Here is a 230,686-nt window from a genome sequence, read left to right on the forward strand (position 1 = left end):
CGCTGCGTCTGGCGTTCGATGCACTGAAGGCCAGGCTCAGCGATGAAGGCCTGTTCAGTGCCGAGCGCAAGGTCGCCCTGCCCTTGCACCCGCAACGCATCGGCATCATCAGCTCGCCTACCGGGGCCGTGATTCGCGACATCATCAGTGTATTCCGCCGTCGTGCGCCGCGTGTCGAGCTGACCTTGATCCCGACCGCCGTTCAGGGGCGCGAAGCTATCAATCAGATCGTCCGCGCGCTCAAGCTGGCCGACTCCCGGGGTTTCGACGCCCTGATCCTGGCCCGAGGCGGCGGATCGCTGGAAGACCTGTGGTGCTTCAACGAGGAAGCCGTGGCCCGCGCAATCGATGCCTGCGTAACGCCTATCGTCAGTGCGGTCGGTCACGAAACCGATGTGTCGATCAGCGACTTCGTGGCTGACGTGCGCGCGCCAACGCCCTCCGCTGCCGCCGAACTGTTGGCGCCTGATTCAAGCGACCTGCATCGCCGCGTCGACAATCTGCATCGCCGACTGGTCAGCCGCATGCAGGACCGCATGATGCGCGAACGCTTGCGCCTTGAGGGTATTTCGCGTCGCCTGCGTCATCCCGGCGAGCGCCTGCGCCAGCAGTCTCAACGCCTGGATGATCTGGACATGCGTCTGCGTCGTGCTTTCGAACACAGCCTGCACCAACGAAAGGTGCGTCTGACGCATATGGAAAGCCGTCTCGCCGCACAGCATCCAGGGCGCACGCTGGCGTTTCTGCGCCAGCGACTCGATGGGCTGGCCGAGCGCCTGCCCCGCGCCATCCGAGAACAGATCAAGACCCGCAAGCTGCACCTGCAGAGCCAGGTTCAGACCCTCAACGTCGTCAGCCCGCTCGCCACGCTGGGACGCGGTTACAGCATTTTGCTCGACGAACGTGGTCATGCGGTCCGTACTGCCGCGCAAACCCGGACCGGTCAACGCCTGACCGCAAAGCTGGGTGAGGGCGAACTGCAAGTGCGGGTCGAGGACAACCATCTCACCCCCGTGACCCTTTCTCTTCTGGACTGACTGCCTGATGCTACGTTTTATCGCCCCGCTGTTCGCTCTGTTGCTGTGCCTGCCTGCACAGGCCGACAGCTTTATTACCCGCGCGCTCAACAAACCGGTGCCCGGCGGCGTTGCCGTGATTGATCTAGGCACCGGCGCGCAGGCTCCGACCGCCACCTATCAGGGCAAACCGGTGTTGGTGGTCAAGGAGCAAGGCACGCGCTGGCTGGCAATTGTCGGGATCCCGCTGACCGTCAAGCCGGGCGCTCAGCAGATCACCTCAGGCGGCCGCTCGCTCGGCTTCACTGTGGGTACCAAGAAATACCCGGAGCAGCGCATCACGCTCAAGAACAAGCGTCAGGTCAATCCGAACGCTGAAGACAACACGCGTATTGAAGGCGAACTGGCCGAACAGATTCGCGCCTACCGCAGTTTCAGCCCGGATACGCCGAGCAACCTGATTCTCGACAAGCCCGTCAATGGACCGCTGTCCAGCAAGTTCGGCGTACGTCGTTTCTTCAACGGCGAAGAACGCAACCCCCATGCCGGACTGGATTTCGCCGTGCCGGCAGGCACGCCAATCAAATCGCCTGCTGCGGGCAAGGTGATTCTGATCGGCGATTACTTCTTCAACGGTAATACCGTGTTCGTCGACCATGGCCAAGGCTTCATCAGCATGTTCTGCCACATGTCGAAGATCGACGTGAAACAGGGCGACATCGTGCCGCGTGGCGGCGTGGTCGGGAAGGTAGGCTCTACCGGCCGCGCAACCGGTCCGCACATGCACTGGAACGTCAGCCTGAATGATGCCCGTGTGGATCCGGCGATCTTTATCGGCGCGTTTCAGCCTTGAGCGTGTGCAGATAACCGATCTACGCCCTGCCTAAGATTTTTGGGGCGCGGCTTAACGGCCGCGCCGAAATCTGTTTCTGCCTGCAGGCGTGGGAGCTCTCGGAGGTTACGACGGCAGCGATGGGCTGCGCAGCGGCTCCTGATGGCATCAGTCACACCGCATACGCAGACCTTGCTGCCGTTTCCCGGCAGATCGCCGGCAAGCCGCCTACCACCCTCTCCAGTCTTTCTCATTCATCACCGACCTCGGTCTCAGAAAATACGCACGGGCATCTTGCGCACATCAATGCCCGGCAACAATAACCCTGATAGAAACACACTGAACGCGCGATAAAAAAGCTGGAAAATCAAGATAACAAGAATTTATCCCAATTATTTTCAAGTGCTTGCCATCCTTGACCCCAGTGGTTACGGTTGCCTTCATGAAAACCTCTCAAACCCTATTCCTGTTGCGCCAACATCGGTGCCTCAGCCTGGTCAGTGCCCGACTGCCAGGCTCGATTGCAGTGCCTCGACCTTAGCTTGCGACAACGGTTGGCCGCCTCTTTCCGGCCTTTCAGTACAAAGGACTATTCACATGACCATGCTCAAAGATCCCTCGAACAAGTACCGCGCGTTCCCCACCATCGATTTGCCTGACCGCACCTGGCCTTCGAAGACCATCACTGCGGCGCCGATCTGGTGCAGTTCCGACCTGCGCGACGGTAACCAGTCGCTGATCGAGCCCATGGATGCAGTTAAAAAGCTGCGTTTCTGGAAGACACTGGTCAGCGTGGGCGTGAAGGAAATCGAAGCCTCATTCCCGTCAGCCTCGCAGACTGACTTCGACTTCGTGCGCACCCTGATCGAAGACGGCCATATCCCGGACGACACCACCATTCAGGTGCTGACCCAGGCACGTGAGGACCTGATTGCCCGCACGTTCGAATCACTGCGCGGCGCGAAGAAGGCCATCGTCCACCTGTATAACGCCACTAGCCCTTCGTTCCGCCGCATCGTGTTCAATCAGGACAAGGCCGGCGTGAAGGATATCGCTGTCAACGCCGCCAAACTGTTCGTCAAATACGCCGCGCAGCAGCCTGAAACCCAGTGGACGTTCGAATACTCCCCGGAAACATTCAGCGCAACCGAGCTGGAGTTCGCCAAGGAAGTCTGCGACGCCGTGATCGAGGTCTGGAACCCGACGCCGCAGAACAAGGTCATCCTCAACCTGCCTGCCACGGTTGAAGTCGCCACACCGAACATCTATGCCGACCAGATCGAATGGTTCGGCCGTAACATCACCCGTCGTGACAGCGTGCTGATCAGCCTGCACACCCACAACGACCGCGGCACCGGCGTCGCCGCCACTGAACTGGGCCTGATGGCAGGCGCGGATCGTGTCGAAGGCTGCCTGTTCGGTAACGGCGAGCGTACCGGCAACGTCGACCTGGTCACCGTCGCTTTGAACCTGTACACCCAGGGCATCAACCCTGAGCTGGACTTTTCGGACATCGACGGCGTGCGCAAGGTCGTCGAAGAATGCAACCAGATTCCGGTTCACCCACGCCACCCCTATGTCGGTGACCTGGTGCATACCGCGTTCTCCGGCTCGCACCAGGACGCTATCCGCAAGGGCTTCACGCAGCAGAAGGAAGGCGAGCTGTGGGAAGTGCCTTACCTGCCAATTGACCCGGCCGACATCGGTCGCAGCTACGAGGCCGTGATTCGCGTCAACAGCCAGTCGGGTAAAGGCGGCATCACGTATCTGCTGGAACAGGAATACGGCATCTCGCTGCCGCGCCGCATGCAGATCGAGTTCAGCCAGGTGGTACAGGGTGAAACCGACCGTCTGGGCCTTGAAATGACCGCTGAGCAGATCCACTCGCTGTTGCGCCGTGAGTACCTGCAGGCCAACACGCCTTACGCACTGATCAGCCACAAGTTGCAGGAAGAGAACAGCAACAGTTCGGTTGATGCCGAAGTGCATGTGGACGGCGAAACCCAGCACTGGCGCGGCAAAGGCAAAGGTGCGCTGGAAGCACTGGTGGCGGGCCTGCCTATTGCTGTAGAAATCATGGACTACAACGAACACGCCATCGGTTCCGGCACCACAGCCAAGGCAGCGGCGTACATCGAGTTGCGAGTGAATGGCGACAAGGCCGTGCACGGTGTAGGTATTGACGAAAACATCACCACCGCCAGCTTCCGTGCGTTGTTCAGTGCGCTGAATCGCTCGCTGAGCCAGGCGCAAGCCAAAGCGGCCTGAGTGAATGACATGGGCAGCGGACACCGATCCGCTGCCCATTTCCAACCTTAAACATCCCCTTCCCGCCTTTAACCGCGCCCCTGCGGACGATTCCACTCTGCGCATGACCCTGTCCGTTTCGGCATACTCTTTTATATTTATGCTGTGGTAGCATGCTGCCTTTACCTCAGACTGACTTGAATCGAACAGCAACTCATAAGCTGAAGATGCCCGTCTGAATTGACCTGCCCGCTCCACCTTTCCTATAAAAACCAAGACGACTACTGCATTGTTTCCCGGACGAAGAAAATGCACGGGCAGACCTTCCGTGCATTGAAAACAGCATTGGCGTCGTTAACGCCAAGCTGATCCAATCACATTTGGAGCGATTATGCCCAAGGCTTCCCATCAAGACCTGCGCCGCAGCTTTCGCGAGCTGACCTCGTCAACATCCTGCTATCACACTGCCTCGGTATTCGACCCCATGTCGGCGCGCATCGCAGCCGATCTGGGCTTTGAAGTCGGCATCCTCGGCGGCTCGGTCGCCTCGCTGCAGGTACTGGCAGCGCCTGACTTTGCACTGATCACCCTCAGCGAATTCGTCGAACAGGCCACGCGTATCGGCCGTGTCGCCCAGCTTCCTGTCATCGCAGACGCAGACCATGGTTACGGCAACGCCCTTAACGTCATGCGCACGGTGACTGAACTGGAACGCGCAGGCATATCGGCCCTCACCATTGAAGACACCCTGCTGCCCGCGCAGTTTGGCCGCAAATCGACGGACCTGATCTCCACGGCAGAAGGCGTCGGCAAGATTCGCGCTGCGCTGGAAGCCCGGGTCGATCCGGAAATGTCGATCTTCGCCCGCACCAACGCGGCGATCATTCCGCTTCAGGAAGCCATCAGCCGCGTGCAGCAGTACCAGAGCGCTGGCGCCGACGGCATCACCATCGTCGGCATCCGTGACTTTGACCACCTGGCACAGATTTCCGAAGGCCTGACCGTGCCGCTGATGCTGGTGACGTACGGCAACCCTGAGCTGCACGACAATGACCGTCTGGCCGAGATGGGCGTGCGGATCTGCGTCGATGGCCATGCCGCCTACTTTGCAGCGATCAAGGCCACCTACGACTGCCTGCGCGAGCAGCGCCAGATTCTGGGCAGCACCTCGAACATGAGCGCAACCGAACTGACCCACACCTACACCCAGCCTGAAGACTACGTGGAGTGGGCGAAGAAGTTCATGAACGTCAACGAGTAAGCATGACGTCAGTGCTGTAGCGCTGAAGCGAAAAAGCCTCCCTCTCGGTCAGAAAGGGAGGCTTTTTCATTCAGCCTGTTTCACGAACATCCGTGAACCGCTTCAGGCCGTAGTATTCACACCGCCCTGAGTCTGCAACTGCAGCAGCGAACCTTGAAGGGTTTGCAACGTGGCGCTGGTCGCCATGATTTGAGACAGGATCGACAAGGCCTTCTGAGCCTTCTCTTCCGGCGTGCCCTTGCCGCTCTGTGCGGCAGCCAGTTGCGACTGCTGCTGGGCCAGTTGCTTCTGAGTCTGCTTGATCTGCTCCTTGATCTTCTCGATGGTCGAGTCAAGCGCGGACGAGCTTGAACCTCCTGCACTGCCGCCGCCTTGGGCCGCGCCGGTCGCCTTCGCACCGGTCAGATCTGCTTCAGTCGTCTTCTTGTCATCCGTGACAGCCGCAGTGGCTGCTTGTGCTTCCTGGTTTTTAACCGTTACAGACAACGAACTTGAGTAAGCATTGAGTGTGGACGTATTGATCGTAGTCATGACGTTCTCCGGAGGGTCTGCGAACGCTATCGACCATCTTGAAACATTCTGAAGCATTTATTGAATAAAAAATGAATCAGCGTCCAGTCCAGCCGGAAAGCGCGTTCGATACGCCTGAAGATCAGCGGCATTCAAGGTTGCCTTAAACACACCATCCGCCTCGCCGATACCGAGCAACGTCTCGCCCTGGAAGTCCAGTACCTGGCTATCGCCGGTATAAGCGAAGCCTTTGCCATCGGTTCCGACCCGATTGACCGCCGCCACGTAGCACAGGTTCTCGATGGCTCTGGCGGGCAGCAGCCGGTTCCAGTGCAGACGTCGGGCACCCGGCCAGTTGGCGGTGTAGAGCAGCAGATCGGTGTCCTGAGCGTCGCGGCTCCAGACCGGAAAGCGCAAGTCGTAGCAGATCAGCGGCCGAATACGCCAGCCCTTGAGCTCGACCATCACTTGGCGCTCGCCTGGCGTGTAGTGCTCATGCTCGCCTGCCATACGAAACAGGTGGCGCTTGTCGTAATGCAGCAACTCGCCATCAGGACGCGCCCACAGCAGGCGGTTGCGGTGGCTGCCATCGGCAGCGCGAATAATTACGCTGCCCGTAATGACCGCATCGATCCGTCTGGCTTGCGCCAGCAGCCAGTCGGACGTAGGGCCTGCCTCCGGCTCGGCGAGCGCTTCTGACTCCATCGAGAAGCCAGTGGTGAACATCTCCGGCAAAATCACCAGATCGGCACCCTGCGCCTGGTCGAGCAGCGACTCGAAATGTTCCAGATTGGCATCCCGGTCATGCCAGGCCAGCGTGGTCTGGATCAGAGCGAGGTTAAGATTCGGCAATCCGCTCATATCGCGCATAGTTTTTCCGCCGCCAGACGCAGCGTCTCCTCTTGCTTGGCGAAGCACAGCCGAATCAGGCGCTGACCGTCAGGCGGACTCTGGTAAAACACAGAGATCGGAATGCTGGCCACGCCATGTTCGCGGGTCATCCACAACGCCATGTCGACATCGTTGAGGTCCGGACGAATCTGCGAGTAGTCCACTAACTGGAAGTAGGTCCCGCCGACCGGCTCGAAACTGAAACGTGAAGGCTTCAGTTGATTGCAGAAATAATCACGTTTGGCCTGATAGAACGCAGGTAACTCATCGACGTGCTCCGGGTGTTCAGCCATGAAGTCTGCCAGCGCGAACTGCAGCGGCGTCACCCCGCAGAAGCTCACATACTGATGCACCTTGCGCATCTCGGCGGTCAACGCAGGCGGCGCGACCACGTAACCGGTTTTCCAGCCTGTCACGTGATAGGTCTTGCCGAACGAGCTGACGACGAATGCACGCTGATACAGTTCTTCATGATCCAGCACACTGACATGACGCTGGCCGTCGAACACCAGATGCTCGTACACCTCGTCGCTGAGCAGATAGATATCACGCTCGGCAATCAACGCCGCCAGTCGGTCAAGTTCAGCGCGACTGATCAACGCGCCGCTCGGGTTGTGCGGGCTGTTGATGACGATCATGCGCGTACGCGGGCTCAGTGCGTCGCTGAGTTTCTGCCAGTCGATCGAGAAATCATCCAGCCCCAGTTGCACATGCACACAGCGACCGCCAGCCAGCTCGACCGCAGGCTCGTAGCTGTCGTAGCAGGGATCGAAAATGATGACTTCGTCACCAGGACGAATGACCGTCTGAACGGCACAGAAAATACCTTGCGTGGCACCCGGTGTGATGGTGATTTCAGTGTCCGGGTTGACGTTCCGCCCGTAGCTGCGGGCGATCTTGGCCGCAACCTGCTGACGAAGCGCGGGCAGGCCGGTCATCGGTGAATACTGGTTATGGCCCTGCATGACATGACGGCACACCGCATCACGCAGTGCCTGCGGCCCATCGAAATCGGGAAAGCCCTGCGACAAGTTGATAGCGCCGGTTTCGGCAGCCAGTTGTGACATGACGGTGAAGATGGTGGTGCCCACATTAGGCAGCTTGCTGTCGATCATGGAGCCCTTTCCCTGCAATCCCCCGGCACCACGGCGGCACGGGTCAGGCAGGATAGCCCATGGAGCGCGCATAAAAAAAGGCACCAGAGGTGCCTTTTTCGTACATTTCCTACAGACGATTCAGCGCTTGTCGCGGCGCTTCTTGTCGGCTTTCTTGTGGTGCGACATCATCCGACGCTTCTTGTTGACCTGGCGGTCAGTGAGCGTGTTCTTGTTGCCTTCGTACGGGTTCTCGCCGCCCTTGAACTCGATACGGATCGGCGTACCGACCAGCTTGAGCACACGGCGATAGGTGTTTTCCAGGTAACGGACGTAGGACTTGGGGACCTTCTCGACCTGGTTACCGTGAATAACGATCAACGGCGGGTTGGCACCACCCAGGTGAGCGTAGCGCAGCTTGATGCGGCGGCTGCCGACCATCGGCGGTGCGTGCTCGCTGACGGCGTCTTCGAGAATCTGGGTCAGGCGGCTGGTCGGCCAGCGAGTGACGGCCGACTTGAACGAGTTCTGTACCGACTGATACAGGTTACCTACGCCCGTGCCGTGCAGGGCCGAGATGAAGTGAATGTCAGCGAAGTCGACGAAGAACAGACGACGCTCCAGCTCGACCTTCACGTAGTCACGTTCGCCCGGCGTCATGCCGTCCCACTTGTTCAGCGCGATAACCAGCGCACGACCCGCTTCAAGGGCAAAGCCCAGCAGGTTGAGGTCGTGATCGACCACACCTTCGCGGGCATCCATCACGAAGATCACGACGTTGGCGTCTTTGATGGCCTGCAGCGTCTTGACCACGGAGAACTTTTCAACTTCCTCGTGAATCTTGCCGCGCTTGCGCACACCGGCGGTATCGATCAGCGTGTACTTCTCTTCGTTACGCTCGAAGGGAATGTAGATACTGTCACGCGTAGTGCCCGGCTCGTCATAAACGATGACCCGATCTTCACCCAGCATGCGGTTGACCAGCGTCGATTTGCCGACGTTGGGGCGACCGATGATCGCGATCTTGATGCCGTCCTTTTCGCTGGGGCCTGGAATGCGCTTGGCTTCCTGACCTTCGGCGACCTCTTCGACTTCAGCGTCTTCCTGGTCGTCCTCGTCGCGCGGGAATTCGCGCAGGGCGATTTCCAGCATCTGCGAGATACCGCGACCATGAGCGCCGGCTACCGGAATGGCATCACCCAGACCCATCGGACTGAACTCGGCACGGGCCAGGTTTTCGTCGATGTTGTCGATCTTGTTGGCGACTACATAGGAACGCTTGTTACGTTTGCGCAGGTGCTCGCCAATCATCTGATCGGCAGCGGTATAGCCTGCTCGGGCGTCTACAAGAAACAGCACCACATCGGCTTCTTCGATGGCCAGCAGCGACTGCTCGGCCATCTTTTCGTCCATGCCATGCTCGTCACCGGAAATACCGCCGGTGTCGATCAAAATGTAGGAGCGCCCCTGCCACTTCGCCTCTCCGTATTGGCGATCACGGGTAAGACCGGACAGATCGCCGACAATGGCGTCGCGGGTCCTGGTCAGGCGGTTGAACATGGTGGACTTGCCGACGTTCGGTCGACCCACCAGGGCGATTACGGGAACCATGCGGCTCTCCACTTCGTTATTTCAGAAAATACAAAAGCCGCTGCAGGGCAGCGGCCGGAGTTCGGGGCAGTGCCCGAGGGCACTGCAGCCTTGCCTGAGCAAGGTCGCCAGAGGCCTTGGGCCTCCAGCATGTTCACGCATTACTTGATGGTCAGGGCTTCCAGTTTGCCGCTGTTGCCATACACGTAAATCATGTCTCCAACCACCAGCGGACGGGCACGCAGCCCATCGCTGTCGATGCGCTGACGCCCCACGAAACGACCATCCACCTGGCTCAACAGGTGAAGATAGCCTTCCATATCGCCGACTGCGATGTAGCTGGAAAACACTTCCGGCGCGCCCAACTGGCGACGGGCCAGAGATTCGTTGCTCCACAAGGCGGAGGAAGAACGCTCGTCGATACCTTCGACCGTACCGGAGGCCAGCGTCGCGTAGACGCTGCCGAAGCCCTGGGCAACACCCGAGTAGCTCGACGCATCACGCTGCCAGAGAACACGACCGCTTTCCAGTTCCAGACCCGCAACACGGCCCTGATAAGTCGCGACGTACAGTGTACCGCCGGACAGCAACAGGCCGCCGTCGATATCAACCACACGATCCAGCTCCGAGCGACCTTGCGGCACCGCTACGCGCTGCTCCCAGATCGGCACGCCGTTGGTGATGTCCAGCGCGACCACCTTGCCAGTGGACAGACCTGCTACCGCAAGGCGATTGGTCGCCAGCGGTGCGCCTGTACCACGCAGGGTCAGTACGGCCGGCGTGCTTTCGTAGATCCAAAGCTGGGAACCGGTGGAGGCATCGAAGCCGACCACGCGATCATCCTGAGTCTGAACCACGACAACGCTGCCGTTGGTAGCAGGCGGAGCCAGCACTTCACTGGTGACGCGAGCGCGCCATTTTTCTTCACCGGTGGTTGCGTCCATGGCGACCACTTCACCCTTGAGGGTGCCGATCATCACCAGGCCGTAACCCACACCAACCGCGCCGGACACCGGAAGATCGAGATCCTTCTTCCAGATCACGTCGCCGGTCAGGCGGTCCAGCGATACGATTTCGCCCGTGACGTCGGCCGCATAGATGCGATCGCCATCGATGGCCGGAACCAGCATGTTGTAAGTCTTGCCCTGGCCGTCACCGATGGAGCGGCTCCACTGCTTCTGCAGGACCACTTCTTCCTTGAAATCGGTCAGCTCGGCTGGCGGCAATTCCTTCTTGCTATTGCTGCTGCAACCCGCGGCCAGAATGGCCAGAGCCAGCAATGCTGCATGTTTCCAACGAATCACGTCACGCATCCCCTTTCGCCAGATCGTCGAGCTTCATTTGCAGGCCGCCCACCGCTGCGTCTTCGGACAGAGCAGATTTGGCCTTTTGGTATGCAGCATGTGCCTCGTCGGTACGACCCAGCTGTACCAGCAGGTCACCCTTGAGTTCTTCACGGCTGGCCAGGAACGATTTATCCGCATCGCCTGCCAGCAGTTTCAGCGCGTCATCCGCCTTGTTTTGTGCAGCCAGCACGCGAGCCAGACGCTGGCGGGCAATTTCACCCAGCGTGTCGTTGGCAGGCTTGTCGGCAACCGCTTTGAGCTCTGCGGCCGCGTCGTCAAGTTTACCGGCATCCACGGCCACTTTGGCGACGAAAAGACTGCCGAACTGCGCGTAAGTCGTGCCGCCGTATTCGCTTTTCAGCTTGCCGGATATTTCGGCGACACGTGTGGTGTCTGCCTGGCCGCTGGGCGTCAGTGCGGTTTCGAGCAACTGCTGATAGAGCATCGAGGCGCCTTGCGACTGATTGGCCTGATACCTGTGCCAGAACTGCCAGCCAAGAACTACGACCAACGCCAGCAAACCACCTGTTACCAGGGGTTTGCCGTTGCGCTGCCACCAGTCCTTCATTACTGCCAGCTCATCATCTTCGGAACTCGACACCCCAATACTCCTATTCGCTAAAACGGCTGTTAATCAGCTTCAACCCTGCACGATGCAGGAGGCCAGGTGCTCGGACAGAGCATCCCAGGCAATATTTTGTTGTTCACCCTGACCACGCAGGGGTTTGACACCAATGATCTTCTGGGCGAGCTCTTCTTCGCCGAGGATCAGAGCATACAGCGCGCCACTCTTGTCGGCCTTCTTGAACTGGCTCTTGAAGCTGCCGGCTCCGGCGTTGACCTGCAGACGAAGGTTCGGCATGCGGTCACGCAATTGCTCGGCCAGCGTCAGCCCGGCAAGTTCAGCCGCTTCGCCGAACGCGCAGAGGTACACATCCACCTGACGGGAAATCTCTTCGGGGATCTGCTCAAGGGTTTCCAACAGCAGCACCAGACGCTCGATACCCATCGCAAAACCGACACCTGCAGTCGGCTTGCCGCCCATCTGCTCGACCAGACCGTCGTAACGACCGCCCGCACAGACAGTGCCCTGAGCACCCAGTTGATCGGTGACCCATTCGAAAACGGTCTTGCTGTAGTAATCCAGCCCGCGCACCAGCTTGGGGTTGATCACATACGGAATACCGGCAGCGTCCAGACGGGCTTTCAGGCCCTCGAAGTGCACGCGGGATTCTTCGTCCAGATAATCAGCCAGCTTCGGCGCATCCACCAGCACCGCCTGAGTTTCGGGATGCTTGGTGTCGAGCACGCGCAGCGGGTTGGTTTTCAGGCGGCGCTGGCTGTCCTCGTCCAGTTGATCGAGACGGGCCGACAGAAACGCCACCAGAGCGTCGCGGTAACGCGCTCGCGCTTCGCTCGTGCCCAGGCTGTTAAGTTCAAGCTTGACCGCGTTACGGATGCCCAGCATGCCCCACAGGCGCCAGGTCATGACGATCAGCTCGGCGTCGATGTCCGGACCATCGAGGTTGAAGACTTCCACGCCAATCTGGTGAAACTGGCGATAACGGCCTTTCTGCGGACGTTCGTGGCGGAACATCGGACCGATGTACCACAGCTTCTGCACCTGACCACCGCCCGTGATGCCGTGCTCGAGCACGGCACGCACGCATGCCGCAGTCCCTTCAGGGCGCAGGGTCAGAGAGTCACCGTTGCGGTCTGCAAAGGTGTACATCTCTTTCTCGACGATATCGGTGACTTCGCCGATGGAGCGTTTGAACAGGTCGGTGAACTCGACGATCGGCATGCGGATCTGCCGATAACCGTAGTTATCCAGCAGACGCGAAACAGTGCCCTCGAAGTGGCGCCACAGAGGCGTCTGCTCGGGCAGGATGTCGTTCATGCCACGAATGGCTTGCAGAGACTTACTCACAAAAAATCCTTAGCAATACGGGTTAGCTGCGCACGATGACCGATGCGTCAGCTTCGACCTTTTGAGCCGCTTTCTCGCGAATCAAGCGTTCAAGCTCGTCCACGAGATTATCGTTGGTCAGCTTCTGTGCGGGCTTGCCGTCGATGTAGATCAGGTTCGGCGTGCCACCGGTGAGGCCGACATGAGCCTCCTTGGCTTCGCCAGGACCATTGACCACACAACCGATAACGGCGACATCCAGCGGCACCAGCAAATCTTCGAGACGACCTTCCAGCTCGTTCATGGTCTTGACCACATCGAAGTTCTGCCGCGAGCAGCTCGGGCAGGCGATGAAGTTGATGCCACGGGAACGAAGGCGCAACGATTTGAGGATGTCGTAACCTACCTTCACCTCTTCGACCGGATCAGCGGCCAGCGAGATGCGGATAGTATCGCCAATTCCTTCGGCGAGCAGCATACCTAGGCCGACGGCCGATTTCACTGTGCCTGAACGCAATCCGCCCGCCTCGGTGATACCAAGGTGCAACGGCTGGACGATCTGTTTGGCCAGCAGACGGTAGGCTTCCACAGCCATGAACACGTCCGAAGCCTTCACACTGACCTTGAAATCCTGAAAATTCAGACGTTCCAGGTGCTCGACATGGCGCAGTGCCGATTCGACCAGCGCGGCGGGCGTAGGCTCGCCGTACTTCTTTTGCAGGTCTTTTTCCAGCGAGCCGGCGTTGACGCCGATGCGGATCGGAATACCGCGGTCACGTGCGGCATCGACCACGGCACGCACACGGTCCTCGCGACCGATGTTGCCAGGGTTGATGCGCAGGCAGTCCACACCCAGCTCAGCCACGCGCAAGGCGATCTTGTAGTCGAAGTGGATATCGGCAACCAGCGGCACCTTGACCAGCTGCTTGATTCGGCCAAACGCTTCGGCGGCGTCCATGTCCGGCACGGAAACGCGCACGATGTCGACGCCCGCGGCTTCCAGCCGGTTGATCTGGGCGACCGTGGCCGCCACATCATTGGTGTCACTGTTGGTCATGCTCTGCACCGCAATCGGGGCATCGCCGCCGACAGGAACAGAGCCCACCCAGATTTTTCTGGATTCGCGACGTTTGATCGGAGATTCGCCGTGCATGACTTATTGCCCTAGTTTCAGGCGAGCAGTTTCGCCGCTGGTAAAAGGAGCCACGTCTACAGGCTGACCGTTGTAGCTGACTTGCGCACCGCGTGCGAAACCCAGACGCAGGGTCAGCGGCGGCTTGCCGTTGACGTCCAGGCTTTCGCCCTTGCGCTTGAGACCGCTGACCAACACCTTGCCGTTGCCGTCCGTCACCTGGGTCCAGCAATCTGCGGTGAACTGCACATTGACCTGACCGGCACCTGCCACCATCGGCGCAGGCTGTTCGGCGGGTGTGGTCGGCATCGACGGAACGACAGGCGCAACAGAAGGCATCTGCGCCGTGGTCGCCGGAGGTGTTGCGGTAGCTGCAGGCGTCTGCGTGTGCGCAGGCGCGTTGACGGTTGGAGCCGGAACGACAGGCGTAGCGTTCTGGGTTTCACTGGCCGGCGTTCCGGTATTCAACGGCAACGTGGTCTGACCGGCGGTCTGATTCTCGACAACGGCCTGGTCCTCAGGCTCATCCAGCGGATGAATCTGGGTCGTGCCGTCAGCGCTTTCGACTTCTACGTGTTCAAGGTTGAGCCCGGACTGATCCTTGCCGCGCAGGGTGGCCTGATCCTGCCACCAGACGAAACCACCGCCTACCAGCACCACTAGCAGCAATAGACTCACGATACGCAGAATGTTGTGCGACAGGCGAACGGGCTCTTCGATACGACCCAATGCATGAACCGGGCTGCCTTTGCCGTCCGTACCGGTGAACTGGTCGAACTGCTCGACCAGCGCGGCCTGGTCAAGCTCCAGCAGTTTCGCGTAGGCGCGCACATAGCCGCGGGCGAAAGTATGCCCGGGCAGCTTTTCAAAGTTCCCGTTTTCCAGGTGACTGAGCGAGGCCACAGTCAGGTTCATCCTCAACGCCACATCTGGCAGCGACCAGTTTCTGCTCTCGCGGACCTGGCGCAGGGTCTCCCCAGGATTCGTGCGGGTGGTTGCTACAACTTCGGGATGCGCCGCTTTCATCATTGCTCCGACAGGTATTGCTGATATTCCGGCGTACCGGGATAGAGTCTTTTTAATTGCAGACCATAACTGGCTGCCTTGTTGCGGTCGTCATAAATTTTGGCCAACCGCGCACCTAGCAATAGACTACGTGCATTTTGCTCACTCAGTTGATTAAAGCGGTCGTAATAATCACGCGACGGCACATATTGCCCGTCTTCGTAAGACAACTCAGCCATTTCCAGCAGCGAGCGCGGTTGTTGACGGTCCAGGCGCAGGGCCTTGGTGAACTGCTCACGGGCCTGCTCACGGTTGCCGAGCTTGAGCGATGTCATGCCCAGGCTCTCGAAAACCCGTGAGCGCTCAGGGTAGAGGTTGTCGGCCGCGGCCTGCTCGAAGCGCTCGTAGGCTTCCTTGTAACGCCCCTGCTCGAACAGGAAACTACCGAAATTATTGACGATTCGTGTGTCATCGCGACTGGCGGACATCGCCTTGCGAAAATACTGTTCGGCGAGCTCTGGCTCCATTTCGGCCTGAAAGACCAGTGCCAGCGCCGCGTTGGCCTGCGCATCCGAACCATCGAGCTCAAGGGCTTTCTTCAGAGGGACCTTGGCACGTTCGGTCTGACCCTGCTGAAGGTATCCGATACCCAACTGAACGTAAGCCTTGCGCGCCTCTTCACGACCCTGAGAGGTCGAGAGCGGATTGATATTGCCTGTCGAAACGCAACCCACGAGCAGCATGACAGCACAGAGCAGCAATGAGGCGCGTACAGACATGAGATCCCTCTTGGCGGTGTCGCGGTCAGGTTCGGGTTGCTGCGCCTGGCGCTGTATCGGCCTCGGCACTCAACTCACGCACGGCAATGTAGCGCTCGCTACGGCGCGTGCGATCCATCACCTGCCCGACCAACTGGCCGCATGCAGCATCGATGTCTTCACCGCGCGTGGTACGCACAGTGACGTTGTAGCCAGCCTGATGCAACAGATCCTGAAAACGACGGATCGCATTGTTGCTCGGACGCTCGTACCCGGAGTGCGGGAACGGGTTGAACGGGATCAGGTTGATCTTGCAGGGCGTGTCCTTGAGCAACTCGATCATCTCGACGGCATGCTCGACCTTGTCGTTGATGTCCTTGAGCATGGTGTACTCGATGGTGAGCACACGCTTTTCGCCCAGATTCGACATGTAGCGACGGCAGGATTCGAGCAGCATCTTGAGCGGGTATTTCTTGTTGATCGGCACCAACTGGTTGCGCAGCGCGTCATTGGGCGCGTGCAGCGACAGGGCCAGCGACACATCGATGTGCTTGGACAGCTCATCGATCATCGGCACCACGCCTGAGGTGGACAGTGTCACCCGACGTTTGGAAATGCCATACCCCAGGTCATCCATCATCAGATGCATGGCGGCAATGACATTATCGAAGTTCAGCAGTGGCTCACCCATGCCCATCATCACCACGTTGGTGATGGCACGGTCGACGGTTGCCGGGACACTGCCAAAGGATTTGTTGGCAATCCACACCTGGCCGATGACTTCGGCGGCGGTGAGGTTGCTGTTGAAGCCTTGCTTGCCGGTGGAGCAGAAACTGCAATCCAGGGCACAGCCCGCCTGGGAAGACACGCACAGTGTGCCGCGCTTGCCCTGCGGAATATAGACGGTCTCGACGCAGCTGCCGGACTCGACACGCACCACCCATTTACGGGTGCCGTCGCTCGAAATGTCCTCGCTGACGACTTCAGGACCGCGAACTTCAGCGCAGGCCTTGAGCTTTTCGCGCAGGGCCTTGCTGACGTTCGTCATGGCGTCGAAATCATCGACGCCAAAGTGGTGAATCCACTTCATGACCTGACCGGCACGGAAGCGCTTCTCCCCGATAGAGTCGAAGAATTTTTCCATTTCCAGTTGAGTCAGACCCAACAGGTTGGTTTTACCAGTCGATGCAATCATGAATTCACCCTTCACTCGTGAGTCGCAAGACTTAGCGAGTGGTTACCTCGGTAGCTGCGAAGAAGTACGAGATTTCGCGAGCAGCGGCTGCTTCGGAATCGGAACCGTGAACAGCGTTGGCATCGATGGAATCAGCGAAGTCAGCACGGATGGTGCCGGCAGCAGCTTCTTTAGGGTTGGTAGCGCCCATCAGCTCACGGTTCAGAGCGATAGCGTTTTCGCCTTCCAGAACCTGAACGACAACCGGACCGGAAATCATGAACGCAACCAGGTCACCGAAGAAACCACGAGCGCTGTGCTCAGCGTAGAAACCTTCAGCTTCAGCCTTGGACAGCTGCTTCAGCTTGGAAGCAACGACGCGCAGACCGGCTTTTTCAAAACGAGTGGTGATCTCGCCGATTACGTTCTTTGCAACGGCGTCAGGCTTGATGATGGAGAAAGTACGTTGAACAGCCATGGTGAAACTCCAGAAACAGTGATTGAAGCGAAAAATTAAACCCGCGAATTATACGCGGGTTCTGGTGTATTGCCTAACTGCGTAAGTAACTGAACGTCAATCCGCCTCGTCTTCCCAGGCGGTCTGGATCGCTTCGAGGACTTTCTCCCCGCCACGATCGCGCTCATCCTCGAAGTCGGGAAGCGCCATGACCAGATCGCGCAATTTGACGAAATTCAATGAAAACGGATTGGTATCCGGGTATTTATCGGCCAATTGAATAGCGATTTCCTGCACATCGACCCATTTGAGGCTCATGAGCGTTCCTTGAATCAGTGCGGCGCTTCGGCAGCGTGGTTGAGCGAGTATTTTGGTATTTCGACGGTCAGGTCTTCAGTGCCGACAATCGCCTGACAGGATAGACGCGATTGAGCTTCAAGACCCCAGGCTTTGTCCAGCATGTCTTCTTCCAGCTCGTCGGCTTCGTTCAGCGAGTTGAAGCCTTCGCGAATGACGCAGTGGCAGGTCGTGCAGGCACAGACACCGCCGCAGGCGCTTTCGATCTCGATGTGGTGCTCGTGAGCAATCTCGAGGATAGACGTACCGGGCTCAACCTCTACAACCAGCCCGTCCGGGCAATGCTCGGCGTGGGGCAGAAAAATCACCTGCGGCATCAGTTATTCCTCAATTTCATTCAGATTGCGCCCGGCCAGCGCGGCTTTTACCGTCGAATCAAGGCGGCGGGCAGCAAATGCATCGGTCACTTGCGACAGACGTTTGGTCTGCTGCTCGATGGCATGAGCATCGGTGCCTTGCATCAATTCACGTAATTCGTCCATTTGCAGGTTGATGACCAGCCGCTCTTCCTCATCGAGAAGACGCTCGCCATCGGCATCCAGCGCGCCCTGCACCGCTTCAAGCAGGCGCTCGGCGTCGACCTGATGCTCACGCAGCATGCGGGCGACCTTGTCATCACCGGCATACTCGAAGGAATCCTTGAGCATGCGGGTGATTTCGCCATCGGTCAGACCGTAAGAAGGCTTGACCTGAATGCTCGCCTCGATGCCCGAGCCAAGCTCACGCGCCGAAACATTCAACAGACCGTCGGCATCCACCTGGAAGGTGACGCGGATCTTGGCCGCACCCGCCACCATCGGCGGAATGCCACGCAGCTCGAAGCGCGCCAGCGAACGGCAATCGCTGATCAGCTCGCGTTCACCTTGCAGCACATGAATCATCATGGCCGTCTGGCCATCTTTATAAGTGGTGAAGTCCTGACCGCGCGCCACAGGAATCGTGGTGTTGCGCGGAATGACCTTCTCCATCAGCCCACCCATGGTTTCCAGCCCCAGCGAGAGCGGAATCACATCGAGCAGCAGCAATTCTTCGCCGTCCCGTTTGTTGCCAGCCAGGGTATCGGCCTGGATCGCGGCCCCGATGGCCACCACTTGATCCGGGTCAATTTCGGTCAACGGCTGACGGCCGAACAGCTCGGCGACGGCTTCACGTACACGCGGCACGCGAGTCGAGCCGCCGACCATGACAACCGCTTCGACTTCTTCAAGCTCGATCCCGGTATCACGTACGGCACGGCGACAGGCTTTAAGGCTGCGGGCGACCATTGGCTCGACCATCGCGTTGAACACTTCGCGTGTCAGCGCTCCCTGCCACTCGCCGTACGTGACATCGACAGTATCGGTATCCGTCAGGGCTTCCTTGGCTGCGCACGCTGCCTGCAACAGGCTGCGCTGGGCAGAAGGTGCCAGGTCGGCAGACAGACCTGCCTCGGCGACAATCCAGCTGGCAATCGCGTGGTCGAAATCATCGCCACCCAGCGCGGTGTCGCCACCCGTAGCCAATACTTCGAACACGCCGCCGGTCAGACGCAGGATCGAGATATCGAATGTGCCGCCACCCAGATCGTAAATAGCAACCACGCCTTCGGCTTTCTGGTCCAGGCCATAGGCGACCGCAGCCGCAGTCGGCTCGTTGAGCAGACGCAGCACGTTGAGACCTGCCAGCCTGGCGGCGTCCTTGGTGGCCTGACGCTGCGCGTCATCGAAATAGGCCGGCACGGTGATGACCGCTCCCACCAGCTCGCCACCCAAGGACTCTTCAGCACGCTGACGCAATACCTTGAGAATATCAGCCGACACTTCCACCGGGCTTTTCGGCCCCTGGACGGTTTCGATGAAAGGCATGTGCGATTCGCCACCGACGAAGCGGTAAGGCAGCTGCTCACCCAATTGCTTGACGTCAGTCAGCCCACGCCCCATGAGACGCTTGACCGACAGCACCGTATTGAACGGATCCTGCGAGGCGGCGGCTTTGGCCGATTGCCCGACTTCGACACGTTCAGCGTGGTAGCGAACGGCAGAAGGCAGGATGACCTCCCCTTGCGCGTCAGCCAGAGGCTCGGACAGGCCGCTGCGCACTGCAGCAACCAGAGAGTTGGTAGTGCCCAAGTCGATCCCCACAGCCAGACGGCGCTGATGCGGTTGAGGACTGAGGCCAGGTTCGGCGATCTGCAGTAAGGCCATGCGTTTTCAGAATAATCACTGGCGTGCGGCCAAGGCAGCACGGGGTTAATCGTCGAGGCGCTCTTCTAGCTGGCGCACTTCGTGAGAAAGCTTGTCGAGAAACTGCATGCGCCGCATCAGCCTTTCGGCGTGCTCGCGCTGCGCAGCGTCATTCCAACAGGCAGCAAAGCTCTGGTTCAGTTCATCCTGAGCCACCTTGAGACGACGCTTGAACGTTGCCACTCCGGCAAGATCAGCTTCATCCTGCAGATCTTCAAGTTCTTCGCGCCATTGCATCTGCTGCAGAAGAAAGTCGGGATCGTGCACAGTGACCTCAAGAGGCACCTCGTTGCCATTCATGGCCAACAGGTAACGTGCCCGTTTAGGCGGGCTCTTGAGGGTCTGATAGGCTTCATTGAGGCTGGCGGAACGCTCAAGCGCCGTCCGTTGCTCACGCTCGGAAGCGTCGGCAAAGCGGTCGGGATGGACGCCACGCGCCAATTCGCGATAACGCGTCGCCAGATGATCGAGATCAAGCTCAAAATCGGGCTTGAGCTCGAACAAGGCGAAGTGACAGGGAGTACCCACGATAAAAGCCTCAGACGTTGAAGCTTTCGCCGCAGCCGCACTCACCGCGCGAATTGGGGTTATTGAACTTGAAGCCTTCGTTCAATCCTTCCCGAACGAAGTCGAGCTCCGTGCCATCGAGATAGACCAGGCTTTTCGGGTCGATAATCACCTTCACGCCGTGCATTTCGAACACGGTGTCTTCGCCGGCCGCCTCATCGACGAACTCGAGCACATAGGCAAGACCTGAACAACCTGTGGTGCGAACACCCAGACGAACGCCATCACCCTTGCCACGCCCCTCGAGGGAACGTCGTACGTGGTTAGCGGCAGCTTCTGTCATGCTGATAGCCATCGGAACTCCTTACGCGTTTCTGAAAAAGAGCTGCTTATTACAGCAGGCCTTTCTTCTGCTTGTAATCGCGAACGGCCGCTTTGATAGCGTCTTCAGCGAGCACGGAGCAGTGAATCTTTACCGGTGGCAGTGCCAGCTCTTCAGCCAGCTGAGTGTTCTTGATGGTCTCTGCTTCATCCAGAGTCTTGCCTTTCATCCACTCGGTTGCCAGAGAGCTGGAAGCGATTGCCGAACCGCAGCCATAGGTCTTGAACTTGGCGTCTTCGATAACGCCCTGCTCGTTGACCTTGATCTGCAGACGCATCACGTCGCCGCACGCTGGAGCGCCGACCATGCCGGTGCCAACATCAGGATCTTCCGCGTTCATCTTGCCGACGTTGCGCGGATTCTCGTAGTGGTCGATGACCTTTTCGCTGTAAGCCATGATTCTATTCCTCTCACATCAGGGAGCCGCTCTTCAGGTCGTGCCAGCCGATGCTGACCACGACCTGTTTTGGAGGCGACTTTAAATTAGTGCGCCGCCCACTCGATCTTGGAGATATCGACGCCGTCTTTGAACATGTCCCACAGCGGCGAAAGCGTACGCAGCTTGGTAACGGCCTCGCAGACTTTCTGCGCGGCATAATCGATTTCTTCTTCGGTGGTGAAGCGACCGAAGGTGAAGCGAATCGAGCTGTGTGCCAGTTCGTCGTTGCGGCCCAGGGCGCGCAGCACGTAAGAAGGCTCGAGCGACGCCGAGGTGCAGGCCGAACCGGACGACACAGCCAGATCCTTGAGCGCCATGATCAGCGACTCGCCTTCAACGTAGTTGAAGCTCAGGTTCAGGTTGTGCGGTACGCGGGCGGTCATGCTGCCGTTGACATAAAGCTCTTCCAGGTTCTCGACCTGCTTGAAGAAACGATCGCTGAGCGCTTTGACGCGTACGTTTTCAGCAGCCATTTCTTCTTTGGCGATACGGAACGCTTCACCCATACCCACGATCTGGTGGGTCGCGAGCGTGCCGGAACGCATGCCACGCTCGTGACCGCCGCCATGCATGGCGGCTTCGAGGCGCACACGCGGCTTACGGCTGACGTACAGCGCGCCGATACCTTTCGGACCGTAGGTCTTGTGGGCAGAGAACGACATCAGATCAACCTTGAGGCTGGCCAGGTCGATCTCAACCTTGCCGGTCGATTGCGCGCCATCAACGTGGAACAACACGCCGCGAGAGCGGGTCAGCTCACCGATCGCTGCAATGTCGTTGATGGTGCCGATCTCGTTGTTCACGTGCATGATCGACACCACGATGGTGTCGTCACGCAGTGCCGCTTCGATCATGGCTGGCGTGATCAGACCGTCTTCGCCCGGCTCGATATAAGTCACTTCAAAACCTTCACGCTCCAGTTGGCGCGTGGTATCCAGGACAGCCTTGTGCTCGACCTTGGAGGTGATGATGTGCTTGCCCTTGCTGGCGTAGAAGTGCGCAACGCCCTTGATCGCAAGGTTGTTGGACTCGGTGGCACCAGAGGTCCAGACAATTTCACGTGGATCGGCGTTGACCAGATCAGCGACCTGACGGCGGGCATTCTCGACCGCCTCTTCAGCTTTCCAGCCAAAGACATGGGAGCGCGATGCCGGGTTGCCGAAGTTTCCTTCGACTGTCAGGCATTCGATCATTTTCTGCGCGACACGCGGATCGACCGGGGTCGTCGCGGAGTAATCGAGGTAAATCGGCAATTTCATTGAAGCTCTCCTATCAGGCAGGCGCACCGCTCATTCATCTGCGTTCATTCAACGGCGGACGTTTCAATCTTACCCAGTTGCGACGTATTGCTGTGGCTACGGCGCATATCCTGGCGCTGAGCGACTTCTTGTACCTCACGGCGAGTGACAAGATCCGCCAAGCTGATACCGCTTAGAAATTCGTGAATCTGCTGGCTCAGGTCGCACCACAAGTGGTGAGTGAGACAGGTGTCGCCAGCGTGGCAATCACCCAGTCCCTGGCAGCGTGTGGCATCGACCGATTCATTCACCGCGTCGACGACCTGCGCCACCTGGATACCTTTCATGTCGCGAGACAGCTGATAACCACCACCCGGGCCGCGAACACTGGAAACCAGGTTGCCGCGGCGTAGCTTGGCGAACAGTTGCTCGAGATAAGACAGGGAAATGCCCTGTCGCTCGGAGATATCGGCCAGAGACACTGGCCCGGTCTGCGCGTGCAAGGCCAGGTCAAGCATGGCTGTTACAGCGTATCGGCCTTTTGTAGTCAGTCGCATGGCGTGTACCGCAGAGGATCGGAATAAGCGCGAGTATGCTATTCCCGAGTAAATGAGTCAACTATTAGACCGAGTAAAACACTCGGGATTAGCAAAAAGTGCGGGCTGCATCATACCAAAAGTGCGACACAATGGCACGCCCGTCACCCCCGCCCACACTAGTCAACCTTGTCCTCGAGCCTGTCTTCGCGCTTGTCCTTGACGCAATCGAAGACCTCGTCGCGCAACTCCGGCAGATCCTTGGCGCAATAGTCGCTGCCCAGCCGACTGAGCGCGCCGCACATACCTTCGAGACGACCATCAACGGCCTGCAAATGGTCGAGCAACTGGCCAATAGCGCGCGCGACCGGGTCGGGCATGTCGGCGCTGACACCGTAGGCATCGAAACCCAGCTTTTCAGCCATGGCCTTGCGCTTGGCTTCGGTTTCGTCGTCAGACTTGACGATGATGCGCCCCGGAATACCGACCGCCGTGGCACCGGCAGGCACTGCCTTGGTGACAACGGCATTGGAGCCGATCTTGGCCCCGGCCCCCACGGTGAACGGGCCCAGCACCTTTGCACCAGCTCCGACCACCACACCGTCTTCCAGCGTCGGGTGGCGCTTTCCGGCATTCCAACTGGTGCCGCCCAGGGTCACGCCCTGATAGAGCGTCACGTCATTGCCGATCTCGGCGGTTTCACCGATCACAATGCCCATGCCGTGATCAATGAAGAAGCGGCGACCGATCCGGGCCCCCGGATGAATCTCGATCCCGGTCATCCAGCGACCGAAATTGGACACCACGCGCGCCAGCCACTTCCAGCCCTTGCCCCACAGGATGTGCGCAAAACGGTGCAGCCAGATGGCGTGCATGCCCGGATAGCAGGTCAGGACGTCGAATGCGTTGCGCGCAGCAGGATCACGGTGAAACACACTTTGAATATCTTCTCGCAGACGCTCGAACATCACTGATCCTTCCGCTTGTAGGGTTCACCGCGCGCGGCTTTCTGGGTCTCGGTAAGAATCCCGCGCAGGATGCTGAGCTCGGAATGCTCGACTTCACTGCGACCGAACAGTCTGCGCAACCGCGCCATCAAGTGCCGGGGCTTTTCGGGATCAAGGAAACCGATAGCCACCAGCGTTGCTTCCAGATGACCGTAAAAGCCTTCCATTTCGTCCATGGTCGCAAGCTCGGCGCTGTGCGCAGCTTTTGACGCCTCGTCCTGAGCCGGCTGCTCACTGGCAGCAAGCCAGGACATGCGCACTTCATAGCTGAGCACCTGCACGGCGGCAGCCAGATTCAGCGAGCTGAAATCGGGGTTGGACGGGATGTGCACATGGAAATGACAACGCTGCAGCTCTTCGTTGGTCAGGCCCGCGTGCTCGCGACCGAACACCAGCGCAACCTCGGCGCCCTGCCCGGCCTGCTCGACAACCTTCACGCCCGAGGCGCGCGGGTCCAGCATCGGCCACGGCAGACTGCGATCACGCGCACTGGTACCCAGCACCAGACGACAACCCACCAGCGCCTCTTCAAGGGTGGCGACGACCTGGGCACCTTCCAGAATATCGGTGGCGCCGGACGCACGCGCATCGGCATCGGGCGACGGAAAGATCCGCGGATCGACCAGTACCAGGCGCGAAAGCCCCATGTTTTTCATGGCGCGAGCAGCCCCGCCGATATTTCCGGGATGGGTAGTGCCGACCAGGACAACACGAATGTTCTGCAACAAGGCGAACGCTCACTGACGCGAATTAGGGGGGCAAATCTTACAGAAACACCCCGATTAACGCTATGAACCTGTTCAGGCCTGGCGACCTTTGGCCGCACCCGGGCGCGACGAAAAATGCCCTGAAACCCGACATCCGTTACAACGCAAGGCTGGAAATAATTCGACGCACCCCATAGAATGGCCGGCTCTCTTTAACAACCTTAGGTGAATTGTCCATGCAGCCCATGCTGAATATCGCGCTGCGCGCCGCCCGCAGCGCCAGCGAATTGATTTTCCGCTCCATCGAGCGCTTGGATACCATCAAGGTCGACGAAAAAGAAGCCAAAGACTACGTCACAGAGATCGACCGTGCCGCCGAACAGAGCATCATCACCGCTCTGCGCAAGGCGTACCCGACCCACGGCATCCTGGGCGAAGAAAGCGGCATGCATGAAGGCAGCGGCGAAGGCACCGATTACCTGTGGATCATCGACCCACTGGACGGCACCACCAACTTCGTTCGTGGCATCCCGCACTTCGCAGTCAGCATCGCCTGCAAATACCGCGGTCGCCTTGAACACGCTGTTATTCTGGATCCGGTCCGCCAGGAAGAATTCACTGCCAGTCGTGGTCGCGGTGCTGCACTGAACGGTCGTCGTCTGCGTGTCAGCCAGCGCAAGAGCCTCGAAGGCGCTCTGCTGGGCACCGGCTTTCCTTTCCGCGACAACCAGATGGACAACATCGAAAACTACCTGGGCATGTTCCGCAGCCTGGTCGGCCAGACTGCAGGCATTCGCCGCGCAGGCGCTGCCAGCCTGGACCTCGCGTATGTAGCGGCCGGTCGCTTCGACGCGTTCTGGGAATCGGGCCTGTCCGAGTGGGACATGGCTGCCGGCGCTCTGCTGATTCAGGAAGCAGGCGGACTGGTCAGCGACTTCACAGGCGGTCACGACTTCCTGGAGAAAGGCCACATCGTTGCCGGCAACACCAAGTGCTTCAAGGCTGTGCTGACGGCAATCGCCCCGCACCTGCCGCCTTCACTGAAGCGCTAAGCACCAGACGTAAAAAAACCGGCGAGAGCCGGTTTTTTTATGCCTTGCAGAAAACCCGGCTGACTTACTGGGCCTGACCCAAAATCAACTGACCATTCTTGTCGACAGGAATCTGATTGCCTGGATCACGCTCCATACGGACCTGACCCACTTTCTCGTTCAACTTGTACTTCACGTTGTAACCTACAACCTTCTGGCTCACGTCGTTGACTGTCGTGCAACGGTTCTGCGTCGTGGTGTAAGTGTCACGCTCCTGCATGCCTTCCTGGACCTTGTTACCAGCATAACCGCCGCCGACCGCACCCGCGACCGTCGCGAGCTTCTTGCCATTGCCACCACCGACCTGATTGCCCAGCAAACCGCCCGCAACAGCGCCGATGACGCTGCCCACGATCTGGTGCTGGTCCTTGACCGGCGCCTGATGGGTAACGGTTACGTCCTTGCAAACTTCACGGGGGGTTTTGATCTGCTGATTGATCGGCTCGACAGCCAATACATCTGCGTACTCAGGACCACCCTTGACCAGGCTATAGGTGGCAACGGCACCGCCTGCAGTCACAACAGCAGCACCTAATACAGCACCAACAAGCATAGACTTGTTCACTTGAACCTCCTGACCCAATCGAAACGCAGCATTACTGCGCAATGCCTAGCCTTGGAGCATAAAAAAAGGCGCGAGTTCATCACTCGCGCCTTTTTAATGACAGCTGGCTATTAAGGCAGATCGTCTGCCTTCTCGACCACGACCGGAGGAATCAGATCCTCGGTGGTCAGGTTCAGCCAGATCAGCACCACGTTGGCGATGTAGATCGACGAGTAGGTACCCGCCAGTACACCGATGAACAACGCGATGGAGAAACCTTCCAGGCTGTCGCCACCAAACACCCACAACGCGACGATTGCCAGCAGCGTGGAAATCGATGTAGCCATGGTGCGCAGCAGCGTTTGCGTGGTGGAGATGTTGATGTTTTCAATCAACGACGCCTTACGCAGCAGACGGAAGTTCTCGCGAACCCGGTCGAACACGACGATGGTATCGTTCAACGAGTAACCGATGATCGCCAGCACCGCTGCCAACACCGTCAGGTCGAAGGTGATCTGGAAGAACGAGAGGATGCCCATCGTCACCACCACGTCGTGGATCAGCGAGACGATAGCACCGACCGCGAACTTCCACTGGAAGCGAAACGCCAGGTAGATCAGTACGCCGCCGAGCGCCAGCAGCATGCCGATACCGCCCTGGTCGCGCAGCTCTTCACCGACCTGCGGACCGACGAATTCAACGCGTTTGACCACAGCAGGGTTGTCAGCACCCGACTTGCGAAGCGCTTCTGCAACCTGGGTACCCAGTTGCGGGTCTTCACCCGGCATGCGCACCAACAGGTCCGTGGTCGCGCCGAAGCTCTGTACAACGGCTTCGTGATAGCCCGCCTGAACCAGTTCCTGACGGACCTTGCCCAGATCGGCCGGACGCTCGTAGGTCAGCTCGATGAGCGTACCGCCAGTGAAGTCCAGACCAAAGTTAAGCCCTTTATGGAACCAGCTAAACAACGCCAGTGCGGTAAGAAGCATGGTAATGGCGAACGCAACGTTGCGAACGCCCATGAAGTTGATGGTACGTTTCATGGCAGCCCCTTAAATCCACAACTTCTTGAAGTCACGACCGCCATAGATCAGGTTGACCATTGCGCGGGTCACCATGATGGCTGTGAACATCGAGGTAAAGATCCCGAGCGACATGGTCACCGCAAACCCTTTGACAGGGCCTGTGCCCATCGCAAAGAGAATGCCGCCGACCAGCAGCGTCGTCAGGTTGGCGTCGAGGATCGCCGTGTAGGCACGATCGAAACCTTCGCTGATTGCGCGCTGCACCGTCATGCCGTTGGCGATCTCTTCACGTATCCGCGAGAAGATCAGTACGTTGGCGTCCACCGCCATACCCATGGTCAAAACGATACCGGCGATGCCCGGCAGGGTCAGTGTGGCACCCAGCAGCGACATCAATGCCAGCAGCATGACCATGTTCAAGGCCAGCGCCACCGTGGCAATCACACCGAAGAAGCGGTAGATGGCCATGATGAACAGCGACACGAACAGCATGCCCCACAGGGAAGCGTCGATACCTTTGGTGATGTTGTCAGCACCCAGGCTCGGACCGATGGTGCGCTCTTCAGCGAAGTACATCGGCGCGGCCAGACCACCGGCACGCAACAGCAGCGCCAGCTCGGACGATTCGCCCTGACCGTTCAGGCCCGTGATACGGAACTGGCTGCCCAGTGGCGACTGAATGGTCGCCAGGCTGATGATCTTCTTTTCTTCCTTGAAGGTCTGGACCGGCACGTCTTTCTCGACGCCATTGACCATCTGCTTGGTATAAGTGGTGGTCGGACGCTGCTCGATGAAGATCACCGCCATGCTGCGACCCACGTTGCTGCGGGTTGCGCGGCTCATCAACTCGCCACCATGACCATCAAGGTTGATGTTCACCTGTGGACGGCCATGCTCGTCGAAGCTGGCCTTGGCGTCGGTCACCTGGTCACCGGTGATGATCAGGCCACGCTCCACCGCAGCTGCCGGACGTCCGCCTTCGCGGAATTCGAACATCTCGGTGGTGCCTTTCGAATCATCGGGGCCTGCGCCCAGACGGAATTCAAGGTTGGCAGTCTTGCCCAGAATACGCTTGGCTTCGGCAGTGTCCTGCACGCCTGGCAGTTCAACCACGATGCGGTTGGCACCCTGGCGCTGTACCAGCGGCTCGGCAACACCCAGCTCGTTAACCCGGTTGCGCACCGTGGTCAGGTTCTGCTTGATGGAGTATTCGCGAATCTCGGCCAGCTTGACCGGCGTCAGCGCCAGACGCAGCACGGGAATCCCGTTCAGCTCCGCAGGCGTGATTTCGAAATCGGTAAAGGTCTTGCGCACCAGTGCACGAGCCTGCTCGCGCTCTGCATCGTCGGTAAAGCCCAGTTGAATCACGTTACCCAACTGCGGCAGGCTGCGATAACGCACCTTTTCCTTGCGCAGCAGCGTCTTGACTTCACCTTCGTAGACTTTAAGACGGGCATCGATTGCCTTGTCCATGTCGACTTCCAGCAGGAAGTGCACACCACCGGACAGGTCGAGGCCGAGCTTCATCGGAGTTGCGCCAACGTTGCGCAGCCAGTTCGGCGTGGTACGAGCCAGGTTCAGCGCGACGACGTAGTCATCACCCAGCGCCTTGCGCACGACATCCTTGGCCGGCAACTGGTCTTCCTGCTTGCTCAGACGCAACAAACCGCCTTTGCCATTCTCAGCCAGAGAAGAAGCCTTGACCGCAATGCCGGCATCGGTCAGCGCCTTGGCTGCACGATCCACATCTGCCTGAGTGACTTGCAGCGCGGTACTTGCGCCACTGATCTGGATGGCCGAATCGTCAGGGTAGAGATTGGGTGCGGAATAAATAAAACCGATCACCAGCACCGCCAGGATCAGTACGTATTTCCACAGAGGGTATTTGTTCAGCATCACGCCGCCCGCTTAAAACGCGGGGCGCCTTGCGCGCCCCGTCGATGGGTAAAAGTTGGTACTCAGATCGCTTTCAGGGTGCCTTTTGGCAGAGTGGCTGCGATAGCGCCCTTCTGGATTTTCAGCTCAACGGTGTCGGACACTTCAATCACGACGAAATCGTCGGTCACTTTGTTGATCTTGCCGGCGATACCACCGCTGGTTACCACTTCGTCGCCCTTCTGCAGGTTGCCCAGCAGGTTTTTCTGCTCTTTGGCGCGCTTGGCCTGTGGACGCCAGATCATCAGATAGAAGATGACCAGAAAGCCAACCAGGAAGATCCACTCGAAACCGCTGCCCGCAGGACCGGCAGCCGGTGCAGCAGCATCCGCGAAAGCGGGAGAGATGAAAAAGCTCATGTGTCGCTCCAAGTTACATAATTAGTATAGAAAAGCGGGAAAAACTCGTTCTGTTTCAACCCAGAGGCGGCGTAGGAAGGCCGCGTTTGGCATAGAAGGCATCGACGAAGGCGGCCAATGTACCCTGTTGAATAGCCTCGCGCAAACCAGCCATAAGCAGCTGGTAGTGCCGCAAATTGTGGATTGTATTGAGCATACTCCCCAGCATTTCGTTGCACTTGTCCAGGTGATGCAGATAAGCGCGCGAGAAGTTCTTGCAGGTGTAGCAGTCGCAGGTCGGATCCAGCGGCGAATTGTCATGCCGGTGAAACGCGTTACGAATTTTCAGCACACCGGTATCAATGAACAAATGACCGTTGCGGGCATTGCGGGTCGGCATGACGCAGTCGAACATATCGATACCGCGGCGCACACCTTCGACCAGATCTTCCGGCTTGCCTACCCCCATCAAGTAACGAGGTTTGTCTGCTGGCATTTGGCCCGGCAGGTAGTCCAGCACCTTGATCATCTCGTGCTTGGGCTCGCCTACCGACAGACCGCCGATGGCCAGGCCGTCGAAACCGATCTGATCCAGGCCTTCGAGCGAGCGCATGCGCAGGTTCTCGTGCATGCCGCCCTGAACGATGCCGAACAGCGCAGCAGTATTCTCGCCATGCGCGATCTTGGAACGCTTGGCCCAGCGCAGCGACAGCTCCATGGAGATACGCGCCACGTCTTCATCGGCCGGGTATGGCGTGCACTCGTCGAAGATCATCACGATGTCCGAGCCCAGATCGCGCTGAACCTGCATGGACTCTTCCGGCCCCATGAACACCTTGGCGCCATCGACTGGCGAGGCGAAGGTCACGCCCTCCTCCTTGATCTTGCGCATTGCGCCCAGGCTGAACACCTGGAAACCGCCGGAGTCGGTCAGAATCGGACCCTGCCACTGCATGAAGTCGTGCAGGTCGCCGTGGCCCTTGATGACCTCGGTACCCGGACGCAGCCACAGGTGAAAGGTGTTGCCCAGAATGATCTGCGCCCCGGTGGCCTCGATGTCGCGTGGCAGCATGCCCTTGACCGTGCCATAGGTGCCCACCGGCATGAACGCCGGGGTCTCGACCACGCCACGCGGAAAGGTCAGGCGACCGCGACGGGCCTTGCCGTCAGTGGCCAATAACTCGAACGACATACGACAGGTGCGACTCATGCGTGATCCTCTGGTACCGATTCCTGTGGGGCCGTCGGCGCGGGATTGCGGGTGATGAACATCGCATCACCGTAACTGAAGAAGCGGTACCCATGCTCGATGGCCGCGGCGTAGGCCGCCATGGTCTCGGGATAACCGGCGAACGCCGAAACCAGCATCAACAGCGTGGATTCGGGCAAATGGAAATTGGTCACCAGCGCATCGACCACATGAAACGGCCGACCTGGATAGATGAAGATATCGGTGTCGCCACTGAACGGCTTCAGCACACCATCACGCGCCGCACTTTCCAGCGAACGCACGCTGGTAGTCCCGACCGCGATCACCCGCCCGCCCCGTGCGCGGCAAGCAGCCACGGCATCGACCACGTCCTGGCCGACTTCCAGCCATTCCGTGTGCATGTGGTGATCTTCGATCTGCTCGACACGCACCGGCTGAAACGTACCCGCCCCGACGTGAAGCGTGACAAAGGTCGTCTCGACGCCCTTGGCAGCAATCGCCTCCATGAGCGGCTGATCGAAATGAAGACCCGCCGTCGGTGCCGCTACAGCCCCGGCGCGCTGGGCGTAGACGGTCTGATAACGCTCGCGGTCCGCGCCTTCGTCCGGTCGGTCTATATAAGGAGGCAACGGCATGTGCCCGACCCGGTCGAGCAACGGCAACACCTCTTCGGCAAAACGCAGCTCGAACAACGCGTCATGCCGCGCCACCATCTCGGCCTCCCCGCCGCCGTCGATCAGGATCGACGAACCCGGCTTGGGCGACTTGCTGGAGCGCACATGCGCCAGCACACGATGGCTGTCCAGCACGCGCTCGACCAGAATCTCCAGCTTGCCGCCAGAGGCTTTCTGCCCGAACAGGCGCGCAGGAATGACGCGGGTATTGTTGAACACCATCAAGTCGCCCGGGCGCAAATGCTCGAGCAAATCAGTGAATTGACGATGTGCCAGTGCGCCGCTCACCCCGTCAAGGGTCAACAGACGACTACTGCGACGCTCGGCCAGCGGGTGACGAGCAATCAGGGAATCCGGGAGTTCGAAGGTAAAGTCAGCGACGCGCATGATGGGGTTCGTTTAGCAGGGCCGGGAAGTTTATCCGGTTTGGCGGAATTAGTAAAAAACCCGCGCAAATCCCTGTTGACCAACGGAAAACTCATCCCTATACTTCGCCGCCATTGAGCCCTGATGGCGGAATTGGTAGACGCGGCGGATTCAAAATCCGTTTTCGAAAGAAGTGGGAGTTCGATTCTCCCTCGGGGCACCAACATTAAAAAAGACCTTGAAATTCAAGGTCTTTTTTTTCGTCTGCATTTTTTGGTTCTGTGTTTCTGTTGAGAGACAACACAGCACTGGAGGAGGCGGCGACAGCCGGGGCCTGGCCGGACTTGCCCGTTAACACCCCCACCACAACGATAGCCTCGACGCCCCTCACTCCAGATCGATGACCGGACCTGCTCTCGGTCAGCGCCTCAGACCTTGTACCCAAGCCTCACGTCTGGATCGAGCTTGCCTGCGTAGCCTTTGACATTTATATCGATGGTTGGACGCGACTTTGGGCCACCATCATCGATCACCAGACTTCTGACCCCGCACAGCTGCGAAAGGCCTGGGACGCCTTCAAATGTCGTGGCGTGAGTCGAACCGACAAAAGCGATCCATTTTCCCTCTGGCTTGCTCAGGCTTATTGTCTGCGCTGCATAGTAGTTCATTGCTTTGATGCGCTTGAAGTCAGCCTGGCCCGAGGTCGCGTAGGTCTTGGTCGTGTCCAGAGGGACGACGTGCATCCCGGCTTCTTTGGCCGCCTCCAAAAGCTTTTTAAAGCCGTACTTCGGAGCGGCCTGATCCGGGCTTCGATTGCCAGCGGTCTGCATATCCAGATAGACCTTCAGCCGGGCGGGCATCTGACTGCCTTTCGGGGAGTTCAAGTATTCATTGAGGGCTTTGCCGTGGGACTCAGTGCACAGATGCTCCATGTAGAGCGTGTTGACACCGTCGGCTTTCAGGCTTTTGAAGTTCTTTATCAGTTCGCGCTTGCTTGATATTGCGCCGTGCCCTTCACCAATAATCAGCCCCGGTCCATCACGCAATAACTCACGCATCACCCCAAGGCTATCCTTGCTTTTCAGGTTCGTGATCGGCGCCAGTGCGGGTATGTTCTGAGCGTTGAAATCATCGAAATAAAGGTTCGCCCTGTCGATCAGCTTCTTGCTCTGATCATCGGGCATCCACAGGCCTTTATTGCGCCCCAGACAGTAGTCCATTTCCTGAAGATTCAGGTTGATGTGCAGATGCTTTCGGCTCTCAGCTATAACAACGTCTTCCAGCTTTATACCTTTGGCATCAAGGCCTTTTTTGATAGCGGCCTTGCCATTTCCCAGCAGCTCGGCGACCAGATTGGCAGGCAGCTTGTTATCCCTGCCAGCGGTTTTTGCGGGGTCGAGGCTGAACGGGTGCTGGCTCTCGCACCAACGGGCCAGTTCGGCGAGATCGTTGGCCTTGAAGTCCACGGCTGAATGCGCTGAGGTCGCGCGTGAGGTTGAAGCCACAATCTGACTGCGATGCACATGACTGCTGCTCGCTGCATCAGACCTGATTTTCCCGGCATGTTTCGCAGTGCCCTCACTGTTTGAAGGTGCCATTTTTTCGAGCATGGCTCTGACTTTTTCTGCATCCTCCTCAGAGAAACGTCTGGCGCGATAGTGGGTGATATTCCCTAACGACGGCGCTTCTGCCAAGGCAGTGGGTGCTTGAGATGCGCTGGAATGAGAGGAGCGGGATGGATTTTCAGCTTTTTGCGTTACAGGTCCCTCAGCCTCGGACACGGGTGGGTAATAGCTGGAAGACGGGCCGCCAACGGGTCTCATGGTTGAATCTCCAGGTGTGAACCATCATTCAGAGGCCGGCCTCAATCGGCCAGGCCTCTGGTCTTTCAGACGATCAATGCGCCTTTGGAATCCCGAACTGGTTCAGCACGGGATCGACGTTATGGTCGAAGGCTTTTTGCGCTTTGTGCTTCTTGACGGCGTCGACGATCATGGAAATCCCGAAGCCCAGCGCCATGGCGCCATCGATGGCCCAACCGATGACCGGGATAGAAGCCCCCACCGCCATGCCTGCTGCCATGCCTGCGGCTTCACCTGCGACCATGGCAACGGCGCGGCCGGCCAGTTGCCCGGCCATGCGGCCAAGCCCGACCGAAGCTTCACGGCCCAGCATTTTGGCGCCCGCATCGATCCCGCCTTTGATCGCCTGTGCGCCGTACTTGGTGCTGTCGTAGATCACTTGCGAGGCACCGAGCTTGTCGCCGTTGGCCAGCATGTCCTTCACAGAAGCGAAGCCCATCACTGAGCGGAGGATCTTCGGTCCGCCGCCCGCAAGAAGCTCGGCCGCGACCGACGGCCCCTGGCTTTCATCGGTCTTGCCTTCAAGCAGCTTGCGACCTTTCTTGCTGTTCTGCAGTTCGCTGACCGTGGAGTTGGCGTAACTCTCATTCACGCTGTCCGTGAGCTCGCTGGGAAGCACGCTGTCGTAGGCCGCTTTCTGGCCAGCCAGCGTTTGCATGGCTTGCTCGCCATCGACTTTTTTCTGCCCCAGAAGCTGTTTGAGCGCACCACCGTTTGCAAAATTTTCGACGTACGAGTTCTGGATCGTGGCGTTCAGATCCGGACGATTGCCCAGCACCTCCTGAGAGGTCGGCACCTTCGCATCGGGAAACAGGTCTTGCTGCAACTGCAACTGGGCCGACATGCCGTCAATGGCGGTGCTGTAATCGGCATTCGGGTTGCGTTTGTTGACGGCCTTGTCGGCCGTCGCCATGTCGGTTTGCAACGCCTGGCCGCTGTTGACGTTCTGCGCCTGCTGGATGACGGCTTTCTGCAACGCGGCATCGCTGCGCACCAGGCTGCGCTCCTGCTCAGGAACAGCTTTATTGAGGTACGCCTGCACATCGGGGTCGGACTGTAGCTGGGCGATCCTCTCGTTCAGCCCTGCTTCGGTTTTCTCGGTATTGCGCAGTTGACGCCCCGCAATCACGCTTTGCTGAGTCTGCTGCAGCTTGATCATGACGGCCGCTTTCTGCGCACCACTGTACGATTTGGGCTGGTCGAAAACCTTTGAATCGAGCTTGCTGATGTCGATGCCCGATACCGCATTCACGGTGGCCGCATCACTGAGCATGCTGGCGAACTGGCCGCCGTTGGTGGGGGCGGCCTTTTTGATCCACTCGCTCAGGTTCTTCGAGTTGAACAATTGGTCGGGGCTGTGGGCGGCCTTGGCACGGCCTGTCATGCCTGCCTCGTCGAGCTGGCCGAGGAAGCCGGGCTGCGCCCAGGTGTTGCAGGATTGCTTGAGTACGCCAGACAGGCCCGGATTGCCGGCGGTCAGGCCATTGAGATCGTCGGCGCTGATGTTGCCATCGACCTTGCTCTTGTCGGCTGCACCCACGGCATTATGAGGATCGGCGGCGCGCACCAGCGGCAGGTTGGCCTGCATCAACGAGGCGTTGCGCACCATCTCCAGGGATTGCGGATCGGCGTTGGGGTTGTCTTCCACATACTTGGCAAAGTCCTTGTCCGCCTTGTCAGCGGCCTTCTCCATATTCTTGGCGAAGGCCTTGAGGTCCTTGTTGGTGATCTTGCCGTCTGCGTTGCCGCCACTTTTGCCCACATCCACGGCGGTCTTGAGAGCCGGGTTGGCGTTGATGAATTCCATGGCCTTCTCGGCATCAGGCCCCTTGCCTGCGGCCATTCGCGCGGCCGCGATGGGCCGGTTGAGTTCCTGCTGCGCCTGCAAACGCTGCTCAGGTGGCAGATTGGCCACCAGCGGTTCCCAGCGCTTCAGCTCTTCAGGAGAGGAATATTCGGAGTTGTCGAGAAACGCAGCATCAGCCGCCTTTGGCGCATTGGCCGGATCGGCCGCATCGCTGGACGTGACGCTGTCGGTTGGCGCTGCCGGGGCAGCGGGCTCGACTTGAGCGGGATCGATCTGAGCAGGATCGGTCGCGCAAGGGGGTGGAGGTTCAGGACTGACGGGGGCGGACGCCCTGCCAGCACCCTGGAACAACAAGGCCAGCAATGACGATGCCGTTTGCTCGGTGCCTTTGAGCGCAACGGGTGAATTCTGCGCGGGCTGACCAAATTGCACACCGCATTGCGCGCCTGAGGCGCTACCGCCAGGTTTGAGCAGCGCATTGGCAAGTGGCGACTCGCTCGCCAGTTCGCCGGGAGGTGGTTGAGACACGATACCGCTGAAGGGAGAACTGGAAATACGCATGCTGAGTCGCCATCCGGGAGTGAGGGATGCTCACTGTGTGGCTGGCGGTGCGAGTTGGTTCCAGATCCCCTCCAGATCACCGCCTTTCAGGCGAACGGGTCTATCTGCTGTTTAAGTTGCACCCGCGCCCGTGACAGCCGCGAGCGCACGGTGCCGATCGGCACACCCAGGCTAGACGCGGTGTCCTGATAGTTGCCGTCCATTTCCAGCGACACCTCAAGCACCCGCTGCATGTTCGAAGGCAGACAACCGATGGCCTGTATCACACGCGCCAGTTGCCGATGCCCATCCACTTGATGACCGATATCGCCATGCCCATCCAGCTCGGAGTGAACCTCGTCTTCCCAGCTTTCCTGATACGGCTGACGATACATCTTGCGAAAGTGATTGCGGATCAGGTTCAGCGCAATGCCACACAACCAGGTTTGTGGCTTGCTGGCATGTTGAAACTTGTGTTCGCTGCGCAGGGCTTCGAGAAACACGCACTGCAGGATGTCATCGACGTCGTCGGGGTTCATGACGCGTTTCTGGATAAACGCCCTGAGCATCTGAATCTGATCATCGGTCATCTGGCGAATGCCGGCCGAAGAGGCGGGCTGGCGAGGTTGCGTCTTATCGAGAATCACAAGATTTTGAAACATGGGGGCATACCTTTTTTTGATGGTGTACAACCCCTATAGCGATAAGCATGCCACTCCAAAAAACGATGTAAGCCATTGTTTTTAATAAATAATTAAAAACTTGTAATTCCTTGAAATACAAATTTTTGCGCTGGCGTGCGTTTGCCTCTACAGCATTTGGCACAAACACGACGACGACTTCCGGCAGGGAACCGAACCTGAGCTGCGACCCACTCAGCGGACATGACCAGGCTCAGAACCGTCCTATGAAAATCGTCGCCCCGCCTCTATTGCCAATACATCCGGTCACGCCGACCCGCGTTGTCACGCCTGCCATCGCACCGCCGATTCACGCCCCCACGCCTCATAGCGGGGGGACGTCGTCGCAGCAGATATCGCGCTTCGCTGCGGCACTGGTGCTGCACAGCAGGATCCTCAGCCAGCGCGAACTGATCGCGAGCAATAACGCTCTGCAATCGCGTGCCGTGAAGCTGGGAGAGCTGTATCAGCTGTTGATGGGCGCGCAGGACACGGGGCTGGATAATGCCGCCAAGGCGCTGCGCAAGAAGTTGCAGCAAGAAAGCTCGAACGACGACCTGACGCAGGTGCTGGCCTACACCGAAGGCGATGCCGCCAAGGCCCATGTGGTGTTGCAGGCGGCGCGCAAGCAGGCTGAGGCCGATGGCGAAATGGTCGAGCACATGATGCTGACCCAGCAGCTCAAACAGTTGCGTCGCAAGTACGGGCCTCGCGCGCGGGCCGGTATCAATACCGCCAAGGCCTTTGCACGGCAGAACATCGATGAAAAGCGCAGGGCGAATTTACGCAGCCTCTATGGCGTGGCCGTTTCGGGCCAGCCGAACATCACCGGACTGATCGAAGCGCTGCTCAGTGAACAAGAGGAGCCCGGCCAGTTCGACCTCAATCTGCGCGACATGCGCAGCGCGATTGCCGATGACCTGTCGGCGCTGAATCCGTCGGCCTCCAACGAACAACTGCGCACCCTGATGCATGGCCTGACCACCGCGCGTCACGTGACCACCCTGCTGCGCGGTTGCGAGCATTTGCTGGGGCGCATGCGTAACAAGAATCCCGACCTCAAGGTCGATCCCCCTGCTTTCCTCAAGCACCTGCTGACCCTGACGGCCAATGGCATGAACGTGAACCAGACCCTGCAATTGACCCAGCACATCGGCGGCAAGCAACTCAAGCATCAACTGGCCTTTCTCAACGGCCTGCGCCCGATGCTGCTGCAACTGCCCATCCTGCTCTGGCGAGACATGAAAAGCCGCCAGGCAGCACTGAGTAATCTGCTGATCCTGATGGCAGAACTCACTCAACAGGAACAGAAGCAGCTTTATGGGAGCCTCGCCTGATGAACCAAGTCATCAACCTGCTGAACGGCGTTGCCCTGGCGGCCATGCGCCGCTCGGAGCTGGTCGGGGCATTCTTCGTGATTGCCATCGTGTTCATGATGATCACGCCACTGCCCACCGGACTGGTGGACGTGCTGATCGCCGTCAACATCTGTATTTCCTGCCTGCTGATCATGCTGGCGATGCACCTGCCCAGGCCGCTGGCGTTCTCGACGTTTCCGGCCGTGCTGCTGCTGACCACCATGTTTCGTCTGGCGCTGTCGATTTCCACCACGCGGCTGATTCTGCTCAATCAGGATGCCGGGCACATCGTTGAAGCCTTCGGCGAGTTCGTGGTCGGCGGCAACCTGGCGGTGGGTCTGGTGATCTTCCTGATTCTGACCGTGGTCAACTTTCTGGTGATCACCAAAGGCTCCGAGCGGGTCGCTGAGGTCGGCGCGCGCTTCACGCTGGACGCGATGCCTGGCAAGCAGATGTCCATCGACAGCGACCTGCGCGCCAACCTGATCAGCGTGTACGAGGCGCGCAATCGCCGGGCCGAGCTGAACAAGGAAAGCCAGCTGTTCGGGGCCATGGACGGGGCGATGAAGTTCGTCAACGGTGATGCCATCGCCAGCCTGATCATCGTCGCCATCAACATGATCGGCGGCATCTCCATCGGGGTGGTGCAACACGGCATGACCGCGGGTGACGCCTTGCAGCTGTACACCGTTCTGACCATCGGTGACGGCCTGATCGCGCAGATTCCGGCGCTGCTGATTTCCGTCACCTGCGGCATGATCATCACCCGTGTACCCAACACCGAAGCCGGCGTGGAAGCCAATATCGGCCGCGAGATCGCCGAGCAGATCACCAGTCAGCCCAAAGCCTGGATCATCGCTGCCGTGGCCATGCTCGGCTTTGCCGCGCTGCCGGGTATGCCGACCGGCGTGTTCATCACGATCGCCATCATCTGTGGCGCGGGCGGCCTGTTGCAGTTGCATCGCGCCAAACCTGAGGCAGAACAGGAAGGCGCGGCGAACGTCGCCCCGGAACTCAATGGTCGCGAAGACGTGCGCACCTTCTCGCCGAGCCGCCAGTTCGTGTTGCAGTTCCATCCCAGCCAGGACCCGGCGCTGGTCGAGGCGCTGGTCAGTGAAATCCGTCAGCGGCGCAACCGTCTGGTGGTGCAATACGGGCTGACACTGCCCTCGTTCATCATCGAGCACCCCGAGCAGTTACCGCCGGACGAATTCCGTTTCACGGTTTATGACGTGCCGTTGCTGAAAGCCACCTTGTCCCCGACCCATATGGCGGTCGATGCACGGGCGCTGGAAAACGCGGAGTCGCCAGCGGGGATCCCCGGGAGCGTCGAGCGTCAGGAAGATCAATGGGTCTGGATGCCCGCCGATGCGCCGCAGCTGCAACGTGGCGAGCTGGCCGGTGTCAGTGCCATGACCTTGATCACCGAGCGCATGGAGCGCGCCTTGCAATTCAGCGGACCACAGTTCATCGGCCTGCAGGAAACCAAGGCCATCCTCAGTTGGCTGGAATCCGAGCAGCCCGAGCTGGCTCAGGAGATGCAACGCGTGCTCACCCTGACGCGGCTGTCGGCGGTGCTGCAACGCCTGGCGTCCGAGTGCGTGCCACTGCGCGCAATCCGGGTAATCGCCGAAACCCTGATCGAACACGCCCAGCACGAGCGCGACATCAGCGTGCTGACCGACTACGTGCGCATCGCCCTCAAGTCGCAGATCTATCACCAGTACAGCGGGCCGGACGGGTTGCTGGTCTGGCTGCTGACTCCGGAAAGCGAGGGCCTGCTGCGCGACGGTCTGCGTCAGACCCAGACGGAAACCTTCTTCGCCCTCAGCAATGACGTCAGCCAGATGCTGGTCCAGCAACTGCACATGGCGTTCCCCCTGCGAGCGCCGGAACAGGCGGTGCTGCTGGTCGCTCAGGACCTGCGCAGTCCGCTCCGGGCGTTGCTCAGAGAAGAGTTCTACCACGTCCCCGTCATGTCCTTCGCGGAGATCAGCAACGCAGCCAAGGTCAAGGTCATGGGTCGGTTCGACCTGGAAGACGATCTCGAACCCATGGATAACGAACACGCCGCTTGAGTCCGTCGGACTTGAGCACAGGGAGAAGGTCGGATGTTTGAATTACGCGTACTGAACGGCCAGCACCAGGGCGCCGCACTGCCGTTGATCGGCGAAGAGTGGTCCATTGGCTCCGCCGAACAACAGGATCTGGCGCTTGACGATGCCGGTGTCGAAAACCTGCACGGCCGCCTGCAGCGCGTGGGTGAGCGCTGGGTGCTGAACGGTGAAGAAGGCGCGGTGTGCGACGAGGAAGGCAACGCTCAGGGCAGCGCCGAGCTGACGCTCAACACCGCCTTCATGCTTGGTTCAGTGTGGTTGTGCGTCTCGCCTGCCAGCGACGCCTGGCCACAGGTTCCGGCAATCATCCCGCCGCAGGCGCAGCGAGAGCAGGAGCCTGAAGCGGAACCTGCCCGCCCGGAACCACCGCTGGAAAAAGTCGAATCCCGTTCGCAGAAACTGCTGAACCGCACCACCGGCATCATTGCCGGGCTGTTGATCGGCGTCATCGGCAGTGCCTGGAGCCTGACCCGTGCCCCGTCCATCGCGCTGGATCAGGAAGTGCCTCATGTGGCGTCCGCTACAGCGGTGGCGACACCTGCGTCGGCCCAGCCCTCACAACCCCATACCGTGAGCAAAAATGCGAAGCCGCTGAACGACACGCGGATTCGGCTGGCCAATGTCGACGCAGTACGCAGTGAACTGAGCACCATGCTCAGCGACCGGCTGCTGACCGACATCAAGATTGAAGACACCCCGCAAGGGCTGATGCTCACAGGCGATATCAAGGACGAAGCGCTGCTGGTGTATCAACGCATGCTGCAGCGGTTCAAAGACCGTTACAGCTCGCCTGTGACCGTACTCGACAACGTGGCCAGCGTCCGGGATACCCTGCCGTTCGTGGTGGTGCAGATCATGACTGGACCACACGCTCACATCGTGACCGCTGACGGCAAACGAATGTACGTGGGCGATGAACTCAACGGCCTGCGCCTGACGCGCATTGAGGATCAGCGTCTGCAGTTCGACGGCGACCGGCACATCGAGGTGAACTGGTGAACGCGGCGCTGGACCACTGGAAGGCTGCCCACGCGTCCCGCCTGCGCAACTACAGCGCCGTTCGCGTCAGCGGCCGGGTGAGTGCAGTGCGAGGCATCCTGCTGGAGTGCAAGCTGCCTGCGGCCAAGGTCGGGGATCTGTGCGAAGTGAGCAAGGCCGATGGCAGCCTGCTGTTGGCCGAGATTGTCGGCTTCACGCCCGATTGCACCTTGCTCAGCGCCCTCGGTGCACCGGACGGCATTCAGGTCGGCGCACCGATCCGTCCGCTGGGCATGGCCCACTGCATCGGCGTGGATGACAGCTTGCTGGGTTGCGTGCTCGACGGTTTCGGGCGTCCACTGCTGGGCGATTGCCTGGGGGCCTTCGCAGGCCCCAACGATCGCCGCACCACGTTGCCGGTGATTGCCGACGCCCTGCCGCCCACCCAGCGCCCGCGTATCAGCAGAGCCTTGCCAACCGGTGTGCGCGCCATCGACAGCGCCATTCTGCTGGGCGAAGGCCAGCGTGTCGGACTGTTTGCCGGTGCCGGTTGCGGCAAGACCACGCTGATGGCCGAACTGGCGCGCAACATGGATTGCGACGTGATCGTCTTCGGGCTGATTGGTGAGCGGGGCCGTGAGCTGCGCGAATTTCTCGACCACGAACTGGATGCAACCCTGCGCAGCCGTTCGGTATTGGTCTGCGCCACGTCCGACCGGTCCAGCATGGAGCGCGCACGGGCGGCGTTCACAGCAACGGCGATTGCCGAAGCCTTTCGTGCCCGAGGGCAGAAAGTGTTGTTGCTGCTCGACTCACTGACCCGCTTTGCCCGTGCCCAACGCGAAATTGGTATCGCATCGGGCGAGCCTCTGGGCCGCGGCGGTCTGCCGCCATCGGTGTACACCTTGCTGCCGCGTCTGGTGGAGCGCGCCGGGATGAGTGAAGACGGCTCGATCACCGCGCTCTATACCGTGCTGATCGAGCAGGATTCGATGAACGACCCGGTGGCGGACGAAGTGCGATCCTTGCTCGACGGCCACATCGTGCTGTCGCGCAAACTGGCCGAACGCGGGCATTACCCGGCCATCGACGTGTCGGCCAGCATCAGCCGGATTTTGAGCAACGTCAGCGGTCGCGATCACCAGCGCGCCAACAACCGGCTGCGCCAGTTGCTGGCGGCCTACAAGCAAGTGGAAATGCTCCTGCGCCTGGGTGAATACCAGGCCGGTGCCGACCCGGTCACCGACTGCGCCGTGCGCCTCAACGACGACATCAATGCCTTCCTGCGTCAGGACCTGCGTGAACCCGTAGCGCTGCAGGACACTCTCGACGGCCTGCTGCAGCTCACCTCGCAATTACCGGAATAAGCATGGACGACGCGCTGGAAGAAGACCCGCAACGGCTGGCGCTGGAACAGGTGATCGGCCTGCTCACACCCCTGCGCCAACATCGCCAGGCGAGTGCCGAGCGCGCACAACGTCAGGCACAGGTGGAACTGAAATCGATGCTCGACCACCTATCAGCAACCAGAGCGTCGTTGAGCCTGGCGCGCGATCACCACCGCAAACGGCGGGAGAGCCTGTCCGAGGATCATCTGGAAAAGACCATCAGCCTCAACGATGTCGACCGTTGGCACGAGAAAGAAAAAAACATGCTCGACCGCCTGGCACTCATCCGTCAGGACATACAGCAGCAGCAATTGCGGATCACCGAACAACAGGCGTTGCTTGAAGAGCGACAACGACAAGCCAAGGCGTCTCAGCGAGCAGTCGAGAAACTGGCCTGCATGAGCGAGACCCTCAACGAAGAAGGTTAAGAGCCGATGCCCACACCGATCCAGTCCGCGCCCAAGCCACCGCCTGCGCCCGCACCACAACGTGCCGTGCCGATGGAGAGACCGTCTGCCGCGCCCACAGCGCCTGCTGGTCCGGGGGAAAAGCGACCGGCCCTTGCCGTCATTGGCCGTGGCGACACTCAGACAAGTCGCTCGACCTCAAACAAGTCTTTTGCGGAAACCCCGATCAGCCCTGACGGTCTGTTCTTCTCCCAATTGCTGGTGCCCGCAGTGAGCGAAGAGCGCGATCAGCAAGGCTTTGCCGGTGGTGCGGTGGCCTTTCCTGTGAAGAGCGAAGCGGTGCCCACGCAACTGATCGATGAGGTGGCGCAGCGCCTGCCTGAGCAGCCTGAAGGCCCGCTCAACTTCACCCTGTTGATGCCCAATCTGGGCACGGTGCGGGTCAATGCAGAAAAGACCGACAACCGCTGGAGCATCCAGTTGGGCTTCGCTCGCCGTGACGTGCTCAAGCGATTGCAGGGTCATGTGGGAGCCTGTCGCGACGCGCTGTCACAGGCCATGGGGCTGGACGTCGATCTGGACCTTCATGAAGAGCGTGAAGCATGAACGCCCTCTATCTGCGCAAAGTGGACCCGCTGCTGGCCCGCGCCACACGTGAGCTGGGTGCCGGTCAAAGCCTGGCGTTCCACAGCCAGGGCCAGCATGGCGAACTGACCCTGCTGCCGCTGGTTGCCGAATCAGACGTGGCGGCCATCGGTGTGTGGCTAAACAGTGCGGTCGGCGCCCTGTGCCTGAGTGATGCAGAGGCCCTTTTGAGCCTGCTGGGCGATGCACCGCTGACGCTGACCGGTGAGCAACAAAGCTGGTACTGGCAGTTTTTCAATCAACGCCTGAGCCCAACGATTGCCGCATTGCTGGCCCCGCTGGAGCCGTTGTTCGACAGCCCGGCGCAGGCCTCCTTCGGCTGCCGGATCCAGGCCCGTCTCGCCGAAGAGTCGGTGCATGCCCACTTGCACACCACCCCCGAAACCCTGCTCAGGCTGCTGAGTTGCGCCCCATGGAAAGCGCGGCAGCGGCCAGTGGATGAAACCTGGTCAGTGACCACACCTTTGATCATCGGCGAGCTGTCGCTGACGCTGAACCAACTGGCGTCGCTGCGTCCAGGCGACGTGGTGCTGCCCGCCCGCTGTGACTTCGACAGCACCGGTCAGGGTCGTCTCGCACTGGGTGCACGCCACTGGGCGGCGCACGCCGACAGCCAGGCGCACCACCTGTTTTTGCGGCTCAGCCATGAGGAGCACGGTCACAATGAGTACTGAGGATCTCTACCAGGAAGACGTCGACAGCCTGGACGATGAGCACAGCCTGGCTGACGAGGCTGGCGAACACGAGCCTGCCTATGAGACGGGTTATCGAGACGAGCCGTCGTGGCCTGAAACCGAAACCGATGTCACCTGCGAACCCGAGACGCCGCCCGAACCTGCCGGTTTCGAAGACCTTGCACTGGACCTGACCCTGCGTTGTGGTGAACTCCGGCTGACGCTCGGCGAACTGCGCCGACTGGACGCCGGGACGATCCTGGAGATCAATGGCGTAGCGCCAGGGCACGCCACGCTTTGCCACGGCGACCGTGTGGTGGCCGAAGGCGAGCTGGTGGATGTCGATGGCCGACTCGGCTTACAGATTACCCGGATGGCGGCTTACTCATGATCATGGAGGGGATGAACCCGATTCTGCTGGCGCTGTTTCTGGGCGCATTGTCGCTGATCCCGTTTCTGTTGATCGTCTGCACCGCGTTCCTGAAAATCGCCATGACGCTGCTGATCACCCGCAACGCCATCGGCGTGCAGCAGGTGCCGCCGAACATGGCGTTGTATGGCATCGCGTTGGCGGCGACCCTGTTCGTGATGGCGCCGGTGGCTCACGAAATCCAGCAAAAGGTTCATGACCATCCGCTGGAGATGGGCAACATCGACAAGCTGCAGGCCAGCGTCGGCAACCTGATTGAACCGCTGCAACGCTTCATGACCCGCAACACCGACCCTGACGTCATCGCCCATCTGCTGGATAACACCCAGCGCATGTGGCCTAAGGAAATGGCTGATCAGGCGAGCAAGAACGACCTGCTGCTGGCGATCCCGGCGTTTGTGCTGTCGGAATTGCAGGCCGGTTTCGAGATCGGCTTTCTGATCTACATTCCGTTCATCGTCATCGACCTGATCGTCTCAAACCTGCTGCTGGCGCTGGGCATGCAAATGGTCTCGCCCATGACCCTTTCGCTACCGCTCAAACTGCTGTTGTTCGTGCTGGTGTCGGGCTGGTCCCGCCTGCTCGACAGCCTCTTCTATTCGTATATGTGAGGCGGCCATGGAAGCGCTGGCGTTGTTCAAGCAGGGCATGTTTCTGGTGGTGATCCTCACCGCCCCGCCGCTGGGTGTGGCGGTACTGGTCGGGGTAATCACCTCTCTTTTGCAGGCCCTGATGCAGATTCAGGATCAGACCCTGCCGTTCGGGATCAAACTGGCCGCTGTCGGCCTGACCCTGGCCATGACCGGCCGCTGGATCGGCGTCGAGCTGATCCAGTTCATCAACATGGCCTTCGATCTGATCGCCCGCTCCGGGGTCAATCACTAGATGCCCTTCAATGCACAAGAGGCGTTCGAACTGATGCTGGGCATGGGCCTGGCCATGGCGCGGTTGCTGCCCTGCATGCTGTTAGTGCCGGCGTTCTGCTTCAAGTACCTGAAAGGCCCGTTGCGTTACGCCGTGGTGGCGGTGGTGGCGATGATACCGGCACCGGGTATCAGCCGGGCCTTGTCCTCTCTGCAGGACAACTGGTTCGAGATTGCCGGGCTGCTGATCAAGGAAGCGGTACTGGGGACGCTGCTGGGCGTGCTGCTGTACGCGCCGTTCTGGATGTTCGCCTCGGTCGGCGCGTTGCTCGACAGCCAGCGCGGCGCACTGAGCGGCGGGCAGATAAACCCGAGTCTGGGCCCGGATGCCACGCCGCTGGGCGAGTTGTTTCAGGAAACCCTGATCATGCTGGTGCTGCTGTGTGGCGGGCTGTCACTGATCACTCAGGTGATCTGGGACAGCTACAGCGTCTGGCCGCCAACCGCGTGGTTGCCGGGCATGACCGCGCAGGGCTTCGATGCCTTTCTTGGTCAGCTCAACCAGACGCTCCAGCACATGATGCTGTACGCAGCGCCTTTCATCGCGCTGCTGCTGTTGATCGAGGCGGCGTTTGCCATCGTCGGTCTCTATGCCCAACAACTCAACGTGTCGATTCTTGCCATGCCCGCCAAAAGCATGGCGGGTATCGCGTTTCTGCTGATTTATCTGCCGACACTGCTGGAGTTGGGCACCGGCGAGCTCTTGAAGCTGGCTGACCTGAAGTCGTTGTTCAACGTTCTGGTCCAGGTGCCATGAGCGAAAAAACCGAGAAGGCCACGCCCAAGCAGATACGTGACGCCCGGGAAAAAGGCCAGGTCGGACAGAGTCAGGACCTGGGCAAGCTGATGGTGTTGATGGCCGTCAGCGAAATCACCCTGGCCCTGGCCGATGAAAGTGTCGACCGGCTGGAAGCCTTGCTGGCGTTGTCGTTCAAGGGCGTCGACCGGCCCTTTCTATCGGCCGTCGAGCTGGTGGCCAGCGACGGTCTGGCCGTGCTGCTGAGTTTCACGCTGTGCAGCGTCGGCCTCGCCATGCTCATGCGCCTGCTCAGCAGTTGGGTGCAGATCGGCTTTCTGTTCGCACCCAAGGCGCTGAAGCTCGACATCAACAAGATCAACCCCTTCTCCCACGCCAAGCAGATGTTTTCCGGGCAGAACATCACCAACCTGCTGTTGAGCATTCTCAAGGCGGTTGCCATTTCCGCAACGCTCTACACGCAGGTCAAGCCCGCCCTGGGTACGCTGGTGTTATTGGCCAACAGCGATCTGACGACCTACTGGCACGCACTGGTGGAGCTGTTTCAGCATATTCTTCGCGTGATACTCGGACTACTGCTGGTGATCGCCCTGATCGACTTCGCCATGCAGAAGTACTTCCACGCCAAGAAGCTGCGCATGAGCCACGAGGACATCAAGAAGGAATACAAACAGTCCGAGGGCGACCCGCACGTCAAAGGCCATCGCAAACAGCTGGCCCACGAGATTCTCAACCAAGAGCCCAGCGCCGCCCCCAACCCGGTGGAAGACGCCGACATGCTGCTGGTCAACCCCACGCACTACGCGGTGGCGCTGTACTACCGACCGGGCGAAACGCCATTGCCGTTGATTCACTGCAAAGGTAAGGACGAAGACGCCCTTGCGCTGATTGCCCGAGCCAAAAAAGCCGGGATCCCGGTGGTGCAGAGCATCTGGCTCGCCCGCACGCTGTACCGCGTCAATGTCGGCAAATACATCCCCCGCCCTACCCTCCTGGCCGTCGGGCACATCTACAAAGTGATCCGCCAGCTCGACGAAGTCACTGACGAAGTGATTCAGATCGAAGTCGAGTTGTAGCGTCCGGGCTCAGCCCTCCTATCTGTAAGGTCTTTCGCAGAGAACACCGTGGGAGGCGGCTTGCCGGTGATGGCGTTGATCCAGTCGCTGAAGTGTTGCCCAAGAAACCGCATCGCCGGCAAGCCGCCTCCCACAAAAACGGTGTCGATTCAGTTGATCTGGTGCTGTTTGAAGAACAAGCGCTGCGTGTTTGCCAAGGTAAAAAAAACACCTCCAGTATGCGAAGGCGGTTATCTGTGAGGTCTTTCGCAGAGCACACCATGGGAGGCGGCTTGCCGGCGATGGCGTTGATTCAGTCGCTGAAGTGGTGTCTGAGAAACCGAATCGCCGGCAAGCCGCCTCCCACACAAACGGTGTTGATTCAGGTGGTCGGGTGCTGTTTGAAGAACAAGAGTCGCGTGTTTGCCCAGGCAAAAAAACCGCCTCCAGGAGGCGGTTTTCTTTGAGGTCTTCAACGCGATTTGATCGGGCTACGCCAAATGATCCAGCCCTGCCAGGATCAATTCATGCCGTCGTATCTCATCCAGGTTGGTGACCGCGTTCGGCGCGTCGTTGACGGCGTGCCACACGACAAAATCACGCTGTACATCCAGGAACAGAAAGTAATCGTTGAACCGCTCTGCTTCTGAAAACCTCAGTTGCAGCGCTTCTCGCAGTTGCTCGGGGCGCAATGCCCGACCTTCGATGTGCAGGGCAATCCCCCAGTTCTGGTGCTCGCGGCGGCTGACAAAGGCAACCCCGCTGGCCACAGGCCAGACGGCTGGCGCCTGCGCGGCGACCTGGGTGTAGAACGCCTTTTTTTCCTTTACCTCAATCATCTTCAGTCCTTTAACTGCACGACGGTATAGTCCCGGTCACGGTCTTGCTCATCCAGCCCCTGACGCATGTCAGGCGGCCACCAGATGACCAGCTCACGGCTGTTCGAATCAGGGCGTTTGCAGGCATAGCCGGCGCAGCCGTGGGTAGCGCATCCGGTCAGCGTAGCGAACATAACGAACAATAGAACAACGCTACGTTTTTTCATGGTGCGACTCCCCTGAGCAGCGACGGACGGCTTTCTTTGGCCATTTTGGAGATCTGAGGCTGACGCAACGCGATGTACACCTCGCTTTCTTCTCCCGGCTGCAGCCAGGCATGTGGCCAGGCAGCAACGGCCATGACCCAGCGACCACCACAACGGCTTTCATCGATGCGTACAGGTCTTGCGGTCGTGTTGCGCGCAACCACCACGGCCACGCCCCAGTCCTTTTGCACGAACCACTGCGACCGCTGCCGATCCAGGCTCAGGCCTTCGCCGGGGTCGCACAGGCTGTCGGCCTCAAACGGCAGCGTCTCGCCAGCACGCATGCCGGCAGGTGCGACACCGTCGGCCATCTGGGTGAAGATTTTCTGAATATCACCCCGGGTCGGCAGCTCGCCACCGTCGCGACGTTCCTTGATCTTTTTCATCTGATCATCCACATCATGAGGGTTGCCGTTCACGACGTAACGGGCCGGGTTGACCTGATCACCGATCAGGCGCGGAGTCAGAATGAACAGCCGTTCGCGCTGGCTCAGTTCACGGCTGCGGGACTGGAAGAGCAGCTTGCCGATGTAGGGAATGTCGCCCAGCAATGGCACTTTATGCACCTTGTCGTTGGCTTCCATGCCATGGAAGCCGCCGATGACCAGCGAGCCGTGTTCAGCGATCACCGCCTGGGTGCTGACGTTGCCTTTGCGCACGCTGGGCTGTTCGTCATTGATGCTCGACACGTCGATCTGCCCGTCTTCGATGTCGACGATCAACTGCACCTGCGGCTTGCCGTCGTGATCCAGCGAACGCGGAATCACCTGCAGGCTGGTGCCAGCGGTGATGGGCTGGATATCCGCGACCCGCTCGGACGTTGCGGTGATGTATTCGGTACGGCTGAAGTCGATCACGGCGGGCTGGTTTTCCAGGGTCAGGATCGAGGGGTTGCCGATCACCGAGGCCGAGCCATTGCCTTCCAGCGCATGCAGTTCTGCGGAAAACTTGCTGGCGTTCTGGATAAACAGGGTCGAGCTGGTGCCGCCTTCAAACAGGTTGACACCGCCACTGAAGCTGCCTGAATTGAAATTCCAGCGGCTGGACAGCTCCGCCAGTTCGTTGCGGTCGATGTCGAGAATGACCGCATCGATTTCGATCAGGTTGCGAGGTACGTCCAGCTCTTTCACCAGTTTCTGGTACATCGCCTTGCGCTCGGGCAAGTCGTAAATCAACACGGCGTTATTACGTACATCAGCACTGACGCGGATGTTGGCGCGACCGCCGCCGCTGCCCTTGCCGGATTTCTTGCTGCCGAAATTGAGCACCCGGTCCAGGCCTTGTTGCAGCGCACCGGAGTCGATGCCATTGGAATCCAGGTTATACGCAAGGCCTGTCGAGCCCAGACTACCGCCACTTGAGCGACTGCCCTTGCCCTGCCCGCCCAGCAGATTGATGCTGCTGATGTCGTCGCCTCGCGAACGGCTTTCCAGCAGTTCCTGAAGAATGCTGGCGACGCCCGCCACCACCAGCTCCTGATCGCGGTAGTGAATAGTGCGGTCAGCGGCGTTGGCGTACTTGAGCGGCAGCATGACCACGTCCTGCTTGTCGGCCTTCTCTGGCGGCTCGACCTTCTTGCTGTAGCTGCGCACGAACTCCACGTACTTGGCCGGCCCGCGGACCAGCACCACGCCTTCGTCCGGCAATGCGCCCCAACCGAAGCGTTTGTCCAGCAGCCCTACGTCGGTCAGGGCCGTCTGCAGGTCATCGACCGCATCGGGCGAGACTTCGATGCGCGCCGAGGTGTGCTGGCTGGACGGGCTGATGTACAGGGTATCGTTGTACACGAACCACTGGAAATGATGCTCCTGGGCCAGACGTTCAAGAAATTCCTGAGGGTTCTGAGCGCGGATACGCCCATCCAGCTTGCCCGGCACCGGCTCCATGTCGAGCGCCATGCCGAACTCCTTGGCGAAATCGGCCAGCGCTACCGACAGCTCGGTCTGGCGAGCGTCGTAAGCGTAGGCGGTGTGTTTCCAGGCTTCGGGGGTGACCGCCCATGTTACTGAGGTCACCCCGATCAACAGTAAAGGCAACCACATTAAGGCCTTGCGCATTTCACACTCCCGGTTGCCGCTGATTGAGAATCGCGCGCACGGATGAGCCCGGCGCTGTCGTGCGAATAGTGGTGTGCATCAGGCTGAGCATGGCGCCGCGCTGGTTGGCCAGGCTTTCCAGACAATTGAGCAGGTCGGCAAGGCTGCACGGATTCGCCATCCAGTTGAGCAGCACCACACAACGCGTCTGAGGGTCGATGCCCAGCGCGCCGTCGCAGGCGCACGCCACGCTGGCACCGCCCTGAAGGAGCAGGGCATCGAGGCGCTGCGGATCACTGGCGTCATACGGATCAAGCACCTCGATGCTGCAACGCACGCCATCGCCGTCCACGGCCAGGCGCGCGTTGGCGTCATCGATCCAGCAATCCAGAGGGGTTGCTGGACGTTGCGCCGACCACTGGCCGAGGATCTCGGAGAAGTCACTGAATTCCATCGATGATTGCTTTGGTGATGCCGTGTTTGGCGCGCAGGCTTTCGTTGACGGCGATGCTGGCGACATCGGTCTGCTGCTGGGCTTCGTTGAACGCTTGCAGGTCTTCGATGGAGCCGCTTTCAGAGGCGTCCATGGCGGCGTTGTTCATATCGGTCTGAGCGCGGCTCAAGGAATTATCAAGATGGTTTTGCAGGCTCTTGAAACTGATCATGTCCAGGTACTCCAGCAGAAGGATTCAAACCTTGAGTGGAGCAAACCTGCGTAGCGGTTCCATCCTGAGTGCAACGCGCGCGTCAGGCCATCGTTTCAGCGCCCAGCAGCCCGTCGCGCAACGCCGCCCACTCAATGTCGAACGCGCCATTGGCATCACTCAGACGCAGGCTGCCCACGGCTATCGAGAGGTCACGCTTGAGCCGCCAATGCTCGGCAAACCGGCTTTCAGCCAACCACTCGGCCACCGGTTCCGCCATGTCAGGGTGGACGCTGAGCGTCGCCGCGGCCTCGTTCAGCTGGCTGGCGGCCAGGTTGCGCACGACAGCGCGGGCGCGTTCGGCCAGCGTGGTGTCGTCCAGCAACTGCGAAAGTGCATCGCTTAACAGCGACTCGACACTGTCCATGACCTGCCGTTGCAAGGCGTCACGCATAACGTGCAGGTCACAGAGAAACGCATTGGCCGTGGCCCAGAACTCGGCCAGTGCCTGCTGCTGAAGGCGGCCGCCTTCCTCTTGCGCCTGCAGCAATAGCTGCTGAGCCTCACGCCGCGCGTCGGCCAGAACGTCTCGCGCCAGCAGGCTGTCGGCAATGTGTTCGCGGCGCACGATGGGCTCAGGCAGCAGCGCAGTGTCGGTCAGGGCAATACTGCGTTTGGCGAGCATAAACAAACTCCGTGACGCACAGAAAAAGGGATGAAATCAACCTGCCGTGACGCGCCAGAGAATGGCCTGCCACAACGTCTGGAGTTTTCCGTCGGGTGCCTGACTGGGGTTGTCGGCCACCTCGCCGGGTGCCCAGGCCAGGCGCAGGCGCGACCAGCATGCAGGCCCCAGCCAGGCACCGAGCAGCGCGCGGGCGTCGGCGGTTTCGGGCATCAGCCAGACACTGGGACGCAAGGCCTTGGTCAGTGCCTGGCACCATTGGCCCTCGGGGTCATCGCGCTCACCCGCAGCGAAACAGATGCACTGTGCCAGCGCCAGCGCGTGATCGCGCTGCGACGGAGTAAGCGAAAGCCAGCGCAGCGTCGTCTCGTCAGGAGACGGCGGCTGGCTGGGTTCAATCCCCATGGTGTGCAGAAACACCGCATGGCGGCAGTTCATCAACGCCGTACACGCGTCCATCGACAGCCCGTGGGCCTGGGCAAACCTGTTCTGCCAGGCCGGGTGTGCCCACTGCCAGGGATTGCACCACCACTGGACCCACAGGTCCTCGGCAGTCGAGCCGGTCATGCCCGCGCCGGCAAAGTCGAGCGACTGCGACGGCCGATGCCGATTCGTTGCAAGGCAGCGGCGCGCCAGTCACCGCGCAGTACCAGCGCAACGATCAGCAGCACTACGACCAGTCCTACGGGCACCAGCCACAGCATCAGGTTCCAGAACGGCAGGTTGTCACTGTCCAGCTTGAACGGCCCGAAGTTCGCCCACTGCGTGGTTTCCTGAAATTCGGCGGCCGGCACGAAGACGATCGAGAATTTCTTTGAATCGGCCGACTGCCCGGACATGCCGGGGATGCTGCTGGCAACCATCTGCTGGATTCGCCCGCGCACGCTGTCAGGGTCAAGCGCGGCGGAATGCTTGATGAACACCGCCGCCGAGGCTGGCTGCACCGGCTCGCCAGGGGCGATGCGCTCCGGCAGCACGACATGGACCCTGGCCACGATTACCCCGTCGATCTGCGACAGGGTGGCTTCAAGCTCCTGAGACAAGGCATAGATGTAGCGGGCACGCTCTTCCAGTGGCGTGGAGATCACGCCTTCCTTCTTGAAGATTTCACCCAGGCTGGTTCGCGAACGCCGAGGCAGGCCTGCGGCATCCAGCACTCGCACGGCGCGGTTCATTTCCCGGGTCGAGACGGTGACCACTACGCCACTTTTTTCCATGCGTTTGCGCGCGTCGATGTGCTGATCGGCCAGACGTGCCACCACCTCGTTGGAGTCCTGCTCGGACAAGCCGGTAAACAGTTCGGTTTCGTCGCTGCAGCCGCCCAGCATCAGCAGGCTCAACAGGAGCAACCCTGCACTCAGACATTTCACGGAAAACCTCTACTGCAGGTTGGTCAACTTGTCGAGCGCCTGGGCGCTCTTGCTCACGACCTTGGTCGTCAGCGCCATTTGCAACGAACACTGCGACAACGCACGGCCCATCTCGATGATGTCTGCGCCGTCTTCGGAACCTGCGACTTTCTTCATTTTGCGCAGCGCCTGCTGCGACAGTTTCTCGGTGTCGCTCAAGCGATCGGACAGTGCGCTGGCAACCTGATCAGACAGGTGAGAAGTCGCACGCACGTTATCCGGTCGTATGGCCGCGTTGAACAGGTCGACATCCGCCTGTACTGGCTCGGAAACAAGCCCCTGACGCATCTCCAGCCCAGATTCCGGCGTGGCGCTTTTGAGGTTACTGAGGTGGGAAATGGTCACGGGAGCTCTCCGTCAGGCGGTTTTCAAGTCAGGACAACGTCGGGTTCTGAGTGCCTTGCAGCAAGGTGTTGATGATCTGCGCAGCGGTTTGCGCAGCACTGGCCTGCAGATCGGCTCCGCCACCATTGGCACCGGCACTGCCTTGCAACGTCACTTCCAGACCTCGTTCGAGCAGCCCGCCAAGCAGTTGCCCAAGATCGGAGGTCGGCGAGTTGCCCGCTGGCGTCGCGCCCGGTTGCGGCGTGGTGCCGACGGGAGTGCCCAGACCGCCACCTTCGGACAGCACCGATTGCAGGCCACGCTCCACCAGTTCACCCAGCAGTTGCCCCAGGCCATCACCGCCCAGAGAATTTTGCGTGGTATTAGCGGCAGGATCGGTCAGTGGAGCAGGTGAACTGGCCGTGTCCGTTACCGGGGAACCCAGGCCACCGCCTGCTACATCGCCAACGCCGCTGGCATCGCTCTGCTGTTTACCAAGCTGCTGACCGATGACGTCCAGCGCTGAGCGAAATTGAGCAGTTTCATCGCCGTCCAGGAAGTTGTCTTCCTTGAGCTCGTTCAGCCACGAACCCGAGTCCGGCGTTGGAAATGCGGCCTTGTTGTCGTCCATGAACTGCGCGATCTGTTCAAGCATCGGCATGTCGTCCGGGGAGAAGTTGGTCCCATCGGTCTGTTTGGTCAGCAAATCATCCAGTGCCGCTTTGCCAAGGCCGTTCAGCACCTGGTTCATCAGGTCGGACTGACCGGCATCTGCGCCACCTGCACCGCCGACGCCGCCGGAGCCAGCACCGCCGCCGCCCGCCCCTGTACCGGCCGAGGCGCCGAAATTATCGCCGAGCTTGTCGTGAATCAGTTTGTCGAGCGCGATCTTGAGGCCTTCGATACCTGCGGACTTGCCCTCGGCGCTCATCGCCTTGGCGAGCATCTTGCCCAATGGCGAGCTTTCGTCCAGTTGACCGTTTTTGGTCAGGGCCTGGATAAGCTGCTCGACCACGTCCTGCAGCGGTTTGCTGGACTGAGTGGTGCTGCTGTAATCCTTGCTCTGGAGCGGCAGGGTGAAGAGTGAAGCCGAAGTTTGAAGAAGCGGGTTGGCACTGTTGAGACTTTGCATGAAACACCCATCCTAAGGTAGCGGCCCCCTCTGACGAGGGGGCAATCAGAAAGAATTAGTAACTGATACCTTTGGTCGTCTGCGCCGTGGCACTGATTTTCTTGTTCGACGAGTCGTCCTTGCCGGACTGGATGGCGTTCAATACGTCCATGGTCTGCTTCTTGATGGTTTCCTTGGACTGCATGTCGATCAGCTTGGCCTGGTTGGCATCCTGCTCACGGCTGGAGCGTTCCTGCGCATCGACTGCCGCGCTGCCGCCGGTGCCCTTGAGGATTGCACCCTGCAGTTGAGCCGTGGAGGAGACGGTGTTCACGCCCTGCGCCACTCCGCCCGCAGCACTGACGCCGCTGTTGAACATGTTGGTGATTTTCGAGGTGAGACCTACAGGTGCGACCATGATGTGAAACCCCTTATCGTAACCAGCGTGATTGCTTGGTACAGATAGGTGGCAACGACTGGCAGATCGGTTCCAGGCCCGATGCAAAAATCAGATCTGTAATTCCTTGATGCGCCTGTAAAGCGTACGGCGCGGCATGTCCAGCTCCTGACTGACCGCATCGACACAGTTGCGATGGCGCTTGAGCGACTCCTGAATCAGGACTTTCTCGATGCATCGCAGCTGCGATTTGAGCCCACAGTTCTGGCGCTCATCATCAGAAGCTTCGATTCCCAGCAATGGCAGGCCGAGCACGAAGCGCTTGGCGGCTGCCTTGAGTTCACGAATGTTGCCGGGCCAGTCATGATCGAGCAGCGTTTGCTGCAACAGCGAACTCACTCTGGGGGCTATCACGTTCAATTCGCTGGCAGCAACGTCGGCGAATCGGATGAACAGGGGCACGATACGCTCATGCTGGGTGCGCAACGGCGGTAGCTTGAGTGTCAGGACATTGAGGCGAAAGTACAGGTCGCGACGAAAGGTGCCATCTTCCACGGCATCGTCCAGCGAGCGCTGGGCCGACGCGATCACGCAGATGTCGAGCTTGATGCTCGACGTGGAACCCAGTCGCTCGATTGAACGGGTTTCCAGCACTCGCAGCAGCTTGGCCTGCAGGCTCAGAGGCATGCTATCGATCTCATCCAGGTACAACGTACCGCCATGCGCCGCTTCGATATAGCCGACCCGTGAGCGATCGGCACCGGTGTAGGCGCCACTGACCACGCCGAACAGCTCGCTTTCCGCCAGGGTTTCCGGAATGGCCGCACAATTCATCGCGACCAGGCGCCCTTTGCGCCCGGACATCGCATGGATGCGTTTGGCAATGGTGTCCTTGCCCGTGCCGGTTTCTCCCGACAGCAATACGTCGATCCCTAGTTGCGAAATGCTTTCAGCGACAATTCCCAGATTCGGCACACGCTCGTGATCGAAATCATCATCAAAACCCACATCAACGCTCATCCATGACCCCACACAATGAGTAGCCGGATTACACAAACTCGGATCAGAAACCCAGATCAGGCGTCAGGCAGCGATGTGGCCAGCCACGCCCAGCTCCTTCATGCGGTGGTACAGGGTACGTCGGGGCAGTTCGAGTTCCTGCAGCACAGCATCGACGTTGTGGCGGTGCCGTTTGAAGGCGTCCTGGATGAGCCTTTTTTCGATGACACGTAGTTGTGTACGCAGGCACATGGCTGAATCCCGGACCTCGGGCGGCTCTGCGCCGAGCAAGGGGAGACCCAGCACAAACCGTTTGGCAGACGACTTGAGTTCCCGAATGTTGCCAGGCCAGTCATGGCTGAGGAGCATTAACACACGCGCGCTGTCCAGCGTCGGTGCAGGCCTTCCGAAATCCTGCGCGATGCTCTGGGTGAACTGGTCGAACAACGGCAAAATCTGTTCGCGACGTGTACGCAACGCTGGCAGTTGCAGCGTCAGTGCATTGAGCCTGAAGAACAGGTCGCGCCGAAAAAGTCCTTGTTCCACCAGTTCATCCAGAGGCCGCTGGGCGGAGGCAATCACTCGCAAATCCACGGGAATGAATGCTGTCGAACCCAGACGTTCAACACCTCGACACTCCAGTACCCGCAAGAGCTTGGCTTGCAGGCTCATCGGCATGCTGTCGATCTCATCCAGGTACAACGTGCCGCCCTGAGCCGCTTCGATGTAACCCTCCCGGGAACGGCAAACGCCCGTAAACGCCCCGTTGACCACCCCGAAAAGCTGGCTTTCGGCCAGCGATTCAGGGATGGCCGCGCAATTCATACCGATGAATGCACCTGGCCGATTGGACAGCGCGTGGATACGGTTGGCCAGGGTGTCCTTGCCGGTCCCTGTCTCCCCGCACAACAGCAAGTCCATATCCAGAACTGCACTATTCATTGCAATTTCATGAAAAGCCGACAACGCACTATCTGGATGACATCCTCGGCCGCTTACATCGCCTTTTGCGTTCATTGCTCACTCTCACTGTGGATGCAGGCGCACTAGTAATACCACGACTTACAAGGCAGGAATATATGGATTTAGTTCCCGACGTACTGAGAAAAGAGTCACACATTCAGAAAATAATATCAAAGTAGCATCATCCTACAGAGAATGACGGATGGATAGAGCGAGTCTTTTCAAACGATTATTTTAAACTATCGTTATTTCAGGCTTCTCAACCAGTTAGATGGCTGCGGACCGCTCCCCAGCCCGGTTTCACTGCCCAGGACAGGCCTACGCAGACGTTTGTCAAGAAGCATTCTCAGCCGCAGCCGGTGGTTTGATGCCCCAAAACCGAGCAGACCTACGGTAAACGAACGGCGACTCTCACTTGAAACAACCCGCCCGAACACAAGTAAGAAAAGAGCACTTTTTTTAAACCGGAGTGCGTGCACCTCCAACTAAGATACACAATGAATTAAACGGGCACTCACGATTCAATACTGTTCATTGCCAACCAAAATATTCACCAGTAATAAAAAAGAAACAGGGCACAGAACAAAAATCTTATCGACGTTTAATAAGAAGTACAGGGCACCAAAAGCAGTCGGTTTTCCGAACGCAAGGCGACGGCACGCTCCCGCCCTGTTGAGCCGCAAGGGCTACACAAGGCAAAGAGTGATGCCTTTATGATATCAAGCATTCGGCAATCCGAACGAATGGAGCCCAGGCATGGAAACGGCCAAGCTGGAAAGGAGAGTAAATTCGGAAGAAAGGATTCAGCGCACACAAGCCCGGTGGCTTTGTAAAAAAGTTCAATGAATCTTGCGGTCATGAGGCTTGCTGATGGGATCCCATAAACCGAATGTTTCTAAATGTGTGTAAATGCGCTGATACAAAACATCTAAAAAGTTCATGTTATTAACCGACTTTTTCGATATTAAAACGGGGCGTCCTGCCATGATTACGGCACATAAAGGCTTGGCTCGGCAAGGCAAGGCTGTGTGTTTAAGCCGTTACAAATCGACTTGGCCCCGCTAAAGGCACCAAAAAAGGGCACATCCCTGGAGGCATCGCAGGTGTCCGTAGAGCTGAATCTACTGGCGCGGATCGCTCGCAAGCACTACGACACGCGGACCTGCACGCAGCACTTCAGGCTGTGTGCGACGCTGCCGATCCTCGACCACGCTTGGCGGTGAGGGTGGAGGTGTCCGCTCCACGACGACGGGCGGTGCTGAAACGGGTGATGAACGGTCAGCAACGGTCTCAGGCATCAAGCGCTGCGGTGCAGGTTCGGTCACAACGGACGGCAAGGCTGTTGGCGTTGGCGTTGGCGTTGGCGGCTCCATGATGACGGGGGCCGACTTCACAACCTTGGGGACCGGCCCTCGTTCGACTATCCGCTGCGGCAGGACAGGAGGCGCCACAGGTGCAGGTGCAGGTGCAGGTGCAGGTGCAGGTGCCACCCAGGACGGCTCTCCCTTCATGCGCGCCAGACTGGCGGTCAGCAACTGCTTTTGAGTCTTGGGCACCAGCAGTCGCCCCGGACCGTCCGGGGTCTTCTTGCGCAAAAAGGCTGAGTTGAGTCGCAACAACTGCCCTTCATCCACGCCCGCGGTGGCTGCCAGCCGAGGAATGTCCACGGCATGATTGAGTTCAACCACGTCGAAATACGGTGTATTGGCGACCGGTGTCAGCTTCACACCATAGGCCTCGGGATTGCGCACCAGCAGCGATAGCGCAAGCAGGCGCGGTACATAATCCTGGGTTTCCCTGGGCAGCGACAGGCTCCAGTAATCGGTGGGCAGTCCACGCCGTCGATTGGCTTCGACCGCACGGCCCACGGTGCCCTCTCCGCAATTGTAGGCGGCCAGCGCCAGCAGCCAGTCGTTGTCGAACTCATCGTGCAGACGCGTGAGGTAATCCATGGCCGCCTTGCTTGACGCCACCACGTCACGCCGGGCGTCGTAGGTGGCGCTCTGATGAAGATTGAAATCACGTCCCGTGGAAGGGATGAACTGCCACAGGCCCGCCGCAGCGGCCGACGAGTTGGCCATGGGGTTGTAGGCGCTTTCTATCATCGGCAACAACGCCAGCTCCATTGGCATCCGGCGCTCATCCAGACGCTCGACGATAAAGTGCAGATAAGGCGCAGCTCGCTCACTGGCACCTTTCAAAAAACCACGGTTGCTCAGCAGCCAGTCACGCTGGCGGGCGATCCGCTCGTTAATCTCCTTACCTTTTACCAGCGTGCTGCGTTGGGCAACCCGCTGCCACACATCCTCACCGTTATAGGCAGGCAGGTCATCGGGCACCTCGAGCGCTATCCCGCTCGACGAAGAAACCTCGGAGCTGTAAGTCATGCCCGCGATGAGCCTCGGGGTGCGCTCAGCGCGTGGCTGGGCGTAGTCCACGGACTGGCAGGCTGCGCACAACGAGCTCAGCGCCAGGGCGGCGATGCGGATCGAGTGGGCAAGCGAATGGCGGCTCGTAAGATAAGGGTCAACGGCTGGCATGAGCGGGGATGTCCTGATCGTGTAGACCCTACGTGGCTTGTCCAGCATTCCGGTTCCCTGAAGACGGACATTCATCCCGGGCAGGCCCCTCCAACCTGCCGCGTACCGCATGGAACCTGCGCCCGCTCCCTTGCCACTCAGACACAGGCAAGACTTGCCGGGATTCGTCAAAGGCTCCATCCAGCCAAACAGGGAGATAATCGCGTGCTCGTAAATTCACCCCACCGGAACACCGGACTCAACGTGCAGCCAGAAGCGGTTGCCAGTACCAGCACAAACACTGACCTACAACAACGAGCCCGGCGACCGACGCAAGGCTGCGCCCACTCTCTGAGCACTATCGGCAGGCGGATGGCTCACGGTGTTGGAAAGCTTTTCCAGAAGCCTCATCCACCTCGCCAGACTGCCACCGGCATGAACAACGCCAGAATCACGAGCACGCCCACCCGCACACCGGTGCCTGGATCCGCATCGAGATCGGTCTCTTCATCCGGGTATGCGCCAGGATCGGAATCCGAATCGGTATCCGGATCGAGCCATGCATCTGAACCTGAACACTCTCCAAGGTCTGTATCTGCCTCTGCGTCTTCATCTGCGCCGGCCTCTTTATCCGGGTATGCACCTGACTCCGAATCCGTATCGACGTCGGCCTCTGCACTGTCGCGCAGTAATGCCGGGCGTTTCGAGATACAGCAGGATCGTCTTGAGCGCCTCGCCCAGCCACAGAACACGATTGCGCTGGGGCTCAATGGCCAAGCCGACTTCACGACGTTCAGCCCGCCCGGTGTCGGGCCACTGCTCAACAGCATCCTGGCCAAGCCCGGCCAGACGTATCTGGCGCATGACAGTCGGCCGGACGCGAGCCAGCACCTGCTGCTCGAGTCCGACGGGCATCTGCTTCACCTGGATCAACAGAGTGACTCGCTGTCGTTGATCCGCAGCAGCAGCCTGATTCCCAATCTGCAGGGGGGCGATCCTTTGACCGTCAGCCTGCAGAGCGAAGCAGGACAGGTGCAGGTCAACGCGCCAGCGGGTAACGCAACTCACGGTCTACCGGGCAAAGCGCACATCGCCCACATTACCGGCGTGCATCAGGGACCCGATGGCCAGCGCATGCGGGTGCATGAAGACAGGCTGTATGAGTTCGATCAGGACAGTGCCAGCTGGAAAGCCCCCGAAGGCACCGAAGACATCGCGTTCAATGCACTGGCCATGGGCGGTAACGGTGCTGTCTACGCAAAAAGCGATGACGTTTTGGTCGACCTTTCCAGCCCGCTGATGCCGCGCCTTGAAGCCAAGGACCTGAAATCCTTTTCGGTTGCGCCGGATAACACCGTGGCGCTGCTCAGCGGCGATGATGCGCAGTCCATCCTGCTGGCGGACATGAGCCCTGGCATCGGAGGCGCAAAACGGCAAAAGGTACTGGAACTCGACGGCGGACAGTCTGAGGCTGCGGCCGTTGGTTTGAGCGCCGACCGACTGTTCGTCGCCGACACTCAGGGCAGGATTTACAGTGCCGATCGTCAGGCGTTCGAAAGTGATGACCCGCTGCTGCGGCTGATGCCTGAGCGCGAACACTATCTAACGGCCGGTGGCAGTCACCACATGGTCACCGGGTTCATCAGCGGCGATGACGGACGCGTGCATGCGTTGATCCAGGATCGCGCTGGTATCGTCCACTCTCACGCCCTGGACGAACAGCGCGCGCAACTGGACAGCGGCTGGAACCTCACCGACGCGTTGGTGCTGGACAATGTACGTGGCCTGACGCAAACCACCGACCCTTCGCCTGCCGACCGACTCAATCTGGATCGGTCCGGACTGGTGGCCATCAACGCCGGTCGGATTCAGCGCTGGGATGCGACCCCGCAGGCCTGGAAAGACACCGATATAAAGGACATCGACCAACTGCAACGCGGGGCCGACAGCAACGCTTATGTGCTCAAGGGCGGCAAGCTGCACAAGCTCGACGTCAGCCCCGAGTATCACAAGGCTGCGTTCGGCTCCACCTCTTCGCTGGCCCAGGCACCGCGCTCGACCAAGGTGGCCATGGGCAAGGAGATCGAGGGCCTGGATGACCGACTGATCAAGGCCTTCGCCATGGTCAATGACAAGCAGTTCGTCGCACTCGATGACCAAGGCCGACTCACCGCACACCATAAAGATCGCAAGCCCGTCGACCTGGGTTTTCCAGGGCTTTCAGGCGACATCAAAACACTGGCTCTGGATGAAAAGCACAACCTGCATGCCCTGACCAGCACCGGTGAACTGTTCCGCCTGCCCAAGGATATTTGGCAAGCCGCCAAGCCTGCCGATCATCCAGAGGCCAGCTGGACACCCGTCGCGTCGCCCAATGGCCAGCCCGTCGTCGCCCTTTACAGCAACGATGACAATATCCTGAGTGCCAAGGTCGAGGATGCAGCCGGGGATGGCCTGCTCCAGCTCAAAAGCGGCAACTGGCAAGCGGCAGTGCCGCGCCCAGTGGAACAGAACGGCCTGAACGATCTGTTCTCGCGCATCACAGGCACGCTGAAGACCAAGCGCATTCCCGGCACTGGCGGCACGGCCAGGATGGACATCAACGTGCTGGGCCGCAGCGGTATGGAAAAAGGCAATCGCGCCACCACCAAGGAGTTCGTCCGCGCCAACATCTACAAGAACACCCTTGAAACGCCACGCTGGATGAAGAACGTTGGCGACTATGTGCAACACAGTTATCAGGGTCGCGAAGGGCTGCGTCCGATCTATGACTGCCAGTCGACCGTGTTCAAGCAGCTCGAGCTGATCCATGAAACCGGTGAAACACCACCGGCCGCAGGCAACGACCTCAAGGCCCGTATCGCGCGCCTTGATCTGGGGCCAGCGGGTGCGGATCTGGTCAAGGATCTGGAAGCGTTCCGCGATGAGCTGGAAAAACACACGTACACCGCACTGGTCGACATCGGTCAGGGTTACGGCCAGTTCAAAAGCCTGCGCCAGCGCGACGGCGTGCTGAACCTGCACGGCGAACTGGCAGAGCCATCCAAACGCACCGAGATGGGCAAGAAGCTCAGCGAGCTGAAAGCGACACTCAACTTCAAAAACTCAGGGCATGATCTGGTCAAGGAGTTGCAGGACGCACTGACCCAGATCGCCCCGTCAGCAGAAAACCGCACCGGTCAGTTGCTGGAAGTCCTCAAGGACAACGGCTTGAAGATATCCCACCAGAAAGCCGACATTCCGTTGGGACAACGCCGCGACAAGGGTGACGAGCTCGCCTTGAGCAAGGCGCGTCTGGCGCTGGACGTGGTGACCCTTAAAAGCATTTCCACCCTGCTCGATCAGCTTGAGCTGGTCGGTCCGGGCAGCGATCTGGGACCGCTGCAGGAGAAACTTACCCACCTCAAAGAAACCACCTACGGCGAAAACCCGGTCAAGCAGGTGACCGACATGGGCTTTACCAATCACGCGGCGCTTGAAAGCTCATACGACGCGGTCAAGGCGTTCATGAAGTCCTTCAAGAAAGCCGACCACGCCACCAGCGTCAATCTGCGTGCAGCCAGCGGTGCCAAGGATCAGGCAGAACTGGCCGCCAATCTCAAGGCCACCCTGAAGCAGCTGGAACATGCCGACGACGAAATCAGCATCCAGCGTAGCTACGGCCTGAACTTCACCAGTCCGTTTACCGTGCTCGCCAATAAAGGCCAAGGCCCATGGCCAACAGCATCCGCGACGGGCAACCGCAACTACATCATGAATGCCGAGCGCGGTGAGGCGGGCATCACGCTTTACCTGATGACCGAAGCGGCCGGCAGCCTGAGCGGTGGCGTTGGCGGCGGCAAGGACTACTGGCCGGGTTTTTTCGACGAAAACGATCCTGCCCGTAGTGTAAACATCGGCAACAACCGCAGGATGACACCCAATTTTCGACTGGGCATGGACCTCACGGCCACCGCCGCTGGCTCCCAACGCGCCGGGGTCGTGTTTCGGGTCGCGGATGAAGACATCGATCAATTCGTCGATGATCTGTTCGAGGGCAAGGTAAACCCGCTGCAGGTGCTGCAAAAAGCTGCCGACCACGAGACCTACGAGGCCCGACGCTTCAACTTCGACATCACCGCCGGGGCCAACGCAGACCTGCGGGTCGGCTTCGGCCTGTCCGAAACAGGCAGTGATCCCTTGTCAGCCGTTGCGCGTCTGGGCATCGCAGCCAGCGTCACCGTCAACCTGCTGACCTACACCGATTACTCGCTGGAGCAGAACAACGACAAGGTCCATCTGCGCGAGGGTGGCAAGAACCGGCCACGCTTGCTCAATACCTTGATCGGTGCGTTCAGCGGACGCGCACAGCTGAGCGGCACCCACACCAATCCCGGCCCGCTGGCGCAACCCGGCACCCAGTCTGCGGCCAACAACATGGGCGTGACGGTCACGGGAACGGTGGATTCCAGAACCACCAAACGCGTGAAATTCCGCTATCAGGTGGCGCAGCCCATGACCACCAAGACGCTGGACAAGCTCTCCGACAGCCTCAAGGGCGCTTACAAGGACGCAGCGTCGAAAGCCGCGCTGGCCGCATTGGCCGACCCACTTGACCCGCGTTATGTCGACAAGAGTCCTGAGCAAGCCATCCAGTCCAGACTGGACGGGCTGACGGCCTTCGTGGCCGAAAGACCGTCGCGCACGGATGCGCAATACAAGGCGGTACGTGAAGTGAAGCGCGCAGCCGTGCAGCACGAAGCCTCGGCCAACAACCATAGCGTGCTGGAAAATGCGCGCTTTGAAAGCAACTACACCAACCTCTCGCGCCTGGACGAACAGAGCATGATCACCAGCATCGTGGGGTCGGTGAAGGAGCTGAGCAACCCTAGCAACGCATCCAGAGTCGCCGACCTGATGGAGCGCGATCCCAAGCTCAAGGCACTGCTCAAGGGCATGCAGGCCAGCGAAGGCACGCTGGCCCGAGTCCGTCTGGAACCCAAGGACTCACTGATCGACGACATCGACGAGGGCAGCCGCGCAGGCACCATGACCCAAGGCGAGCTCGCGACTCGGCTGGAGAATCGCAACGACATGCGCATCAGGGCGCTGACGGTGTTTCATACCGCCACCCAACCGGAAAACTTCACCTCACCCACGCCGCTGGTCAGCTACAACAGCGGCGCCTCGCTCAGCGTGACCAAAACGGTCGGCCGTATCGTGTTCCAGTACGGCGAAGACCAGGACACGCCGATTGGCTACACCTTCGACGGCGAGCAGTCCAGGCCGTCGGAAAACCTCAAGGAAGCAGCCAACGCGTTGAATCAGGCCGGGCTGGTGCTGAAAAGTTGATGAAAAAAAGCGCCGATCCAGGTCGGCGCTTTTTGACAACGTTGAGTATCAGGCCTGCACGACCGTGCGTGCCTCTCGTGCCTGGGCAATGAAGCCGCGAGCCATATTACAAAACCCGGCCTCATCCAGTGACGCCAGGTCACGCTGGGCACACAGTCGTATGTTGCCCTGATCCAGCGCAAACCAGCAGCCATGCAGGCGCGCGACATCGAAATTCAGGGTCAACAAGCGTTGCAAGTCAGCGGCGCGCTCCGGGCTGCGACCAACGCGGCAATGGAAGACCACCATCTCGCTGTGTTCGGGCAGCTCGATCACGGCAACTTCGTGGTCCTGGCTGTCGTAGAGGGCACACACACCGTTCTGCACCGACAGCGGGGTGCCCAACTGAGTACCCAACGCGTTGATGAAACGGGCGAAGACGGTCGTGGAAGTTTTCATCACATAGTCCTTTAGAGAGTGGATCTGAAGATGCCGAACACTGTGTGGCCGCAAGGTTTGATCGGTTCCTCGCTCGGGGCTGTTTCCAGTGTTTTGTTCAACGAACGACAGCGCACACGCGTGGGCGAAACCCGGACAGAACGGGAACTGCACCTGCTTTCGTAACCACTCAGTTCAGGCAACGTCAATCCAAACGCCCTCACTCCCGATATCGAAACGACAGGGACGCAGCGATCCTTCCTGATGGATTCAGGACCTCGCTCGCCAACGTGTCATCAACGAGGTAAGCACATGAGCATCGGTCTTTCGCCACGCCCGCTTCAAGGCACCCCACCCGCACTGGATTTCTCGGCACTGAATGGCCAAAGCCCTCAGCAGAGCGCAGTGGGTGATCAACAAAGCCAGCAATCCATCGATCCCGGCGCCCTGCTGTTCAACACGGGCAAGCAGCAAGATGTCAATTTCGGTCCGCCCAACGTCACCAATCAGAATGCAGTCGATGGCAGCAAGTCCGGTGAAGGCCAGGACAATGTGATCAAGATGCTGACTGCACTGCTGATGTCGCTCATACAGATGCTCATGAAGATGACGGGCCAGGACAAAAATCCGGCCAATGAGCAGCAACAGCAACAGGACCCGTACCAGAACAACAGTGGCCTGGGCACGCAGCCGACTGATAGCGGTGGCGGTGGTGACGGTGGTGGCGTTACGCCAGATGCCACAGGCGGTGGCGGTGGTACACCGACGGCAGCGGGCGGTGATGGCGGCGGCGACGCAGGCGGCGGTACCCCAACGACTTCAGGATCAAGTGGCGGTGGCAGTGGTGGCGGCGTTGGCACGCCCACGGACACAGGCGCAGGCACAGGCACAGGCATAGGGACAGGCACAGCGTCTGGCATCAAACCCGTTGAAGTGCCCAAGGCATCCGGCGATACCGTGACGGTGAACGAAACCATCAAGGTAGGCCCAGGCCAGGTGTTTGACGGTGGCGGCAAGACCTACACCGCCGGCAGCAGCCTAGGCAACGGCGACCAGAGCGAGAACCAGAAACCGTTGTTTGAGCTGGCCGAGGGCGCCACGCTGAAGAACGTCAACCTGGGCGAAAACGCGGCTGACGGCATTCATGTTCGTGCCGCCAACGACAAAGCCGTGACGATCCAGAATCTTCACGCCGCCAACGTGGGTGAAGACCTGATCACGGTCAAGGGCGAAGGTGGGGCCAAAGTCACCAACCTGAACATTCTCGACAGTAGCGCCAAAGGTGCCGATGACAAGGTTGTGCAACTCAACGCCAACACCCACCTGAATATGGATGGCTTCAAGGCAGACAACTTCGGCACGCTGGTGCGCACCAACGGTGGCAAACAGTTTGACGACATGGACCTGAAACTGAACAACGTCGAAGCCAACCACGGCAAGTTCGCATTGGTCAAAAGCGACAGCGAAGACCTGAAACTGGCCACCAGTAACATCGCCATGACCGACGTCAAACACGCTTACGACAAAACCAAAGCTTCGACTCAGCACACCGAAGCCTGAAACACTGTTCAAGCCACAACCTAAAAGGGCGCGTTCTTTCGAACGCGCCCTTTTTACGTTTTATTGAAGCCTTGGGCTCAGGAACGCCCTGCCCCCAGCGGCCATTCACTCGGCGACCCTGCCGGGATACCACCTTCTTCCAGATCGGGCTCACGCACGTTGCGATGGCGCAAGGTGTCGTAGGTGTTGCGTAACGTTGCACCGGTTGCCGTGATCACTTCTTCACCCGCGCGCAGACCTGCACTGGCCAGTTCTGCGGTCTGGCTGGCCACGTAACCGGTTGCGCTGGAGGCGGCTGACTTCACCGTTTCCTGGACGAACGCTTCGGCTTTATCCACTGCAGGATCGGTCACCACGCCTGCGGTGGTCCAGGCAGCGAACACGCCAGCCGAACCGGCCAGGTTAGTCAGCTGACTGACCGCCGCCTTGGTGGCCGGGTCGGTGATGTTTTTGGTGGCCATTTCCTGCAACTTGCCGACCCCGGCAAAACCACCCGCCAACGCCAGGCCGTTTTGCGTAAGGCTGGTGGCCGAGACCAGGCTGCGGACCGCCTTCATCCCGTCAGTGGCAATATCCAGCGGCAGACCGGCCAGGCGCTTGCCGGCATTAAGCGCTGCGCCGGAGTAACTGGCAGACTTGATAGCGTTATAGGCATCAAGCCAGTCCGTTTCCGCCTCCAGATCCGCCTTGGGCTCCTTGTCCTTGAGGCCCAGCACGAACGCCCCGCCGCGCAAGTGATCACGTGCCTGAACGCTGAGCATGCGATTGCCCAGACCGGCGTTGGCCGCAAGGCCGCCTGCGGCCGACACGCTGATGTCCACCGCACCCTGAATCTTGGGATGCGACGCCAATGCCGGGGCCAGTACCGTGCGCAGGGCATTGCGCGCTGTGTAAGTCTGCACGCCGATGCCCAGGTCCACGGACTGCTGGACGAGCCCTGGCGAATGGCGTTTGACGGACGCGGCCATCACGTCATGAAGCTTTTCCGGTGATGCGGCCAGGTAATGAATGTCGCCGGTGGCACGGTTCATCACACCCGTCCCGACCTGATCCATGACACCCGACAGCGCGCCGGAGATCAGCGGTGTCAGCGGCTTCAACGAGGTCGGCAACCAGTCGCCCTTGTTAATGGCAGGCTGCATGTACTGAAGCACCGATGCGGCCGCGAACGGCATGGCCCTTAATGAACTGGACGCGGTAGTCGCCAGCCGGTCGAGCTTCTGCGCCTTGGCGAAGGTGTCGGCAATGGTGCCTTGGGTTTCGCCCTGGGCATGCAGGCGTTTGGCGCGACTGTCGGCCAAGGCATCGACCTGCTCGTTATGAGTCCGTACCGCGGCATGCTCCTCGCTTGAGGCGTTGTCTGCCGGGGCTGGCAGCTTGTGGGCGGCGAAGACCTGATCTTTCAGATAATCCGTGATCGCTTGCAGATCTGCGCGGGCCGTGGGGCTGGTTGCCTCCACATATCCGGTCGCGTCGGACTCATGGGCAGCGTGGATTTCGTTGAGCTGAATAGCGGGCTGTTGAATGGGACTGTTGACGATAGGCGTCATGGAATTTTCCTCTTGAGTGCATCCGTTCGAATGGCAAAGCGCCAGGGGAGGTGTCCCGGAAAACAGCTTGCCTGCCTGGTGGCGTTGGCTTCGGGACGGTCGATCAAGCCGTGACAGGCGTCACGCAGGTGTTCAGGGTTGCCCTTGAAAGGATCGACTGAGGCTGGGTGGTCATCAGTGCAGGGAAGGTTCCAGGCAATGGACGCAGGCAAGACGCACGGTGCATCGATTAAGCGACGGTTAAGCCTCGTCCCGTAGGTTTGTGTCACGACTTGTTACAACTGTATGAAAAGTCATTCTCTAACCTCGGGCAGGAGCAACCTCATGACCGGTCTCTTTGAAAAGAAATGGAAGTGCTTCAAAAGGACGCTGACCTACGTCGGCTGGTCGCTGCTGTGGCTGTTGATCTGGGATATCGGCGTGACGATGGACTTCATGCTGGTGCAAGGCAGCGGCATCGACATTCCTCTGATGCCACTGACACTGCTGTGCTCGGCGCTGATCGTGCTGATCAGCTTTCGCAACTCCAGTGCCTACAATCGCTGGTGGGAAGCGCGCACGTTATGGGGCGCGATGGTCAACACCTCGCGCAGCTATGGTCGCCAGGTATTGAGCCTGATCGACGGAGAAGGCGCACACCGCCACAACCCGGTAAAAACCATGCTTTTGCGTCGTCACGTGGCCTACCTGCGTGCGCTGCGGGCCCATCTGAAAGGCGATGTCAGCGCGGCGCAACTTGGCGGGCTGATCCCTGAGTCTGAAATACAACGGGCGCTGAGCAGCAACAACGTTCCCAATGACATCCTCAATGGCTCGGCGGGAATCCTTGCCGACGAGTTTGCCGAGGGCCGGCTGGACAGCATCCGCTTCACCCGGCTTGAAACCACCCTGCTCGACCTGTCCAACTGCCAGGGCGGCATGGAGCGCATTGCCAACACACCATTGCCCTACCCTTACGTGTATTTCCCGAGGCTGTTCAGTGCATTGTTCTGCGTGATCATGCCGCTGAGCATGGTGACCACCCTGGGCTGGTTCACCCCGCTGATCTCGACGGTGGTGGGTTGCCTGCTGTTGGCGATGGAGCGGATCGGCACCGACCTGCAGGCACCGTTCGGCACCAGTCAGCACCGGATCCGCATGGATGACCTGTGCCAGAACATCGAGAAAAACCTGTGCTCGATGTACAACGAGCCCGTGAAGGGCCCGTTGCTGTCACCTGCGAACGTGGACACACGCTCGACACCTCATGCGTTTCACGCCGCAATGTCATGAGACGTGAGCGTATCGACCCCGACCAGCTTGATCTCGAAGTCGGCGTGCAGGTCACCGTTAACGTTGCCGTACAACACATGATCGACGAAACGCAGCTGGCCTGCAGCGGTGAAATCGCCGCTGCCAATGAAGGTGAACGCATCCAGCGCCTGGGTATCGGCATTGGCGTCCAGTTTGAGGAAGCTCAGCTTGTCACCTTCCTGGCTGCTGAAGTCAGTGATGACATCCCGCGCCTGGCCCTTGCCCATTTCCGCAACGCTGTTGAAGACGAAACGGTCAGCGCCTGAGCCGCCAATCAGGATGTCAGTGCCCAGGCCGCCCACCAGTTTGTCCCTGCCTGCACCGCCGTAGAGAATGTTGTTGGCGTCGTTGCCGGTCAACGTGTTGTCACGCTCGTTACCCACCACATTGAACGCGCCCTTGCCACGCACGTGGACGTTTTCGAAGTTGGCCAGTTGCGCCGAGTTGAGGTCCAGGGTGATAGCGGTCTGCGAGAAGTTGTCGAAAGTGATCTTGAGCGAATCGACACCCTGATTGGCCTGCTCCTTGACCAGCCCCAGCTCGGCGACCTGATCGATCACGTAGGTGTCATTGCCCAGCCCGCCGATCATGGTGTCCACCCCACCGCGACCATCGAGTACGTTCGCCGCGTCGTTGCCGATCAGCGTGTCATTGAACGCCGAGCCGATGGCGTTTTCGATGGTCACGCCATAGGCGATGGCCAGGCCTGAATCCATCACTGTCGGGCTGTCGGGTGTCACGTTGTAGTTGAGGAACGGCTTGCCGATGGTGCTGAACTCGCCCGGATTGAGGTTGATACTGACCGCAGCCGTCTGGTTGCTCGCGTCGATCGTGTCCTTGCCGCCTGCGTCCCAGATGGTCTCGAAAACCGACTGCCCAGGTGCCCATTTGTAGATGTCATTGCCGGTGTGATACGACATGTTGGCACCGTACAGGTACTGCATGGTCAGGATATCCAGCAGCATCGGCGTCGTCGGTTTGAAGCTGTAATCGTTGGTGTAGCTCATGATGGTATAGCGGGCGTCTTCGAACTTGGGGTCCAGCAGCACGTCGTTGTACTGCGAGCCTTCGAACGAATGCTTCAAGCCCAGCGCGTGGCCGATTTCATGAATGAAGGTCAGGTAATCCAGCGAGCCTTTTTCCACCTTGTCGACCTTCACGTCAGGTCCGATCCAGACGTCGCCAGACCTGGGCAAGGTGCCCGGAACATAGGCCTGGCCCATCTCCGTGCCCTTAAGACCATTGAACCCGCCAAATCGCAGATCACCGACCTGGGTGGCGGTATCTTCGACTTGTGTGAAGGTGATATTCGCCACCGCACTCCACGCGGCCAGCGCACTCTGGGTGGCCGCAACCTGGGCTGCACTCAGCGAGAAAGCGTCACTCGGCTCCTGACTGCGACTGTAGTCACTGGTGTACACCGATTGATCGTTATGAAAACTGTAGGTCAGGTGGTTGCCTGACGGTCCGGCGGTCCAGTAAGGCCCGTACAGCAAACTCGTGACACGTTCGTCAGCGGGTTCTTCAGTCAGCAAATCAACGGGGGTCGAACCATCTGGGCTGGGCATAAATAATCCTGCAATGGAAATAACGACAAAAAATCCACAACTACACAGCTGTAGAGACCTGTTAAAAGCACCATGACGCGACGGATACAACCTGGACACAATACGTTACAAAATGGCTATTGGCATGAAATGACTTGCGCGGTTTCGAAGATTTTTCATAGGTGGAACGAGCGTGCTTAGTCCGTGCTTACAGAAGCGCCTAGAGCCATTAACCTGTTGAAAGGAATGAAACTTTTAAATGATAAGTGTCATGTGGAAAAACCCTGAAAAGTTGAAAAACGGCTTATGACAACAGTGAGCGGCCAAGTAAGCCCTTTAAGCCGTAACAACAACCGGATCATCAAGCACGCTCAACCGCAGCCGTGTCGACACAAGACACACGCGTGATCCGAGTCTGCAGGCCGGCTGAACGCTGTCTGAGTACCCGGCTCTAATCAGCAATTACGGATCCTCAAGGAGAACCCCCATGCCCACTTCATTCAAGGTTGGCGATGCCGTGCGCTGGAACTCGGAAGCTGGCGAAATACGCGGCAAGATCACCAAGGTGCATGTCAAGGACGTGGCGTTCATGGGCAAGCACCGGCCTGCGTCCAAAGACAGTCCCCAATACGAGGTCAAGAGCGACAAGACCGGGCACTTGGCCATGCACCACGAAGATGCCCTGCACAAGGCCTGAAGCCGGATTCAGAACACGAACCCGTGACCCAGCTCGCTCTCCATCCATTCCAGAAAGCGCCTGACTCTGGGAAAGCTGGAGTGGGCCTTGGGAAACACCAGGTGGTGTGCAGCCACCGGCGAACTCAACAGGTGCGGTACAACTTCCCGCAACGCGCCGCTGTGCAGGTATTTCTGTGCCAGCAGTGTGCTTTCCAGCGCAAAGCCCAGGCCATGGCTGGCCGCTTCCAGCGTCATATAGGAGCGATCAAAGCTCAACGCGTAGGGTTTTTCCGGCCGCGCCAGGCCATGCTGGGCAAACAGCTCGGGCCACTTCAGCAGCGTGGCTTCGGACAAAATAAGTTCGCCTTTGAGCAGGTCTGCCGGGCTGTTGACCGGGTACCGTTCCAGCAGCTTGGGTGACGCCAGCACCGCGAAGTTTTCGTGACGCACGGTACGCACTTCATAGCTCGGCCAGTTGGGTCGGCCGTGGCGGATATCGACATCGATCTTGTCACGACTGAAGTGCAACGACTCATAGGAACATGACAGGTTGATCTGAATATCCGGGTGGCTGATACGAAAGGCTTCCAGACGCGGCATCAGCCACAGCAGCCCGAAACTGGGTGACGAATGCAGGCGCAGGCAATCGAGGCTGACGTCGCTGGCGGCACGCTCGGTGGCCACGGCCAGGCTGTGCAACAGGCCGGAAACCTCTTTCAGGTACTGCTCGCCTACCGGTGTCAGCGTGACCCCGCGAGCTGCACGCACGAACAGTTGCCGGCCAATCATCGCCTCCAGCCTGGCCAGTTGATGGCTGACCGCCGACGGCGTCAGATCCAGCACTTCGGCGGCGCGCGCCAGGTTGCCGAAACGTGCCGTTTGCTCGAAGGCCTGAATGGCTTTCAAGGGTGGCAGGTTGGAGGGTGCATTGTCGTCGGCCCGCATAAGCCTCCCAGGCATCAGGAAAATTGAGTTCTTCCCATTCAAGCACTGCCTGACGGCCCTGACGAGAGGTGAATTTTTTTCATCGACCAGTGATGTTTGCGTTATTGCTCGCCAGCAGCCCCCGGACCACTCTGAGCCCATCGATCACTTGAATCGACGCCATAACAATAATCAGAGGACTCCCCTCATGCTGCTTCAAGGCAAAATCGCAATCATCACCGGTGCCGCTTCTGCCCGTGGCATCGGTCGTGCCACCGCTGTCACGTTCGCGCAACACGGCGCACGCGTGGTGATACTCGACCTCGATGAATCCGCCGCACGCGACGCTGCCGCCGCGCTGGGCGAAGGCCATCTGGGCCTGGCCGCCAACGTGGCCGATGAATCCCAGGTCAAACAGGCCGTTGCCAGGATCATCGAACACTTCGGCCGCATCGACGTGCTGGTCAACAACGCTGGCATCACCCAACCCATCAAGACACTGGACATCCGTCCGGGCGATTACGACAAGGTGCTGGACGTCAGTCTGCGCGGCACGCTGTTGATGTCGCAGGCCGTCATTCCGGGCATGCGGGCGCAAGGCTCGGGCAGCATCGTGTGCATGTCGTCGGTCTCGGCGCAGCGTGGCGGCGGCATCTTCGGCGGCCCACACTACAGCGCAGCGAAAGCGGGCGTGCTTGGGCTGGGCAAGGCCATGGCACGGGAGTTCGGACCGGACCAGATTCGTATCAATTCCATCGCGCCGGGTCTGATTCATACCGACATCACCGGCGGGTTGATGCAGGACGAGCGACGCCACGCGATCATCGAAGGCATTCCGCTGGGTCGCCTGGGCGCGGCGCAGGACGTGGCCAATGCGGCACTGTTTCTGGCCAGTGACCTGTCCTCGTACCTGACCGGCGTTACGCTGGATGTGAACGGCGGCATGTTGATTCACTGATCGCCATCCGCGGGCTGACCCACGCCTGTAACGCCCGCATTTGTTCTGGATCGACGACGTGCCAGGCTGGTTTGCCTGGCGGTCTATAAAAACAAGAGATCAGACCATCATGATAACCACCATGCCCCTCGATGCGGCTTCGACCGCCCGTGCCAACGCCTACCGCAAGACTGCCTGGCGGCTGATGCCGTTCCTGATGCTGTGCTACCTGTGCGCTTATCTGGACCGGGTCAATGTCGGCTTTGCCAAGCTGACCATGATGAACGACCTGGCCTTCAGCGAAGCCGTCTACGGCCTCGGTGCCGGTATGTTCTTCATCGGCTATTTCCTCTGTGAAGTGCCCAGCAACCTGATCCTGCATCGCGTCGGCGCACGGCGCTGGATCGCCCGCATCATGATCTCCTGGGGCATCATTTCCGCCCTGTTCGCGTTCGTTGAAACCGCTTGGCAGTTCTACGGCCTGCGCTTTCTGCTCGGGGTGGCCGAAGCCGGTCTGGCACCGGGCCTGCTGCTTTACCTGACTTACTGGTTCCCCTCCTATCGACGTGCCCGCATGACGGTACTGTGGTTCGTCGCCATTCCGTTGTCCGGGATGATCGGCGGGCCACTGTCGGGCTACATCATGGCCACATTCGCAGGCTTTCATGGCTGGGCGGGCTGGCAGTGGATGTTCGTCATCGAGGCCATTCCCACAGTGATCGTCGGGCTGATGGTGCTGGCTTACCTGAAGGACGGCGTGCATCAGGCGACCTGGCTCACCGATGATGAAAAAGAGCTGATCACACAGGAGCTGGCCGAAGACAACAGCCAGAAGGTCGTGCACGCCTCGGTCGGTGAGTTCATCCGCGACCGGCGTTTGTGGCTGCTGGCCTGCATCTACTTCTGCGTGGTCATGGGTCAGTACGCAATCACCTTCTGGCTGCCGACACTGATCCGCAACGCCGGGCTGGCCGATCCGCTGCACATCGGGCTGATGACCAGCGTGCCGTACCTGTGCGCCATCGTCGCCATGCTGTTGATGGGCCGCAGCGGCGACAAGCATCGCGAACGCCGCTGGCACCTTGTCATCCCGATGATTGCCGGTGCGCTGGGCCTGAGCCTGGCAGCCGTCTTCGGCAACAGCCTGCTGCTCTCGGTGCTGAGCCTGTGCCTGGCCGCAGCTGGCGTGCTCTCTGCCTCGTCTCTGTTCTGGATGCTGCCCACCACCCTGCTCGGCGGCGTGTCCGCAGCGGCAGGCATTGCGGGCATCAACAGCTTCGCCAACCTGGCGGGCTTCTGCTCGCCCTACCTGATCGGCTGGATCACGACCACGACCGGCTCCAGCGCCATCGGCATGTACCTGATCACCGGCGTGCTGTTCATCGGCGCGTTTCTGGTCCTGCGCATTCCCGCTGCCTCGGTCAATCGTTGAATCATCGGAGTCATCACCATGACAACCCAAGCGTTATCTGCCTCGTCCACGTCGCTGGCACAGCGTGCCCACAACATTCGTCGCCATGCCTTGCGTATGGGCCAGGTTCAAGGCCAGGGCTATGTCGGCCAGGCACTGGGGGCGGCCGACCTTCTGGCGGTGTCCTACTTCCACGCCTTGAACTACAAACCCGAGGACCCGGAGTGGGGGCCGCGTGACCGGTTTTATCTGTCGATCGGTCACTACGCCATTGCCCTGTACGCCGCCTTGATCGAGGCTGAAATCATTCCGCTGGACGAGCTTGAAACCTACGGCTCGGACGACAGCCGCCTGCCCATGTCAGGAATGGCCGCCTACACGCCGGGCATGGAAATCACAGGTGGCTCGCTCGGCCACGGGCTTGGCATCGCCGTCGGCGCATGCCTGGGGTTGAAGCGCAAACACTCGGCCTCCTTCGTTTACAACCTGCTGTCGGACGGCGAGCTGAACGAGGGGTCGACCTGGGAAGCGGCGATGTCGGCATCCCACTGGAAGCTGGACAACCTCATCGCGATCATCGACGTGAACAACCAGCAGGCCGACGGTCATTCGAGTGAGGTGCTGGCCTTCGAGCCCATCGTGGATCGCTGGCAGGCCTTTGGCTGGTTCACGCAACGGGTCGACGGCAACGACCTGCCTGCGCTGGTCGCTGCCTTCGATGCCGCCCGCCAGCATCCGGGCGCACAGCCTCGGGTGATCATCTGCGACACGAAAATGGGCAAAGGCGTGCCCTTTCTGGAAACCCGCGAAAAGACTCATTTCATCCGTGTCGATGAACACGAGTGGGACCTTGCACTGAACAACCTCGACGAAGGGCAAACCGTATGAGCACTGCCAACCAGAACCCTGTGGCGGCACCTGCCGTGAAGAAAAAGCTCACCACCTCGGCGATGATCGCCTCGATTGCTTCCGAAGGTCAGGCCACCCGATCGGCACCGTTTGGCCATGCGCTGGCGGCACTGGCCGATCAGCGTTCGGACATCGTCGGGCTGTCGGCCGATCTGTCCAAGTACACCGACCTGCACATCTTCGCCAAAGCGCATCCCGAACGTTTCTACCAGATGGGCATGGCTGAGCAGTTGCTGATGAGCGCCGCGGCCGGGATGGCCCGGGAGGGCTGTGTGCCGTTCGCGACCACCTATGCGGTGTTCGCCTCGCGCCGTGCCTATGACTTCATCTGCATGGCCATTGCCGAGGAAAACCTCAACGTCAAGATCGTCTGCGGCCTGCCCGGCTTGACCACCGGCTACGGCCCCAGTCATCAGGCCACGGACGACCTCGCAATCTTTCGCGCCATGCCCAACCTGATGATTGTCGACCCGTGCGATGCATTGGAGATCGAGCAGGCCGTACCGGCCATCGCGGCACACCAGGGACCGGTGTACATGCGCCTGTTGCGTGGCAATGTTCCGCTGGTACTGGACGAGTACGGCTATCAGTTCGAGATCGGCAAGGCCAAGACCCTGCGCACCGGCAATGACGTGCTGATCATTTCCACCGGCCTGATGACCATGCGCGCGCTGGAAGCCGCCAAGGAACTTCAGGCCGATGGCGTGGATGTCGCGGTGCTGCATGTGCCGACCATCAAGCCGCTGGACGAACAGGCCATCCTCGCCGAAGCCAGAAAAACGGGACGGCTGGTGGTGACGGCGGAAAACCACTCGATCATCGGCGGGCTGGGCGAAGCGGTTGCCACGGTGCTGCTGCGCAATGGCGTCACGCCGACATTCAGGCAGATTGCGCTACCGGATGCGTTTCTCGACGCAGGCGCCTTGCCGACGCTGCACGATCGCTACGGCATTTCCACGCCGGCGGTGTGCGCACAGATCAAGGCCTGGTTGTAGCGGTCGGATAGTTAAGAGGCGCTGATATCCGCTTCTGCCCGCAGGGCGTGCTGCCGGCTCCTGCCAGATCGCCAGCAAGCCGCCTCTTATAAGACAACCCATAAGTCACTGAAGAAACGCTATTTTTCTGTGGGAGGCGGCATGCCGGCGATGAACAACGATGCGTTTTTTCTGATATACCGCGTCATCGTTCATCGCGGGCAAGCCCCCTCCCACAGTCCGGTGTTTGCCACGTGACAGCGCTAAAACCAAGACATGGTGAAGCCTCCCACAATCCAGTGTTTGCTGCGCTTTTTGATGAGACTGAACGATGGATGCCAACCACCTGCTCGACCCGGCCTACGCCGTTTTCCTCGACGAGCCTTCCAGCGTCTGGACACTCGATAATCTTCCAGCCATCAGGCATCGCGTTGAAGCCGCCTGGAAACAGCCTGAGGAAGCGAGGCATGAGCAGCACTGGACACGTAAGGATCACATCCGGCTGTGCGTCTATCGCCCGGCACACAAACTCAATCCTGCACAAAAACTCGCCACACTTCTGTACATCCACGGCGGAGGCTTCGTGCTGGGCAGCCCGGAGATGGCCGACGATTATCTGGCCGATCTGGCCAACGAGCTGAACGTCCTGATCGTGGCCGTCGATTATCGACTCGCTCCCGAGCACACTTTTCCCACGCCGCTGAACGACTGCTACGCAGCATTGGCCTGGCTCTTCAACGAAGGCCTGGCACTCGGCGTGGATACGGAAAAGGTAATGGTCATGGGCCACAGCGCAGGTGGTGGCCTGGCTGCTGCTGTTTCGATCATGGCGCGGGACAGAAACGAGTATCGGCTGGCAGGGCTGTTGATGGTCTATCCGATGCTGGACCACCGCACCGGCTCGGCCACCTCGCCAGAAGACAACCCGACCACCGGAATCCTGAGCTGGACCCGCGAGGCAAACCGGTTCTGCGGGCAGTGCCTGCAAGGTACCTATGCACTGGACGATGACCGGATGGCGCTGTTTTCACCTTCACGGGCCAAAGACCTGACCGACCTGCCACCGAGCTTCATCTGCGTCGGCGCGCTGGATCTGTTTCTCGAAGAAAACCTGGCCTTTGCACTCAAGCTTTCCAGGTCCGGCGTGCCGGTGGAATTGCACCTGTACCCCGGCGTGCCGCACATGTTCGATCACTATCCGGGCCGTCAGACCGATCAGCTCAAACAGGACATCACGCGTGCCCTCGCCTGCCTGTGCACAGACAAGGGCACGCCATAGCCGCTAGACCAGCGCTTCGGCCGGACCGAAGAACTCGTAATGGCTCTGTTCATCCGGAATACCCAGATCATGCAGCGCCCGCTTGATGAACGCCATGAACGGTTTGGGGCCGAGAAAGTAAGCCTCGACGTCCCGGTCCGCAGGCAGCCACTGTCGCAGATGCTCGACGGCAGGCAGGCCAACAACATGGGGTTGGGCAGGATCAGCAACCGTGTCGTTGTAGACCACATGGGCGCGGAACTGCGGATAGCCAGCCTGCCAGTCCTTGAGCACTTTCTGAAATGCATGCACCGCGGCATTGCGTGCGTAGTGAATGAACACCACATCTCTACCGCCAGCCGCCAACGCGGCTTCGGCCATCGCCAGGGTGGGCGTGATGCCGACACCACCACTGATCAACACCAGCGGCTTGCTGCCCTCGATAAGCGTGAACTCACCGGACGGCGGAAACAGCTCCAGCTCGTCCCCTGCCTCAACCTGATCATGCAAGTAATTGGAGGCCGCTCCGCCTACCTCTTTTTTGACGCTGATGCGATAGCCGATGCCTGTCGATGCGGCCGACAGCGAGTAGTTACGACGAATTTCCTGACCATTCACTAGCAGACGCAGGCCGATGTACTGACCGGCCTTGTGCGCAATAACCGGTTGACCGTCCACGGGCTTGAGATAGAACGAGGTGATCTCGTCGCTTTCCGGTGTCTTCGTTTCCACCTTGAACGCACGCCCGCCACGCCATCCGCCTGGCGCTGCGGCGATGCTTTCGTACACCTTTTGTTCGGCGCCGATAAGGATGTCAGCCAGTTGCTGATAGGCCGCGCCCCAGGCGGCGAGGACTTCGTCAGTGGCGGTTTCGGCACCCAATACTTCGCGGATCGCCCGCAGCAGGCATGTTCCGACGATCGGGTAATGCTCAGGCAAAATCTGCAACGCCACATGCTTGTTGACGATCTGGCTGGCGAGCGGACCGAGGTTCTCCAGACGATCAATGTTGCGAGCGTACATCAGCACCGCGTTGGCCAGAGCGCGAGGCTGAGCACCGTTGGTCTGATTGGCCGGGTTGAACAGCGGGCGAACCTCCGGGTAGTCGCGCAGCATGATCTCGTAGAAGTGGGTCGTCAGAGCCTCGCCACCGACCTCAAGGATCGGAACGGTTGCTTTGACGATGTCACGTTGAATGTCGGTCAGCATGGGATAGCTCCAGAACGTTTGAAAATCGATACCTGGATAGAGCAACCCACGTGCCAACAAAAAAACCCAATTAAATCAATGGCAAATGGATCAATAGAGTCAAAATGACAAGGTCATAATGACTCTATTCAAGGTAAAGAGGTCATTAGGACCCGATCCTTCTCCTGACTGCGTGCGCGAACGACTGAGCCCTTGATTCGGATCAGAATACGCTCACGTTTACGATCCAGACGGTTCAGCGCAGGTAAGCGGCCCAGGCTGACACCAGGAGCAACACCGCCATGCCCCTGTTCAACCACAGCAGGGCACGCGCGGATTTGAGCAAGCGTGCGGAACCCGCGCCCAACAGAGCCCAGCACGCCAGACAAGGCAGCGACACGAAGAAGAACACCAGCGCCAGATGGGTCACGGCCCCCTGACTGAACACACTGACGACCGCCAGCGCCATCATCCAGGTTTTGGGGTTGACCACCTGCAAGCCCGCCGCGCCGACGAATCCAAGGCGCGGGCGGCTGTCATCGGGGCTTAGGGCGTTGGCCGGGCTGTTGAAGATTTTCCACGCCAGCCAGGTCAGCCAGCCGACGCCGATGGCCGCCATGACGGGTTGTACGGCCGGCACCTGCATCAACGAACGACCGACGCCGGTGCCCACCAGCAACACTAGCCCGGCGGCGCCTATGCAGGCACCGAAAATGATCGGCAGACTGGCTTTCAGACCGTAACGGGCGCTGTTGCTCAGCACCAGCAGATTGGTGGGGCCAGGGGTGATCGACGCAACGAAAGCGAAAAGCACAAATGACAGCATGACCAGACTCCATAAGTAAGAGGCGTCATGCTTGCGCAACACGTAGCGTCAGTCTGGAAGGTCTGTGCAGCGTGTGCGATAGGCCGCAGGCGTCAGGCCGTAGGCGCGCAGGAACCAGCGGCCCAGATGACTCTGATCGGCAAACCCCAGATCGCTGGCGACGTCAACAGGCTGCGCCCCCCGGGCCAGAAGCCTGCGGGCCATGGACAGCCGCAACTGCACCAGATAGGCGTGAGGTGGCAGGCCGAAGGCAGCCTTGAAGGCGCGGGTCAGCCTGAAGCGGTCCACACCGCAGGCCAGCGCGAGTTCGTCCAGCCCCAGATCACGCCGAAAATGGGCGTGCAGATAATCCCTGGCACGCAACGCGACCAAGGGCAGCCGAGGGTCATGCTCCTGCCTCGCTCGCCAGTGCACATGGGCGGTCAGCCGTTCGAGCAGACCATCGAGTGCACTCTGCCGGATGATGCGCGACTCCTGGCCATGCAGCGCCGAAAATGCAAACACGATGGACTGGGCCAGCCGCGGGTCACGCACCAGCGTGCTGGCGAAACCCGGTTGAAAGTCCTGCGGCGCGTCTTCGAACAACGACGTCAGTTCACGGCTGATCCAGTGCGGATCCAGATACAGCATACGGTAGGTAAAACCATCGGCATCCGGCGCGTCGCCGTCATGGATCTCACCCGGTTCAAGCAGGAACACCTGGCCGGATGTACTGGCATGCCGCTGTCTGCGACAGTGAAACTGCTGCACACCCTGCTCCGTGACGCCCACCAGATAACTGTCATGCCAATGCGGATCGTAGGCATGCCCACGAAAATGGGCGCGCAACGTCTCAATCCCGGTATCCCGGTCCTGAGCGAGGTCGATCCAGTTGGCTGACTTCATGAGTGGCTTGAATGGGCTGATGAGCGTGTCTGCTTTTATCGCGCGGCAGAGGCGTCAAGTCTAGAAGGTTTGTGCGCAGGCACGGGGTCGTCTATATTTGCGCCCGGCGCCTCCACGCCTCCATCCGCGGAAAGGGCTGCGCCCAGGACACTGCTTTACCCTCTTGTCACTACGACTCCCGACCTTCAAGCGGACAAGGTTTGTACAAGGAGATCGTATGTCCAGCACCACTGCATTGAGGCCCCACGACGGCCGTATCAACCTTGAGCAGCAACGCAAGCGCGCCAAAGAGCTTCTGCAACGCCTGAAACGCGGGGCCGCGCCCGATCAACTTGCGCTGCTTGGCACGCGCGCGCAATCGTCCGCGCCAACGCTGTCCGACGCCCAATGGCTGATCGCCCGTGAGTTGGGTTTCAGCAGCTGGCCCAGCCTCAAGACCCATGTCGATGCCATCACGTTTGCCGCGCAGCACCCCGACTTCGACGCCTGCGATGAAGCCCGGACCGTGCACTGGCGATGCGGCAACGACATTGCCCACAGCCTGCAACTGGCCGGCTTCAAAGGTGCCTTCCAGATGCTCAGCGACCCGATGTGCATGGGGCCGGTCCAGAATCTGCCTGACGAGCGCTACCAAGCGGTGCGCAGTCAGTTCATTCATGAAGCGTTCGGCATTCATCGCACCGACGCCGCGCGTCGCATGGCCGACGAATACAGCCGTCTCGAACAACTGAGCCGTGACCCGCACAGCGTGTTGTGGTGCGAAGCGGACGCCTACGACCAGCTGTTTCTGATCAGGGCACTGGCGGGACTTGACCAACTGCCGCCAAGACTTGAGCTTATCGAAGTGGATCGTGTGCCTGGCGTAGAGCGCTTCATCGGTATAGGCCAATTGGCACCTGACGTGCTCGCCTGGCTATGGCCGCAGCGCAAACAGGTGACACAGGCCATGCTGGACTGCTCACGCCAGGCATGGCGGGCCTTTTGCGACGCCTCACCTGTCGCCCTCGCCGAACTGGCTCACGGGCCGCAATTGCCGCTGCCACTGCTGGCACCGGCACTGTTGCGACAGCTTCAGGAACTGCCGGGCTGTCGAGACGGGTTATCGCTCACCGAACGCCTTTCGTTGCAGTACCTGCGTGAAGCAGGCGACGTGACATTCGGGCGCGTATTCGCCGAACTGATGGACAGACGCGACCCCCTGCCGTTTCTGGGCGACATGATGTTTCATGCGTTGCTGCGGCCATTGATCGACGCACCTGCTGCACTGATCACTGAATCGGACACCCACCTGCCGTGGCCTCGCCGCACCTTGAGGATAACCGCGTTGGGCGAACGAATTCTCGACGCCCACGCCTACTGGCCAGACCATGCGCAGCAGTCACGCTGGGTGGGCGGCACCTGCATTCAACCAGGCCGGGCTCATTGGGCACTGGACGAGCAGTTGCGACCGGTATGGAACGGCTAGACGCAGAGCGCCGCGCACTGATAGACGTCAGCCTGCGCCAGACTCGACTCATGGTCGGGTCTTGCACCCTGGTACTTCCCAGACAAGCCGACAGCTTTCGTCAGGCGAGCGGTTTACGAAACAGAATGTCGACCGCAAACACGCCCAGCACGGTGCCGGAAATCCACCGTTGGGTGCGCATCGCCGACGGACGAAGGGTCAGGAATGTGCTGACCTTCGAGGCAGCCAGAACGATGATGCCATTCACCGTCACGGCAATCACGATCTGTACCAGACCCATCTGAACGAACTGCTGGAAAGTCGAACCGGCGGCAGGGTCGATGAACTGAGGAATGAGCGCGGAGTACATCAGGGCGATTTTGGGGTTCAAGAGGTTCGTGACCAGGCCCATTGTGAACAGCCTGCGCGCTGAATGAGGTGCAAGCTCACGCGCCTCGAAAGGGGAAGTCCCTTTCGGTTTCAACATGTTCCAGGCCAGATAGCCCAGATAGAACGCGCCCGCAATCCTGACGACGTCATAGGCCATCGGCACTGCCTTGAATAGCGCAGCCAGACCCAATCCCGCCGCCAGCAGATAACACACGAAACCCAGCGCCACACCCGCCAGCGAAATCAAGCCCGCCACCCGCCCCTGGGATATCGTTCGCGACGTCAGATACACCATGTTCGGGCCAGGTGTCAGCACCATACCTAGAGAGATGATGGCCACACCGGCCAGATTTTCCAACGCCATCATAAGCATGTTCCTTCATTCAGAATTGGGTTAAAGCCGTGCCAGCCAGCACTGTCGCTGGCACATGAGTTGCCGATGGCTCTGCTGTCATCAGTCATATCGACTTCCGTCAAGTTTGCGCGCGCCATGACTCGGATAACTGTTCCAGAATAGCCCCGACATCGCGCACCAGCGCAGGCCGGTAGAAACTGCGCAGACGAAGGCGCGTAGCCATAACATCAGTAGGGATACTCAGCTCCACCATTGCACGGCGCATCTCGATGTTCCAACTGCCGCTCCCCCTGGATCAGATATTGAATGCCGATCAGCGAGGGTACCTTCCCCATTGCCACCTCAGCCTACAACGCCTGCGCCCCCCGCATTATCGCCCGGGCAGCCGCGGCCTCATCGGCGTAATAAACTCTCCCATTACGGAGACACGACGCACTTTTTGGCCATCGATGGGCATGCAGCATCAAGAGCATCAACTCCCCGGTTGCGTTGAAACAGTGGCATGCACAGTTCGACCAAGGTATGCGTCACTCGGCAAAATTCAGTATTCCGTCTTTGGAGCATTTCTTTTTCCGGGGCGCACTGACTCTCTAGGCCACTCGTAAATCTGTACTTTAAACCGTCACGTTCAAACCATAACAACGCACCCTACTTTCGTGGGGACCGCTATTAGAGTGCACGACAGGCTATTAGAATCAGCGTAACTCAAACGCCTTACGAACACCTGTTCGCACGAACGCCTGAAGCAGACTTGATTAATTCAGGAAGTATTTTTGCACGGCGTACGCAGTTGATCAGTGAGGCGTGCTTCATAGGGGTGCTGACAGCATCCATGCATTACATCGTCCTTTTAATACGTTCACTTCGCATCTGCGAAGGTTATTCAAGTGATGGATTCTATCCTTTGGATCCAAATTTTCAACCAATAATTCTGATTCACCGCTCTGTCCTATACCGATGAAACCGGAAAGCGTTTTATCAACGATAGGCAATGCAAGAAGCTTCCCCGCATAAATACTTGTCTATTAAGTCAACTTATTCACATGCCTTACATCATATAAACACTCATCCGTTCAAGTGCTCTGGCATTTCTGGAACTGTCGATACCCCTTTCTTGCTCGCCACAATCAATCAACGAATGAACCCCGCGCACAACAGCACAAATGACGAAAATACAATTGGAAAAAAAATTCTATTACCGGTATTAAGTGAACGGATTCTGCTCGCGGCATCCAGTGTGTCGGGCCTGAGTCCCTTCCTATCGACAGTTATCAAGCCTGAGGCTTTTTATGAATTCGTCCTTGTCCCGCCGCAAGATCCTTCAGGGTGCATGCTGCCTTCCGGTGGCAGCCGTGCTATTGGAAATGCCTTCCATCGCCCACGCCGCTTCGCCGACCTCACCCCGCACCAACATGACCGCTGATCAAGCGCTCAAAGCGCTGCGCGATGGCAACGATGCGTTCATGAAGGACGCCACCATCAACGTCGAACGCAATCGCGATCGTCGTCTGGAAATCGCCAAAGGCCAGACACCTTTCTGCATCCTGATTTCCTGCTCCGACTCGCGCGTGCCGCCAGAGCTGCTGTTTGGCCGCGGTCTGGGTGAGCTGTTCATCGTGCGTAACGCAGGCAACACCGTCGACACCACAGCGCTGGGTTCGATCGAATATGGCGTCAGCCAGCTCGGCGTCCCGCTGGTCGTGGTCATGGGTCACGAGAAATGCGGGGCCGTCGCTGCCGCTGTTTCGGTGGTCGAGGACAACACAGTGTACCCGGGCGCTATCGGCCAGATGATCGAGCCGATCATTCCTGCCGTCCTGACGGCCAAAGGCAAGAAGAGCAAAAACCTGCTGGAAGATTCGGTCAAGAGCAACATACAGCGCACGGTGGCACGTCTGCGCTCGGCGTCCGAGCCAGCCCTGATGAACCCGATCAAGGAAGGCAAGGTCAAGGTCGTGGGCGCCTACTACAGCCTGGAAAACGGCAAGGTCGACTTTTTCGACGTCTGATACTCGTCTGCCACAACGGTTGACGCGCCCGGACAGATTCAAGCGCATGGATTGCGCCACCCTCCTGGATGTGGCATTAGAAAAAGCCGCCAAAAGGAGCGTCGCGTGAGCAAGGATTATCTGGCGTTTTTCACTTCTCTGTTTCTGTCGCGCCTGGCGGATCAGATTCTTCTTTTCATTGTGCCGCTGGTGGTCTTTCAGACCACCCACAGTGCGTCGTGGGCGGGCTTTGCATTCTTTGTGGAGTCATTGCCACGCTTTCTTGCGTTCCCGATCTGCGGGGCGCTGTGCGACACCTTTCCTCCGGTGCGGATCCTTCACATCAGCCAGGTGTATCGGGCGCTTGTCTGTCTGCTGGCAATGGTGCTGTACGGGGTTTTCGGCGGCCTTGTCTGGCTGATGCTGCTGTCGGCGTTGTGCGGCGTGCTGACCACTCAAGGCATCATGGCGCGCGAAGTGCTGATGCCCCACGTGTTCCAGCGTTACAGCTATACGCGCACATTGTCCTATTCGCAGATTGCCGACCAGACCGGGCTGGTGCTCGGTCCTCTGGTGGCCGTGCTGCTGCTCAATATCTGGCCGTGGCACTGGGTGGTGTCGGGTTGCGCGGTTCTGTTCCTGCTGGCAGACCTTGCCATGCTCGTCTGGCAACGCACTCGCGAAAGCGAACACGACGTGTGGGAGCAAAAGAGTGGCGGTGCCTGGCAATCGATGAACATCGCGGTCAGGCATATCCTGCGCCTGACCGAGCTGAAGAACCTCATCACCCTGGCGGTGGGCGTGAACCTGATCGTCGGCGTGACACTGGCCACTTGCGCAGCCATGGTCATCGGCGAATACAGCGCCGACCAGGACACCTACGCAACCCTGCAAATGGCGGGCGCCGGGACGACCATCCTGATCCTGTTTTTGCTGGCGCGAGTGGTGGTACCGCTGCGGATACTGGGACCGTTGGCCTATGTGATGACGGTCGTCGGTGCGTTCGTCTGCGCACTCAGTCCTGCACTGACTGGCTATGCGGCAGGCTTTCTGCTCATCGTCGGTTTCGACAAGATGTTCAACGTCTACCTGCGCAACATTCGTCAGCGCGTGATACCCCGAGAAGACTTTGGCAAGACTGTGGGCGTCATGACCCTGCTCAATAATCTGTCACAGCCTGCGGCAGGTCTGCTGGTGGCGCTGCAGGCGGGTCCTTTGGGGATTCGAGTGATCATCGTGATCGTGGGACTGCTGAGCGCCCTGCTCGGCGCACTGGCGCTATGGCTGTTTGCGGGCCGGACAGTGCCTGTAGTGACAGATTGATTGCTTCAGCGCCCGATGCAGGCACCCTGCATCGGATACAGAATAGTGTGAGATGCCGGATCGCGGGAGCGGCTGCTCAGCGGGCGACATGCGCCCGCTGAGACTGTAACGACGCTATCAGATCACGCCACACGCAGCCCGGTCGCCGCCGCCACCCAGAGGCTTGGGATGGTCGGAGTGGTTGTCACCGCCTGCATGGACCATCAGGGCATGGCCTTTGATTTGCGAAATGTTCTTCAGGCGAGGCGCCATGACCGGGTAGTCGGCTGTGCCGTCCGCCATGACATACAGCGCAGGCAGGTCGCCCAGATGACCGTCGGCATAAGGCCCCAGGTGCTTGCCGGTCTTGGCCGGGTCGAAGTGCCCGCCTGCTGCCAGAGCAGCCACTTTGACGCCGTCCTTGGTACCGGCTTCACAGCTGCCGTTCTCATGCACGTGGAGACCGTGAATTCCCGCAGGCAAGCCACTGAGTTTAGGCGTGAACAAAAGACCGTATTCGGTTTCGCTCACCGTCACGGTGCCAATAGGCTTGGGCGCGCCATCGGCGCTGACCAGGTTGATCGGGACGTCCAGTGATGCAGCCTGAACACCGACAGAAAACAGGCCCAGCAGGCCGAGCCAAAGATAAGGTTTCATAAGGTCAATACGTCCTTGATCTGAATAACGAATGTGAATGTTGCCGGGGACCGTTGATCGTCCAAGCCTGCGCGACACCTGACAACATCATGGATACGACAAAAGGTGTGACCACAGGGAAACGGGTTTTGATGCAAATAAATCAAGTTGCTGCCGCGCTCCGCCGGGCAATGCCGCCAACGCTCACTGCATCGTCCAGTCAGCGTCATCGCTGAGCGAAGCGCTGGCCGTGATCGACTACGCGCATGAGGGCCAAACCTGGACGCGAACCCAGAACAACTGGCCTCACTCGAGGAACGGTAAACCTGAAGGGCCGCACGTCTGGAAAACATCGTCGCTGGCAAGGCACCGTTCTTGCTTCACATCCTGTCGGCAAATGAAGCACTCTGTTGCTTCCAATAAAACCAATGACACACGCGAGCCCCCATTCTCATGATGAAACTGAACTACAGCGTGCCCGCAGCCCTTCTGTTGGGCCTGACAGGCATGGCACATGCACAGGAATCGTCTTCGCATCTGGACAAGGTATTGCAGGCCGGCCAGTTGTCGGTGTGTACCACGGGTGACTACAAGCCTTACACCTTTCATCGCGAAGACGGCGAGTACGAAGGTATCGACATCACCATGGCCCGCTCGCTGGCCAAGAGCCTGGGCGTGAACGTGCAATGGGTGCCCACCACCTGGAAAACCCTGATGCCCGACATGATCGCGGGTAAATGCGACATCGCAATGGGGGGTATTTCGGTGACGCTGGAGCGTCAGAAGAAAGCCTTCTTCAGCAATACGCTGGACATCGACGGCAAGATCCCACTAGTGCGCTGCGAAGACCAGGCGCTGTACCAGACCATCGAGCAGATCAACAAACCGTCGGTCCGCCTGATCGAGCCCGCTGGCGGCACCAACGAGGCGTTTGCCCGCGCCTACCTGCCCAACGCACCTATCGCGTTCCACGACAACAAGACCATCTTCCAGGAACTGCTCGACAAGAAAGCCGACGTGATGATCACCGACGCGTCAGAAGCGCTCTATCAGCAGAAGCGCATGCCCGGTCTGTGTGCGGTCAACCCGACACGCTACATGCAGTACGGCGAGAAGGCCTACCTGCTGCCGCGCGACGACGTGACCTGGAAAGCCTATGTCGATCAGTGGCTGCACCTGAGCAAGGCCACCGGAGCCTATCAACAGGCGCTGGGCGAATGGCTGGCAGTGCCTGCCCAGTAATTTCATCACACGATCAAACGATCCCGTCAGGCACCCGTTGCAAGGCGGGTTCGGCTGAAATAGCGTGTTGCAGAATCTCGTCTGGAAGGCACCTCCGAGCATGAAGCCCAACAAGCCCATCACCCGCGCGTTTTGCGTCGAGCTGCAGCAGGAACTGTCCATTGCCGCCGCCCGCCGCGAATATTTCTCTCAGGCGCCTCCCCGCGAGCGCTTCGAGTTTCTCTGTTCGAATGAAGCCTGCCGAGCCATGGGCGCGAAAGTGACCGGGGTCAATTACACCGTCAAGCCACAGGACAACCCGACCTTCGTGGCGGCGCACTACCGCGCCAATCCGCACTACGAGCATCATCCCGATTGCGAATGGGTGGACGAAGATGCAGCCGAACCGGCTGAAGAGCCTGCTGACGCGAATGACCCACATTTGGCAGTGCGCAAGGCCAAGCGCAAGCTGGACGACTACATCGACGTCTTCGACCCGACACTCAAAGAACCTGCCAAGGAAAAATCGGGGACAGAAAAAGCCGGCTCACCTGATCAGCCCCCTGCGCTGAAGCCTCCGCCTGTCGAATCCGCCGAACCCAAAGCTCCGCGCTACAGCGAGACCCGCACTAACAACCTGGAGCGCCTGGTGGACAGTTATCGCCAGGCCAAGGCCGAATTGTCGATCGATGAGCTCAAGTTGCTGAAGCTGCGGATTCCGGGTCAGGGCGAGGTGTCCCTGCGCTCGTACTTTCGGCACATCAAGTACGCGCAACCGGGCGACAACGAACGCGTGCTGTACGGCGGTGGATTGATTGAGCAGCGCTACGGGCTGGGGTTCAAGTTCAAATTTTTCGACAGGCTTGAAGGCAAACTGGTGACGCTCTATGTGTCGCCTGCGCAGATGCAAGCCTACCGGTCCAGCCGTTACATCAGCGAACTGCTGAGCCACGCCGATGAGGTGAGGTTTTTCACGCTCTATGCGCTTGGGAAGCTGACGCAGAGCCCTTCGGGGAAGAGCTACAGCGTTGAGGTGGATGATCTGCGGCATCTGGTGATTGTGCTGGGGCCGCAGAAAGAGCCTGCACAGGAGATCGTTTGATCGTACTCATCGCCCTGCGTGGGCAGCCGTCCTTTAGGCTGTGCGGCACAGACGGCGCAGACGGTGGATTCAGAGAACCAGGCGCTCGGCTCACTTCACCTTTTCGCCCCTCGGCGACTTACTTTGACGGAGCAAAGTAAGCAAACTCCCAGCTCCGGTTCCGGCCCCGGCTTCGCCGGGGTTCCTTCGTCCTGACACTGATTCGGGGGTCGCCGCATATGGGCCATCCATGGCCCAATGCGGCTCAATCGGCATCCATGCCGATTGCCCCCCGAATCAGCGCCAGAACTCAGCCTTCACCCGCGTCGCGATCGGCGGTGCTGCCACCATCGCGCAAGAAAAAGCGCGACAGCGTTGCTGTCTTTTTCAACGCCAGGATCAAACCTTGACGATCCAACCCGCTGGCGGCTCGATATCGCCGGACTGAACACCCGTCAGCTCTTTGTAGAGACGCTGGGTCACGGGGCCAACTTCGGTTTCGCTATGGAACACGTGCAGCTTGTCCTTGTAGGAGATTCCGCCAATCGGCGTGATCACTGCAGCCGTACCGCACGCGCCGGCTTCCTTGAACTCACCGATCTTGTCGATGAACACATCACCTTCGACGACCGTCAGGCCCAGACGGGATTTTGCCAGCTCGATCAGCGACAGACGGGTAATGCCCGGCAACACGGAAGGCGACTTCGGCGTCAGGAACACATCGTCGTGAGTGATCGCGAAGAAGTTGGCAGAACCCACTTCCTCGATCTTCGAATGCGTCTGCGGGTCCAGGTAGATGCAGTCGGCGAAGCTGTGTTTTTTGGCTTCGGAACCCGGCATCAGGCTGGCAGCATAGTTGCCACCGACCTTGGCGGCACCGGTGCCGTTGGGCGCGGCGCGGTCGTAGCCGGAGATGACGAAATTGTTCGGCTTAAGGCCACCTTTGAAATAGGCGCCCACCGGAATGCAGAAGATCGAGAAGATGAACTCAGGCGCGGTACGTACACCAATGTTATCGCCTACACCGATCACGAACGGACGCAGGTACAGCGCACCGCCGGAACCGTAGGGCGGAATGAAGCGTTCGTTGGCTTTCACGACCTGCTTGCAGGCCTCGATGAATACATCGGTCGGCACGTGCGGCATCAACAGCCGGGAACAGCTGCGCTGCATGCGCTGGGCGTTCTGGTCAGGGCGGAACAGGTTGATCGAGCCGTCCTTGCAGCGGTAGGCCTTCAGGCCTTCGAAACACTGCTGACCATAATGAAGCGCGGTAGAACCCTCGCTGATGTGCAGGGTGTTGTCTTCGGTCAGCGAACCCGCGTCCCAGGCGCCATTACGCCAGTGAGAGAGGTAACGTTTGTCGGTCTTGATGTAATCGAAACCCAGAGTGTCCCAGTTGATGCTTTCTTGACTCATAACGCCCTCTATCATTTAGCGACTGCCTGGACGAGTCAGGCCAATGCCGTATTCTGCCAGATCATTCGAAACCTGAGGCTTGAAATAAATACAAATAGATCCGGCGTTTTTGCATCCATTCAAACCACTGCGTGTCAGCCCGCCAGTACCTGCCCGGAGGACTGACGCTGACGCACATAAGCCAAAAACGCGTCCATGTCGGCACTGCACAGTGTCCGCGCAACCGTTTTCACTTCCTCCATGGGCCAGTCCCACCAGGCAGCCTGAAGCAACAGCTCTCGCACCTCTTCCTCGAAGCGCCAGCGGATGAACTTGCACGGGTTTCCACCGACCACAGAGAAAGGCGCCACGTCACGCACGACCATTGCCCCCGCACCCACAATGGCGCCATGGCCAATGGTCACGCCGGACAGAATCACAGCGTCCGCACAAATCCAGCAGTCACTGCCAATGGTCACGTCACCCTTGCTCGGTGCGTAATCCTTGATGTCGCTGACCTTATCGACCATGGCCGGAAACGGGTACGTGGTAATCCAGTCGGTTCGATGCTCACCGCCCAGCAGAATCCTGACGCCCTCGGCGATGGACGTGTAAGACCCAACGCGCAGGATCGTGTCGTCGCCGAACTCGATGACATCGGGAATGCCGTACGTCCCGACCCCGACTTCGTAACGGGGGTAGCGCAACCTGATCTTTTCGGCCGCCCGCTCCAGCTTATCCAGCTGGCGAAGCTGCTTGCGTACTTTTCTGGCTTTGAGCCGGTCGATGAATTTCATGGGCACTCTGGTTCAAATGAAGGGCAAGGCCTGTTTATCGGAAGCTCAACAGCAGGCGCTTGCAGCGACGCCACGTGGTCCGGTTGGCATGCTTAAACGGGATGGAGCACAACAGTTTCCAGGCATAGCGCTTGTCCGCCACAACGGCGTACTTGAGTGCCTTATTGATAATGAACGTTCGACCGCTCTGATAATCAGGATGATCCTGGTAAGGCTCGATCGTCTTCATGTCGGCCTCAAGCAATACCTTGTACTTGCGCGACAGGTTGTTCGCATGACGGCGATAACGCGTAACGATCACCGGTAGCACATGAATCTCGTAACCCTGAAAGGCGATTCTCAGGGTGATCTGAAAGTCCTGCACCCTGATCAACGGGTCATAACCGTTCGCATCCCTGAGTGCTTGCATGCGGTACAAGGCAACCGGCGCTCCGACCACCACGGCCCCGCGCAGGACCTGGTCGAAGTTCAGCTCCTCGATATACTCGCGAGACTGGCTCTTGGTGTCGTTGCCGTCGCAATCCATATAACGGATCAGCGCGCCGACGCACCCCACCTTCGGGTGTTCATCAAGGTATCGGGCACGAACACTCAGCGACGACGGGAGCATGATGTCGTCAAGGTCAGGGGTGGACACATACACGCCCTTGGCGTACTTGAGGCCGTGATTCAGTGCAGCGCTTACACCCTGATTGGGCTGGCGATAGAGCTGGAACGAATACTGGTTTTGCAGCGCTTCCAGCATCGCAATGCTGTTATCGGTCGAACCGTCATCGACAATGATGACTTCGAAGTTCTCATAATCCTGGGCAAAGATGCTCTGAATAGCAGCTTCCAGAAATCGCTCGGCGTTATAACAAGGCGCGATAATCGAAACGAGCGGTTTGGGTGTCATGTCCTGAATAGGTGAGGACGTCATAAGGATAACAGCCATGGTTATTGTTCAGCCCAGCGCGTCGAGCGCTGGATATCGCGTAACAGAGTGAATACAAGACCGACATGATGCGGCATGTGAACTCACTTTTCCATGATCCGCCCGTGAGCAATTGTTCATTCAGCCCCTTTGAGTGGCTAACTCGCGGCCTTTGCAACGTTCCGAACAGCGAGAAGAGGCCTCTGCCCTCCGCCTTGATGCCGCACATCGCTTTTCAAATCGCAGGCATAAAAAAACCCCATTCTTGTGGAATGGGGTTTTTATTCGAACGCTATTACCGGTCAGAACGCATAAGTGACCAGCAACTCCTTGGCGACCTGAAAGTCCACCGACATCATCACGCTCAGGGCAGTGATGGTGAAGATGGAGAACACGAAGAGCTTGCGCGCCCAGACTGTATCGTCAACGGCCTTGTAGCCCTTCCAGGCCATGTACAACCAGTACATGCCCATGCCCGCCGCTACGGCGAGGTAGTTCAGACCTGCATAGCCGCCAACCGTCAACATCAGGGTCGCCACGAGGAACGCCAGGATGTAGAGCAGGATATGGCGCTTGGTGACCAGAATGCCGCGCTTGACCGGCAGAACCGGAATCTTCGCTGCACGATAGTCATTGAAACGGAAGATCGCGATCGCATACGAGTGCGGCATCTGCCACAGGCTGAACATCACCAGTAGGGTCAACGCCGCAAAATCGAAGCTGTTGCTCACTGCGCAGTAACCGATGACCGGAGGCATGGCCCCCGACAGGCTACCGACCAGTGTGCCGTGAACGGATTTGCGTTTCAGGTACAGGCTGTAGAAGCCGACGTAAATCACAAAACCGATGACTGCGAACATGGCTGCCAGCGGATTGGCCTTGGTATACAGCAGGCCAACGCCTGCGATACCGAGCACGGTTGCGTAGAGCAGAGCCAGTTTCAGTGAAACCAGGCCCTGCACCAGAACCCGGTTACGGGTCCGTTCCATGCGCTGATCAATGTCACGATCAATGCAGTTGTTGAACACACAACCGGACGCAACGACCAGGGAAGTACCAATGACTGCAGCCAGAAACACGCTGAAGTCGATATTTCCCTTGGAAGCCAGAAAAAAGCCACCTGCCACCGAAAGCACGTTACCGAAAATGATCCCCGGCTTGGTGATTTGGATAAAGTGCTTCAGTGACATCTGGTATTCCTCAATGCGCCATCATTTCGCGGTGGATGCTGAAGATGATCCACAACGACAGGCCAACCAGCAGAACGATAACCATCGTGGTAAAGGCGAAGGCCATCACGTTGTTGCGCTGCACACTCGAGAAGTCCAGGTGCAGGAAGTAATGCAGGTGCACCAGGATCTGAATGATCGCGAACGCCAGGATGATCGCGATGGTCATGTCCTTCGGCAACGAAGGAGACATCACCAGAGCAAACGGGATGGCCGTCAGGATAATCGACAGTACGAAGCCAATGATGTACGACTTCACGGAGCCGTGGCTATTGTCTTCAGCCGAGTGATGTGAATTCGACATTACAAAGCCCCCATCAGGTAGACAACGGTGAATACGCCGATCCAGACAACGTCCAGGAAGTGCCAGAACAGACTCAGGCAGCTCAGGCGCGTCTTGTTGGTGTTGGTCAGGCCCTTTCTCTGGACCTGAATCATCATGATTGCCATCCAGATCAGACCGCTGGTCACGTGCACACCGTGCAGACCGACCAGCGCGAAGAACGCTGACAGGAAGCCGCTACGGCTAGGGCCGAAACCTTCTTTGATCAAGTGATGGAACTCATAGATTTCCATGCCGATAAACGCAGCACCACACAGGAAGGTCAGCGCCAGCCAGCCCAGTACCTGGCTTTTCTTGCCCTTGTACAGTGCCAGCATGGCGAAACCGTAAGTGATACTACTGACCAACAGGAACGCGGTTTCCACGGCCACGAATGGCAGCAGGAAAATGTCCTGGCCCGAAGGGCCGCCCGCGACACTGTTGACCATCACGGCGTAGACCGCGAAGAACGAAGCGAACAACACGCAGTCGGTCATCAGGTACAGCCAGAAGCCGTAAACCGTCATGCCACCGCTGTCGTGGTGATCGTCATGCCCGTGATCATGGTCGTGACCGTGACCGTGGGCTCCAGGATTGATTGCAATATTCGACATGTTTAAACCTGTTCCAGCGAGGACTTGACAGGAGTGTATGCACCGTTGGCCGCAAGGACCTTGTGATGCTCACCTTCAATACGCGCTACTTCTTCGGCCGGCACCATGTAGCCCTGGTCGTCACGTGCAGCGTGAGCAACGAAGACCGCAATGGTCGCGACCAGGCTTGCGCCCACCAGCCACCAGATGTGCCAGATGAATGCGAAACCGAATACGGTCAGCAGCAAGCCCATGTACAGGCCGGTAGGCGTGTTGTTAGGCATGTGGATCGCCGAGTACTTGGCCGGAACGTTGTAGGCAGTGCCTGCACGCTTGGCGTCGGTGAACGCATCAATGTCGTCTGCCTTCGGCAGTTCGGCAAAGTTGTAGAACGGTGGCGGCGACGAAGTGGACCACTCAAGGGTGTGGCCATTCCATGGGTCACCAGTCAGATCCGGGTTCTTCGCACGGTCACGAATACTGACGAACAACTGGATCAGCTGCGAAGCGATACCGCAAGCGATCAGCACGGCGCCGAACAGCGCAACGTCCAGGTAGATGTTCCACTCTGGCATGTCGGTCGCATTCAGACGACGGGTCATGCCCAGGAAGCCCAGTGCATAGAGCGGCATGAACGCGACGAAGAAGCCCACGATCCAGAACCAGAACGCAGCCTTGCCCCACTTCTCGTTCAGGGTGAAGCCGAACGCTTTAGGGAACCAGAACGCGAAGCCGGCGATGTAACCGAACACTGCACCGCCGATGATGACGTTGTGGAAGTGAGCGATCACGAACAGGCTGTTGTGCAGTACGAAGTCAGCACCTGGAATCGCCAACAGAACGCCGGTCATGCCGCCGATCGAGAAGGTGACCATGAAGCCCAGGGTCCAGAGTACCGGTGCTGTGAAGCGCAGGCGGCCCTGGTAGATGGTGAACAGCCAGTTGAATAGCTTCACACCCGTCGGGATCGCGATGAGCATCGTCGCAAGCCCGAAGAAGGCGTTGACGTTTGCCCCTGCCCCCATGGTGAAGAAGTGGTGCAGCCAGACCATGAAGCCCAGGACACAGATCGCGCCGGAGGCGAAGATCATCGACTTGTGGCCGAACAGACGCTTGCCCGAGAACGTGGAGATGACTTCCGAGAACACACCGAAGGCCGGCAGGATCAGGATGTACACCTCAGGGTGGCCCCACGCCCAGAACAGGTTCACGTACATCATGGGGTTACCGCCCATTTCGTTCGTGAAGATGTGGAAGTCCAGGTAGCGGTCAAGGGTCAGGAATGCAAGGGTGGCGGTCAGGATCGGGAACGAAGCCACGATCAGGATGTTTGCCCAGGTGCAGGTCCAGGTGAAGATCGGCATGTCCAGCAGTTTCATGCCGGGGGTACGCATTTTCAGCACGGTCACGAGGAAGTTGACCCCCGTCAGCGTCGTACCTAACCCGGATAACTGTAGCGCCCAGATGTAGTAGTCAACCCCTACGCCAGGACTGTATTGCAGCCCGGACAGCGGCGGATACGCGACCCAGCCCGTCTTGGCGAACTCACCGACACCCAGAGAGATGTTGATCAGCAGCATACCGGCAACCAGCAGCCAGAAGCTCAGGGAGTTCAGGAACGGGAAGGCAACGTCGCGAGCGCCGATCTGCAGAGGCAGAACGATGTTCATCAGGCCGGTAAAGAACGGCATCGCCATGAAGATGATCATGATCACACCGTGAGCGGTGAAGATCTGGTCATAGTGTTCCGGTGGCAGGAAGCCCTCGGCACCATTCTGGGCCATTGCCAGTTGGGTACGCATCATGATTGCGTCAGCAAAGCCGCGCAGCAGCATGACCATGGCAACGATGATGTACATCACGCCGATTTTCTTGTGGTCGACGGACGTCAGCCATTCAGACCACAAGTAGGTCCACTTGCGGAAATAGGTGAGCAACCCAACAACCGCGAGGCCGCCGAGCGCGATCATGGCAAGTGTCACCATGACTATCGGCTCGTGGAACGGCACCGCTTCCAGACTTAATTTGCCAAACATCGTTTACTCCTCTGCCCCAGCAGCTGAATTTTTGCCCTTTTCCGCGCCTTCGTTACCGGCGACTTCTTTCTCACCTGCAACAAGCTTCTTGCCTGGATTCATACCTTCATACTTGTCGATGATGATCTGGAACAGGTTCGGAGTGACCGCAGAAAACAGTTCAACAGGATTACGCTCGCTCGGCTTGAGCAGTGCAGCGTATTCGGTCGCGCCCAGCTTCTTCGGCGAGTTCCTGACTTCGGTGATCCAGTTGTCAAAATCGGCCTGGGTCACGGAATTAGCCTTGAACTTCATGCCGGTGAAGCCCGCGCCACTGTAGTTGGCGGAGATACCGTTGAATTCGTGCACTTCGTTGGCGATCAGGTGCAGCTTGGTGTGCATGCCCGCCATCGCGTAGATCTGACCGCCCAGACCCGGGATGAACAGCGAGTTCATCACGCTATCGGAGGTGACCTGAAAATTAACCGGTGTATTGGCCGGGAACACGACCTTGTTGACCGTCGCGATATTGTATTCCGGATAGATGAAAATCCACTTCCAGTCAACAGAGACTGCCTGGATAGTGACCGGCTTCACATCGGAAACAAGTGGACGGTACGGGTCCAGCGAGTGCGTCGAGACGTAGGTGTAATAGCCCAGAAACACCAGCAGGAGCATTGGAACACCCCAGACCGCAATTTCGATCTTGGTGGAGTGCGACCAGTCCGGCGTGTACTTGGCGGCCTTGTTCGTGGAGCGATACTTCCAGGCGAAGATCAGGGTCATCAAAATGACCGGGATCACGACGATAAGCATCAACAGCGTAGCGATGATGATCAGGTTACGCTGCTCGATACCCACCTGCCCTTTTGGATCGAGCAGAGGTACGCCTTCACATCCACTGAGCAAAAGCATACAGAAAAGGGCCAAGAAGCCAAAAAACCTGGGGTACCTTTTTTTACTCATTTCACGACCTCTAAAAGCAGCTTGCGCGGTGCAGTTGGGTTTCGACCGCCAACACTTCACCCTGCCAGTGCCGGCAATTTTTTGGAATTGGACAAGGGCCTGCCCTTACGCCAACGCGACGTATCGACAAATCCAGATTGAGCTATGGGTTCTTATTTTGAGCTGATGGAACTGCCCGATGTGCAGGGCAGACGCCTTCAGCGCGGCCATTATGCGCCCTCGGAGGCCAGCATTGCGCTGCCTGTTCAGAGTACACAGGTGACGCTAAAGGCCTCAAAATTGCTGATCGTCAGGTCAAACCAGACGACAACTGACGGGGATTGTAGATATGTAAATTTTTAATGACTATGCCTAATTTTGCAACAGTTAATTTCTGATTCGGTAACAATAAAACTCTATCGGCCTCTCGGGACGAGAAAAAAGCCCCGATTTCTCGAGGCTTTTCAAACTAAAGTCCTTGTATTCCGTAAGGTTTACGCCGGTTGCGAATGACGCAGACGGGCACCAGCAAAGCAGTCAAAACGAAGGCGACCAGCGCCCATTGCGCCAGGGACAAACCCAGGACTGGCGGATATGGGGTCGTGCAAAAACCGCTGACCTGAAACACGACCGGGATCAGATCCGCCAACGGCAGACCGTCGATAATCGGTTGCAGCGTGTCGATACCGCAGCTGACGGCGGGATGAGCCAGAATCCAGGCATGGCGACCCGCTGCGGCGATACCGCCCAGTGCAGCCAGGGTTACCAGCACTTCGAACAGCGTCACGCTGCGCCGGCCCGGCATCGCCGCGCCGATGAAGGCGAAGATCGCGATGAACAACAGCGCATAGCGTTGCAGGATGCACAACGGGCACGGTGCCTCGCCCAGCACGATCTGCATGTACAGGGCTCCGCCGATGAGGGACAGGCAGATGATCCCCAGCAAAACCAGAAAGCGCTTTTCGCGTCGCAGGTACAACAGGTTGTCGCTCATTCACATACCTTACTGAACTGTTGAAGGGGTTGACGGAGCCACGCGCCCAGCGTGTTTGCCCGTCTGGCCAGATCGTACCGGGGCGCAGTGTAGAATCGCCGGATCCGGATCGCACGCGATAATCGTTCGCTGCTGCCGACAACTCAAGCGCGCGGCGGCTGTACGGTGCATTTGGCCGCTGGATGGTTGCATCGCCCGCCAGGCGGTACCGACCTGGCGCGGTCGACCCTTCTGAGCGCGAAATCGTTTCTCTTCTATATATATAGAAGCATGCGTCAGTTTGTCGCACCTCTTCTATATATAGAAGGCGCGGTATTTTGTCGCACCCTCAGGCCTTGGCGCCGGGAATCGCTATCCTGTAATAATCCTAAAGCCAGAACGCCACGGGTCGATAACCTGTCAGAGAAAGATGTTTGTCGCCTCGATGCGACGAGACACCTATAGCCAGAAGGTTCATATGTCCAAGAACGTCCGAGCAGATTCACTCTCGCTGCTCCTTTTCACGTTGCGCAGCGGCAAGCTGATGGCGATTAACCTGCTCAAGGTCAGCGAAATCATTCCCTGCCCTCCCCTGACCCATCTGCCTGAGTCGCATCCGCACGTCAAAGGCGTCGCGACCCTGCGTGGGTCATCGCTGTCGGTCATCGACCTGAGCCGCGCCATCGGTGAGCGACCGCTGGCCGATCCCGATGGCGGCTGCCTGATCGTGACCGACGTGAGTCGTTCCAAGCAAGGTCTGCATGTGCAGGCGGTCAGCAAGATCGTGCACTGCCTGACCACCGATATCCGTCCGCCGCCCTACGGTTCCAGCAGCAAGTCGTTCATCACCGGGGTGACGCAGGTCGATGGTGTGCTGGTGCAGGTGCTGGATATCGAAAAAGTCATCCACGGTATCGCTCCGGCACAGATCGTCGTGCAGTCGACCGAGCTGGCCAGGGAAGATGTCGAGGCACTGGAAAAAGCGCGAATCCTGGTCGTCGACGACAGTCAGGTCGCCCTGCAACAGTCGATCATCACGTTGCGCAATCTGGGTATCAACTGCCACACCGCCCGAAGCGCCAGGGAAGCCATCGACGTGCTGCTGGAGCTGCAAGGTACGGCGGCGCAGATCAACGTAGTGGTCTCCGATATCGAGATGTCGGAGATGGACGGTTACGCACTGACCCGCACCTTGCGTGATACACCTGATTTCCACGACCTGTACATCCTGCTGCACACCTCGCTCGACAGCGCAATGAACGGCGAGAAAGCCAAGATTGCCGGTGCCAACGCTGTCCTGACCAAGTTCTCATCGCCCGAACTGACCAAATGCCTGATCGAAGCCGCCCGCACGGTCGTGGCCCAGGGCATCTGATTCGTCCTGCGCGCCCGGCCAACCCCGGACCTGGCGACGCATCGCCCTCGCATTGCTGGCTGATGCGTCGGGATCTCGCCAGGCCCATATGTGCCGCACCTTGGCCAGCGGGCACGGCGCCCGCCGTCTTGACGTCTGATCTGAGCCTTCAGGCCCACCATCTGCTGTCGCACAACCCTATGCCGGGCGAAGGGCCGTTGGCGAGCTACGCGGTTTGGCTAAACGCGTTCGAACGCGACCCGGAGTTCGACCGGTCACGTTGCTTTCTGGCGATCAATCGTGAACGCGTGGTGGGGGTCATCACCTGCTGGACCAGCGCCTTCATCAAGGACCTGGTTGTTCACCCCGACTACCGAAACAGGGGTATTGGCGCAGCGTTGCTCAGCCACCTGTTCGTCCACCTGATCCAGTCTGGCGAAGCGGTCGCCGACCTCAAAGTCATGGAAAACAATCGAGTGGCGAGGCGTCTCTATGAAAAATCAGACATGTCCTACGTCGCTCGTCTGGCCGTAGACCTGAACTGATCTGGCATAATTTGCGCCCGATACACTGCACCTGGAGAACGTGATGAAAGCATCGATCCTGCTGCTGGCTGGCCTGGCCGCTGTCGCCGCTCAGGCTGAGGCCGCTACCCCTCAGGCCTGGAGTGCGCTGGACAAAGCGATGCTCGACAGCTGCCTCAAGGCCAGCCAACTCAAGACCCCGGCCCCTGTCGGGACCAGCGCCCAGTTCGATGATCGCGTTGGCTATAGCGCCTTGTTGCTCAAAGGCCGTTACCCGCAAAAACACATGAATAACCGCCCTGGCACCGAACTGTGTCTGTACAACCGCAAAAGCAGGCAAGCCAGCGTGACTGAATGGGACAGCATCACCCCTTCCCCGTCCCGTTAGATCACTGGCGCGCAACTTGCTTCCTGTCCCTCATCCGCCTGGACGGCGACAGAAATGTCGCCACCTCCGGCTCTCGTCCTGGACAGGTCACCGACACCATGAACACCCAGTTTTCCTGCACCGGCTGCGGCGGTTGCTGCACCGATCACCATGTACCGCTCACCCTCACTGAAGCCACCCAGTGGGCAGCAGATGGCGGCACTGTGATCGTTCTGACCGAGGCCTTTTTGGGTAACGGTTATGGCGTTCCCGAAGCACAACTGGCGCACGCCACCCGGCGCTCGACCGAAGTGAACACAGGGCAGACAACAGCTCATGTCGCCATCACCTTCGCCGCCTACAACGTGGGCCGCTGCCGGAATCTTGACGAAGAAAACCTGTGTCGTATTTACGAGCGTCGCCCGCTGGTGTGCCGCATCTACCCGATGGAGATCAATCCGCACATCCCGCTGCGGCCGGAAACCAAGGGCTGTCCCCCGGAGTCCTGGGAACAGGGGCCGGACCTGATCGTAGGCGGCAAACTGGTGGACACGCACCTCATGGCCCTGATCGAGCAGTCGCGTCAGGCAGACCGGGATGAGATCAAGGCCAAGCAATCCATCTGCCAGCGGCTGGGTATTCGCACCACGGCCCTGAAGGGCAACGGATTTGTCGCTTATCTACCGGACATGGCGGCGTTCGCAGAGGCTATCGCGCAGGGCGTAAGCAACGAGGGCGAAGCACTTGAGGATCAAGGCTGGGAATTTCATGTGGCAGGACAGACGGTCATCGACACCTTGAAACAGGCAGGTGCCGAAGTGACGGGCAGGGAGCCGGTCTCCTACCTGTTCATCCCGCTGCAGGCGGCCTGAATCAGCGCTTGCCCATCGAGCGACGCGTCCCGGACGGCGCAGCCCCTGGGGTCTTGTGGTGGCCAGGCTTGTTCGACTTCTGATACCAGGCCTGGTCTTTCTTCGCCTGAGCGAATTGCGAAGGCTTGAACGGAAAGCTGAACGGTGCAATTGCCGGCTTTGTCTCAACGGCATCTACTGAATCGGTTGCGGCGTCTTGAACAGGAGTGTGTTCAGGGGTGTTCATGGTGTCACCAGAAAGTCGAAATGACCGGGCGATGGCCCGCGGCCGCGCAGCATACATCAATCGCCGCGCGGCCGCCCGAGCCTCCTGTCGCCATCACTTGTAGAACAGATCCACCATGATCTCGGCGTCGAACGGCCCGACCCGAGGCCTGGCGCTGTTCCAGACCAGTTCGGCATCGAAGTCGGCCTGTGCCGAATGGGTTTCGCCCAGCAGATCGGCCAAATAGAAAGGCTCGTTGTAACGCAGTGACTCGCCATTGACCGCACTGGCGATCCGGATGCCTAACGAATCATTGGCGGCAGGCACCAGCAGCACCCCGGCTTCGGACACCGTGCCACTGACCGGGCGAAACCGGGCATTGATGCTGAAGGGTGAATCACAGGTACGGCTGGTGACCAGGGCAAACGGCTGTTTGGCGAATACCTTGCCGATGACTACCTGCTGGATAGGCAACTCACCGAACTCCACGGTTTGCGGAAGGACCTGCAACTCGGCATCGCAGGCCACAAAGCGCATGCCGTTCAGGTTGTCGATGACGTAACTCAGGCTGCGGCCAGGCTCGGATTGCCTTGCGAGGCTGCTGCCCAGCTGAAAGAACCGGTATTCCGGCAGTTCGCTCGCCACACCCGAGGGCGGCGTGGAGCCGAACTTCTGGATGAACACTGAAAACGCCAGATTGAAGCGAATAACTGGACAATCAACGAGGTTCGCCTCTTCTTCATCACAGACGGGCAGGTAGTGACCGGTGCCGATGCGTCCACTGCTCTGCACGTAATCGACCCCATTGAGCGTAAGACCGGCGCGAATCCCCTGCCCGACAGCAACGTTATCGGGGTTGAGGGAGAGCATGACCTCTTCCTGAACCAATGGCTGATCGTCCTTTACGCATTCAACCTGAATATCCAGAGGCTCGGAACGCCAGACGATTTCCCCATTGGCCACGGACGCGGGAATGGCTACGGTACTGCTCAGTTGATCGCGAATGGCGACTTCACCCGAGCCTTGGGTTCGGCAAACCAGCGCGAATCCGGGTGTCGGGGCCAGTAGCGATAACAGCACGATGGATCGCAACCAGCGACGATTGGGCAAGAGTTTCATGTCAGCATTTTTCCTGAAGCGAAGTGTTGTCCAGCAGGCTGGCGGTGAATGACGACTGTCCATTCGGGTACGCGCAAAAGCGACGCCGCCCGCCATAGTCGGTGAGTGCTTCGAACGACAGCCGTCGCCAAAAATGTTTGCGTTCGCGCTCAGGCAACGGGAATTCGAGCCGGGCACCCGGCGCCAGCATGACGTAGCCGGTGACCTGCATATCATCCAGACTGAGCCTTTCCAGCGACGCGTAGTAGGCCGTCGGATTACTGACGTGTAGCCACAAACCACCCTGTTCGCGGCGGGTCAGCGTCCAGTTCAATCGTTCGGCGGTGTCAGCCGGATCGCCCTCAAGCCCGACAGGTCGGTAGAAGACATTGATGCGCTGTCGCACAGCGATGTTGAGCTGACGAATACCATCGTGGCGCTGCGGCACCTCAAGCACGTAGAGGTGCAGCAGGGACTCCCGCTCTTGCGGCATTCCGGCACCCTGATACAGCACGCGCAGCGTCTGCCGGCCGCCGGCAGCCAGTCGCGACAACGGTGGCGTGACGACAAAAGGCAAAGTGCGTCGTTGTGCCAGAGGAGTGTCGTCGTCATCGCGCGGGTCACTGAGCCAGGCCTGAGCCAGCACCTCATCGTGTCCCCGGTTGCTGACGTCAAGGCTCGCTTCTCGATAGCGTCCATCGAAAATCAACCGCGTCCCCGTCAGCGAAAGCGCGGCCTGGACCTCGACACTCGCCGACAACAGCAACGCAGGTAGCAGGCGTTGCAAGCTGCGACGAACAGTCATTGGCAGATCACCTTCAAGCGTTCGTAGGCTCGGGCCGGATCCCGAGGCGGCAGCGTGAAAGACGCCTGGCACTGCTGATCGGACCAGCGAACCTGCAACCGCCCGCTGTCCTGATCGCTCAGCACCAGTGCCTGGCTGCTCGGGTCCACCACCGCGAGCGACCTGCCCTGCTCGTCCTCGACACTGGCACCCAGCGGCACCTTGCTGCCGTCTGCGCGAACCAGTTCAAACTGCACACGCCTGCCCGTGGCTGCCTTGAAGTGCACCAGCGGTATCGCACCTCGACGCGGGACGATCTGCGTGATCGCACTTTCCAGCTCGATGTCGGCTCCCAGTTGCCGGGTGTCCAGGCTGACCCAGTTGGTGCGATACGGTTGCGCATAAGGCAGCACCGCGTAGCCATTGGACGCCGTTGCGACGTTATTGAATGACTTGAGTTGTGCGCCGCCCACCTCGGGGACGTGAACCAGGGCAAAGGTTTCACCCAGCGATTGACCGGCATTGATTCCTCCGGCGTGAGCGACCACTGACCCGGATGCTGCCAGGGTGAAGGCATCGTAATCCTGACCCTGGCTGTAACCGGCCTCGAAACGCCCGAACGGTGTCGTGGTGTTGAGCTTGCCAGCACCGAAACTGCCAGAGCGGCTATCACGTCCGGCCTGGACCGAGTAGAACGTGTTGCGATCATCCAGCACCTGACCATTGAGGCCGGTTTGCACGTTGTACTCGCCGGTACTGTCACGCACGGCATTGAACGACAGGCGCGAAGCACCCGGGCTGGAGCCCAACGGCAAGGTCACACTGAGGGCGATGCGATTATCAGGTGTCGCATTTCCCATCAGACCGAACGTTTCGTTGCGCTCGATCGACACGCTGTAATTGAGTGAACGCCAGGCAGCATTCCAGGACAGATAGAGCTGCCGGGTCTTGCCGGGCAGATTCCAGTAATGCTGTTCGGAAGCGGTCAGGCTCAGCGATGCGTTCCAGACGGGCAGCACTTGCGTGACATTGAGCTCGAGCCGGTCTCTGGGCCAACCGCCAGGTGATCTGTCAGTGCGGCCATCAGTCTCGGCCACGTACTGCCCGAGCGTTCGGTACTGTTCGGTGGAATACCGATAGCCGGCCACCGCAAGCGTGGTATGGGTAACGTTCAGGGTGTTGGCATAACGTACCCGCAGGCTTTGTCCCGCGAGGGTCCGCTGGTCTGGCTGACTGACCGAATGAGTCACATCCAGCGACACCGCGCCCACGCCAGTGTTCACCCCGGCCCCCAGATTGCCGGCCTGATAGTCGCCCGCCAGTTGCAACCCACCGAAACCGGTAACACGTTCGGAGAGCCCATAGATCAAGGCCGCACTGGTAAACGTCGGCGAGGCCTGGTTATCGGTGTCGACCTGCCCCGCCGCCAGGCTGTAACGCAGCGCACCGGCCGGCACCATGATCGGCAGCGACGCGTAGGCCTGGATAAACGAGTAACGACGACCGTCGGCTTCGATCACCGTGACCGCCAGATCACCATTGGATCCGCTGGGGTAGATATCGGTGATTTCGAAGGGGCCGGGCGAAACGCTGCCGCTGTAAAGCATAAAGCCATTCTGCCGAACCTCCACCGTGGCATTGGTTTGCGCAATACCGCGAATAACCGGTGCGTAGGTGCGCTCACTGTCAGGGAGCATCCCGTCGTCAGAAACGATGGACGCCCCCTGAAAACGCACACTGTCGAAGACCTGCGAATCGGTAAAGGTCTGGCCGATCGTCAGTTGGCTCTTGAGGGTGGTGAGGTCACGTTGAGCAAAGGTGCGATTGCCGCGAAAACGCCACGAGCGGTCGGAGCCGTACACCAGCGAGGACTCGTTGCGCAGCCGCCAGGCCCCCAGGTTCAGGCCGTTGCGCATACCCAGATAATACTGGTCGGTTTCACGGTCGCGACTGCGGCGTCTGGCAGCGTTGGCGGTGTAATTGATGAAACCGGCCGTTTCGCCCTCATCCCACAGCTGCGGCGAGACGTAACCTCGGGCACCGCGCGCCATCACCGCCTGGGGCACACTGATGCTCAGACGCAACGCGTTGGGGTTGTAATCGACCCGCGCGAACTCGACCCTGGCGGGCAGATCGAAACAGGCCTGCTCGACGTCGCCCGGCACAGACAGGCGGGCGGGATCAAGCCCCAGGCCCTGCAGCATCTCCAGGGTCAGGCACGGTTCGATTGCCCCGGAGCGCGGATTTTTCGAGAACACCACGTCGCGGCGGCCGCTCAACGCACGGTTGACGTAGATATCCACCCGATACGTACCGGGCAGCACGCTATTGGCGCGCAGGAACTCTTTCAGATCGGGCGGCTGATCGCTGCCCTGAATAAAGGCCGTGTTGAATTTCACTGTCGAATCGTCGCCAGTGTCTACCAAAGGTGCCGCAAACCCGGAAATGGAAACGCTCAGTACAAGCCCCATGCCCATCGGATAACGCATGCGCAGTCTGATAGAACAACGTCTTTTACCCCGTTCGGGACAGGGGTAAAGAGACGCAGCAGTCGTCGCGTCATTGTCTTTTTTATGCCATTCCATTAGCGATTTTCACTCTACGTCGGATAGACCGCACACCGCGTAATCCCTTCACGCGCGCACGGCGACAGGACCGTCGTCTTGCACGGACCTTGATGTACAAGCACTCGATGAACGTCATGCATGAAGGGCCGAGGCGCTATCGATCCACGGCCTTGCTGGCGTAACCCACCCCGTTTTCGCTTAGCACGCTGCGGTAAGCGACCTGCCCGCCAAAGTCGTTGATGCTCATGAAACTCACCTCCAGAAGCGCAGCCTTGTTGCCGTCCGCAAGGGGTAGGCTCAGGCTTTGGTGTGGTGCAAGCATCTGGCGGTCCAGACCGGCCAGTTCGACACCCCGCTGGCGAGCGGAAAGCCTGAGCATCGAGACGTGATAAGGGCCGGGGTTTTCCACATGCAGCACGTTGCCGCCCCGACGCCAGCGCAGTTTTCCAGGCGCCTGTAGCGGATCCCCGACCAGCCCCTCGGGCCTGAAGAACACCTTGATGCGTTGACGTACGGCGATCTGCAGCGTGTTTTCCGCAGCTGTCTGGGGAATTTCCTGAACGTTGAGCCAAAGCACGGACTCACGGTCCGCGGGCATGCCGGCCCCGGAATGAATGATGCGCAGCAGTTGCCGGCTACCGCCCGACATACGTGCCAACGCTGGCGTGACGATGAACGGCATGTCCTGCGCAGCGTCATTGCCCGCAGAACCCTGCGCTTCGAGCCAGGACTGCAAAAGAATTTCTCCGGCGCCACTGTTCTGGACGCCCAGGCTCGCTTCCTTGTCGCTTCCCTGGTAAATCACACGCGTGGTGTTCAGCACAATCCCGGCGTGAACCGAAGGCACGGCTAACCCCATCACGACAAGCGCAATGCAACGGATACAGTCGAAAAGCATACGGGTTGCTCGTCTCTGATTGGCGTGAGACAGGGCGAGCCAGGCCCGCCCTGTCAGGCAGTTACTCGTAGTCCATCACGAACGGCATGAAGCCATCGGCGTTACCCGGATTGGTCGGTGTCCCGTTGAGCACATAGACCGCACCGAAGTTGATTTCGGCCGTGGCACCGCCAGCATTGTCCTTGACCAGCGAGGTGTCGATGGTTTCGGTGCCACTCAGGTCCATCAGGACATTGGAGGCGTTCAACAGACCGATGCCCACGCCATCAGCCGCACCGGTGGTGCGCAGCAGTTTCGGGTCGTTGTTGTCCAGCCCGCTGCCATTGCGTGCGGTAAAACGCATCTTCACCATGTTGTACTGGTCGGCGCCCGCACTGCAGTTGACCAGTAACTGGATCGGCATCGCAGTTTCATACTTGGCGTCTTGCGACACGCCGATATCGGAAAACGATACGTTGCCCATGTCCACGTTAATTTCACCCGGGTTGCTGCCGGGGCTTACACCCGTGCCCGGCGCAACATCACAAGAAATATTGGTGAGTGTTCCGTTAAAGATCAGTTTGCCGTTATTCGCGGCGCTGGCGGTACCTGCCATGCCGAGACCGAGTACGCCCATGACTGCCAGTGTCAGAGAAAGCTTTTTCATGCTAACTACCATCCTTGTGTTGTTTCGTGTGTGCCCTCATCGGACGGCGAGCACTATAGGTCTCAGACTTTTTAACCGCTGTCAGGCTAAAGACTTTGAATACACGGACAACACAACAGCAAACGCAGTACTTTTCTGTAGGATTAACGAGGTGTGCCGTACACGCCACGATCTTAAAGACTTACGCACAATACCCACGTGCAAAGATCAGGCAAATGTTTGCATTTGGAACACAAGCGTTTTGACGTGACAGGCCAGCCAGAGCAGGCCTGCAGTAAAAGATGCATCGCGCCAGATGCCGCAATGCAGAAGGGTTTCAACGCAACAACATCACTGATAAGTCAATGTCACCAGCCCTAAACGCGAAGTGACCATTGAGGTGGGCGCGTCGTTCTGGCTGATAACGGGAATCGCCTCGTAGTGCACACTGAACGAGACAAACTGTGCAGAACAATTAGGATCAACTGTACTGACTTGAAGCGTGACCTCTGGCGTCGCCTGCAAGAAACGCACATGTTCACCCACGCGTTTCGCATCAACGGCCGACACTTCACAACCGGGATTGACCACCGCCCCATGAAAACTCAAGGCTCCGCCCTCGGCAAAACAAAGTGCTGGCGAAAACAGTAAAGACATACACAATCCTGTCGCGCACACGGGGCGAGCGAACAGCACCCGCAGAACGCGGTTGCCTAATAACGCGGTAGTGTTCATGCCAGACCCCACACAATAAGCGGAAACGTTGAGTTAAGTTGAAGGATCAAACCGCCGCCAGAAGTCACCTTAGGAAAGAGTAGGAATTATCCTAGGACTCACTCATTATCTGGACGCGTACACCCTCTATCGTTATATCGCCCACGCGCGGATTTTCTTGATCGCGAACAGGTGCTGTGGCGGCTTCCTGACAATCCTGACAGCTGAAAGTCATTCTGCTGACCGGGTTTGCAGGCTATAAGGAACGCCATAACCTTCGTTGCTTCACTCTGACTCTTCCGGCGCCTTCTCCACATGCGTAAACAGACACTGACTGTCACTGCTGTCGCCCTGATCGCCCTTCTGATCGCTGTTGTCGGCTGGAGCCTGACACGCCCCGCCAAAGCACAGAAAAGTGCGCCTGCCGCAGTCCCCGTCAAAGTGGTCACGGTGCAAGTGGAGGACGTGCCGCGTTTCGTGACCGGCATCGGTTCGGTGCTGTCGCTGCAAAGCGTGGTGATCCGCCCGCAAGTGGACGGCATCCTGACCAAAGTGCTGGTCAAGGAAGGCCAGCAGGTCAAGGTCGGCGAGCTGCTGGCCACGCTCGATGACCGATCAATCCGCGCTTCACTGGAGCAGGCCCGGGCGCAACTGGCGCAGAGCAAGGCTCAACTGGACGTCGCCCAGCTCGACCTCAAGCGCTATCGCCAGCTCACCGAAGACAACGGCATCTCCAGGCAGACCTATGATCAGCAACAGGCGCTGGTCAGGCAGTTGAGCGCCACCGCGCAGGGCAACGAAGCGAGTATCAATGCCGCGCAGGTCCAGCTTTCCTATACACAGATCCGCTCCCCGGTGAGCGGCCGGGTCGGGATTCGCAATGTCGATGAGGGCAACTTCATGCGTGTGACCGATGCCGCCGGGCTGTTTTCCGTGACCCAGATCGACCCGATTTCAGTGGAGTTCTCCTTGCCGCAACAGATGCTGCCCACCCTTCAGGGGCTGATCGGCAACACGACACGCGCAGTGGTCAAGGCCTATCAGGGTGACAGTGCAGCCAACGGTCTGTTGCTGGGCGAAGGCACGCTGTCGTTGATCGATAATCAGGTCTCGGCGACCACCGGTACGATCCGCGCCAAGGCGCAGTTCCAGAACCCTGGCGAGCGGCTCTGGCCTGGGCAATTGGTGACCGTGAAGATCCAGACCGGCATCGAGCGCAACTCGCTCAAGGTCGCGCCTCAGGTGGTACAGCGCGGCATGGATCAGCATTTCGTCTACCGGGTCACGGCCGATAAAAAGGTCGAGGTGGTGCCAGTCAAAGTGCTTTATCAGGACAGCGAGCAAATCCTGATCAGCGGCCCGCAGGCCGGAGACACGCTGGTCAGTGATGGCCAGTCACGCCTCAAGCCGGGGGTGTCGGTCGACGTACTGAGCAGCGCGGCCAATGACAACCGCACGGCAAACGTGGAGCGTGCGCTGTGAAAGGCCGGGGTTCGGTATCGGCGTGGTGCATCGATCACCCGGTCGCCACGTTACTGCTGACCTTCGCGCTGGTGCTGCTGGGTGTCATCGCGTTTCCGCGCCTGCCCGTTGCGCCGTTGCCGGAAGCCGAATTCCCCACCATCCAGGTCAGCGCCCAGCTTCCCGGCGCAAGCCCGGAAACCATGGCTTCGTCTGTCGCCACGCCCCTCGAAGTGCAGTTCAGTGCCATACCGGGAATGACGCAAATGACCTCCAGCAGTGCGCTGGGGTCGACCAACCTCACCTTGCAGTTCACGCTCAACAAGAGCATCGACACCGCGGCTCAGGAAGTGCAGGCCGCGATCAACACGGCCGCCGGACGTCTGCCCGCCGACATGCCCAACCTGCCGACCTGGCGCAAAGTCAACCCGGCCGACAGCCCGGTCCTGATCCTCAGCGTCAGTTCCAGCCTGATGCCGGGCACCGAACTGAGCGACGTGACCGAAACCATTCTGGCGCGGCAACTCAGCCAGGTCGAAGGCGTCGGGCAGGTGTTCATCACCGGTCAGCAACGCCCGGCAATCCGCGTGCAGGCCGCTCCCGAAAAGCTCGCCGCGCTGGGCCTGACGCTCGCCGACATTCGTCAGGCCGTGCAACAGACCAGCCTGAACCTGGCCAAGGGTGCGTTGTATGGCAAGGACAGCATCTCGACACTGTCCTCCAACGACCAGTTATTCAAGCCGCAGGATTATGCTCAACTGATCGTGTCGTACAAGGATGGCGCGCCGGTGCACCTGAGTGATGTGGCCCGGGTGGTCAACGGTTCGGAAAACGCCTACGTCAAGGCATGGTCAGGCGATCAGCAGGGCGTCAACATTGCCATCTTTCGCCAGCCCGGCGCCAACATTGTCGAAACCGTCGATCGCATTCAGCGCGAACTGCCGCGCCTGCAGGAAATGCTCCCCGCCGCGGTCGATGTCTCGGTGCTCAACGACCGGACCCGCACCATCCGCGCCTCGCTGCACGAAGTGGAGCTGACGCTGCTGATTGCGGTGCTGCTGGTGGTCGCCGTCATGGCGTTGTTCCTGCGTCAGCTGTCGGCAACCCTGATTGTCAGTGCGGTGCTGGGCGTCTCGCTGATTGCCACCTTCGCGATGATGTACCTGTTCGGTTTCAGCCTGAACAACCTGACACTGGTGGCGATTGTGGTCGCCGTGGGCTTTGTGGTGGACGATGCCATTGTGGTGGTGGAGAACATCCACCGACACCTTGAAGCCGGACTAAACAAGCGCGAGGCCGCGATCAAAGGCTCCGGGGAAATCGGCTTCACCGTGGTCTCGATCAGTTTCTCGCTGATCGCGGCGTTCATTCCATTGCTGTTCATGGGAGGTGTGGTCGGGCGACTGTTCAAGGAGTTCGCCCTGACGGCCACCGCGACCATTCTGATTTCGGTGGTGGTGTCGCTGACCCTCGCACCGACGCTGGCAGCGCTGTTCATGCGCGCGCCGTCGCACGCCAAGCATTCCAGACCAGGCTTCGGCGAGCGCTTGCTGGCCACTTACGAGCGAGGCCTGCGCAAGGCGCTGGCGCACCAGCGGATCATGCTCGGCGTGTTCGGCCTGACGCTGGGCCTCGCCGTCGTGGGCTACATCATCATCCCCAAGGGTTTCTTCCCGATTCAGGATACGGCCTTCGCACTGGGGACCACCGAGGCCGCCGCCGACATTTCCTACCCGGACATGGTGGAAAAACACCTGGCGCTGGCCAAAATCGTCGGTGCCGACCCGGCAGTGCTGGCGTTCTCCCATTCGGTCGGTGTGTCGGGCAGCAACCAGACCATCGCCAACGGCCGCTTCTGGATTTCACTCAAACCGCGCTCTGAACGCGACGTATCGGTCAGTGAGTTCATCGACCGCCTGCGCCCCAAGCTGGCCAAGGTGCCCGGTATCGTCCTTTACCTGCGCGCCGGACAGGACATCAACCTCAGCTCCGGCCCCAGCCGCAGCCAGTATCAATATGTGCTCAAGAGCAACGACGGGCCGCTGCTCAATACCTGGACCCAGCGCCTGACTGAAAAACTGCGTGAAAACCCGGCCTTCCGTGACCTGTCCAACGACCTGCAACTGGGCGGCAGCGTGACGCACATCGATATCGACCGCAGTGCGGCAGCACGCTTCGGACTGACCACCGCCGACGTGGACCAGGCCTTGTATGACGCGTTCGGTCAGCGGCAGATCAGCGAATACCAGACCGAGGTCAACCAATACAAAGTGATCCTTGAACTCGACGCCCAGCAGCGCGGCAAGGCCGAGAGCCTGGCCTACTTTTACCTCCGCTCGCCGCTGACCAACGAAATGGTGCCGCTGTCGGCCCTGGCGAAAGTCAGCGCGCCACGCATGGGGCCGTTGTCGATCAGCCACGACGGCATGTTCCCCGCCGCCAACCTGTCCTTCAACCTGGCGTCCGGCGTCGCACTGGGTGATGCAGTGCGCATGCTGAACGAGGCCAAGGCCGAGATCGGCATGCCGGCCTCGATCATCGGCAGCTTCCAGGGCGCAGCTCAGGCGTTCCAGAGTTCGCTGGCCAACCAGCCGTGGCTGATCCTCGCCGCACTGGTGGCGGTGTACATCATTCTGGGCGTGCTGTACGAAAGCTTCGTGCACCCGCTGACCATCATCTCGACGCTGCCGTCTGCAGGCATCGGCGCATTGCTGCTGCTGTGGATGATGGGGCAGGACTTCTCCATCATGGCGCTGATCGGGGTGGTGCTGCTGATCGGTATCGTCAAGAAGAACGGTATCCTGCTGGTCGATTTTGCCTTGCAGGCGCAACGCGAGCAGGGACTGACGCCTCAGGAAGCGATCTACGAAGCCTGTATGACACGCTTTCGACCGATCATCATGACCACGCTGGCGGCGCTGCTTGGCGCGTTGCCATTGATGCTGGGCTTCGGCGTGGGTGCAGAACTGCGTCAGCCTTTGGGCATCGCCGTGGTCGGCGGGCTGCTGGTGAGCCAGATGCTTACGTTGTTCACAACACCGGTCATCTACCTGCAACTGGAGCGGCTATTCCATCGGCGTCATCCTGCGCCTGCACCCGCACTGGCCATTCACAAGTGAGAGTCGCTACATGCGCGTGCTGATTATCGAGGACGAAGAGAAAACTGCGGACTACCTGCGTCGCGGCCTAACGGAACAAGGCTACGCCGTGGATGTGGCCCGCGACGGCATTGAAGGGCTGCACCTGGGGCTGGAAAACGATTACGCCGTGATGATTCTGGACGTGATGCTGCCCGGCCTGGACGGCTTCGGCGTATTGCGCGCACTGCGGGCGCGCAAACAGACGCCCGTCATCATGCTCACCGCCCGCGAGCAGGTCGATGATCGCATTCGCGGGCTGCGCGAAGGTGCAGACGATTACCTGGGCAAACCGTTTTCGTTTCTCGAGCTGGTGGCGCGCATGCAAGCGCTGACCCGGCGCAGCGGCGGCCACGAGCCTGTGCAGATCAGCATCGCTGACCTGTGGATAGACCTCATCAGTCGCAAGGCGACCCGTGCCGGAGCGCGCCTGGAACTGACCGCCAAGGAATTCTCACTGCTGAGCGTACTGGCCCGACGCCAAGGGGAAATTCTGTCCAAGACGTCCATCGCTGAAATGGTCTGGGACATCAATTTCGACAGCGACACCAACGTGGTCGAGGTCGCGATCAAGCGCCTGCGCGCCAAGCTCGACGGCCCGCACGAGCACAAGTTGCTGCACACCATTCGCGGCATGGGCTACGTGCTGGAGAACCGCAGTGCGGATTGACTCGATTGCCCTGCGTTTGAGCGGCCTTTTCGCGCTTGTGGCGCTGGGCGTGTTCATGCTGATTGGCTGGGCGCTGTACCTGCAAGTCGACAAGAGCCTGGACCTGTTGCCACGCGCCGAAGTGGATGCGCGCTACAGCGTGCTGGAATCGGCAGTCAATCGCTACGGCACGCCGGAGCATTGGGCCAAGATAAAGACCAAACTCAACCTGCTCAGCGAAGAAGACAAACGCCTGCGATTCTGGGTGGTCAGCGACGATCCGCTCTACGAATTCGGTCGCCCTGACGCGGATATCCGCCGATTTGCCCAAGGGCCTGTGGGCATGCACGACCTGAAACTGGCCGACCATCCTTTCGCCTTCAAGGTACTGGTCAGCGAGTTCGAACCCAAGGATCAGCGCCCTGCCCTGCGCTTCCTCACCGCCATCGACACCGAAACGTTCTGGCACACTCAGCATTCGCTGCTGGTCGCACTGCTCGGTTTCTCGGCGCTGGGGGTTCTGCTGGCGTCAGCGCTGGGTTACTGGGTGGCGCGGGTTGGCTTGCGCCCCTTGGCGACGCTATCGCTTGAAGTACAGAAGCTCTCGCCGCCGAGGCTGTCCGGCCGCCTGCAACTGTCTCCATTGCCGCCAGAGCTTGAGCAGTTTGTGGCGTCCTTCAATTCGACGCTTGAACGCGTTGAGCTGGCCTATTCGCGACTTGAGTCATTCAACGCCGATGTCGCCCACGAACTGCGCTCGCCGCTGACCAACCTGATCGGCCAGACCCAGGTCGCCCTGACCAGGGGCCGCTCCGCCGAGCACTACTTCGAGGTGCTGCAATCCAACCTGGAAGAACTGGAACGCCTGCGCTCGATCATCAACGACATGCTATTTCTAGCCAGTGCCGATCAGGGCACAAAGGTTCAGGAACTGACCCATGCCTCGCTGGCCGAGGAAGTCGCCACCACGCTGGATTATCTGGACTTCATCCTTGAAGACGCTCAGGTTCGGGTGCAGGTCGAAGGTGATGCCAGCCTGCCCATCGAAAAGGCTCATCTGCGCCGCGCATTGATCAACCTGCTGCACAACGCTGTGCAGCACACCCAGGCAGGCGAACAGATTCACGTGACCATTCGGGCACGGGCCGATCACGTCAGCATCGGCGTGGCCAATCCGGGCGCGCCTATCGCTGAAGAACACTTGCCCAAGCTGTTCGAAAGGTTTTATCGGGTCGATGCATCGCGCAGCAACAGTGGCGCGAATCATGGCCTGGGTCTGGCCATTGTCAAAGCCATCGCATTGATGCACGGCGGTTCGGTATTTGTTAATAGCGAGCACGGCATCAATACATTCGGCCTCAGTCTTCCGCGCTGATTCGTGCAATACCCGCAGCGGCGTTTGATAGGCGACGGCAAGGCCTTCATTTAAATTGCTTTTATTCATCCCCCTCCCTTATTAGCGCCACGGGAGGCGTGTTATATATGCGCCCACCACAACACTTATAATAAAGTTAATTATCAAAACCATTTATTAAGAATCATTCGTTTGCAGGTAGTACGACCCATGATGTTGTCTGCATCCACCCAAGCCGCGTCTTTCAGGTGGTCTCGTCCGGAACTCATGCTCATCTTCGGCAGCTCGCTGTCCGTACTTTCGATTTTGAGCATCGTTGCGTTCCTGCTGGTGCGTGAACGCAGTGATACAGCGCTCTCAGCGGCACAAACCGCCTCCAACATGGTGCAGTTGATCGACGCTGACGTCATGCGCAATGCCGAACTGTACGACTCTTCCCTGCAAGGCATGATCAAAGCCTGGCAACGCGATGACCTGATGAGCCTGTCGCCGGAACTGCGTCAACTGGTGTTGTTTGATCGCTCCACAGCCGCCCCTTACAAAGGCGACCTGGTATTGCTCAATAACCGTGGGGAAATACTGGCGGACTCACTCTCCGTCATCCCGCGCGACGATAACTTTTCGGACCGCTCTTACTTCAAGGATCACGCCACTGATCCGTCTCTGGAATTGCATGTCAGCCGTCCCTACAAGACCCGCTGGGGTTACAAGGATTGGTGCATCGGTTTCAGTCGAAGAATGTCAGGCCCCAACGGTGAATTTCTGGGTATCGCCAGCGCGGCCATGCGCCTGGTGTATTTCAAGCAGTTGTTCATGAGCCAAAAGCTGGGCAACGACAGCAGCATCAACCTGATCAACACTCAGGGAATTCTGATTGTGCGTTACCCCGAAAGAGACGGGCACGATCTGATCGGCAGGGACTACAGCCATACCGCCAATTTCCAGCGCATGCTGGCCGAAGGTGAAGGCAGTTTCTCGGGCTGGTCAACCCAATTGAACGCACAGCGCTTCTATACCTTTTCCCGCGTGGGGAATCTGCCGTTGATTGTGGTCATCGGTCAGTCCGAGGAAGAGGTCTATGAGGTCTGGCGGCGCAACGCATGGTTGGTCGGTTCGGCGACCAGCGTGCTCTGTCTTGGTATTTTATGGCTGACGGGGCTGCTGTGTCGCGAACTGCGCAGGCGTCACAGCGCCGAAGACCAACTGGCCTGCCTTGCGGCCACGGACGGCCTCACCGGACTGGACAACCGGCGCCAGCTCGATACAGCCATGGAAACCGAGTGGGCTCGCGCGCAACGCGCCGGTCATCCGCTGTCGCTGTTGATGATCGATGTCGACCATTTCAAGGCGTTCAATGAACGCCACGGACACCAGGGCGGCGATCAGGCGCTGCGCAAGGTGGCGCAGACCATCGCGCAAAACATCAGGAGGCCTGGCGACATGGCGGCACGCTATGGTGGCGAGGAGTTTGTGGTCGTGCTGCCGGAAACTGACAGTAACGGCGCGTTGAGTCTGGCTGAAAATCTGCGCCAGGCCATTGAAGCGATACCGACCTTCCCCGGCGATGAACAGCCGATCACGGTCAGCATTGGCGTTGCATCGCAGAGGGTTCGTTCGGGTGACAAACTGACGGCGTTCTTTGGTCTCGCAGACAAGGCGCTTTACCAGGCCAAGAACAATGGGCGTAACCGGGTGGAACTGCACAGCGCCGCATTGAGCGTTGCGGATGGCAGTGAATCGAAGGCATAAAAAAACGCCAGGCTAGCTGGCGTTTTTTAACGTGCGTTGCAGCGAATTACGCTGCAGCGCGGGCTGCGTCACGAAGTGCTTTGACTTCGTCGTGGTTCTTCAGCACGCCTTGATATTGCTTTTCAATCACGGCGATAACAGCAGGGGAAACGCCCTTCTCGCGCGACTTCTCCAGTGCCTTGCTGTAGGCCTTCTTGGCAACGTCTTCGCCGCGCTCGGCTTCTTCCAGCACAGCCTTGTCATCATTGCTCGTGAACACGGTCTTCAACTTGACCCATGCCTGGTGGATATCGGCCGATACGCTCGACGAATCCTCTGGCTTGCCGCCCAGTTGAGTCACGTGCTGCTGCAGCTCACGGACCGCAGCGCCCACTTCGGTGGAGCGACGTGCCAGGAACGTTTTGACCTGCGCGCTTTTTGCATTTTCTGCGCTGGTCTTGAAGCCTTCTTCGCCGTCAATGCTGGTTTCGATCAGGTCATTCAGGATAGAGATCGTTTCTTTATTGATATCAGTCATTTGATAATTTCCTAATGGCAGGTTGATACGAAAGTTACTTCTGCCTAGAAGATTGCAGTCGTCATGCCAACTTTTTGAAAAAAATTAATCCTTTAAATTCAGCAATTTACGAAATTTTCACAAATCGTTTGTCGTGAGTTCTGCATGAACTGACCTTTGGCCTGCATGCAGAATGCACGTATCGTGTTGGTTCAAGTGAAATGACAGAAGGTCGCGCCCATGAATCCTGAAAAACTCAAGCTGCTGGTCACCCAGGAGATGCCCTTTGGCAAGTACAAGGGACGACTGATCGCCGACCTGCCCGGCCATTACCTGAACTGGTTCGCTCGCGAGGGGTTTCCAAAAGGTGAGCTGGGTGGCCTGCTGGCCTTGATGCAGGAGATTGATCATAACGGCCTCAGCGAGATACTGGACCCGATACGCACTCGCCCCCGCCAGTCCTACAAGGACCGCGGAGCTTAAGTAGGCGCAAAAAAAAACGGTGTGCCGGACCAGGGCACACCGCAAAGCCATACAACCAACAACAACTTCTGTGCCGGGGTGCCGCCTGACTGACTCAGCGCTTGTCAGGCGCGCCCCGTGAAAACGTAAAGACCGAGCAAACCCTGCGTGTGGCAGGCCACGCGTTTGAAACCGCCTTAGTCAAACAACGCCAAAGCCTGCGCAGTCGCTTCCTGAATACGACCCCAATCGCCATTCTTGACCCACGCGTTATCAATCATCCATGTACCGCCTACGCACATGACGTTTGGCTGGGCCATGTAGCTCTTGAGGTTCTGTTCGTTGACACCACCGGTTGGGCAGAAGCGCACTTCATTGAACGGACCGCCCAATGCCTTGATCGCTGCCACACCGCCGCTGATTTCTGCCGGAAACAGTTTGAAGCGGCGATAACCCATGGCGTAGCCGATCATGATTTCCGACGCGCTGCTGATGCCCGGCAACAAAGGCAACGGGCTGTCGAGCGCAGCCTGCAACAAGTCCTGCGTGCTGCCAGGCGTCACGATGAACTGCGCGCCAGCCGCTTCGGCATCGGCGAGCATCTTGCGGTCCAGGATAGTGCCAGCGCCGGTGCACAGCTCCGGACGCTGCTCGCGCAGAATACGGATCGCGCTCAGACCGAACGCTGAGCGCAGGGTAATTTCCAGCGCCGTCATGCCGCCTGCAGCCAGGGCGTCGGCCAACGGCAGCACGTCCTGATCACGGGCAATGGTGATGACCGGCAAAATCTTCGCCTTGGCGCAGAGTTCGTCGATCTGGGCAATCTTGTTCGCCATGCTGTTGAGCGGCTGATTATTTTCGTTCTGTGTCATGGCGACGCTTCCTTTACTTATGGGCACCAGTAAATCTCAAGGGACGGTTCTAGAAAGGCACGGACCGGCATCAGGGCGAGATCATCGCCCGCCAGCGCCGCACGCAGTGTGTCGAGTTTGGCCTGCCCGGAAACCGACAGAATCGGCAGCTTCGCCGACGCCAGCAGGCGACGGGTCAGGGTCAGTCGTTGATGCGGCACGGTCGGTGCCAGCATCGGCAGGCAACGCCGCTCGCCTTCCAGGCTCAAGGCCTCGGTCAGGTTGGGGCTGTGGGGAAACAGGGACGCAGTGTGCCCGTCATCGCCCATGCCCAGAATCAGCACATCGATAGGCGGCAACTCAGCCAGCGCCTGATCGGCCGCCAGTGCGGCTTCTTCAAGGCTGCCCGCGACGCTGTACAACCCCAGGAACTTCGCCTTGGCCGCAGGGCCTTGCAGCAAGTGACGCTGCAACAACCCGGCATTGCTGTCGGCATGCTCGGTGGGCACAAAACGCTCGTCAGCCAGGCTGATGACCACCTTACTCCAGTCCAGCGGCTGTTGCGCCAGGCTCTGAAAAAACGCCACCGGGCTGCGCCCGCCGGACACCACCAGCGTCGCCAGACCGTTTTCGCCGATGGCCGACTTCAGTCGCTCGGCCACATTCGCAGCCAGCGCATCGGCCAGTTGCTGCGGGTTATCGAATTCACGTGCCACCAGCCCTGCTGGCAGCTCAAGGTCACATATCGCCATACCAGGATCTCCCGTCGCGAGTAATCAGAGCAATGGAACTCATGGGTCCCCAGGATCCGGCGGCGTAAGGCTTGGGCGCGTCGCCCGCCTTCTTCCAGCCTGCGATCAACTGATCACACCATTGCCACGCGTACTCGATTTCATCTTTGCGGACAAACAGGTTCTGATTGCCACGCATGACTTCCAGCAACAACCGCTCATAGGCATCGGGGACCCGAGCGCTGCGGTAGGTGTCGGAAAAATTCAGTTGCAGAGGGCCGCTGCGCAGTTGCATGCCCTTGTCCAGGCCCTGGTCCTTGGTCATCACTTGCAAGGAAATACCTTCGTCTGGCTGCAGGCGGATGATCAGACGGTTGCTGATCTGCAAACGCTGCTCAGGGGCAAAGATGTAGTGCGGCGGCTCTTTGAAGTGGATCACGATCTGCGACAGCTTCTGCGGCATGCGCTTGCCGGTCCGCAGGTAGAACGGCGTACCCGACCAGCGCCAGTTGCGGATATCGGCCCGCAAGGCGACGAAGGTTTCGGTGTCGCTCTGAGTATTGGAGTTCTCTTCTTCCAGATAACCCGGTACCGCTTTGCCTTCGCTGTAACCGGCGGTGTATTGACCGCGCACGACCTGGGTCGCCAGACGCTCGGGGTTGAACGGTGCCAGGGCCTTGAGCACCTTGACCTTCTCGTCACGAATACTGTCGGCAGACAGGTCGCTGGGCGGGTCCATGGCGATCAGGCAGAGCAGTTGCAACAAGTGGTTCTGAATCATGTCACGCAGTTGGCCGGCCTGGTCGAAGTAGCCCCAACGGCCCTCGATGCCGACCTTCTCGGCCACGGTGATTTCCACATGGGAAATGTGATTCTGGTTCCACTGGGTTTCGAACAGGCTGTTGGCGAAACGCAATGCGATGAGGTTCTGTACGGTGTCCTTGCCCAGGTAATGGTCGATGCGATAAACGCGGTTTTCCGGGAAGAACTGCGCCACGGCATCATTGACCCGACGCGAAGAGGCCAGGTCGTGACCGATGGGCTTTTCCAGCACGGCGCGCGTGCGATCGGCCAGGTTGACCGATGCCAGGTTTTCACAGATTGCGCCATACACCGATGCAGGCGTGGCGAAGTAGGCAATCAGGGTTTCGGCGCTGCCTACGCGCTCGGCCAGCGCGACGTAGTCCTCGGCCTTGAGGAAGTCGACGTGCAGGTAGCTGAGGCGTCCGAGAAAACGCGCAACGTTGTCGGTTTCAAGCTCCGCTTCCGGAATGAAGCGGCGCATGGATTTTTCGATATGGGCCAAGTGCGACTGTTCGTCACCTGGTTCACGCGCCAAGGCAAGAATTCGCGTGTCTTCATGCAGCAATCCGGCGCGATCAAGCTGATAAAGAGCGGGGAACAGCTTGCGGACGGCCAGGTCCCCCAAGGCACCAAACAGGGCAAATGTGCACGGCTCAACCGTTATCAAGGGCATAATGTTGGTTCTTTTATCAAGTTAAGCTACAAATACCTTTTTTAAAGGCGTTACTCAAGGCCATATGTAGTAATAACCACAACATTCTGCCTAAAAGCATATTCCAGTGGTGATCAACACAGGCCCTCAGTACGATAGGCCACCTTTGCTACAGGCTAAAGGGCTAATAAAAGCCCGAGACAAAACCGTTGGTGAACAAGCCCCGACAAGGACTCTGAATGGACCGCACTCGAAACCTCCTGGAGCAAATCCAGGGCCGACTCGACGAGCTGAACAAGGCCGAACGCAAGGTGGCCGAGGTGATTCTGCTCAACCCGCAGATGGCCACGCGGCTGAGCATTGCCGCGCTGGCGCAGGCTGCCAAGGTCAGCGAGCCGACCGTCAACCGTTTCTGCCGCTCGTTCAGTGTCAGCGGTTATCCAGAGCTCAAGCTGCAACTGGCCCAGAGCCTGGCCAGTGGTGCGGCCTACGTCAGCCGTGCGGTGGAGGCCGACGACAACCCCGAGGCCTATACCCAGAAGATCTTTGGCAGCGCCATTGCTTCGCTGGACAGCGCCTGCCAGCAACTGGACCCGGCGCTGATCAGCAAGTCGGTGGACATGCTGATTCAGGCGCGCCAGATCCACTTCTTCGGTCTGGGCGCTTCAGCACCTGTGGCGCTTGATGCGCAGCACAAGTTCTTCCGCTTCAACCTGGCAGTGACGGCACATGCCGATGTGCTGATGCAGCGCATGATTGCCTCGGTGGCACACACCGGCGAGCTGTTCGTGATCATTTCCTACACCGGCCGCACACGCGAGCTGGTAGAAGTGGCGCGCATCGCACGGGCCAACGGCGCATCGGTGCTGGGCCTGACGGCGGCAGGCTCGCCCCTGGCGCAGGCCAGCACTGTCAGCCTGAACATTCCGCTACCGGAAGACACCGACATTTACATGCCGATGACCTCGCGAATCATTCAGCTGACGGTTCTGGATGTACTGGCCACTGGCATGACCCTGCGCCGCGGCGTGGACTTCCAGCCGCATCTGCGCAAGATCAAGGAAAGCCTCAACGACAGCCGTTATCCGGTCGAGGATCAGGGCTGAGCGGGACATACCTGCACTAACGCGATTGAACGATGTGAGACAGCGTCGCCTCTTCGGGGCCGCGCTGTCTCACAGCAAACACCGGATTGCGGGAGGCGGCTTGCCGGCGATGCGGTTTCCAGTACGCCCTGTCAGCGACTGGACCACCCCTGCCAACGGCTCACCGCCTCCTGCAAAAACCGGCTTGCTCAGTAAGCTACCTGTTTGTCACAAGCCAACGCTCAATACGCCAGTTGCGCCTGCAGCTTCAGGTGCGCCTGCTGACCCGGCGCAAGGCTGAAGCTGTCGCCGCTGCCTGACGCGGCTTCCACCCGTACAAAGCCAGCCGTCTCGCTGCCGCACACACCGAGCAGCGGCCTGCTGCCGGGGTGCCAGACCACCGTATTGGCGCTGTCGCCCGTGTCGATGTTGAATCGTCGCTCCCATACCGGATCCTGAAGCTGCAGCGCGCCCTCGTGCTCAAAGACCCGTTGACAGCCACCTGCCACCCGCAGCTCACCCTGCTGCTGACACGCCTGCCGACTGAGTTCGTCATAACCCTGCGCGCCGTCCAGACCTTGCAGCGCGACGTCAGCCACGTCGCCGATACGCCAGTAGGCATGCAGCGCATGGCTGAAATGGCACGGCTCGCTGTCCTCGTGGCACGTGCTGAGGCTCAGTTCCATGCCCTGCCCCAGTTCGGCGTGCAGGTCGACCTGCCAGTCCCAGAGCTGCAAGCGCCAGTGCAGACAGACCCCCGCCTCGCTTTCGCGGCTGTCGATCAGCTTCCAGTCCAGCAGGCGTCCCCAGCCGTGGGCAGGCCAGCCGCTTTCGCCCGGATGCCGGCCGTACCAGGGCCAGCACACCGGCACGCCGCCGCGAATCGCCCCGACCTGCGGCCACTGCGCCGCACACCAGAGCCAGGGTTTCTGGTCGCGAGGCTGGAAGTGCAACAACTGCGCACCTTGTCTGCTGAACACTGCCTGACATTGCGGGTGATCGATCACCAGCACATCACGCAGTTGATAACGCTCCCACTCGAACGTCGGGCGGGCGCGTCGGGATCTGAAGAAACGTTGCAGGGGATGTTCGGACATCTGCGCGTCGTCGGAAGTCATCGCCAATCGCGTCCTGAAAAAAAAAGAAATCAAACCCATAAAAAACGGGCAGCCAGGCTGCCCGCAAAGCACACACGACCCTTGATCGCTTTAGGCGTCAGTCATGATTCGTCAACGTTCAGTACATCAGAACTTCGACTGAATCTTCAGACCGGCCACGATGGCATCGTCAACCTTGTCCACACCGCCAGGGTGCTTCACGTACTGCAGGTTAGGACGCACGGTCAGCCAGTTGGTGACGTGGAAGCCATAGTAGATTTCGGAGTTGTATTCGGTCTGCTGCACTGGCAGGAAGCCCGGGTTGTCGTAGTCGTTGATGTTGTTGATCTGGTTCTGCAGACGGCGGCGATCCTGAACATCATCGTTAACGTGGATACGGGCGAAACCGATACCGATGTCATCCTTCGGACGCGAGTCGAACGGACCTTTGTAGGTGAAACCGATCTGCTGGTAGTTGTCGACGAAGTTGGTTTCCTTGTCGTGCACCGTCGCGTTGGCGAAGATGCTCAGACCGCGCGAGGCATCGCCGTTGTGTGCAGTCAGCTGTTGCTGAGCCACGACCCACCAGCCTTTCTTGCTGTCATGCGATTTGAATGCAGCGCCGGTCACAGCCTGTGGCTGGCCATTGACATCCTCGTAGACGTCGTCGGCGTTCGGCGTGCTCTTGTAGAAGCCGACACGGTATTCACCCGGCAACGAATTGACGGTAGGTGTCCAGACCAGTTCCACCGGCAGGATCATGCCTTTGGTGCCGCTGCCGCTAAGTTTGAAGCCGTTACCGGTTTCCAGGTTGGACGGGTTCTGCTCGTACACGCCGACCTGCGCATACACTTCAGGCGTGATGTTGTACTTCACGCGCAAGGCCCACTGGCTGATGGGCCAGTTGTACCAAGTGCTCACGTAGTTGCCGACCTGAGAGCCGCAGAAAGACAGGTTCTGGAAGTCGCACGGGAAGCTGTTGAAGTCTTCGCCCGGACCGAAACGGCCCACTTTCACGTCCAGTGCGCCGTCGAAATACTTCTGCTTGACCCACATTTGCGTCAGACGCCAGGTCTGACCACGACCCCAGACTTCCTGCGAAGAACTGAGTGTACCGGCACGCGGATCGCCGATGCGGTCGTTGGAGATGTTGCGGCCACTACGCTCGGTGATCGCCAGCTTGAATTCCGCGTCCTGCCAGCCAAAGGCCTTCTGCAGATCGACCTTCATGCCCAACGCAAACTGGTCGCTGTAACGGCCGGTCTTGTCGTCGTTGTAGCCACCCTTGATGTTGCTGGCCATCTCGGAAACGTATTCCAGCGAGAAGTCATAACCCTTGTCGAGCAGTTCGGTACGCTTTCCGCCCCAGTCGCCTGTCATCCAGGGTGAATCGTAAGAAAACGCATCCGCTGCATGAGCGCTACCTGCCAGGCTCATTGCACCGATAACCGACAACTTGCCTACCAACCGAAGCCGGGAGTGCGATTTAGCCTTGTTGATCTTCTTCATCCCATCAATCCTCGTTTTATTGTTATTAGCTTTGGTCTACGCGTTACATTTACTGCTTAGTGTTCGCTGGTGGACCGCTCTTGGTGGCAGTAAGCGGTCTGCCAGCTGTGCTCGGGGGTGGATCAAACAGTCACTTTCGACTCAACTGGGAAACGTTGTTCGCCCGCTCAACCGAGGGCTGTGCTCCCAGCACGCCGAGACGCTCACCGCTTTTGGCATCGAACAACAGAACCCTGGCAGGATCGAATTGCAGGGTCAGGCTTTCCCCGACCTGCGGTGCAACGTCCGGCGCCAGACGGCAGCAGACTTTGCTCTGATTGAGCGTGACGAATACCAGCGTGTCCGGACCGGTCGGCTCGGTCACCTGGACCTCGGCACGAATGGTCGGCAGCGCGGTGGGTTCACCGCTCGCCAGGGTGATCTGCTCAGGGCGGATGCCGAGAATGATTTCCCGGTCCTCAAGCCCTGCATCGTTGACGCCAACCGGCAGTTCGCAGCGCGCCTGACCGCTGTCGAGCAACGCGACCAGACGGCCGTCCTGGCGCTGGAGGCGCAGGGGAATGAAGTTCATCGGCGGCGAGCCAATGAAGCTGGCCACGAACAGGTTGGCCGGGTCATTGTAGATCTGTTTCGGGGTACCGAACTGTTGAACGATGCCGTCCTTCATGACCGCGACCTTGTCGCCCAGGGTCATCGCCTCGATCTGATCGTGAGTCACATAGACCGTGGTGGTCTTGAGACGCTGGTGCATCAGTTTCATTTCGGTGCGCATCTCGACGCGCAGTTTGGCGTCGAGGTTGGACAGCGGCTCGTCGAACAGGTAGATCTTCGGCCGACGCGCCAGGGCACGACCCATCGCCACCCGCTGTTGCTGACCACCGGACAACTGGCCCGGCTTGCGGTTGAGCAAGTGCTCGATCTGCAGCAGCTTGGCGACCCGCGCCACTTCTTCTTCGATGGCGGCAGGCGCCATCTTGCGAATCTTCAGACCGAAAGCGATGTTTTCTTTCACGCTCATGGTCGGGTACAGCGCGTAGGACTGGAACACCATCGCGATGTCGCGATCCTTGGGACTGGTGCCGCTGACGTCTTCGCCATCGATCAGAATCGCCCCGCCGCTGATGTTTTCCAGCCCGGCGATGCAGTTCATCAGGGTGGATTTGCCGCAGCCGGACGGGCCGACCAGGATCAGGAACTCACCATCCTTGATCGACAGTTCGATGTTCTTCAGCGTGTCCGGCAGATTGGCGCCGTATGTCTTGTTGACGTTGCGTAGCTCGAGAGTCGCCATGATTACCCCTTGACCGCGCCGGCTGTGAGCCCACGCAGGAAATACTTGCCAGCCAGTACGTACACCAGCAGTGTCGGCAGCCCGGCGATCATCGCCGCCGCCATATCAACGTTGTATTCCTTGGCCCCGGTGCTGGTGTTGACCAGGTTGTTCAGCGCCACGGTAATGGGCTGCGATTCGCCACTGGAAAACACCACGCCGAACAGGAAGTCGTTCCAGATCTGGGTGAACTGCCAGATCAGGCACACCATCACAATCGGCGTCGACATCGGCAGAATGATGCGCCCGAAGATGGTGAAGAAACCCGCGCCATCCAGACGTGCAGCCCGCACCAGTGCGTCCGGCACGCTCACGTAATAGTTACGGAAGAACAGCGTGGTGAAGGCCAGGCCGTAGACGACGTGGACGAACACCAGACCGGTGGTGGTGTTGGCCAGCCCCATCTTGCCCAGCGTGAAGGACGCCGGCAGCAGTACGGTCTGGAACGGCAGGAAGCAGCCGAACAGCAACAGGCCGAAGAACAGTTGCGAGCCCCTGAACTTCCACATCGACAGCACATAGCCGTTGAGCGCGCCAATGGCCGTGGAGATGATCACCGCCGGAACGGTAATGCGCAGCGAGTTCCAGAAATACCCGTCAACGATGTCCCAGGCCTTGACCCAGCCGATCACCGTGACCACGCTCGGCCAGCTCAACAGGTTGCCGGTGCCGATGTCCTCAGGCGTCTTGAAGCTGGTGAACAGCATGACGACCAGCGGCACCAGATAAATCACGCAGGCCAGCAACAGCACGGCGTGGATCACCACACGGCTGAGGCTGATGCCCGGTTTGCCTACAAGACTAGTCATTGCGCTTGGTCCTCAGCTCGGAGTACAGGTATGGCACCAGAATCGCCAGGATCGCGCCGAGCATCAGAATCGCACTGGCCGACCCCATGCCCATCTGGCCACGGCTGAAGGTGAAGGAGTACATGAACATGGCAGGCAGGTCCGAGGAGTAACCCGGCCCACCGGCCGTCATCGCTGCCACCAGGTCGAAGCTCTTGATCGCGATGTGCGCCAGGATCATCACGGCACTGAAGAACACCGGACGCAGGCTTGGCAGCACCACGCGCCAGTAGATCATCGGCAAGCTCGCGCCATCCATCTGTGCTGCACGGATGATGGACTGGTCCACCCCGCGAAGGCCTGCCAGAAACAGCGCCATCACAAAGCCCGACGACTGCCAGACAGCGGCGATGACCAGGCAGTACACCACACGGTCAGGATCGATCAGCCAGTCCAGACGAAAGCCTTCCCAGCCCCAGTCGCGCAGCATCTTGTCCAGGCCCAGGCCCGGGTTGAGCAGCCATTTCCAGGCCGTACCGGTGACGATCATCGAGAGCGCCATCGGGTACAGATAAATCGTGCGGATCACGCCTTCGCGGCGGATGCGCTGGTCCAGCAGGATGGCCAGAAAAACACCGATCACCAGACTGATGCCGATGAACATGCCGCCAAACACCGCAAGGTTCTTGCTGGCAACCCACCAGCGGTCGTTGTCCATCAGGCGCGCATACTGCGCCAGACCGACCCACTTGTAGGACGGCAGGAACGTCGAGTTGGTGAACGACAGCACGAACGTCCACAGGATGTAACCATAGAAACCAACCAACACGATGAACATGCTTGGCGCCAGCACCAGTTTCGGTAGCCAGCGTTGCAATGTATCCAGTGGCGAGGCTTTGCTGAACACAGCGACAGAGCTCATCGGGCGTATCCCATTCGATGTATCGAATTCAGGCCACAGGCACGGGTGAAATCGGCTTTCGATTCCACCCGCGCAGACTGCGGCGGTACGTCAGGGTGTGCGAATTACTTGGCTGAAGCGACGGCAGTCGCCAACTGCTTGGCAGTAGCAGCCGGATCGGCTTTCGGGTTGTTGATATAGTTGGTGATCACATCAAAAAACGCGCCCTGTACGGCCAGCGAGGTGGCCATGTTGTGCGCCATGCTCGGTTGCAGGCCGCCGGTTTTCGAGTCCGCCAGGAAGTCCTTGGCTGCGGTTTGCGCGCAGGAATCGAAGCCGTATTTGCCCATGTCGCTCAGCATGTCTTCGCGAACCGGAATCGAGCCCTTGTTGATGCTGAAGACTTTCTGGAAGTCCTCACCCATCGCTACCTTGGCCAGGTCCTGTTGAGCGGCGGTGGTGCCCTTGTCTTTCTGCTTGAACACCGCCAGCGAGTCGATGTTGTAGGTGAACGCCTTGTCGGTGCCCGGGAACGCTACGCACTGGTAGTCCCTGCCGGCAACTTTCTTGGCGGCGGTCCACTCGCTCTTGGCCCAGTCACCCATGATCTGCATGCCGGCCTTGCCGTTGATGACCTTGGCAGCTTCCAGGTTCCAGTCCTGGCCCTTGCCGTCGGCATCCATGTAGGTCGCGACTTTCTTGAGTTCGGTGAGCGACTTGACCATGCCTGCGCCAGTCAGCGCGTCTTTGTCGAGGTCAACCAGCGCTTTCTTGTAGCCGTCTGCGCCCATGACCGACAGCACGACCGCTTCGAACACGGTGCTGTCCTGCCAAGGCTGACCGCCATGAGCCAGCGGGATGAAGCCGGCTTTCTTGAGCTTGTCGCCTGCGGCGTAGAATTCTTCGAGGGTGGTGGGCGCTTTGTCGATACCGGCTTTCTTGAAGACTTCCGGGTTGATCCACAGCCAGTTGACGCGGTGGATGTTCACCGGCACAGCCACGTAATCACCGTCGTACTTCACGGTATCGGAGACTTTCTTGTCCAGCAGCGAATCCCACTTCTCGGCTTTGGCAACGTCTTTCAACGCGTCGGTGTCGAGCAGACCGGTGGACGCCCATTCCTGAATGTCCGGGCCTTTGATCTGGGCAACGCCTGGCGGGTTGCCAGCTACCGCGCGGCTCTTGAGCACGGTCATGGCGGTAGAACCACCGCCACCGGCCACAGCGCCGTCTTTCCAGGTGAAGCCGTCTTTTTCAACTTGCGCTTTCAGGACATCGACCGCAGCCTTTTCGCCGCCTGACGTCCACCAGTGCACGACTTCGACAGTGCCTTTGGCATCAGCAGCATGGGCGCTCAACGGGAACAGGGAGGCGAGGGAGATGACAACGGCGAGGCGTGACATTGAATTCATCGAATTGACCTTTCTTGTTGTTATGCATGAGCAAGTCTGGTGCTTGCGCTTCGTGGGAGTCTAACCAAGCGAATCGCGGTGACGGTAACGAAGGGATGCGCGAATGTCACAGGATGGTTACATTCAACTTCATTCGGTCGTCCGGGGCAGATACAACGTGACCCGCAGACCGCCTTCACGCAGATTCTGCAGGCTCACTTCGCCACCGTGGCTGTGAGCGATATTGCGGGCAATTCCCAACCCCAGTCCGTAACCCTGCTGCTGACTCCCCGCGAGCCGGAAATGCGGCTCGAACACATGTTCCAGTCGCTGTTCAGGCACGCCCGGGCCTTCATCGTCCACATGCAGCACGAACGCCAGCGCGTTGTCCTCGACCTTGAGGTGCGCGCGATCGCCGTACTTGAGGGCGTTGTCGATCAGGTTGCCGATGCAGCGTCTGAGGGCCAGCGGCTTGCCGGGGTAGCAGGACAGGGCAGCGCCCGTCTGTGTAACACGCCCCTCTCCGTCAGCACGCAGGTACGGTTCAACGAGGCAGTCGAGCAACACATTGAGGTCCACCTGCTCGATATTTTCGTGAATGTCGGTGTCCTTCACGCATTGCAAAGCGCCCTTGACCAACAGCTCAAGCTCATCCAGGTCACGCCCGAACTTGTATTGCAGTTGTTCGTCTTCCAACAGCTCGACCCGCAGTCGCAGGCGAGTGATGGGCGTGCGCAAGTCGTGGGAAATGGCACTGAACAACTGCCCGCGCTCAGTCAGGTAGCGACTGATACGGGTGCGCATCGCGTTGAAGGCGCGACTGACCTCCACCACTTCGCTGCCACCGCCCTCAACCACAGGTTCTACATCAGCGCCCAGCGACATGTCTCGCGCCGCACGCGCCAGACGCTTGAGCGGTCGGCTTTGCCAATGCACCAGCAGGCCGATGAACAGCAGCAGAAAGGCGCTGGTCAGGGCGATGAACCAGACCTGTTGAACGGGAAGATCCTGTTCTTCGAGTGTGGTGTAAGGCTCGGGCAGCAACGAGGCGATGTAGAACCACTCGCCCGGCGCCATTTCAATCTGCGTGACCAGCACCGGCGGGTTGACGGGTTCCAGGGTCAAAGCGTAATGCGCCCAGGAACGTGGCAGCTCGTCGAGTTTGAGGCCACTGTTGAAGATCCGCAGGTCGTCAGGCTTGACGAACCACACGGCGATGTCCGGGTCGTTGCCCAGATGCTGGCGCAACACCTGACCAACCACGTCGAGTACGGCCTGCTTACGCGGCGTAGCCTCCAGGGTCTGCATGTCCAGCGGATGATCGTTGAGCGATACCACGAAACGTGTACCGCCCATGCTCCGCAACTGGTCAAGCACCAACGGGCGATAAGCCAGCGGCAGGGAGCGAAAGTAACTGACGCTGGCGGCCATCGAGTACGCCAGGCTGCGCGCACTGGTGACCAGCCCTTCCATTTGCGTGGCCCGCAGCTGCGAGAGCCAGATCACGCTGGACAGGGTCTGGGCCAGCAGAACCGCCAGCAGCGTCAGCAGCAACATGCGACCCAGCAACGAACGCGGCAGCGGCAGACTGCGCTTTTTCAGGCCCGTCGCCGACGCGTTAATAGCCGTTGCCCGCTTGCGCGTTGACCTGCGCAGCCAGCAGATAACCACTGCCACGCACCGTGCGAATCAGACGCGGCGACTTGCCGGTGTCACGCAGACGCTGACGCAGGCGGCTGACCGCCATGTCGACAATGCGCTCCAGCGGCATCAGCTCACGACCCCGGGTGGCGTTGCCAATGGTGTCGCGGTCCAGAATCTGCTGGGGATTATCGAGAAACAGTTTGAGCAAAGCGAAGTCTGCGCCGGACAGAATCACTTCCTCGCCATCGTTGTGAAACAGCCGATGGCTGACCATATCCAGGCGCCACTCATCGAACAGAATGACGTCGCCGCCAGGGCGCTCCTGACCGAACTGGGCGCGACGCAACAGCGCCTTGATACGCGCCTGAAGCTCGCGAGGGCTGAAGGGTTTGCCCAGGTAATCGTCGGCACCCAGTTCCAGGCCGATGACCCGGTCGGCCTCGTCGGAACTGGCGGTGAGCATGATGATCGGCACATGGGGCTGGCGCGGATGCTGGCGCACCCATCGGCACAGACTGAAGCCGTCTTCGTCGGGCAGCATGACATCAAGAATCAACAAATCGCTGGGCGCTTCGTTGAAGGCCTGGCGAAAACCCGCGCCATCGCCGACCGTTCGCACCTGAAAACCGGCGCGGCTCAGGTAGGTGTCCAGCAACTCGCGAATCTCCTGGTCGTCATCTACCAGCAGGATCGATTTACTGACTGAACTCACGTATAGGGGTCCTTGTTGGCTGTCGACTTTTGTTGTTATGTGCCGTGATGGCCCTGGCTTCAGATCGCTGAACCGAACGCCTGCTGCAGCGCCACGCCTGCTCCCATAAGACCGGGATACTCGGCGGTGACCAGCCAGACCGGCAAACCCTTGAAATAATCGCTCATCACGCCCTTTTCGGCGAGGGCGCGCTTGAAACCGCTGGTCATGAAAAAGTCGGTGAAACGCGGGACCACACCACCGGTGATGTAGACGCCGCCCAGGCCGCCGACCGTCAGTACCTGATTGCCGACCACCCGCCCCAGGAAGACGCAGAACTGATCGAGCACCGCCGCCGCGACCGGGTCGCCTGCGAGGGCTGCCGTGGTGATTGCAGCCGGCGACTTGAGCTCAGGCTCGATATCGTCCAGCGCACAACTGACCTGATACAACAGCAACAGGCCCGCACCACTGAGGACCACTTCAGCACTGACATGCTCGTGCTCGGCCATCAGACGGGTCCACAGCAGCGCCTCGCGCGCCGTACCAATCGGCAGATCGACATGCCCGCCCTCGCCCGGCAAGGCCATCCAGCGGGTTTCGCTTTCCTTGATCAGGGTACCCACACCCAGCCCGGTACCAGGCCCGACAACGGCGCGCGGACGATCCGGCTTGCCGATCCCGTGACAGACCGTCAGGTACTCATCGTCCTTGAGCCGGGTCATGCCCAGCGCCATGGCGGTGAAGTCGTTGATCAGCAACAGGTGGTCGACTTTCAGGTCGGCGCAGAACTGCTTACGGCTCAATTCCCAATGACTGTTGGTGAACTGGAACAGGTCGCCATCCACCGGCCCGGCCACTGCCAGGCAGACGTAGCCGATGTCGCCGCGCTGCAACTCCAGGTCCTGGAGGTAGACCTCAATGGCTTTCTCCGGCCCGACATAGTCGATGGTCGGGAATACCCGGACAGAATGCAGTGTGTCGTCTTCCCAGATGGCAAAACGTGCATTGGTACCGCCTATATCACCGACCAGGGCCAACTTCACTTAAGCGTCTCCAGACTAGAGGTAAAGGCGCTGGCGCCCTGCTCTGCGGAGCTGAAGGCCATGCGCATGAATCCAAACAGTTCCCGACCGCAACCGACACTGTTGTCGATCTGGCAAGTGGCAGGTTCTCTGGCGGTCAATTCTGACGCCTCGACCAGAACTTGCAACGTCCCTTTCACGCCATCGACGCGAATCACGTCACCATTTCGCACAAGTGCCAAAGGGCCACCAACAAAGGCTTCCGGGCAGACGTGAATGGCGGCCGGGATCTTGCCCGAAGCACCGGACATCCGTCCATCGGTGACCAACGCGACCTTGAAACCGCGATCCTGCAACACACCGAGAAACGGCGTCATCTTGTGCAGTTCAGGCATACCGTTGCAGCGCGGCCCCTGAAAACGCATGACCGCGACAAAATCGCGTTCCAGCTCGCCTGCCTTGAATGCGTCGGCGAGTTCCTGTTGATCCTGGAACACCCTGGCCGGGGCTTCGACGATCTGATGCTCAAGCGCCACGGCAGACACTTTCATCACGCCACGGCCCAGGTTGCCTTCCATGACCCGCAGGCCGCCTTCCGCAGAGAACGGACGGGACACAGGGCGCAGGATGTTCTCGTCCAGGCTTTCCAGCGGACCTTCGCGCCACACCAGTTTGCCGTCTTCGAGGAACGGCTCTTTGGTGTAGCGGCTCAGCCCATAGCCGGCCACGGTGTTGACGTTTTCATGCAGAAGACCGGCCGCCAGCAGTTCGCGGATCAGAAACGACATGCCGCCCGCTGCCTGGAAATGGTTGATGTCGGCCTTGCCGTTCGGGTAGACATGGCTGAGGGTCGGCACCACTTCCGACAGATCGGCCATGTCCTGCCAGGTCAGTTTGATACCAGCAGCCATGGCGATGGCAGGCATATGCAAGGTGTGGTTGGTCGAACCGCCCGTGGCGTGCAGGGCAACGATGGAGTTGACCAGCGAACGCTCGTCGACGATTTCGCCGATCGGCATGAAACTGCCGCTCTGCATGGTCAGGCGCGTCACCTGATGTGCAGCCTCGGCGGTCAGCGCATCACGCAGCGGGGTGTATGGGTTGACGAACGAGGCGCCGGGCAAATGCATGCCCATCACTTCCATCACCAACTGGTTGGTGTTGGCAGTGCCATAGAACGTGCAGGTGCCAGGGCCGTGATAGGACTTCATCTCCGAGTCCAGCAACTCTTCACGGGTCGCCTTGCCTTCGGCATAGCGTTGGCGTACGTCGGCTTTTTCCTTGTTGGAAATGCCGGACACCATCGGGCCGCCCGGTACGAACACCGTAGGCAGGTGACCGAAGCGCAACGCGCCCATCATCAGACCCGGCACAATCTTGTCGCAGATACCCAGCATCAGCGCGCCGTCGAACATGTTGTGCGACAGCGCAACCGCCGTGGACATCGCAATCACTTCGCGGCTGGCAATCGCCAGTTCCATACCCGCCTCACCCTGCGTCACGCCATCGCACATGGCCGGGACACCACCGGCAAACTGACCGACCGAACCAATGTCACGTAAAGCCTGTTTGATCAGAGCAGGGAAGTGTTCGTAAGGCTGATGCGCCGAGAGCATTTCGTTGTAGGAGGACACGATGGCAATGTTGGCGGCGTTCATCATCCGCAGGTTTTGCTTGTCTTCCGGGCCGCAGGCGGCAACGCCGTGAGCGAAGTTGGCACATTGGAGTTTGCCGCGCATCGGGCCATCGCTCGCTGCGCCGCGAATCAATTGGAGATAGCGCTGACGGGTATCGCGACTGCGAGCGATCAGACGCTCGGTTACCTCAAGAATGCGGGGATGCATGTGATGAACTCCAGGCTAACGTCTATGGTCACCCGTAAAGACGGTTCCGATGATCGGGGCCGGATGCTGTGGCGCAAGGGCCTGATTTCGATCAATGGTGCATGCCTTTCAGGCTTGTAATTGTAGATAAAACAAAATACTGCCACTAAAAAGGCTTGTTTTCTATTTTTATGAGAATAATCTTGTAATTCCAACAACAAATTCATGAAGGACGGCTGTATGACTCTTCGTATCGCAATCAACGGTTTTGGCCGCATCGGCCGCAACGTCCTACGCGCACTCTATACCCAAGGTTACCGGCAGGACCTGCAGGTCGTCGCCATCAACGATTTGGGCGATAGCGAAATGAACGCTCACCTCTTGCGCTTCGACACTGTACACGGCCCGTTCAGCGGCACAGTCGAATGCGACAAGGAAAGCCTGACGGTCAACGGCGACCGTATCTCCGTGAGCGCCATCCGCAACCCTGCAGAGCTGCCATGGAAGTCGCAGAATATCGATGTGGTGTTTGAATGCACCGGCCTGTTCACCAGCCGTGATAAAGCGTCCGCCCACCTGACTGCCGGCGCACGCAAAGTCATCATCTCCGCTCCGGCCAGTGGCGCAGATGCGACCATCGTCTACGGTGTGAACCACGACACGCTGCGTCAGTCGCACCAGATCATCTCCAGCGCTTCTTGCACCACCAACTGCCTGGCGCCGGTTGCCCAGGTGCTGCACCGTGAACTGGGTATCGAAAGCGGCCTGATGACCACCATTCACGCCTACACCAACGACCAGAATCTGATTGACGTCTACCACACCGACCCGTACCGCGCGCGTTCGGCCACCCAGTCGATGATCCCGAGCAAGACCGGTGCTGCCGAAGCGGTCGGCCTGGTGCTGCCTGAACTGGCTGGCAAGCTGACCGGCATGGCCGTACGGGTTCCCGTGATCAACGTGTCGCTGGTGGACCTGACCGTCACCCTGAAACGCGAAACCACCGCCGAAGAAGTCAACGCGCTGATGAAAGAAGCCAGTCAGCACTCCAAGGTACTGGGCTACAACACCCTGCCGCTGGTCTCCCACGACTTCAACCACAACCCGCTGTCGTCGATCTTCGACGCCAACCACACCAAAGTGAGCGGCAAGCTGCTCAAGGTGCTGTCCTGGTACGACAATGAGTGGGCGTTCTCCAACCGCATGCTGGACAACTGCCTGGCACTGCACAACGCCGAGTAATGCATCCCGGCCCGGTCGTGCCGATGCTCTGCGTCGGCGCGCTCACTCGGCGCCGGACACACAAAATAAACAAGGCCCACTTGACCAACGACGCAGATGATAAGCATTATCATTTGATTCAATCGCTGGTCGAGCCCGTCTGTGTCGCAGTCTCACTTCAACAATGTCTTTATCGCCCGCCGCGATGTGCTGTTGCGCACGTTGCAGCGCATGGTGGGCAACCGTAGCGCTGCCGAGGATCTGCTTCAGGAAACCTGGCTGCGTGTCAGTCGGGCGCTGAACGAACGCCCCATCGATCATCTTGAGCCCTTCGTCTTCCAGACCGCGCGTAACCTGGCGCTGGACCATCTGCGTGCCCGGCGCATTCGGGGGCGTACGCTGATCGAAGACGTTCCGCCCGCCCAGCTGGAAAGCGTCGTGGCTCAACTGAGCGCGCCGGAAGATGCCGCTCACGCCAAACGCCTGATCGACAGCCTGAGCGCGAGTCTCAGCACCTTGACCCCGCGCCAGCAGTCGATCTTCACCCTCAGCCGGCTCAACGGGCAGAGTTATCTGCAAATCGCCGAACAGTTGAATGTCTCGGCCAGCACCGTACAAAAAGAACTGAAACTGATCATGGCGATCTGTGTAGGCGTCGTCTCAAGGCTTGACCCGCCCTGAGTGCTGTCGCAGGCTGCCAATCCGTCGCCCCGACCGATACCGATTCAGGACCGCTGAGGAACACCGTGCCCCCAGAAACACCGGCGCAAGACGTGCTGAGCAACCGCGCAATGGATCAGGCCTTGACCTGGCTGATTGAGCTGGAAGGCACTGACGCGCGACAAAACATGCTCTTTCAGGAATGGCTCAGCGCCGATCCTGAACACGCGCGTGCGTTCGACAAAGCCCAGGCAATCTGGAATGGCGCAACCGTGCAACAGGCTGCCGCGCAACTCGACGTACCCTGCAAGCGGACACCCTGGCAGCGCGCTCGTGCGCACTGGAAACCCTTGGCCACGGCAGCGGTTGTACTGCTCACGGTGCTGAATTTCAGCAACCTGCCGCTACGCCTGCAGGCCGATCACTTGACCGTGGTCGGCGAGCGTCAGCGTCTGGAGCTGGCCGATGGGTCGCAGGTGTTGCTCAATACCGACTCGGCGTTCTCCAGCCAGATTGGTGACACGCAGCGTTCGGCGCGCCTTTACCAGGGCGAAGCGTACTTCAACGTGCCCGCCCGCCCCGGCCTGCCGATGGAAATCGAGGCCGGTCCCGTGCGCATGCGGGCCGACAGCACTGACTTTTCCGTGCGCTATCTGGACGGCGTTGCCCAGGTGCAGGTCCAGCGGGGCGCGGTAAACGTGCAGGCCATTCGCGGCGACTCAAGCGTCAACCTCGGTGCCGGGGAAAGCGTACGCATAGGACCTGGTGGCTTTGGCAGTCGAGAAAAACTCGACGCCAATCGCGATCTGGCCTGGGTACAAGGCCGCCTTGTTTTCGATAACTGCCCGCTGAACGAAGTGCTGGCCGAATTGCGTCGCTACTACCCGGGCTGGATCATCAACACCAATGCACAGCGAGGCCATGTGGCGGTGACCGGCAACTATCGTCTGGATAATCCGCTGGACGTGGTCCGCTCGCTGGCACACATCACCTCCGGCAGCGTGCACGAGATGCCTGCGCTGGTGATCATCAACTGACTGAACCTTTTTTTACTCGATAGCTGCTGGTCGTTCGTCTAGTCATTGCCAATGCAAATTATTCTCATATGAGAAGCGTGCGCAACACTAGAACGAGAACCCACAGGGAGCGTTATCGATGTCGTCCACCCCCACGCCCATTGCTCATCACCGAGCACGGTTTACCCTCTCTCTTTTGACGCTTGCAGTGCTCAGCGCCGGCTTGCCGATCACGTCAGCAAGCGCTGCCAGCGAGAATGCGAACCCCACTCGCGCCGCAGGCACCTACGCGTTTTCGATTGAACGACAGCCGCTGGTCTCGGCGCTGAACGCGTTCAGCCGTGTGACAGGCTGGCAGGTGGGCGTGTCCTCGGACCTCACACAAAACGTGACGTCATCGGGTGCCAACGGCAACCTGACACCCGCCAGAGCACTGGACGCTCTGCTGGCGGGCAGTCAGTTGAGCTACCGCTCACTGGGCAACAACACTGTGGTGCTGGAAAAACGCATCGCGGGCGTGATGGCGCTTGGGCAGATCACCGTCAGTGCCACCCGTCAGGCGCAGGATGTGGCCACCGTTCCCAGCACCGTCAGCGTGCATTCACGCGAAGAACTGGACCACCAGAACGTCAACACCCTTCGCGATCTGGTGCGCAATGAGCCGGGTGTGTCGGTCGGCGGAGCAGGCCAGCGGGCCGGCACCACGGGTTACAACATACGCGGCATCGACGGCGACCGAATTCTGACCCAGGTCGACGGCGTCGAAGTGCCCGACAGTTTCTTCACCGGCCCTTACGCACAGACCCACCGCAACTACGTCGATCCCGAGATCGTCAAGCGCGTGGAAATCCTGCGTGGTCCGGCCTCGGCGCTGTATGGCAGCAGCGCCATCGGCGGCGTGGTGAGTTATTACACACTGGACCCGGACGACATCATCAAGCCCGGCAAGGACGTCGGTGCCCGCCTGAAAACCGGCTACAGCTCGGCCGATGAGAGCTGGCTGAATTCCGCCACGCTGGCCGCACGTCAAGGTGATGTCGACGCTCTGCTGCACCTCAGCCAGCGCAACGGCCATGAAACCGAATCCTACGGCAGCACGGGCGGTACCGGCCTGAACCGCACGGAGGCCAATCCGCAAGACGCGCGCACCACCAACGTCCTGGCCAAGCTGGGATGGAACTACGGCGACGGCTCGCGTCTGGGCCTGACCTACGAAAAGTACAAGGACGATCGCGACACAAACCTGAAAAGCGCCGTCGGCGGGCCGTTCAACCTGGGCTCCGGGCTGGGCATGTATCAGTCGCGTGAAGGGAACGACACCATCACCCGTGAACGTTTCGGCGTTGAAAACAGTTTCGCCCTCGACAGCCTGCTGGTCGACAACGTCAAGTGGAGCCTGAACTACCAGACCGCCAAGACCGACCAGACCACGCAGGAGCGCTACTTCCCGTTCTCCCGTGACGTGAACCGCTCTCGCGAGACGGTGTATCAGGAGAAGCAGTGGATCTTCGATGCGCAGCTCGACAAGGCGTTTTCCATTGCCAGCACCGAACACGTGCTGACCTACGGCACGACCCTCAAGCAGCAGAAGGTCACCGGGCTGCGCAGCGGCAGCGCCACCTGCGCGCGGGTATTTGGCTCTTGCCGCGTATTGGGCGCCGACAGCCCAAGCGACCGGCTGGCGGCGACCAGCGACTTCCCGGACCCGACCATCAACAGCTACGCCCTGTTCGCTCAGGATCAGATCAGCTGGAATAACTGGACCTTTCTGCCGGGCGTGCGCTACGACTACACGAAACTCGATCCGAAGATCACGCCTGAGTTTCTCAACTCGGTCAGCCTGACCGATGCCAGCCAGGCCAGTGACGAAAACAAGACCTGGCACCGCGTGTCGCCCAAACTGGGCGTGACCTACGCGTTGACCGACCAGTACACCTGGTACGGCCAGTACGCCGAAGGTTTCCGCACACCATCGGCCAAAGCGCTTTACGGACGCTTCGAAAACCTGAGCGCAGGCTACGTGGTGGAGCCCAACCCAGATCTGGAACCCGAGAAAAGCAAGAGCTATGAAACTGGTCTGCGCGGCCGCTTCGAGTCCGGCTCGTTCGACATCGCGGTGTTCTACAACACGTACCGCGACTTCATCAATGAAGACGCCATCACACCCGGCTACAGCGCGCTGACGTTCCAGTCCAACAACATCAAGCACGCCACCATCAAGGGTGCGGAGTTCAAGGGCCGTTTGAATCTGGACAGCTTCGGCGCTCCGCAAGGTCTGTACAGCCGGGCCTCCGTGGCTTACGCCCACAGCCGCAACAACGACACCGGCGCGCCCATTAACAGCGTCAACCCACTGACCGGCGTGCTGGGCCTGGGTTACGAGCAGGAGCCCTACGGCGGCCTGCTGAGCCTGACGCTGGTCAAACGCAAGAACAGCGTGGATGAAAGCACCTTCCATACCCCGGACGGCACCTCCAGCCAGTTCAAGACACCCGGCTTCGGCATCCTCGACCTGACCGGTTACTACAAGGTGACCGACGATGTGACCGTCAATGCAGGCCTCTACAACCTGACCGACAGGAAGTACTGGTTGTGGGACGACGTACGCGGCTACGACGGTGTCGGTGAAGCAGGCGTAACCGCGCCAGCCAATCTCGAGCGCCTGACACAGCCGGGCCGCAACTTCAGCGTCAACGTGGTGTGGGACATCTGAACCGCGCACCAGCCCCACGCCGCCGAATCCGACGGCGTGTTTTTTTACGCTCATGGGTTTGACCATTCGTCTATTCAACAAACCCTTTTGATCAGCAAGGAAGACCTCAATGACACTCGAACAGATGCGTCCGGCCCTGCGCTCCCAACGCCTCAATCAGATTACCCACGCACCGCACGAACAGCTCGACAAGGCCGTCAAGGCACATGCCCCGTTCGACACCCTGAGCAGCTACGCGCGTTTTGTGGTCGCCCAGTACCTGTTTCAGGCCGAACTGCAGAGTGTGTACAACGACCCGGCGCTGCAGGCGATCATTGCCGACCTGCCTGCGCGCTGCCGGGCGGAGCAGGCCAGGGCTGACCTGGCGGACCTCGGTGTTCAAACGCCCTCGCCGGTTGCCGGTGCCGTGCAGCAGCCGACGCTTGCCCAGGCGCTGGGCTGGCTGTTCGTCTCCGAGGGTTCCAAGCTCGGCGCTGCGTTTCTGATCAAACGTGCCGTGGCGCTGAACCTCAGCGACAGCTTCGGTGCGCGTCACCTGGGTGAACCTGCTGGCGGTCGGGCGGCAGGCTGGAAAACCTTCATCAAGACCCTTGATGAACAGCCCCTCACAGCCGATCAGGAAGCTGAACTGGATCAGGGCGCTGTCGCGGCGTTCGAGCGTTTCAACGTTCTGCTGCAGCACGCTTACGCCGAAGCGCCGATGGCCGAAGTGGCACACGCATGAAAAAGCGCCCGGTGCTGTTAAGCTGGCCGGGCTTTTCGAACCTGCCTGTAGGAAACATGACGTACAAACCGCCCGGCTCCAGACTTTCACGCTTTCTGTTTGGCATCCTCGCCTATGCCAGTCTGGGCATAGGCATTGCCGCGATTTTCATTCCGGGGCTGCCCACCACCGAATTCATCCTGCTGGCCGCCTGGGCGGCAACGCGCAGTTCGCCACGCTTGAATGCCTGGCTGGAAAACCATCGCGTGTTCGGTCCGATCCTCTACAACTGGCGCAACGGCCGACTGGTCACGCGCCGCGCCAAGATCAGCGCCACCGTCAGCATGCTCTTCTGCGCAGTCATGATGCTGAGCCTGCTGACCCATGTCTGGTGGTTATACCTGGCGATTGCCGGCATGGGCCTGGGCAACCTGTGGATCTGGTCAAGGCCTGAGCCGGCCAGGGCCGAGCGTTCGCCGCCACGCTGACGCGTGCGGCTGAACCGCTCTGGTACGAGCGGTGTCCTACAGGGACACTCAATTTAATGGGGCAATCTCCATGTTCGAGCCAGGCCATTTGCACATGACTCATGCGGCGTTCCAGCGATCGGATGTTTCCTACGACATTCACTTGCGGTACGAACTGAGCCAGGACCCCAAGGAAGGAACCGGCATCCACTTTACGATGCAGGGCGAAATCAATGAAAAGACCTTCTCCGAGGTGTTTCGGCTGCCTGGTGACCTGGCCTTCAACTTTGCCCATGACGCCGGGCGCATCGCCATCAGGCACGGCCTGCCCCACAGCGACTCGCTGCCGATTGCCAGGCATCCTGACTACGACCGCATGTTCGAAGACATTCGCAACAAACTCGGCGTAGAGTCCGGCGACCCCGTGAAGCCAGAGCATCTGGAGTAACCGGATCCTGCCTGCCGATCGATGAGAGTGATGCTGCTCTTGTCGAACCGCGACTAATAAGCTGAATAAACACGGTTTGTGGGAGCGAGCCCGCTCGCGAAAGGGCCGGCTCATCCCACAGCGATGTCGTGCTTGAACCCGAGCCTTCGCGAGCAAGCTCGCTCCTACGGCTAGTCTGCTTGCTGCCAGACAGCGCCGCTTCAAAAGGGCGCTGCACACCTCCGTACGACAACACGCTGAATTTCACCAAACCCCGCGCCACAAGGCATACTTGCCACCCTCCCGTGCCCGGACCAGCACCGCCCCATGCGTATCCACGTTTGCTTCATCGACCGCGTTGGTATCACCCAGGAAGTACTGGCGATTCTGGGTGGGCGCAATCTGAATCTGGACGCCGTGGAAATGGTGCCGCCCAACGTCTACATCGACGCACCCACCCTTAGCCATCAGATGCTCGAAGAGCTCAAGGATGCGTTGTTTCGCGTGCGAGGCGTGGAAGCGATCACGGTGGTGGATATCCTGCCCGGTCAGCGTCGTCACTTGCAGCTCGATGCCCTGCTGGCGGCAATGACCGATCCGGTACTGGCGCTCGACAGCGGCGGGCATGTGCTGCTGGCGAACCCTGCCTTGATCGCGCTGATCGGCCGCGAACCTGCAGGCGAGCCGATTGGCGAACTGTTTGCCGACCCTGCACTGCAGGCCGCGCTGCTGGAAAACGGCTTTCGTCTGCCCTTGCGTGAAATCACCCTCAATGGCGAGGCCTTGCTGCTTGATGCCACGCCGATCACCGAGGCCGGCGCGCTGATCACGTTGTACCTGCCCAGCCGGATCGGCGAACGCTTATCCGCCCTGCACCATGATCACGCCGAAGGCTTCGATGCACTGCTAGGTGAGTCTGCTGCCATCCGCACGCTCAAGGCCCGCGCGCAGCGGATTGCCGCCCTGGACGCGCCACTGCTGATTCAGGGCGAAACCGGCACCGGCAAGGAGCTGGTGGCCCGCGCCTGTCACGCCAGCAGCGCACGACACGGCGAACCCTTTCTGGCACTCAACTGCGCGGCGCTGCCGGAGAACCTGGCCGAAAGCGAACTGTTCGGCTATGCCCCGGGGGCTTTCACTGGCGCTCAGCGTGGCGGCAAGCCGGGCCTGATGGAACTGGCCAACCAGGGCACCGTGTTTCTCGACGAGATCGGCGAGATGTCGCCGTATCTGCAGGCCAAGTTGCTGCGTTTTCTCAACGATGGCAGCTTTCGGCGGGTGGGTGGCGACCGCGAGGTCAAGGTCAACGTGCGTATTCTCAGCGCCACACACCGCGATCTGGAAAAAATGGTCAGCGAAGGCACGTTCCGCGAAGACCTGTTCTATCGCCTCAACGTCCTCAACCTGGAAGTGCCGCCCTTGCGCGAGCGGGGCCAGGACATTCTGCTGCTGGCGCGCTATTTCATGGAACAGGCCTGCGCGCAGATTCAGCGCCCGGTCTGTCGCCTGGCGCCCGGCACCTACCCGGCCCTGCTGGGCAATCGCTGGCCCGGCAACGTTCGGCAATTGCAGAACGTGATTTTCCGCGCCGCCGCCATCAGTGAAAGCGCGCTGGTCGACATCGGCGATCTGGACATCGCGGGCACCGCCATCGCAGGCCAGAGTGCCGTCGAAGTCGACAGCCTCGAACACGCCGTGGAATCTTTTGAAAAGGATCTGCTGGAAAAGCTATACGCCGACTATCCTTCCACCCGACAGCTGGCCACTCGCCTGCACACCTCGCATACCGCGATTGCCCAGCGACTGCGTAAATACGGCATTCCCGGCAAGCGTTAACGCTGTCAGCGCGTCAGGTAAAAAAACTTTCACGATGCGGCATTTAATCTCCGTCGGTCGGCAAGCGTTCTGTTAAGGTCCAAGAACCCCTTGTCATCCATCTAAACGGATGTACGCGCGTACTAAAAAGTACAGAACGCAGGCAGGTTCACGAAGTCACGGGAGCAATGATGCAGACCCCGCCAGTAGACCGCCCGCCCATAGACCCGCCGTCTCGCACCGAGAACATCGTCGAGTCACAACGACAGAAAACCCTGCTCAAGACCGGCGCGCTTCAGGACGCGATTTTCAACAGCGCCTACTTCTCCAGCATCGCCACGGATGAGCACGGCGTCATCCAGATCTTTAACGTCGGTGCAGAGCGCATGCTCGGCTATCAGTCAGAAGACGTGGTCGACAAGATCACGCCTGCCGACATTTCCGACCCCGCCGAGCTGATCACCCGCGCATCCGCCCTGAGCCATGAGCTCAACACCCCCATCAATCCCGGTTTCGAAGCCTTGGTGTTCAAGGCCTCTCGCGGCATTGAGGACATTTACGAACTGACCTACATCCGCAAGGACGGCAGTCGCCTGTCGGCCATGGTCTCGGTCACCTCGTTGCGTGACAGCAGCGAGACCATCATTGGCTATCTGCTGATCGGCACCGACAACACGGCGCGCAAACAGGAAGAAGAAAACCAGGCCATGCTGGACCAGCGTCTTCGCGATCAGCACTTTTATACCCGCTCACTGATCGAGTCGAACATCGATGCACTGATGATGACGGACCCGCAAGGCATCATTTCCGACGTCAACAAGCAGATGATGGCGCTGACCGGGCGAACCCGGGACGAACTGATCGGCGCGCCCTGCAAGAACTTTTTCACCGATCCGGCCAGCGCAGAAGCGGCCATCAAGCGGGTGCTCAGCGAACACACCGTCAGCGACTACGAACTCACCGTGCGCGCCTACGACGGCACCGAAACCGTGGTGTCCTATAACGCCGCGACCTTCCATGACCGCGACCGCAAGCTCAAGGGCGTATTTGCCGCCGCCCGTGATGTCACTGAACGCAAGCGCTTCGAACGCACGCTGGAAGAGAAAAACATCGAGCTGGAACATGCCAGCCACATGAAGTCCGAATTCCTCGCCACCATGTCGCATGAGCTGCGCACGCCGCTCAACGCCGTCATCGGTTTTTCCGAGGCGCTGAGGGACGGTATGGTCGGCGAAATGACCGACACGCAGCGCAGGTACATCGGCGACATTTACAACAGCGGCCAACACCTGCTGTCGTTGATCAACGACATCCTCGACCTGTCCAAGGTCGAGGCCGGCATGATGGAACTGGAGCTGGAGTCGGTCGAACTGGCTGAACTGCTAAGTAACAGCCTGCTGATCGTGCGCGAACAGGCTGCACTGCAGAGCATTCAACTGAAGCTTGAAAGCGAAGCCGATTTCGGAATGCTGGAGCTGGACCGACGCAAGACCAAACAGATCGTCTATAACCTGCTGGCCAACGCCGTGAAGTTCAGCGCGCCCGGCGGTTGGGTCACGCTGGCCGTGCGCCAGGTGCCGCGCTCACTGGCGGGCAGCATCGAGGGCGACTGGCCCACCTACGGATTCGAGCTGGCCCCAGGCACGCACGAGCAGTTTCTGGAACTGAGCGTCAGCGACACCGGCATCGGTATCGCACAGAGCGACATGAACAAGCTGTTCAAGGCGTTCAGCCAGATCGACAGCAGCCTGTCGCGCAAATTCGAAGGCACCGGGCTTGGCTTGGCAATGGTCAAGCAATTGGTCGAATTGCACGGCGGCAGTGTCGCGGTCGCAAGCGTCAAAGACCTGGGCGCGCGTTTCGTGGTCTGGCTGCCCATTCGGCCTCATCTATCTGTGGAGGCGCAATGGCCCAAATCCTGATCATTGAAGACAACCCGGCCAATATGCGTCTGGCAGAACTGCTGCTGACCAGCGCCGGGCACGCCGTCATCGCTGCAGTCGATGCCGAGACCGGCCTGAAGCTTGCGCGCGAGCATCAACCGCATCTGATCCTTATGGACATTCAATTGCCCGACATGGACGGCCTGCAGGCCACGGCCCTGCTCAAGGCCCAGGCCAGCACTGCGAGCATTCCGGTCATCGCCCTCACGGCCATGGCCATGAAGGAAGACGAAGAAAAAATCCGACTGGCCGGCTGCGACGCCTACATCATCAAACCCCTGAGCTACAAAGAGCTGTACCGCGTCATCGACACCCTGCTGGAAAAGACCTCACCTGAACGGCAATCCCCCGAGTGCTCGCCATGACCGAAACAGCCGCAACGATTTTGATCGTCGATGACGACGTTCATGTACGCGATCTGCTGGAGGTGCTCCTGCAGAATCAGCATTATCAGACTCAGACGGCGGAGTCCGGTGAGCAAGCGCTGGAGATGATCGCCAGGCATGCGCCCGACCTGATCCTGCTGGACATCATGATGCCGGGCATGGACGGCTATGAGGTGGCCAGTCATCTCAAGTCGGGGAAGACCACCTCCAATATCCCCATCATCATGCTCTCGGCACTCGACGAGCGAAGCGCGCGTATCTCCGGGCTGGAGGCGGGTGCCGAAGAGTACCTCAACAAACCGGTGGACAGCGCCGAGCTGTGGCTGCGCGTGCGCAACCTGCTGCGCCTCAAGGCGTTCGGCGATTACATGAAAGGCCACAACCTGATTCTTGAGGAGCAACTGCAACAGCGCACCATCGACCTGGAGCGCTTCCGCTCGGTGATGGACGCCTCGGACGACGCGATTATCCTGATCAACCGCAACACCATGAGCCTGATCGAATTCAACCGCCGTGCCTGCCAGTTGCTCGGCTATACCGCCGACGAACTGTTGAACAAGACACCTGCGGATCTGGGCGAAAGCTCCATGGAACAGCTGGAAGTGGTCTATGACCAGATCATTGCCGGCAAAGGTCCAAGCGAGCCTCTGGAAACCATGATCCGTGACAAAAACGGTCGTGATGTGTCGGTGGAGATCCATCGCCAAGCCTACCAGGCGGGCGATGACTGGATCATCGTCGGCATCGTCCACGACATTACCCGTCGCAAGGAGTCCGATCAGCGCTTGTTGAAGATGGCTCATTACGACAGCCTGACCGGACTGCCCAACCGCGACCTGTTTTTCACCAGCCTGCAGATGGGCCTGACCCAGGCAGCGGTCAGCCGCTGGAAGCTCGCGGTGATGACCGTCAACCTGGACGGGTTCAAGAACATCAACGAGACCTGGGGCCATGTACTCGGCGATCAGACCTTGCTCGAAGTCAGCCGACGCCTGGCCAGGTGCCTGAATGCCAGTGACACGCTCGGCCGGGTGGACGGCGATGAATTTGCGCTGATTCTGATGATCCGCGAAGGTCAGACTGACACTCACCAGATTCTGGAACGCATCCGTACAACCTTGCGCACGCCGTTTCAGATCGAAGACCAGCGCATTGTCATGACCGCGAGCATCGGGGTTGCACTGTTCCCGGAAGATGGCGAAGACGCGCGCGAACTGGTGCGCCACGCCTATACCGCCATGAACAATGCGAAGAAGAAAGGTGTGGATGGCTACCGGTTCTATACCGCGCAAATGAACACCGAGGTATCGGAGCGCCTGGACCTGGAAATTGCCCTGCGAGAAGCCGTGCATCAGCATACCTTCGAGATTGCCTACCAGCCCAAAGTCAACGTAGTGGACGGCAACGTATGCGGGCTGGAAGCCCTGCTGCGCTGGCCACGCCCGGGCCATTCAAACATCTCGCCGGCCGTCTTCGTGCCGGTGCTGGAAAGTCTGGGTCTGATCACCGAGGTCGGAAATTGGGTAATCGACAGTGTCTGTGCGCAGATCGCCCAGTGGCAACGTTCGGGGCTGGGGTCTTTTCAGGTCGCGGTCAATGTGTCCGGCCAGCAGATCGCTGGCAGTGGCCTGATTGCCGACATCAGTGGCGCTCTGGAGCGGCATCAGGTTGACCCGCAATGGCTGGAAGTGGAGCTGACGGAAAGCTCGCTGATGGAGAACACCTCGCACACCATCGCCACCCTGCAGACTCTCAAGACCCTGGGCGTCAAGATTTCCATCGACGACTTTGGAACCGGCTATTCAAGTCTGGCGTATCTGCGCAGATTCCCTATCGACAAGCTTAAGATCGACATTGCCTTCATTCGCGAAGTCACCAGTAACCCGCAGGACGCCGCTATCGCCCGGGCAATCATTGAGCTGGCACACAGCCTTGGCTTGAAGGTCATCGCAGAAGGTGTCGAAACGCCTGAGCAGCTGGCGTTTCTGACTGAAAACCGCTGCGATCAGGTTCAGGGGTATCTGGTCAGCCGGCCGTTGCCGCTTGCCGAACTGGAAGCGTACCTGCAAACGCAGGCCCATTGACCGCAACGACCGCGAGTGCTGCGATCAAGTCCTGTTGAAAAGCACAGACAGCTGCGCAGCATGTAACGATTTCACTCCAGTGGAACGATTACGTTCCACGCCAGGCTGACGCTGTGTCATCAAGGCTTTGATCGAGCAGGTTTTTTCAGGAAGGCTACAACTGTAGCGATTTCGCTACAGCTGCACATTCAAGCACGCACAGATTAATAAGTAACCCTTTGATTTAAATAGAAAATTACAAATTGGCAGTGAAATTGCTTTGCTTCAGGAATAACGCCGCGCCCTGCGCGAGATTCAGTCCCGAGGAGTTTTTATGAGCGAGTTGCGCTTCACTGTCGATCACGAATGGCTGCGCGCCGAAGCCGATGGCAGTGTCACCGTTGGCATCACACCCTATGCGCAGGAATCGCTGGGGGATGTGGTGTTCGTTCAGCTCCCTGAATTGCAGGTCTACACTCAGCACGCCGAAGTGTCGGTGGTCGAATCGGTCAAGGCCGCCAGCAGCATCAACATGCCGCTGGACGGTGAAGTGGTCGACGTCAACACGGCCCTCGACGCCACCCCGGAACTGGTCAACGAAGACGCCCTGGGCGCAGGCTGGTTCTTTCGCTTCATCCCGCAAGATGCCAACGCCATCCACGGCCTGCTGGATCAGGACGCCTACGACCGCCTGATCAAAGCCAACGCCGAAGCCTGAGGAGCGAGCCATGACTGACCGTATCGAACTGAGCACCGCCAACGAATTCATCGCCCGTCACATCGGCCCGCGCGCCGACGACGAGCAGGCCATGCTGCAAACCCTGGGTTTTGACTCCATCGACGCGCTGAGCGAAAGCGTGATCCCGGAAAGCATCAAGGGCACCAGCGTGCTGAACCTGCCGGCCGGGCAAAGCGAGGCCGACGCACTGGCGTCGATCAAGGCTATCGCCAACAAGAACCAGCTGTTCAAGACCTACATCGGTCAGGGTTACTACAACACCCACACCCCCGCACCGATCCTGCGCAACCTGCTGGAAAATCCGGCCTGGTACACGGCCTACACGCCCTATCAGCCGGAAATTTCCCAAGGCCGCCTTGAGTCGCTGCTCAACTTCCAGACCCTGATCAGCGACTTGACCGGCCTGCCGATTGCCAACGCCTCGCTGCTGGACGAAGCCACTGCCGCTGCCGAAGCGATGACCTTCTGCAAACGCCTGAGCAAGAACAAGGACAGCCAGCAATTCTTCGCCTCCAGCCACTGCCATCCGCAAACGCTGGACGTACTGCGCACTCGTGCCGAACCACTGGGCATTACGGTAGTGGTGGCGGATGAGATCGAGCTGGGCGATGTCAGTGACTACTTCGGCGCGCTGCTGCAATACCCGGCCAGCAATGGCGATGTGTTCGACTACCGCGAACTGGTCGAGCGCTTCCACGCCGCCAACGCACTGGTTGCCGTCGCAGCCGACCTGCTGGCCCTGACCCTGCTGACGCCACCGGGCGAGTTCGGTGCGGACGTCGCCATCGGCACCGCACAGCGCTTTGGCGTACCGCTGGGCTTCGGTGGTCCGCATGCGGCGTATTTCTCGACCCGCGATGCGTTCAAGCGCGACATGCCGGGCCGTCTGGTCGGCGTGTCGGTAGACCGCCATGGCAAGCAAGCCTTGCGCCTGGCCATACAGACCCGCGAGCAGCATATCCGCCGCGAGAAGGCCACCAGTAACATCTGCACCGCGCAAGTGCTGCTGGCCAACATTGCCAGCATGTACGCCGTTTATCACGGACCGCGTGGCCTGACGCAGATTGCCAACCGTATTCATCGCCTGACGGCCATTTTCGTCGAGGGCCTGGGCCAGTTGGGCCTGAACATCGAACAACAGCACTTCTTCGACAGTGTCACCGTGCATACAGGCCACAGGACCGCAGCCCTGCACGCGGCTGCCCGTGCCCAGCACATCAACCTGCGTGAAATCGACGATGAACGCCTGGGCCTGTCGTTCGACGAAACCACTTCGCCATCCGCCGTTGAAACCCTGTGGGCGATATTTGCTGCGGACGGTCAGAACACACCTGACTTCGAGGCCCTGTCGGCCAGCGTCCAGTCGCGCCTGCCTGCCGCACTGACGCGTCAATCGGCAATCCTCAGCCACCCGGTGTTCAACCGCTATCACTCCGAAACCGAGCTGATGCGCTACCTGCGCAAGCTGGCCGACAAGGACCTGGCCCTCGACCGCACCATGATCCCGCTGGGTTCATGCACCATGAAGCTCAACGCTGCCAGCGAGATGATCCCGGTCACCTGGGCCGAGTTCGGCAACCTTCACCCGTTCGCCCCGGCCGAGCAAAGCGCGGGTTATCAGCAACTGACCGACGAGCTGGAGGCCATGCTCTGCGCGGCGACCGGCTATGACGCCATTTCGCTGCAACCCAACGCCGGTTCACAAGGCGAATACGCTGGCCTGCTGGCGATTCGTGCCTATCACCAGAGCCGTGGCGATGAACACCGTGACATCTGCCTGATCCCCTCCTCGGCCCACGGCACCAACCCGGCCACCGCCAACATGGCGGGGATGCGCGTGGTGGTGACCGCTTGCGATGCACGCGGCAACGTGGACATCGAAGACCTGCGCGCCAAGGCCCTTCAGCACCGCGACCAGTTGGCGGCACTGATGATCACTTACCCGTCGACCCACGGCGTGTTCGAAGAAGGCATCCGCGAAATCTGCGGCATCGTTCATGACAACGGTGGCCAGGTTTACATCGACGGCGCCAACATGAACGCCATGGTCGGCCTTTGCGCACCGGGCAAGTTCGGCGGCGATGTCTCGCACCTGAACCTGCACAAGACCTTCTGCATCCCGCACGGCGGTGGCGGCCCTGGCGTCGGCCCGATTGGCGTCAAGTCCCACCTTGCACCCTTCATGCCGGGCCATGCCCGCATGGAGCGCAAGGAAGGCGCGGTCTGCGCAGCACCGTTCGGCAGCGCCAGCATTCTGCCAATCACCTGGATGTACATCCGCATGATGGGCGGCGAAGGCCTCAAGCGCGCCTCGCAACTGGCGATTCTCAACGCCAACTACATCTCCCGTCGCCTGGAAGACCACTACCCGGTGCTGTACACCGGCAGTAACGGTCTGGTTGCGCACGAGTGCATCCTGGACCTGCGTCCCATCAAGGACAGCAGCGGCATCAGCGTCGACGACGTGGCCAAGCGTCTGATCGACTTCGGCTTCCATGCCCCGACCATGTCGTTCCCGGTGGCTGGCACCTTGATGATCGAGCCGACCGAAAGCGAATCCCGTGAAGAGCTGGACCGCTTCTGCGACGCCATGATCAAGATCCGTGAAGAGATTCGCGCAGTCGAGAACGGCACGCTGGACAAAGACGATAACCCGCTGAAAAACGCACCGCATACCGCCGCCGAAATCGTCGGGCAGTGGACCCACCCGTACAGCCGCGAACAGGCGGTCTACCCGGTCGCCTCGCTGATCGAAAACAAGTACTGGCCTCCGGTCGGCCGCGTCGACAACGTGTTCGGGGACCGCAATCTGGTCTGCGCCTGCCCGTCCATCGAGAGCTATCAGGAAGCCTGATCACTCCTGCCCTGCGCTGCCCGCACCGACGGGCGGCGCTGCCTGCACGGCCCGACCTATAAGGAATTGAACATGTCCACAGAATCGCTGCTGACCACCCCGCTGCACGCCTTGCACCGTGAACTGGGCGCAAAGATGGTGCCTTTCGCCGGTTACGACATGCCTGTGCAATACCCGGCTGGCGTGATGAAAGAACACTTGCACACCCGCGCTCAGGCCGGTCTTTTTGACGTCTCACACATGGGCCAGATTCGCCTGAGCGGCACCGATGCCGCCAAGGCGCTGGAAACGCTGGTGCCGGTCGACATCATCGACCTTGCGGTCGGCATGCAGCGTTACGCCATGTTCACCAACGAAACCGGCGGCATTCTCGATGACCTGATGGTCGCCAACCTGGGCAACGATCAGTTGATGCTGGTGGTCAATGCCGCCTGCAAGGACCAGGACCTCGCACACCTGTGCAAGCATCTGGCAGGCCACTGCAAGATCGAGCCGCTGTTCGAAGAACGTGCACTGCTGGCCTTGCAAGGCCCCGCCGCCGTGACCGTACTGGCGCGTCTTGCGCCTGAAGTCGCCAACATGACCTTCATGCAATTCAAAAGCGTCACGTTGATGGGCGTGGCGTGCTACGTCAGCCGCTCGGGCTACACCGGCGAAGACGGCTATGAAATTTCGGTGCCGTCGGACAAGGCCGAAGCGCTTGCACGTCGCCTGCTGGAAGAGCCGGAAGTCGCGCCCATCGGCCTGGGTGCCCGCGACTCGCTGCGCCTGGAAGCCGGTCTGTGCCTGTACGGTCACGACATGGACACCGACACATCCCCGATTCAGGCCAGCCTGCTGTGGGCCATCTCCAAGGTCCGTCGTGCCGACGGCGCGCGCGCTGGCGGTTTTCCGGGCGCGGAGCAGATCTTTGCTCAGCAGCAGTCGGGCGTGGACAAGAAACGCGTAGGCCTGTTACCGCAGGAGCGCACGCCCGTGCGTGAAGGCACGCAAATCGTCGATGCCGACGACAACGCAATCGGCACGGTGTGCAGCGGTGGGTTCGGTCCGAGCCTGGGCGGCCCGCTGGCAATGGGCTACCTGGACAGCCGATTCACGGCACTGGATACGCCAGTGTGGGCGATGGTGCGCGGCAAGAAAATCCCGATGCGGGTGACAAAAATGCCTTTCGTGGCGCAACGTTACTTCCGTGGCTGAACAGACACGTCAAAAAAGCATCAAGGATAAGTGATCATCCAGCGCTGTTCTTTTCCTGCTTTCCAAGGGAAAGAACAGCCTTCTGGAAGGACCGAAACTGCACCGTCCAAGTGCAGAAAAATGCTGAAAAACATTCACTGCCCCGATACAGGGAAATGTCCTTACAAACGCCTCAACCCCCCGCAAACAGGGTGTTCAGCAGGGGCTTGTTTTTGTAACGAGACTTGGCGTAGAGTTTCTGAACTGTGTTTGCATAGGTCGCTGAATCGGGACCTGGGCAGTAGCTCTAGGTTTGCTACATCCCGCTCTACGTTTCTTACTTCCTGCAACCAGCCCCAGTACTCTTTCATGTGAAAGGGACTGTCATCAATTCAAGCGTCAAGGAAATAAGAACATGTCTACACGTCAGAGCGGCACCGTCAAGTGGTTCAACGACGAGAAGGGTTTTGGTTTTATCACCCCAGAAAGCGGTCCGGATCTGTTCGTGCACTTCCGCGCGATTCAGGGCAACGGCTTCAAGAGCCTGAAAGAAGGCCAGAAAGTCACCTTCATCGCCGTACAAGGTCAGAAAGGCATGCAGGCTGACGAAGTTCAAGCCGAAGCCTGAGTAAAACCCCAAAGCCTCTGGTAGCCATACCAGGGGCTTTTTTGCAGGTGCACCGCGACACCCATCGTGATCGAGAGCCCTACAATGCCCCGACACGTGCTAAAACCACAGGGCGATTTCCCGCCCGCCAGCCTCCCCCGCCGCCTGGCCGCCATCAGTTACGACGCCCTGCTATGCCTCGCCATACAGCTGGTCACAGCCTTCCTCTACAAACTGGTGCAAATGGTCTTTATCGGCGAAGCGCGCCTGCGTCAGCTGTCCGAATCGGGCGCACTTGATGGCGACCCGCTGCTCTCGTCCATTCTGCTGCTGGTGACCTTTGCGTTTTTCGCCACGTTCTGGACCCGTGCCGGCCAGACGCTGGGCATGCAAGTCTGGGGTATCCGCGTTCAGAATGCCGACGGCACTGCGATTACACTCACCCAGGCACTGCTCAGGTTTGTGGTCGCTATCGCGTCATGGCTGTGCGTCGGGCTTGGGTTCATCTGGAGCCTGTTCGACGGCCAGCGTCGTACCTGGCACGACCGCTATTCTGATACCCGACTGGTGCGTGTCACCCGCCCCACCTGAGACAGGCAGAAAAAACCCTCACCCATGAAAAAGCCGACATCGCTGTCGGCTTTTTCAGATCTGCACCTGACTATCCCGCCCGGCGCAGCAACCACAGACCGGCCAAGGCACAGAACGAGGCAGGCACCAGCACCGCCAGCAGCGGCGGGAAGCCGAATACCAGACTCGATGGACCCAACAGGTCCTGCACGATGCGGAACGTGAAGCCCACCAATACGCCCGTGAACACACGCTGACCGAGCGTGACAGAGCGTAGCGGGCCGAAGATGAACGAGATCGCCATCAGCACCAGTGCCACCGTCACCAGCGGCTGCAGCACCTTGGTCCAGAACGCCAGCCAGTAGCGGCCATTGCTCAGCCCCTGATCAGCCAGGTAGTGGGAATAGCTCCACAATCCGCTGATCGACAACGACTCGGGCGGCATGACCACTGTGCTCAGCAATTGCGGGCTCAGCGAAACGTCCCAGCGCTCGACCGGCGTATTGATGACCTCGGTGCTGCCATCACGGAAATAGGTCGTGGCGACGTCGCTCAGCTCCCAATAGTCCGTCTTGAAATTGGCCTGACGGGCGAAGCTGGACGTCAGCATGTGGCGCTGTTCGTCGAAGCGGTAGCGCGTCACACCGTACATCAGCCCGTTGGGCTGAACGGTGTTGATGTGAATGAACTCATCGCCCTGACGATGCCACAGACCATGCTTGGCGCTCTGCGCATCGCCAGTGCCCTGGGCCAGAGAACGATTGGCCTGGGCCTGATTCTCGGCATAAGGCGCCACGTACTCACCCACCAGCACACCTGCGACCATCAGGAACAGCATCGGCTTCATCACGGCCCACACGATGCGACCGATGGAAACACCCGCCGCGCGCATGATGGTCAGCTCGCTGCTGCTGGCCAGGCTGCCGAGGCCGATCAGGCAGCCGATCAGCGCCGCCATCGGCAACATGTCGTAGACCCGGCGCGGGGCAGTCATCAGAACGAAACTGCTGGCATCCCACAACGTGTAACTGTCGGAGATGTCGCCCATCTCGTCGATGAAGGCAAACAGCGAAGCCAGACCCAGGATGATCCCCAGCACGGCGAGGATCGCCATGAAGACGCTTTTACCGATATACCGATCGAGCTTAACCACGAGCCACCTCCGCAACGCTACGGCGACTCGCCATTTTCAGCCGCAAGGGCTCCCAGTAGAACAATCCAAGACCGATCAGCAGGAACAGCCCGTGGACCCACCACATGCCCAGCGCCAGCGGCAGCTTGCCTTTCTCCAGCGCGCCGCGCACGGCAATCAGGATGGTCAGGTAAGACATGTACAGCAGAATGGCCGGCAGCAGTTTCAGGTAACGACCCTGGCGTGGATTGACCCGCGCCAGCGGTACCGCCATAAGAGTCACGATGAACACCAGGATCGGCAGCGAGATGCGCCACTGCAATTCAGCCACGTAACGGGGTGTGTTATTGCCGAACAGCTCGGTGCTCGGGATGGCTTCGCGGTCAGTGATTTCGTCGCTGATTTCCGGTTTGGGCAGCATCGCGCCATAGGTGTCGTACTTGATCACGCGATAGTCGGCCTGGCCCGGATTACCGTCGTAGCGGTAGCCGTTTTCCAGGATCAGGAAGCGACTGCCGTCCGGCCGCACTTCCTGGTGACCCTTTTCAGCCACCAGTACCGTGATGCCACGGTCCTTGTTCGTGCTTGTGGACAATCGCTTTTCCGAGATGAACACCCCGCCCAGGCTGGAGCGGTCTTCAGACATCTCCTGGGTGTAGGTGATCCGAGTGCCATCACGCAGCGCCTGAAAACGGCCCGGCACCAGCGTGTCGAACTCGGTCATGGCGTCTTGCTTGTTGATCAGCAGCGAAAACTGCGTGGCACCCTGCGGTGCCAGGCTGAAGCTCAGCCACGCCACCAGCAAGGCCACCAGCGCGGCGGGTGCCATGGTAATCGCGAGCAGACGCTGCTGGCTCATGCCGGTGGCAGCCAGCACGGTCATCTCGCTTTCCAGATACAGACGTCCGTAAGCCAGCAGGATACCCAGGAACAGCCCCAGCGGCAGGATCAGTTGCATGAACCCAGGCAAACGAAAACCCATGATCATGAACAGCACACCCGGGTCCAGCGCGCCAGAGGCGGCCTGGGCCAGGTATTTGATGAAGCGTCCGCTCATGATGATGACCAGCAGCACAGCACTGACCGCGCTCAGGGTAACCAGCACTTCTCGGGACAGATAACGAAAGACAATCAAACCAGACACTCCAGAGTCGTCAGGCTCAGGCAGCCAAACAAGGAAAATTGTGAGCCACGGCAACCGGATATTCGTGCTCGCGCAAACGCGAGGCACCCAAAAATATGCGGCATTATCCTGTGATTGAGTGTTTCTGTCACTGCGCACTCCGGATAGTTCACAAACACGTTGGCCACAAGCGTCTCAGTGGGGTTGTCATCCGTCATGCGCCGGGGTCAAACTGCGAGGCTTATCGCAGGCATCGTCCTTGAAAAGACCGCAGTCATGCCGCATTCATCATTCGTATTGCGAATCTCATCGTTCAATCGAGGACCCCACATGGAACTGGTTGTTAAAAGCGTAAGCCCGGAAACCCTGAAAACCGCAACACTGGTCGTCACCGTGAGTGAAAACCGGGTTCTGGGTAGCGCTGCGCAGAGCATCGACACCCTTAGCGGTGGAGCAATCACCGCTGTCCTCAAGCGCGGCGATCTGGCGGGCAAGGTCGGCCAGAGCCTGCTGCTGCACAACCTGCCGAACCTCAAAGCCGAGCGCGTGTTGCTGGTCGGCGTCGGTAAAGAAGCCGAATTGTCCGATCGCCAGCTCAAGAAGATCGTTGCGGGCGTCCTGTCGACGCTCAAAGGCCTTGGCGGCACCGATGCGACCCTCGTACTGGACGATCTGTCGGTCAAGCATCGCGACACCTATGGCAAGGCTCGCCTGCTGGTTGAAGCCCTGGCCGACGGCGAATACGTATTCGACCGCTTCAAGACCCAGAAAGCCGAAGCCCGCGCCCTGAAGAAAATCACCCTGCTGACCGCCAAGGTCAGCGTTGCCGACGTTGAGCGCGCAGCCACCCACGCTCAGGCCATCGCCACCGGCATGGCGCTGACCCGCGATCTGGGCAACCTGCCGCCGAACATCTGCCACCCGACTTACCTGGGCGAAGAAGCCAAGGCGCTGGGCAAGGCGCACAAAAACCTGAAAGTGGAAGTCCACGACGAGAAGAAACTCGCCGAACTGGGCATGGGTTCGTTCCTGGCTGTGGCACAGGGCAGCGCCCAGCCACCGCGCCTGATCGTCATGAACTACCAGGGCGGCAAGAAAAGCGAACAACCGTTCGTCCTCGTTGGTAAAGGCATCACCTTCGACACCGGCGGTATCAGCATCAAACCTGCCGCCGGCATGGACGAGATGAAGTTCGACATGTGTGGTGCAGCCAGTGTGTTCGGCACCCTGCGCGCAGTGCTGGAATTGAAGCTGCCGATCAACTTGGTGTGCATCCTGGCCTGTGCCGAGAACATGCCGAGCGGCACGGCGACCCGTCCGGGCGACATCGTGACCACCATGAGCGGCCAGACTGTCGAAATTCTCAACACCGACGCCGAAGGCCGTCTGGTGCTGTGTGACGCACTGACCTACGCCGAACGCTTCAAGCCCCAGGCCGTCATCGACATCGCGACCCTGACCGGTGCCTGCGTGGTTGCACTGGGCGGTCACACGACTGGCCTGTTGGGCAACAACGATGCGCTGATCAACCAACTGCTCGACGCGGGCAAGCTGGCTGACGACCGCGCCTGGCAGTTGCCGCTGTTCGACGAATACCAGGAGCAACTGGACAGCCCGTTTGCGGACATCGCCAACATCGGCGGTCCAAAAGGCGGCACCATCACCGCAGCCTGCTTCCTGTCGCGCTTCACCAAAGCGTATGACTGGGCTCACCTGGACATCGCCGGTACTGCCTGGCTGAGCGGCGGCAAGGAAAAAGGCGCCACCGGGCGTCCGGTTCCGCTGTTGACCCAGTACCTGCTTGACCGCGCAGGGGCCTAAGGAGAGCGCTGGGCGTATCGATCACTGATCGATACGCCCAGGCTGCCTGAACGAACATGACCCAAGTCGATTTCTACATTCTTCCCAGCGCCGATCCTTCAGCGCGACTGGGCTTTGCCTGCAAGCTCACGGAAAAAGCCTGGCGTCTGGGCCATAAGGTCTACCTGCATTGCAGCGATGCCGCGCAGCGTGAAGACCTCGACGCTCGTCTCTGGCGCTTCCGTGGCGAAGTTTTCCTGCCGCACGGTGATGCCGAGAGCGACCATGATGCACCGGTCGTGCTGGGCCTTGGTGATGACGCGGGCCAGCATGAAGACCTGCTGATCAACCTGGACCTGCGTATTCCAGCCTTCTTCAAACGTTTCGCCCGCGTCGCGGAGGTGGTGGTCGAAGACCCGGCCATACGTCTTGCCGCGCGTGAGAGTTTCCGGTCTTACCGTGAACAGGGCTATCCTCCGCAGGATCACCGACTACAGCGTCTTTGAGGACACGATGGACACTTCAAAAAAAGCTGAATCCGCGCACTTGCTGGACGATCTCGAATCGATCCGCCAACTGCTCGGCGACGACTCCTTACAGCCACCGCTGCTGACCGACACGGTGCACCGTGAAGGACAGATTCCACTGCTCTTCGACGTGGTCGGCAACAGGACTCATAACCCCCATGACGACGATGTCGACGAAGCGCAGATTCCTACGCTGACGCCGGAGGTACCCGTTGTGGCAGAGCAGCCGGCCGCGCCGTTGCTTCAGGCACCTGCGCCTGTTGAGGCACCACCCAACCCGGATGCCTTGCTGCACCTGGACGCAGAACTTCGCGCTGCCGCGCAGTTGATCATGCAGGACGTGATCGACGACTTCGCACCGCATATCGAGACCGAGATCAAGCGGCGGCTGGAGGCCAGGCTGGAACGGTTGTTGGCGCAGCAGCAAAAGTGAGTTCGCGCCCCGCGCATCGCTCAGCCGTGCGCAGAGGTGTTGCTATCAAGCATTAAGGTCGCGGCGAATCTTGTCTACCTAGCGCCCCTGGCCTGCACGCTGATGGATCAGCGTGTTCACGCTGGCGTCCAACGCACGTTAGCCTTTCAAGCCGTTACCAATGTCCCGCAGCCCAGCGGGATCATCGGCGTAAACACGCCGGTCGCGTGCAGTTGAGATTCGAACACCGAATAACTGCCCTCGCCCATTCACCGCACACCGGCAGATCCGCGAGGCAGGCGGTCAACTTGTAGCCCGGCGCTTATGGCTTGTCACTTGCCCACAGGGCTATACTTGCCGGTTTCCGAATCAATGCCACAGGTTCCCGCCGCGCATGGACAAGACTTACCAGCCGCACGCCATCGAAACTTCCTGGTACCAGACCTGGGAGTCAGAGAATTATTTCGCCCCTCAAGGCGCGGGTGACTCGTACACCATCATGATCCCGCCGCCGAACGTCACCGGCAGCCTGCACATGGGCCACGGTTTCAACAACGCGATCATGGACGCCCTGATCCGTTTCCGTCGCATGCAGGGCCGCAATACCCTGTGGCAGCCGGGCACCGACCATGCGGGTATCGCCACGCAGATGCTGGTGGAGCGCCGCCTTGAAGCGCAGGGCGTGAACCGTCACGAGTTGGGTCGCGAGAAGTTTCTGGACAAGGTCTGGGAATGGAAAGCCGAGTCCGGTGGCAACATCAGCCGTCAGATTCGTCGCCTTGGCTCGTCTGTGGACTGGAGCCGCGAGCGCTTCACCATGGACGACGGCCTGTCCGACGCTGTGAAAGAAGCCTTTGTACGCCTGCACGAAGACGGCCTGATTTACCGCGGCAAGCGCCTGGTGAACTGGGACACCAAGCTGCACACGGCCATCTCCGACCTTGAAGTGGAAAACCACGACGAGAAAGGCCACCTCTGGAACCTGCGCTATCCATTGGCCGATGGCGCGAAAACCGCTGAAGGCCTGGATCACCTGATCGTTGCCACCACACGCCCGGAAACCATGCTCGGTGATGCTGCGGTTGCAGTGAACCCGCAGGACGAGCGCTACAAGGCGCTGATCGGCAAGTTTGTCGAGCTGCCGCTGGTGGGTCGTCGCATCCCGATCATTGCCGACGATTATTGCGATCCGGAATTCGGCACTGGCTGCGTGAAAATCACTCCAGCCCACGACTTCAACGACTATGAAGTCGGCAAGCGCCATAACCTGCCGCTGCTCAACATTTTCGACAAGAACGCTGCCGTGCTGCCTGCTGCCCAGGTGTTCAACCTTGACGGCACGCTGAACGACACCGTCGACGGCACCCTGCCTGCCGAGTACGCAGGCCTGGATCGCTTCGAAGCCCGCAAACGCATCGTAGCCGCCTTCGACACCGCTGGCCTGCTGGTCAGCGTCGACGATCACGCCCTGAAAGTTCCGAAAGGCGACCGTTCCGGCACCATCATCGAGCCGTGGCTGACCGACCAGTGGTACGTATCCACCAAGCCACTGGCAGAACCTGCCATCGCCGCCGTCGAAGACGGCCGCATCGCCTTCGTGCCCAAGCAATACGAAAACATGTACTTCTCGTGGATGCGCGACATCCAGGACTGGTGCATCAGCCGTCAGCTCTGGTGGGGCCATCGCATTCCCGCCTGGTACGACGAGTCGGGCAAGGTCTATGTCGGTCGCGACGAGGCCGAAGTGCGCGCCAAGCACAATCTGGGGCCGGACGTTGCACTGCAACAGGACAACGACGTACTCGACACCTGGTTCAGCTCGGGCCTGTGGACCTTCTCCACCCTCGGCTGGCCTGAAAAGACCGAAGCGCTGAAAACGTTCCACTCCACCGACGTACTGGTCACCGGCTTCGACATCATCTTCTTCTGGGTCGCCCGGATGATCATGCTCACCATGCACCTGGTGAAAAACGAAGACGGCACACCGCAAGTGCCGTTCAAGACGGTGTATGTACACGGTCTGGTGCGCGACGGCCAAGGCCAGAAGATGTCCAAGTCCAAGGGCAACGTGCTGGACCCGCTGGACATCGTCGATGGCATCGACCTGGAAACCCTGGTACAGAAACGCACCAACGGTCTGATGCAGCCGCAACTGGCCAAGAAGATCGAGAAGCAGACCCGTCAGGAATTCGCCGAAGGCATTGCCAGCTACGGCACCGACGCCTTGCGCTTCACGTTCTGCTCGCTGGCGTCCACCGGTCGCGACATCAAGTTCGACATGGGCCGCGTCGAAGGCTATCGCAATTTCTGCAACAAGATCTGGAACGCGGCGCGCTATGTGCTCGACAAGGGCGAGGACTGCGGCCAGAACGGCGAAGCCGTGGAGCTGTCCCTGGCGGATCGCTGGATCATCTCGCAGTTGCAACGCACCGAAGCCGAAGTGACCCGTCAACTGGATCAGTTCCGCTTCGACCTTGCCGCACAAGCGCTGTACGAGTTCATCTGGAACCAATACTGCGACTGGTACCTGGAGCTGTCCAAGCCTGTGCTGTGGGACGAGACCGCGCCGGTCGAGCGCCAGCGCGGCACGCGTCGCACGCTGGTACGTGTGCTGGAAGTTGCGCTGCGTCTGGCGCATCCGTTCATGCCATTCATCACCGAAGAAATCTGGCAGCGCCTCGCGCCGCTGGCAGGCATCCAGGGCAAGACCATCATGCTGCAAGCGTGGCCGGTGGCCAACGAAGCACGCATCGACCAGGCCGCTGAAGACGACATCGAATGGCTCAAGGGCCTGATGCTGGCGGTGCGTAACATTCGTGGCGAAATGAACATCGGTCCGGGCAAGCCGCTGACGTTGTTCCTCAAGAACGTTACCGCCGAAGACCAGCGTCGCCTGAGCGAGAACGAATACCTGCTCAAGAAACTGGCCAAGCTGGAATCCATGACCGTACTGACCGACGGTGCCGAAGCGCCATTGTCTGCAACGGCACTGGTTGGCGACATGGAAGTGCTCGTGCCAATGGCCGGACTGATCGACAAAGGCGCGGAGCTTGCGCGTCTGGATAAAGAAATCCAGCGCCTGCAAGGCGAAGTGCAACGCGTGGGCGGCAAGCTGTCCAACGCAGCCTTCGTCGATAAGGCTCCGCCCGACGTCATTGCCAAGGAACGCGCCAAACTGACCGAAGCCGAGCAGGCCTTGGGCAAGCTGGCCGAGCAACACGCTCGTATCGCCAGCCTGTAAGGCGAACGACAACAGCCAGCCCATTCGTGGGCTGGCTGTTTATTTTGCATCGATGAACGCTGACCTATTCGCGAACACGCTGCCACTGAGCCAACGCCGAGCGACTGCGGGAACTGCCACCCTGTTTCTGATACAGCATGCACAGGACCGTGGGAACGAGCCTGCTCGCGAATAGGCCCGCCAATGCGACACAACGGCTGAAATCATACCCATGACCGACACCCCCAAACCGCCCCGCAAAAAGCCCCAGCGCAACGTCAAGCCTGCGCCACCCCGCGAGAAAGCCACGCTGCATCCGCGCAATCGGCATCAGGGCCATTACGACTTCCCCAAGCTGATCAAGTCCAGCCCGGAACTGGCGAAGTTCGTGATCCTCAATCCCTACGGCAAGGAAAGCATCGACTTTGCCAACCCGCAGGCGGTGCGGGTGTTCAACCGTGCACTGCTCAAGGCGTTCTACGGCATTGCCCACTGGGACATCCCGACCGATTACCTGTGCCCACCGATTCCCGGACGTGCGGACTATCTGCACTTTCTGGCGGACCTGCTGGCCGAGGGCAATGACGGCGTGATCCCACGGGGCGCGTCCGTGAAAGCACTGGACATCGGCACTGGTGCCAACTGCATTTACCCGCTGCTGGGTCATAGTGACTATGGCTGGCACTTCGTGGGCTCGGAGATCGACAGCACGGCGATTGCCGCAGCGACCACCCTCGTCAAGGCCAACAACCTGCACAAGGCCATCAGCGTGCGCCTGCAAGCCAATCGCAAACACATCCTGTCGGGGCTGCTCGACAGCAGCGAACGCTTCGATGTGAGCCTGTGCAACCCGCCCTTCCACGCCTCGCTGGAAGAAGCGCAGCGCGGCAGCCAGCGAAAGTGGCGCGCCCTGGGTAAAGCCGACCCGAAACGCAAACTGCCGGTGCTCAATTTTGGCGGACAATCTCAGGAACTGTGGTGCGAGGGTGGCGAGATCGGCTTCGTGACGCAACTGATCCAGGAAAGCGCACAGGTGCCGAACCAGGTGCTGTGGTTCAGCACCCTGGTCTCCAAAGCGTCCAATCTGCCCCCGATTCAAAGCGCTCTCAAGAAAGCCGGGGCGCTGGAGGTCAAGGTGGTGGAGATGGGTCAGGGGCAAAAGCAGAGCCGCTTTGTGGCCTGGACGTTTCTGGACAAAGCGCAGCAAAGCGCGTGGCGGCAGCCGATTGCCCGATAATTGTCTATCCGCGGGGTATTTTGTGACGATCAGGTCCGTTTAACGCCCAAAAAGGAGACAGCGCCGGGACGCTTTTCTAACGCGATGGTGAGTACACCGCCGATCGCGACGCGGGTGAAGGCTGAGTTCTGGCGCTGATTCGGGGGGCAATCGGCATGGATGCCGATTGAGCCGCATTGGGCCATGGATGGCCCGTTGCGGCGACCCCCGAATCAGTGTCAGGACGAAGGAACCCCGGCGAAGCCGGGGCCGGAACCGGAGCTAAGGGGTTTGCCTACTTTGCCCCGTCAAAGTAGGTCGCCGAGGGGCGAAAAGGTGATGTGAGCAATGCGCTCAGCTTACTGAGTCCGCAGTCTCTACCAGCTGTGACGCAAAGCATCACAGGCGGCATGACAACTCAGAGCGTGGCACGATCACTACATTTCACCCGCCCACAAAAAAGCCGTGCCCGGTAATCCGGTGCACGGCTTTTCAACAGCAAGCGGTCGCTTACTTGTTGATCGAGTCGGTCAGCACTTTGGCTGGAACGAACTTGACGACTTTCTTGGCAGCGATTTCGATGGCTGCGCCAGTCGAAGGGTTGCGGCCGGTACGAGCTGGACGCTCGGTCACTTTCAGCTTACCAATGCCTGGCAGAGTGATTTCTGCACCGTTTTCCAATTGGTCGGCAACGATCTGGCCCAATTGCTCAAGAGCATTACGCGCGGTGGTTTTTGGCGCGTCGATAGCTTCAGCGATATCGGCGATCAATTGGTCTTTAGTAAGAGCCATGGTGGTGTTCCTTCCCTATCAAATTCATTTGGATTGCAGAGCGCAACGTCGGCCCGTGGCCAGGCAATGAACCTGGCCCCCCGCTAGCAGCCACGATTAATCGCGAAATGTAGATACTGAAACCGGGTATTGGTTCGGCCTACGCGTGCACAAACTGCATGCTTGACGCGCTAAGGTGCGCAAGACCGCGCAAAACTAGCACAGAGCCGGGTAAATATCCGCCTCTACCTATCCTTTTGGTCAGGTTTTAACAGCAATTGCACAAAATTTAACCAACCGCCTGGTTCTGCGGGCGAAAACCAGCCGCCTCAGGGCCATTGCGGGCACGCCTGCGTTACACTGACGGCCTTGCAACGAGCTGCACGCTCTTCACCTTTTTCCAGCCGAGAAGCCCATGCCGATCCGTCATTGCATCGTCCACCTGATCGACAAAAAACCCGACGGTACGCCCGCTGTTCTCCATGCTCGCGACTCCGAACTCGCTGAGTCCCAAGCCATCGAGAACATGCTGGCCGACCTCAACGAGAACTACAACGCCAAACAAGGCAAGGCATGGGGGCTGTTCCATGCCGAGTCGGGTGCACATCCTTTCAGCGGCTGGCTGAAGGAATACCTGGACGGCGGCAAGGACTTCACGGCGTTCTCCCGCGTTGCGGTCGAGCATCTGCAGAAGTTGATGGAAGAGTCCAACCTGTCGGTCGGCGGCCACGTTCTGTTCGCCCATTACCAGCAAGGCATGACCGACTACATGGCGATCGCCCTGTTGCACCATAGCGAAGGCGTGGCCGTGAACGCCGAGCTGGACGTGACACCTTCACGCCACCTGGATCTGGGTCAGTTGCACCTTGCGGCGCGGATCAACATCTCGGAATGGCAGAATAACAAGCAGTCCAAGCAATACATCTCGTTCATCAAGGGCAAGAATGGCAAGAAGGTCTCGGAATATTTCCGCGACTTCATCGGTTGTCAGGAAGGTGTCGATGGTCCTGGCGAGACCCGTACCTTGCTCAAGGCCTTCAGCGATTTCGTCGAGAGCGAAGACCTGCCCGAAGAGTCGGCACGCGAGAAAACCAAAACCCTGGTCGATTACGCCAGCAGCCAGAGCAAGATGGGCGAGCCGATGGGCCTTGAAGAGCTGTCGGAGCTGATCGACGAAGAACGTCCACGCGCGTTCTACGACCACATCCGCAACAAGGACTACGGCCTGTCGCCAGAAATCCCGGCAGATAAACGCACGCTCAATCAGTTCCGCCGCTTCACAGGCCGTGCAGAGGGCCTGTCGATCAGTTTTGAAGCCCATCTGCTGGGCGACAAGATCGAGTACGACGAAACCGCCGGCACGCTGATTATCAAGGGCCTGCCGACCCAGCTGACCGATCAGTTGAAGCGGCGGTAACCCATATGCTGATGCGCACGCTCAAAAAGTTCGCCCTGATCATGCTGGTTGTGGTGATCTATCAGAACTGGGGAAAAATCGAGAATTTCGTCAACCCTCCGCCCGCAAGCGTTGCGCAGAACTACAGCCAGGCAAAGGTGGTGATGTACGCCACCGAATGGTGCGGCTACTGCAAGCAGACGCGCCGTTTCCTCGACAGCAAGGGCATTGCCTATCGGGAATACGATATCGAGAAGTCCGAGGAAGGACGCAAAGCGTATGAAGCGCTGGGCGGACGCGGCATCCCGCTGATCGATGTGAACGGCACGCTGATCAGGGGCTTCAGTCCGGATCAGATACTGGCCGCCCTGAAGTAATCGACGCGCGGAATGCTTTGCGCTCAGCCGCGGCTCAAAGCCGCGGCGTTATCAGCAGTGCGCGCTCACGCCCGAACAAGGCATTGGACAGCGCCCTGACTTCGATGACGGAGACGAACCGTCCAGTGTCGAGGAACTCACCCTTAAAGCCTCCTGCCGGAATCACAAACCTGACCGAGGTCGACTGCATGCCCGGCTCGAATACCGTGGCGGCGTCAAGTCGCATGATGCCCTCGGTGTTATGGACAATGAGCGTGTACACCCGCAGCGACACTTTCCGGGCCGTGGCCTGCGACAGCGTGATGCCAATCTCCAGCACCTGCTCCATGCCCGTTGGTTCGACATGAATATCTTCAACGTGGACGAAGGGCAGCGGGAGTGACTGATAGCCTCCCAGAGAAGGCGTCACAAACGCGATGTCGGACAAGTAAACCGAGCCACCACGCGGCAGTGTGAATGACAGCGCGTCAAGCGAGTCCGAAAGACTGGAAGAGAAGTCGGACAGCGGTAGGATGACCTGCTGTTTGAGCAGCGTCCCAAGCCCCGGAACGATTTCGGGAATGGGCCACAGAGAGACGCCCTGTCGATTGAGGTCCAGAGTGTTGCCGTTCAACGCCACCTGCAGTTCAACGGCTGCGCCATTGTTCTCACTCAACAGATGAGCCACGTGAAAGCTCAAGTGGCTGTAAGACGACCTGTCTATAGAGTGCTGTGTGTCAACAGGGCGCAGTTCAAGCTCGGCGGGAGACTGAGGCTGTTCGCTCTTCAGATTCAAAAAACCGTGATAGCCGTTATGGGCATAACGCAGGTCACTGTTGAACGATGATTTCTGACATATGACGCCCAGCCCTTTCGTGACCGTCCAGGCCCACGGATCCGAAGTCGATGACGCGCCTTCAGCATAAAGCGTTTCAAAACTCTGGACCGTGTAGCGATGAGAGGAAGGAAAATGCGCTGCGCTCCTGACTTCAGTCTCCGGCAATCCGGGCACGGTCACGGTCACGGGCGAACCATCAAACAGCTTCAGGTAGGACAATTCACCGCCCAGCGTCAGGCGAAAAAAACCCGTGACATAGACAGAAGCCAAGAGGCGCTGTTGCTTCTCATTAAGCCGCGGGAGATCGATGTTTCCCCACGTTTGATCCGCATCATCTGCGCCAGCCGGGAATTCCGGAGACCAGACATGATTAAAATAATTATGATTGGCACCCAGCATCAGGACCGTGCTGTGCAGCACATCGTCGTCGAACGCATAGCGGGACAGATCGGAAAACCCCTGCCCCGTCAAATCCAGAACATCGCCGTCCAGAAACGGCAGAACAGTCGCCGTGTGCACGTCGGGGATCGCAATACCTTCGCGCGCCGTGCTGCCCATGAATAAAGCGGCCCGAAGACCAAAGCCTTTATTCAGCAGCCTGTTCAGCGTGATGGCCCTGGCAATGCCCTCTCCACCACGAGAATGCCCCACAAGGCCTATGTTGTTCAGATCAAGCCGGCCGGTCAGTTGCGACAGCTTCGGACACTCGCCTTTGTTAGCGCGAGCCAACAGCTCAAGATGGGCAAGCACCAGATGCCCGCGCAACGTGCCCCCTATCGCAATGGCGCCGTTGGCATCGACCGGGTAGATCCCATTGGCGGATATCGAGACCACTGCATAGCCTTGACTGGCAAGTGCCGATGCAATCGTGTCGTAGCCCTCATGGTTGGGACAAGGGTGTTCATCGGCCTTGCATGGCCAACTGTAGCCCGTTGAACCGGTGTTTCCCAGGCACGGGTGATGCCTGCCATGCAGAAACACGACAACCGGGTGGGGTGTCTGGGGTTTGGTATCCGGGAGGTAAACGGCTGCTCGCAGCTCCACCCTGGCGTCGATACCCGGCAGTGCCAGCGCCTCATCGCCGTGATCGTAATCCTGGCGAACGACCTTGTATCGACTCGGCGACAGAGGGTTTGGCGCCGTAGGCCAGGCAGGACTGCGCAGTACTTGCGGGCGGGGATGGGACTTTCTTGCAGCACGACTCGACGATAAAAAAACTTTAGGCGTTGCAACATCCCTGAGGGTGTGAACATCCGCAGCAGATATCGAGGCTCTCAAGGTCTTCCGATCATCGGATAAACGGGCTGTGCGAACCACGCCGTCGATTATCAATGTCGGGTATTCGTTACCCGTATAACCCTTGTCGCCCAGGTAATAGTCCACATAAAAAGCCGTGCCGTCCTGACCTGTTTTCCAGCTGTTTGCATCCATTATCGGACTCCCTTCTTAATAACGACCCTTATGGCGGCCGCTCATCCCTACACTGAAAAGTATAGAGCGGCACGCCCCTCGTCCTTGAGGGGGATTGACGAAAGCTAATAATGGTTTGAACCAAGAGTCAAGTTGATAGGGCCCAATCGGTCAGTGCTTCACTCCCTCGCGCCCGGCAAGGCGCTCGCGACATAGTTACAGCGCATTGATCACAAACCCAAGTCTTGGGAAATGCACATGCACCACACCCACGCGATCATCCTCGCGACGCAGGATCAGTTCTTCACTGCCGACAAACACCAGCTCTCCCTCAACGGCATCCACGCCGTAATCAATCGCCGATATCGCCACCTGATCGCCAGCCTTGAAACCGTTGGCGTCAGCAAAGGTTTCATCAGGCAGCGGCGCTGGCGTGGCGTTTCGGGCGATCTCGATGGCCTCGGTTGAACTCAGGTCGCTGTGCGCGCCATGGCCAAAGCCCAGCACACGACCAAGCCATACGCCGACCTCTGGATAGTTATCCACAAAGGGCGCCGTCACCGGTGTCTGTTTAAGGAACCACAAGGTGTGCGCCACGCTGAAATCAGCGATGGACGGCGCGCCAAACAGAAAGTCACCGTTGCGCGACAACTGCAACTCCAGGCGTGCCATGAACGCGGGCCATTGATGCCTGGCCTGTTCAGCGGGAAGGCGAGTGGCATTGCCACCGTTGAAGAGTGCGGAACGGTCCGCTACGAAGGCCTTGGCAGCCTCCGGCGGCACCTTGGCAAAACGCACGGCCAGTGATTCAGGCTGGAACACCAGACTTACGGCATGCATGAACATCACCGAGTCGGCCCAGGCGGCAAAACTGGCCACGGTGAATTCCTGTCCTTGCGGGTAGAACGTCGGCGAGGCCTTTTCCTGCTCGAGCCGCCGCGCCATCAAGGCCGTATCGCAGTAGATATCTGCACCGACCTGCAATACCGGCGTCTTGCGATAACCGCCCGTCAGCGCGGTCAGGTCAGGCTTGGGCATGATCGAGGGAATGGTCACCGAGCGCCATGAGAGGCCCTTGAAACCCAGCATCAGACGGGCTTTTTCGGCAAACAACGAGGTGGGGTAATGGTGAAGGATCAACTCGGACATGTTCAGCCTCAAGGCACGTGGAAAGCGGACAGCTTACCCCGCTGCCCGCTGACAGCCTACGGCCTCAACTGGATGACACGACATCACGCTTATGGATCGACACCCGCACGGGCTCGCCTTTATAACTGGCAGCCAGTGTTTCTTTGGCGGTTTTACGCAGCTTCTTGATCAGCCGTTCATGGCGCAACGCTTCACCCTTGCTGACGTGCTGCTCGACATACACCAGCGCCACCGCCGGGCTGGAACAGAAAAAGCGCGCGCCCTTGCCGCTCTGATGAGCGGCAAAACGTCGATCCGGATCATCGCTGATGCCGCAGTACAAAGAACCGTTGGCAGCGCGCACCAGATAAACGAACCACGGTTTGCCGGGCGCTTCAGCAGCCATCGCACCTGACTCAGGCACGGCGGCTCTCGGTATAGGTTTTGAGTCCCTTCTGAGCCTGACCGCGAATGGCGTTTTGCACCACCGGTGTCCAGCCCAGCAACAAACCTTTGGCACCCAGTGCCTGACGCGACCAGCGCCACAGGTCGAAATGATCGTGGTGTTCGCAAATCAGGCCGTCGCGAAAGACAAAGCGCGCCTGTATAGCGTTGACCACCGTGCGTCCGGTCTGGCTGAACAGGTAAGTGGCGACCCAATGAGCGGTGCCGGAGCGATCATCGGCACGTACCTGATCGAACACCACCGAAAAATTCTTGGCACGCGAGGTCAGCATGCGCCACATATCGCTGGCCTGACTGCCACGCAGCTCGCCAAATACCGGATCGCTGAACAGCACGTCGTCGGTGTAGCAGGCGCTCATGGCCTCGGCATCCAGTTGGGCGAACGCCTCATAAAAGCGGGTGATGAGCGCGCTATTGGCCTGACTCTCTTCTTCGTAACTCATGCGTGCAGATCCCTTGGCAAAAGATGCGTGCACGATAAGCGGCAAACGCGCCGGGAGCCACCAACATTTAGCAAACAGATACGGTTACCGAACCTTCTCACTGCTCACCTGCACATACAACGAGCGACCTGCGCCCATGCCGGCGATCATCGCGCCGAGACCCAGCACAGCGAAGATCCAGCCAATCGAGTTCCAGCTGCCCGTCACATCATGTACGACGCCGACCGCAAACGGCCCCATCGAGGCGATGGTGTAGCCAAAACCCTGCGCCATGCTCGACAGGTTCGAGGCAACGTGGGAGTCACGCGAGCGCAAAACGATTAACGCCAACGCCAGGCTGAACGTACCGCCCTGCCCCAGGCCCAACAGAATCGCCCAGCCCCACAACCCTTCGAGCGGGGCGTACAGGCAGCCGAACAATCCGGTGAGGGTCAGCGACATGACCAGCATGATCGCCAGACGCTGGTCCTTGCCGCGCGTCGCCAGCCAGGGTGCGCTCAACGCGCTGATGACCTGCACGATGATCGAACCCGACAGCAGCAGCCCGGCCTGGGTCGGGGTCATGCCGCGGCCGATCAGAATCGACGGCAACCAGCCAAAGACAATGTACGACAGCGACGATTGCAGCCCCATGTAAAGCGTCACCTGCCAGGCCAGCCGGTCACGCAGCAAGCCTTTGACGCGATAAACGTCGCGATGCGTGCCGTGTTTTTCCCGGGCCTGTGGCAACCAGAACAGCGCGGCGATCAAGGCCGGGATCAACCAGAAACCCAGACCAATCTGCCAGCTGTCGCCGAAATACTGACTCAACGGCACCGTCGATCCCGCAGCAATCGCTGCGCCCAGACACAATGCCATGGTGTACACACCCGTCATGGCGCCTGCTTGTTTCGGGAAGTCACGTTTGACAATGCCCGGCAGCAGCACACCGATGACGCCAATGCTCGCGCCCGCCATCAGGCTGCCGGTGAACAGGCCGAACTCACCGAACAGGCTGCGCACGGCCAGCCCCGACGCCAGCATCAGCAAAATCACCAGCACCACGCGCTCACTGCCGAAACGACGCGCCAGAATCGGCGCCAGCGGCGCGAACAGGCCCAGGCACAACACCGGCAAGGTGGTCAGTAAACCAGCTTCGGCAGCGGACATGCCCAGGCTGTCGGAAACGTTATTGAGCAGCGGCGCAATGCTCGACAACGCGGGGCGCAAATTGAGGGCGACCAGCACCAGGCCCAGCAACAACAGCCAGGGGCGCTTGAGAATCGGGTCAGTCGGGGCAGCAGCAGCGTGGGGGCTTGGTTGAGCCTTGGCAGTCATCAATTTCTCGGCAATCAGGTGTGTCGACCCGTTTCAGGGGGCAAGTATCCTGTTGGAGAATGATAGGGAATACAAGGTTCAGGCGAGATTGCATACAAACGCGATGCCTGCGCCCAATACGAAAAAACCGGGCGCAAGGCCCGGTTTTCTGTGTGACGGCTGTGAACTCAGTGAATGATCTGACTGAGGAACAGCTTGGTACGGTCGCTTTGCGGGTTGTCGAAGAAGTCGTTAGGCGCGGCCTGTTCGACGATTTCACCCTTGTCCATGAAGATCACCCGGTTCGCCACGGTGCGGGCAAAGCCCATCTCGTGGGTTACACAGAGCATGGTCATGCCTTCTTCAGCCAGGCCCACCATGGTGTCGAGTACTTCCTTGACCATTTCCGGATCGAGTGCCGAGGTAGGCTCATCGAACAGCATGATCTTTGGCTTCATGCACAGTGCACGGGCAATCGCTACACGCTGTTGCTGACCGCCGGAGAGCTGGCCCGGAAATTTATGCGCCTGCTCTGGAATGCGTACGCGCTCCAGGTAATGCATGGCGATTTCTTCGGCTTTCTTCTTCGGCATCTTGCGCACCCACATCGGTGCCAGCGTGCAGTTCTGCAAGATGGTCAGGTGCGGGAACAGGTTGAAGTGCTGGAACACCATGCCGACTTCACGGCGAATGGTTTCGATCTGCTTCAGGTCAGAGGTCAGCTCCGTGCCATCAACGATGATGCGGCCCTGCTGGTGTTCTTCCAGACGGTTCAGGCAGCGAATGGTGGTCGACTTGCCCGAACCCGAAGGGCCGCACAATACGATTCGCTCGCCCTGACGCACATTCAGGTTGATGTCCTTGAGCACATGGAACTGGCCGTACCACTTGTGGACGCCCTCCATGCGGATCATGCCTTCAGCGCCCAGAGGCTTGGTGATAACTTCACTCATGTCAAAACTCCTAACGCTTGTGGCCTGTGTCCAGCTTACGTTCCAAGTGCATGGAATAGCGGGACATACCGAAACAGAAGATCCAGAACACCAGGGCCGCGAAGACATAGCCTTCTGTGGCCATACCGAGCCATGACGGATCGGCAGTGGCTTGCTTGACGCTGTTGAGCAGGTCGAACAGGCCGATGATGATCACCAGGCTGGTGTCCTTGAACAGGGCAATGAAGGTGTTGACGATGCCGGGGATGACCATCTTCAACGCCTGCGGCAGGATGACAAGACCCATGCTGCGCCAGTAGCCCAGGCCCATCGCGGCAGCCGCTTCGTACTGCCCCTTGGGAATGGCCTGCATACCGCCGCGCACCACTTCGGCGATGTACGCCGACTGGAACAGAATGACGCCGATCAGCGCCCGCAGCAGTTTGTCGAAGTTCATCCCTTCAGGCATGAACAACGGCAGCATCACCGAAGACATGAACAGAACGGTGATCAACGGCACGCCGCGCCAGAACTCGATGAACGTCACGCACACCACACGCACAGCCGGCATGTTGGAGCGACGCCCGAGCGCCAGCAGAATACCCAGCGGCAAGGCGCCGACGATGCCCACGGTAGCAATCACCAGGGTCAGCATCAGACCGCCCCACTGGCTGGTCGGTACGTTGGTCAGACCAAACGCGCCGCCGTGCAGCAGGTAGAACGCAACGATCGGGTAGATCACCAGAAAGCAGACGCCGTACACAGCCTTGCGCGGAAACTTCGAAATGAACAGCGGCGCAGCACCGACAATCGCCAGGATTGCGGTCAGATCGACCCTCCAGCGCAGTTCATTAGGAAAGTAGCCGTACATGAACTGACCGAAGCGCTGCTCGATGAACACCCAGCAGGCGCCCGCCTTGGTGCAGTCTTCCTTGGTCGTGCCGATCCAGTTGGCGTCCAGCAAGGTCCAACTGAGAATCGGCGGAACGACCAGATAGATCAGATACAGCGACAACAGGGTCAGCAGGGTGTTGATCCAGCTGGAGAACAGGTTCTGCCGCATCCACGCGACCGGGCCGAACACTTTGCCCGGTGGTGGCATATCAGGTTTGAAAGTATGAGTCGTCATGCGCTTTTCCTCACCGCTCGATCAGCGCAATGCGCTTGTTGTACCAGTTCATCAGCAGGGAAATGCTGATACTGATCGCCAGGTACACACTCATGGTGATGGCAATGACTTCGATCGCCTGCCCGGTCTGGTTGAGCACCGTACCGGCAAACAGGGAAACCATTTCCGGGTAACCAATGGCTGCGGCCAGCGAAGAGTTCTTCGCCAGGTTCAGGAACTGACTGGTCAACGGCGGAATGATCACTCGCAGAGCCTGCGGAATAATGACCTTGCGCAACGTCGGCCCAGGGCGCAGCCCCAGCGAGCGGGCGGCTTCGGTCTGGCCGTGGCTGACCGACTTGATACCGGAGCGCACGATCTCGGCGATGAACGCCGCCGTGTAGATGGTCAGTGCCAGCGTCAGGGAGATCAGTTCAGGGATCAGCACCCAGCCGCCAACAAAGTTGAAGCCTTTGAGCTGCGGCACTTCCCAATGCACCGGGCTGCCGAAGATCAGCGTGCTCAAGCCTGGAATCACCAGCAACAGCGCGAGGCCCACCCAGAACTTGTGAAACGGCTCGCCGGTTGCCTCGAACCGCTTGTTGGCCCAGCGCACCATCATCACAACCGCGATCACCGCGACCACGATACTGATCAGAAATGCCCATGCGCCCTCGGCAGGCATTGCTCCGGGCATGTTGAGCCCGCGACTGCTGACGTAGAACATGTCCAGGTAACCATGTGCCTGACGCGGACCGGGCAGCGTGAGGAATACGGCGGTGTACCAGAACAGGATTTGCAGCAGTGGCGGAATGTTGCGGAAGACTTCGACATACACGGTTGCCAGCTTGCTGATCATCCAGTTCGGAGACAGGCGAGCGACACCAATGACAAAGCCCAGCAAGGTCGCCAGGACAATACCGATAACCGATACCAGCAGGGTGTTCAGCAAACCAATGACGAACACACGAGCATAAGTGTCCGATTCGGTGTAGTCGATCAGGTGCTGAGCAATGCCGAAACCGGCACTGTTTTCAAGAAAGCCGAACCCCGAGGTAATACCACGGTGTTGCAGGTTGGTCTGGGTGTTGTCGAACATGAACCAGCCCAACGAGATCACCGCTACGACAGTGATGATCTGAAATAACCACGCGCGCACTTTCGGATCGCTCAGAGTGAGCTTTTGCTTGGGTGCGACGATTTGCTTTTCCATGAAAGGCCCCAGGAAAAATCCAACAGAACAACGCCCGACAGGCTGGGAAGCCTGTCGGGCGCCGGGTCAATCAGCGAATAGGCGGAGCGTACTGGATGCCACCAGCGTTCCACAGGGCGTTTTGACCACGCTTGATTTTGAGCGGGGTGGACTCACCCAGGTTGCGTTCGAACATCTCGCCGTAGTTACCTACCTGCTTGACGATCTGCACGACCCAGTCCTTCGGCAGCTTGAGGTCTGCACCGTAGGTACCGTCAGCGCCGAGCATACGGGCAACGTCCGGGTTCTTGGTCGACTTGGCTTCTGCTTCGACGTTCTTGGAGGTCACTTTGGCCTCTTCGGCGTTCAGCATGGCGAACAGGGTCCACTTGACGATGGAGAACCATTCTTCGTCGCCCTTACGTACGACAGGACCCAGTGGTTCCTTGGAGATCACTTCCGGAAGAACGACGTAGTCGTCAGGCTTGGCCAGCTTGCTGCGCTGTGCGTAGAGCTGCGACTGGTCGGAAGTCAGCACGTCGCAACGGCCGCCTTCCAGCGACTTGGCGCTTTCATCGGAGGTGTCGAAGGTGATCGGCGTGTATTTCAGGTTGTTGGAACGGAAGTAGTCGGAGACGTTCAGCTCGGTGGTGGTACCGGCCTGGATGCAGATGGTTGCACCGTCCAGTTCCTTGGCACTGTTGACGCCCAGCTTCTTGTTCACCAGGAAGCCGATGCCGTCGTAGTAAGTCACACCGGCGAAGACCAGGCCCATGCCCGAATCGCGCGAGCTGGTCCAGGTGGTGTTACGCGAAAGGATGTCGATCTCACCCGATTGCAGTGCAGTGAAACGCTCTTTGGCGTTCAGCTGGCTGAACTTGACCTTGGTGGCGTCGCCAAAGACTGCAGCGGCTACTGCGCGGCAGACGTCAGCGTCGATACCGGTGATCTTGCCGGTAGCATCTGGAACGGAAAACCCTGGCAGGCCATCGCTGACGCCGCACTGAACAAACCCTTTCTTCTTAATAGCATCGAGTGTGGCACCTGCGTTGGCAGCCCCCGCCACGCCAAGTGCTGCTAATGCTGTTACGACCGCCAGGGTGGATTTCAACATCTTCATTCAAAATCTCCAGTTTGCTCTTTGTTGTGTAGGAGCTTCAGTGGCGTCGCACCCTTGTGAGGCATAAATGACCCGTGCTGGCTTTTTTTTGGGTCATGCGCGCCGGACCTGAATCATGAACCTCGCGTACAAGATGATCTCGCCATGCGTGTTCATTATTCGAAACGGTCCCTGGACTGTTACCCCGTGTTTTCCCGAACCCGAACGGTACAGGTTGAATCGTGCCGAGAAACCTGTCGCATGGACTTCCGTGCTGCTTTTCGACCGTTACAACTAATAGCTTTATAGTGTTACCGAACGATGAGAGCACTCAGTCTCCAGTCGTGCTGTAGCAAAGCCCGTACCAGCATGCCGACTGAGTTGAATTAGCGGCAGGTCAAGACAAAAAGTTGCACCCTTGCGACATCTTCTTTCATATTTAAACAGGCAGTGCACTTTATTAATGCGCCCGAAAAGCGCCAGCGCACAACAATGGAGCAGTCATGAGCGAACCCTTGATACTAGAACCGTCCGGCACCCCTGATGCGTGCGTCATCTGGTTGCACGGCCTGGGCGCCGACCGCTACGACTTCATGCCGGTTGCCGAAGCCTTGCAAGAGCAACTGCTGACGACCCGATTCGTGTTACCACAGGCGCCAAACCGCGCCGTCACGGTCAATGGTGGCTATCAAATGCCCAGCTGGTATGACATCAAAGCCATGAGCAGCGAGGCCCGCGCCATTGATCACGATGAGATGGAAGCCTCGGCACAGCAGGTGCTGAACCTCATCGAGCAGCAGCGCGACAGCGGAATCGACCCTGCGCGGATCTTTCTGGCAGGCTTTTCCCAGGGCGGCGCGGTGGTGTTACACACCGGCTATCGGCGCTGGCAAGGACCGCTTGGCGGTGTGCTGGCCCTTTCCACTTATGCCCCTACATTCAACGATCAGATGACCCTCTCCGCCAGCCAGCAGCGCATTCCGGCCTACTGCCTGCACGGTCAGCATGACGAAGTGGTGCATAACGCGATGGGCCGGACCGCTTACGAGCACCTCAAGGCCCAAGGTGTCACCGCTCAATGGCAGGAATACCCAATGGGGCACCAAGTGTTACCGCAGGAAATTCACGATATCGGTGTATGGCTGGCTGAAAAGCTTCGCTGAAATCCGATTCGCGACGCTCTGGACCGAGAGGCTCTGTAGCGCATTGCGGATGACACTACGCCGAGCACGGTTCTTGCTTTACACTGCTCGGCGTACATTCCTTAACCAATTGACGAGATGACCGTGCTCAAAGCACTCAAAAAGATGTTCGGTAAAAGCGAGGCCGAACCACTAGCGCCCGCTCCGGCAGCACCCATCCCCACCCCTGTCGTGCCCGTTCAGAACCAGAATCAGGGCCAAAGCCAGGGGCGTCCTGCCCAAGTGACTGACAAGCCCGCCGAGCCCTCCAGCACGCGAGCACCGCGTCCCGACAAGCCCAAGGCCGAGCGCCCGCGTCGTGAACGCGTGGCCAAACCGCCCGCGCCAGCCTGGAAGCTCGAAGATTTCGTCGTTGAACCGCAGGAAGGCAAAACCCGTTTTCACGACTTCAACCTTGCACCGGAACTGATGCACGCCATTCAGGACCTGGGTTTCCCTTACTGCACGCCGATTCAAGCGGGCGTATTGGGTTACACCCTCAAGGGTAAGGACGCCATTGGCCGTGCCCAGACCGGCACCGGCAAGACCGCAGCGTTTCTAATTTCGATCATCGAGCAACTGACCCAGACCCCGCCACCCGCCGAACGCTATATGGGTGAGCCCCGTGCGCTGATCATCGCGCCGACCCGGGAACTGGTGGTGCAGATCGCGAAGGACGCTGCCGACCTGACCAAATACACCAACCTGAACGTCATGACGTTCGTCGGCGGGATGGACTTCGACAAGCAGCTCAAGCAGCTTGAAGCGCGCCACTGCGACATTCTGGTTGCCACACCGGGCCGTCTGCTGGATTTCAACCAGCGCGGCGAAGTGCACCTGGACATGGTCGAAGTCATGGTGCTGGACGAAGCCGACCGCATGCTGGACATGGGTTTCATCCCGCAGGTGCGTCAGATCATTCGGCAGACACCGCACAAAGGTGAACGCCAGACCCTGTTGTTCTCGGCTACCTTCACTGAAGACGTGATGAACCTGGCCAAGCAATGGACGACGGACCCGTCCATCGTCGAGATCGAGTCGTTGAACGTGGCGAGCGACAACGTCGAACAACATATTTATGCCGTGGCCGGTGCCGACAAGTACAAGCTGTTGTACAACCTGGTCAACGACAACGGCTGGGAACGCGTCATGGTCTTTGCCAACCGCAAGGACGAAGTGCGACGCATCGAAGAGCGCCTGGTGCGTGATGGCGTCAACGCTGCGCAACTGTCCGGCGATGTGCCCCAGCACAAACGGATCAAGACGCTGGAAGGCTTCCGCGAAGGCAAGATCCGCGTCCTGGTGGCGACAGATGTGGCCGGTCGCGGTATTCACATCGATGGCATCAGCCACGTGATCAACTTCACCCTGCCGGAAGTGCCTGACGACTACGTACACCGTATCGGTCGCACCGGGCGTGCGGGTGCAGACGGCGTGTCCATCAGTTTTGCCGGTGAAGACGACTCGTATCAGTTGCCGGCCATCGAAGAAAAGCTGGGCCGCAAGATCAGTTGCGAAACGCCGCCGACCGAGCTGCTGCGAGCCGTCGTACGTCGCACGACCTGACTCCGCGCAAGCGGCCATAAAAAAGCGCAGCCCGTGACGGGTTGCGCTTTTTTTTGCCTGCTGAAGAATCGGAACGACTATGAATCAGTCAGAACCGTACTTCGGTGAACGCGGACCGTAGAGCAGACCGGCCGGACGTCCCGCCGAGAGCAGCCGATTGCTGGCAATGCCGGCAATCGGATGGCTGGCGTCGGTGGAGCTGTTGATGATCTGCTTGACGGCCGCAGTAACCAACATGCCGACCAGACCGCCGCCGCTGTTGTTGCCACCTTCGTCGCTGGACGCGGACGCTGCGCCGGTCCACAAAGCAGCACCGGTGCGCAGATCCACCAGCCTGGCCGTGACGGTCACGACGGTCTGGCTGCTGATCACGATGTAGCTGGTGCCGTACTGCTTGACCGTGATGTACAACGCCGCATCCGCACCGAAGATCTCCCGCAGCTTGGCCGGTGATGTGGCCTGGATGTCGTTGGCGTCGGTCAGGCCATTATTGCGAAACGTCTCGTCGACCAGCGCGACGGGCAAAACATAGTAGCCGGACTCTGCCAGTGGATAAGTCACCTGCGAGAACGTGCTGTAGGTCGCCTTGATATCGGGTGACTCGTTGATCGGTGGCAGCACCAGAATCGAACGTGGTTTGCTCTCCTTGAAGGCGGAGTAGTCAACGGTTTTCGGGGTGGCGCAACCCGACAACAGGGCCAGCGCAATCAGGCCCATGGCTATTTTCAGTTTCATTTGGCGGCTCCTGCCTTGGCGTTCTTGAGCAGAAAGTCCATGTAAGTAGCCGACTCGGGAAACAACGCCTTTTCGGTACGCAACTCCTGAACCATCTGATCATCCTTGCCCAGGCTGCCGTAGAGCATGCCCAGTTGAGCGTGATACCCAGGTGGTGGGTTGGCATTACTGGCGCGGATCTTCTGCAGATCCTCTTCCAGTTGTGCGACCTGAGCCTCCTTGGATTCACCCTTGAAATACTCATACACCTCGGGCTGGTAGCTGCCCCACTGGTAGAGGGTTTTCGGTTGTGGGGCGCAACCTGTGATAAACACGCCAGCGACGACAAGCGTTGCGAGACAGCGCAACGAACTGCTGTTATGACTTCTCAACACTACAAATCCCTTTTTTGACCGCATCAGTTGGCGACTGGCTTCCACGCGCCGCTGTCCAGCGCACGCACCATGTTGTTGACGGCCTCGCGCATGGCCAGGTCCAGCACCTTGCCATTGAGTGTCGAGTCGTAGCTGGCGGTTCCACCGAAACCGATCACTTCACGGTTGGACAGCTCGTACTCGCCCGCACCCTGGGTCGAGAAGACCACTTCGGAAGTACTGATGTTGACGATGTTCAGTGCGACTTTCGCGTAGGCGATCTGCGACTTGCCGCGACCCAGCAGGCCGAACAGTTGATGATCGCCGGTTTCCTTGCGACCGAACTCGGTCACGTCGCCAGTCACCACATAGTCAGCGCCTTTCAGACGCTGGGCCGTGGATTTAATGGTGGCTTCCTGCTTGATCTCCGCCATATTGTCTCGATCCAGCACATTGAACCGATTGGTCTGTTGCATGTGAGTGATCAGAATGGTCTTGGCCTGGCCGCCGAGACGGTCGACGCCGTCGGAAAAGATCCCGCGCATGTAGCTTGAGCGATTGTCGAATTTACCCACTGCAACCGGGTAACGAAGGCCGCTGTAGGCAACGCTTGCACTCTCGACCTTGGCAACCGGCAAAGCCCGGGAGCTCTCCGTTGCACAGCCACTCACCAGCGCCAGCGTCAATGCTGTCATCCCTGTTGCCACTACTTGCTGCAGTCTCTTCATGTCCATACTCCGGGCTTGTTGCCATGGCATACGGTCCTCACGCCGCAATCGACAGATAGCAGCACGCGGACGAAAGATTGAATGAGCCCTGCCGAGGACGGCATGACCGGCACGTTTGACAGTGTTTTTTCAGATAGTTGCAAAGTCAGCCCGTCAACTTCACATATGCGTCGAAAACACCGCTGCAAGCGTGCAGCTAAACCTGGATCATTTCCAACGGTCAACTGCCTGATGATCGCTGTGGCGCCCTTCGACCCAACGCTCGCCTTCGGGCGTGTTCTCGCGCTTCCAGAAGGGCGCGCGGGTCTTGAGGTAGTCCATGACAAAGTCGCAGGCCTCGAATGCGGCCTGACGGTGGGCGCTGGCAACGCCGACAAACACGATCGGCTCACCGGGCTCCAGCACGCCGACCCGATGCAGAACGTCGAGTCTGAGTAACGGCCAGCGCTGCTCGGCTTCGGCAACGATCTTCGCCAACGCCTTTTCAGTCATGCCGGGATAATGCTCCAGAAACATGCCGGACACTTCGCGACCGTCGTTGAAGTCACGTACGTAACCGATAAAGCTCACCACTGCACCAATGCCGACATTAGCCGCATGCAGTGCATTCACTTCAGTCCCGGGATCGAACGCTGCCGACTGCACGCGAATCGCCATGATCAGCCTCCGGTCACGGTCGGAAAGAACGCGACCTCATCGCCGTCCTGTATCGGCTCGTCGAGCTGACACAGTTCCTGATTGCGCGCGCACATGACGTTCTGTTCACCCAACACCTGCCAGGCCTCGCCACGCTGCAGCAAATGCTGACGCAAGGCGTCCAGCGTCGCAAAGTCACCCTCGACCCGCTCGCTGTCCAGGCCTAACGCTTCGCGATAACGGGCAAAGTACTGGACCTGCACGCTCATTGACCCGCCCCTCCATCTTCAGCGACAAAGTGACCGCTCTTGCCGCCTAGCTTCTCCAGCAGACGGACCGACTCGATGACCATGCCGCGATCCACCGCCTTGCACATGTCATAGATGGTCAGCGCCGCAACGCTGGCGGCCGTCAGCGCTTCCATTTCCACACCGGTCTGCCCCGCCAGCTTGCAGCGCGCCATGATACGAACCGTGTCATCACCTTCGGCGGCCAGTTCGACCTTGACGCTGGTCAGCATCAACGGATGGCAGAGCGGGATCAGGTCGCTGGTTTTCTTCGCTGCCTGAATGCCTGCAATGCGGGCCACAGCGAACACATCACCCTTGGGATGGCCGCCGCTTGTGATCATTTGCAACGTGGTGGGCAGCATGCGCACGAGCGCGCAAGCCACGGCTTCACGGGACGTTACCGCTTTATCGGTAACGTCGACCATATTGGCGCGGCCTTGAGAATCGAGATGAGTGAGCACAGTTCTACTCCTGAACAGGAGCGGCGATTGTAAACCTAAAAACGCGGGAGGGGGCCGACCGGCCGCAGACAGCGCAGACGACGCGGGTCCAGGCCTGACTGAAAAAAGGTGCTACAGACGCCCTGCTTCCGGCGTCTGTGCAGCCCTTGTGGTGTGCAAGCTCGCGCCCACGAGCTTGCACTTCTCTAGCGACAATTGCGTATCACGCTGACGCTGAGCGTGAACAGTTACAAATGGCTCTCCGCATATTCGGCCAGTATCGAACGAGGTACGCCTTGCAGGGTGATGTGCACGCCGTTGGGGAAGTCCTTGAAGCGCTCCGTCAGGTAGGTCAGGCCCGAGCTGGTGGCTGACAGGTAAGGGGTGTCGATCTGCGCCAGGTTGCCCAGGCAGACCACTTTTGAACCCGCACCGGCACGGGTGATGATGGTTTTCATCTGGTGCGGCGTCAGGTTCTGACATTCGTCGATCAGGATCAGGCTTTGTTGAAAGCTGCGGCCCCGGATGTAGTTGAGGGATTTGAACTGGAGCGGGACTTTGCTGAGGATGTAATCGACGCTGCCATGAGTGCTTTCGTCATCCATGTGCAAGGCTTCGAGGTTGTCGGTGATAGCACCAAGCCATGGCTCCATTTTTTCCGCTTCGGTGCCGGGCAGGAAGCCGATTTCCTGATCGAGCCCCTGAACGCTACGGGTCGCGATGATGCGGCGATAACGCTTGGTGACCATTGTCTGCTCGATGGCAGCGGCGAGGGCCAGAATGGTTTTACCCGAACCTGCGGCACCGGACAGGTTGACCAGATGAATGTCGGGATCGAGCAAGGCGAACAGGGCCAGGCCCTGATAAATGTCGCGCGGCTTCAAGCCCCAGGCTTCCTGATGCAGCAGAGGTTCCTGGTGCATGTCCAGAATCAGCAGTTCGTCGTTCTTGACGCCCTTGATCCAGCCGACAAAACCTTGCTCGTCAACGATGAACTCGTTGATGTGTACCGCTGGAAGGGCTTCATTCAATTGCACGCGGTGCCAGGTACGTCCGCGCTCCTGGCGCGTATCGACTTTGCTGACCCGATCCCAGAAGGAGCCGGTCATGTCATGGTAGCCACGGGACAACAGCGAAACATCGTCCACCAGCTGGTCGGTGCTGTAGTCCTCGGCGGCGATGCCACAGGCGCGCGCCTTCAGGCGCATGTTGATATCTTTGGTGACCAGCACCACGCTCAGGTCCTTGTTGCGCGCGTGCAAATCAATCAATTGGTTGATGATGATGTTGTCGTTCAGGTGTTCCGGCAGCAGGCTGTTGGGCTCTTCACGCTTGCTCATCAGAATCGACAGGAAGCCTTTGAACACGCCGGTGCCGCGATCGATCGGCACGCCTTTCTCGACTTCTTCCGGGGACGCCTCGCCCAGCGTCTTGTCGATCAGGCGAATCGCCTGCCGGCACTCAGCGGCTACTGAATGTTTACCTGCCTTGAGTTTGTCCAGTTCCTCCAGAACGGTCATGGGGATGGCGACGTGGTGTTCTTCGAAATTCAGCAATGCGTTTGGATCATGGATCAATACATTGGTATCGAGCACGTAAAGGATTGGCTGGTTAGTGGAGGGGGTGCGTCCGTGATCATCCATACTCGCTCACCTTTGTAGTAGCCAGGCGACGCAGAACTGCAACAGGACTGCGCCACGAAAAGGCCGCCGGCGTCTTCCCTTCAGGCAGGGTAGACATGTTGCTCAAGGTGGGTCTTTGAGGACGCCACCTGTGTTGCAGGTTTCGGCGGTCTGTATTCGTAATACAGCAAAAGGGATGACAGAAAAAAGCTCTTTGACAGTTTTTTGAAGTTTATTTCACAGGATGACGAATAGCGCTTGGCGGACGTTCCCGGCGCGTTTACAGTCGGAAGTCAGCTATAGCCGATTTCCCCGTCACTCCCCCTCCGGCGCGTCGTCGTCACTCTCCTCCAGCCCTTGCTCCACGGGCGTTTCATACAGATTCCTGCAGTCATCCCAGACCAGCTCGCTCTGCGCGGTATTGGCCAGCAGCAAAGGCACTGCCGACTGCGCCTTGTCGGCGGTGTCGTGGAACACCACCGTGCCGCGACGCCACAACAGCATCAGCGTCAACACGCGGTCTCCGACCTGCTGCGCCGAGAGGCGACCGGTCTCGTCCTGGGATTCGATATTCCATAACGACACGCGCAAGTGCTGAGCGCGGAAATAGTCGCCGCTGTCGGCACGTCGATGGCCGTAGGGCGGACGAAACAAAGGCACGTAGTTGTCCGGCAGAATCTGCTGAACCAGCGCCACACTGCGCCCAATGGAGTCCTGCCAGTCCTGCCATTGGCTGTGCGAGCGATACTCCCAGCCCTGAATACCCACGCACTGCTGACGGTAGAGCGACTGCAGGCTGCTGGCCGAACTGCTGTCCAGACGACTTTGAAGACTCTTGCCCAGTACGAAGAACGTCGCCGTCATCTTCTGCTGGCGCATGAAGTCAGCCAGCCAGTCCGTGGCACCATCGGCTGCGCTCGGCCCGCTTTCGAAGTTGAGCATGAAGGTGCGGTCGGGCATCTCGTCGCCGCTCATTTCATCGGAGTTGTAACGCTCGATCTCGCTGCTGGTCTGCGGAAACAGCGCGGCCATGAACAACAGTTCGTTGAGGTAGCGCTGGTGAAAGACGGCGCTGGGTCTGGCCCAGGCGGCATAAAACGAACTATCGCCAACCTGGTATTCCTCGGCGCGCTGCCGCAACTGGTCCATGTCCTCGACCAGCACGCAGAAGTTGGCATCCTGCTCACAGCTTTTTTGAGCGTTCTGGTAGTTTTCCAGCAGGCGTGACCACAACCGGTGACGCACCACGTTCAGCGACGCCACGTTGACGTAGCGCAGCCCTAGGCGCTGCTTGAGGCCGTCCTCATCCAGCTTTTCGCTGAGAAACAACTGATGGGCGAAGGCAAGGATTTCGGCACGAGACGCCACGTCGAACAACGCAGGCGTCTCCAGGCGCTCGGGCCAGACACTACGATCCATCGTGGCGATGACCGGTGCGGCTGCCTGCGCCTGAACCCAGAACAGACCCGCGAAAACTGCTAGAACGATACGCAAACCCTTTGCCCTCTCACTCGACCTTCAACGCGCGCCACTATAGCTGATATAGGTGTCACGCCTGATGTCAGCTTGCATACAGACGCCTTGCAAATCACCAACAGGCTCTCTCTATTGCCACCATTACTGGAGTCGGGCGCTGGCAGCCCCTAGAATCCCTCGACGTTCAAAGGAGACGACTTCATGCTGATGGTGATTTCCCCAGCGAAAACCCTCGATTTCGAAACGCCACCCACCACCGGGCGTTTCACCCAGCCGCAGTACCTGGATCATTCCCAGGAACTGATCAGCCAGCTTCGTGAACTGACGCCGGCTCAGATCGCCGAGCTGATGCATCTCTCCGACAAGCTCGCAGGGCTCAACGCTGCGCGCTTCGGCAGCTGGAACCCGGCGTTTACCCTGGACAACGCCAAGCAGGCGCTGCTGGCATTCAAAGGTGATGTGTACACGGGCCTGCAGGCCGAAACCCTTGACGAAGACCAACTGGCTTACGCTCAGGATCACCTGCGCATGCTTTCCGGGCTGTACGGACTGCTGCGGCCTCTTGACCTGATGCAGCCTTATCGTCTGGAGATGGGCACACGCCTGGCCAATGCGCGCGGCAAGGATCTCTATGCCTTCTGGGACACACGCATCAGCGAATGGCTGAACCAGGCGCTGGTCGAGCAAGGCGATGACTTGCTGCTGAACCTGGCGTCCACCGAGTACTTCTCGGCGGTCAAACGCTCGGCACTCAAGGCTCGTATCATTGATACCGAGTTCAAGGACATGAAGAACGGCCAGTACAAGATCATCAGCTTTTACGCCAAAAAGGCACGCGGCATGATGAGCCGGTTCGTTATAGAAGAACGCATTAATACGCCCGAAGCCCTGAAGGACTTCAAAAGCCACGGCTATCGCTACAGCGCCGAGCACTCCTCCCCGTCCAAGTTGGTCTTTCTGCGCGACGTGCAGGATCAGTGACCGTGTCAATGTTATGTAGCGCTCAGGCGCTACATAACGCAGCCCCTTATTTCAACCCCTGAGCGACGGCTTTATGACGCCGGTTAAATGGCAACTAGCGCACCGCTTGTCCGACAAGAAAATTTCTCCGAAAAATAAACAATTTTTTTCGCTAGTAGCACTTTGATTTTTGCAAGTGATAGCACATTCATATCTACCGCCTTTAACCCCCGCCAACTAAGGCCCAAACAGAAAGTGCCATCATCGTGCGACTATTTGTGTCACGCCTTCGATACACGAAATTCTCCAAAACAGGACGAGCGGCCAGGAACTAAATACGAAACCTTACGTTCCTACATCCCGTAACAATTCTCGGCGACCCTGTAAGAGATCACTTACGGGCTAGCGAGGATAAAGGGACGTTACCAGCAACACTGTCTTATCCTTGGATAGGGCTGTAGGTACTGAAATTAAAACTCACATCACTAGTTGAAGTAGGTAGACAGGCGAAGCACCTGACAGGTGTGACGCGCAGGACTCGACAAGGACTGCCATGGCTCTGGCCAGCGGCTTTCAGTTCCTGATCCGCCGTCCGTCGCCACACAGGAGTCGTTTACTGCATCCAAGAGAGCAGGGCCCTGCCCCATCGGGACAGATCACTTGCCGCTTGTACTTAGTGTCATTTGAGTTCGCCTCGTTTGTTTAGGCACTCACTCATTAAATATGCCTGCGTTAGTTAGATGGCCTTCACAAGCCGTCCCGGCTGACGTGTGACATCTGCTGGCCAAAATTAATATCCAGCCAACTTATGGCGTGAAAATCGAGGAGAGTACGATGCGTATCAGCATCTTTGGTTTGGGTTATGTCGGTGCCGTCTGTGCCGGTTGTCTTTCTGCCCGTGGCCATGAAGTCGTAGGTGTGGATATTTCCAGCACCAAGATCGACCTGATCAATAACGGCAAATCGCCTATCGTTGAGCCAGGCCTGGAAGAGCTGCTGGCGAAAGGTATTCGCACAGGCAAACTGCGCGGTACCACAGACTTTTCCGAGGCCATTCGTGCCACTGATCTGTCGATGATCTGCGTGGGTACGCCCAGCAAGAAAAACGGCGATCTGGAACTCGACTACATCGAATCCGTCTGCCGCGAAATCGGTTACGTACTGCGTGACAAAACTTCCCGTCACACCATCGTGGTTCGCAGCACCGTACTGCCGGGCACCGTTGCCAATGTCGTGATCCCGATCCTGGAAGAATGCTCCGGCAAAAAAGCCGGCGTGGACTTTGGCGTGGCCGTGAACCCTGAGTTCCTGCGTGAAAGCACCGCGATCAAGGACTACGACCTGCCACCGATGACGGTCATCGGCGAGTTCGACAAGGCCTCGGGTGATGCTCTGCAATCGCTGTACGAAGAACTGGACGCACCGATCATCCGCAAGGACATCGCCGTTGCCGAAATGATCAAGTACACCTGCAACGTGTGGCACGCCACCAAGGTCACCTTCGCCAACGAAATCGGCAACATTGCCAAGGCGGTCGGCGTTGATGGTCGCGAAGTGATGGAAGTGGTCTGCCAGGACAAGGCACTGAACCTGTCCCAGTACTACATGCGTCCTGGCTTCGCATTCGGCGGCTCCTGCCTGCCCAAAGACGTGCGCGCCCTCACCTACCGAGCCAGCACCCTGGACGTTGATGCCCCGTTGCTCAACTCCCTGATGCGCAGCAACGTTTCCCAGGTGCAGAACGCCTTCGACATGGTCGCAAGCCATGACACACGTAAAGTCGCCCTGCTGGGTCTGAGCTTCAAGGCCGGTACCGACGACCTGCGTGAAAGCCCGCTGGTAGAGCTGGCGGAAATGCTGATCGGCAAGGGTTTCGACCTGAGCATCTACGACAGCAACGTCGAGTACGCACGTGTACACGGCGCCAACAAAGACTACATCGAATCGAAGATCCCGCACGTGTCATCGCTGCTGAATTCCGACTTCGATCAAGTCATCAATGACTCTGACATCATCATTCTGGGCAACCGCGACGAGCGCTTCCGTGCACTCGCCGACAAGACCCCTGAAGGCAAGCGTGTCATCGACCTGGTGGGCTTCATGTCCAAGGCCACCAGCGAAACAGGCCGTGCCGAAGGTATCTGCTGGTAAATCAGCCGCAAGCCACAAGCGCCAAGCTCCAGGCCACTCGTTCAAGCGCAGCTTGAGCCTGGGGCTTGAGGCTTGCAACTGACTTAGGGATACAGATTATGCAGAGGCTCAAGCACGGCTTGTTACAAGCCGCCGGTTGGCTGTTTTACCTTAGTTTATTAATGGGCATTGCCACGGCATTGCCCACCAGTATCTTCGACTCACAGTCCAAGAACTTTATCTTCCTGATTGGCGCTGTCGGTATATGGCGCTATTCGATGGGGATTACGCACTTTGTGCGCGGAATGATCTTTCTGTACATCGTCTATCCACACTTGCGTCGCAAGGTTCGCAAGTTGGGCAAGGCGGCAGATCCTTCCCATGTGTTTCTGATGGTCACCAGCTTTCGTATCGACGCGCTGACCACCGCTCAGGTGTACAGCTCGGTCATTCGCGAAGCGATCAACTGCGGCCTGCCGACAACAATCGTCTGCTCGTTGGTAGAAATGTCCGACGAGCTGTTGGTCAAGGCGATGTGGGCCAGGCTTAACCCGCCTGATCGTGTGAAGCTGGACTTCGTGCGCATTCCGGGGACCGGCAAGCGTGACGGCCTGGCTTACGGTTTCCGCGCGATCTCACGCCACCTTCCGGACGAGCGCGCCGTGGTTGCCGTGATCGACGGCGACACCGTGCTCAACGAAGGCGTCGTGGCCAAGACCGTGCCGTGGTTTCAGCTGTTCGAAAACGTTGGCGGCCTGACCACCAACGAGTTCTGTGAAGTGCGCGGCGGTTACATCATGAGCGAATGGCACAAGCTGCGTTTCGCCCAGCGTCACATCAATATGTGCTCGATGGCCCTGTCCAAGCGCGTGCTGACCATGACCGGTCGTATGTCAGTGTTCCGCGCCACCGTGGTCACCGACCCCGAGTTCATCGCCGACGTGGAAAGCGACTCGCTCAACCACTGGCGCCTGGGCACGTTCCGGTTTCTGACCGGCGACGACAAATCCAGCTGGTTCAGCCTGATGCGCCTGGGTTACGACACCTTCTACGTGCCGGATGCCGCGATCAACACAGTCGAGCACCCACCGGAGAAGAGTTTTCTCAAGGCCAGCCGCAAGCTGATGTATCGCTGGTACGGCAACAACCTGCGTCAGAACTCGCGTGCGCTGGGCCTGGGCATTCGTCGTCTGGGGCTGTTCACCAGCGTGGTGTTGTTCGACCAGCGTGTGTCGATGTGGACCTCCATCCTCGGCCTCACGGTCGCCATCATCGCCAGCTTCAAGTACGGCGGAGCCTTCCTGCTGATGTACCTGCTGTGGATCGGCATGACCCGCCTGATCCTCACGCTGCTGCTGTCCTTGTCGGGACACAGGATCGGACCTGCCTACCCCATGATTCTCTATTACAACCAGATCGTCGGCGCCCTGATGAAGATCTATGTCTTCTTCCGCCTGGACCGCCAGTCCTGGACGCGCCAGGACACCAAACTCAGCCGCGACATGGCCAGCTTTCAGGGTTGGTTCAACACGTGGTCATCCCGAACCATGACTTTCTCGGCTGGCACCATCTTCGTCGCCGTGCTGTTGACGATGGTTTGACCGGACCAACGGATTAATCGCTTAAGTAGGAAAAATTAGCCATGAATACAGCCGTGAATGCGAACGTCGTACATGAATCCGAAGCCCAGCGCCAACACGCCCGGGTCAAAATCCCGGCCAAGCTGCGCTTGCTGGACATTCCAAGCGCGCCGCTGGTGCGTATCGAAGACCTGTCCGCCGGTGGCCTGAGCTTCACCGCGCCGTCCGGCCAGAACTACACCGCCGGTGAAGTGCTCAAGGGTCGCCTGCAATTTCTGATCGACAACCTTGGCCTGGCCATGGACGTGGAAATGCAGGTCCGTTCGGTGGATAACGCCAGCCGCCGCATCGGTTGCCAGTTCCAGAACCTTGAAGCCCAGGACATCGCCACGCTGCGCCACCTGATCACCTCGCACCTGTCCGGCGACATCGTCAGCCTGGGCGAAGTGCTGGCCACCCTGCAGCGCGACAACTTCACCAAAGCGCGCAAGGTCAAGGGCAACGACGGCGGCATGAGCACGATGGGACGCCTGCGTGCGGTCACCTTCAGCCTTGGTATCTTCATCGTTGGTCTGGCCGCGTTCGGCTTCATCTTCAAGACTGTCTACGGCCTGTACTTCGTCAGCCACGCCTCGGCTGGCCTGGTGTCGATCCCGAGCATGGACATCACCATGCCACGTGAAGGCACCGTGCAAAGCCTGGTTGCGCAAAACGGCGAAACCACTAAAGGCGCGCCACTGGCAACCTTTAACACCAGCATGCTGGAAATGCTCAAAGGCAGCCTGACCGGTGAAGACCTGCAGCCGGCGAAAATCGAAGAGCTGTACGGCAAGCAGATGAGCGGCACCCTGACCAGCCCATGTGACTGTGTCGTGGCTCGCCAACTGGTCGCCGACGGTCAGTACGCCAGCAAAGGCCAGGTGATCTTCCAACTGGTGCCACGCAACGCACCCGCCACCGTTGAAGCCCGCTTCACCTATCGCCAGTTCAACGACGTCAAGCCAGGCACCCGCGTCAGCTTCCAGGTTGCCGGTGAAGACAAACTGCGCACCGGCGAGATCATCAGCAGCACCAACCTGAGCGACACCGACCTGTCCACCGACATCCGTGTGCAGATCAAGCCTGACGAAAGCCTGAGCAGCTCGCTTGCCGGCCGCCCTGTCGAAGTGGTCAGTGATCGCGGTCCTTCCGTGAACTGGCTGATCGATAAAGCCGTGGCTGCGGGTCTGTAATCATGAACAGCCCACTACGACGCCTGTCGACCCCCACGCTATTGAGCCTCGCCGTCGCGCTCGGCCTGAGCGGCTGTGCCGGCCTGCCTGACCAACGCCTTGCCAATGAAGCCCTGAAAAACGGCGACACTGCACTGGCGGAGCAGAATTATCGGCAGCTGGCGGACCTGGGCTACAGCGATGCACAGGTTGGCCTGGCAGACATTCAGGTCAACACCCGCGACCCGGCCCTGCTCAAGCAGGCGGAAGCCACTTACCGAGCGGCCGCCGAGACCTCGCCTCGTGCGCAGTCGCGTCTTGGCCGGCTGCTGGCCGCCAAGCCGGATGCCACCGACGCCGAACGGCGTGAAGCCGAAGCGCTGCTCAAGCAAGCCTTCGCCAACGGTGAATCCGGCACGCTGGTGCCGCTGGCCATGCTCTACCTGCAATACCCGCATACCTTCCCCGACGTGAATGCGCAGCAGAAAATCAGCCAGTGGCGTGCTGCCGGTTATCCGGAAGCAGGTCTGGCGCAGGTGCTGCTGTACCGCACCCAGGGCACCTACGCCGAGCATCTGGACGAAGTGGAAAGCATCTGCAAGCAGGCGCTGAACACCACTGACATCTGCTACGTCGAACTGGCCACGGTCTACCAGACACGCGGCCAGGCCGAGCCGCAAGCCGCCTTGATCGAACGCCTGAAAAGCGAACACGCCGCGGGCCGTATCAGCGCCCAGCGCGTGGACAGCGTAGCGCGCGTACTGGGCGATTCGACCATCGGCACGCCGGATGAAAAGACCGCCCAGCAGTTGCTGGAAGGCATCGCGCCAGGCTATCCGGTGTCCTGGGTCACGCTGGCCAAACTGCTTTACGACTTCCCCGAACTGGGTGACGTCAACAAGATGCTGGAATACCTGGACAACGGCCGCGCCGCTGACCAGCCACGCGCCGAATTGCTGCTGGGTCGCCTGTACTACGAAGGCAAATGGGTCACGCCCGACGCCTTCAAGGCAGAAGCGCATCTGAAGAAAGCCGCAGCGACGGAAATCTCGGCCCATTACTACCTGGGTCAGATCTACCGCCGGGGTTATCTGGGCCAGGTCTATCCACAGAAAGCCGCGGACGAGTTGCTGACGGCCGCCCGTGGCGGCCAGAACAGCGCCGACTTCGCCCTCGCGCAGCTGTTCTCGCAAGGCAAGGGCACCAAGCCTGATCCGGTCAACGCCTGGGTCTTCGCCCAGTTGGCACTGACCACCGAAACCCCGCAGGCCACTGAACTGGCCCAGCAACTGAGCACCACACTGCCGCCTGAAAAGCTCGCCGGCGCCAAGGATCTGTTGGCACGTGAGCAAAAAGTCCGGGGCGCAGCCGCCAACCAGAGCGCGATGGCGATGCAGGCCCTGCAAGAAGAAAAAGACGGTGAGGAAGCATTATGAAGTTGAATCCCCTGATGGCCGCTGGTGTGGGCCTTGGCTTCAGCCTGCTGTGGGCCTGCCCGACACTGGCAGCGCTGACTGAACAACAGAATTTCGGTCTGGAAGTGAAAGCCACCGGCCAGCTCGAAGATGACCGTGATCTGGGCACCCGCTCGGGTGGCGACGTCAGCGGTCTGGGTCTGGACCTGCGTCCTTGGGTCTATGGCGAGCGCGGCAACTGGAGTGCTTACGCCATGGGCCAGGTCGTGACCGCGACCGATACCATTCAGACTGACCCGCTGGAACAATCCACCGGTGCAGGCAACGGCCAGACTCAAGTGTCCCGTGGCACCGCCAGCGAACGCGAAGTTGAAAAGTCCTACGCTGCACTGCGCGAGTTCTGGATCGGCTACAGCGGCTTCACGCCCTACCCCGGCGAGATCCTGAAAGTCGGTCGCCAGCGCCTGCGCAACGATGACGGTCAATGGCATGACACCAATATCGAAGCCATCAACTGGACCTTCGACACCACCCTGTTGCGTGCAGAAGTGGGCGCAGCACAGCGTTTCAGCGAATACCGCACCGACCTGACCGAACTGGCACCCGACGACGAAGATCGCCAGCACCTGTTCGGTTCGGCCAGCTACCAGTGGACGCCCGGTCACTGGGCAGGCGTGCGCGCGCATCACAGCCGCGACGATGGCAAGCTCAAGCGTCAGGGCGAGGAACTGGACGATCTGGACAAGACCTCCAACGGCGACCTGACCTGGCTCGGCCTGCAGGCTGACAGCGATGCCTACAACTATCGCAACACCCATCAGCTCAACTACTGGGGCAGCCTGACCTGGCTCAATGGCAACCGCGACGAAATCGGCGTCAACGGTGTCAACGACCAGTACTTTGCCGGTGAGAAGAACAACCGCGACATGAATGGCTGGGCCACTGACCTGGGCCTGCGCCTGCGCCTGGATCCGCAGTGGCAAGTGGGCGCCGCCTACTCGCGCGCCAGCAAGGATTACGTGCAGAACGGTCTGGAAAGCAACCGCTCCAACTGGACCGGCACCCGCTCGCGTATCCACCGTTTCGGTGAAGCGTTCCAGGGTGAAATGGCCAACGTGGAAACCGGCTCGCTGTTCGCCTCCTGGCAGATGAACGAGGAATACGACGCCTCGCTGATCTACCACAAGTTCCGCCGTGTCGACGGCAACACCGGCATCGGTGGCTCGGGGATCAACGCTGTTCGTGAAAACGGCGACAGCAATACCTTCAGCTCGCTGCCACTGGAAGACGGGCGCAAGGACCTGGGTCAGGAAATGGACCTGGTCGTGACCAAGTACTTCAAACAGGGTCTGCTGCCAGCCTCGCTGAGCCAGTCCTTCGACGAACCGTCGGCCCTGGTGCGCTTGCGTGCCGGTGTCTTCAAGCCCGGCGACGCGTACCACAACGGCGTGGATGAATACATGCACCGCGCCATTGTCGACGTCATCTGGCGCTTCTGATGCGAACCGCCAAAGGAGTGCCACAGATGAACAGTCAAGCAAGCAACGGGCGTAGCCGGATCTGGCCACACGCCCTGCTCGAAAGCGCCGTGCTGAGCAGCGCGCTGCTGATGGCCAGCGGCGCCGCACTGGCCAACACGCCTGTCACCCCCGAGGCACCGAAGGCGGTGGTCAAGGAGCTGCAACAGGCCAAGACCTACACCATCACCAGCCCGCCGACCGAGCCGCTGGAGATGGCCAAGCCGGTGCTGCCGGACCTCAGCGGCTACACCGCAGACGCGGCGCTGAAAAAGATCGCACGCAACAAACCGGGCAAGATCACCGTTGCGCGGATGATGGAAGAAACCGGCCTCAAGGAATTCATCGGCGGCGACAACAAGATGGCTGAATGGGTGGCCCGTCAGAAGGGTATCCCGCAGGCCATCATGATCTCCGACGGCTACGTGAACCTTCAGGACCTGGTCAAAAAAGTACCCAAGCAATTCCTGAAAGAGGTGTCGCCAGGTGTTTACGTGGCGCGCTTGCCGATCCTGGTCAAGGAAAGCGGCATCTTCGAGATCGACAGCAAGACCAAGGAATTGCGTCTGTCTCAAGAGGGGGGCTCGTTCATCGTCAGCGAAGGGCAGATGCTGATCACCCACACCCAGGTCAACGCCTGGAGCGAAACCCGCAACAGCCTGGCGACCTATCGCAAGCCTGACGAGTTTCGCCCATTCGTGCTGACCTGGGGCGGCTCGCAAACCTGGATCGCCAACACCAAGATGGCGAGCATGGGTTACGACCAGAGCAAGTCGTACGGTGTGAGTATTTCGCAGTACACGCCCAACACCGCGAAGATTCTGAAACGTGCCGAGCCGACCGGCTGGATCATTGATTCGGAATTCTCGGACATGTGGTACGGCTTCTACTGCTATGAAACGCGTGACTTTGTGGTCAAGGGCAACACCTACCGCGACAACATCGTCTACGGCATTGACCCGCATGACCGCTCGCACGGCCTGATCATCGCCGAGAACGACGTCTACGGGACCAAGAAAAAGCACGGGATCATCATTTCCCGGGAAGTCGACAACAGCTTCATCTTTCGCAACAAGAGCCATGACAACAAATTGTCCGGCGTGGTCCTGGACCGTAACAGCGTCGGCAACATCGTCGCCTACAACGAGATCTATCAGAACCACACCGACGGCATCACGCTGTACGAAAGCGGCAACAACCTGCTGTGGGGCAACCGTGTGATTGCCAACCGCCGTCACGGTATCCGCGTGCGCAACAGCGTGAACATCAAGCTGTACGAAAACATCGCCACGGCCAACGGGCTGATGGGCGTCTACGGCCACATCAAGGACCTGAGCGACACCGACCGCGACATCGAGCTCGACCCGTTCGACGCCCAGGTGTCGCTGATCATGGTTGGCGGCGAACTGGCCAGCAACGGCTCAGGCCCGCTGTCCATCGACTCGCCCCTGAGTGTCGAGCTGTATCGCGTCTCGATGCTGGCCCCGACCAAAGAAGTCGGCATCAGCCTCAACGGCATCCTGGGTGAACGTCAGAACGAGATCCTCGACCTGCTGGTGCGCCAGAAGAAAGCCGTATTGATCGACCCCGTCGAAAGCCAGACCGAGCTGCGGGAATGAGGAAGGGTATTGTTATGCACGCACATTTGATCAAGCTGTTGAGCCTGTCCAGCCTCACCGCCGCGCTGATGGCCGCCGCCGGTGTGGCTCGCGCAGACGACTCGCAAGCGCCGACTTTTACCGCCGAGCCTTGCTGCAGCCTGTGCCCGGCCGCGCACGATGCGAAAAACTACACCACGCGCTACCAGCAGAACTTCACCACGCTGGTGCAGGCCGAAGGCGACTGGCTGTTCCGTACCCAGGAAGACCTGCGCACCGAATTCGACACCACGCCTGCCGGCTATCGCCGCATGAAAGAACTGCACGATGCGTTCAAGAGCAAGGGCGTCGAGCTGGTGGTTGTCTATCAACCGACTCGCGGCCTGGTGGATCGCAACAAGCTGTTCCCGGCCGAGCGCGACAAGTACGACTACGACAAGGCACTGAAGAACTATCAGGCCATGCTCGGTCGTTTCAGCAAGATGGGTTACTGGGTGCCGGACCTGTCGCCGTTGACCAACGAGCAACAGGCGCACGACTTCTACTTCCGCGGTGACCAGCACTGGACGCCATACGGCGCACAACGCACGGCGAAAATCGTGGCCGAGACCGTCAAGAAAGTCCCGGGTTACTCGGACATTCCCAAGCGTGAATTCGAAAGCCACATTTCCGGACGCATGGGGAAGACCGGCACCCTGCACAACATGGCAGGGCAGCTGTGCGGCACCAGCTATGCCGTGCAGTACATGGACCAGTTCAGCACCGAGCCCAAAGGCGAAGCCGGCGACGGCGACCTGTTTGGCGATTCCGGCAACCCGGAAATCACCCTGGTCGGCACCAGCCACAGCGGCAAGAACTACAACTTCGGTGGCTTCCTCCAGGAATACCTCAGCGCCGATGTGCTGAACGTGGCGTTCCCCGGTGGCGGTCTGGAAGGCTCGATGCTGCAGTACCTGGGCAGCGAAGACTTCCAGAAGCGTCCGCCGAAGATTCTCATCTGGGAGTTTTCGCCGCTCTATCGCCTCGACCAGGAGACCATCTATCGCCAGATGATGTCGCTGCTGGACAACGGTTGCGAAGGCAAACCTGCCGTCATGAGCGCCAGCACCACCCTGAAGCCGGGCAACAACGAAGTACTGGTCAACGGCAAGAACGGCATCAAGGACATTCGTAACGGCAGCAACCAGATTGATATCCGTTTCGACGACACGTCGGTAAAAACCCTTCAGGCCAGGCTCTGGTACATGAACGGTCGACACGAAGACCTGAAAATCGAAAAACCGGAAACCTCTGACACCGATGGACGCTTCGCCTTCGAATTGCGCGAAGACGAGGACTGGGCTGACCAGCAATTGCTGGCCCTCGAAATCCAGGGACCGGAAGCAGGCGCAGAACCCCAGAAAGTCGAAGCCAAAGTATGCAAACGCAACGTGTTCCCGAGCGCTGCGAAACACACCGCTCAAGCCGGACTATGAGGTGACTTATGCAGACTCCGAAACTGATACGCCCTACCCTGCTGTCGATGGCAATCCTGTCATCGATGGCCTGGGCCATGGGTGCGTCCGCAGCCGCGACGCTGGTTCCACCCAAAGGTTATGACGCACCGATCGAAAAGATGAAAACCGGTGATCACAACTTTACCTGTGATGCGATTCCGACGCCTTACACCGACAAACTGGTGTTTCGCAGCAAATACGAAGGTTCGGACAAGGCACGTGCCACTCTGAATCTGAAGTCCGAAGAAGCTTTTCGGGATGCAACCAAGGACATCACCACCCTTGAGCGTGGCGTCAGCAAAGTCGTGATGCAGTACATGCGCGACGGTCGTCCCGAGCAACTCGACTGCGCATTGAACATGATGACCACGTGGGCCAAGGCCGATGCGCTGGAATCGCGTGAGTTCAACCATACCGGCAAGTCCATGCGCAAATGGGCACTGGGCAGTATGTCGTCGGCGTACCTGCGACTGAAGTTCTCCGAGTCCAAGCCTCTGGCCAACCGCCAGCAGGACGCGCAGATCATCGAAGCCTGGTTCAGCAAACTGGCCGATCAGGTGGTCAGCGACTGGAGCAACCTGCCGCTGGAAAAAATCAACAACCACTCGTACTGGGCGGCCTGGTCGGTGATGGCAACGGCTGTCGCTACCAATCGTCAGGACCTGTTCGACTGGGCGGTGAAAGAGTTCAAGGTTGCCGCCAATCAGGTGGACAAGGACGGTTTCCTGCCCAACGAAATGAAGCGTCGTCAACGCGCTCTGTCGTACCACAACTATGCCTTGCCACCGCTGGCCATGATCGCCAGTTTCGCTCAGGCCAATGGCGTGGATTTGCGTCCGGAAAACAACGGCGCATTGAAACGACTGGCTGACCGCGTCCTGGCCGGCGTGAAAGATCCTTCCATGTTCGCTGAGCACAACGGCGAAAAGCAGGACATGACGGACCTGAAGAAAGACCCGAAATTTGCCTGGCTGGAGCCGTTCTGCGCGCTCTACACCTGCAACGCCGAAACACTTGAAGAGAAACACGAAAAGCAGCCCTTCAAGACCTTCCGCCTGGGCGGTGACCTGACCAAGGTCTACGACCCCGAGCATGAGAAGGGCGATAAAAGTGACAAGGGTTCCTAGGTAAAAAGTTGACCTTGTGGGCGCGAGTCTGCTCCCACAGGTGAAGCTGCAACGACGCGACAACCTCCCTATTCGTAGGGGGGGTTTGGGGGGGCTTTGGGCCCTTGAATGTTGGACAAACGGAGAGATAAGGATGGTTTTCTCATCCAACGTGTTCCTGTTCCTGTTCTTGCCGATCTTTCTCGGCTTGTACTACCTGAGCGGGCAACGCTATCGCAATCTGCTGTTGCTGGTTGCCAGCTACATCTTCTACGCCTGGTGGCGTGTGGACTTCCTGGCCCTGTTCATCGGCGTAACGGTCTGGAACTACTGGATCGGCCTCAAGGTGGGCGCAGCAGGCGTGCGAACCAAACCGGCACAGCGCTGGCTGCTGCTCGGCGTGGTGGTGGACCTGGGTATCCTGGGCTACTTCAAGTACGCGAACTTCGGCGTGGACAGCATCAACGCGGCCATGACCTCCATGGGCCTGGAACCGTTCATCCTGACACATGTGTTGTTGCCGATCGGCATCTCGTTCTATGTGTTCGAGTCCATCAGCTACATCATCGACGTGTACCGCGGCGACACACCGGCCACGCGCAATCTGATCGACTTTGCAGCGTTCGTGGCGATCTTCCCGCACCTGATTGCAGGACCTGTGCTGCGCTTCCGTGACCTGGCCGACCAGTTCAACAACCGCACACACACGCTGGACAAGTTCTCTGAAGGTGCCACGCGCTTCATGCAGGGCTTCATCAAGAAAGTGTTCATCGCCGACACCCTGGCGGTCGTGGCAGACCACTGCTTCGCCCTGCAGAACCCGACCACGGGCGATGCCTGGCTGGGCGCTCTGGCGTACACCGCGCAGCTGTATTTCGACTTCTCCGGTTACAGTGATATGGCCATCGGTCTGGGTCTGATGATGGGTTTCCGCTTCATGGAAAACTTCAAACAGCCTTACATCAGCCAGTCGATCACCGAGTTCTGGCGTCGCTGGCACATCAGCCTGTCCACCTGGCTGCGTGACTACCTGTACATCACGCTGGGCGGCAACCGTGGCGGCAAGTTTGCGACCTACCGCAACCTGTTCCTGACCATGCTGCTGGGCGGTCTGTGGCACGGTGCCAACGTCACCTACATCATCTGGGGTGCGTGGCACGGCATGTGGCTGGCGATCGAGAAAGCGCTGGGCATCAACACCAAGCCGTACAACTTCAACGTGATCCGCTGGGCGCTGACCTTCCTGCTGGTCGTAGTGGGCTGGGTGATCTTCCGTGCAGAGAACCTGCACGTGGCAGGACGCATGTACGGTGCCATGTTCAGCTTCGGCGAATGGCAGCTGTCCGAGCTCAACCGCGCAAGCCTCACCGGCCTGCAAGTGGCGACACTGGTGCTGGCTTACGCAACCCTGGCGTTCTTCGGTCTGCGTGACTTCTACCAGAACCGTCAGGTCGACGATGGCAAAAGCACCAAGGCCGACGGCCCTGCCACTGCGCAACCGGGCACCATCAAGGCCGTTCCTGGCGATGCGCCCGGCAGCCTGCACCTGCCCGGTTACACCGTGGGCAGCGAAGCACAGGTGCAACCGGCCTACTGGGTTGCCGACTGGCCCCGCTACGCCATGCGCGCACTGATCCTGCTGCTGTTCGTCGCGTCGATTCTCAAACTTTCGGCGCAGAGCTTCTCGCCGTTCCTTTACTTCCAGTTCTGAGGAGCCTGACATGACCCGTTCATTACGAATCCTCTACATCGCCATCTTCCTGGGTCTGCTGTTGATCCTCGGCGCCTGGTCGCTGCGCAGTTTCAGCACGTTCTCGACCTCGGCCGAGACCACTGTGCTCAACGGCAAGTGGACCAAAGCGGCGGAAACTCATTACGACGATGAGTTTCCGATCAAGCGCCTGGGCACCAACCTCTGGGCGGCCCTGGATTACAAGCTGTTCAACGAAGGCCGTCCCGGCGTCGTGCTCGGCAAGGACCAGTGGCTGTACACCGATGAAGAGTTCGACGCCGTTGCCAATGGCGAGCAGAACGAAGCGGACAACCTGGCGTTGATCCAGGGCGTGCGTGACGCACTGGAAAAACAGGGCACCCAGCTGGTCCTGGCCATCGTTCCGGCCAAGACGCGTCTGTACCCCGAGCACATCGGTGACAACAAGCCAGCCAGCCTGCACGCCGACCTGTACCAGCAGTTTCACGCGCAGGTCGCCAGTGCCGGGATCTTCGCGCCGGACCTGCTCGCGCCGCTGCAGGCTGCCAAGCAGAAAGGCCAGGTCTTCCTGCGTACCGACACGCACTGGACGCCAATGGGTGCCGAAGTCGCTGCGCAGCAACTGGGCGTAGCCATTGCCCAGAAGACGCCGCTGGAAGGCGAGCCTGAACAGTTCGTCACCCAGGCCAGGGGCAGTGAGTCGTACAAGGGCGACCTGACCACGTTCCTGCCACTGGACCCGCTGTTCAGCAACATGCTGCCCAAGCCTGATGAGTTGCAACAACGCAGTACCGATCCGGTCCAAGGCACAGCGGCTGGCGACGATGCGCTGTTCGCGGACAGTGACATTCCGGTCGGCCTGGTGGGCACCAGCTACAGCGCCAACCCGAACTGGAACTTCGTCGGCGCGTTGAAAGAAGCCCTGCGCAGCGATGTCGTCAACTACGCCGAAGACGGCCATGGCCCGATTCTGCCGATGCTCAAGTACCTGCAGACCGACGCCTTCAAGAACACCCCGCCGCAAGTGGTCATCTGGGAGTTCCCGGAACGCTACCTGCCAGCGCACAACGACCTTGGCGAGTTCGATCAGAAGTGGATCGCCGAGCTGAAAAAATCGCGTAACACCCAAGACAACGTGGCGTTGAGCGCCAACCCATCCGAGTCGCCCAACCGGGCGCAAAACTGAGAGGACTGACTCATGACCCAACACACCACTGCAAACCGTTCGAAGAACCGCCTGTTCAAAACCTGCGCACTGGCTGCTGGCCTGGGCCTGATGTCCCTGCAAGCCTTTGCAGGTGACTCGGCCCTGTACGGCCCGACCGCGCCAAAAGGCTCGACCTTCGTACGCGTCTACAACGCCAGCAGCGCTGAAATCAGCGCCAGCGTCGGCAACACCAACATGAACGAAGTCGCGCCACTGGGCAGCACCGCGTTCAGCTTCATGCCACAGGGCGACTACACCGCCAAACTGGGCAGCCAGAGCGTGCCGGTGAAACTGGCAGGCGATCACTATTACACCCTGGTCAATAACGCCAGCGGCAAACCCCAACTGATCGAAGAACCGCCGTTCAAGAACAAGCAGAAATCCCTGGTTCGCGTGCAGAACCTCAGCGACAAGGCACTGACCCTGAAAACCGCCGACGGCAAGACCGATGTGGTCAAAGCCGTGGCGGCCAAGGGCACCGGCGAGCGTGAAATCAACCCGGTCAAAGTCAGTCTGGCGCTGTACGACGGCGACAAGAAAGTCACCGATGTGAAACCTGTGGCCCTGGAGCGTGGCGAAGCCGCTGTTCTGTACATCACCGGCAGTGGCAGCAGCCTCTCGCCAGTGTGGGTCAAGCCACCGGTTACAACCCGCTAAAGGATTTGGCCTGCCGGGTCATGGCGAGCCCTGACCGGCAGGCGCGGAATAAGAAAAAGACAGAAACGACAGACAGCACGTACAGCCCATATTGAATGCTATTGGAGAAGTAAAATGATTCCAGTGATCTTGTCAGGCGGTAGCGGTTCACGACTCTGGCCGCTTTCGCGCAAACAGTTCCCTAAACAGTTCCTGGCACTGACCGGCGAGCACACCCTGTTCCAGCAAACCCTGGAGCGTCTGGTGTTCGATGGCATGCAGGAGCCGATCGTGGTCTGCAACAAAGAGCACCGCTTCATCGTCAACGAGCAACTCGCGGCGCTGAAACTGGAAACCCAGGCGATTCTCATGGAACCGTTCGGTCGCAACACTGCACCGGCTGTGGCTCTGACTGCCATGAAACTGGTCAACGAGGGCAACGACGGTCTGATGCTGGTGCTGCCGGCCGATCACGTGATCGAAGACCAGAAAGCCCTGCAACGCGCACTGGCGCTGGCCACTGTGGCCGCCGAGCGTGGCGAAATGGTGCTGTTCGGCGTACCGGCCAGCAAGCCGGAAACCGGCTACGGTTACATCAAATCCACAGCCGATGCGCTGCTGCCCGAAGGCGTGAGCCGCGTGTCGCACTTCGTCGAAAAGCCTGACGAAAAACGCGCCAAAGAGTTCGTAGAAGCCGGTGGCTACTACTGGAACAGCGGCATGTTCCTGTTCCGCGCCAGCCGCTTCCTGGAAGAGCTGAAAAAGCACGACCCGGACATCTACGACACTTGCCTGCTGACCCTGGAGCGCAGCGTTCAGGACGGCGATGCCGTTGAGATCGACGCCTCCACCTTCGCCTGCTGCCCGGACAATTCCATCGACTACGCCGTCATGGAAAAAACCCAGCGCGCCTGCGTCGTGCCACTGTCGGCTGGCTGGAGCGATGTCGGCTGCTGGTCGTCGCTGTGGGAAGTCAATGCCAAGGATGCCAACGGCAACGTCACCAAGGGCGACGTCGTCATCCAGGACAGCCGCAACTGCATGATCCATGGCAACGGCAAACTGGTGTCGGTGATCGGTCTGGACAACATTGTGGTCGTCGAAACCAAGGACGCCATGATGATTGCCCACAAGGACAAGGTTCAGGGCGTCAAGCAGATGGTTGCCACGCTGAACGAACAGGGTCGCACCGAAACCCAGAACCACCTCGAAGTCTATCGCCCGTGGGGCTCTTACGATTCCGTGGACATGGGCGGCCGCTTCCAGGTCAAGCGCATCTCGGTCAAGCCGGGCGCGTGCCTGTCGCTGCAGATGCACCACCACCGTGCCGAACACTGGATCGTGGTATCCGGTACCGCGCAGGTGACCTGTGACGAGAACGTGTTCCTGCTCACTGAAAACCAGTCCACTTACATCCCGATCGCCTCGGTCCATCGCCTGAAAAACCCAGGCAAGATCCCGTTGGAAATCATCGAAGTGCAATCGGGCAGCTACCTGGGCGAAGACGATATCGAGCGTTTCGAAGATATCTACGGCCGCTCGGGCGCGCTGGAAACCGGTGTCAAAACGCAGACCATTGCGCGTTGATCAACGGCTAGCAAAAAAGCGGTAGTACACCGGCCTCCGACACTGTCTTGCGAATCCCCATCCGCAAGACAGTGTCGGGGGCTTTTTTGTGGCTGCGATAAAGACTCGTGGACCCGCTTCGTTTCTCTGGCCACTGTCATTTCTGTCAGTAGCCAAAAATATTCACGCTGCTTAACGTTAGCGGACCGTCAGCCGCACCGTTCGCAGGTATCGCTATGAGCAGCCCATCCAGCCCCACCATTCCCGTACCTTTTGTCGCAGAGGCAAAACCTGGAAAAACTGGCACCGAGGACATTTACGAAGTCATCCTCAAGGGCCCTATCACTCTTGAACTGCCTGCATTCGACGATGAGTCCTGCACCTTGGTTTTGTTGAACCTGGCCAATGCAGACGGCACTAATCGTCCGTTGGCCAGCGGCAACTCTCCCTTTACATCGGGCCAGCCCACGCGTGTGACGATCACCAACGACCACACTGAAGAGAGCATGAATTTCAAACCAGGGCAAAAAGCAAAAATCACAGGCGTACTGGTCGGAAGTAGCGCTAAGTTGCCAGCGTCGAGGATTTACAGCTTCGTGTGACTGAGCACTGCCGGTCATAGCACCGGGATGATGCGCAGCTGCATCATCCCGGTCGCATTCCCACCACCCTGTGCGACCTCATTGGTCAACCGCCCTACCCTTTCTGTAGGATGTTCAGCACCGCCCCTGCTGGAGACCCTCTGCATGCTGATCGGCATCCTGTTAATCCTGACCTGGCTCATCCTGTTGCTGCGCTATCCTGCCAAAGCCTTGCCGGTGTCGCTTGCGGCCGCTGTTGGCCTTGGGATCGTGGCGGCTATCGTGATCTGGCAGGACAGCCGCGAGACACGCCAGCTGGAGCAACTGGATATCCGGCTGGCCTATGCACCGCAGCAGTGCCCCACGGATCGCCCGTTGCAGGTCTCGATCACCAACCGCAACAAGGCGGCGCTGCTGGAGCTTCGCTGGCGTATTGCGGCTTACGCGCCAGGCGATACCGTCAATCTGGCGGACAACACCTACACGTCGGCGCGTTATCGCGGACCGGGCGAATTGCAGGCAGACGGCCATTGGCAGGACTGTGTACCCGTACCGGCATTGCGTAATGGCTATCGCCCGCAAACCCTGGAGTTTCGCGCAGAACATCTGCAAGGCAGTTTCTCGGACTGACCCACAAGGACATCGACATGCCCATCGCTCTCATCACAGGCTGTTCCAGCGGAATAGGCCGCGCACTGGCTGACGCCTTCAAGGCAACCGGCTACGAGGTCTGGGCCACCGCGCGTAAACAGGAAGACGTCGCGACCCTGAGTGCGGCAGGTTTCATCGCCGTGCAACTGGACGTCAACGACCGCATGGCCCTGGAGCAGCTTGCTGCCGGGCTGGAACACAGCGGGCTCGATGTGCTGATCAATAACGCCGGTTACGGTGCAATGGGGCCGCTGCTGGATGGCGGCGTGGAAGCGTTGCAGCGTCAGTTCGAAACCAATGTGTTTTCAGTGGTCGGCGTCACCCGGGCGCTGTTCCCGGCGCTGCGTCGCAACAAGGGACTGGTGGTCAATATCGGCAGTGTGTCTGGCGTGCTGGTCACGCCGTTTGCGGGCGCTTACTGCGCGTCGAAAGCGGCCGTGCATGCCCTGAGCGATGCGCTGCGTCTGGAGCTGGCACCTTTCGGGGTGCAGGTTATGGAAGTCCAGCCGGGTGCCATTGCTTCGAGCTTTGCGAAGAACGCCAGCCACGAGGCCGAGCAGTTGATCAGCGAACAGTCGCCCTGGTGGCCGATCCGTGAAGGCATCCGTGCGCGCGCCAAGGCCTCGCAGGACAACCCCACACCCGCCACCGATTTCGCCCGCGACCTGCTCAAGGCTGCCCAACAAACCAACCCGCCGCGCCTGCTGCGTCTGGGTAACGGCTCGCGGGTGTTGCCACTGATGTCATGGCTGCTGCCCAAGGGCCTGCTGGAAGGTGGACTGCGCAAGCGGTTCGGGCTGAATGCTTCGCTGTGATCGTGATCTCTGGCCCCCATGATCGTGCCCACTTTCAGCGCTCAGCGTTAATACACAAGTCCAGAGGACGCGTAACACGGGCCAAAGCTAAAGCGTCTGACTGAGCGCGTGCCCGTGGGAGCGGACTTGTCCGCGAAGAGGCCGGTACATCCACCAGAGAGGTAATCACCAAACTGCTGCATTCGCGGACAAGTCCGCTCCTACAATCCAAACCGTGGGAGGCGGATTGCCGGCGATGGCGTCCACTCAGTCACCGCCAGGTCGCTTCAGAAAAAGCATCGCCGGCAAGCCGCCTCCCACAGTCCGTTGGTTACAGCACGACGTGTATATAACGCCGAGCGCAGGGCGTGGGGAGCAATCAACCCGGCGTCACAATCACCGTGCAGGTCATCCCCGCTGACAGCAATACGCCTTCCGGCACGCGATCCAGATGAATGCGCACCGGCACGCGCTGGGCCAGGCGGACCCAATTGAAGGTCGGGTTGACGTCGGCAACCAGCTCGCGGCTTTGCGGGTTATCGCGGTCATAGATGCCGCGAGCAATGCTTTCGACGTGGCCCTGAATGACCTCGCCGCTCATCAGTTGCATGTCGGCAGCGTCGCCCACATTCAGGTGCGGCAGTTTGGTTTCTTCGAAAAAGCCGTACACCCAGAACGAGTGCATGTCGACCACCGCCATCTTCGCTTCGCCCATTCGCGCATAGTCGCCCCGGTGCACATTCAGGTTAGTGACATAACCATCCACGGACGCCAGCACGCGGGTGCGCGACAGGTTCAGTTCGGCCGCCTCCAGTTGTGCCTGAGCCAGTTGGTAATCAGCCAGCGCAGAGGTCGCGATGGTGCTCGCGTCTTCGCGGTTTTCCGCCGAAATCACCAGTTCATCCAGGTCGGCACGGCGTTTGGCGTTGAGCGTGCGCATCTCCCAGGTCGCCTTGCGCGAGGCCAATAGCGCCTGGGCCTGCTTGACCGCAATCCGGTAATGCTCCGGATCGATCTGCATTAACAGGTCCCCGCGTTTGACTTGCTGGTTGTCATGCACAGGCACGTCGATCACGGTGCCGGACACGTCTGCCGCCACATTGATGATGTCAGCCCGCACTCGCCCGTCCCGGGTCCAGGGTGTTTCCATGTAATGAACCCACAGTGTTCGCCCGATCCACAGGGCCAGCGCCAGAAACAACAACGTGGCGATCACGCTGAAAAACTTTTTCATCCAGAGATTTTCCGAGCCAGGCATCAACGATAAAGAGGCAGCGCCAAGGCGCCGAACAGACAGGTGAACAGGCTCAGGCGCAGCAACGCCGGATGCCAGACATGGCGATACAGGTCCAGCGCCGCCAGCAGACGATCCAGCGCCCAGGCCAGAACCATCGCTATCAAAAAAATCAGCGTCACGGTCGGCAGGTACAGGCCGTGGAAGGCAATCTCACGTGGCATGGGCCACTCCCGAAGCATGAGGAATCTGGCCATACGCGGCCAAGGGTGACTGAGGGTCCAGCAACGAGGTGCGGATGAAGTGCAGGTAGCTCTTCACTCTACGCAGCACTGACGTATCAAAGTGCGAGGCGAACGGCTCGTCCGCTTCTTGAACCCGATTGAGCGCCTGATCGACGGCCAGCAGACAGCGCTGCAGGTTGGTCTCGTCAGGCTGAATGAACAGGCGGATCAACGCGCGGCCCATGACCCGCAGCGCGATGCGCCAGGGTTGATACGCCGCGTACGCCGGATGCACCGGCAGCGCTTCCTGCTCGCGGCGCAGGTCGATGATTGCGTGGCCGATCTCCAGCACCACGAACATCCAGCGCAACAGTTCGCGCTGCACCTCAGGCCGACTGATCGCCAGGCCGTACGCCTGATGCATCAAGTCGCGGGTCTGGCTTTCGAAACGCGAACCCAGCCGCGGCAAGGGCGCGCTGATCGCGAACACCACCTGATCACGCAGCGCCTGCTCCAGCCGTTGCCACATCCAGCGACTGTTGGGCGGCAGAATGATTGCGCCCGCCAAGGCACAGAACAGCATGCCGATCACCATGGCGAGGTAATCGTTGATAAAGGTGTAGGGGTCGTAAACCGTCAGATTGTCCGGCACCGAGCCTATGCTGAAAAAGATCAGCAAGCCCAGACCGTACCCCGTCCATTGCGGCCGCGAGCCGAGAAACGCGCCGAGCACGAAGACCGGAGCCAGTAAAAAACACAACAGAGCAAAGCCATCGACCTGCGGAAACAGAAAAAACGTTTCGACAAACCCCAACAGCGCGCCGAGCAACGTGCCGCTGGCCATCTGAAACGACAGGCGTTTGGGGTCAGGGGTGGTGGAAGACAGCGCAACCGTCGCCGCCGAGGCCAGCGTCATGACGGCCCCGCTGGGCCAGGCCGTCAGCACCCAGTACGTACTCAACAGTGCGACCACACTTGTTGCACGGACACCGGCCGCCACCGCCGTCAGCCAATGCGTGCGTGGCTCGAACGACTCGTTCCACTGCTCGCGTACATGGTGGTGATCAGCCAGCGATGCGTGGGTCTGGGCGTAGCTGAGCAACTCGTCCAGCAGGCGATACAGCAACTCGAACGCGGTGTGAAAATCCAGCCACTGGGCATCGTTCGGGGATGTGCTTTCGAACCCCGCACGCAGGTGTCTCACCGTTTGGGGCCAGTTCGTCTTGAGCGCTTGCAACTGTGTCGCCAGACGGACTGCATCGGGACTGGTCAAGGCCCTGTCGGCGAAAGCGTCAAGCAGCGAAGTCATCTGATCAAGGCCCGGCTGGACATGCTTCAACACCGCGCTCGATCGTTCGGCGCGCAGCCTGTCGAGCAACTGATGCAGCGCATTGAAACGCGTGGTAACGGCCATGAATTCGCTGTTCAGACGATTGAGCCGGCCATTACGTCGACGCATGTGCGGGTCTTCGAACACTGTGACGCTGCGCAGCCCCTCCAGGCCGATGGCTTCTGCGACGAATCGTACGTTGCCGGTCTCGAAAACAGTTCGCGCCTGATCTCCCTGCAGGCCATCGATCACGAAACGGGCAAAGCTGCCGAAACGCAGATACAACGCATTGCGCATGGACGCGCTGGAACTCTGCGGCAGCAGCGCCGCACTGACCGCCGTGGCACAAAGAATGCCCAACGAGATTTCCAGCACGCGCCACACCGCCGCCATGAATGCGCCTTGCGGGTGCGCCAGCGCTGGCAAACCGACCATCGCAGCGGTATAACCAGCCAGCACGAAACCATACGCACGAAAGTTGCGGTAGCGTGCCGCACCTGCCGAACACAGCCCGACCCACAACGCCAGGCACCCCAGAAACGGCACCGAATTCTGGGCGAACAGCGCCATCAGCAGCACCATCATCGCCGAACCCGCCAGCGTGCCCAGCAGGCGATAAAAGCTCTTGGCGAACACCTGCCCGCTCTGCGGCTGCATGACGATGAACACCGTAATCATTGCCGTGCGCGGCTGCGGCAGCTCCAGACGCAGCGCCAGCCAGTACGTCAGAAACGCGGCGATCAGCACCTTGCCGATGTAGATCCACGTGACCCCGTCACTGCGCGCCCAGCTATTGAGTTCACGGCGCCAGGGCAAGGCGATGAAACGATGAGCGAGCTTAATCATCTCAGTGGCCGACCTGACTGCCGACGTGCTCACGCGCAAGCGGCACATCATCGCCCGCCGACAACCCGCCACCCAGCGCCACCACCAGCCCGGCATACGCGGTCAGCCGCGCCGCCTCGACCTGCTGCTGAACCTGCTGCTGACGAAACAGCAGGGTCTGGGCGTTGAGCACGCTCAGGTAATCGGTCAGCCCGCGCTGGTAGGCGATCAGGGCAATGTCATAAGTCTTGCGTGCCGACGCCACGGAATCGGCGGCGTACACCTGCTGCTTGTCGAGTGAGGCACGACGAATCAACTGGTCGGAGACGCTCTTGAGCGCCATGACCAGCGTCTGGTTGTAATGCGCAACCGCCAGGTCATAACCGGCCGAAGCGCGCCCCAGTTCAGCGCGCAAGCGCCCGCCATCGAACATCGGCAAGGTAAGCGCAGGGCCTGCCGTGTAGCTGAGTTTGCTGCCCGTCAGAAACGCCAGCATGCCGCCACCCGTGGCCATGTAACCGAGGCTGGCAACCAGATCGACGTTGGGATAGAAATTGGCGTGTGCCACATCGATGCCTTGCGCCTGAGCGGCCACACGCCACTGACTGGCGACCACGTCGGGCCGCTGGCCGAGCAGTTGCGCAGGCAATGCCGAAGGCAGTTTCAGTTCGCTGTTCAGCACCAGACGGGGACGTTGCAAGGTCGAGCCCTCGCCAGGCCCCTTGCCTGCCAGCGCCGCCAGCTGGTTACGCCCCAAGGCGATGGCTTCTTCAAGCTCATCGATCTGTCGATGGATCTCCGGCAACGTGGCCTGGGCCTGGCTGACCTCGAAGTGCGTGCCCAGGCCGCCCTTGAGCCGACGCTGCGCCAGGTCCAGCATCTGCTGTTGCTGGGCCAGCGAGGCCTTGGCAATCTCGAGACGAGCGAAGTTCAGGGAGAACTGGATGTAGGCGCGAACGATATTTTCCTGCAGCTCAAGCTGCGCCTGTCGCTGTTCGGCAGCGCTCATGTGCCCCAGGTCAAGGGCCTGTTCACTGGCGCTGCGCTCGCGGCCCCACAGGTCCAGCGCGTAACGCATGCCCAGCGACGCATTGTTGTCCCAGGTGTGACGATCGGCGAGCGCGCCGGGGCCGTAAAACTGATCGCTCGGCCAGTCGTGACGCGCCAGACTTGCCGTGCCTTGCACCTGCACCGATTCGGCGGACTCAGCCATCCCCGCCATCGCTTTGGCCTCCCGCACGCGCGCTGCTGCCATGGCGAGGCTCGGACTGCCCAGAACGGCCAGCTCGATCCAGCGGTCCAGTTGCGGATCGTTGTAGACACGCCACCAGTGTGCTGTAGGCCAGTGCGCAGCGAGTGCGGCGTTCTGAATGGCGCTGTCGGTGGCCAGGCTGTCAGCAGATAACGCGCTGCCCTTGGGTTCGATTCCACCGGTTGCAATGCAGCCACTTATAACCAACGATAAAACCAGAAGACCGAGGGGCTTGAACCCTCTGATGATGCGACGCGGCACAGCTGCGAGTTCCCGACCGGTGATGAAACGCCTTGAATGGCGGCGATTCTAGGGGGCACTCGACACGGCGATAAGCGGGAAGATATGTGAATCTTTATTACCGAAACGGTGATAATCCGTCGGTATGGCTGACACGCGTCAGTTACTTCATGTCACAATTTGCCATCGACTCAGAGAAACACTCATGGACACCCTGCAAAACATGCGCGCCTTCAGTTGCGTGGCGCAAGCGGGCAGTTTTACTGCGGCAGCAGCCTTGCTCGACACCACAACCGCCAACGTGTCGCGCGCCGTCTCCAACCTTGAGGCGCACTTGCAGACCCGCCTGCTCAACCGTACCACTCGCCGTATCGCCCTGACCGAAGCAGGCAAGCGCTACCTGCTGCGCTGCGAGCAGATCCTGATGTCTGTCGAAGAAGCCGAAGCCGAAGCCAGCGACGCCCATGCGCGGCCGGCCGGTCAGCTCAAGATGCATTCGATGCCAGGGGTCGGTCAGCATTATGTGGTCGACGCCATCGCCCGTTATCGGCGCAGCCACCCGGACGTGTCGTTCGACCTGACGCTGACCAGTCGTGTGCCTGATCTGCTGGAAGACGGTTACGACGTCTCGATCGTGCTGGCCAGCGAGTTGCCGGACTCGGGCTTTGTGTCCCAGCGGCTGGGAATCACCTACAGCATCGTGTGTGCGTCGCCGGAGTACATCAAGACGTTCGGCACCGCGCACAAGCCTGCAGACCTGTTGAATCACGCCTGCCTGCGCCTGGTGAGCCCGGTGTTTCCGCTGGAAAAATGGCTGTTCGACGGCCCGCAAGGCCAGGAAATGGTCACCATTACCACTTCACCACTGCTGGTCAATTCGGCGGACGCGATGAAGACGGCCATTTCCAGCGGCATGGGTGTCGGCATTCTGCCGATCTACTCGGCCATCGAAGGGCTGCGTAACGGCACGCTGGTGCGGATCATGACCGACTACCGCTCCCAGGAACTGAACCTGTACGCCATCTACCCTTCGCGCCAGTACCTGGATGCCAAGATCAAGACCTGGGTGGAATACCTGCGTGGTTCACTGCCGGAGATTCTGGCGGCAGATGAAGCAGACCTGCACGTGCAGGCCCTGAAAAGCATGTCCTGACGTCGTACAACCGCAAAACCGGCTGCCAAAGAGCGGGCAGGAATGTTAGCGTGCTACTCATTCAACCCGCTCAAGAGTGACTGCCCAATGAAAAAAACCGTACTCGCCTTCAGCCGTGTTTCCCCTGAAATGGCTGAACGCCTGTCGCAGGACTTCAACGTCGTCGTGCCCAACCCCAAGCTGGGCGACCTCAATGCACAGTTCGAAGAGGCCCTGCCCGAATCCCACGGGATGATCGGTGCGGGTCGCAAGCTGGGCCGTGAGCAATTGGCGAACGCCAGCCGTCTGGAAGTGGTGTCGAGCATTTCAGTGGGTTACGACAACTACGACGTCGGCTACCTGAGCGAGCGCGGCATCATGCTGACCAACACCCCGGATGTGCTGACTGAAAGCACCGCCGACCTGGGTTTCTCGCTGATCATGAGCAGCGCGCGCCGCGTGGCCGAGCTGGATGCCTGGACCAAGGCGGGTCAGTGGACACGCAGCATCGAAGCGCCGCATTTCGGCACCGATGTGCATGGCAAGACACTGGGCATCGTCGGCATGGGCAACATCGGCGCAGCGATTGCGCGGCGTGGCCGACTGGGTTTCAACATGCCGATCCTGTACAGCGGCAACAGCCGCAAGACTGAACTGGAACAGGAACTGGGCGCGCAATTCCGCAGCCTGGACCAACTGCTGGCCGAGTCCGACTTCGTGTGTCTGGTGGTGCCATTGAGCGACAAGACCCGCCACCTGATCTCGCGCCGCGAACTGAGCCTGATGAAGCCGAGCGCCATCCTGGTCAACATCGCCCGTGGCCCGATCGTCGACGAACCGGCGCTGATCGAAGCACTGCAAAACGGCACTATTCGTGGCGCGGGTCTTGATGTCTACGAAAAGGAACCGCTGAGCGAATCCCCACTGTTCCAGCTCAAGAACGCCGTCACCCTGCCCCACATCGGCTCGGCCACCACCGAAACCCGTCAGGCTATGGCGGACCGTGCCTACCACAACCTGCGCAGCGCACTGCTGGGTGAACGCCCGCAGGATCTGGTCAATCCGCAGGTCTGGAAGGGTTGAGATAAATCGGTCAGGCCCGCAGCTCAAAGAAACGCTGTGTTTGAACGTGGGAGGCGGCTTGCCGGCGATGCGGAGTGTCAGGCGACTTGTCAGTGACAGGTCTTGCGCTGTCGCCGGCAAGCCGCCTCCCACAGTTTTTATCGGCTACACGACCACGACCGCGCTTTACCCACGTTGGCCTCAGGCCAGTTTCCCGCTCACCGGCACCACCACCGGCTTGGCCTTCCTGAACACCAGCACATTGCCCACCATCACCAGCACCAGCCCGACCAGCGCCACCGACGTCCACTGATAGCCCTCGACCCACGCCGAAATGTTCAGCGCCACCACCGGGAACAGCACCGTGCAGTAAGCGGCGCGCTCCGGCCCCATGCGGCCGACCAGGGTCAGGTAGGCGGTGAAGCCAATCACCGAGCCGGGGATGACCAGATACAACAGCGAGCCGATGTAACGGCCGTTCCACTCAAACGTGAACGGCGTCCCGCTCAGCAGGCAATACACACACAGAATCGCCGCGCCATAAAACATGCCCCAGGCATTGGTGGTCAACGGACGCAGACCGGCTTTCTGCTGCATGCTCGACAGCATGTTGCCCGCCGAAAAACACAGCGTGCCTAGCAGCGCAAGGCCAAGCCCTATCAGGGTCTGGTGGCTGGCACCGTGCCCGGACAGTTCAGGCCAGAACAGAAAGCCCAGACCCAGCAACCCCAATGCGCCGCCGGTCAGTACATTGCTGGCGATCTTCTGGCGAAAGAATACCCGCGCACTCAGAGCATTCCACAAGGTTGCGGTCGAAAAGACGACGGCGATCAGCCCACTGGGGATCCACTGACTCGCGGTCAAAAAGCACATGAAGTTGACGCAGAACAGGCAGACGCCCTGCGCCAGACAGATCAACTGGCCGCGACGGTTGACCGGCTGCAGACGCTTGCTGATCAGCAAAATAGCGAACAGCACCAATGCAGCCAGTGCGAAGCGATAGACAATCGACACGGGAATGGCGACCTCGCCCAGCTGGAGTTTCAGCGCAATCCAGGTCGTGCCCCAGATCAGCACGGTCAGCAGATAAAGCGATAGGTTCATGACGCAGACTCCTTGATGAGCCCTCAGTCTGCTGCGCGCCTCGACACGGGCGTTTGCATAATCTTGCGCATTTGATCGACACAGTGATGGCAGGCGAGCTGCTCGCAGGTACGATGAGCGGCATAGAGGAAACGCCATGTCCACCATCGAATCCATTCAGGTCTTCCAGGCCCTGAACAGCTCGCCCCACTCCTGCCTTGAGCAGAGCGCAACGCTGGGCGACGGTTTGGTGGCAGCGTTGTGGAGCAATCGGCATGACTCGCAGGAGTATCACGCGCCGACCCACCACACACTCTCGTGCTACATCGAAGACGGCACCGGCACGTTTCGGCGTGATCGGCCCGACCAGAAAGGTTCTCCCGGCAAACTCTGTGTGTTGCCTGCCGGACACGAATCGGCGTGGATCGTGAACGGCGAGATTCGCCTGGCGCATCTGTATTTCAGCGCGGAGCAGTTCGCGTTGAGCTGCGTCACGCTACTGGACCGCGAGCCCCGGGAAATGCAGCTGCGTGAAGACACCTTCCTGGACGATCCGGTGCAGGCGCAGCGTTTCCAGCAACTGATCCGCCTCAACTGGGCCGAACCGGGCGAACGTCTGCTGACCAGCAGCCTGGCCCATGAAATGATCGACCATGCACTGCTCAGCCAGGTCGGGCAACGCGAAGGTTTGCGTCTCAAAGGCGGGTTGGCGCCGCACCTGCGAAGGCAACTGGCGGAGTTCATCGAGACGCATCTGGCGGATCCCCTTAGCCTGGGCCAACTGGCAGGATTGTGTGCGCTGTCGGAATACCATTTCGCCCGCATGTTTCGCGAGAGCTTCGGGTTGCCGCCTCATCAGTATCTGCTGGCACGTCGCCTGGAACGGGCTCGCCAGTTGCTGCGCACCACCCGCGACCCGCTTGGCGACATTGCCCAGGCCTGCGGTTTTGCCAGCGCCAGTCATTTCAGCAATCGGTTTCGCCAGGCCGTGGGCGCGACGCCCGGCGAATACCGCGTGGCCCTGATGGCGATCTAAAACATCCGATCGAACATCGCCAGCGGGCTGAACACAAGCGCGCAACCGGCCAGTATCAACACCCAGCGTGGCCGCAACGGCATCAGCGAAACCAGCACCACGGCGCTGGCCATCAACACCGCAAACCACTGCACCAGACCGATGTCCCAGCCGTCAGCGTCCACAGCAGGCCAGGGTGAGACGAGCAGCGCGCTCCAGCCGATCAGCCTGAAGGTCAGGCGACGGCGCTCGGTGAGCGGGCCTTTGCACAGCTCGCCGTAATGACGTGGCATGGACAGGCACAGCAACGAAAATCCCAGGTAACACAACAAGGCCGCGAGCAGCATCAACCAGCCTCCTGCGGGCCGGCCTGCAACGGCAGGCTGTCCGGGCGTAGCGCCCTGGTGGCGGGCGACGACGTGAACTTCGTGGCCGTCCAGCCCAGAAACAGACCCGTCGCCAGGGCCGTCAGGTCAAACGCTGTCAGTACCCAACTGCCCGCTGCCCATGAATCCAGCAGATAGCGACCTGCGGTCAGCAGATCCAGCAATGGCAGCGCCGTGAACAGAAACGCCCCCAGCCACAGTTGCTCACGCCAGGCAGTGCGACCGCGACGTAGCAACGCATGCAGCACGGACACGCCCCAGACACTGAAGAACACGCTGACTTCCCAATCCGCACGCCCGGCCAATCCTGCTGGCATCACGCGGTTGGCCCAGAAAAATGCAGCGACTGCGATCATCAAGCCGGACATGCTGGCGATGTTCAGCACTTCCACCAGCCTCAACTCCAGCGGCAGCGCAGCACTTTTTGCGTGCTTGAGCTGACGTTTGCCCAGCCACATCACCAGCCCCGTGCCGATCATGGCAGTGCCCGCGATACCGAAAATGAAGTACAGCCAGCGCAACAACGGCTGAGCGAAATGCCCGACGTGCAAGCCATACATCGCGCCGGACACCTGCAACGCCATCGGCCGTTCCGGTACTTCACTCTGCAACTCGCCGCTGACGCCGCTGAACGTCAGCGCCCCGCCACGCTCCATGACAATGCTGCCCTTGTCGTCACGGGTCAGCAGAACCGAGGCGGCTGCATCGCCGGGGTTATTGACTATCACACGCCCAACATGGCCGCTGTCCCAGCGCTCGGCGGCAGTCTTGACCAACGGTGCCAGTGCAATCAACGGCGCGGGTTTGCCTTCGGCTCTGGCGGGTCGGGAAGCTGGAAACGCTTCACTGTAGTACGCCTGAACACTGCCATAGGCGGTCAGGATGCTGGCCGGCATCACCATCGACATGAAGATCACCAGGCTGCTGTAAGTGATCATCAAGTGGAACGGCAGCACCAGCACACCGAGTGCGTTATGCCCGTCAAGCCAGGAGCGCTGGCCCTTGCGCGGCCGGAACGTGAAGAACTCCTTGAAGATTTTTTTGTGAATGATGATGCCGGTGATCAGCGCGACGAACATCACCATCGCAGCGATGGTCGCCAGCCAGCGGCCCCACGGATGCGGCATCTGCAGCTGATAGTGGAAGCGATAGAAAAAATCCCCGCCCCGCGTGTCCCGCGCCTGCACTTGGGCCCCCGTCTGCGGATCGAGCAGCTTGCGCACGAAATTATTGCGCTGGCCGGCTTTGCCTTCCGGCAGCCAGCCCACCGACAACCCCGGCGTGCGCTCGTCAGGCAGGCTGATGAACCAGCGCGAGGCACCGGCGGCATGGGTTTGCAGGTAGTTCTGGGCCATCTGCACGCTGGCGCTGGCATCGAGCGTGCGCACCGGGATTTCCGGCTGCATCCATTGGGTGATCTCGTCCTTGAAGTACGAAAGCGTGCCAGTCAGAAAAATCGCGAACAGCAACCAGCCAAACAGCAAACCGACCCAGGTGTGCAACCAGGCCATCGCCTGACGAAAGCCCTCTTTCACAGCAGCCACCGGCCGCACGCGTACACCGCACCGAGCGCGGCGCAGGGTGCCAGCACACCGACCCAGGCCTGCAACGCCGTTCGACAGGCGAAACACCAGAGCACAGCGACCAGATAGGCGAGGAACGACAGCATCATGCCGACGCCCACGGCCTCGGCGCGGGGAATCGGCAACCACTGCGCGATACAAATGCTGGTGAGGGAGGCCAGCAGATAACCGGCAAAGATGGCGGCGAGCGCGCGCGAGGTCACGCCCAGTCGATAGGCGACCGTCACACCTTTGGCCTTGGGCGTTCGCTTTTTGACCCCAGCAGAAGTCGGGGACGTTACGGCAGTGGAAGCATCCATCGGAGCGTCTTCGTTCGGGACATGGAACGGCAGGTGCCGGGTCACGCCAAGGGCATGGCTTCGCCGACAAGTCTTTGTTCGTCGTTAACCAGACGAATGAAGCGCAATATTAATGATAAATATTCTCATACGCAAAAGAGTCTGACAGAATCCACGCCATCAATGAGTCCTCGTGGATTGCTCTTCGTGACACCCAGCGCCCATCCTGCTCTCAATCACACTGTCGACGGCCTGTTTCGGGCTCATAACACCTGGCTGACGAACTGGTTGCGGCGCAGACTCGGCTGCCCTCACAGCGCGGCAGACTTGGCCCAGGACACGTTCATCAAGGTGCTGGGCGCACGCGACCCGCAACAGATCGTTGAGCCGCGAGCGTTCCTGACCACTATTGCCCGACGCGTGCTGTGCAATCACTACCGACGCCAGGACCTGGAGCGCGCCTACTATCAGGCGCTGGCCGAGCTGCCGGAAAGCGTGGCACCGTCGGAAGAAGAACGGGCGATCATTCTCGAAACGCTGGTCGAACTGGACCAGTTGCTGGAGGGGCTTCCCGCCCCAGTCAAAAGCGCCTTCCTGATGTCCCAGGTGGACGGCCTGAGCCACGGCGAAATCGCCGGCGCGCTGGGCATTTCCATCGCCACGGTCAAACGACACCTCAACAAGGCCGCGCTGCGCTGCTACTTCGCCTTATGAACCTGAACAACGACTCCTTGAATAAATCCGACATTTCGCCTGCGGTCGCGCAGCAGGCCGTCGGATGGCTGCTGGAAATGCAGGAAGGCGGGCTGAATGCAGGTCGTCAAAAAGCCTGGCAGCTCTGGCTCAATGGCAACGCCGAGCATCAACGGGCGTGGGCGCACATTCAGCGCGTCAATCAGCGCTTGAGCGGTCTGTCATCGCCCCTCGCGCACGCTGCTTTGGGCGCGCCGAAGTCTGGTAGCCGACGCCATGCGCTCAAATTGCTGTTGCTGCTGGGTGCAGGCTCGGTCGCAGGCTGGAGCCTGCGTGAGCAGATCGCGTTGCAGCCGTTGCTGGCCGATTACAACAGCGGCGTGGGCGAACAGCGCAAGGTAGCCTTGAGCGACGGCAGCCAGATTCAGTTGAACACTGCCAGCGCCGTGGATGTGAAGTTCGACACGCAGCAGCGGCTGATTCAATTGCTGTCAGGCGAAATCCTGATGACGGTCTCGGCAGACACTCGCCCGCTGAACCTGCTGACCACCGAAGGCCGCGTGAAATCGGCGAGCGGCAGCAGCCGGTTCAATCTGCGTCAGTTGAATGGACGCACCCAACTGGCGGTGTTCGCCGGCGCAGTTGAACTGGCACCCGTCGACCGCGCAGGTTCGGGCCTGACCGTGCAGGCGCAGCAACAGGTGACGTTCAGCCGCACTGCCTGGGACAGCGTACGCCCTGTGGACGCCAGCAGCGGCGCCTGGGCCGACGGCATGCTGGTGGCATCGCGCATGAAGCTGGGTGATTTTCTCGGCGAACTGGGGCGCTACCGTCGCGGGCGCCTGAACTGCGAGGCGAACGTTGCCAACCTGCTGATCTCCGGCAGCTACCCGCTGGCCGACAGCGAACGGATTCTCGACATGCTGGAAATCGCCCTGCCCGTGCGCGTGCAGCGCTTTACCCGGTATTGGGTAAACGTGCAGGCACGGGTTTAAATCCCACGTGTCGTTCTACACAGGGATCACTGGATGACTGCTCACACGATCAAACTCAGCTTGTAGGAGTGGACCGGGCGGCGTTGCGTTTGTCCATGAAGACTGACTTTCAGGCGCACCCTCTCGGCTGAACATTCCGGCCTCTTCGCGAGCAAGCTCGCTCCCACTGGCTGTAACCGGTTTTCAGCCCGGCAGGAGTGGACTTGTCCACGAAGACTGCGTTTCGGACACAACACATTCGGCTGAATGTTCCGACCCTTCGCGGACAAACGGAGCGCCGGTCGGTCCGCTTCTACTGGCTGAAACCGTTTTCAGCCCGGCTCCAGCGTTTTAGGCCTGTTTTCCTGATTCTTCGCAGCGGCGTCATAAAAATATTTCAAAAGACGTGAGCCGTTTCGAGACCCTCGCGTGACAGACAGGAAAAGCACTTCAATCTTCCGGTCAAAGGACTCCTGCATGTCAGCCCGCCCTACCCCACTGTCTCCACTGACGCGCACACTGCGCCATGTCATTTTCGGCGCCAGCCTTTCGGTCGGCAGCCTGTCGATGGCGCAAGCCGCTGACGTGGCACCCAAGGTTTACCACATCGCCCCGAGTGAGCTTGAGACGGCGCTGAACCAGTTCGGGCGGGAAGCAGGCGTGCTGATTTCCTATGGGTCACAGATCACCAGCGGCCTCAAAAGCCGTGGCCTGGAAGGTCAGTACACCGCAGAACAAGGCATCAATGCCCTGCTCGAAGGCACCGGTCTGCGAGCCGTGGCCGATGGCAATAATGGCTTCACCGTGCAATCGGCCAGTGTCGCAGGCGCCCCGATCGAGTTGGGTGTTTCAACGGTCGTCGGTGACTGGCTGGGCGAAGCGCAGCAGACCAACGTGTTCGAACACCCTGGCGCACGCGACGTGATTCGCCGCGAAGAATTCGAGCGTGTCGGCGCGACCTCCGCCCGTGAAGTGCTCAATCGTATCCCGGGCGTCAATGCGCCAGACAATAACGGCACCGGCAGCCACGACATGGCGCTGAACTTCGGCATTCGCGGCCTGAACCCACGCCTGGCCTCGCGCTCCACGGTCTTGATGGATGGCATCCCGGTGCCCTTCGCACCCTACGGTCAGCCACAGTTGTCGTTCGCGCCCATCAGCATGGGCAACATGGACGCCGTGGATGTCGTACGCGGCGGCGGCGCAGTGCGCTACGGCCCACAGAACGTCGGCGGCATCGTCAACTTCGTGACCCGCGCCATCCCTGACGAACCGACGCTCAAAGGCGGCATTCAGACCGAAACCAGTCCTTCCTCCAGCCATGACGGTTTCAAAACCACTGGCAACCTGCTGGCTGGCGGCACTGCCGACAACGGCCTGGGTGGCGCACTTCTGTATTCAGGCGTACGCGGCGGCGACTGGCGCGAGCACAGCGACACGCAGATCGACGACTTGATCCTCAAGGGCAAATACCAGATCGACGAGGCCAACAGCCTCAACGCCATGGCCCAGTACTATGAGGGTGAAGCCCAAATGCCCGGCGGCCTGAGCGTCGCCGATTACGATGCCGACCCGTATCAGTCGACCCGTCTCAAGGATAAATTCTGGGGCCGTCGCACCCTGGTCAATTTCGGCTATCGCTACGAGCAGGACGCCCGCGTCTTCACCGCTAACACCTTCTTCACCAAGACCTTGCGCAGTGGCTATCTGGATCAGGGCAGCTTCGTGTCCCTGTCGCCTCGCGAATACTGGGTACGCGGTCTGGAAACGCGTTTCTCCCAGGGCTTTGCGTTGGGTGAAACCTGGCATGAAGTGGGTGTGGGCTATCGCTACGTCAACGAAGCGGGTCACGAAATGCGCTACCGCGAGCCAGTAACCGGGCAACTGCCGACCACCGCCAGCCGCAATGACCGTGACACCCGTGGCTCGACCGAAGCCCACGCGTTTTACATTGATGACCGCATCGACATCGGCAAGTGGACCATCACGCCCGGCATTCGCTACGAGATGATCGACACCGCGCAGAACAACAACCTGAGCAACGTCAAGTATCAGGGCGATTACACCACCGCACTGCCTGCGTTGAATGTGCTGTATCACCTGACCGACACCTGGAACCTGTACGCCAACACCGAAGGCTCGTTCGGCAGCGTGCAATACAGCCAGATGCCCAACCGCGTGACCGGTGGCGAAGTGAAGCCGGAGAAGGCACGGACCTGGGAGCTGGGCACGCGCTATGACAACGGCAACCTGCGCGCCGAGATCGGGGCGTTTCTGATCAACTTCGACAACCAGTACGACAGCAACCAGACCAACGACACCGTTATCGCACGCGGCGAGACGCGCCATCAGGGCATCGAGACCAGCATCAACTATGCGCTGGAAGGCCTGAGCCCTGTGCTGGCGGGCTATGACGTGTACGCCAGCTACGCCTTCGTCGACGCCACCATTCGTGAAGACGGCCCGAACAAGGGCAATCGCGTACCGTTCTCCTCGAAGCACAAAGGCACGCTGGGTGTCAGCTACACCGAAGGACCATGGAAGCTCAATCTGGACAGCTCGTTCCAGAGCGACCAGTTTGCCGACAACGCCAACACCTCCGCCGAAAGCGCCGACGGCAGCACCGGACGCATCCCCGGCTACATGCTGTTCAGCACGCGCGCCGGTTACGACTTCGGCCCGCAACTGTCCGACCTGAACGTGGCCGTGGGCATGAAGAACATCTTCAACCGCCAGTACTACACTCGCTCGTTCGACGACAACAACCGCGGCAAATACGTGGGCGAACCTCGCACCGTCTACGTGCAGACCTCGGTTGCGTTTTGATGCAATTTTCCTGACGTGATTGATCGTTTCCATGCGCTGCACTCATCGTTACACATAAGCCCAGAAAACGCGCAAAACGGGGCTAAAACGAAAACGGCTGACTGAGGCATATCCCGTGGGAGGCTGCAGTCAGATTTGTGTATGACGATGAGTGCTGCATGGGAACGCCTTGCCAGTCAGTCTCCCGACTTCATCTCCCTCCCAAGCGCGTCGGTAGGAAATCGGGAGGGTCAAGGTATGGAATTTTCGTTCAACGCATTCCTGTTTTTTCTACTGCGAAATATTTCTTCCATATTGGGGGTTGAATTGTTGGGTCATTGCCGCCAACACTGTGAATGAGCGCAAACGAAACACGCGAGCGATCGCGCAGTCCAGGCTCACACGAGCAAGCCCTAATAAGGATTAACTATGCAAATCCAGGTCAATAGCGATAATCACATCGAAAGCAGTATCCGACTGGAGGAGTGGGTTCGTACCACCGTTGAAAGCACGCTCGAACATTACGATGAATACCTGACTCGCGTAGAAGTCCACATCCGCGATGAAAACGGCGACAAGCCCGGCCCGCATGACATCAAATGCCAGATGGAAGCCCGGCCAAAAGGACACCAACCTATTTCTGTTTCCCACAAGGCCGATACGGTAGATCAGGCTGTGGATGGCGCGGCGGTAAAACTCGAGCACGCTCTTGAGCACCTGTTTGGCAAACTGCGCGGCAAGCGCGGAGCAGCGCCTGTATTGGCCGAGCAGGACGAGGATTCGGTCAGCCCGGACGCGTTGCTTGAAGAGGAATTCCTGGAGAAAGAACAGGAGAAAGAAGCTGCTCGTTTGAGCTGATTCGGTTTCGACATACGAACAGGCTGCACAACTAATAACGAAGGGCGAACCTGCAAGGGTTCGCCCTTCTTTGTTGTGGTCTGTACCGAACCCGATCCGACCCGATCCGACATAGCTCAGGACCTGATCGATGCGCACAATAATGCGCACCACACCGGCTCGATGCACACCTTTGGTCATCACAAGCCCGGTCTCCGCTCTCAGCCGCAGGATCCGGCGCTGCCGTCCATCGAATTAAATAGCCTGGCTCACATCGGTCTCGTGTAGCAGAACCTGACAGAAGCCGAATTTGTCGCTTATGTACCTCACCGGGTACATCGCATCGCTCATGGGAAGTGGCCCGAACCATGCATTGTCCTACATTAGGGCAGCACCACCGCTGATCAGCGGCTGAGAACCAAAGGGAGCAACACTCGGTCAATCCAGGCAGAACCATTGAGCAGGTAAATGATATGGACAATCCTTTTCAGATGATCACGGATACATTCCACCCTGACTATCGGGTGAATCTGAGCATTCAAGGACTGGACGGCAGCATCATGCTGACGCTTTCCAACGAGCGCGGCGTCGTTGCCAAGCGTTTGATCAGCGCGGCTCAACGCAACGACCCTGAGCGCCTGCGTCGCCTGATCGAAAGCGTGCAGTTCGGCATCGCCATCGAGCGAGGCGACAGCGCGATCAAGATTCTCGCCGCCATGACCGATGGTGCAACCTTGAAACAGCCACCCGCGCCGTCCAACCAGGACTGGCTGCGCAACCGCCCCCACCTGGCTGCCGGGCTCTGACTCAGAGGGCATCCCTGCGATGCCTCTGCCTTCACTTCCATCCTCACATAGCGTCTTGACCCGCTCATGGCCCTTCAGCGGCCCGAGCACTGCCTTGCGCCCTGTTAACGGGTTCAGCATCAGTACAGATACAACCTGTTACAACAATCCTGAGCAAAGACATTCGAGCCAACGGGCAACGCCCACAGCTCTACCTCACCTGCGGATGATTTCCGAGGAGGCAGCATGTTCTTACGTTACGGGATACTGATTGCATCACTGGTTGTAGCTTCGGGTTGTGTCGAGGAACGAATCGTCCATGAACGACGACCACCGCCGCATGAGTACGTCGAAGTCATCGCGCCACAACCACCGCCTGAGCGCATCATCGAAGTGGAACCCGCCCCACGCCAGGGCTACGTGTGGTCACGCGGCTACTGGCACTGGAGCGGCGGACGTTACGTGCCGGTCCACGGCCACTGGGAAGTGGAACGTCCCGGCTATCGCTATGTGCATCCGCACTGGGAGCGCGCAGGTGATGGCTGGCACTGGCATGCCGGCGTCTGGATCAACTGAACGTCGCCCCCCTCAAGCGGCATCACCTGCGATGCCGCTTGCACCTGATTCAGACTTCGCCCTTCTCTTCCGTGACCGCGCCTTTGACGGGGCTTGAGGAGTCTGGAATCTTGGCTGACGGGTACTTGTACGACGCATAGCGCACCACCAGAATCGCAAACGCCAGCAACAGGATACCGCCACACAGATAGATGATGCCAAGGTCTGGCGGATTATGGTGCGACACGTCCGAAATCAGCAAACGCGTCAGCGCAGTGATCGCCACGTAGATCAGGAAGCGCACCGGCATGTGGTTGGTCTTGAAATAAATCCCCGTCATCGCCCCCAGTTCGAGGTAGATGAACAGCAGCAGAATGTCATCGACTGTGACGTTACCCTTCTCGACCATGCCCAGAAACGCCACCACCGACGCCCACGCGGTGATGGCCCCGATGGCGAACAGCGCCAGAAAATGAAAGCTCTCCACGCAGAGGTTACCCAGCGACTCCGCCTGTGAATGAACGCGCTGGCGCATTTTTTCTGCCCATTTGTTTCCCATGACTCTCTACCTCTGAACCTTCGTTATAACGATCCGGACTGGATCGGATGGTGCTGGATGCGTGTGACGCGCTGTGTGGCATGCTTTTTAAAGCAGGAACAGGGCCATAGGCTATGGTTGAGAGCGCGACGGGTTGTCGCAAGGCACATCGCCGGTCGAAAAAAATCTGATCGCACCTGTTCAGACAGGGGTTGATTGGCTTATGCTGGATACTGTACAAAAATACAGTAATGGCCATTTCCACTGGCCAGGCAGGATCACTGTGTTGCACCACCCGCTGGCACGGAGCGTGAAACGCTGAGCGCCCGGGTCTAGCCCTTCCACACTGGATATGACGACGAGGCCAAAATGGCTGTTGAAACCCTTTACCGCAGTACCCGCGATCTGGAGACTACTTTCGTGGACCGTAAACTTGCCGATGCACACGATCAGATGCTTGAGCTGGCCGAGCTGCTCACTGACGTGCTGATCAAGAACGTACCGGGCATTTCGGAAAAACACGCGGAAGACGCAAGCATCTATATGGCCAAGAACCGGGCTGTGTTCGCCGCGGCCTTCAAGAACAACGCCTCTGCACTCAGCGAGCTGACAGATGCTGAGCAAGCGGACACCTGACCGACTTCAGTCACGCACGGCCCTTTCGTTCGCAAGGGCCGATATTCAACCTGCCACATCCCGCTGCTCATTACCGCGCTGAACTAATCACCTTGCGTAACGCCTCTACTGCGCATGTTTCCTACGTGTTCTAACAGCAGATCCGGTTTGCCTGACCCTTTGAACCGCGCGATCTATAGTGACTGTTATTCGGCTCTGCTTACACCGCCATTATATAAACGCCATTTTTCCGATAACACGATAAGCGATATGCCATTATTCAGGCGCCAATAAAAACGCTGTGTTTTTTTGCGGCACCCGCCCCTCGGCGCACCACAATAGCGGTATACAACACTGCATTGCAAAAAGTTCACAAAACGTTATCATCTAGCCTGAAACCCCCGCATTCATTGGCTAAAGCACCGAAAAGAAATATATAAAACCTTTTACAGACTGACACTTAAACTTAAAGTTCCCAACACTTTAAAGTTGTAAAAAACTTGATAAAAAATTTGGCATTATCAATATCATCTGCTAATAATCGACTCCAATCCGGGTAACAAGGCCTCTTGCTACATCACAGTGAAGTGAACATCGAACCATCCCTTTCGATTTTTCCCGCCCGAAAAAAATTAATAAATCGCTGGTCGCTTGAGCTGTTCTCAGCCCAGGTCATCTGCTGTGCGACGCCTCTAACGGGCGGGAGGAAATCAATGGCTACTCAGCACGCCAGAAGGAAAATTCTTTCCATTTTTGGTACTCGACCGGAGGCCATCAAGATGGCGCCCTTGGTCAGGGCTCTCGCTGCGGAACCTGGTATCGACTCGCGAATCTGCATCACCGGACAGCACCAGAGCATGCTGCAACAGGTGCTCGACATGTTCGAATTGAAGGCCGACTACAGCCTCGACGTGATGCGTCCTGACCAGACCCTGAACTCTCTGACGGCCGCGCTTTACGCCGCCATTGACCCGATCCTGGAAGAGATGCAGCCTGACGAAGTGCTGATCCACGGCGACACGACCTCGGCCATGGTCGCGGCCATGTCAGCCTTTCATCGCCGCATCCCCATTGGTCACGTCGAAGCTGGTCTGCGCACGGGCGACATTCGTCAGCCATGGCCGGAAGAGATGAACCGTCGTTGCATCGATCTGATTTCCGATCACCTGTTCACGCCGACGGCCGAATCGCGTCGCAACGTGCTGGGCGAGCGCCTTCAGGGTGTGTCCTTCGTGACCGGCAATACAGTAATCGATGCACTGCAGATGACCGCACAGAGAATCGACAGCAACCGTCAACTGCGTCATGCGCTTGACCGACAGTTCTCGTTTCTGGTGCCTGAGCGCAAGGTGTTGCTCGTGACGGGTCATCGTCGCGAGAACTTCGGCGACGGTTTCCTGAACATCTGCAAAGCCCTGCGTGAGCTGGCGCTGCGTAACGATGTGCAGATTGTCTATCCCGTGCACCTGAACCCCAATGTACTGGGCCCTGTTTCCGAGCACTTGGGCGATCTGTCCAACGTGCACCTGATCAAGCCGCTGGACTACCTGTCATTTGTGCGCCTGATGCAGCGCGCCCATGTGATCCTGACCGACTCGGGCGGCGTGCAGGAAGAAGCACCGTCGCTGGGCAAGCCCGTGCTGGTGATGCGCGACGTGACCGAACGCCCGGAAGCCGTCGCTGCAGGTACCGTACGCCTGGTTGGCACCGAGCCGGATGCAATCATTCAGGGCGTCAGCGCGTTGTTCGATGACGACCTGCTCTGGCAGAGCGCCTCGCAAGCCGCCAATCCGTATGGCGACGGCAAGGCCAGCGCGCGGATTGTCGATGTCCTGATGGGCCGTCCGATCACCGAGTTTGTCGTCGAGCTGCCGCGCCGGCGTTCCGAACCGGCCGTGCTGCCACCCGAAGCACGAATCCAGCCTGAACCGCTGCGCGCCATGGCGCGTTAGCGCAAACACGCAAGGCTCGCGAAGAACACACCCGCCAGCCTGCTGGGAACACCCCGCACACATTTCAGGGCGCCCGGTCCAGACCGAGCGCCGGTAAAACCGTTTTCGCGGGCGCGCCCCGCACCTGGACCCAACGGCCTTGAGCCTCAAAGAGATCTGCCTGATGAAATCTTCCGTTACCGTGAACACGGGCGCGTTGAACGCCCTTGCCTGCGGAATGAGCCTGCTGGCTCTGATGCCCACCTTTGCGCTGGCTGCTGAAAGCCCGTTGACTCAGGCGATCAACCGCATCACCACCGACGCCCGTCAGGAGCGCGTGGTTGAACTGCGAGAACTGGGCATCGACCGTCCGATCATTCTCAGTGCCACCGATGCGCGCCGTGAGTTATACCTGCCCGTCCCGGCCAACGTCGCACTGACCGACGCGACCCTGAATTTCGATGCCAGCTACCTGAACGGCGAAGCAGGTCGTAATACGCTGCTGCTATCGCTGGACGGTTATCCGGTGCGCGCGTTGGGCCTCAACGAAGAGCAAGGCAATGCCAGTGCGACGTTGGGCGTGGATAAAAGTGCGCGGGAAACCGGCTCGGTACGACTGGGCATCGCCTGGTCGTCGGTGATTTCGAAAACCCTCTGCGAAGACCAACGGGCGATTGGTAATGTGCTGCGCATCGATCCGCACACTCGCCTGACGTATAGCTATGACGCCAGCCAGTTGCAGGATGTCGGCGCGGCGTGGAATGCGCTGCCGGGCAAACCCGGCTTGCTGGTCGCGCCCGGTACCTTGTCCAGCGCCAGTTATGACGCTGCCTGGCGTCTGGGTGTCGCACTGGAACGCATCGGCAAGCAGGCGAGGATTCTGCCGTTTCCGGCCGTGCAGGACAGCATCGACCTCAGCGGCCTGCGTGTGCCTGCCGAGCTGAAGCAGATCCCGGCGTTTGCCAGCCTCGACGGCCAGAGCCAGTACACGCTGAAGAATCAGGCAGAAATCGGCGCGTTGCTGATGCTGGGCCAGACCCCGGCACTGCAGGCCGATCTGGCCATCAACGATCCACAACTGCTCAAGGCCATTGACGACTCGCTGAACGCGTTGCAGCAGCAGGTTCAGGGGCTCGACGCCTCGGCAGCCAGCGCGCTCGGCCAGTGGCGTGAGCGTCAGGGCAAAAAAACCCTGGCCGCGTCTGTCGGCAACGACGTCAGCCTGGCGTTACTGGGCAATCGTGCCCTGCTGCTGATCAAGCCTGAATCCGCCGAAAAAGCCATTGGTCTGTTCAGCTCTGCCTGGAACAAGCTGGCGCTCACTCGCCAGTTGACCATCGGCGAAGAGGCCGCCATGCCGCTCAGTGAAGACGGCCGCGTGGCACTGACCCGACTGGGTGGCAAACCCGGCACCGTGGACGTATTGGCCAAGACCGACTGGAGTGCATCGTTCCCGCTGGGCAGCGTGGCCTACGACGGTCGTGTACCGGTGACCGCGATGATCGACGTCGCCGCAGCGCCGGGTGCATCGGGCACACCGCCGGTTGCCACGCTCTTTCTTAACGACTACCTGATCGGCGCCATGCAACTGAACGCCGATGGCCGCAAAGAACGCATCGAAGCCCGTATTCCGCGTTATGCGTTGGCCGCACAGAACGTCTTGCGCGTGTCCTTTCAGCGTCAACCGGTCAGTAATCAGTGCCTGGAAACGCCGCAGGCGTTCCCGATCTCGGTATTGCCCACCAGCCATGTGGTCATCGACAAGGTCACACCTGACAACGACTTTTCCGGCATGGCGGCACGTTTCGCCGCTGGCACTCAAGTGATGATCCCCAAAACCTGGCTGGACCGTCCGGCTGACAGCCTGCCGCAGGTTATCCGTGTCGCCAGCGCGTCGGGCGTTTCGCCGCTGCGTGCGCAACTCAGCGTCAGTGACGACGTCAGCGTCGCGGTGACGCCTGAGAAGGCATTTCTGGCCTTCGAGCTGCCTGTCAAAGACAGCACCGAATCGGTCAGTGTCGGAAACGACGGGCACCTGCTGATCAATCACAAAGAGCAGACGCTGCTCGATCTCAAGACGCTCAATCACCTCGCCTCGCTGCAAGTGATCGAGGCGGGCAGCCAGCATGGCATGGTTTACCGCACCCTCGGTGGACAGGCACCGGGCTTTACGCGTCCGTTGCTGCTGGAGCGCGGCAACGCGACGCTGCTGGCAGACAGTGGGCCGGTCGTCACGTTCGACGCCCGTGACCCGACCGGCAGCCAGATGATCGAGGACAACGAACCAACCGGTCTGGATGCATGGCGCAAACCGTCGCTGCTGTGGCTGATTCCGGGCGCTGTCGTGGTCTTCCTTCTGCTGTTGCTGGCTGGCCGTCGCGCCCGTCGCAACCGCTCGTAACGGGAAGCCGCAATGACGTCGCTTTATTGGCCGTACTGGCTGGCCCATTACTACAGCGTGCTGGAAGTCGCGACCATCGTCGTCGGCTTGATCATTCTGGTGTCGAGCATCGATGACCTGATCATCGACGTCTGGTACTGGGCCAGACGTCTGTACCGCAAGTTCACTGCAGAACGCCGCTACCGGCCGCTGACCGCCGAGCAGCTCATGGCCCGCGACGAGCAGCCGCTGGCGATCATGGTCCCGGCCTGGCTGGAATACGACGTCATTGCGCCGATGATCGAGAACATGGTGTCGACCCTCGACTACCAGAACTACGTCGTCTTCGTCGGCACCTACATCAACGACCAGCGCACCATCGACGAGGTGGAGCGCATGCGTCGTCGTTACAAGCAGTTGCACCGCGTGGAGGTTCCGCACGACGGTCCCACGTGCAAGGCTGACTGCCTGAACTGGGTGATCCAGGCGATTTTTCTGTATGAGCAGACCCATGCCGTGCAGTTCGCCGGCACCATCCTGCACGACAGCGAAGACGTGCTGCACCCGCTGGAATTGCGCCTGTTCAACTACCTGTTGCCGCGCAAGGACATGATCCAGTTGCCGGTCGTGTCGCTGGAACGCAACTGGTATGAATGGGTGGCGGGCACTTACATGGACGAGTTCGCCGAGTGGCACGGCAAGGATCTGGTGGTGCGCGAAAGCATGACCGATACCGTGCCGTCCGCAGGCGTAGGCACCTGTTTTTCGCGTCGCGCCTTGATGGTGCTGGCCGATGAAAACCAGAACCAGCCGTTCAACACCGAAAGCCTGACCGAAGACTACGACGTCGGCGCGCGCCTGGCGAAATACGGCATGCAGGCGATTTTCGTGCGCTTTCCGGTGCAGTTTCGTGTGCTGCGCAAATCCTGGTTTCGCAAGCCGTACGAGTCGACGCTGGAAATGCCGTTGTGCGTACGCGAGTTTTTCCCCGACACCTTCCGTACCGCGTTTCGCCAAAAGGCTCGCTGGACGCTGGGCATCGGCCTGCAAGGCTGGGAACAGATGGGCTGGAGCGGCTCGCTTGCCAACCGCTATCTGTTGTTTCGCGACCGCAAGGGCGTGGTGACGTCGTTTGTCAGCATCATTGCTTACATCATTCTGGTGCAGTTGGTGGCGCTGATCGTGTTGCGTGCCAGCGGGCTGTGGAACACCAGTTTCCCCACGCCGTTCGAAACCAATGGCGTCGTCAAGTATCTGCTGGTGGCGAACGGCATTGCGCTGCTGTGGCGCATGGTGCATCGCTTTTATTTCACGACGATTCTCTACGGCTGGCAGCACGGTTTGCTGTCGTTGCCGCGCATGGTGGTGGGCAATTTCGTCAACTTCATGGCGGCGGCACGGGCCTGGCGGATGTTTCTGGTGGGCAAGCTGCTCAATCGCAAACTGGCCTGGGACAAGACCATGCACGATTTTCCGTCCACCGACCTGGTCGCCATCGCGCCGCGTCGGCTGGGCAGCGTGTTGTTGTCGTGGCAAGCCATCAACGACGAGAAACTGCAGACCGCGCTGACTGAACAGCAAACCCGCAAGCTGCCTCTGGGTCGCATCCTGTTGAGCCACGGCTGGCTCGACGATGAAACCCTGGCCGAAGCCATTGCGTTCCAGAGCGACCTGCCTCGGGTGTTCGACATCGCCAGTAAACGCGCTACCGACTCGCCGCTCGCCGACGAGTTCTGTCTGCGCTGGCGCGCCGTCCCCCTGGCCGTCGACATTCAGGGACGGCAACAACTCGCAGTTGCCAGCCCGCTTCCCGAAGAAGGGCTGCAACAGATCACCGAGCAACTGGGCGCAGAGCCTGTGCAGTTGATCGCACGCGAAAGCGAGATCGTCGCGCAACTGCGTCTGTTGCAGGCAGTCGATGGTCAACCGCTGCCTGCTACAGCACCACTGCTGGGCGACCTGCTGATCGAACAAGGGCTGCTGGAGCGCGAAGTGTTCA

The 230,686-nt window shown here is 59.6% G+C and carries 209 protein-coding genes, 1 tRNA gene and 1 pseudogene (2 of these 211 running past the window's edge); 98 read left to right on the forward strand and 113 right to left on the reverse strand.

All coding sequences use genetic code 11. The features are described from left to right. From xseA to H8S56_RS06020, 4 genes are all read left to right on the forward strand, one after another. On the forward strand, positions 1 to 1,037 hold the 3' portion of the coding sequence (gene xseA / locus H8S56_RS06005) for an exodeoxyribonuclease VII large subunit (RefSeq protein ID WP_187518125.1). The gene continues 343 nt to the left of window position 1, outside the view; the window shows 1,037 of its 1,380 coding nt (coding positions 344–1,380); the start codon falls outside the window, past its left edge; the stop codon is at positions 1,035 to 1,037. Positions 1,038 to 1,044: 7 nt separating this feature from the next. After that, positions 1,045 to 1,869, forward strand: coding sequence for a peptidoglycan DD-metalloendopeptidase family protein (locus H8S56_RS06010; protein WP_187518126.1), 825 nt, complete (start codon positions 1,045 to 1,047; stop codon positions 1,867 to 1,869). A 576-nt stretch (positions 1,870 to 2,445) separates the two neighbouring features. Continuing rightward, on the forward strand, positions 2,446 to 4,116 hold the full coding sequence (leuA, locus tag H8S56_RS06015; RefSeq protein ID WP_187518127.1) for a 2-isopropylmalate synthase: 1,671 nt from the start codon (positions 2,446 to 2,448) through the stop codon (positions 4,114 to 4,116). A 370-nt stretch (positions 4,117 to 4,486) separates the two neighbouring features. After that, a complete protein-coding gene (locus H8S56_RS06020; protein ID WP_024687080.1) occupies positions 4,487 to 5,356 on the forward strand; it encodes an isocitrate lyase/PEP mutase family protein in 870 nt (289 codons plus the stop codon). A gap of 102 nt (positions 5,357 to 5,458) precedes the next feature. On the opposite strand, the gene H8S56_RS06025 is transcribed toward H8S56_RS06020, so the two are convergent. The 22 genes from H8S56_RS06025 to trmJ all read right to left on the reverse strand — a co-directional run bounded on the left by H8S56_RS06025 (position 5,459) and on the right by trmJ (position 24,638). Next, positions 5,459 to 5,887, reverse strand: a complete 429-nt coding sequence (locus tag H8S56_RS06025; protein WP_187518128.1) for a hypothetical protein — start codon at positions 5,885 to 5,887, stop codon at positions 5,459 to 5,461. A gap of 57 nt (positions 5,888 to 5,944) precedes the next feature. Then, a complete protein-coding gene (locus H8S56_RS06030) occupies positions 5,945 to 6,736 on the reverse strand; it encodes an amidohydrolase (RefSeq protein ID WP_187518129.1) in 792 nt (263 codons plus the stop codon). Beyond that, positions 6,724 to 7,872 carry a pyridoxal phosphate-dependent aminotransferase gene (locus tag H8S56_RS06035; protein ID WP_187518130.1) on the reverse strand — a complete coding sequence of 383 codons (1,149 nt, stop codon included), beginning with the start codon at positions 7,870 to 7,872 and terminating at the stop codon, positions 6,724 to 6,726. The genes H8S56_RS06030 and H8S56_RS06035 overlap by 13 nt, the downstream gene beginning before the upstream one ends. Before the next feature lie 120 nt (positions 7,873 to 7,992). Continuing rightward, positions 7,993 to 9,462, reverse strand: coding sequence for a ribosome biogenesis GTPase Der (gene der, locus H8S56_RS06040; protein WP_004878760.1), 1,470 nt, complete (start codon positions 9,460 to 9,462; stop codon positions 7,993 to 7,995). A 140-nt stretch (positions 9,463 to 9,602) separates the two neighbouring features. Continuing rightward, the gene (gene bamB / locus H8S56_RS06045) at positions 9,603 to 10,754 is read right to left on the reverse strand and encodes an outer membrane protein assembly factor BamB (RefSeq protein ID WP_024687084.1); all 1,152 of its coding nucleotides are present in this window, start codon (positions 10,752 to 10,754) and stop codon (positions 9,603 to 9,605) included. Beyond that, complete coding sequence (locus tag H8S56_RS06050) at positions 10,747 to 11,388, reverse strand: tetratricopeptide repeat protein (protein WP_024687085.1); 642 nt, start codon at positions 11,386 to 11,388, stop codon at positions 10,747 to 10,749. Before H8S56_RS06050 ends, bamB begins: the two co-directional genes overlap by 8 nt. Positions 11,389 to 11,427: 39 nt before the next feature. Further along, entirely contained in the window at positions 11,428 to 12,717 is a 1,290-nt protein-coding gene (gene hisS, locus H8S56_RS06055) for a histidine--tRNA ligase (RefSeq protein WP_024687086.1), read from the reverse strand. A 22-nt stretch (positions 12,718 to 12,739) separates the two neighbouring features. Next, positions 12,740 to 13,849, reverse strand: a complete 1,110-nt coding sequence (gene ispG, locus H8S56_RS06060) for a flavodoxin-dependent (E)-4-hydroxy-3-methylbut-2-enyl-diphosphate synthase (protein WP_024687087.1) — start codon at positions 13,847 to 13,849, stop codon at positions 12,740 to 12,742. Between the two features lie 3 nt (positions 13,850 to 13,852). Next, positions 13,853 to 14,854 carry a RodZ domain-containing protein gene (locus H8S56_RS06065; protein WP_024687088.1) on the reverse strand — a complete coding sequence of 334 codons (1,002 nt, stop codon included), beginning with the start codon at positions 14,852 to 14,854 and terminating at the stop codon, positions 13,853 to 13,855. Continuing rightward, positions 14,854 to 15,612 carry a type IV pilus biogenesis/stability protein PilW gene (pilW, locus tag H8S56_RS06070; protein ID WP_024687089.1) on the reverse strand — a complete coding sequence of 253 codons (759 nt, stop codon included), beginning with the start codon at positions 15,610 to 15,612 and terminating at the stop codon, positions 14,854 to 14,856. Before pilW ends, H8S56_RS06065 begins: the two co-directional genes overlap by 1 nt. 25 nt (positions 15,613 to 15,637) lie before the next feature. Continuing rightward, positions 15,638 to 16,786, reverse strand: coding sequence for a 23S rRNA (adenine(2503)-C(2))-methyltransferase RlmN (gene rlmN / locus H8S56_RS06075; protein WP_024687090.1), 1,149 nt, complete (start codon positions 16,784 to 16,786; stop codon positions 15,638 to 15,640). Positions 16,787 to 16,817: 31 nt separating this feature from the next. Beyond that, positions 16,818 to 17,243: a nucleoside-diphosphate kinase gene (ndk, locus tag H8S56_RS06080; RefSeq protein ID WP_007916882.1), complete on the reverse strand. Its 426-nt coding sequence runs from the start codon at positions 17,241 to 17,243 to the stop codon at positions 16,818 to 16,820. A gap of 96 nt (positions 17,244 to 17,339) precedes the next feature. Continuing rightward, positions 17,340 to 17,540 (reverse strand): Fe-S cluster assembly protein IscX, encoded by a 201-nt coding sequence (gene iscX / locus H8S56_RS06085; protein WP_187518131.1) that lies wholly within the window; start codon positions 17,538 to 17,540, stop codon positions 17,340 to 17,342. A gap of 14 nt (positions 17,541 to 17,554) precedes the next feature. After that, positions 17,555 to 17,896, reverse strand: coding sequence for an ISC system 2Fe-2S type ferredoxin (fdx, locus tag H8S56_RS06090; RefSeq protein ID WP_024687092.1), 342 nt, complete (start codon positions 17,894 to 17,896; stop codon positions 17,555 to 17,557). A 3-nt stretch (positions 17,897 to 17,899) separates the two neighbouring features. Then, positions 17,900 to 19,762, reverse strand: a complete 1,863-nt coding sequence (gene hscA, locus H8S56_RS06095) for a Fe-S protein assembly chaperone HscA (RefSeq protein WP_187518132.1) — start codon at positions 19,760 to 19,762, stop codon at positions 17,900 to 17,902. Positions 19,763 to 19,807: 45 nt separating this feature from the next. Further along, a complete protein-coding gene (gene hscB / locus H8S56_RS06100) occupies positions 19,808 to 20,329 on the reverse strand; it encodes a co-chaperone HscB (RefSeq protein ID WP_073163646.1) in 522 nt (173 codons plus the stop codon). 10 nt (positions 20,330 to 20,339) lie between these two features. Beyond that, on the reverse strand, positions 20,340 to 20,663 hold the full coding sequence (iscA, locus tag H8S56_RS06105) for an iron-sulfur cluster assembly protein IscA (RefSeq protein WP_002552477.1): 324 nt from the start codon (positions 20,661 to 20,663) through the stop codon (positions 20,340 to 20,342). A 37-nt stretch (positions 20,664 to 20,700) separates the two neighbouring features. Continuing rightward, complete coding sequence (iscU, locus tag H8S56_RS06110) at positions 20,701 to 21,087, reverse strand: Fe-S cluster assembly scaffold IscU (RefSeq protein WP_002552476.1); 387 nt, start codon at positions 21,085 to 21,087, stop codon at positions 20,701 to 20,703. 86 nt (positions 21,088 to 21,173) lie between these two features. After that, positions 21,174 to 22,388 carry an IscS subfamily cysteine desulfurase gene (locus H8S56_RS06115; protein ID WP_024687095.1) on the reverse strand — a complete coding sequence of 405 codons (1,215 nt, stop codon included), beginning with the start codon at positions 22,386 to 22,388 and terminating at the stop codon, positions 21,174 to 21,176. Positions 22,389 to 22,432: 44 nt separating this feature from the next. Beyond that, positions 22,433 to 22,924: a Fe-S cluster assembly transcriptional regulator IscR gene (gene iscR / locus H8S56_RS06120; RefSeq protein WP_024687096.1), complete on the reverse strand. Its 492-nt coding sequence runs from the start codon at positions 22,922 to 22,924 to the stop codon at positions 22,433 to 22,435. 158 nt (positions 22,925 to 23,082) lie between these two features. Beyond that, entirely contained in the window at positions 23,083 to 23,871 is a 789-nt protein-coding gene (gene cysE, locus H8S56_RS06125; protein WP_024695241.1) for a serine O-acetyltransferase, read from the reverse strand. Beyond that, the gene (trmJ, locus tag H8S56_RS06130) at positions 23,871 to 24,638 is read right to left on the reverse strand and encodes a tRNA (cytosine(32)/uridine(32)-2'-O)-methyltransferase TrmJ (RefSeq protein WP_187518133.1); all 768 of its coding nucleotides are present in this window, start codon (positions 24,636 to 24,638) and stop codon (positions 23,871 to 23,873) included. The genes cysE and trmJ overlap by 1 nt, the downstream gene beginning before the upstream one ends. Before the next feature lie 215 nt (positions 24,639 to 24,853). Between trmJ and suhB the strand changes: the two genes are divergently transcribed. After that, the gene (gene suhB, locus H8S56_RS06135) at positions 24,854 to 25,669 is read left to right on the forward strand and encodes a type III secretion system regulator SuhB (protein ID WP_024687099.1); all 816 of its coding nucleotides are present in this window, start codon (positions 24,854 to 24,856) and stop codon (positions 25,667 to 25,669) included. A 64-nt stretch (positions 25,670 to 25,733) separates the two neighbouring features. Here the strand turns inward: suhB and H8S56_RS06140 are convergent, their stop codons facing one another. The 6 genes from H8S56_RS06140 to queA form a co-directional block, all read right to left on the reverse strand. Beyond that, positions 25,734 to 26,273: a glycine zipper 2TM domain-containing protein gene (locus H8S56_RS06140; RefSeq protein ID WP_024687100.1), complete on the reverse strand. Its 540-nt coding sequence runs from the start codon at positions 26,271 to 26,273 to the stop codon at positions 25,734 to 25,736. A gap of 110 nt (positions 26,274 to 26,383) precedes the next feature. After that, positions 26,384 to 27,295 carry a protein translocase subunit SecF gene (gene secF, locus H8S56_RS06145; protein ID WP_004878723.1) on the reverse strand — a complete coding sequence of 304 codons (912 nt, stop codon included), beginning with the start codon at positions 27,293 to 27,295 and terminating at the stop codon, positions 26,384 to 26,386. A gap of 9 nt (positions 27,296 to 27,304) precedes the next feature. Beyond that, on the reverse strand, positions 27,305 to 29,173 hold the full coding sequence (gene secD, locus H8S56_RS06150) for a protein translocase subunit SecD (RefSeq protein ID WP_024687102.1): 1,869 nt from the start codon (positions 29,171 to 29,173) through the stop codon (positions 27,305 to 27,307). Between the two features lie 62 nt (positions 29,174 to 29,235). Next, the gene (gene yajC / locus H8S56_RS06155) at positions 29,236 to 29,571 is read right to left on the reverse strand and encodes a preprotein translocase subunit YajC (protein ID WP_002552468.1); all 336 of its coding nucleotides are present in this window, start codon (positions 29,569 to 29,571) and stop codon (positions 29,236 to 29,238) included. 55 nt (positions 29,572 to 29,626) lie between these two features. Beyond that, positions 29,627 to 30,742, reverse strand: coding sequence for a tRNA guanosine(34) transglycosylase Tgt (gene tgt, locus H8S56_RS06160; protein WP_122697207.1), 1,116 nt, complete (start codon positions 30,740 to 30,742; stop codon positions 29,627 to 29,629). Between the two features lie 14 nt (positions 30,743 to 30,756). After that, positions 30,757 to 31,821: a tRNA preQ1(34) S-adenosylmethionine ribosyltransferase-isomerase QueA gene (gene queA / locus H8S56_RS06165; protein WP_024687104.1), complete on the reverse strand. Its 1,065-nt coding sequence runs from the start codon at positions 31,819 to 31,821 to the stop codon at positions 30,757 to 30,759. Positions 31,822 to 31,938: 117 nt separating this feature from the next. Between queA and H8S56_RS06170 the strand changes: the two genes are divergently transcribed. Further along, positions 31,939 to 32,023: transfer RNA gene (locus H8S56_RS06170), tRNA-Leu, on the forward strand. Positions 32,024 to 32,228: 205 nt separating this feature from the next. Here the strand turns inward: H8S56_RS06170 and H8S56_RS06175 are convergent. From H8S56_RS06175 to H8S56_RS06185, 3 genes are all read right to left on the reverse strand, one after another. After that, complete coding sequence (locus tag H8S56_RS06175; protein WP_187518134.1) at positions 32,229 to 33,623, reverse strand: membrane-targeted effector domain-containing toxin; 1,395 nt, start codon at positions 33,621 to 33,623, stop codon at positions 32,229 to 32,231. Between the two features lie 73 nt (positions 33,624 to 33,696). Continuing rightward, entirely contained in the window at positions 33,697 to 36,030 is a 2,334-nt protein-coding gene (locus H8S56_RS06180) for a type III effector HrpK domain-containing protein (RefSeq protein WP_187518135.1), read from the reverse strand. Positions 36,031 to 36,116: 86 nt separating this feature from the next. Next, on the reverse strand, positions 36,117 to 36,671 hold the full coding sequence (locus tag H8S56_RS06185) for an RNA polymerase sigma factor (protein ID WP_024687106.1): 555 nt from the start codon (positions 36,669 to 36,671) through the stop codon (positions 36,117 to 36,119). Between the two features lie 245 nt (positions 36,672 to 36,916). On the opposite strand from H8S56_RS06185, the gene sctW reads away from it, so the two are divergent. The 13 genes from sctW (at position 36,917) to H8S56_RS06250 (ending at position 47,888) form a co-directional block, all read left to right on the forward strand. Continuing rightward, the gene (gene sctW, locus H8S56_RS06190) at positions 36,917 to 38,026 is read left to right on the forward strand and encodes a type III secretion system gatekeeper subunit SctW (RefSeq protein WP_187518136.1); all 1,110 of its coding nucleotides are present in this window, start codon (positions 36,917 to 36,919) and stop codon (positions 38,024 to 38,026) included. Continuing rightward, complete coding sequence (gene sctV, locus H8S56_RS06195; RefSeq protein ID WP_024687108.1) at positions 38,026 to 40,125, forward strand: type III secretion system export apparatus subunit SctV; 2,100 nt, start codon at positions 38,026 to 38,028, stop codon at positions 40,123 to 40,125. Before sctW ends, sctV begins: the two co-directional genes overlap by 1 nt. A gap of 33 nt (positions 40,126 to 40,158) precedes the next feature. Beyond that, a complete protein-coding gene (gene sctD, locus H8S56_RS06200) occupies positions 40,159 to 41,163 on the forward strand; it encodes a type III secretion system inner membrane ring subunit SctD (RefSeq protein ID WP_187518137.1) in 1,005 nt (334 codons plus the stop codon). After that, entirely contained in the window at positions 41,160 to 42,509 is a 1,350-nt protein-coding gene (locus H8S56_RS06205) for a FliI/YscN family ATPase (RefSeq protein WP_187518138.1), read from the forward strand. The genes sctD and H8S56_RS06205 overlap by 4 nt, the downstream gene beginning before the upstream one ends. 2 nt (positions 42,510 to 42,511) lie before the next feature. After that, the gene (locus H8S56_RS06210; protein ID WP_024687111.1) at positions 42,512 to 42,958 is read left to right on the forward strand and encodes a hypothetical protein; all 447 of its coding nucleotides are present in this window, start codon (positions 42,512 to 42,514) and stop codon (positions 42,956 to 42,958) included. Between the two features lie 6 nt (positions 42,959 to 42,964). After that, positions 42,965 to 43,543 (forward strand): type III secretion system HrpP C-terminal domain-containing protein, encoded by a 579-nt coding sequence (locus H8S56_RS06215; RefSeq protein WP_187518139.1) that lies wholly within the window; start codon positions 42,965 to 42,967, stop codon positions 43,541 to 43,543. Continuing rightward, the gene (locus H8S56_RS06220; RefSeq protein WP_187518140.1) at positions 43,540 to 44,256 is read left to right on the forward strand and encodes a type III secretion system protein; all 717 of its coding nucleotides are present in this window, start codon (positions 43,540 to 43,542) and stop codon (positions 44,254 to 44,256) included. The genes H8S56_RS06215 and H8S56_RS06220 overlap by 4 nt, the downstream gene beginning before the upstream one ends. After that, positions 44,246 to 44,647 (forward strand): FliM/FliN family flagellar motor switch protein, encoded by a 402-nt coding sequence (locus H8S56_RS06225; RefSeq protein WP_187518141.1) that lies wholly within the window; start codon positions 44,246 to 44,248, stop codon positions 44,645 to 44,647. The genes H8S56_RS06220 and H8S56_RS06225 overlap by 11 nt, the downstream gene beginning before the upstream one ends. Further along, on the forward strand, positions 44,644 to 45,297 hold the full coding sequence (gene sctR / locus H8S56_RS06230) for a type III secretion system export apparatus subunit SctR (protein WP_024687115.1): 654 nt from the start codon (positions 44,644 to 44,646) through the stop codon (positions 45,295 to 45,297). The genes H8S56_RS06225 and sctR overlap by 4 nt, the downstream gene beginning before the upstream one ends. 7 nt (positions 45,298 to 45,304) lie before the next feature. Continuing rightward, positions 45,305 to 45,571 carry a type III secretion system export apparatus subunit SctS gene (sctS, locus tag H8S56_RS06235; protein ID WP_024687116.1) on the forward strand — a complete coding sequence of 89 codons (267 nt, stop codon included), beginning with the start codon at positions 45,305 to 45,307 and terminating at the stop codon, positions 45,569 to 45,571. Further along, complete coding sequence (gene sctT / locus H8S56_RS06240) at positions 45,572 to 46,366, forward strand: type III secretion system export apparatus subunit SctT (protein WP_187518142.1); 795 nt, start codon at positions 45,572 to 45,574, stop codon at positions 46,364 to 46,366. Next, complete coding sequence (gene sctU / locus H8S56_RS06245) at positions 46,363 to 47,442, forward strand: type III secretion system export apparatus subunit SctU (RefSeq protein ID WP_187518143.1); 1,080 nt, start codon at positions 46,363 to 46,365, stop codon at positions 47,440 to 47,442. Before sctT ends, sctU begins: the two co-directional genes overlap by 4 nt. Before the next feature lie 95 nt (positions 47,443 to 47,537). Further along, the gene (locus H8S56_RS06250) at positions 47,538 to 47,888 is read left to right on the forward strand and encodes a hypothetical protein (RefSeq protein WP_187518144.1); all 351 of its coding nucleotides are present in this window, start codon (positions 47,538 to 47,540) and stop codon (positions 47,886 to 47,888) included. A 24-nt stretch (positions 47,889 to 47,912) separates the two neighbouring features. On the opposite strand, the gene H8S56_RS06255 is transcribed toward H8S56_RS06250, so the two are convergent. The 14 genes from H8S56_RS06255 to H8S56_RS06320 all read right to left on the reverse strand — a co-directional run bounded on the left by H8S56_RS06255 (position 47,913) and on the right by H8S56_RS06320 (position 59,613). Beyond that, complete coding sequence (locus H8S56_RS06255; RefSeq protein WP_024687615.1) at positions 47,913 to 48,260, reverse strand: hypothetical protein; 348 nt, start codon at positions 48,258 to 48,260, stop codon at positions 47,913 to 47,915. A gap of 2 nt (positions 48,261 to 48,262) precedes the next feature. After that, entirely contained in the window at positions 48,263 to 48,466 is a 204-nt protein-coding gene (gene hrpT / locus H8S56_RS06260; RefSeq protein WP_024687616.1) for an HrpT family type III secretion system protein, read from the reverse strand. After that, the gene (gene sctC / locus H8S56_RS06265) at positions 48,463 to 50,562 is read right to left on the reverse strand and encodes a type III secretion system outer membrane ring subunit SctC (RefSeq protein WP_187518145.1); all 2,100 of its coding nucleotides are present in this window, start codon (positions 50,560 to 50,562) and stop codon (positions 48,463 to 48,465) included. The genes hrpT and sctC overlap by 4 nt, the downstream gene beginning before the upstream one ends. Position 50,563: 1 nt before the next feature. Then, positions 50,564 to 50,995 (reverse strand): type III secretion protein, encoded by a 432-nt coding sequence (locus tag H8S56_RS06270; RefSeq protein ID WP_187518146.1) that lies wholly within the window; start codon positions 50,993 to 50,995, stop codon positions 50,564 to 50,566. Continuing rightward, a complete protein-coding gene (locus H8S56_RS06275; RefSeq protein ID WP_024687619.1) occupies positions 50,982 to 51,206 on the reverse strand; it encodes a type III secretion protein in 225 nt (74 codons plus the stop codon). Before H8S56_RS06275 ends, H8S56_RS06270 begins: the two co-directional genes overlap by 14 nt. 82 nt (positions 51,207 to 51,288) lie before the next feature. Beyond that, positions 51,289 to 51,870 (reverse strand): type III secretion system stator protein SctL, encoded by a 582-nt coding sequence (gene sctL, locus H8S56_RS06280; protein ID WP_187518147.1) that lies wholly within the window; start codon positions 51,868 to 51,870, stop codon positions 51,289 to 51,291. A gap of 36 nt (positions 51,871 to 51,906) precedes the next feature. Next, positions 51,907 to 52,437, reverse strand: coding sequence for a type III secretion protein (locus H8S56_RS06285; protein ID WP_187518148.1), 531 nt, complete (start codon positions 52,435 to 52,437; stop codon positions 51,907 to 51,909). Next, entirely contained in the window at positions 52,434 to 53,240 is an 807-nt protein-coding gene (sctJ, locus tag H8S56_RS06290; protein WP_187518149.1) for a type III secretion system inner membrane ring lipoprotein SctJ, read from the reverse strand. The genes H8S56_RS06285 and sctJ overlap by 4 nt, the downstream gene beginning before the upstream one ends. A 9-nt stretch (positions 53,241 to 53,249) precedes the next feature. Beyond that, complete coding sequence (sctI, locus tag H8S56_RS06295) at positions 53,250 to 53,624, reverse strand: type III secretion system inner rod subunit SctI (RefSeq protein WP_024687623.1); 375 nt, start codon at positions 53,622 to 53,624, stop codon at positions 53,250 to 53,252. A 28-nt stretch (positions 53,625 to 53,652) separates the two neighbouring features. After that, the gene (gene hrpZ / locus H8S56_RS06300; RefSeq protein ID WP_187518150.1) at positions 53,653 to 54,735 is read right to left on the reverse strand and encodes a type III secretion system effector HrpZ; all 1,083 of its coding nucleotides are present in this window, start codon (positions 54,733 to 54,735) and stop codon (positions 53,653 to 53,655) included. Between the two features lie 55 nt (positions 54,736 to 54,790). After that, positions 54,791 to 55,132 carry a membrane protein gene (locus H8S56_RS06305; protein ID WP_024687625.1) on the reverse strand — a complete coding sequence of 114 codons (342 nt, stop codon included), beginning with the start codon at positions 55,130 to 55,132 and terminating at the stop codon, positions 54,791 to 54,793. Positions 55,133 to 55,222: 90 nt separating this feature from the next. Beyond that, the gene (locus H8S56_RS06310) at positions 55,223 to 56,131 is read right to left on the reverse strand and encodes a sigma 54-interacting transcriptional regulator (RefSeq protein ID WP_187518151.1); all 909 of its coding nucleotides are present in this window, start codon (positions 56,129 to 56,131) and stop codon (positions 55,223 to 55,225) included. A 63-nt stretch (positions 56,132 to 56,194) separates the two neighbouring features. Beyond that, positions 56,195 to 57,127: a sigma-54-dependent Fis family transcriptional regulator gene (locus H8S56_RS06315; RefSeq protein ID WP_024687627.1), complete on the reverse strand. Its 933-nt coding sequence runs from the start codon at positions 57,125 to 57,127 to the stop codon at positions 56,195 to 56,197. A gap of 1,067 nt (positions 57,128 to 58,194) precedes the next feature. Then, entirely contained in the window at positions 58,195 to 59,613 is a 1,419-nt protein-coding gene (locus H8S56_RS06320) for a transglycosylase SLT domain-containing protein (protein ID WP_187518152.1), read from the reverse strand. A gap of 204 nt (positions 59,614 to 59,817) precedes the next feature. Here H8S56_RS06320 and H8S56_RS06325 point away from each other — a divergent pair, with 204 nt between their 5' ends. Beyond that, entirely contained in the window at positions 59,818 to 64,923 is a 5,106-nt protein-coding gene (locus tag H8S56_RS06325) for an AvrE-family type 3 secretion system effector (RefSeq protein ID WP_328803362.1), read from the forward strand. 48 nt (positions 64,924 to 64,971) lie between these two features. On the opposite strand, the gene H8S56_RS06330 is transcribed toward H8S56_RS06325, so the two are convergent. Then, entirely contained in the window at positions 64,972 to 65,361 is a 390-nt protein-coding gene (locus H8S56_RS06330; protein WP_187518154.1) for a type III secretion system chaperone, read from the reverse strand. 291 nt (positions 65,362 to 65,652) lie between these two features. Here H8S56_RS06330 and H8S56_RS06335 point away from each other — a divergent pair, with 291 nt between their 5' ends. Continuing rightward, a complete protein-coding gene (locus H8S56_RS06335) occupies positions 65,653 to 66,900 on the forward strand; it encodes a pectate lyase (RefSeq protein ID WP_187518155.1) in 1,248 nt (415 codons plus the stop codon). A gap of 77 nt (positions 66,901 to 66,977) precedes the next feature. Here H8S56_RS06335 and H8S56_RS06340 read toward each other — a convergent pair whose 3' ends face one another. Continuing rightward, the gene (locus H8S56_RS06340) at positions 66,978 to 68,450 is read right to left on the reverse strand and encodes a type III effector (RefSeq protein WP_235986751.1); all 1,473 of its coding nucleotides are present in this window, start codon (positions 68,448 to 68,450) and stop codon (positions 66,978 to 66,980) included. A 324-nt stretch (positions 68,451 to 68,774) separates the two neighbouring features. Between H8S56_RS06340 and H8S56_RS06345 the strand changes: the two genes are divergently transcribed. Further along, complete coding sequence (locus H8S56_RS06345) at positions 68,775 to 69,722, forward strand: bestrophin family protein (protein WP_187518156.1); 948 nt, start codon at positions 68,775 to 68,777, stop codon at positions 69,720 to 69,722. Here H8S56_RS06345 and H8S56_RS06350 read toward each other — a convergent pair. Beyond that, the gene (locus tag H8S56_RS06350) at positions 69,704 to 71,311 is read right to left on the reverse strand and encodes a M10 family metallopeptidase C-terminal domain-containing protein (protein WP_187518157.1); all 1,608 of its coding nucleotides are present in this window, start codon (positions 71,309 to 71,311) and stop codon (positions 69,704 to 69,706) included. The two genes, H8S56_RS06345 and H8S56_RS06350, sit on opposite strands and share 19 nt — an antisense overlap. A 466-nt stretch (positions 71,312 to 71,777) precedes the next feature. Between H8S56_RS06350 and H8S56_RS06355 the strand changes: the two genes are divergently transcribed. Then, positions 71,778 to 71,987, forward strand: a complete 210-nt coding sequence (locus H8S56_RS06355) for a hypervirulence associated TUDOR domain-containing protein (protein WP_024694286.1) — start codon at positions 71,778 to 71,780, stop codon at positions 71,985 to 71,987. An 8-nt stretch (positions 71,988 to 71,995) separates the two neighbouring features. On the opposite strand, the gene H8S56_RS06360 is transcribed toward H8S56_RS06355, so the two are convergent. Further along, on the reverse strand, positions 71,996 to 72,913 hold the full coding sequence (locus H8S56_RS06360) for a LysR substrate-binding domain-containing protein (protein WP_187518158.1): 918 nt from the start codon (positions 72,911 to 72,913) through the stop codon (positions 71,996 to 71,998). A gap of 187 nt (positions 72,914 to 73,100) precedes the next feature. Here H8S56_RS06360 and H8S56_RS06365 point away from each other — a divergent pair, with 187 nt between their 5' ends. From H8S56_RS06365 to H8S56_RS06385, 5 genes are all read left to right on the forward strand, one after another. Next, entirely contained in the window at positions 73,101 to 73,850 is a 750-nt protein-coding gene (locus tag H8S56_RS06365; RefSeq protein WP_024694287.1) for an SDR family NAD(P)-dependent oxidoreductase, read from the forward strand. Between the two features lie 109 nt (positions 73,851 to 73,959). After that, the gene (locus H8S56_RS06370; RefSeq protein WP_024687638.1) at positions 73,960 to 75,261 is read left to right on the forward strand and encodes an MFS transporter; all 1,302 of its coding nucleotides are present in this window, start codon (positions 73,960 to 73,962) and stop codon (positions 75,259 to 75,261) included. 18 nt (positions 75,262 to 75,279) lie between these two features. Further along, entirely contained in the window at positions 75,280 to 76,128 is an 849-nt protein-coding gene (locus tag H8S56_RS06375) for a transketolase (RefSeq protein ID WP_187518159.1), read from the forward strand. Next, a complete protein-coding gene (locus H8S56_RS06380) occupies positions 76,125 to 77,144 on the forward strand; it encodes a transketolase family protein (RefSeq protein ID WP_187518160.1) in 1,020 nt (339 codons plus the stop codon). The genes H8S56_RS06375 and H8S56_RS06380 overlap by 4 nt, the downstream gene beginning before the upstream one ends. Before the next feature lie 310 nt (positions 77,145 to 77,454). After that, complete coding sequence (locus tag H8S56_RS06385) at positions 77,455 to 78,402, forward strand: alpha/beta hydrolase (protein WP_187518161.1); 948 nt, start codon at positions 77,455 to 77,457, stop codon at positions 78,400 to 78,402. Between the two features lie 3 nt (positions 78,403 to 78,405). Here H8S56_RS06385 and hmpA read toward each other — a convergent pair whose 3' ends face one another. The 3 genes from hmpA to H8S56_RS06400 form a co-directional block, all read right to left on the reverse strand. Next, the gene (gene hmpA / locus H8S56_RS06390; protein ID WP_187518162.1) at positions 78,406 to 79,590 is read right to left on the reverse strand and encodes an NO-inducible flavohemoprotein; all 1,185 of its coding nucleotides are present in this window, start codon (positions 79,588 to 79,590) and stop codon (positions 78,406 to 78,408) included. Positions 79,591 to 79,825: 235 nt separating this feature from the next. Next, complete coding sequence (locus tag H8S56_RS06395) at positions 79,826 to 80,395, reverse strand: LysE family translocator (RefSeq protein ID WP_024687643.1); 570 nt, start codon at positions 80,393 to 80,395, stop codon at positions 79,826 to 79,828. Positions 80,396 to 80,443: 48 nt separating this feature from the next. After that, positions 80,444 to 81,280 (reverse strand): AraC family transcriptional regulator, encoded by an 837-nt coding sequence (locus tag H8S56_RS06400; RefSeq protein WP_187518163.1) that lies wholly within the window; start codon positions 81,278 to 81,280, stop codon positions 80,444 to 80,446. A 217-nt stretch (positions 81,281 to 81,497) separates the two neighbouring features. Between H8S56_RS06400 and H8S56_RS06405 the strand changes: the two genes are divergently transcribed. Next, positions 81,498 to 82,745, forward strand: coding sequence for a DUF1835 domain-containing protein (locus H8S56_RS06405; RefSeq protein ID WP_187518164.1), 1,248 nt, complete (start codon positions 81,498 to 81,500; stop codon positions 82,743 to 82,745). A 100-nt stretch (positions 82,746 to 82,845) separates the two neighbouring features. Here H8S56_RS06405 and H8S56_RS06410 read toward each other — a convergent pair whose 3' ends face one another. Continuing rightward, positions 82,846 to 83,481: a LysE family translocator gene (locus H8S56_RS06410; protein WP_024687646.1), complete on the reverse strand. Its 636-nt coding sequence runs from the start codon at positions 83,479 to 83,481 to the stop codon at positions 82,846 to 82,848. A 1,277-nt stretch (positions 83,482 to 84,758) separates the two neighbouring features. On the opposite strand from H8S56_RS06410, the gene H8S56_RS06415 reads away from it, so the two are divergent. Together H8S56_RS06415 and H8S56_RS06420 are read left to right on the forward strand one after the other, a co-directional pair. Beyond that, entirely contained in the window at positions 84,759 to 85,478 is a 720-nt protein-coding gene (locus tag H8S56_RS06415; protein WP_024687647.1) for a carbonic anhydrase, read from the forward strand. Between the two features lie 105 nt (positions 85,479 to 85,583). Continuing rightward, complete coding sequence (locus H8S56_RS06420) at positions 85,584 to 86,780, forward strand: MFS transporter (RefSeq protein ID WP_187518165.1); 1,197 nt, start codon at positions 85,584 to 85,586, stop codon at positions 86,778 to 86,780. Positions 86,781 to 86,897: 117 nt separating this feature from the next. Here H8S56_RS06420 and sodC read toward each other — a convergent pair whose 3' ends face one another. Continuing rightward, positions 86,898 to 87,416 carry a superoxide dismutase family protein gene (sodC, locus tag H8S56_RS06425; protein WP_187518166.1) on the reverse strand — a complete coding sequence of 173 codons (519 nt, stop codon included), beginning with the start codon at positions 87,414 to 87,416 and terminating at the stop codon, positions 86,898 to 86,900. Positions 87,417 to 87,848: 432 nt separating this feature from the next. On the opposite strand from sodC, the gene H8S56_RS06430 reads away from it, so the two are divergent. Further along, positions 87,849 to 88,637 (forward strand): transporter substrate-binding domain-containing protein, encoded by a 789-nt coding sequence (locus tag H8S56_RS06430; protein WP_187518167.1) that lies wholly within the window; start codon positions 87,849 to 87,851, stop codon positions 88,635 to 88,637. Positions 88,638 to 88,737: 100 nt separating this feature from the next. Beyond that, on the forward strand, positions 88,738 to 89,718 hold the full coding sequence (locus H8S56_RS06435) for an ATPase (RefSeq protein ID WP_187518168.1): 981 nt from the start codon (positions 88,738 to 88,740) through the stop codon (positions 89,716 to 89,718). 378 nt (positions 89,719 to 90,096) lie between these two features. On the opposite strand, the gene H8S56_RS06440 is transcribed toward H8S56_RS06435, so the two are convergent. The 9 genes from H8S56_RS06440 to H8S56_RS06480 form a co-directional block, all read right to left on the reverse strand. Beyond that, positions 90,097 to 91,116, reverse strand: coding sequence for a branched-chain amino acid aminotransferase (locus tag H8S56_RS06440; RefSeq protein WP_187518169.1), 1,020 nt, complete (start codon positions 91,114 to 91,116; stop codon positions 90,097 to 90,099). A 134-nt stretch (positions 91,117 to 91,250) separates the two neighbouring features. Next, the gene (locus H8S56_RS06445; protein WP_024686672.1) at positions 91,251 to 91,892 is read right to left on the reverse strand and encodes a CatB-related O-acetyltransferase; all 642 of its coding nucleotides are present in this window, start codon (positions 91,890 to 91,892) and stop codon (positions 91,251 to 91,253) included. Between the two features lie 34 nt (positions 91,893 to 91,926). Next, positions 91,927 to 92,811, reverse strand: a complete 885-nt coding sequence (locus H8S56_RS06450) for a glycosyltransferase family 2 protein (protein ID WP_187518261.1) — start codon at positions 92,809 to 92,811, stop codon at positions 91,927 to 91,929. A gap of 296 nt (positions 92,812 to 93,107) precedes the next feature. Next, positions 93,108 to 93,995: a heme o synthase gene (gene cyoE / locus H8S56_RS06455; protein ID WP_024686674.1), complete on the reverse strand. Its 888-nt coding sequence runs from the start codon at positions 93,993 to 93,995 to the stop codon at positions 93,108 to 93,110. Between the two features lie 10 nt (positions 93,996 to 94,005). Then, positions 94,006 to 94,338: a cytochrome o ubiquinol oxidase subunit IV gene (gene cyoD, locus H8S56_RS06460; protein WP_024686675.1), complete on the reverse strand. Its 333-nt coding sequence runs from the start codon at positions 94,336 to 94,338 to the stop codon at positions 94,006 to 94,008. After that, entirely contained in the window at positions 94,338 to 94,970 is a 633-nt protein-coding gene (locus H8S56_RS06465) for a cytochrome o ubiquinol oxidase subunit III (RefSeq protein WP_024686676.1), read from the reverse strand. The genes cyoD and H8S56_RS06465 overlap by 1 nt, the downstream gene beginning before the upstream one ends. A 2-nt stretch (positions 94,971 to 94,972) precedes the next feature. Further along, positions 94,973 to 96,985 carry a cytochrome o ubiquinol oxidase subunit I gene (gene cyoB / locus H8S56_RS06470; protein WP_024686677.1) on the reverse strand — a complete coding sequence of 671 codons (2,013 nt, stop codon included), beginning with the start codon at positions 96,983 to 96,985 and terminating at the stop codon, positions 94,973 to 94,975. Between the two features lie 3 nt (positions 96,986 to 96,988). Next, complete coding sequence (gene cyoA / locus H8S56_RS06475) at positions 96,989 to 97,930, reverse strand: ubiquinol oxidase subunit II (RefSeq protein ID WP_024686678.1); 942 nt, start codon at positions 97,928 to 97,930, stop codon at positions 96,989 to 96,991. Positions 97,931 to 98,378: 448 nt separating this feature from the next. Then, on the reverse strand, positions 98,379 to 98,903 hold the full coding sequence (locus H8S56_RS06480) for a disulfide bond formation protein B (protein WP_187518170.1): 525 nt from the start codon (positions 98,901 to 98,903) through the stop codon (positions 98,379 to 98,381). A gap of 457 nt (positions 98,904 to 99,360) precedes the next feature. Between H8S56_RS06480 and H8S56_RS06485 the strand changes: the two genes are divergently transcribed. The 4 genes from H8S56_RS06485 to H8S56_RS06500 all read left to right on the forward strand — a co-directional run bounded on the left by H8S56_RS06485 (position 99,361) and on the right by H8S56_RS06500 (position 101,999). Then, positions 99,361 to 100,257 (forward strand): chemotaxis protein, encoded by an 897-nt coding sequence (locus H8S56_RS06485; protein WP_187518171.1) that lies wholly within the window; start codon positions 99,361 to 99,363, stop codon positions 100,255 to 100,257. A 62-nt stretch (positions 100,258 to 100,319) separates the two neighbouring features. Beyond that, positions 100,320 to 100,781, forward strand: a complete 462-nt coding sequence (locus H8S56_RS06490; protein WP_187518262.1) for a GNAT family N-acetyltransferase — start codon at positions 100,320 to 100,322, stop codon at positions 100,779 to 100,781. Positions 100,782 to 100,824: 43 nt separating this feature from the next. Next, a complete protein-coding gene (locus H8S56_RS06495; protein WP_187518172.1) occupies positions 100,825 to 101,148 on the forward strand; it encodes a hypothetical protein in 324 nt (107 codons plus the stop codon). 98 nt (positions 101,149 to 101,246) lie between these two features. Beyond that, positions 101,247 to 101,999 carry a YkgJ family cysteine cluster protein gene (locus H8S56_RS06500; protein WP_187518173.1) on the forward strand — a complete coding sequence of 251 codons (753 nt, stop codon included), beginning with the start codon at positions 101,247 to 101,249 and terminating at the stop codon, positions 101,997 to 101,999. 1 nt (position 102,000) lies between these two features. Here H8S56_RS06500 and H8S56_RS06505 read toward each other — a convergent pair whose 3' ends face one another. From H8S56_RS06505 to H8S56_RS06535, 7 genes are all read right to left on the reverse strand, one after another. Continuing rightward, positions 102,001 to 102,225: a hypothetical protein gene (locus H8S56_RS06505; protein ID WP_024686684.1), complete on the reverse strand. Its 225-nt coding sequence runs from the start codon at positions 102,223 to 102,225 to the stop codon at positions 102,001 to 102,003. A gap of 93 nt (positions 102,226 to 102,318) precedes the next feature. Next, positions 102,319 to 103,323 (reverse strand): fimbrial protein, encoded by a 1,005-nt coding sequence (locus tag H8S56_RS06510; protein WP_024686685.1) that lies wholly within the window; start codon positions 103,321 to 103,323, stop codon positions 102,319 to 102,321. Between the two features lies 1 nt (position 103,324). Then, on the reverse strand, positions 103,325 to 104,107 hold the full coding sequence (locus H8S56_RS06515) for a fimbrial biogenesis chaperone (RefSeq protein ID WP_024686686.1): 783 nt from the start codon (positions 104,105 to 104,107) through the stop codon (positions 103,325 to 103,327). After that, positions 104,104 to 106,671 (reverse strand): fimbria/pilus outer membrane usher protein, encoded by a 2,568-nt coding sequence (locus H8S56_RS06520; protein WP_456239162.1) that lies wholly within the window; start codon positions 106,669 to 106,671, stop codon positions 104,104 to 104,106. The genes H8S56_RS06515 and H8S56_RS06520 overlap by 4 nt, the downstream gene beginning before the upstream one ends. Positions 106,672 to 106,807: 136 nt before the next feature. Next, the gene (locus H8S56_RS06525; RefSeq protein ID WP_187518175.1) at positions 106,808 to 107,551 is read right to left on the reverse strand and encodes a fimbrial biogenesis chaperone; all 744 of its coding nucleotides are present in this window, start codon (positions 107,549 to 107,551) and stop codon (positions 106,808 to 106,810) included. Positions 107,552 to 107,612: 61 nt separating this feature from the next. Beyond that, positions 107,613 to 108,197 (reverse strand): fimbrial protein, encoded by a 585-nt coding sequence (locus H8S56_RS06530; RefSeq protein ID WP_024686688.1) that lies wholly within the window; start codon positions 108,195 to 108,197, stop codon positions 107,613 to 107,615. Between the two features lie 330 nt (positions 108,198 to 108,527). Further along, complete coding sequence (locus H8S56_RS06535; protein ID WP_152534850.1) at positions 108,528 to 108,911, reverse strand: hypothetical protein; 384 nt, start codon at positions 108,909 to 108,911, stop codon at positions 108,528 to 108,530. A gap of 294 nt (positions 108,912 to 109,205) precedes the next feature. Here H8S56_RS06535 and H8S56_RS06540 point away from each other — a divergent pair, with 294 nt between their 5' ends. From H8S56_RS06540 to H8S56_RS06560, 5 genes are all read left to right on the forward strand, one after another. Beyond that, positions 109,206 to 110,372 carry an efflux RND transporter periplasmic adaptor subunit gene (locus tag H8S56_RS06540; RefSeq protein WP_024694307.1) on the forward strand — a complete coding sequence of 389 codons (1,167 nt, stop codon included), beginning with the start codon at positions 109,206 to 109,208 and terminating at the stop codon, positions 110,370 to 110,372. Further along, positions 110,369 to 113,470: a multidrug efflux RND transporter permease subunit gene (locus H8S56_RS06545; RefSeq protein WP_187518176.1), complete on the forward strand. Its 3,102-nt coding sequence runs from the start codon at positions 110,369 to 110,371 to the stop codon at positions 113,468 to 113,470. The genes H8S56_RS06540 and H8S56_RS06545 overlap by 4 nt, the downstream gene beginning before the upstream one ends. Before the next feature lie 10 nt (positions 113,471 to 113,480). After that, positions 113,481 to 114,158, forward strand: coding sequence for a heavy metal response regulator transcription factor (locus H8S56_RS06550; RefSeq protein ID WP_024694309.1), 678 nt, complete (start codon positions 113,481 to 113,483; stop codon positions 114,156 to 114,158). Then, positions 114,148 to 115,512, forward strand: a complete 1,365-nt coding sequence (locus H8S56_RS06555) for a heavy metal sensor histidine kinase (RefSeq protein ID WP_024694310.1) — start codon at positions 114,148 to 114,150, stop codon at positions 115,510 to 115,512. Before H8S56_RS06550 ends, H8S56_RS06555 begins: the two co-directional genes overlap by 11 nt. Positions 115,513 to 115,701: 189 nt before the next feature. Continuing rightward, positions 115,702 to 117,240, forward strand: a complete 1,539-nt coding sequence (locus H8S56_RS06560) for a sensor domain-containing diguanylate cyclase (RefSeq protein ID WP_187518177.1) — start codon at positions 115,702 to 115,704, stop codon at positions 117,238 to 117,240. 46 nt (positions 117,241 to 117,286) lie between these two features. On the opposite strand, the gene H8S56_RS06565 is transcribed toward H8S56_RS06560, so the two are convergent. Then, positions 117,287 to 117,757: a PA2169 family four-helix-bundle protein gene (locus H8S56_RS06565; RefSeq protein WP_187518178.1), complete on the reverse strand. Its 471-nt coding sequence runs from the start codon at positions 117,755 to 117,757 to the stop codon at positions 117,287 to 117,289. Between the two features lie 219 nt (positions 117,758 to 117,976). Between H8S56_RS06565 and H8S56_RS06570 the strand changes: the two genes are divergently transcribed. Further along, positions 117,977 to 118,219, forward strand: coding sequence for a DUF3820 family protein (locus H8S56_RS06570; RefSeq protein ID WP_080266060.1), 243 nt, complete (start codon positions 117,977 to 117,979; stop codon positions 118,217 to 118,219). A 176-nt stretch (positions 118,220 to 118,395) separates the two neighbouring features. On the opposite strand, the gene H8S56_RS06575 is transcribed toward H8S56_RS06570, so the two are convergent. The 3 genes from H8S56_RS06575 to zwf are packed head-to-tail and all read right to left on the reverse strand — an operon-like array spanning position 118,396 to position 121,257. Beyond that, positions 118,396 to 119,070, reverse strand: a complete 675-nt coding sequence (locus H8S56_RS06575; RefSeq protein ID WP_024694312.1) for a bifunctional 4-hydroxy-2-oxoglutarate aldolase/2-dehydro-3-deoxy-phosphogluconate aldolase — start codon at positions 119,068 to 119,070, stop codon at positions 118,396 to 118,398. A 17-nt stretch (positions 119,071 to 119,087) separates the two neighbouring features. Beyond that, positions 119,088 to 119,801, reverse strand: coding sequence for a 6-phosphogluconolactonase (pgl, locus tag H8S56_RS06580; protein WP_024694313.1), 714 nt, complete (start codon positions 119,799 to 119,801; stop codon positions 119,088 to 119,090). Continuing rightward, the gene (zwf, locus tag H8S56_RS06585; RefSeq protein WP_024686698.1) at positions 119,788 to 121,257 is read right to left on the reverse strand and encodes a glucose-6-phosphate dehydrogenase; all 1,470 of its coding nucleotides are present in this window, start codon (positions 121,255 to 121,257) and stop codon (positions 119,788 to 119,790) included. Before zwf ends, pgl begins: the two co-directional genes overlap by 14 nt. Positions 121,258 to 121,475: 218 nt before the next feature. Here zwf and H8S56_RS06590 point away from each other — a divergent pair, with 218 nt between their 5' ends. Further along, positions 121,476 to 122,342: a MurR/RpiR family transcriptional regulator gene (locus tag H8S56_RS06590; RefSeq protein WP_024686699.1), complete on the forward strand. Its 867-nt coding sequence runs from the start codon at positions 121,476 to 121,478 to the stop codon at positions 122,340 to 122,342. Positions 122,343 to 122,563: 221 nt separating this feature from the next. Here H8S56_RS06590 and H8S56_RS06595 read toward each other — a convergent pair whose 3' ends face one another. The 10 genes from H8S56_RS06595 to edd all read right to left on the reverse strand — a co-directional run bounded on the left by H8S56_RS06595 (position 122,564) and on the right by edd (position 134,541). After that, positions 122,564 to 123,439: a D-hexose-6-phosphate mutarotase gene (locus H8S56_RS06595; protein WP_187518179.1), complete on the reverse strand. Its 876-nt coding sequence runs from the start codon at positions 123,437 to 123,439 to the stop codon at positions 122,564 to 122,566. 126 nt (positions 123,440 to 123,565) lie between these two features. Then, complete coding sequence (locus H8S56_RS06600) at positions 123,566 to 124,927, reverse strand: carbohydrate porin (protein WP_187518180.1); 1,362 nt, start codon at positions 124,925 to 124,927, stop codon at positions 123,566 to 123,568. Between the two features lie 130 nt (positions 124,928 to 125,057). After that, positions 125,058 to 126,218: an ABC transporter ATP-binding protein gene (locus tag H8S56_RS06605; protein WP_024686702.1), complete on the reverse strand. Its 1,161-nt coding sequence runs from the start codon at positions 126,216 to 126,218 to the stop codon at positions 125,058 to 125,060. A 2-nt stretch (positions 126,219 to 126,220) separates the two neighbouring features. Then, complete coding sequence (locus tag H8S56_RS06610; RefSeq protein WP_024686703.1) at positions 126,221 to 127,066, reverse strand: carbohydrate ABC transporter permease; 846 nt, start codon at positions 127,064 to 127,066, stop codon at positions 126,221 to 126,223. After that, positions 127,059 to 127,967, reverse strand: a complete 909-nt coding sequence (locus tag H8S56_RS06615; protein WP_024686704.1) for a carbohydrate ABC transporter permease — start codon at positions 127,965 to 127,967, stop codon at positions 127,059 to 127,061. Before H8S56_RS06615 ends, H8S56_RS06610 begins: the two co-directional genes overlap by 8 nt. 104 nt (positions 127,968 to 128,071) lie before the next feature. Then, on the reverse strand, positions 128,072 to 129,358 hold the full coding sequence (locus H8S56_RS06620; RefSeq protein WP_187518181.1) for an ABC transporter substrate-binding protein: 1,287 nt from the start codon (positions 129,356 to 129,358) through the stop codon (positions 128,072 to 128,074). A gap of 129 nt (positions 129,359 to 129,487) precedes the next feature. Further along, positions 129,488 to 131,014, reverse strand: coding sequence for an ATP-binding protein (locus tag H8S56_RS06625; protein WP_187518182.1), 1,527 nt, complete (start codon positions 131,012 to 131,014; stop codon positions 129,488 to 129,490). After that, entirely contained in the window at positions 130,956 to 131,693 is a 738-nt protein-coding gene (locus H8S56_RS06630; RefSeq protein WP_024694317.1) for a response regulator, read from the reverse strand. Before H8S56_RS06630 ends, H8S56_RS06625 begins: the two co-directional genes overlap by 59 nt. 59 nt (positions 131,694 to 131,752) lie before the next feature. After that, complete coding sequence (locus H8S56_RS06635) at positions 131,753 to 132,718, reverse strand: glucokinase (RefSeq protein WP_187518183.1); 966 nt, start codon at positions 132,716 to 132,718, stop codon at positions 131,753 to 131,755. Further along, entirely contained in the window at positions 132,715 to 134,541 is a 1,827-nt protein-coding gene (gene edd, locus H8S56_RS06640; protein WP_024686709.1) for a phosphogluconate dehydratase, read from the reverse strand. Before edd ends, H8S56_RS06635 begins: the two co-directional genes overlap by 4 nt. Positions 134,542 to 134,760: 219 nt before the next feature. Between edd and gap the strand changes: the two genes are divergently transcribed. The 16 genes from gap to H8S56_RS06720 all read left to right on the forward strand — a co-directional run bounded on the left by gap (position 134,761) and on the right by H8S56_RS06720 (position 153,901). Next, positions 134,761 to 135,762 carry a type I glyceraldehyde-3-phosphate dehydrogenase gene (gap, locus tag H8S56_RS06645; protein ID WP_024686710.1) on the forward strand — a complete coding sequence of 334 codons (1,002 nt, stop codon included), beginning with the start codon at positions 134,761 to 134,763 and terminating at the stop codon, positions 135,760 to 135,762. Positions 135,763 to 135,903: 141 nt separating this feature from the next. Further along, positions 135,904 to 136,422, forward strand: a complete 519-nt coding sequence (locus tag H8S56_RS06650) for an RNA polymerase sigma factor (protein WP_187518184.1) — start codon at positions 135,904 to 135,906, stop codon at positions 136,420 to 136,422. Positions 136,423 to 136,532: 110 nt separating this feature from the next. Then, positions 136,533 to 137,438 carry a FecR family protein gene (locus tag H8S56_RS06655; protein ID WP_187518263.1) on the forward strand — a complete coding sequence of 302 codons (906 nt, stop codon included), beginning with the start codon at positions 136,533 to 136,535 and terminating at the stop codon, positions 137,436 to 137,438. A 118-nt stretch (positions 137,439 to 137,556) separates the two neighbouring features. Then, on the forward strand, positions 137,557 to 140,130 hold the full coding sequence (locus H8S56_RS06660) for a TonB-dependent receptor (RefSeq protein ID WP_187518185.1): 2,574 nt from the start codon (positions 137,557 to 137,559) through the stop codon (positions 140,128 to 140,130). A 109-nt stretch (positions 140,131 to 140,239) separates the two neighbouring features. After that, positions 140,240 to 140,854: a biliverdin-producing heme oxygenase gene (locus tag H8S56_RS06665; RefSeq protein WP_187518186.1), complete on the forward strand. Its 615-nt coding sequence runs from the start codon at positions 140,240 to 140,242 to the stop codon at positions 140,852 to 140,854. After that, positions 140,851 to 141,321, forward strand: a complete 471-nt coding sequence (locus tag H8S56_RS06670) for a YbaN family protein (RefSeq protein WP_024686715.1) — start codon at positions 140,851 to 140,853, stop codon at positions 141,319 to 141,321. Before H8S56_RS06665 ends, H8S56_RS06670 begins: the two co-directional genes overlap by 4 nt. Before the next feature lie 70 nt (positions 141,322 to 141,391). After that, entirely contained in the window at positions 141,392 to 141,748 is a 357-nt protein-coding gene (locus H8S56_RS06675; RefSeq protein ID WP_024686716.1) for a DUF5064 family protein, read from the forward strand. 306 nt (positions 141,749 to 142,054) lie between these two features. Then, positions 142,055 to 143,563 carry a sigma-54-dependent transcriptional regulator gene (locus tag H8S56_RS06680; protein WP_024689092.1) on the forward strand — a complete coding sequence of 503 codons (1,509 nt, stop codon included), beginning with the start codon at positions 142,055 to 142,057 and terminating at the stop codon, positions 143,561 to 143,563. A gap of 170 nt (positions 143,564 to 143,733) precedes the next feature. Further along, positions 143,734 to 145,464 carry a PAS domain-containing sensor histidine kinase gene (locus tag H8S56_RS06685; RefSeq protein WP_187518187.1) on the forward strand — a complete coding sequence of 577 codons (1,731 nt, stop codon included), beginning with the start codon at positions 143,734 to 143,736 and terminating at the stop codon, positions 145,462 to 145,464. Further along, positions 145,449 to 145,850 (forward strand): response regulator, encoded by a 402-nt coding sequence (locus tag H8S56_RS06690; RefSeq protein ID WP_024689094.1) that lies wholly within the window; start codon positions 145,449 to 145,451, stop codon positions 145,848 to 145,850. The genes H8S56_RS06685 and H8S56_RS06690 overlap by 16 nt, the downstream gene beginning before the upstream one ends. Further along, on the forward strand, positions 145,847 to 147,955 hold the full coding sequence (locus H8S56_RS06695) for a putative bifunctional diguanylate cyclase/phosphodiesterase (RefSeq protein WP_187518188.1): 2,109 nt from the start codon (positions 145,847 to 145,849) through the stop codon (positions 147,953 to 147,955). The genes H8S56_RS06690 and H8S56_RS06695 overlap by 4 nt, the downstream gene beginning before the upstream one ends. A gap of 313 nt (positions 147,956 to 148,268) precedes the next feature. Then, positions 148,269 to 148,652, forward strand: a complete 384-nt coding sequence (gene gcvH / locus H8S56_RS06700; RefSeq protein ID WP_024689095.1) for a glycine cleavage system protein GcvH — start codon at positions 148,269 to 148,271, stop codon at positions 148,650 to 148,652. A 10-nt stretch (positions 148,653 to 148,662) separates the two neighbouring features. Beyond that, the gene (gene gcvP / locus H8S56_RS06705) at positions 148,663 to 151,527 is read left to right on the forward strand and encodes an aminomethyl-transferring glycine dehydrogenase (RefSeq protein ID WP_187518189.1); all 2,865 of its coding nucleotides are present in this window, start codon (positions 148,663 to 148,665) and stop codon (positions 151,525 to 151,527) included. Positions 151,528 to 151,599: 72 nt separating this feature from the next. After that, positions 151,600 to 152,724, forward strand: a complete 1,125-nt coding sequence (gcvT, locus tag H8S56_RS06710; RefSeq protein WP_187518190.1) for a glycine cleavage system aminomethyltransferase GcvT — start codon at positions 151,600 to 151,602, stop codon at positions 152,722 to 152,724. A gap of 394 nt (positions 152,725 to 153,118) precedes the next feature. Continuing rightward, positions 153,119 to 153,331 carry a cold-shock protein gene (locus H8S56_RS06715; RefSeq protein WP_024689098.1) on the forward strand — a complete coding sequence of 71 codons (213 nt, stop codon included), beginning with the start codon at positions 153,119 to 153,121 and terminating at the stop codon, positions 153,329 to 153,331. Between the two features lie 84 nt (positions 153,332 to 153,415). Continuing rightward, positions 153,416 to 153,901 carry an RDD family protein gene (locus tag H8S56_RS06720; protein WP_024689099.1) on the forward strand — a complete coding sequence of 162 codons (486 nt, stop codon included), beginning with the start codon at positions 153,416 to 153,418 and terminating at the stop codon, positions 153,899 to 153,901. A gap of 70 nt (positions 153,902 to 153,971) precedes the next feature. Here the strand turns inward: H8S56_RS06720 and lptG are convergent, their stop codons facing one another. Then, complete coding sequence (gene lptG / locus H8S56_RS06725) at positions 153,972 to 155,033, reverse strand: LPS export ABC transporter permease LptG (RefSeq protein ID WP_024689100.1); 1,062 nt, start codon at positions 155,031 to 155,033, stop codon at positions 153,972 to 153,974. Beyond that, on the reverse strand, positions 155,026 to 156,147 hold the full coding sequence (gene lptF / locus H8S56_RS06730; protein WP_024689101.1) for an LPS export ABC transporter permease LptF: 1,122 nt from the start codon (positions 156,145 to 156,147) through the stop codon (positions 155,026 to 155,028). The genes lptG and lptF overlap by 8 nt, the downstream gene beginning before the upstream one ends. A 318-nt stretch (positions 156,148 to 156,465) precedes the next feature. On the opposite strand from lptF, the gene H8S56_RS06735 reads away from it, so the two are divergent. The 5 genes from H8S56_RS06735 to rlmF all read left to right on the forward strand — a co-directional run bounded on the left by H8S56_RS06735 (position 156,466) and on the right by rlmF (position 163,331). Next, complete coding sequence (locus H8S56_RS06735; protein ID WP_024689102.1) at positions 156,466 to 157,956, forward strand: leucyl aminopeptidase; 1,491 nt, start codon at positions 156,466 to 156,468, stop codon at positions 157,954 to 157,956. A 56-nt stretch (positions 157,957 to 158,012) separates the two neighbouring features. Then, positions 158,013 to 158,441 carry a DNA polymerase III subunit chi gene (locus tag H8S56_RS06740; RefSeq protein WP_187518191.1) on the forward strand — a complete coding sequence of 143 codons (429 nt, stop codon included), beginning with the start codon at positions 158,013 to 158,015 and terminating at the stop codon, positions 158,439 to 158,441. Positions 158,442 to 158,448: 7 nt separating this feature from the next. Then, on the forward strand, positions 158,449 to 158,895 hold the full coding sequence (locus tag H8S56_RS06745; RefSeq protein ID WP_187518192.1) for a DNA polymerase III subunit chi: 447 nt from the start codon (positions 158,449 to 158,451) through the stop codon (positions 158,893 to 158,895). A gap of 373 nt (positions 158,896 to 159,268) precedes the next feature. After that, complete coding sequence (locus tag H8S56_RS06750; RefSeq protein ID WP_187518193.1) at positions 159,269 to 162,115, forward strand: valine--tRNA ligase; 2,847 nt, start codon at positions 159,269 to 159,271, stop codon at positions 162,113 to 162,115. A gap of 211 nt (positions 162,116 to 162,326) precedes the next feature. Continuing rightward, positions 162,327 to 163,331 carry a 23S rRNA (adenine(1618)-N(6))-methyltransferase RlmF gene (rlmF, locus tag H8S56_RS06755; RefSeq protein WP_024694617.1) on the forward strand — a complete coding sequence of 335 codons (1,005 nt, stop codon included), beginning with the start codon at positions 162,327 to 162,329 and terminating at the stop codon, positions 163,329 to 163,331. Positions 163,332 to 163,820: 489 nt separating this feature from the next. On the opposite strand, the gene H8S56_RS06760 is transcribed toward rlmF, so the two are convergent. Further along, on the reverse strand, positions 163,821 to 164,102 hold the full coding sequence (locus H8S56_RS06760; protein WP_004882926.1) for an HU family DNA-binding protein: 282 nt from the start codon (positions 164,100 to 164,102) through the stop codon (positions 163,821 to 163,823). 394 nt (positions 164,103 to 164,496) lie between these two features. Between H8S56_RS06760 and yejK the strand changes: the two genes are divergently transcribed. Further along, entirely contained in the window at positions 164,497 to 165,498 is a 1,002-nt protein-coding gene (gene yejK, locus H8S56_RS06765; protein WP_024686423.1) for a nucleoid-associated protein YejK, read from the forward strand. 5 nt (positions 165,499 to 165,503) lie between these two features. Further along, positions 165,504 to 165,854, forward strand: coding sequence for a glutaredoxin family protein (locus tag H8S56_RS06770; RefSeq protein ID WP_024686422.1), 351 nt, complete (start codon positions 165,504 to 165,506; stop codon positions 165,852 to 165,854). 34 nt (positions 165,855 to 165,888) lie between these two features. On the opposite strand, the gene H8S56_RS06775 is transcribed toward H8S56_RS06770, so the two are convergent. The 9 genes from H8S56_RS06775 to H8S56_RS06815 form a co-directional block, all read right to left on the reverse strand. Beyond that, a complete protein-coding gene (locus H8S56_RS06775; RefSeq protein ID WP_187518194.1) occupies positions 165,889 to 168,102 on the reverse strand; it encodes an alpha/beta hydrolase in 2,214 nt (737 codons plus the stop codon). 195 nt (positions 168,103 to 168,297) lie between these two features. Beyond that, complete coding sequence (locus tag H8S56_RS06780; RefSeq protein WP_024694803.1) at positions 168,298 to 169,230, reverse strand: glutathione S-transferase family protein; 933 nt, start codon at positions 169,228 to 169,230, stop codon at positions 168,298 to 168,300. 64 nt (positions 169,231 to 169,294) lie between these two features. After that, on the reverse strand, positions 169,295 to 169,615 hold the full coding sequence (locus H8S56_RS06785; RefSeq protein ID WP_024686419.1) for a GIY-YIG nuclease family protein: 321 nt from the start codon (positions 169,613 to 169,615) through the stop codon (positions 169,295 to 169,297). A 10-nt stretch (positions 169,616 to 169,625) separates the two neighbouring features. Further along, complete coding sequence (locus tag H8S56_RS06790; RefSeq protein ID WP_187518195.1) at positions 169,626 to 170,117, reverse strand: nuclear transport factor 2 family protein; 492 nt, start codon at positions 170,115 to 170,117, stop codon at positions 169,626 to 169,628. A gap of 84 nt (positions 170,118 to 170,201) precedes the next feature. Next, positions 170,202 to 171,434 (reverse strand): CynX/NimT family MFS transporter, encoded by a 1,233-nt coding sequence (locus H8S56_RS06795; protein WP_187518196.1) that lies wholly within the window; start codon positions 171,432 to 171,434, stop codon positions 170,202 to 170,204. 167 nt (positions 171,435 to 171,601) lie between these two features. Then, complete coding sequence (locus tag H8S56_RS06800) at positions 171,602 to 172,366, reverse strand: amino acid ABC transporter ATP-binding protein (RefSeq protein WP_004886196.1); 765 nt, start codon at positions 172,364 to 172,366, stop codon at positions 171,602 to 171,604. A gap of 10 nt (positions 172,367 to 172,376) precedes the next feature. Continuing rightward, a complete protein-coding gene (locus tag H8S56_RS06805) occupies positions 172,377 to 173,474 on the reverse strand; it encodes an amino acid ABC transporter permease (RefSeq protein ID WP_024694801.1) in 1,098 nt (365 codons plus the stop codon). A gap of 10 nt (positions 173,475 to 173,484) precedes the next feature. Beyond that, the gene (locus H8S56_RS06810; protein WP_024694800.1) at positions 173,485 to 174,666 is read right to left on the reverse strand and encodes an amino acid ABC transporter permease; all 1,182 of its coding nucleotides are present in this window, start codon (positions 174,664 to 174,666) and stop codon (positions 173,485 to 173,487) included. 70 nt (positions 174,667 to 174,736) lie between these two features. Further along, entirely contained in the window at positions 174,737 to 175,765 is a 1,029-nt protein-coding gene (locus H8S56_RS06815; protein WP_024686414.1) for an amino acid ABC transporter substrate-binding protein, read from the reverse strand. A gap of 482 nt (positions 175,766 to 176,247) precedes the next feature. On the opposite strand from H8S56_RS06815, the gene H8S56_RS06820 reads away from it, so the two are divergent. Continuing rightward, positions 176,248 to 176,907, forward strand: a complete 660-nt coding sequence (locus tag H8S56_RS06820) for an alpha/beta hydrolase (RefSeq protein ID WP_024686413.1) — start codon at positions 176,248 to 176,250, stop codon at positions 176,905 to 176,907. Positions 176,908 to 177,180: 273 nt separating this feature from the next. Next, positions 177,181 to 178,491: pseudogene (rhlB, locus tag H8S56_RS06825) on the forward strand (ATP-dependent RNA helicase RhlB); the annotation flags it as partial. A gap of 84 nt (positions 178,492 to 178,575) precedes the next feature. Here rhlB and H8S56_RS06830 read toward each other — a convergent pair. From H8S56_RS06830 to H8S56_RS06865, 8 genes are all read right to left on the reverse strand, one after another. Further along, the gene (locus H8S56_RS06830) at positions 178,576 to 179,226 is read right to left on the reverse strand and encodes a DUF799 domain-containing protein (RefSeq protein ID WP_024686411.1); all 651 of its coding nucleotides are present in this window, start codon (positions 179,224 to 179,226) and stop codon (positions 178,576 to 178,578) included. Continuing rightward, entirely contained in the window at positions 179,223 to 179,624 is a 402-nt protein-coding gene (locus H8S56_RS06835; protein WP_050586944.1) for a DUF4810 domain-containing protein, read from the reverse strand. The genes H8S56_RS06830 and H8S56_RS06835 overlap by 4 nt, the downstream gene beginning before the upstream one ends. Continuing rightward, entirely contained in the window at positions 179,624 to 180,307 is a 684-nt protein-coding gene (locus H8S56_RS06840; protein ID WP_024686409.1) for a CsgG/HfaB family protein, read from the reverse strand. Before H8S56_RS06840 ends, H8S56_RS06835 begins: the two co-directional genes overlap by 1 nt. Before the next feature lie 207 nt (positions 180,308 to 180,514). Beyond that, positions 180,515 to 180,964, reverse strand: coding sequence for a molybdopterin synthase catalytic subunit MoaE (moaE, locus tag H8S56_RS06845; protein ID WP_187518198.1), 450 nt, complete (start codon positions 180,962 to 180,964; stop codon positions 180,515 to 180,517). Between the two features lie 2 nt (positions 180,965 to 180,966). Further along, entirely contained in the window at positions 180,967 to 181,212 is a 246-nt protein-coding gene (gene moaD / locus H8S56_RS06850) for a molybdopterin converting factor subunit 1 (RefSeq protein ID WP_024686407.1), read from the reverse strand. After that, complete coding sequence (gene moaC / locus H8S56_RS06855) at positions 181,209 to 181,694, reverse strand: cyclic pyranopterin monophosphate synthase MoaC (protein WP_024686406.1); 486 nt, start codon at positions 181,692 to 181,694, stop codon at positions 181,209 to 181,211. Before moaC ends, moaD begins: the two co-directional genes overlap by 4 nt. Before the next feature lie 227 nt (positions 181,695 to 181,921). Next, complete coding sequence (locus tag H8S56_RS06860; protein WP_024686405.1) at positions 181,922 to 183,316, reverse strand: PhoH family protein; 1,395 nt, start codon at positions 183,314 to 183,316, stop codon at positions 181,922 to 181,924. A gap of 294 nt (positions 183,317 to 183,610) precedes the next feature. Further along, complete coding sequence (locus H8S56_RS06865) at positions 183,611 to 184,789, reverse strand: polysaccharide deacetylase family protein (protein WP_187518199.1); 1,179 nt, start codon at positions 184,787 to 184,789, stop codon at positions 183,611 to 183,613. 183 nt (positions 184,790 to 184,972) lie between these two features. On the opposite strand from H8S56_RS06865, the gene yaaA reads away from it, so the two are divergent. The 16 genes from yaaA (at position 184,973) to H8S56_RS06945 (ending at position 204,951) form a co-directional block, all read left to right on the forward strand. Further along, positions 184,973 to 185,752: a peroxide stress protein YaaA gene (yaaA, locus tag H8S56_RS06870; RefSeq protein WP_187518200.1), complete on the forward strand. Its 780-nt coding sequence runs from the start codon at positions 184,973 to 184,975 to the stop codon at positions 185,750 to 185,752. An 813-nt stretch (positions 185,753 to 186,565) separates the two neighbouring features. Continuing rightward, positions 186,566 to 187,882: a nucleotide sugar dehydrogenase gene (locus H8S56_RS06875; protein WP_024686402.1), complete on the forward strand. Its 1,317-nt coding sequence runs from the start codon at positions 186,566 to 186,568 to the stop codon at positions 187,880 to 187,882. A 98-nt stretch (positions 187,883 to 187,980) separates the two neighbouring features. Beyond that, the gene (gene alg8, locus H8S56_RS06880; protein ID WP_024686401.1) at positions 187,981 to 189,462 is read left to right on the forward strand and encodes a mannuronan synthase; all 1,482 of its coding nucleotides are present in this window, start codon (positions 187,981 to 187,983) and stop codon (positions 189,460 to 189,462) included. 41 nt (positions 189,463 to 189,503) lie between these two features. Beyond that, positions 189,504 to 190,673 carry an alginate biosynthesis protein Alg44 gene (locus H8S56_RS06885; protein ID WP_024686400.1) on the forward strand — a complete coding sequence of 390 codons (1,170 nt, stop codon included), beginning with the start codon at positions 189,504 to 189,506 and terminating at the stop codon, positions 190,671 to 190,673. A 2-nt stretch (positions 190,674 to 190,675) separates the two neighbouring features. After that, on the forward strand, positions 190,676 to 192,088 hold the full coding sequence (algK, locus tag H8S56_RS06890; protein ID WP_187518201.1) for an alginate biosynthesis TPR repeat lipoprotein AlgK: 1,413 nt from the start codon (positions 190,676 to 190,678) through the stop codon (positions 192,086 to 192,088). Further along, entirely contained in the window at positions 192,085 to 193,566 is a 1,482-nt protein-coding gene (locus tag H8S56_RS06895) for an alginate export family protein (protein ID WP_187518202.1), read from the forward strand. Before algK ends, H8S56_RS06895 begins: the two co-directional genes overlap by 4 nt. Before the next feature lie 26 nt (positions 193,567 to 193,592). Continuing rightward, positions 193,593 to 195,203, forward strand: coding sequence for a mannuronan 5-epimerase AlgG (algG, locus tag H8S56_RS06900; protein WP_187518203.1), 1,611 nt, complete (start codon positions 193,593 to 193,595; stop codon positions 195,201 to 195,203). A 14-nt stretch (positions 195,204 to 195,217) separates the two neighbouring features. Next, complete coding sequence (locus H8S56_RS06905; protein WP_024686396.1) at positions 195,218 to 196,657, forward strand: alginate O-acetyltransferase AlgX-related protein; 1,440 nt, start codon at positions 195,218 to 195,220, stop codon at positions 196,655 to 196,657. Between the two features lie 8 nt (positions 196,658 to 196,665). Beyond that, a complete protein-coding gene (locus H8S56_RS06910) occupies positions 196,666 to 197,805 on the forward strand; it encodes a mannuronate-specific alginate lyase (RefSeq protein WP_024686395.1) in 1,140 nt (379 codons plus the stop codon). A gap of 133 nt (positions 197,806 to 197,938) precedes the next feature. Continuing rightward, positions 197,939 to 199,495 carry an MBOAT family O-acyltransferase gene (locus H8S56_RS06915; protein ID WP_187518204.1) on the forward strand — a complete coding sequence of 519 codons (1,557 nt, stop codon included), beginning with the start codon at positions 197,939 to 197,941 and terminating at the stop codon, positions 199,493 to 199,495. A 10-nt stretch (positions 199,496 to 199,505) separates the two neighbouring features. Continuing rightward, positions 199,506 to 200,681: an alginate O-acetyltransferase gene (locus tag H8S56_RS06920; RefSeq protein ID WP_187518205.1), complete on the forward strand. Its 1,176-nt coding sequence runs from the start codon at positions 199,506 to 199,508 to the stop codon at positions 200,679 to 200,681. 12 nt (positions 200,682 to 200,693) lie between these two features. Further along, the gene (locus H8S56_RS06925) at positions 200,694 to 201,359 is read left to right on the forward strand and encodes an alginate O-acetyltransferase AlgF (protein WP_187518206.1); all 666 of its coding nucleotides are present in this window, start codon (positions 200,694 to 200,696) and stop codon (positions 201,357 to 201,359) included. 114 nt (positions 201,360 to 201,473) lie between these two features. Then, positions 201,474 to 202,925, forward strand: a complete 1,452-nt coding sequence (locus H8S56_RS06930) for a mannose-1-phosphate guanylyltransferase/mannose-6-phosphate isomerase (RefSeq protein ID WP_024686391.1) — start codon at positions 201,474 to 201,476, stop codon at positions 202,923 to 202,925. Positions 202,926 to 203,140: 215 nt separating this feature from the next. Further along, positions 203,141 to 203,506: a hypothetical protein gene (locus H8S56_RS06935; protein ID WP_187518207.1), complete on the forward strand. Its 366-nt coding sequence runs from the start codon at positions 203,141 to 203,143 to the stop codon at positions 203,504 to 203,506. Between the two features lie 144 nt (positions 203,507 to 203,650). Then, positions 203,651 to 204,115, forward strand: a complete 465-nt coding sequence (locus H8S56_RS06940; RefSeq protein ID WP_187518208.1) for a multidrug transporter — start codon at positions 203,651 to 203,653, stop codon at positions 204,113 to 204,115. Between the two features lie 17 nt (positions 204,116 to 204,132). Next, entirely contained in the window at positions 204,133 to 204,951 is an 819-nt protein-coding gene (locus H8S56_RS06945) for an SDR family oxidoreductase (RefSeq protein WP_187518209.1), read from the forward strand. A gap of 358 nt (positions 204,952 to 205,309) precedes the next feature. On the opposite strand, the gene H8S56_RS06950 is transcribed toward H8S56_RS06945, so the two are convergent. Genes H8S56_RS06950 through H8S56_RS06965 form a run of 4 tightly spaced genes read right to left on the reverse strand, consistent with a single transcriptional unit; the run spans position 205,310 to position 210,056 of the window. Beyond that, positions 205,310 to 206,164: an efflux RND transporter periplasmic adaptor subunit gene (locus H8S56_RS06950; protein ID WP_187518210.1), complete on the reverse strand. Its 855-nt coding sequence runs from the start codon at positions 206,162 to 206,164 to the stop codon at positions 205,310 to 205,312. A 23-nt stretch (positions 206,165 to 206,187) separates the two neighbouring features. After that, positions 206,188 to 206,388: a DUF1656 domain-containing protein gene (locus tag H8S56_RS06955; RefSeq protein WP_024685886.1), complete on the reverse strand. Its 201-nt coding sequence runs from the start codon at positions 206,386 to 206,388 to the stop codon at positions 206,188 to 206,190. Next, positions 206,378 to 208,564: an FUSC family protein gene (locus H8S56_RS06960; RefSeq protein WP_187518211.1), complete on the reverse strand. Its 2,187-nt coding sequence runs from the start codon at positions 208,562 to 208,564 to the stop codon at positions 206,378 to 206,380. Before H8S56_RS06960 ends, H8S56_RS06955 begins: the two co-directional genes overlap by 11 nt. A 1-nt stretch (position 208,565) precedes the next feature. Next, the gene (locus H8S56_RS06965; protein ID WP_187518212.1) at positions 208,566 to 210,056 is read right to left on the reverse strand and encodes an efflux transporter outer membrane subunit; all 1,491 of its coding nucleotides are present in this window, start codon (positions 210,054 to 210,056) and stop codon (positions 208,566 to 208,568) included. Between the two features lie 184 nt (positions 210,057 to 210,240). On the opposite strand from H8S56_RS06965, the gene H8S56_RS06970 reads away from it, so the two are divergent. Beyond that, on the forward strand, positions 210,241 to 211,188 hold the full coding sequence (locus H8S56_RS06970) for a LysR family transcriptional regulator (RefSeq protein WP_024685889.1): 948 nt from the start codon (positions 210,241 to 210,243) through the stop codon (positions 211,186 to 211,188). Positions 211,189 to 211,275: 87 nt separating this feature from the next. Further along, the gene (locus H8S56_RS06975) at positions 211,276 to 212,250 is read left to right on the forward strand and encodes a 2-hydroxyacid dehydrogenase (protein ID WP_024685890.1); all 975 of its coding nucleotides are present in this window, start codon (positions 211,276 to 211,278) and stop codon (positions 212,248 to 212,250) included. A 180-nt stretch (positions 212,251 to 212,430) separates the two neighbouring features. Here H8S56_RS06975 and H8S56_RS06980 read toward each other — a convergent pair whose 3' ends face one another. Next, positions 212,431 to 213,333 (reverse strand): DMT family transporter, encoded by a 903-nt coding sequence (locus H8S56_RS06980; RefSeq protein WP_187518213.1) that lies wholly within the window; start codon positions 213,331 to 213,333, stop codon positions 212,431 to 212,433. A gap of 136 nt (positions 213,334 to 213,469) precedes the next feature. Between H8S56_RS06980 and H8S56_RS06985 the strand changes: the two genes are divergently transcribed. After that, positions 213,470 to 214,348 (forward strand): AraC family transcriptional regulator, encoded by an 879-nt coding sequence (locus H8S56_RS06985; RefSeq protein WP_187518214.1) that lies wholly within the window; start codon positions 213,470 to 213,472, stop codon positions 214,346 to 214,348. Here the strand turns inward: H8S56_RS06985 and H8S56_RS06990 are convergent. From H8S56_RS06990 to H8S56_RS07000, 3 genes are read right to left on the reverse strand one after another with little or no spacing between them, the layout of a single operon-like run. Next, entirely contained in the window at positions 214,345 to 214,674 is a 330-nt protein-coding gene (locus H8S56_RS06990; protein WP_187518215.1) for a DUF3325 domain-containing protein, read from the reverse strand. The two genes, H8S56_RS06985 and H8S56_RS06990, sit on opposite strands and share 4 nt — an antisense overlap. Continuing rightward, the gene (locus tag H8S56_RS06995; RefSeq protein WP_187518265.1) at positions 214,674 to 216,224 is read right to left on the reverse strand and encodes a PepSY-associated TM helix domain-containing protein; all 1,551 of its coding nucleotides are present in this window, start codon (positions 216,222 to 216,224) and stop codon (positions 214,674 to 214,676) included. The genes H8S56_RS06990 and H8S56_RS06995 overlap by 1 nt, the downstream gene beginning before the upstream one ends. A 20-nt stretch (positions 216,225 to 216,244) precedes the next feature. After that, positions 216,245 to 216,595, reverse strand: coding sequence for a DUF3649 domain-containing protein (locus tag H8S56_RS07000; protein ID WP_187518216.1), 351 nt, complete (start codon positions 216,593 to 216,595; stop codon positions 216,245 to 216,247). Between the two features lie 162 nt (positions 216,596 to 216,757). On the opposite strand from H8S56_RS07000, the gene H8S56_RS07005 reads away from it, so the two are divergent. The 6 genes from H8S56_RS07005 (at position 216,758) to H8S56_RS07030 (ending at position 223,244) form a co-directional block, all read left to right on the forward strand. Beyond that, on the forward strand, positions 216,758 to 217,288 hold the full coding sequence (locus tag H8S56_RS07005; RefSeq protein ID WP_187518217.1) for a sigma-70 family RNA polymerase sigma factor: 531 nt from the start codon (positions 216,758 to 216,760) through the stop codon (positions 217,286 to 217,288). After that, positions 217,285 to 218,262: a FecR domain-containing protein gene (locus H8S56_RS07010; protein ID WP_187518218.1), complete on the forward strand. Its 978-nt coding sequence runs from the start codon at positions 217,285 to 217,287 to the stop codon at positions 218,260 to 218,262. The genes H8S56_RS07005 and H8S56_RS07010 overlap by 4 nt, the downstream gene beginning before the upstream one ends. A 456-nt stretch (positions 218,263 to 218,718) precedes the next feature. Beyond that, a complete protein-coding gene (gene fecA / locus H8S56_RS07015) occupies positions 218,719 to 221,067 on the forward strand; it encodes a TonB-dependent Fe(3+) dicitrate receptor FecA (RefSeq protein WP_187518219.1) in 2,349 nt (782 codons plus the stop codon). A gap of 408 nt (positions 221,068 to 221,475) precedes the next feature. Beyond that, positions 221,476 to 221,904, forward strand: a complete 429-nt coding sequence (locus H8S56_RS07020; RefSeq protein ID WP_024688617.1) for an HPF/RaiA family ribosome-associated protein — start codon at positions 221,476 to 221,478, stop codon at positions 221,902 to 221,904. Positions 221,905 to 222,356: 452 nt separating this feature from the next. After that, the gene (locus H8S56_RS07025; RefSeq protein ID WP_024688618.1) at positions 222,357 to 222,689 is read left to right on the forward strand and encodes a DUF3509 domain-containing protein; all 333 of its coding nucleotides are present in this window, start codon (positions 222,357 to 222,359) and stop codon (positions 222,687 to 222,689) included. 225 nt (positions 222,690 to 222,914) lie between these two features. Continuing rightward, a complete protein-coding gene (locus H8S56_RS07030; RefSeq protein ID WP_024688619.1) occupies positions 222,915 to 223,244 on the forward strand; it encodes a YXWGXW repeat-containing protein in 330 nt (109 codons plus the stop codon). 49 nt (positions 223,245 to 223,293) lie between these two features. On the opposite strand, the gene H8S56_RS07035 is transcribed toward H8S56_RS07030, so the two are convergent. Further along, positions 223,294 to 223,782, reverse strand: a complete 489-nt coding sequence (locus tag H8S56_RS07035) for a phosphate-starvation-inducible protein PsiE (RefSeq protein ID WP_024688620.1) — start codon at positions 223,780 to 223,782, stop codon at positions 223,294 to 223,296. A 348-nt stretch (positions 223,783 to 224,130) separates the two neighbouring features. On the opposite strand from H8S56_RS07035, the gene H8S56_RS07040 reads away from it, so the two are divergent. From H8S56_RS07040 to H8S56_RS07055, 4 genes are all read left to right on the forward strand, one after another. Continuing rightward, complete coding sequence (locus H8S56_RS07040) at positions 224,131 to 224,397, forward strand: YebG family protein (protein WP_187518220.1); 267 nt, start codon at positions 224,131 to 224,133, stop codon at positions 224,395 to 224,397. Between the two features lie 692 nt (positions 224,398 to 225,089). Continuing rightward, the gene (gene wecB / locus H8S56_RS07045) at positions 225,090 to 226,328 is read left to right on the forward strand and encodes a non-hydrolyzing UDP-N-acetylglucosamine 2-epimerase (RefSeq protein ID WP_187518221.1); all 1,239 of its coding nucleotides are present in this window, start codon (positions 225,090 to 225,092) and stop codon (positions 226,326 to 226,328) included. A 163-nt stretch (positions 226,329 to 226,491) separates the two neighbouring features. Next, complete coding sequence (locus H8S56_RS07050; RefSeq protein WP_187518222.1) at positions 226,492 to 228,708, forward strand: cellulose biosynthesis cyclic di-GMP-binding regulatory protein BcsB; 2,217 nt, start codon at positions 226,492 to 226,494, stop codon at positions 228,706 to 228,708. Positions 228,709 to 228,720: 12 nt separating this feature from the next. After that, positions 228,721 to 230,686: the 5' portion of a glycosyl transferase family protein gene (locus H8S56_RS07055; protein WP_187518223.1), read on the forward strand. It continues 155 nt past the right edge of the window; the window shows 1,966 of its 2,121 coding nt (coding positions 1–1,966); the start codon lies at positions 228,721 to 228,723; the stop codon falls past the right edge of the window.

The sequence above is a fragment of the Pseudomonas triticifolii genome, from assembly GCF_014358015.1.
GTDB lineage: Bacteria > Pseudomonadota > Gammaproteobacteria > Pseudomonadales > Pseudomonadaceae > Aquipseudomonas > Aquipseudomonas triticifolii.

Excerpts from the sequence above, each read along its gene's own strand:
- H8S56_RS06010 (WP_187518126.1), top strand. The coding sequence starts at position 1,045 with ATGCTACGTTTTATCGCCCCGCTGTTCGCTCTGTTGCTGTGCCTGCCT.
- leuA (WP_187518127.1), top strand. The coding sequence starts at position 2,446 with ATGACCATGCTCAAAGATCCCTCGAACAAGTACCGCGCGTTCCCCACC.
- H8S56_RS06020 (WP_024687080.1), top strand. The coding sequence starts at position 4,487 with ATGCCCAAGGCTTCCCATCAAGACCTGCGCCGCAGCTTTCGCGAGCTG.
- H8S56_RS06025 (WP_187518128.1), bottom strand. The coding sequence starts at position 5,887 with ATGACTACGATCAATACGTCCACACTCAATGCTTACTCAAGTTCGTTG.
- H8S56_RS06030 (WP_187518129.1), bottom strand. The coding sequence starts at position 6,736 with ATGCGCGATATGAGCGGATTGCCGAATCTTAACCTCGCTCTGATCCAG.
- H8S56_RS06035 (WP_187518130.1), bottom strand. The coding sequence starts at position 7,872 with ATGATCGACAGCAAGCTGCCTAATGTGGGCACCACCATCTTCACCGTC.
- der (WP_004878760.1), bottom strand. The coding sequence starts at position 9,462 with ATGGTTCCCGTAATCGCCCTGGTGGGTCGACCGAACGTCGGCAAGTCC.
- bamB (WP_024687084.1), bottom strand. The coding sequence starts at position 10,754 with ATGCGTGACGTGATTCGTTGGAAACATGCAGCATTGCTGGCTCTGGCC.
- ispG (WP_024687087.1), bottom strand. The coding sequence starts at position 13,849 with ATGCACGGCGAATCTCCGATCAAACGTCGCGAATCCAGAAAAATCTGG.
- H8S56_RS06065 (WP_024687088.1), bottom strand. The coding sequence starts at position 14,854 with ATGAAAGCGGCGCATCCCGAAGTTGTAGCAACCACCCGCACGAATCCT.
- pilW (WP_024687089.1), bottom strand. The coding sequence starts at position 15,612 with ATGTCTGTACGCGCCTCATTGCTGCTCTGTGCTGTCATGCTGCTCGTG.
- rlmN (WP_024687090.1), bottom strand. The coding sequence starts at position 16,786 with ATGATTGCATCGACTGGTAAAACCAACCTGTTGGGTCTGACTCAACTG.
- ndk (WP_007916882.1), bottom strand. The coding sequence starts at position 17,243 with ATGGCTGTTCAACGTACTTTCTCCATCATCAAGCCTGACGCCGTTGCA.
- iscX (WP_187518131.1), bottom strand. The coding sequence starts at position 17,540 with ATGAGCCTCAAATGGGTCGATGTGCAGGAAATCGCTATTCAATTGGCC.
- fdx (WP_024687092.1), bottom strand. The coding sequence starts at position 17,896 with ATGCCGCAGGTGATTTTTCTGCCCCACGCCGAGCATTGCCCGGACGGG.
- hscA (WP_187518132.1), bottom strand. The coding sequence starts at position 19,762 with ATGGCCTTACTGCAGATCGCCGAACCTGGCCTCAGTCCTCAACCGCAT.
- iscA (WP_002552477.1), bottom strand. The coding sequence starts at position 20,663 with ATGGCTATCAGCATGACAGAAGCTGCCGCTAACCACGTACGACGTTCC.
- iscU (WP_002552476.1), bottom strand. The coding sequence starts at position 21,087 with ATGGCTTACAGCGAAAAGGTCATCGACCACTACGAGAATCCGCGCAAC.
- H8S56_RS06115 (WP_024687095.1), bottom strand. The coding sequence starts at position 22,388 with ATGAAATTGCCGATTTACCTCGATTACTCCGCGACGACCCCGGTCGAT.
- iscR (WP_024687096.1), bottom strand. The coding sequence starts at position 22,924 with ATGCGACTGACTACAAAAGGCCGATACGCTGTAACAGCCATGCTTGAC.
- cysE (WP_024695241.1), bottom strand. The coding sequence starts at position 23,871 with ATGTTCGAGCGTCTGCGAGAAGATATTCAAAGTGTGTTTCACCGTGAT.
- suhB (WP_024687099.1), top strand. The coding sequence starts at position 24,854 with ATGCAGCCCATGCTGAATATCGCGCTGCGCGCCGCCCGCAGCGCCAGC.
- secF (WP_004878723.1), bottom strand. The coding sequence starts at position 27,295 with ATGAAACGTACCATCAACTTCATGGGCGTTCGCAACGTTGCGTTCGCC.
- secD (WP_024687102.1), bottom strand. The coding sequence starts at position 29,173 with ATGCTGAACAAATACCCTCTGTGGAAATACGTACTGATCCTGGCGGTG.
- yajC (WP_002552468.1), bottom strand. The coding sequence starts at position 29,571 with ATGAGCTTTTTCATCTCTCCCGCTTTCGCGGATGCTGCTGCACCGGCT.
- tgt (WP_122697207.1), bottom strand. The coding sequence starts at position 30,742 with ATGTCGTTCGAGTTATTGGCCACTGACGGCAAGGCCCGTCGCGGTCGC.
- queA (WP_024687104.1), bottom strand. The coding sequence starts at position 31,821 with ATGCGCGTCGCTGACTTTACCTTCGAACTCCCGGATTCCCTGATTGCT.
- H8S56_RS06175 (WP_187518134.1), bottom strand. The coding sequence starts at position 33,623 with ATGAGACCCGTTGGCGGCCCGTCTTCCAGCTATTACCCACCCGTGTCC.
- H8S56_RS06180 (WP_187518135.1), bottom strand. The coding sequence starts at position 36,030 with ATGCGTATTTCCAGTTCTCCCTTCAGCGGTATCGTGTCTCAACCACCT.
- H8S56_RS06185 (WP_024687106.1), bottom strand. The coding sequence starts at position 36,671 with ATGTTTCAAAATCTTGTGATTCTCGATAAGACGCAACCTCGCCAGCCC.
- sctW (WP_187518136.1), top strand. The coding sequence starts at position 36,917 with ATGAAAATCGTCGCCCCGCCTCTATTGCCAATACATCCGGTCACGCCG.
- sctV (WP_024687108.1), top strand. The coding sequence starts at position 38,026 with ATGAACCAAGTCATCAACCTGCTGAACGGCGTTGCCCTGGCGGCCATG.
- sctD (WP_187518137.1), top strand. The coding sequence starts at position 40,159 with ATGTTTGAATTACGCGTACTGAACGGCCAGCACCAGGGCGCCGCACTG.
- H8S56_RS06210 (WP_024687111.1), top strand. The coding sequence starts at position 42,512 with ATGGACGACGCGCTGGAAGAAGACCCGCAACGGCTGGCGCTGGAACAG.
- H8S56_RS06215 (WP_187518139.1), top strand. The coding sequence starts at position 42,965 with ATGCCCACACCGATCCAGTCCGCGCCCAAGCCACCGCCTGCGCCCGCA.
- H8S56_RS06220 (WP_187518140.1), top strand. The coding sequence starts at position 43,540 with ATGAACGCCCTCTATCTGCGCAAAGTGGACCCGCTGCTGGCCCGCGCC.
- H8S56_RS06225 (WP_187518141.1), top strand. The coding sequence starts at position 44,246 with ATGAGTACTGAGGATCTCTACCAGGAAGACGTCGACAGCCTGGACGAT.
- sctR (WP_024687115.1), top strand. The coding sequence starts at position 44,644 with ATGATCATGGAGGGGATGAACCCGATTCTGCTGGCGCTGTTTCTGGGC.
- sctS (WP_024687116.1), top strand. The coding sequence starts at position 45,305 with ATGGAAGCGCTGGCGTTGTTCAAGCAGGGCATGTTTCTGGTGGTGATC.
- sctT (WP_187518142.1), top strand. The coding sequence starts at position 45,572 with ATGCCCTTCAATGCACAAGAGGCGTTCGAACTGATGCTGGGCATGGGC.
- sctU (WP_187518143.1), top strand. The coding sequence starts at position 46,363 with ATGAGCGAAAAAACCGAGAAGGCCACGCCCAAGCAGATACGTGACGCC.
- H8S56_RS06255 (WP_024687615.1), bottom strand. The coding sequence starts at position 48,260 with ATGATTGAGGTAAAGGAAAAAAAGGCGTTCTACACCCAGGTCGCCGCG.
- hrpT (WP_024687616.1), bottom strand. The coding sequence starts at position 48,466 with ATGAAAAAACGTAGCGTTGTTCTATTGTTCGTTATGTTCGCTACGCTG.
- sctC (WP_187518145.1), bottom strand. The coding sequence starts at position 50,562 with ATGCGCAAGGCCTTAATGTGGTTGCCTTTACTGTTGATCGGGGTGACC.
- H8S56_RS06270 (WP_187518146.1), bottom strand. The coding sequence starts at position 50,995 with ATGGAATTCAGTGACTTCTCCGAGATCCTCGGCCAGTGGTCGGCGCAA.
- H8S56_RS06275 (WP_024687619.1), bottom strand. The coding sequence starts at position 51,206 with ATGATCAGTTTCAAGAGCCTGCAAAACCATCTTGATAATTCCTTGAGC.
- sctL (WP_187518147.1), bottom strand. The coding sequence starts at position 51,870 with ATGCTCGCCAAACGCAGTATTGCCCTGACCGACACTGCGCTGCTGCCT.
- H8S56_RS06285 (WP_187518148.1), bottom strand. The coding sequence starts at position 52,437 with ATGACCGGCTCGACTGCCGAGGACCTGTGGGTCCAGTGGTGGTGCAAT.
- hrpZ (WP_187518150.1), bottom strand. The coding sequence starts at position 54,735 with ATGCAAAGTCTCAACAGTGCCAACCCGCTTCTTCAAACTTCGGCTTCA.
- H8S56_RS06305 (WP_024687625.1), bottom strand. The coding sequence starts at position 55,132 with ATGGTCGCACCTGTAGGTCTCACCTCGAAAATCACCAACATGTTCAAC.
- H8S56_RS06310 (WP_187518151.1), bottom strand. The coding sequence starts at position 56,131 with ATGAGCGTTGATGTGGGTTTTGATGATGATTTCGATCACGAGCGTGTG.
- H8S56_RS06315 (WP_024687627.1), bottom strand. The coding sequence starts at position 57,127 with ATGAACGCAAAAGGCGATGTAAGCGGCCGAGGATGTCATCCAGATAGT.
- H8S56_RS06320 (WP_187518152.1), bottom strand. The coding sequence starts at position 59,613 with ATGCCAGCCGTTGACCCTTATCTTACGAGCCGCCATTCGCTTGCCCAC.
- H8S56_RS06330 (WP_187518154.1), bottom strand. The coding sequence starts at position 65,361 with ATGAAAACTTCCACGACCGTCTTCGCCCGTTTCATCAACGCGTTGGGT.
- H8S56_RS06335 (WP_187518155.1), top strand. The coding sequence starts at position 65,653 with ATGAGCATCGGTCTTTCGCCACGCCCGCTTCAAGGCACCCCACCCGCA.
- H8S56_RS06340 (WP_235986751.1), bottom strand. The coding sequence starts at position 68,450 with ATGACGCCTATCGTCAACAGTCCCATTCAACAGCCCGCTATTCAGCTC.
- H8S56_RS06345 (WP_187518156.1), top strand. The coding sequence starts at position 68,775 with ATGACCGGTCTCTTTGAAAAGAAATGGAAGTGCTTCAAAAGGACGCTG.
- H8S56_RS06350 (WP_187518157.1), bottom strand. The coding sequence starts at position 71,311 with ATGCCCAGCCCAGATGGTTCGACCCCCGTTGATTTGCTGACTGAAGAA.
- H8S56_RS06355 (WP_024694286.1), top strand. The coding sequence starts at position 71,778 with ATGCCCACTTCATTCAAGGTTGGCGATGCCGTGCGCTGGAACTCGGAA.
- H8S56_RS06360 (WP_187518158.1), bottom strand. The coding sequence starts at position 72,913 with ATGCGGGCCGACGACAATGCACCCTCCAACCTGCCACCCTTGAAAGCC.
- H8S56_RS06365 (WP_024694287.1), top strand. The coding sequence starts at position 73,101 with ATGCTGCTTCAAGGCAAAATCGCAATCATCACCGGTGCCGCTTCTGCC.
- H8S56_RS06370 (WP_024687638.1), top strand. The coding sequence starts at position 73,960 with ATGATAACCACCATGCCCCTCGATGCGGCTTCGACCGCCCGTGCCAAC.
- H8S56_RS06375 (WP_187518159.1), top strand. The coding sequence starts at position 75,280 with ATGACAACCCAAGCGTTATCTGCCTCGTCCACGTCGCTGGCACAGCGT.
- H8S56_RS06380 (WP_187518160.1), top strand. The coding sequence starts at position 76,125 with ATGAGCACTGCCAACCAGAACCCTGTGGCGGCACCTGCCGTGAAGAAA.
- H8S56_RS06385 (WP_187518161.1), top strand. The coding sequence starts at position 77,455 with ATGGATGCCAACCACCTGCTCGACCCGGCCTACGCCGTTTTCCTCGAC.
- hmpA (WP_187518162.1), bottom strand. The coding sequence starts at position 79,590 with ATGCTGACCGACATTCAACGTGACATCGTCAAAGCAACCGTTCCGATC.
- H8S56_RS06395 (WP_024687643.1), bottom strand. The coding sequence starts at position 80,395 with ATGCTGTCATTTGTGCTTTTCGCTTTCGTTGCGTCGATCACCCCTGGC.
- H8S56_RS06400 (WP_187518163.1), bottom strand. The coding sequence starts at position 81,280 with ATGAAGTCAGCCAACTGGATCGACCTCGCTCAGGACCGGGATACCGGG.
- H8S56_RS06405 (WP_187518164.1), top strand. The coding sequence starts at position 81,498 with ATGTCCAGCACCACTGCATTGAGGCCCCACGACGGCCGTATCAACCTT.
- H8S56_RS06410 (WP_024687646.1), bottom strand. The coding sequence starts at position 83,481 with ATGATGGCGTTGGAAAATCTGGCCGGTGTGGCCATCATCTCTCTAGGT.
- H8S56_RS06415 (WP_024687647.1), top strand. The coding sequence starts at position 84,759 with ATGAATTCGTCCTTGTCCCGCCGCAAGATCCTTCAGGGTGCATGCTGC.
- sodC (WP_187518166.1), bottom strand. The coding sequence starts at position 87,416 with ATGAAACCTTATCTTTGGCTCGGCCTGCTGGGCCTGTTTTCTGTCGGT.
- H8S56_RS06430 (WP_187518167.1), top strand. The coding sequence starts at position 87,849 with ATGATGAAACTGAACTACAGCGTGCCCGCAGCCCTTCTGTTGGGCCTG.
- H8S56_RS06435 (WP_187518168.1), top strand. The coding sequence starts at position 88,738 with ATGAAGCCCAACAAGCCCATCACCCGCGCGTTTTGCGTCGAGCTGCAG.
- H8S56_RS06440 (WP_187518169.1), bottom strand. The coding sequence starts at position 91,116 with ATGAGTCAAGAAAGCATCAACTGGGACACTCTGGGTTTCGATTACATC.
- H8S56_RS06445 (WP_024686672.1), bottom strand. The coding sequence starts at position 91,892 with ATGAAATTCATCGACCGGCTCAAAGCCAGAAAAGTACGCAAGCAGCTT.
- H8S56_RS06450 (WP_187518261.1), bottom strand. The coding sequence starts at position 92,811 with ATGACGTCCTCACCTATTCAGGACATGACACCCAAACCGCTCGTTTCG.
- cyoE (WP_024686674.1), bottom strand. The coding sequence starts at position 93,995 with ATGTCACTGAAGCACTTTATCCAAATCACCAAGCCGGGGATCATTTTC.
- cyoD (WP_024686675.1), bottom strand. The coding sequence starts at position 94,338 with ATGTCGAATTCACATCACTCGGCTGAAGACAATAGCCACGGCTCCGTG.
- H8S56_RS06465 (WP_024686676.1), bottom strand. The coding sequence starts at position 94,970 with ATGTCGAATATTGCAATCAATCCTGGAGCCCACGGTCACGGTCACGAC.
- cyoB (WP_024686677.1), bottom strand. The coding sequence starts at position 96,985 with ATGTTTGGCAAATTAAGTCTGGAAGCGGTGCCGTTCCACGAGCCGATA.
- cyoA (WP_024686678.1), bottom strand. The coding sequence starts at position 97,930 with ATGAGTAAAAAAAGGTACCCCAGGTTTTTTGGCTTCTTGGCCCTTTTC.
- H8S56_RS06480 (WP_187518170.1), bottom strand. The coding sequence starts at position 98,903 with ATGAGCGACAACCTGTTGTACCTGCGACGCGAAAAGCGCTTTCTGGTT.
- H8S56_RS06485 (WP_187518171.1), top strand. The coding sequence starts at position 99,361 with ATGTCCAAGAACGTCCGAGCAGATTCACTCTCGCTGCTCCTTTTCACG.
- H8S56_RS06490 (WP_187518262.1), top strand. The coding sequence starts at position 100,320 with ATGCGTCGGGATCTCGCCAGGCCCATATGTGCCGCACCTTGGCCAGCG.
- H8S56_RS06495 (WP_187518172.1), top strand. The coding sequence starts at position 100,825 with ATGAAAGCATCGATCCTGCTGCTGGCTGGCCTGGCCGCTGTCGCCGCT.
- H8S56_RS06500 (WP_187518173.1), top strand. The coding sequence starts at position 101,247 with ATGAACACCCAGTTTTCCTGCACCGGCTGCGGCGGTTGCTGCACCGAT.
- H8S56_RS06505 (WP_024686684.1), bottom strand. The coding sequence starts at position 102,225 with ATGAACACCCCTGAACACACTCCTGTTCAAGACGCCGCAACCGATTCA.
- H8S56_RS06510 (WP_024686685.1), bottom strand. The coding sequence starts at position 103,323 with ATGAAACTCTTGCCCAATCGTCGCTGGTTGCGATCCATCGTGCTGTTA.
- H8S56_RS06515 (WP_024686686.1), bottom strand. The coding sequence starts at position 104,107 with ATGACTGTTCGTCGCAGCTTGCAACGCCTGCTACCTGCGTTGCTGTTG.
- H8S56_RS06520 (WP_456239162.1), bottom strand. The coding sequence starts at position 106,671 with ATGGAATGGCATAAAAAAGACAATGACGCGACGACTGCTGCGTCTCTT.
- H8S56_RS06525 (WP_187518175.1), bottom strand. The coding sequence starts at position 107,551 with ATGCTTTTCGACTGTATCCGTTGCATTGCGCTTGTCGTGATGGGGTTA.
- H8S56_RS06530 (WP_024686688.1), bottom strand. The coding sequence starts at position 108,197 with ATGAAAAAGCTTTCTCTGACACTGGCAGTCATGGGCGTACTCGGTCTC.
- H8S56_RS06535 (WP_152534850.1), bottom strand. The coding sequence starts at position 108,911 with ATGAACACTACCGCGTTATTAGGCAACCGCGTTCTGCGGGTGCTGTTC.
- H8S56_RS06540 (WP_024694307.1), top strand. The coding sequence starts at position 109,206 with ATGCGTAAACAGACACTGACTGTCACTGCTGTCGCCCTGATCGCCCTT.
- H8S56_RS06550 (WP_024694309.1), top strand. The coding sequence starts at position 113,481 with ATGCGCGTGCTGATTATCGAGGACGAAGAGAAAACTGCGGACTACCTG.
- H8S56_RS06560 (WP_187518177.1), top strand. The coding sequence starts at position 115,702 with ATGATGTTGTCTGCATCCACCCAAGCCGCGTCTTTCAGGTGGTCTCGT.
- H8S56_RS06565 (WP_187518178.1), bottom strand. The coding sequence starts at position 117,757 with ATGACTGATATCAATAAAGAAACGATCTCTATCCTGAATGACCTGATC.
- H8S56_RS06570 (WP_080266060.1), top strand. The coding sequence starts at position 117,977 with ATGAATCCTGAAAAACTCAAGCTGCTGGTCACCCAGGAGATGCCCTTT.
- H8S56_RS06575 (WP_024694312.1), bottom strand. The coding sequence starts at position 119,070 with ATGACACAGAACGAAAATAATCAGCCGCTCAACAGCATGGCGAACAAG.
- pgl (WP_024694313.1), bottom strand. The coding sequence starts at position 119,801 with ATGGCGATATGTGACCTTGAGCTGCCAGCAGGGCTGGTGGCACGTGAA.
- zwf (WP_024686698.1), bottom strand. The coding sequence starts at position 121,257 with ATGCCCTTGATAACGGTTGAGCCGTGCACATTTGCCCTGTTTGGTGCC.
- H8S56_RS06590 (WP_024686699.1), top strand. The coding sequence starts at position 121,476 with ATGGACCGCACTCGAAACCTCCTGGAGCAAATCCAGGGCCGACTCGAC.
- H8S56_RS06595 (WP_187518179.1), bottom strand. The coding sequence starts at position 123,439 with ATGACTTCCGACGACGCGCAGATGTCCGAACATCCCCTGCAACGTTTC.
- H8S56_RS06600 (WP_187518180.1), bottom strand. The coding sequence starts at position 124,927 with ATGAAGAAGATCAACAAGGCTAAATCGCACTCCCGGCTTCGGTTGGTA.
- H8S56_RS06605 (WP_024686702.1), bottom strand. The coding sequence starts at position 126,218 with ATGGCGACTCTCGAGCTACGCAACGTCAACAAGACATACGGCGCCAAT.
- H8S56_RS06610 (WP_024686703.1), bottom strand. The coding sequence starts at position 127,066 with ATGACTAGTCTTGTAGGCAAACCGGGCATCAGCCTCAGCCGTGTGGTG.
- H8S56_RS06615 (WP_024686704.1), bottom strand. The coding sequence starts at position 127,967 with ATGAGCTCTGTCGCTGTGTTCAGCAAAGCCTCGCCACTGGATACATTG.
- H8S56_RS06620 (WP_187518181.1), bottom strand. The coding sequence starts at position 129,358 with ATGAATTCAATGTCACGCCTCGCCGTTGTCATCTCCCTCGCCTCCCTG.
- edd (WP_024686709.1), bottom strand. The coding sequence starts at position 134,541 with ATGCATCCCCGCATTCTTGAGGTAACCGAGCGTCTGATCGCTCGCAGT.
- gap (WP_024686710.1), top strand. The coding sequence starts at position 134,761 with ATGACTCTTCGTATCGCAATCAACGGTTTTGGCCGCATCGGCCGCAAC.
- H8S56_RS06655 (WP_187518263.1), top strand. The coding sequence starts at position 136,533 with ATGGATCAGGCCTTGACCTGGCTGATTGAGCTGGAAGGCACTGACGCG.
- H8S56_RS06660 (WP_187518185.1), top strand. The coding sequence starts at position 137,557 with ATGTCGTCCACCCCCACGCCCATTGCTCATCACCGAGCACGGTTTACC.
- H8S56_RS06665 (WP_187518186.1), top strand. The coding sequence starts at position 140,240 with ATGACACTCGAACAGATGCGTCCGGCCCTGCGCTCCCAACGCCTCAAT.
- H8S56_RS06670 (WP_024686715.1), top strand. The coding sequence starts at position 140,851 with ATGAAAAAGCGCCCGGTGCTGTTAAGCTGGCCGGGCTTTTCGAACCTG.
- H8S56_RS06675 (WP_024686716.1), top strand. The coding sequence starts at position 141,392 with ATGTTCGAGCCAGGCCATTTGCACATGACTCATGCGGCGTTCCAGCGA.
- H8S56_RS06680 (WP_024689092.1), top strand. The coding sequence starts at position 142,055 with ATGCGTATCCACGTTTGCTTCATCGACCGCGTTGGTATCACCCAGGAA.
- H8S56_RS06685 (WP_187518187.1), top strand. The coding sequence starts at position 143,734 with ATGCAGACCCCGCCAGTAGACCGCCCGCCCATAGACCCGCCGTCTCGC.
- H8S56_RS06690 (WP_024689094.1), top strand. The coding sequence starts at position 145,449 with ATGGCCCAAATCCTGATCATTGAAGACAACCCGGCCAATATGCGTCTG.
- H8S56_RS06695 (WP_187518188.1), top strand. The coding sequence starts at position 145,847 with ATGACCGAAACAGCCGCAACGATTTTGATCGTCGATGACGACGTTCAT.
- gcvH (WP_024689095.1), top strand. The coding sequence starts at position 148,269 with ATGAGCGAGTTGCGCTTCACTGTCGATCACGAATGGCTGCGCGCCGAA.
- gcvP (WP_187518189.1), top strand. The coding sequence starts at position 148,663 with ATGACTGACCGTATCGAACTGAGCACCGCCAACGAATTCATCGCCCGT.
- gcvT (WP_187518190.1), top strand. The coding sequence starts at position 151,600 with ATGTCCACAGAATCGCTGCTGACCACCCCGCTGCACGCCTTGCACCGT.
- H8S56_RS06715 (WP_024689098.1), top strand. The coding sequence starts at position 153,119 with ATGTCTACACGTCAGAGCGGCACCGTCAAGTGGTTCAACGACGAGAAG.
- H8S56_RS06720 (WP_024689099.1), top strand. The coding sequence starts at position 153,416 with ATGCCCCGACACGTGCTAAAACCACAGGGCGATTTCCCGCCCGCCAGC.
- H8S56_RS06735 (WP_024689102.1), top strand. The coding sequence starts at position 156,466 with ATGGAACTGGTTGTTAAAAGCGTAAGCCCGGAAACCCTGAAAACCGCA.
- H8S56_RS06740 (WP_187518191.1), top strand. The coding sequence starts at position 158,013 with ATGACCCAAGTCGATTTCTACATTCTTCCCAGCGCCGATCCTTCAGCG.
- H8S56_RS06745 (WP_187518192.1), top strand. The coding sequence starts at position 158,449 with ATGGACACTTCAAAAAAAGCTGAATCCGCGCACTTGCTGGACGATCTC.
- H8S56_RS06750 (WP_187518193.1), top strand. The coding sequence starts at position 159,269 with ATGGACAAGACTTACCAGCCGCACGCCATCGAAACTTCCTGGTACCAG.
- rlmF (WP_024694617.1), top strand. The coding sequence starts at position 162,327 with ATGACCGACACCCCCAAACCGCCCCGCAAAAAGCCCCAGCGCAACGTC.
- H8S56_RS06760 (WP_004882926.1), bottom strand. The coding sequence starts at position 164,102 with ATGGCTCTTACTAAAGACCAATTGATCGCCGATATCGCTGAAGCTATC.
- yejK (WP_024686423.1), top strand. The coding sequence starts at position 164,497 with ATGCCGATCCGTCATTGCATCGTCCACCTGATCGACAAAAAACCCGAC.
- H8S56_RS06770 (WP_024686422.1), top strand. The coding sequence starts at position 165,504 with ATGCTGATGCGCACGCTCAAAAAGTTCGCCCTGATCATGCTGGTTGTG.
- H8S56_RS06775 (WP_187518194.1), bottom strand. The coding sequence starts at position 168,102 with ATGGATGCAAACAGCTGGAAAACAGGTCAGGACGGCACGGCTTTTTAT.
- H8S56_RS06780 (WP_024694803.1), bottom strand. The coding sequence starts at position 169,230 with ATGTCCGAGTTGATCCTTCACCATTACCCCACCTCGTTGTTTGCCGAA.
- H8S56_RS06785 (WP_024686419.1), bottom strand. The coding sequence starts at position 169,615 with ATGGCTGCTGAAGCGCCCGGCAAACCGTGGTTCGTTTATCTGGTGCGC.
- H8S56_RS06790 (WP_187518195.1), bottom strand. The coding sequence starts at position 170,117 with ATGAGTTACGAAGAAGAGAGTCAGGCCAATAGCGCGCTCATCACCCGC.
- H8S56_RS06795 (WP_187518196.1), bottom strand. The coding sequence starts at position 171,434 with ATGACTGCCAAGGCTCAACCAAGCCCCCACGCTGCTGCTGCCCCGACT.
- H8S56_RS06800 (WP_004886196.1), bottom strand. The coding sequence starts at position 172,366 with ATGAGTGAAGTTATCACCAAGCCTCTGGGCGCTGAAGGCATGATCCGC.
- H8S56_RS06805 (WP_024694801.1), bottom strand. The coding sequence starts at position 173,474 with ATGACGACTCATACTTTCAAACCTGATATGCCACCACCGGGCAAAGTG.
- H8S56_RS06810 (WP_024694800.1), bottom strand. The coding sequence starts at position 174,666 with ATGGAAAAGCAAATCGTCGCACCCAAGCAAAAGCTCACTCTGAGCGAT.
- H8S56_RS06815 (WP_024686414.1), bottom strand. The coding sequence starts at position 175,765 with ATGAAGATGTTGAAATCCACCCTGGCGGTCGTAACAGCATTAGCAGCA.
- H8S56_RS06820 (WP_024686413.1), top strand. The coding sequence starts at position 176,248 with ATGAGCGAACCCTTGATACTAGAACCGTCCGGCACCCCTGATGCGTGC.
- H8S56_RS06830 (WP_024686411.1), bottom strand. The coding sequence starts at position 179,226 with ATGAAACTGAAAATAGCCATGGGCCTGATTGCGCTGGCCCTGTTGTCG.
- H8S56_RS06835 (WP_050586944.1), bottom strand. The coding sequence starts at position 179,624 with ATGCGGTCAAAAAAGGGATTTGTAGTGTTGAGAAGTCATAACAGCAGT.
- H8S56_RS06840 (WP_024686409.1), bottom strand. The coding sequence starts at position 180,307 with ATGAAGAGACTGCAGCAAGTAGTGGCAACAGGGATGACAGCATTGACG.
- moaE (WP_187518198.1), bottom strand. The coding sequence starts at position 180,964 with ATGGCGATTCGCGTGCAGTCGGCAGCGTTCGATCCCGGGACTGAAGTG.
- moaD (WP_024686407.1), bottom strand. The coding sequence starts at position 181,212 with ATGAGCGTGCAGGTCCAGTACTTTGCCCGTTATCGCGAAGCGTTAGGC.
- H8S56_RS06860 (WP_024686405.1), bottom strand. The coding sequence starts at position 183,316 with ATGGATGATCACGGACGCACCCCCTCCACTAACCAGCCAATCCTTTAC.
- yaaA (WP_187518200.1), top strand. The coding sequence starts at position 184,973 with ATGCTGATGGTGATTTCCCCAGCGAAAACCCTCGATTTCGAAACGCCA.
- H8S56_RS06875 (WP_024686402.1), top strand. The coding sequence starts at position 186,566 with ATGCGTATCAGCATCTTTGGTTTGGGTTATGTCGGTGCCGTCTGTGCC.
- alg8 (WP_024686401.1), top strand. The coding sequence starts at position 187,981 with ATGCAGAGGCTCAAGCACGGCTTGTTACAAGCCGCCGGTTGGCTGTTT.
- H8S56_RS06885 (WP_024686400.1), top strand. The coding sequence starts at position 189,504 with ATGAATACAGCCGTGAATGCGAACGTCGTACATGAATCCGAAGCCCAG.
- algK (WP_187518201.1), top strand. The coding sequence starts at position 190,676 with ATGAACAGCCCACTACGACGCCTGTCGACCCCCACGCTATTGAGCCTC.
- H8S56_RS06895 (WP_187518202.1), top strand. The coding sequence starts at position 192,085 with ATGAAGTTGAATCCCCTGATGGCCGCTGGTGTGGGCCTTGGCTTCAGC.
- algG (WP_187518203.1), top strand. The coding sequence starts at position 193,593 with ATGAACAGTCAAGCAAGCAACGGGCGTAGCCGGATCTGGCCACACGCC.
- H8S56_RS06905 (WP_024686396.1), top strand. The coding sequence starts at position 195,218 with ATGCACGCACATTTGATCAAGCTGTTGAGCCTGTCCAGCCTCACCGCC.
- H8S56_RS06910 (WP_024686395.1), top strand. The coding sequence starts at position 196,666 with ATGCAGACTCCGAAACTGATACGCCCTACCCTGCTGTCGATGGCAATC.
- H8S56_RS06915 (WP_187518204.1), top strand. The coding sequence starts at position 197,939 with ATGGTTTTCTCATCCAACGTGTTCCTGTTCCTGTTCTTGCCGATCTTT.
- H8S56_RS06920 (WP_187518205.1), top strand. The coding sequence starts at position 199,506 with ATGACCCGTTCATTACGAATCCTCTACATCGCCATCTTCCTGGGTCTG.
- H8S56_RS06925 (WP_187518206.1), top strand. The coding sequence starts at position 200,694 with ATGACCCAACACACCACTGCAAACCGTTCGAAGAACCGCCTGTTCAAA.
- H8S56_RS06930 (WP_024686391.1), top strand. The coding sequence starts at position 201,474 with ATGATTCCAGTGATCTTGTCAGGCGGTAGCGGTTCACGACTCTGGCCG.
- H8S56_RS06935 (WP_187518207.1), top strand. The coding sequence starts at position 203,141 with ATGAGCAGCCCATCCAGCCCCACCATTCCCGTACCTTTTGTCGCAGAG.
- H8S56_RS06940 (WP_187518208.1), top strand. The coding sequence starts at position 203,651 with ATGCTGATCGGCATCCTGTTAATCCTGACCTGGCTCATCCTGTTGCTG.
- H8S56_RS06945 (WP_187518209.1), top strand. The coding sequence starts at position 204,133 with ATGCCCATCGCTCTCATCACAGGCTGTTCCAGCGGAATAGGCCGCGCA.
- H8S56_RS06950 (WP_187518210.1), bottom strand. The coding sequence starts at position 206,164 with ATGAAAAAGTTTTTCAGCGTGATCGCCACGTTGTTGTTTCTGGCGCTG.
- H8S56_RS06955 (WP_024685886.1), bottom strand. The coding sequence starts at position 206,388 with ATGCCACGTGAGATTGCCTTCCACGGCCTGTACCTGCCGACCGTGACG.
- H8S56_RS06960 (WP_187518211.1), bottom strand. The coding sequence starts at position 208,564 with ATGATTAAGCTCGCTCATCGTTTCATCGCCTTGCCCTGGCGCCGTGAA.
- H8S56_RS06970 (WP_024685889.1), top strand. The coding sequence starts at position 210,241 with ATGGACACCCTGCAAAACATGCGCGCCTTCAGTTGCGTGGCGCAAGCG.
- H8S56_RS06975 (WP_024685890.1), top strand. The coding sequence starts at position 211,276 with ATGAAAAAAACCGTACTCGCCTTCAGCCGTGTTTCCCCTGAAATGGCT.
- H8S56_RS06980 (WP_187518213.1), bottom strand. The coding sequence starts at position 213,333 with ATGAACCTATCGCTTTATCTGCTGACCGTGCTGATCTGGGGCACGACC.
- H8S56_RS06985 (WP_187518214.1), top strand. The coding sequence starts at position 213,470 with ATGTCCACCATCGAATCCATTCAGGTCTTCCAGGCCCTGAACAGCTCG.
- H8S56_RS06990 (WP_187518215.1), bottom strand. The coding sequence starts at position 214,674 with ATGCTGCTCGCGGCCTTGTTGTGTTACCTGGGATTTTCGTTGCTGTGC.
- H8S56_RS06995 (WP_187518265.1), bottom strand. The coding sequence starts at position 216,224 with ATGGCCTGGTTGCACACCTGGGTCGGTTTGCTGTTTGGCTGGTTGCTG.
- H8S56_RS07000 (WP_187518216.1), bottom strand. The coding sequence starts at position 216,595 with ATGGATGCTTCCACTGCCGTAACGTCCCCGACTTCTGCTGGGGTCAAA.
- H8S56_RS07005 (WP_187518217.1), top strand. The coding sequence starts at position 216,758 with ATGAGTCCTCGTGGATTGCTCTTCGTGACACCCAGCGCCCATCCTGCT.
- H8S56_RS07010 (WP_187518218.1), top strand. The coding sequence starts at position 217,285 with ATGAACCTGAACAACGACTCCTTGAATAAATCCGACATTTCGCCTGCG.
- fecA (WP_187518219.1), top strand. The coding sequence starts at position 218,719 with ATGTCAGCCCGCCCTACCCCACTGTCTCCACTGACGCGCACACTGCGC.
- H8S56_RS07020 (WP_024688617.1), top strand. The coding sequence starts at position 221,476 with ATGCAAATCCAGGTCAATAGCGATAATCACATCGAAAGCAGTATCCGA.
- H8S56_RS07025 (WP_024688618.1), top strand. The coding sequence starts at position 222,357 with ATGGACAATCCTTTTCAGATGATCACGGATACATTCCACCCTGACTAT.
- H8S56_RS07030 (WP_024688619.1), top strand. The coding sequence starts at position 222,915 with ATGTTCTTACGTTACGGGATACTGATTGCATCACTGGTTGTAGCTTCG.
- H8S56_RS07035 (WP_024688620.1), bottom strand. The coding sequence starts at position 223,782 with ATGGGAAACAAATGGGCAGAAAAAATGCGCCAGCGCGTTCATTCACAG.
- H8S56_RS07040 (WP_187518220.1), top strand. The coding sequence starts at position 224,131 with ATGGCTGTTGAAACCCTTTACCGCAGTACCCGCGATCTGGAGACTACT.
- wecB (WP_187518221.1), top strand. The coding sequence starts at position 225,090 with ATGGCTACTCAGCACGCCAGAAGGAAAATTCTTTCCATTTTTGGTACT.
- H8S56_RS07050 (WP_187518222.1), top strand. The coding sequence starts at position 226,492 with ATGAAATCTTCCGTTACCGTGAACACGGGCGCGTTGAACGCCCTTGCC.